Annotated in this window: 191 protein-coding genes, 7 tRNA genes, 1 pseudogene and 1 riboswitch; of the genes and pseudogenes, 89 read left to right on the top strand and 110 right to left on the bottom strand. The window is 66.2% G+C overall.

Annotated elements, in window-relative coordinates:
- Window positions 1–69 precede the first annotated feature (69 nt).
- The 3 genes from LDO13_RS07920 to LDO13_RS07910 all read left to right on the top strand — a co-directional run bounded on the left by LDO13_RS07920 (window position 70) and on the right by LDO13_RS07910 (window position 4,257).
- The gene (locus tag LDO13_RS07920) at window positions 70–1,677 is read left to right on the top strand and encodes an ABC transporter substrate-binding protein (RefSeq protein ID WP_224049441.1); all 1,608 of its coding nucleotides are present in this window, start codon (window positions 70–72) and stop codon (window positions 1,675–1,677) included.
- A 107-nt stretch (window positions 1,678–1,784) separates the two neighbouring features.
- Window positions 1,785–3,293, top strand: coding sequence for a glycoside hydrolase family 32 protein (locus LDO13_RS07915; RefSeq protein WP_224049440.1), 1,509 nt, complete (start codon window positions 1,785–1,787; stop codon window positions 3,291–3,293).
- Between the two features lie 25 nt (window positions 3,294–3,318).
- Window positions 3,319–4,257, top strand: a complete 939-nt coding sequence (locus LDO13_RS07910; RefSeq protein WP_224049439.1) for a carbohydrate kinase — start codon at window positions 3,319–3,321, stop codon at window positions 4,255–4,257.
- Window positions 4,258–4,700: 443 nt separating this feature from the next.
- On the opposite strand, the gene LDO13_RS07900 is transcribed toward LDO13_RS07910, so the two are convergent.
- Both LDO13_RS07900 and LDO13_RS07895 read right to left on the bottom strand, forming a co-directional pair.
- Window positions 4,701–5,729 (bottom strand): EamA family transporter, encoded by a 1,029-nt coding sequence (locus LDO13_RS07900; protein ID WP_224049438.1) that lies wholly within the window; start codon window positions 5,727–5,729, stop codon window positions 4,701–4,703.
- A complete protein-coding gene (locus LDO13_RS07895; protein ID WP_224049723.1) occupies window positions 5,726–6,262 on the bottom strand; it encodes a TetR/AcrR family transcriptional regulator in 537 nt (178 codons plus the stop codon). Before LDO13_RS07895 ends, LDO13_RS07900 begins: the two co-directional genes overlap by 4 nt.
- Window positions 6,263–7,012: 750 nt before the next feature.
- On the opposite strand from LDO13_RS07895, the gene LDO13_RS07890 reads away from it, so the two are divergent.
- Window positions 7,013–8,200 (top strand): glutamate--cysteine ligase, encoded by a 1,188-nt coding sequence (locus LDO13_RS07890; RefSeq protein WP_224049437.1) that lies wholly within the window; start codon window positions 7,013–7,015, stop codon window positions 8,198–8,200.
- Between the two features lie 148 nt (window positions 8,201–8,348).
- On the opposite strand, the gene LDO13_RS07885 is transcribed toward LDO13_RS07890, so the two are convergent.
- From LDO13_RS07885 to LDO13_RS07860, 6 genes are all read right to left on the bottom strand, one after another.
- The gene (locus LDO13_RS07885; RefSeq protein WP_224049436.1) at window positions 8,349–8,927 is read right to left on the bottom strand and encodes a response regulator transcription factor; all 579 of its coding nucleotides are present in this window, start codon (window positions 8,925–8,927) and stop codon (window positions 8,349–8,351) included.
- Between the two features lie 579 nt (window positions 8,928–9,506).
- On the bottom strand, window positions 9,507–10,061 hold the full coding sequence (locus LDO13_RS07880; RefSeq protein WP_224049435.1) for a hypothetical protein: 555 nt from the start codon (window positions 10,059–10,061) through the stop codon (window positions 9,507–9,509).
- Window positions 10,062–10,085: 24 nt separating this feature from the next.
- Complete coding sequence (locus LDO13_RS07875) at window positions 10,086–10,679, bottom strand: SRPBCC family protein (RefSeq protein WP_224049434.1); 594 nt, start codon at window positions 10,677–10,679, stop codon at window positions 10,086–10,088.
- A gap of 7 nt (window positions 10,680–10,686) precedes the next feature.
- Window positions 10,687–11,073, bottom strand: coding sequence for an SHOCT domain-containing protein (locus LDO13_RS07870; RefSeq protein WP_224049433.1), 387 nt, complete (start codon window positions 11,071–11,073; stop codon window positions 10,687–10,689).
- Window positions 11,074–11,169: 96 nt separating this feature from the next.
- Complete coding sequence (locus tag LDO13_RS07865; RefSeq protein WP_224049432.1) at window positions 11,170–11,616, bottom strand: hypothetical protein; 447 nt, start codon at window positions 11,614–11,616, stop codon at window positions 11,170–11,172.
- Window positions 11,617–11,991: 375 nt separating this feature from the next.
- Window positions 11,992–12,927, bottom strand: a complete 936-nt coding sequence (locus LDO13_RS07860) for a response regulator transcription factor (RefSeq protein ID WP_224049722.1) — start codon at window positions 12,925–12,927, stop codon at window positions 11,992–11,994.
- 402 nt (window positions 12,928–13,329) lie between these two features.
- Between LDO13_RS07860 and LDO13_RS07855 the strand changes: the two genes are divergently transcribed.
- The 7 genes from LDO13_RS07855 to LDO13_RS07825 all read left to right on the top strand — a co-directional run bounded on the left by LDO13_RS07855 (window position 13,330) and on the right by LDO13_RS07825 (window position 20,641).
- Window positions 13,330–13,881, top strand: coding sequence for a hypothetical protein (locus LDO13_RS07855; protein ID WP_224049431.1), 552 nt, complete (start codon window positions 13,330–13,332; stop codon window positions 13,879–13,881).
- 5 nt (window positions 13,882–13,886) lie between these two features.
- Window positions 13,887–15,014 (top strand): DUF4331 family protein, encoded by a 1,128-nt coding sequence (locus tag LDO13_RS07850; RefSeq protein WP_224049430.1) that lies wholly within the window; start codon window positions 13,887–13,889, stop codon window positions 15,012–15,014.
- Between the two features lie 2 nt (window positions 15,015–15,016).
- Window positions 15,017–16,354 carry a Dyp-type peroxidase gene (locus LDO13_RS07845; protein WP_224049429.1) on the top strand — a complete coding sequence of 446 codons (1,338 nt, stop codon included), beginning with the start codon at window positions 15,017–15,019 and terminating at the stop codon, window positions 16,352–16,354.
- A gap of 26 nt (window positions 16,355–16,380) precedes the next feature.
- Complete coding sequence (locus LDO13_RS07840) at window positions 16,381–17,247, top strand: enoyl-CoA hydratase-related protein (protein ID WP_224049428.1); 867 nt, start codon at window positions 16,381–16,383, stop codon at window positions 17,245–17,247.
- 25 nt (window positions 17,248–17,272) lie between these two features.
- Window positions 17,273–18,352, top strand: coding sequence for a sulfite oxidase (locus LDO13_RS07835; RefSeq protein WP_224049427.1), 1,080 nt, complete (start codon window positions 17,273–17,275; stop codon window positions 18,350–18,352).
- Between the two features lie 192 nt (window positions 18,353–18,544).
- Window positions 18,545–19,213, top strand: coding sequence for a GAP family protein (locus LDO13_RS07830; RefSeq protein ID WP_224049426.1), 669 nt, complete (start codon window positions 18,545–18,547; stop codon window positions 19,211–19,213).
- Between the two features lie 252 nt (window positions 19,214–19,465).
- Window positions 19,466–20,641, top strand: coding sequence for a DUF2254 domain-containing protein (locus LDO13_RS07825; protein ID WP_263422150.1), 1,176 nt, complete (start codon window positions 19,466–19,468; stop codon window positions 20,639–20,641).
- Between the two features lie 291 nt (window positions 20,642–20,932).
- Here LDO13_RS07825 and LDO13_RS07820 read toward each other — a convergent pair whose 3' ends face one another.
- From LDO13_RS07820 to LDO13_RS07805, 4 genes are all read right to left on the bottom strand, one after another.
- Window positions 20,933–22,522, bottom strand: a complete 1,590-nt coding sequence (locus LDO13_RS07820) for an amino acid permease (RefSeq protein ID WP_224049425.1) — start codon at window positions 22,520–22,522, stop codon at window positions 20,933–20,935.
- A 675-nt stretch (window positions 22,523–23,197) separates the two neighbouring features.
- Complete coding sequence (locus LDO13_RS07815; RefSeq protein WP_224049424.1) at window positions 23,198–23,953, bottom strand: YoaK family protein; 756 nt, start codon at window positions 23,951–23,953, stop codon at window positions 23,198–23,200.
- Window positions 23,950–25,716, bottom strand: a complete 1,767-nt coding sequence (locus LDO13_RS07810; protein ID WP_224049721.1) for a gamma-glutamyltransferase — start codon at window positions 25,714–25,716, stop codon at window positions 23,950–23,952. Before LDO13_RS07810 ends, LDO13_RS07815 begins: the two co-directional genes overlap by 4 nt.
- Window positions 25,717–25,808: 92 nt before the next feature.
- Window positions 25,809–27,074, bottom strand: coding sequence for an Nramp family divalent metal transporter (locus LDO13_RS07805; RefSeq protein WP_224049423.1), 1,266 nt, complete (start codon window positions 27,072–27,074; stop codon window positions 25,809–25,811).
- Between the two features lie 123 nt (window positions 27,075–27,197).
- On the opposite strand from LDO13_RS07805, the gene LDO13_RS07800 reads away from it, so the two are divergent.
- On the top strand, window positions 27,198–27,926 hold the full coding sequence (locus tag LDO13_RS07800; protein ID WP_224049422.1) for a FadR/GntR family transcriptional regulator: 729 nt from the start codon (window positions 27,198–27,200) through the stop codon (window positions 27,924–27,926).
- A 26-nt stretch (window positions 27,927–27,952) separates the two neighbouring features.
- Here the strand turns inward: LDO13_RS07800 and LDO13_RS07795 are convergent, their stop codons facing one another.
- Complete coding sequence (locus LDO13_RS07795) at window positions 27,953–28,168, bottom strand: hypothetical protein (protein WP_224049421.1); 216 nt, start codon at window positions 28,166–28,168, stop codon at window positions 27,953–27,955.
- Between the two features lie 476 nt (window positions 28,169–28,644).
- Between LDO13_RS07795 and LDO13_RS18585 the strand changes: the two genes are divergently transcribed.
- Window positions 28,645–28,779 carry a hypothetical protein gene (locus LDO13_RS18585; protein ID WP_263422149.1) on the top strand — a complete coding sequence of 45 codons (135 nt, stop codon included), beginning with the start codon at window positions 28,645–28,647 and terminating at the stop codon, window positions 28,777–28,779.
- Window positions 28,780–30,450: 1,671 nt separating this feature from the next.
- Here the strand turns inward: LDO13_RS18585 and LDO13_RS07785 are convergent.
- Together LDO13_RS07785 and LDO13_RS07780 are read right to left on the bottom strand one after the other, a co-directional pair.
- Entirely contained in the window at window positions 30,451–31,122 is a 672-nt protein-coding gene (locus LDO13_RS07785) for a hypothetical protein (RefSeq protein WP_224049419.1), read from the bottom strand.
- A gap of 11 nt (window positions 31,123–31,133) precedes the next feature.
- Window positions 31,134–31,730, bottom strand: coding sequence for an RNA polymerase sigma factor (locus LDO13_RS07780; protein WP_224049418.1), 597 nt, complete (start codon window positions 31,728–31,730; stop codon window positions 31,134–31,136).
- A gap of 929 nt (window positions 31,731–32,659) precedes the next feature.
- Here LDO13_RS07780 and LDO13_RS07775 point away from each other — a divergent pair.
- Window positions 32,660–33,205: a hypothetical protein gene (locus LDO13_RS07775; RefSeq protein WP_224049417.1), complete on the top strand. Its 546-nt coding sequence runs from the start codon at window positions 32,660–32,662 to the stop codon at window positions 33,203–33,205.
- A 1,121-nt stretch (window positions 33,206–34,326) separates the two neighbouring features.
- Here the strand turns inward: LDO13_RS07775 and LDO13_RS07770 are convergent.
- The 3 genes from LDO13_RS07770 to LDO13_RS07760 form a co-directional block, all read right to left on the bottom strand.
- Complete coding sequence (locus LDO13_RS07770; RefSeq protein WP_224049416.1) at window positions 34,327–35,808, bottom strand: NAD-dependent succinate-semialdehyde dehydrogenase; 1,482 nt, start codon at window positions 35,806–35,808, stop codon at window positions 34,327–34,329.
- 186 nt (window positions 35,809–35,994) lie between these two features.
- Window positions 35,995–36,855, bottom strand: a complete 861-nt coding sequence (locus LDO13_RS07765; protein WP_224049415.1) for an alpha/beta hydrolase — start codon at window positions 36,853–36,855, stop codon at window positions 35,995–35,997.
- 18 nt (window positions 36,856–36,873) lie between these two features.
- The gene (locus LDO13_RS07760; RefSeq protein ID WP_224049414.1) at window positions 36,874–37,281 is read right to left on the bottom strand and encodes a hypothetical protein; all 408 of its coding nucleotides are present in this window, start codon (window positions 37,279–37,281) and stop codon (window positions 36,874–36,876) included.
- Window positions 37,282–37,497: 216 nt separating this feature from the next.
- On the opposite strand from LDO13_RS07760, the gene LDO13_RS07755 reads away from it, so the two are divergent.
- Window positions 37,498–38,433, top strand: a complete 936-nt coding sequence (locus LDO13_RS07755; RefSeq protein WP_224049413.1) for a LysR family transcriptional regulator — start codon at window positions 37,498–37,500, stop codon at window positions 38,431–38,433.
- Between the two features lie 80 nt (window positions 38,434–38,513).
- Here the strand turns inward: LDO13_RS07755 and trxA are convergent, their stop codons facing one another.
- Genes trxA through dnaK form a run of 6 tightly spaced genes read right to left on the bottom strand, consistent with a single transcriptional unit; the run spans window position 38,514 to window position 45,293 of the window.
- Window positions 38,514–38,942: a thioredoxin gene (trxA, locus tag LDO13_RS07750; protein ID WP_224049412.1), complete on the bottom strand. Its 429-nt coding sequence runs from the start codon at window positions 38,940–38,942 to the stop codon at window positions 38,514–38,516.
- A complete protein-coding gene (gene clpB, locus LDO13_RS07745) occupies window positions 38,939–41,575 on the bottom strand; it encodes an ATP-dependent chaperone ClpB (protein WP_224049411.1) in 2,637 nt (878 codons plus the stop codon). The genes trxA and clpB overlap by 4 nt, the downstream gene beginning before the upstream one ends.
- Complete coding sequence (locus LDO13_RS07740) at window positions 41,572–41,889, bottom strand: chaperone modulator CbpM (protein WP_224049410.1); 318 nt, start codon at window positions 41,887–41,889, stop codon at window positions 41,572–41,574. The genes clpB and LDO13_RS07740 overlap by 4 nt, the downstream gene beginning before the upstream one ends.
- Complete coding sequence (locus LDO13_RS07735; protein ID WP_224049409.1) at window positions 41,886–42,839, bottom strand: DnaJ C-terminal domain-containing protein; 954 nt, start codon at window positions 42,837–42,839, stop codon at window positions 41,886–41,888. The genes LDO13_RS07740 and LDO13_RS07735 overlap by 4 nt, the downstream gene beginning before the upstream one ends.
- Entirely contained in the window at window positions 42,832–43,377 is a 546-nt protein-coding gene (locus LDO13_RS07730; protein ID WP_224049408.1) for a nucleotide exchange factor GrpE, read from the bottom strand. The genes LDO13_RS07735 and LDO13_RS07730 overlap by 8 nt, the downstream gene beginning before the upstream one ends.
- An 8-nt stretch (window positions 43,378–43,385) precedes the next feature.
- Window positions 43,386–45,293 (bottom strand): molecular chaperone DnaK, encoded by a 1,908-nt coding sequence (dnaK, locus tag LDO13_RS07725; protein WP_224049407.1) that lies wholly within the window; start codon window positions 45,291–45,293, stop codon window positions 43,386–43,388.
- Window positions 45,294–46,075: 782 nt separating this feature from the next.
- Here dnaK and LDO13_RS07720 point away from each other — a divergent pair.
- The 16 genes from LDO13_RS07720 (at window position 46,076) to LDO13_RS07640 (ending at window position 64,797) form a co-directional block, all read left to right on the top strand.
- Window positions 46,076–46,945 (top strand): trypsin-like peptidase domain-containing protein, encoded by an 870-nt coding sequence (locus tag LDO13_RS07720; RefSeq protein WP_263422148.1) that lies wholly within the window; start codon window positions 46,076–46,078, stop codon window positions 46,943–46,945.
- A 703-nt stretch (window positions 46,946–47,648) separates the two neighbouring features.
- Window positions 47,649–47,912 (top strand): UBP-type zinc finger domain-containing protein, encoded by a 264-nt coding sequence (locus tag LDO13_RS07710; RefSeq protein WP_224049406.1) that lies wholly within the window; start codon window positions 47,649–47,651, stop codon window positions 47,910–47,912.
- 24 nt (window positions 47,913–47,936) lie between these two features.
- Window positions 47,937–49,709 carry an FAD-dependent oxidoreductase gene (locus LDO13_RS07705; protein WP_224049405.1) on the top strand — a complete coding sequence of 591 codons (1,773 nt, stop codon included), beginning with the start codon at window positions 47,937–47,939 and terminating at the stop codon, window positions 49,707–49,709.
- A gap of 740 nt (window positions 49,710–50,449) precedes the next feature.
- Window positions 50,450–51,715 (top strand): helix-turn-helix domain-containing protein, encoded by a 1,266-nt coding sequence (locus LDO13_RS07700; protein WP_224049404.1) that lies wholly within the window; start codon window positions 50,450–50,452, stop codon window positions 51,713–51,715.
- 114 nt (window positions 51,716–51,829) lie between these two features.
- Window positions 51,830–52,939 carry a hypothetical protein gene (locus LDO13_RS07695; protein WP_224049403.1) on the top strand — a complete coding sequence of 370 codons (1,110 nt, stop codon included), beginning with the start codon at window positions 51,830–51,832 and terminating at the stop codon, window positions 52,937–52,939.
- A 314-nt stretch (window positions 52,940–53,253) separates the two neighbouring features.
- Window positions 53,254–54,231 carry a substrate-binding domain-containing protein gene (locus tag LDO13_RS07690; RefSeq protein WP_263422147.1) on the top strand — a complete coding sequence of 326 codons (978 nt, stop codon included), beginning with the start codon at window positions 53,254–53,256 and terminating at the stop codon, window positions 54,229–54,231.
- Window positions 54,232–54,362: 131 nt separating this feature from the next.
- Window positions 54,363–54,854, top strand: coding sequence for a hypothetical protein (locus LDO13_RS07685; RefSeq protein ID WP_224049401.1), 492 nt, complete (start codon window positions 54,363–54,365; stop codon window positions 54,852–54,854).
- A gap of 110 nt (window positions 54,855–54,964) precedes the next feature.
- Window positions 54,965–56,119 (top strand): substrate-binding domain-containing protein, encoded by a 1,155-nt coding sequence (locus tag LDO13_RS07680; RefSeq protein ID WP_224049400.1) that lies wholly within the window; start codon window positions 54,965–54,967, stop codon window positions 56,117–56,119.
- Between the two features lie 53 nt (window positions 56,120–56,172).
- Window positions 56,173–57,681, top strand: coding sequence for a sugar ABC transporter ATP-binding protein (locus LDO13_RS07675; protein WP_224049399.1), 1,509 nt, complete (start codon window positions 56,173–56,175; stop codon window positions 57,679–57,681).
- 2 nt (window positions 57,682–57,683) lie between these two features.
- On the top strand, window positions 57,684–58,673 hold the full coding sequence (locus LDO13_RS07670) for an ABC transporter permease (protein ID WP_224049398.1): 990 nt from the start codon (window positions 57,684–57,686) through the stop codon (window positions 58,671–58,673).
- Window positions 58,670–59,854, top strand: coding sequence for a Gfo/Idh/MocA family oxidoreductase (locus LDO13_RS07665; RefSeq protein WP_224049397.1), 1,185 nt, complete (start codon window positions 58,670–58,672; stop codon window positions 59,852–59,854). The genes LDO13_RS07670 and LDO13_RS07665 overlap by 4 nt, the downstream gene beginning before the upstream one ends.
- A complete protein-coding gene (locus LDO13_RS07660) occupies window positions 59,854–60,684 on the top strand; it encodes a sugar phosphate isomerase/epimerase (RefSeq protein ID WP_224049396.1) in 831 nt (276 codons plus the stop codon). Before LDO13_RS07665 ends, LDO13_RS07660 begins: the two co-directional genes overlap by 1 nt.
- A gap of 16 nt (window positions 60,685–60,700) precedes the next feature.
- Complete coding sequence (locus LDO13_RS07655) at window positions 60,701–61,873, top strand: Gfo/Idh/MocA family oxidoreductase (RefSeq protein ID WP_224049395.1); 1,173 nt, start codon at window positions 60,701–60,703, stop codon at window positions 61,871–61,873.
- Window positions 61,874–61,962: 89 nt separating this feature from the next.
- Window positions 61,963–62,286 (top strand): putative quinol monooxygenase, encoded by a 324-nt coding sequence (locus LDO13_RS07650; RefSeq protein WP_224049394.1) that lies wholly within the window; start codon window positions 61,963–61,965, stop codon window positions 62,284–62,286.
- Window positions 62,287–62,337: 51 nt separating this feature from the next.
- Entirely contained in the window at window positions 62,338–63,339 is a 1,002-nt protein-coding gene (locus tag LDO13_RS07645) for a sugar phosphate isomerase/epimerase family protein (RefSeq protein WP_224049393.1), read from the top strand.
- Between the two features lie 411 nt (window positions 63,340–63,750).
- Complete coding sequence (locus tag LDO13_RS07640; protein ID WP_224049392.1) at window positions 63,751–64,797, top strand: AraC family transcriptional regulator; 1,047 nt, start codon at window positions 63,751–63,753, stop codon at window positions 64,795–64,797.
- A 32-nt stretch (window positions 64,798–64,829) separates the two neighbouring features.
- On the opposite strand, the pseudogene LDO13_RS07635 reads toward LDO13_RS07640, so the two are convergent.
- The 4 genes and pseudogenes from LDO13_RS07635 to LDO13_RS07620 form a co-directional block, all read right to left on the bottom strand.
- Window positions 64,830–65,129, bottom strand: a pseudogene (locus tag LDO13_RS07635) (DUF4193 family protein); the annotation flags it as partial.
- 109 nt (window positions 65,130–65,238) lie between these two features.
- Entirely contained in the window at window positions 65,239–65,961 is a 723-nt protein-coding gene (locus LDO13_RS07630; RefSeq protein ID WP_224049391.1) for a hypothetical protein, read from the bottom strand.
- Window positions 65,962–66,090: 129 nt separating this feature from the next.
- On the bottom strand, window positions 66,091–67,416 hold the full coding sequence (locus LDO13_RS07625; protein ID WP_224049390.1) for an EAL domain-containing protein: 1,326 nt from the start codon (window positions 67,414–67,416) through the stop codon (window positions 66,091–66,093).
- A 302-nt stretch (window positions 67,417–67,718) separates the two neighbouring features.
- The gene (locus LDO13_RS07620; RefSeq protein ID WP_224049389.1) at window positions 67,719–67,937 is read right to left on the bottom strand and encodes a hypothetical protein; all 219 of its coding nucleotides are present in this window, start codon (window positions 67,935–67,937) and stop codon (window positions 67,719–67,721) included.
- Between the two features lie 944 nt (window positions 67,938–68,881).
- On the opposite strand from LDO13_RS07620, the gene LDO13_RS07615 reads away from it, so the two are divergent.
- Together LDO13_RS07615 and LDO13_RS07610 are read left to right on the top strand one after the other, a co-directional pair.
- On the top strand, window positions 68,882–70,024 hold the full coding sequence (locus LDO13_RS07615; protein ID WP_224049388.1) for a low temperature requirement protein A: 1,143 nt from the start codon (window positions 68,882–68,884) through the stop codon (window positions 70,022–70,024).
- A gap of 430 nt (window positions 70,025–70,454) precedes the next feature.
- Window positions 70,455–73,037 carry an ATP-dependent Clp protease ATP-binding subunit gene (locus LDO13_RS07610; protein WP_224049387.1) on the top strand — a complete coding sequence of 861 codons (2,583 nt, stop codon included), beginning with the start codon at window positions 70,455–70,457 and terminating at the stop codon, window positions 73,035–73,037.
- A 230-nt stretch (window positions 73,038–73,267) separates the two neighbouring features.
- Here LDO13_RS07610 and LDO13_RS07605 read toward each other — a convergent pair whose 3' ends face one another.
- On the bottom strand, window positions 73,268–73,927 hold the full coding sequence (locus LDO13_RS07605; protein ID WP_224049386.1) for an SDR family oxidoreductase: 660 nt from the start codon (window positions 73,925–73,927) through the stop codon (window positions 73,268–73,270).
- Window positions 73,928–74,800: 873 nt separating this feature from the next.
- On the opposite strand from LDO13_RS07605, the gene LDO13_RS07600 reads away from it, so the two are divergent.
- Entirely contained in the window at window positions 74,801–75,190 is a 390-nt protein-coding gene (locus tag LDO13_RS07600) for a hypothetical protein (RefSeq protein ID WP_224049385.1), read from the top strand.
- A complete protein-coding gene (locus tag LDO13_RS07595) occupies window positions 75,190–75,348 on the top strand; it encodes a hypothetical protein (RefSeq protein WP_224049384.1) in 159 nt (52 codons plus the stop codon). Before LDO13_RS07600 ends, LDO13_RS07595 begins: the two co-directional genes overlap by 1 nt.
- A 740-nt stretch (window positions 75,349–76,088) precedes the next feature.
- On the opposite strand, the gene LDO13_RS07590 is transcribed toward LDO13_RS07595, so the two are convergent.
- A complete protein-coding gene (locus LDO13_RS07590; protein ID WP_224049383.1) occupies window positions 76,089–76,403 on the bottom strand; it encodes a hypothetical protein in 315 nt (104 codons plus the stop codon).
- A gap of 1,625 nt (window positions 76,404–78,028) precedes the next feature.
- Between LDO13_RS07590 and LDO13_RS07585 the strand changes: the two genes are divergently transcribed.
- On the top strand, window positions 78,029–78,478 hold the full coding sequence (locus LDO13_RS07585) for a hypothetical protein (protein ID WP_224049382.1): 450 nt from the start codon (window positions 78,029–78,031) through the stop codon (window positions 78,476–78,478).
- Window positions 78,479–79,043: 565 nt separating this feature from the next.
- On the opposite strand, the gene LDO13_RS07580 is transcribed toward LDO13_RS07585, so the two are convergent.
- Entirely contained in the window at window positions 79,044–80,099 is a 1,056-nt protein-coding gene (locus LDO13_RS07580) for a medium chain dehydrogenase/reductase family protein (protein WP_224049381.1), read from the bottom strand.
- A 974-nt stretch (window positions 80,100–81,073) separates the two neighbouring features.
- Here LDO13_RS07580 and LDO13_RS07575 point away from each other — a divergent pair.
- The 3 genes from LDO13_RS07575 to LDO13_RS07565 all read left to right on the top strand — a co-directional run bounded on the left by LDO13_RS07575 (window position 81,074) and on the right by LDO13_RS07565 (window position 82,830).
- Window positions 81,074–81,370 carry a hypothetical protein gene (locus tag LDO13_RS07575; RefSeq protein ID WP_224049380.1) on the top strand — a complete coding sequence of 99 codons (297 nt, stop codon included), beginning with the start codon at window positions 81,074–81,076 and terminating at the stop codon, window positions 81,368–81,370.
- Window positions 81,371–81,392: 22 nt separating this feature from the next.
- On the top strand, window positions 81,393–81,815 hold the full coding sequence (locus tag LDO13_RS07570) for a nuclear transport factor 2 family protein (protein ID WP_224049379.1): 423 nt from the start codon (window positions 81,393–81,395) through the stop codon (window positions 81,813–81,815).
- Window positions 81,816–82,446: 631 nt separating this feature from the next.
- Window positions 82,447–82,830 (top strand): hypothetical protein, encoded by a 384-nt coding sequence (locus LDO13_RS07565; protein ID WP_224049378.1) that lies wholly within the window; start codon window positions 82,447–82,449, stop codon window positions 82,828–82,830.
- Window positions 82,831–83,441: 611 nt separating this feature from the next.
- Here LDO13_RS07565 and LDO13_RS07560 read toward each other — a convergent pair.
- On the bottom strand, window positions 83,442–84,638 hold the full coding sequence (locus LDO13_RS07560; RefSeq protein WP_224049377.1) for a BTAD domain-containing putative transcriptional regulator: 1,197 nt from the start codon (window positions 84,636–84,638) through the stop codon (window positions 83,442–83,444).
- 446 nt (window positions 84,639–85,084) lie between these two features.
- Between LDO13_RS07560 and LDO13_RS07555 the strand changes: the two genes are divergently transcribed.
- Window positions 85,085–90,268, top strand: coding sequence for a peroxidase family protein (locus LDO13_RS07555; RefSeq protein WP_224049376.1), 5,184 nt, complete (start codon window positions 85,085–85,087; stop codon window positions 90,266–90,268).
- A gap of 256 nt (window positions 90,269–90,524) precedes the next feature.
- On the opposite strand, the gene LDO13_RS07550 is transcribed toward LDO13_RS07555, so the two are convergent.
- From LDO13_RS07550 to LDO13_RS07540, 3 genes are all read right to left on the bottom strand, one after another.
- On the bottom strand, window positions 90,525–91,298 hold the full coding sequence (locus tag LDO13_RS07550) for a hypothetical protein (RefSeq protein WP_224049375.1): 774 nt from the start codon (window positions 91,296–91,298) through the stop codon (window positions 90,525–90,527).
- Window position 91,299: 1 nt separating this feature from the next.
- A complete protein-coding gene (locus LDO13_RS07545; RefSeq protein WP_224049374.1) occupies window positions 91,300–92,997 on the bottom strand; it encodes a multicopper oxidase domain-containing protein in 1,698 nt (565 codons plus the stop codon).
- Window positions 92,998–93,667: 670 nt separating this feature from the next.
- Window positions 93,668–93,749: transfer RNA gene (locus tag LDO13_RS07540), tRNA-Leu, on the bottom strand.
- Window positions 93,750–93,953: 204 nt separating this feature from the next.
- Between LDO13_RS07540 and LDO13_RS07535 the strand changes: the two genes are divergently transcribed.
- Window positions 93,954–94,559 carry a response regulator gene (locus LDO13_RS07535; RefSeq protein WP_024368455.1) on the top strand — a complete coding sequence of 202 codons (606 nt, stop codon included), beginning with the start codon at window positions 93,954–93,956 and terminating at the stop codon, window positions 94,557–94,559.
- Between the two features lie 140 nt (window positions 94,560–94,699).
- Here LDO13_RS07535 and LDO13_RS07530 read toward each other — a convergent pair whose 3' ends face one another.
- Window positions 94,700–95,005: a DUF202 domain-containing protein gene (locus LDO13_RS07530; RefSeq protein WP_224049373.1), complete on the bottom strand. Its 306-nt coding sequence runs from the start codon at window positions 95,003–95,005 to the stop codon at window positions 94,700–94,702.
- Window positions 95,005–95,415, bottom strand: a complete 411-nt coding sequence (locus LDO13_RS07525) for a DUF202 domain-containing protein (protein ID WP_224049372.1) — start codon at window positions 95,413–95,415, stop codon at window positions 95,005–95,007. Before LDO13_RS07525 ends, LDO13_RS07530 begins: the two co-directional genes overlap by 1 nt.
- A 101-nt stretch (window positions 95,416–95,516) precedes the next feature.
- Here LDO13_RS07525 and LDO13_RS07520 point away from each other — a divergent pair, with 101 nt between their 5' ends.
- Window positions 95,517–95,957: a DUF302 domain-containing protein gene (locus LDO13_RS07520; RefSeq protein WP_224049371.1), complete on the top strand. Its 441-nt coding sequence runs from the start codon at window positions 95,517–95,519 to the stop codon at window positions 95,955–95,957.
- A gap of 87 nt (window positions 95,958–96,044) precedes the next feature.
- On the opposite strand, the gene pyk is transcribed toward LDO13_RS07520, so the two are convergent.
- The 11 genes from pyk to hisI form a co-directional block, all read right to left on the bottom strand.
- On the bottom strand, window positions 96,045–97,544 hold the full coding sequence (gene pyk, locus LDO13_RS07515; RefSeq protein WP_224049370.1) for a pyruvate kinase: 1,500 nt from the start codon (window positions 97,542–97,544) through the stop codon (window positions 96,045–96,047).
- 73 nt (window positions 97,545–97,617) lie between these two features.
- Window positions 97,618–99,075, bottom strand: coding sequence for a glutamate synthase subunit beta (locus tag LDO13_RS07510; RefSeq protein ID WP_224049369.1), 1,458 nt, complete (start codon window positions 99,073–99,075; stop codon window positions 97,618–97,620).
- Window positions 99,068–103,678 carry a glutamate synthase large subunit gene (gltB, locus tag LDO13_RS07505; protein WP_224049368.1) on the bottom strand — a complete coding sequence of 1,537 codons (4,611 nt, stop codon included), beginning with the start codon at window positions 103,676–103,678 and terminating at the stop codon, window positions 99,068–99,070. The genes LDO13_RS07510 and gltB overlap by 8 nt, the downstream gene beginning before the upstream one ends.
- A 263-nt stretch (window positions 103,679–103,941) precedes the next feature.
- Window positions 103,942–105,303: a prolipoprotein diacylglyceryl transferase gene (gene lgt, locus LDO13_RS07500; protein WP_224049367.1), complete on the bottom strand. Its 1,362-nt coding sequence runs from the start codon at window positions 105,301–105,303 to the stop codon at window positions 103,942–103,944.
- A 5-nt stretch (window positions 105,304–105,308) separates the two neighbouring features.
- Entirely contained in the window at window positions 105,309–106,142 is an 834-nt protein-coding gene (trpA, locus tag LDO13_RS07495) for a tryptophan synthase subunit alpha (protein WP_224049366.1), read from the bottom strand.
- Complete coding sequence (trpB, locus tag LDO13_RS07490) at window positions 106,139–107,476, bottom strand: tryptophan synthase subunit beta (protein WP_224049365.1); 1,338 nt, start codon at window positions 107,474–107,476, stop codon at window positions 106,139–106,141. Before trpB ends, trpA begins: the two co-directional genes overlap by 4 nt.
- A gap of 95 nt (window positions 107,477–107,571) precedes the next feature.
- A complete protein-coding gene (gene trpC / locus LDO13_RS07485; protein WP_224049364.1) occupies window positions 107,572–108,390 on the bottom strand; it encodes an indole-3-glycerol phosphate synthase TrpC in 819 nt (272 codons plus the stop codon).
- A 2-nt stretch (window positions 108,391–108,392) separates the two neighbouring features.
- Window positions 108,393–108,683, bottom strand: coding sequence for an HGxxPAAW family protein (locus tag LDO13_RS07480; protein ID WP_224049363.1), 291 nt, complete (start codon window positions 108,681–108,683; stop codon window positions 108,393–108,395).
- A gap of 84 nt (window positions 108,684–108,767) precedes the next feature.
- Window positions 108,768–109,415 (bottom strand): Trp biosynthesis-associated membrane protein, encoded by a 648-nt coding sequence (locus LDO13_RS07475; RefSeq protein WP_224049362.1) that lies wholly within the window; start codon window positions 109,413–109,415, stop codon window positions 108,768–108,770.
- Complete coding sequence (locus LDO13_RS07470) at window positions 109,412–110,977, bottom strand: anthranilate synthase component I (RefSeq protein WP_224049361.1); 1,566 nt, start codon at window positions 110,975–110,977, stop codon at window positions 109,412–109,414. The genes LDO13_RS07475 and LDO13_RS07470 overlap by 4 nt, the downstream gene beginning before the upstream one ends.
- A gap of 87 nt (window positions 110,978–111,064) precedes the next feature.
- Window positions 111,065–111,520, bottom strand: coding sequence for a phosphoribosyl-AMP cyclohydrolase (gene hisI / locus LDO13_RS07465; RefSeq protein ID WP_224049360.1), 456 nt, complete (start codon window positions 111,518–111,520; stop codon window positions 111,065–111,067).
- A 155-nt stretch (window positions 111,521–111,675) separates the two neighbouring features.
- On the opposite strand from hisI, the gene LDO13_RS07460 reads away from it, so the two are divergent.
- The gene (locus LDO13_RS07460) at window positions 111,676–112,320 is read left to right on the top strand and encodes a TIGR03085 family metal-binding protein (protein ID WP_224049359.1); all 645 of its coding nucleotides are present in this window, start codon (window positions 111,676–111,678) and stop codon (window positions 112,318–112,320) included.
- Between the two features lie 393 nt (window positions 112,321–112,713).
- On the opposite strand, the gene hisF is transcribed toward LDO13_RS07460, so the two are convergent.
- The 12 genes from hisF to def form a co-directional block, all read right to left on the bottom strand.
- Window positions 112,714–113,490, bottom strand: a complete 777-nt coding sequence (hisF, locus tag LDO13_RS07455; protein ID WP_224049358.1) for an imidazole glycerol phosphate synthase subunit HisF — start codon at window positions 113,488–113,490, stop codon at window positions 112,714–112,716.
- Between the two features lie 44 nt (window positions 113,491–113,534).
- Window positions 113,535–114,377: an ATP phosphoribosyltransferase gene (hisG, locus tag LDO13_RS07450; protein ID WP_224049357.1), complete on the bottom strand. Its 843-nt coding sequence runs from the start codon at window positions 114,375–114,377 to the stop codon at window positions 113,535–113,537.
- Between the two features lie 105 nt (window positions 114,378–114,482).
- Window positions 114,483–114,746 carry a phosphoribosyl-ATP diphosphatase gene (locus tag LDO13_RS07445; protein ID WP_024367461.1) on the bottom strand — a complete coding sequence of 88 codons (264 nt, stop codon included), beginning with the start codon at window positions 114,744–114,746 and terminating at the stop codon, window positions 114,483–114,485.
- A gap of 126 nt (window positions 114,747–114,872) precedes the next feature.
- Window positions 114,873–115,358 (bottom strand): 6,7-dimethyl-8-ribityllumazine synthase, encoded by a 486-nt coding sequence (gene ribH / locus LDO13_RS07440; protein WP_224049356.1) that lies wholly within the window; start codon window positions 115,356–115,358, stop codon window positions 114,873–114,875.
- Between the two features lie 114 nt (window positions 115,359–115,472).
- Window positions 115,473–116,171, bottom strand: a complete 699-nt coding sequence (gene ribA / locus LDO13_RS07435) for a GTP cyclohydrolase II (protein ID WP_224049355.1) — start codon at window positions 116,169–116,171, stop codon at window positions 115,473–115,475.
- 13 nt (window positions 116,172–116,184) lie between these two features.
- On the bottom strand, window positions 116,185–116,853 hold the full coding sequence (gene ribB / locus LDO13_RS07430) for a 3,4-dihydroxy-2-butanone-4-phosphate synthase (protein WP_224049718.1): 669 nt from the start codon (window positions 116,851–116,853) through the stop codon (window positions 116,185–116,187).
- 56 nt (window positions 116,854–116,909) lie between these two features.
- On the bottom strand, window positions 116,910–117,578 hold the full coding sequence (locus LDO13_RS07425; protein WP_224049354.1) for a riboflavin synthase: 669 nt from the start codon (window positions 117,576–117,578) through the stop codon (window positions 116,910–116,912).
- Window positions 117,578–118,648: a bifunctional diaminohydroxyphosphoribosylaminopyrimidine deaminase/5-amino-6-(5-phosphoribosylamino)uracil reductase RibD gene (ribD, locus tag LDO13_RS07420; protein WP_224049717.1), complete on the bottom strand. Its 1,071-nt coding sequence runs from the start codon at window positions 118,646–118,648 to the stop codon at window positions 117,578–117,580. The genes LDO13_RS07425 and ribD overlap by 1 nt, the downstream gene beginning before the upstream one ends.
- A gap of 257 nt (window positions 118,649–118,905) precedes the next feature.
- Window positions 118,906–119,056: riboswitch (FMN riboswitch) on the bottom strand.
- A 139-nt stretch (window positions 119,057–119,195) separates the two neighbouring features.
- Window positions 119,196–119,852 (bottom strand): ribulose-phosphate 3-epimerase, encoded by a 657-nt coding sequence (gene rpe / locus LDO13_RS07415; protein ID WP_224049353.1) that lies wholly within the window; start codon window positions 119,850–119,852, stop codon window positions 119,196–119,198.
- 75 nt (window positions 119,853–119,927) lie between these two features.
- On the bottom strand, window positions 119,928–121,574 hold the full coding sequence (locus tag LDO13_RS07410) for a transcription antitermination factor NusB (RefSeq protein ID WP_224049352.1): 1,647 nt from the start codon (window positions 121,572–121,574) through the stop codon (window positions 119,928–119,930).
- On the bottom strand, window positions 121,571–122,491 hold the full coding sequence (gene fmt, locus LDO13_RS07405; RefSeq protein WP_224049351.1) for a methionyl-tRNA formyltransferase: 921 nt from the start codon (window positions 122,489–122,491) through the stop codon (window positions 121,571–121,573). The genes LDO13_RS07410 and fmt overlap by 4 nt, the downstream gene beginning before the upstream one ends.
- Complete coding sequence (def, locus tag LDO13_RS07400) at window positions 122,488–123,084, bottom strand: peptide deformylase (protein ID WP_224049350.1); 597 nt, start codon at window positions 123,082–123,084, stop codon at window positions 122,488–122,490. Before def ends, fmt begins: the two co-directional genes overlap by 4 nt.
- Window positions 123,085–123,533: 449 nt before the next feature.
- On the opposite strand from def, the gene LDO13_RS07395 reads away from it, so the two are divergent.
- Window positions 123,534–125,168, top strand: a complete 1,635-nt coding sequence (locus LDO13_RS07395; protein ID WP_224049349.1) for an HNH endonuclease signature motif containing protein — start codon at window positions 123,534–123,536, stop codon at window positions 125,166–125,168.
- A 458-nt stretch (window positions 125,169–125,626) separates the two neighbouring features.
- Here LDO13_RS07395 and LDO13_RS07390 read toward each other — a convergent pair whose 3' ends face one another.
- Both LDO13_RS07390 and LDO13_RS07385 read right to left on the bottom strand, forming a co-directional pair.
- Window positions 125,627–126,475 (bottom strand): cytochrome, encoded by an 849-nt coding sequence (locus LDO13_RS07390; protein ID WP_224049348.1) that lies wholly within the window; start codon window positions 126,473–126,475, stop codon window positions 125,627–125,629.
- Window positions 126,476–126,580: 105 nt separating this feature from the next.
- Window positions 126,581–126,652: transfer RNA gene (locus LDO13_RS07385), tRNA-Val, on the bottom strand.
- Between the two features lie 317 nt (window positions 126,653–126,969).
- On the opposite strand from LDO13_RS07385, the gene LDO13_RS07380 reads away from it, so the two are divergent.
- The 6 genes from LDO13_RS07380 to LDO13_RS07355 all read left to right on the top strand — a co-directional run bounded on the left by LDO13_RS07380 (window position 126,970) and on the right by LDO13_RS07355 (window position 127,971).
- A tRNA-Gly gene (locus tag LDO13_RS07380) sits at window positions 126,970–127,042 on the top strand.
- 45 nt (window positions 127,043–127,087) lie between these two features.
- A tRNA-Cys gene (locus LDO13_RS07375) sits at window positions 127,088–127,158 on the top strand.
- A gap of 39 nt (window positions 127,159–127,197) precedes the next feature.
- Window positions 127,198–127,272: transfer RNA gene (locus tag LDO13_RS07370), tRNA-Val, on the top strand.
- Between the two features lie 55 nt (window positions 127,273–127,327).
- Window positions 127,328–127,400 (top strand) — tRNA-Gly (locus LDO13_RS07365).
- Window positions 127,401–127,438: 38 nt separating this feature from the next.
- Window positions 127,439–127,513 (top strand) — tRNA-Val (locus LDO13_RS07360).
- A 188-nt stretch (window positions 127,514–127,701) separates the two neighbouring features.
- A complete protein-coding gene (locus LDO13_RS07355; RefSeq protein WP_224049347.1) occupies window positions 127,702–127,971 on the top strand; it encodes an antitoxin in 270 nt (89 codons plus the stop codon).
- A gap of 173 nt (window positions 127,972–128,144) precedes the next feature.
- Here LDO13_RS07355 and zapE read toward each other — a convergent pair whose 3' ends face one another.
- Window positions 128,145–129,182 carry a cell division protein ZapE gene (gene zapE, locus LDO13_RS07350; protein ID WP_224049346.1) on the bottom strand — a complete coding sequence of 346 codons (1,038 nt, stop codon included), beginning with the start codon at window positions 129,180–129,182 and terminating at the stop codon, window positions 128,145–128,147.
- Window positions 129,183–129,423: 241 nt separating this feature from the next.
- Here zapE and LDO13_RS07345 point away from each other — a divergent pair, with 241 nt between their 5' ends.
- From LDO13_RS07345 to ybaK, 3 genes are all read left to right on the top strand, one after another.
- On the top strand, window positions 129,424–130,341 hold the full coding sequence (locus LDO13_RS07345) for a sulfurtransferase (RefSeq protein WP_224049345.1): 918 nt from the start codon (window positions 129,424–129,426) through the stop codon (window positions 130,339–130,341).
- Window positions 130,342–130,398: 57 nt separating this feature from the next.
- Entirely contained in the window at window positions 130,399–130,857 is a 459-nt protein-coding gene (locus LDO13_RS07340) for a SufE family protein (RefSeq protein ID WP_224049344.1), read from the top strand.
- Window positions 130,858–130,925: 68 nt separating this feature from the next.
- Window positions 130,926–131,423: a Cys-tRNA(Pro) deacylase gene (gene ybaK / locus LDO13_RS07335; protein WP_224049343.1), complete on the top strand. Its 498-nt coding sequence runs from the start codon at window positions 130,926–130,928 to the stop codon at window positions 131,421–131,423.
- An 85-nt stretch (window positions 131,424–131,508) separates the two neighbouring features.
- On the opposite strand, the gene LDO13_RS07330 is transcribed toward ybaK, so the two are convergent.
- On the bottom strand, window positions 131,509–132,849 hold the full coding sequence (locus LDO13_RS07330) for an alpha/beta fold hydrolase (protein WP_224049342.1): 1,341 nt from the start codon (window positions 132,847–132,849) through the stop codon (window positions 131,509–131,511).
- Window positions 132,850–133,063: 214 nt separating this feature from the next.
- On the opposite strand from LDO13_RS07330, the gene LDO13_RS07325 reads away from it, so the two are divergent.
- The 9 genes from LDO13_RS07325 (at window position 133,064) to LDO13_RS07285 (ending at window position 143,484) form a co-directional block, all read left to right on the top strand.
- Complete coding sequence (locus LDO13_RS07325) at window positions 133,064–133,552, top strand: hypothetical protein (protein WP_224049341.1); 489 nt, start codon at window positions 133,064–133,066, stop codon at window positions 133,550–133,552.
- Between the two features lie 14 nt (window positions 133,553–133,566).
- A complete protein-coding gene (msrB, locus tag LDO13_RS07320; RefSeq protein WP_224049340.1) occupies window positions 133,567–134,067 on the top strand; it encodes a peptide-methionine (R)-S-oxide reductase MsrB in 501 nt (166 codons plus the stop codon).
- Between the two features lie 198 nt (window positions 134,068–134,265).
- The gene (locus tag LDO13_RS07315; RefSeq protein WP_224049339.1) at window positions 134,266–135,675 is read left to right on the top strand and encodes a DUF6421 family protein; all 1,410 of its coding nucleotides are present in this window, start codon (window positions 134,266–134,268) and stop codon (window positions 135,673–135,675) included.
- On the top strand, window positions 135,672–136,430 hold the full coding sequence (locus tag LDO13_RS07310; protein ID WP_224049338.1) for an SDR family oxidoreductase: 759 nt from the start codon (window positions 135,672–135,674) through the stop codon (window positions 136,428–136,430). The genes LDO13_RS07315 and LDO13_RS07310 overlap by 4 nt, the downstream gene beginning before the upstream one ends.
- Window positions 136,431–136,509: 79 nt before the next feature.
- Complete coding sequence (locus tag LDO13_RS07305; protein ID WP_224049716.1) at window positions 136,510–137,598, top strand: low specificity L-threonine aldolase; 1,089 nt, start codon at window positions 136,510–136,512, stop codon at window positions 137,596–137,598.
- A 102-nt stretch (window positions 137,599–137,700) separates the two neighbouring features.
- Window positions 137,701–138,345 carry a DUF3000 domain-containing protein gene (locus LDO13_RS07300; RefSeq protein ID WP_224049715.1) on the top strand — a complete coding sequence of 215 codons (645 nt, stop codon included), beginning with the start codon at window positions 137,701–137,703 and terminating at the stop codon, window positions 138,343–138,345.
- 86 nt (window positions 138,346–138,431) lie between these two features.
- Window positions 138,432–139,811, top strand: coding sequence for an HRDC domain-containing protein (locus tag LDO13_RS07295; RefSeq protein ID WP_224049337.1), 1,380 nt, complete (start codon window positions 138,432–138,434; stop codon window positions 139,809–139,811).
- 275 nt (window positions 139,812–140,086) lie between these two features.
- Entirely contained in the window at window positions 140,087–141,322 is a 1,236-nt protein-coding gene (locus LDO13_RS07290) for an acetyl-CoA C-acyltransferase (protein ID WP_224049714.1), read from the top strand.
- The gene (locus tag LDO13_RS07285) at window positions 141,319–143,484 is read left to right on the top strand and encodes a 3-hydroxyacyl-CoA dehydrogenase NAD-binding domain-containing protein (protein WP_224049336.1); all 2,166 of its coding nucleotides are present in this window, start codon (window positions 141,319–141,321) and stop codon (window positions 143,482–143,484) included. Before LDO13_RS07290 ends, LDO13_RS07285 begins: the two co-directional genes overlap by 4 nt.
- A gap of 29 nt (window positions 143,485–143,513) precedes the next feature.
- Here LDO13_RS07285 and LDO13_RS07280 read toward each other — a convergent pair whose 3' ends face one another.
- The 12 genes from LDO13_RS07280 to LDO13_RS07225 form a co-directional block, all read right to left on the bottom strand.
- Window positions 143,514–145,046 (bottom strand): ABC transporter ATP-binding protein, encoded by a 1,533-nt coding sequence (locus LDO13_RS07280; RefSeq protein WP_224049335.1) that lies wholly within the window; start codon window positions 145,044–145,046, stop codon window positions 143,514–143,516.
- Complete coding sequence (locus LDO13_RS07275; protein ID WP_224049334.1) at window positions 145,043–145,798, bottom strand: energy-coupling factor transporter transmembrane component T; 756 nt, start codon at window positions 145,796–145,798, stop codon at window positions 145,043–145,045. The genes LDO13_RS07280 and LDO13_RS07275 overlap by 4 nt, the downstream gene beginning before the upstream one ends.
- A 30-nt stretch (window positions 145,799–145,828) precedes the next feature.
- A complete protein-coding gene (locus LDO13_RS07270; RefSeq protein ID WP_224049333.1) occupies window positions 145,829–146,671 on the bottom strand; it encodes an ECF transporter S component in 843 nt (280 codons plus the stop codon).
- A 63-nt stretch (window positions 146,672–146,734) separates the two neighbouring features.
- Entirely contained in the window at window positions 146,735–147,766 is a 1,032-nt protein-coding gene (locus LDO13_RS07265; RefSeq protein ID WP_224049713.1) for a nucleoside hydrolase, read from the bottom strand.
- 72 nt (window positions 147,767–147,838) lie between these two features.
- On the bottom strand, window positions 147,839–148,816 hold the full coding sequence (locus LDO13_RS07260) for an aldo/keto reductase (protein WP_224049332.1): 978 nt from the start codon (window positions 148,814–148,816) through the stop codon (window positions 147,839–147,841).
- Between the two features lie 96 nt (window positions 148,817–148,912).
- Entirely contained in the window at window positions 148,913–149,131 is a 219-nt protein-coding gene (locus tag LDO13_RS07255) for a hypothetical protein (RefSeq protein ID WP_224049331.1), read from the bottom strand.
- 67 nt (window positions 149,132–149,198) lie between these two features.
- Complete coding sequence (locus LDO13_RS07250) at window positions 149,199–149,756, bottom strand: hypothetical protein (protein ID WP_224049330.1); 558 nt, start codon at window positions 149,754–149,756, stop codon at window positions 149,199–149,201.
- The gene (locus LDO13_RS07245; RefSeq protein WP_224049329.1) at window positions 149,753–150,298 is read right to left on the bottom strand and encodes a DUF402 domain-containing protein; all 546 of its coding nucleotides are present in this window, start codon (window positions 150,296–150,298) and stop codon (window positions 149,753–149,755) included. Before LDO13_RS07245 ends, LDO13_RS07250 begins: the two co-directional genes overlap by 4 nt.
- Window positions 150,299–150,306: 8 nt before the next feature.
- Window positions 150,307–152,280 carry a 1-deoxy-D-xylulose-5-phosphate synthase gene (dxs, locus tag LDO13_RS07240; RefSeq protein ID WP_224049328.1) on the bottom strand — a complete coding sequence of 658 codons (1,974 nt, stop codon included), beginning with the start codon at window positions 152,278–152,280 and terminating at the stop codon, window positions 150,307–150,309.
- Between the two features lie 132 nt (window positions 152,281–152,412).
- Complete coding sequence (locus tag LDO13_RS07235; protein ID WP_224049327.1) at window positions 152,413–155,226, bottom strand: aconitate hydratase; 2,814 nt, start codon at window positions 155,224–155,226, stop codon at window positions 152,413–152,415.
- A gap of 171 nt (window positions 155,227–155,397) precedes the next feature.
- Window positions 155,398–156,744, bottom strand: a complete 1,347-nt coding sequence (locus LDO13_RS07230) for a TRAM domain-containing protein (RefSeq protein ID WP_224049326.1) — start codon at window positions 156,742–156,744, stop codon at window positions 155,398–155,400.
- The gene (locus LDO13_RS07225) at window positions 156,741–158,717 is read right to left on the bottom strand and encodes an APC family permease (RefSeq protein WP_224049325.1); all 1,977 of its coding nucleotides are present in this window, start codon (window positions 158,715–158,717) and stop codon (window positions 156,741–156,743) included. Before LDO13_RS07225 ends, LDO13_RS07230 begins: the two co-directional genes overlap by 4 nt.
- 167 nt (window positions 158,718–158,884) lie before the next feature.
- Between LDO13_RS07225 and LDO13_RS07220 the strand changes: the two genes are divergently transcribed.
- Both LDO13_RS07220 and LDO13_RS07215 read left to right on the top strand, forming a co-directional pair.
- Window positions 158,885–159,556 (top strand): TrkA family potassium uptake protein, encoded by a 672-nt coding sequence (locus tag LDO13_RS07220; RefSeq protein ID WP_224049324.1) that lies wholly within the window; start codon window positions 158,885–158,887, stop codon window positions 159,554–159,556.
- Window positions 159,557–160,282 (top strand): TrkA family potassium uptake protein, encoded by a 726-nt coding sequence (locus LDO13_RS07215; protein WP_224049323.1) that lies wholly within the window; start codon window positions 159,557–159,559, stop codon window positions 160,280–160,282. It begins immediately after the preceding gene.
- A gap of 78 nt (window positions 160,283–160,360) precedes the next feature.
- Here the strand turns inward: LDO13_RS07215 and LDO13_RS07210 are convergent, their stop codons facing one another.
- From LDO13_RS07210 to dut, 4 genes are all read right to left on the bottom strand, one after another.
- Complete coding sequence (locus tag LDO13_RS07210) at window positions 160,361–161,140, bottom strand: DUF3159 domain-containing protein (RefSeq protein ID WP_224049322.1); 780 nt, start codon at window positions 161,138–161,140, stop codon at window positions 160,361–160,363.
- Window positions 161,137–161,592, bottom strand: coding sequence for a hypothetical protein (locus LDO13_RS07205; RefSeq protein ID WP_224049321.1), 456 nt, complete (start codon window positions 161,590–161,592; stop codon window positions 161,137–161,139). The genes LDO13_RS07210 and LDO13_RS07205 overlap by 4 nt, the downstream gene beginning before the upstream one ends.
- On the bottom strand, window positions 161,585–162,331 hold the full coding sequence (locus LDO13_RS07200) for a DUF3710 domain-containing protein (protein WP_224049320.1): 747 nt from the start codon (window positions 162,329–162,331) through the stop codon (window positions 161,585–161,587). Before LDO13_RS07200 ends, LDO13_RS07205 begins: the two co-directional genes overlap by 8 nt.
- Window positions 162,332–162,506: 175 nt before the next feature.
- Window positions 162,507–163,007 carry a dUTP diphosphatase gene (gene dut / locus LDO13_RS07195; RefSeq protein ID WP_224049319.1) on the bottom strand — a complete coding sequence of 167 codons (501 nt, stop codon included), beginning with the start codon at window positions 163,005–163,007 and terminating at the stop codon, window positions 162,507–162,509.
- Between the two features lie 120 nt (window positions 163,008–163,127).
- Between dut and LDO13_RS07190 the strand changes: the two genes are divergently transcribed.
- The gene (locus LDO13_RS07190; protein ID WP_224049318.1) at window positions 163,128–163,610 is read left to right on the top strand and encodes a DUF3093 domain-containing protein; all 483 of its coding nucleotides are present in this window, start codon (window positions 163,128–163,130) and stop codon (window positions 163,608–163,610) included.
- Window positions 163,611–163,624: 14 nt separating this feature from the next.
- Here LDO13_RS07190 and LDO13_RS07185 read toward each other — a convergent pair whose 3' ends face one another.
- A complete protein-coding gene (locus LDO13_RS07185; RefSeq protein ID WP_224049317.1) occupies window positions 163,625–163,924 on the bottom strand; it encodes a DUF4193 domain-containing protein in 300 nt (99 codons plus the stop codon).
- Between the two features lie 355 nt (window positions 163,925–164,279).
- On the opposite strand from LDO13_RS07185, the gene sepH reads away from it, so the two are divergent.
- Complete coding sequence (sepH, locus tag LDO13_RS07180) at window positions 164,280–165,680, top strand: septation protein SepH (protein ID WP_224049316.1); 1,401 nt, start codon at window positions 164,280–164,282, stop codon at window positions 165,678–165,680.
- 50 nt (window positions 165,681–165,730) lie between these two features.
- Here the strand turns inward: sepH and LDO13_RS07175 are convergent, their stop codons facing one another.
- The 3 genes from LDO13_RS07175 to LDO13_RS07165 form a co-directional block, all read right to left on the bottom strand.
- Window positions 165,731–166,954, bottom strand: a complete 1,224-nt coding sequence (locus LDO13_RS07175) for a nucleotide pyrophosphatase/phosphodiesterase family protein (protein ID WP_224049712.1) — start codon at window positions 166,952–166,954, stop codon at window positions 165,731–165,733.
- 28 nt (window positions 166,955–166,982) lie between these two features.
- A complete protein-coding gene (locus LDO13_RS07170; RefSeq protein WP_224049315.1) occupies window positions 166,983–167,726 on the bottom strand; it encodes a DUF5998 family protein in 744 nt (247 codons plus the stop codon).
- A 108-nt stretch (window positions 167,727–167,834) separates the two neighbouring features.
- Entirely contained in the window at window positions 167,835–170,525 is a 2,691-nt protein-coding gene (locus LDO13_RS07165) for a GNAT family N-acetyltransferase (protein ID WP_224049314.1), read from the bottom strand.
- Between the two features lie 66 nt (window positions 170,526–170,591).
- Between LDO13_RS07165 and LDO13_RS07160 the strand changes: the two genes are divergently transcribed.
- The 3 genes from LDO13_RS07160 (at window position 170,592) to LDO13_RS07150 (ending at window position 174,707) form a co-directional block, all read left to right on the top strand.
- A complete protein-coding gene (locus tag LDO13_RS07160; protein WP_224049313.1) occupies window positions 170,592–173,123 on the top strand; it encodes a DNA topoisomerase IV subunit A in 2,532 nt (843 codons plus the stop codon).
- A gap of 533 nt (window positions 173,124–173,656) precedes the next feature.
- Window positions 173,657–174,091 (top strand): hypothetical protein, encoded by a 435-nt coding sequence (locus tag LDO13_RS07155; protein ID WP_224049312.1) that lies wholly within the window; start codon window positions 173,657–173,659, stop codon window positions 174,089–174,091.
- 97 nt (window positions 174,092–174,188) lie between these two features.
- Complete coding sequence (locus LDO13_RS07150; protein ID WP_224049311.1) at window positions 174,189–174,707, top strand: DinB family protein; 519 nt, start codon at window positions 174,189–174,191, stop codon at window positions 174,705–174,707.
- A gap of 15 nt (window positions 174,708–174,722) precedes the next feature.
- On the opposite strand, the gene LDO13_RS07145 is transcribed toward LDO13_RS07150, so the two are convergent.
- From LDO13_RS07145 to LDO13_RS07130, 4 genes are read right to left on the bottom strand one after another with little or no spacing between them, the layout of a single operon-like run.
- Window positions 174,723–175,724 (bottom strand): GNAT family N-acetyltransferase, encoded by a 1,002-nt coding sequence (locus LDO13_RS07145; RefSeq protein ID WP_224049310.1) that lies wholly within the window; start codon window positions 175,722–175,724, stop codon window positions 174,723–174,725.
- 21 nt (window positions 175,725–175,745) lie between these two features.
- The gene (gene cydD / locus LDO13_RS07140; RefSeq protein ID WP_224049309.1) at window positions 175,746–179,330 is read right to left on the bottom strand and encodes a thiol reductant ABC exporter subunit CydD; all 3,585 of its coding nucleotides are present in this window, start codon (window positions 179,328–179,330) and stop codon (window positions 175,746–175,748) included.
- 6 nt (window positions 179,331–179,336) lie between these two features.
- Entirely contained in the window at window positions 179,337–180,386 is a 1,050-nt protein-coding gene (gene cydB, locus LDO13_RS07135) for a cytochrome d ubiquinol oxidase subunit II (RefSeq protein WP_224049308.1), read from the bottom strand.
- A gap of 37 nt (window positions 180,387–180,423) precedes the next feature.
- On the bottom strand, window positions 180,424–182,019 hold the full coding sequence (locus LDO13_RS07130; protein WP_224049307.1) for a cytochrome ubiquinol oxidase subunit I: 1,596 nt from the start codon (window positions 182,017–182,019) through the stop codon (window positions 180,424–180,426).
- A gap of 333 nt (window positions 182,020–182,352) precedes the next feature.
- Between LDO13_RS07130 and LDO13_RS07125 the strand changes: the two genes are divergently transcribed.
- Window positions 182,353–182,739 (top strand): BlaI/MecI/CopY family transcriptional regulator, encoded by a 387-nt coding sequence (locus LDO13_RS07125; protein ID WP_224049306.1) that lies wholly within the window; start codon window positions 182,353–182,355, stop codon window positions 182,737–182,739.
- 6 nt (window positions 182,740–182,745) lie between these two features.
- Entirely contained in the window at window positions 182,746–183,735 is a 990-nt protein-coding gene (locus tag LDO13_RS07120) for a M56 family metallopeptidase (RefSeq protein ID WP_224049305.1), read from the top strand.
- Window positions 183,736–183,866: 131 nt separating this feature from the next.
- Here the strand turns inward: LDO13_RS07120 and LDO13_RS07115 are convergent, their stop codons facing one another.
- Window positions 183,867–185,399, bottom strand: coding sequence for a M20/M25/M40 family metallo-hydrolase (locus LDO13_RS07115; RefSeq protein WP_224049304.1), 1,533 nt, complete (start codon window positions 185,397–185,399; stop codon window positions 183,867–183,869).
- Between the two features lie 165 nt (window positions 185,400–185,564).
- The gene (locus LDO13_RS07110; RefSeq protein WP_224049303.1) at window positions 185,565–187,673 is read right to left on the bottom strand and encodes a DNA topoisomerase IV subunit B; all 2,109 of its coding nucleotides are present in this window, start codon (window positions 187,671–187,673) and stop codon (window positions 185,565–185,567) included.
- A 238-nt stretch (window positions 187,674–187,911) separates the two neighbouring features.
- Between LDO13_RS07110 and LDO13_RS07105 the strand changes: the two genes are divergently transcribed.
- A complete protein-coding gene (locus LDO13_RS07105; RefSeq protein WP_082492737.1) occupies window positions 187,912–188,133 on the top strand; it encodes a hypothetical protein in 222 nt (73 codons plus the stop codon).
- Between the two features lie 156 nt (window positions 188,134–188,289).
- Here the strand turns inward: LDO13_RS07105 and LDO13_RS07100 are convergent, their stop codons facing one another.
- The 4 genes from LDO13_RS07100 to LDO13_RS07085 form a co-directional block, all read right to left on the bottom strand.
- Entirely contained in the window at window positions 188,290–189,627 is a 1,338-nt protein-coding gene (locus tag LDO13_RS07100) for an RNA polymerase sigma factor (RefSeq protein ID WP_224049302.1), read from the bottom strand.
- 256 nt (window positions 189,628–189,883) lie between these two features.
- Window positions 189,884–191,215 (bottom strand): DUF4192 family protein, encoded by a 1,332-nt coding sequence (locus LDO13_RS07095; protein WP_224049301.1) that lies wholly within the window; start codon window positions 191,213–191,215, stop codon window positions 189,884–189,886.
- A 143-nt stretch (window positions 191,216–191,358) separates the two neighbouring features.
- On the bottom strand, window positions 191,359–192,690 hold the full coding sequence (locus LDO13_RS07090) for an MFS transporter (RefSeq protein WP_224049300.1): 1,332 nt from the start codon (window positions 192,688–192,690) through the stop codon (window positions 191,359–191,361).
- A gap of 36 nt (window positions 192,691–192,726) precedes the next feature.
- Window positions 192,727–193,665: a PAC2 family protein gene (locus LDO13_RS07085; RefSeq protein WP_224049299.1), complete on the bottom strand. Its 939-nt coding sequence runs from the start codon at window positions 193,663–193,665 to the stop codon at window positions 192,727–192,729.
- Between the two features lie 306 nt (window positions 193,666–193,971).
- Here LDO13_RS07085 and LDO13_RS07080 point away from each other — a divergent pair, with 306 nt between their 5' ends.
- The 4 genes from LDO13_RS07080 to LDO13_RS07065 all read left to right on the top strand — a co-directional run bounded on the left by LDO13_RS07080 (window position 193,972) and on the right by LDO13_RS07065 (window position 199,533).
- Window positions 193,972–195,498 carry a leucyl aminopeptidase gene (locus tag LDO13_RS07080; RefSeq protein ID WP_224049711.1) on the top strand — a complete coding sequence of 509 codons (1,527 nt, stop codon included), beginning with the start codon at window positions 193,972–193,974 and terminating at the stop codon, window positions 195,496–195,498.
- A gap of 250 nt (window positions 195,499–195,748) precedes the next feature.
- Complete coding sequence (gene lpdA, locus LDO13_RS07075; RefSeq protein ID WP_224049298.1) at window positions 195,749–197,134, top strand: dihydrolipoyl dehydrogenase; 1,386 nt, start codon at window positions 195,749–195,751, stop codon at window positions 197,132–197,134.
- 126 nt (window positions 197,135–197,260) lie between these two features.
- Window positions 197,261–199,030 carry a 2-oxoglutarate dehydrogenase, E2 component, dihydrolipoamide succinyltransferase gene (sucB, locus tag LDO13_RS07070; RefSeq protein ID WP_224049297.1) on the top strand — a complete coding sequence of 590 codons (1,770 nt, stop codon included), beginning with the start codon at window positions 197,261–197,263 and terminating at the stop codon, window positions 199,028–199,030.
- A gap of 152 nt (window positions 199,031–199,182) precedes the next feature.
- Window positions 199,183–199,533, top strand: a complete 351-nt coding sequence (locus LDO13_RS07065; RefSeq protein WP_224049296.1) for a hypothetical protein — start codon at window positions 199,183–199,185, stop codon at window positions 199,531–199,533.
- Between the two features lie 88 nt (window positions 199,534–199,621).
- On the opposite strand, the gene LDO13_RS07060 is transcribed toward LDO13_RS07065, so the two are convergent.
- Window positions 199,622–199,996, bottom strand: coding sequence for a VOC family protein (locus LDO13_RS07060; protein WP_224049295.1), 375 nt, complete (start codon window positions 199,994–199,996; stop codon window positions 199,622–199,624).
- A gap of 163 nt (window positions 199,997–200,159) precedes the next feature.
- Here LDO13_RS07060 and LDO13_RS07055 point away from each other — a divergent pair, with 163 nt between their 5' ends.
- The gene (locus LDO13_RS07055; protein WP_224049294.1) at window positions 200,160–200,588 is read left to right on the top strand and encodes an OsmC family protein; all 429 of its coding nucleotides are present in this window, start codon (window positions 200,160–200,162) and stop codon (window positions 200,586–200,588) included.
- 93 nt (window positions 200,589–200,681) lie between these two features.
- On the opposite strand, the gene LDO13_RS07050 is transcribed toward LDO13_RS07055, so the two are convergent.
- Window positions 200,682–204,272 (bottom strand): S41 family peptidase, encoded by a 3,591-nt coding sequence (locus LDO13_RS07050; protein ID WP_224049293.1) that lies wholly within the window; start codon window positions 204,270–204,272, stop codon window positions 200,682–200,684.
- A gap of 74 nt (window positions 204,273–204,346) precedes the next feature.
- Here LDO13_RS07050 and LDO13_RS07045 point away from each other — a divergent pair, with 74 nt between their 5' ends.
- Window positions 204,347–205,249 (top strand): TIGR01777 family oxidoreductase, encoded by a 903-nt coding sequence (locus LDO13_RS07045; protein WP_224049292.1) that lies wholly within the window; start codon window positions 204,347–204,349, stop codon window positions 205,247–205,249.
- A gap of 16 nt (window positions 205,250–205,265) precedes the next feature.
- Here LDO13_RS07045 and LDO13_RS07040 read toward each other — a convergent pair whose 3' ends face one another.
- Genes LDO13_RS07040 through LDO13_RS07025 form a run of 4 tightly spaced genes read right to left on the bottom strand, consistent with a single transcriptional unit; the run spans window position 205,266 to window position 210,385 of the window.
- Window positions 205,266–207,098, bottom strand: a complete 1,833-nt coding sequence (locus LDO13_RS07040; RefSeq protein ID WP_224049291.1) for a protein kinase — start codon at window positions 207,096–207,098, stop codon at window positions 205,266–205,268.
- A 54-nt stretch (window positions 207,099–207,152) separates the two neighbouring features.
- Window positions 207,153–208,490 carry a dipeptidase gene (locus LDO13_RS07035; RefSeq protein WP_224049290.1) on the bottom strand — a complete coding sequence of 446 codons (1,338 nt, stop codon included), beginning with the start codon at window positions 208,488–208,490 and terminating at the stop codon, window positions 207,153–207,155.
- A gap of 3 nt (window positions 208,491–208,493) precedes the next feature.
- Window positions 208,494–208,940, bottom strand: a complete 447-nt coding sequence (locus LDO13_RS07030; RefSeq protein ID WP_224049289.1) for a hypothetical protein — start codon at window positions 208,938–208,940, stop codon at window positions 208,494–208,496.
- The gene (locus LDO13_RS07025) at window positions 208,937–210,385 is read right to left on the bottom strand and encodes an APC family permease (protein WP_224049288.1); all 1,449 of its coding nucleotides are present in this window, start codon (window positions 210,383–210,385) and stop codon (window positions 208,937–208,939) included. The genes LDO13_RS07030 and LDO13_RS07025 overlap by 4 nt, the downstream gene beginning before the upstream one ends.
- A 358-nt stretch (window positions 210,386–210,743) precedes the next feature.
- Between LDO13_RS07025 and lipB the strand changes: the two genes are divergently transcribed.
- The 4 genes from lipB to LDO13_RS07005 all read left to right on the top strand — a co-directional run bounded on the left by lipB (window position 210,744) and on the right by LDO13_RS07005 (window position 213,758).
- Window positions 210,744–211,412: a lipoyl(octanoyl) transferase LipB gene (lipB, locus tag LDO13_RS07020; protein ID WP_224049287.1), complete on the top strand. Its 669-nt coding sequence runs from the start codon at window positions 210,744–210,746 to the stop codon at window positions 211,410–211,412.
- Window positions 211,409–212,416 (top strand): lipoyl synthase, encoded by a 1,008-nt coding sequence (lipA, locus tag LDO13_RS07015; RefSeq protein WP_224049286.1) that lies wholly within the window; start codon window positions 211,409–211,411, stop codon window positions 212,414–212,416. The genes lipB and lipA overlap by 4 nt, the downstream gene beginning before the upstream one ends.
- Window positions 212,417–212,505: 89 nt before the next feature.
- Complete coding sequence (locus tag LDO13_RS07010; RefSeq protein ID WP_224049285.1) at window positions 212,506–213,267, top strand: DUF4191 domain-containing protein; 762 nt, start codon at window positions 212,506–212,508, stop codon at window positions 213,265–213,267.
- 116 nt (window positions 213,268–213,383) lie between these two features.
- Complete coding sequence (locus LDO13_RS07005; protein ID WP_224049284.1) at window positions 213,384–213,758, top strand: DUF3817 domain-containing protein; 375 nt, start codon at window positions 213,384–213,386, stop codon at window positions 213,756–213,758.
- A gap of 142 nt (window positions 213,759–213,900) precedes the next feature.
- Here the strand turns inward: LDO13_RS07005 and LDO13_RS07000 are convergent, their stop codons facing one another.
- Window positions 213,901–214,338, bottom strand: coding sequence for an RDD family protein (locus LDO13_RS07000; protein ID WP_224049283.1), 438 nt, complete (start codon window positions 214,336–214,338; stop codon window positions 213,901–213,903).
- Window positions 214,339–214,628: 290 nt separating this feature from the next.
- Between LDO13_RS07000 and glnA (LDO13_RS06995) the strand changes: the two genes are divergently transcribed.
- Entirely contained in the window at window positions 214,629–216,053 is a 1,425-nt protein-coding gene (gene glnA, locus LDO13_RS06995) for a type I glutamate--ammonia ligase (protein WP_224049282.1), read from the top strand.
- Between the two features lie 145 nt (window positions 216,054–216,198).
- Here glnA (LDO13_RS06995) and LDO13_RS06990 read toward each other — a convergent pair whose 3' ends face one another.
- The 5 genes from LDO13_RS06990 to glnA (LDO13_RS06970) form a co-directional block, all read right to left on the bottom strand.
- Entirely contained in the window at window positions 216,199–216,384 is a 186-nt protein-coding gene (locus LDO13_RS06990; protein WP_224049281.1) for a hypothetical protein, read from the bottom strand.
- Between the two features lie 114 nt (window positions 216,385–216,498).
- Window positions 216,499–217,014 carry a GNAT family N-acetyltransferase gene (locus LDO13_RS06985; RefSeq protein ID WP_224049280.1) on the bottom strand — a complete coding sequence of 172 codons (516 nt, stop codon included), beginning with the start codon at window positions 217,012–217,014 and terminating at the stop codon, window positions 216,499–216,501.
- A gap of 61 nt (window positions 217,015–217,075) precedes the next feature.
- Window positions 217,076–217,492 (bottom strand): VOC family protein, encoded by a 417-nt coding sequence (locus tag LDO13_RS06980; protein WP_224049279.1) that lies wholly within the window; start codon window positions 217,490–217,492, stop codon window positions 217,076–217,078.
- A gap of 81 nt (window positions 217,493–217,573) precedes the next feature.
- Complete coding sequence (locus LDO13_RS06975) at window positions 217,574–220,585, bottom strand: bifunctional [glutamine synthetase] adenylyltransferase/[glutamine synthetase]-adenylyl-L-tyrosine phosphorylase (protein ID WP_224049278.1); 3,012 nt, start codon at window positions 220,583–220,585, stop codon at window positions 217,574–217,576.
- 9 nt (window positions 220,586–220,594) lie between these two features.
- Entirely contained in the window at window positions 220,595–221,935 is a 1,341-nt protein-coding gene (glnA, locus tag LDO13_RS06970; protein WP_056431274.1) for a type I glutamate--ammonia ligase, read from the bottom strand.
- Between the two features lie 288 nt (window positions 221,936–222,223).
- Between glnA (LDO13_RS06970) and panB the strand changes: the two genes are divergently transcribed.
- The 3 genes from panB (at window position 222,224) to LDO13_RS06955 (ending at window position 224,577) form a co-directional block, all read left to right on the top strand.
- Window positions 222,224–223,162 carry a 3-methyl-2-oxobutanoate hydroxymethyltransferase gene (panB, locus tag LDO13_RS06965; protein ID WP_224049277.1) on the top strand — a complete coding sequence of 313 codons (939 nt, stop codon included), beginning with the start codon at window positions 222,224–222,226 and terminating at the stop codon, window positions 223,160–223,162.
- A gap of 203 nt (window positions 223,163–223,365) precedes the next feature.
- Complete coding sequence (locus LDO13_RS06960; RefSeq protein ID WP_224049276.1) at window positions 223,366–223,761, top strand: SHOCT domain-containing protein; 396 nt, start codon at window positions 223,366–223,368, stop codon at window positions 223,759–223,761.
- A 39-nt stretch (window positions 223,762–223,800) separates the two neighbouring features.
- Window positions 223,801–224,577: an MBL fold metallo-hydrolase gene (locus LDO13_RS06955; RefSeq protein ID WP_224049275.1), complete on the top strand. Its 777-nt coding sequence runs from the start codon at window positions 223,801–223,803 to the stop codon at window positions 224,575–224,577.
- A gap of 33 nt (window positions 224,578–224,610) precedes the next feature.
- Here the strand turns inward: LDO13_RS06955 and LDO13_RS06950 are convergent, their stop codons facing one another.
- From LDO13_RS06950 to LDO13_RS06940, 3 genes are read right to left on the bottom strand one after another with little or no spacing between them, the layout of a single operon-like run.
- Window positions 224,611–226,665, bottom strand: coding sequence for a phage holin family protein (locus LDO13_RS06950; protein ID WP_224049274.1), 2,055 nt, complete (start codon window positions 226,663–226,665; stop codon window positions 224,611–224,613).
- 56 nt (window positions 226,666–226,721) lie between these two features.
- The gene (locus LDO13_RS06945; RefSeq protein WP_224049273.1) at window positions 226,722–227,255 is read right to left on the bottom strand and encodes an AAA family ATPase; all 534 of its coding nucleotides are present in this window, start codon (window positions 227,253–227,255) and stop codon (window positions 226,722–226,724) included.
- A 9-nt stretch (window positions 227,256–227,264) separates the two neighbouring features.
- Window positions 227,265–227,432 carry an SPOR domain-containing protein gene (locus LDO13_RS06940; RefSeq protein WP_128081649.1) on the bottom strand — a complete coding sequence of 56 codons (168 nt, stop codon included), beginning with the start codon at window positions 227,430–227,432 and terminating at the stop codon, window positions 227,265–227,267.
- Between the two features lie 71 nt (window positions 227,433–227,503).
- Between LDO13_RS06940 and map the strand changes: the two genes are divergently transcribed.
- The 3 genes from map to LDO13_RS06925 all read left to right on the top strand — a co-directional run bounded on the left by map (window position 227,504) and on the right by LDO13_RS06925 (window position 230,038).
- Window positions 227,504–228,382, top strand: a complete 879-nt coding sequence (map, locus tag LDO13_RS06935; RefSeq protein ID WP_224049272.1) for a type I methionyl aminopeptidase — start codon at window positions 227,504–227,506, stop codon at window positions 228,380–228,382.
- Window positions 228,383–228,471: 89 nt separating this feature from the next.
- Window positions 228,472–229,275 (top strand): polyphosphate--glucose phosphotransferase, encoded by an 804-nt coding sequence (locus LDO13_RS06930; protein WP_224049271.1) that lies wholly within the window; start codon window positions 228,472–228,474, stop codon window positions 229,273–229,275.
- A 4-nt stretch (window positions 229,276–229,279) separates the two neighbouring features.
- Window positions 229,280–230,038, top strand: a complete 759-nt coding sequence (locus LDO13_RS06925; protein WP_224049270.1) for an SDR family oxidoreductase — start codon at window positions 229,280–229,282, stop codon at window positions 230,036–230,038.
- A 111-nt stretch (window positions 230,039–230,149) separates the two neighbouring features.
- Here the strand turns inward: LDO13_RS06925 and nrdR are convergent, their stop codons facing one another.
- The gene (gene nrdR / locus LDO13_RS06920; protein ID WP_224049269.1) at window positions 230,150–230,641 is read right to left on the bottom strand and encodes a transcriptional regulator NrdR; all 492 of its coding nucleotides are present in this window, start codon (window positions 230,639–230,641) and stop codon (window positions 230,150–230,152) included.
- Window positions 230,642–230,686: the final 45 nt, after the last annotated feature.

Here is a 230,686-nt window from a genome sequence, read left to right as displayed (position 1 = left end):
CCTCCCCTATCGACCGTCCGGGCAACCGCCGTCGGACGGCAGCAATCCCACCTCAGAATAGGAATGACCATGGCACTTAGCCGTAAATACGCCGTCCTCGGCGCCGTCCTGGCCGGAACATTGACGTTCACCGGCTGCTCCGGCGGCAAGTCCGGCTCCACGGAGATCAAGGACGCCTCCGCCGACTTCGGGTTCCAGGAATCCGGCTTCCCGATTGTCAGCAAGCAACTCGACCTGACATTCTCCGGGACCAAGGCCGCCCTGGCCCCGGACTACAACACCATGACCGTGGTGCAGGAATGGGAAAAAGCCACCAACATCCACGTCAACTGGGAAAACCTGCCCGAGACGGTCTTCCAGGAAAAGAAGAACCTCATCCTGGCCAGCGGGGACCTGCCCGACGCGTTCTTCAACACCGGCCTGACCGACGCCGAGATCGCCACGTACTCCGCCAGCGGCACCCTCATCCCCCTCGAGGGACTCATCGAGAAGAACGCGCCCAATCTCTCCAAGCTGCTCTCTGCCCGTCCCGATATCAAGGCAGCCATCACCTCCTCGGACGGGCACATCTACTCCCTGCCGTCCGTCGAAGAACTCGGCCTGGTCCAGTTCCCCAACGAACTGGCCATCAACACCTCCTGGTTGAAGAAACTCAACATCCCGATGCCGAAGACCATCGACGAGTTCCACGACGCGCTGCTCGCGTTCAAGACCCAGGACGCCTCCGGGACCGGCAAGACCATCCCGCTAAGCTTCATGCCCGGCTCCTGGTGCGGGGACATCGTTGACCTGATCGCCGCCCTCGGCGGAGTGCCGGACAACATGGACCACCGAATCGTCCAAGACGACAAAGTCATCTTCACCCCCACCCAAGACGGCTACAAGAAGGCCATCCAGACGCTGCACGAGTGGTACCAGGAAGGCCTGATCGACCCCGAATCCTTCTCCCAGGACGACAAGGCCTACCTGGCCAAGGGCAAGGCCGCCACGGAAAACCTCGGCTCCTTCGTCTGGTGGGAAGTCCCCGAGATGGTCGGCGCGGACCGCGCCGCCAACTACTCCCTCGTGCCGGTACTCGAAGGCGTGGACGGCAAACGGATCGCCAGCCAGTCCAACAACCAGGAGATCGCCCGCGGCGCGTTCGCCATCACCCGGACCAACAAGTACCCGGCCGCGACCATGCGCTGGGCCGACAACCTCTATGACCCCCTCCAGTCCGCCCAAGCCAACTGGGGACCGATCGGTGAAACTCTCCAGAAGGACGCCACCGGCCTGCTGACCCAGATCCCGGCCCCGGCCGGAACCAGCGAAGGCGAACGCCGCCAGAAGGTCGCCCCCGGCGGCCCGAAGGCCAACACGGCCGAGAACTTCACGACCGTCGTCGCACCCGAACCGCGCGCCGCGGAACGCCAGAAGGCTGTCAGCGAAATTTACAAGCCGTTCGCCGGCAACGACGGCTACCCCCCGGTCGCCCTGTCCAACGAGGAACTCCAGCAGATCAGCACCATCCAGACCGACACCACATCCCTGGTGAAGCAGAACATCGCCAAATGGATTGTCTCCGGCGGCATCGACCAGGAATGGGACGGCTACGTCTCCCAGCTCAAGAACGTCGGTGTCGACAAGATGATCGAGGTCTACCAGCAGGCCTACGACCGCTACAAAAAGAACTCCTAACTCCCTCCTGCCGGGTGGGCCGGTGTGCGCGCCGGCCCACCCACCCCTCAGGGAACCCTTTTGCAGGGTTCCTCCCCCAGACCTGCACAGAAACGAGACCGTCCTTCATGACCGCCGCGACCGCCACCACGGCCGACACCTTCCGGCCGGCCCTGCACTACACCGCGGGGAACACCTGGCTTAACGATCCCAACGGACTGATTTTCCATGATGGCGTCTATCACCTCTACTACCAGAACAATCCGGTGGACAACGTCTGGGGAAACATGTCCTGGGGGCACGCCACGTCCACGGACCTGCTGACCTGGACCGAACACCCCGTCGCCATCGCCTGCGACGAGGACGAAGACATCTTCTCCGGCAGCATCGTCTTTGATCAAGACAACACCAGCGGATTCGGCACCGGTTCGGCACCGCCCTTGGTCGCCGTCTACACCAGCGCCTTCAAGCCCGGATCCGCGCACGGCGGACTCCAGGCCCAGTCGCTCGCCTACAGCCTGGACTGCGGATACACGTGGACCAAACACACCGCCAACCCCGTACTGAACCGCGGATCAGCCGAGTTCCGCGACCCCAAAGTCATCAGGTACGACGGCGACGCCGGCAGCTACTGGGTCATGGCCGCCGTGGAAGCCCAAGACTTCCAGGTCGTGCTCTACCGCTCCGATGACCTCCGGAACTGGGAATACCTCAGCACCTTCGGCCCGGCCAACGCCACCGGAGGCGTGTGGGAATGCCCCGACCTGTTCCCCCTCCCCCTCGACAGCGACCCGGCCAGGCTGCAGTGGGTCCTCACCGTCAACCTCAACCCCGGCGGACCCAACAACGGCTCGGCTGGCCAGTATTTCGTGGGCGAATTCGACGGCACCACGTTCGCCTCGGCCACCACCGTCACCGAAGGTCTCCAGGACCCCGCCCGGCTGAGCGAGTACCAGTGGCTGGACTGGGGCCGGGACTACTACGCCGCCGTCTCCTTCAGCGACGTCCCCGACAACCGCCGCCTCATGATCGCGTGGATGAACAACTGGGAATACGCCAACCACATCCCCACCACACCGTGGCGCAGCCCCATGACACTCGCCCGCGAAATATCCCTCCACACCATCGACGGACAACCCCGCCTGATCCAAAAAGCCACCGGAAATTTCGCCGCACTTCCCGAGCAAGGCCAAAAGTTCAGCCTTGCGGACACCGAAATCGCCGACGGCACCCACATCTTGGAAGATGCCGCGGGCAGCGTCCAGCGCATCGATATCACCCTCACCCCGGGGACAGCCGAGGAATTCGGGCTGGTCGTGCGCGGCGACGGAGCCCGCGGAACCCGAGTTGGCATCCGACCGGACGAAGCAATCCTGATCGTTGACCGCCGGGACTCCGGGGACACTGATTTCCACAAAGCCTTCCCCTCCGTCGACAGCGCACCCGTCCTGACCACGGAAGGGTCCTACGATCTCACCATCTACGTGGACCGCTGCTCCGTTGAAGTCTTCGCCCGGGGCGGCCAGGTCACCATGACGGAACTGATCTTTCCGGCCCACACCAGCACCGACGTCGCTGTCTACGCGATCGGCGGGACAGCAACCATCAACCGCCTCGAAATCACTCAATTCGCTTAACGCCCGCCAGCAGAAAGGACAACACATGCACAACCCCGATGCCGCCAGCCAGGCGGGGCAACCCCTCGATGTCCTCGTCATCGGCGAAGCCCTCACCGACATCGTCACCTCGCACGAAGGCACGACTGAGCACCCCGGCGGATCACCGGCCAATGTCGCCTACGGGCTCGGCCGGCTCGGCGTCAACACCGGACTGCTCACGGCGTTCGGTAACGATGACCGCGGCGCGGCAATCGAGAAGCACATTCTCAGCGCCGGTGTGTCACTGCTGCCGGGGTCCCCTTCGCTCCCCAGGACCTCGACTGCCACGGTAGCCCTCGCCCCCGACGGTTCAGCAAGCTACGACTTTGACATCGCCTGGAACATCCAACCGCCGGTTCCCGCCGTCGTCCCTGAGATAGTCCACACAGGTTCCATCGCCACGTTTCTGGCCCCGGGTGCCGACGCGGTCAAATCGCTCCTTCAGCAGCGCCGCCCCGGATGCACGGTCACGTATGACCCCAACATCCGGCCCGCCCTGCTCGGCAGCCACGCCGAAGCCGTATCCATCTTCGAAGACCTGGTCCACCTCACCAACGTCGTCAAGCTCAGCGACGAGGACGCGCACTGGCTCTACCCGGACCAGAACTCAGACCAGACCGCCACACACATCCTGCATTTGGGCGCCGACCTGGCCGTCATCACCCAAGGCTCATCGGGTTCGCTCCTTGCAACAGCCGCAACCCGCGTGAAGGTCCCGGCAGTGGAATCGAAAGTCGTGGATACCATCGGGGCAGGCGACTCGTACATGTCCGCGCTGATCTTGGGCCTCCTCACCCGCGGAACCGATGGTTTGGCACCCGCTGTTCTGGAGCAGCTCGGACGAACGGCCGCCATGGCGGCTGCGATCACCGTACGCCGGGCTGGTGCAAATCCCCCGACCGCAGACGAACTTCGCTCCCAGCTTCAGAACCAACAGACCTAGCGCCGTCCGTTTCGTCGCGGGCAGCCGTCCTATATCTGGTAACTGCCCGCGTTCCCAACCGCCGTTCATACCTTCCGAGCAGCCTCCGAAGTTCAGTTGCATAAAATGGACCGAAGCTCCGATCAACCGTCATTTGATCGGAGCTTCGACACATTCGCTACCGGTTCCCCGCCGCTGCCTCTTTCCTGAGAACTGGCACCAGGCCTGCCCCATACATGTCGACCTACCGGGCCGTCCGACGGGCGAAGGTCAGATGGAGAACTCCGAGTACACAAGGGGTCGCTTCGATTTCAATGGTTGCTTCGAGTCCTTCCGAGTCCATCCCAGAGCCGCTCGCCCCGGCCCAGGACGATCGGCACGAGGACGATGTGCACGTGGTCGATCAGATCGGCCTCGAGGGACTGTCGGACCGTGCTGACGCAGCGACCGACCGGACGTCGGGGTCACCGTCCAGGGGAGCGAGCGTGCTTGAGCGCGGAGACGGCGTCGGCGTCAACGAAGGTTGTTCCGCCTTCCATCTTGAGTACCGGCCGAGGACGGCGTGTCAGAACAACGACAGGGTCTGATTTCGGCAGTGCACTAACCGTGTTGGTTGGCGCGATCGCCAGAACAGCGAGGGCCACGGCAATGATGCCAAGCCCTACCCAGCCAACAGTGCTGAGGCGTTCGCCGACGATGGCCACGGCCAGGACCGCGGCGATGGCCGGTTCACTCAGGGTGATCGTGGTTGCGGTGCTGGCAGTGACGCGCTCCAGACCATATCCGAAGAGCAAGTAGCCCAGAAACATCGGGATCAGAGCCATGTAGGCTGCGACGGCGAACACCTGAGAGCTCGCGATCAGCGGTGCGCCGGTCATAAGCAGGACCGGCACAAGCAGAATGCCGCCGGCTCCGAACACTGCCCCCATCGAGGCGGCGCGACTAATGCCGCGGCTCATGAGGCGTTGGGCGCACCACGAATATGTGGCGTACGTGGCGCCTGCGACCAGACCGAGCCCGATGCCGGCAAGCGTCGAACCGACATCGCCGGGGTCGAGGGCCATCTTAGAAAGACACAGCAAAGTGCTGCCAGTTATGCCAAGCCCGGCGGCCAGCATCCACCACCGGCTGAGCGGGGTGCGTTGGACGAACCATTCCAGCACACCGGAAGCCAGCGGTGCCGATGCCAGGGACACGACGGTGCCGAGCGCCACCCCGGCCAGGTGCATCGAGCTGTAGAACGCCAGCGGGTAGATCGCCACCGCCACCGCGCCCAGTCCCGTCAGGGGTAGGTTGGCGCGTAGTTTCCCGCGGCTGGCGCGTAGCGCCGGGATCGCGATGAGAGCCTGCAAAACGCCGCCGATCCCCAGGGCGGCGGCTCCGATCGCCAGCGGGCCGGCGCCGGGTGCGAATGTCGCGGCGGTGCCCGTTGTGCCCCACAGCATTGAGGTGATGGTGATCGCCGCGATGGCGATCACCTTCTCGCGCCTCACAGCGCATCCACCAGCGAGGCGGCGATCGCGCGGGCATGGACCAAGCGCTCAACAGAGCCCTCTAGGCCGGCGCGGGCTACTGCACCTTCGAGCACGAACGCCAACTGCTCGGCGAGCTCTGCGGCCCGGTCGGCGTCGACGATCAAGGCCAGACCAGCGGCCAGGATCGCCTCGACCTGTTCCTTGTGCTCGCGGACCGCCACCCGCCCGGGCGCGCCCGCCGGCAGCTCGGCGGCTGCGTTGAGCAGCCCGCACCCGCGAAACCCGTGGACGTAGGCGGCCCCGGCATGGTCGATGTAGGCATCGAACACCGCCAACACCCGATCGCGCGAAGTCTGTGCATTGACGACGCGCAGCTCGTACAGGCCCAGCCACTCCTGGTGGCGTTCCCGGATATACGCGAGCACCAGATCGTCCTTGGACGCGAAGTTGTTGTACAGGCTCTTCCGCGCCACACCCGCCCTCTCGGTGATCGCATCAATCCCGGTAGCGGCCATCCCATGCGCATAGAACAACTCAGCGGCGGCCGTCATCAACCGATCACGTGCCGGCCGCTCCCGGCCCAGACCATCACCCACAACATCACACAACCCTTAAGTAGGTAGCCCAGTCTACCTACTTAAGACGACGGAACACCACCCCGCTCAGCCGCTAGAGGGGAAATGCCCGTTCTCGACAGATCGAACGTGGTGTGCAAGGGGCAGGAAATTCCCCCAAGGAAAAAGGGGCAGGAAATTCCCCCAAGGAAATCAGCGACGCAGGAGCGCCGGAGGGACATTTTCCTGCACCGCAGGCCCCGGTGGAGCTTGCGGAACCGGGGCTAGACGGGGTGGATCGGATGCCTAGAATCCGAAGGAAACTCAATGATGTTGTCAACGGATGTTGGCGTGCCGCTCCCGTGTCCCAGCCATTCGTGGCTGGGACACCCGCAAGAGCTTTAGCTGGTCCAGCCCGGATACGGGCTACAGTCCTGGTCCGGCAGTTCTGCGGCTGTGGCGGGGAAAGTTGTCCCTGCGCACGGACGCGCCTCCGGTAGTCCCGCATCACTGCCCGACCCGCTGCTACGCGTACCGTTCCCCGGAAGGTGTGGGCCATGGGTCCACGTGCGCCTCGATGACCGTCTTATAGGCTTTTCCTTCCGACATGCTTTTGTCGGGGATATTCTGGGGGGAGTTCAGCAGCACGGGCCGGTGATCATGGCTCGTGGAGGAGGGCTGGATAGCTTCATTGGCAGCCGCCCTGCCGTGGTGGCAGGGTTGGAGGCCTTCCTGTTAGGAGCTGCCTTGAATTCTTCACTGACGAGACCACCCAGCCGTTCTGGCGGAGGGGTTCAAAGGACGTTCGGCGTCGAGGAGGAATTCCTGCTCGTCGATGCCACGACGGGGCAGCCCGTGCCCGCCGCGGAAGTGTGCTTGGCCAAGGCCCCGCAGCGCCCTGAAACCAGTGGCGGCCCATTCTTGGCTTTGGAGGTCCAGCAAGAGCAGCTCGAGGCCGTCGGGCCTGTCTGTTCCACGCTGCAGGAAATGATTACGTTCATCCGCGAGGGCCGGCAGCTGGCCGACGAGGCAGCCCACTCGGTGGGGGCACGAGCGGTCGCCGTGGCCACCAGTCCCGTCCCGGCTACTCCCACCCTCGTCCCGCAGCCCCGATTCCTGAACATGGCAACCCGGTTCGGGTTGACGCTCCGGGAGCAACTCACCTGCGGCTTCCATATTCACGTCCGAATCACCGACGGTGACGAAGGTGTGGCAGTTCTGGACCGCATCCGGATCTGGTTGCCCGTGCTGCTGGCGCTGAGCGCGAACTCCCCTTTCTGGCAGGGTGCCGACACCGGATACGCAAGCTTCCGCTACCAGGCTTGGAACCGCTGGCCGACCTCCGGGCCCTGCGAAAGGTTCGGATCAGAACGGGAATACCACCGGTACGTGCAATCCCTGCTGACAACGGGCGTACTCCTGGACGAAGGGATGGTGTACTTCGACGCGCGCCTCTCCCGGAACCACCCGACGGTGGAGGTACGCATTGCCGACGTCTGCATGGAGGCCTCACACGCGGCCGCGATTGCCGCGATCGTGCGGGCACTCGTTGAACGTGCCGCCCAGGAATGGCGCGCCGGGATTTCTGCGCCCCGCCGGTCCGCCGGGCAACTGCGTCTGGCGGCGTGGCAGGCGAGTCAATCAGGAGTCGACGGCACTCTCCTGCACCCCCTGCTGAACACTCCATGCCCGGCCGGAGAAGCGGTCCAGGTCCTCCTCTCCCATATCCGGCCGGCCCTGGCCGACAGCGGGGACGAGGAGCAAGTGACCTCGGAAGCGGCAAGGATCCTGACCTCCGGCACAGGTTCACGCCGGCAGCGGGAGATCATGATGAGCACCCAGAGCCTGCCCGCCGTGGTGCTCGAGGCCATCGGACACACCCACGGGACCGCCGTGGCCCCGCGTCGCCGGTCACGGCGCCTGCACACTACCTGACCGACTCGACAGGACAGCCACGACAGCGTCCAGTGGACGCCCTATTAGTGCGGGCCCTCCGAGCATGCACCGCCGTGGGCTCTCCCGATGTGGTGTCGGGCTCACCAGCTTTACGGACCCGGGAACGCCGGCGCGGAATCCGGGGTTCTTAAGTCCGGCTCGGCAGCGGGCGCCGGCGCGTCGGCCGGATCCCGGTTGCGGCGAGGGCGGCGGCAAGCCGGAGGGCGTACGATGCCCGCTCGGCGTCCGTAGGCGGCACTGAGCGGTCCTCGCTGGTACAGCTCAGCAGCGCTGAGGTGACTTCGGCGACCAGATCCGGGAACGGACTGGACCGGTAGCCGCCGCAGTCAGGATCGTCCGAGTGATTCAGCGCTCCGCAGATGAACACCGCGGCCTGTGTTCTACGCTCCATGCCGAGTTTCGTCAGCACGGACGAGACCATGTTCTTCACCGTCTTTTCTGTCAGCCCCATCTCCTGGCTGATCTGGCGTTTGGTCAGCCCTTTCCCCAGACGGACGGCGACATTCGTTTCCTGTCTCGTGAGGGTCAGGAGTCTCTCATCCGGGCGTTTCGGCCCGGGGAACGGGTCCAGAAGCGCCGACTGGAACCGCCCGCTGTAAGCGCTGTAACCGGACAGTGCGCGGCGGATCAGCCGGAGCTGTTCGCTGCAGTCATCCTGCTTGGACAGGCATCCCCACGCGCCGACCAAGATGGAGTCGAGCAGCAAGGCTTCGTCGGCTCCCCCGGTGACGCACCGTGTAGTTGAGCCAGCCGCGGCGATGGCCCGGCACACCTCGGCACCGGTTCCGTCTGTGAGATTATCGTCAAGGATGGCCAGATTCGGGCGAAGGGCTGGGATCCGCCGAGCTGCTTCGCGGGCGGACCCCGATTCCCCGACCATCGGACTCCAGCACCTGGCGCAAGCCCCGCCTAAGGACCTCGTGGTCGTCCAGCAAATACACACCCCGGCCGGGCTTTGGATGCTGCGGAGGGATTCCCGGGTCCGCCATCATTCCTGTTCCGTTCCTTCGCCTTTGAGACCCTGAAGGCGCTGTATTGGATGATTGGGGCCGACCCCGCCGCCGCGACCAATACCACCGGACCCCCCGCCCGGTGTTCCCGGCCAGCCCGCGTTCGTGTGCACGGGCCTGATGCTCTCCAAGCTAGACCTGATGGAGTTCCGGCAAAAGTGCCCACGTCCCGGAGCACGAGATGTCCGGGGCATGGCATACGGTCGGCATCCTCGAGTTGCTTTGAAGGTGCTGCGGGGCCCTGTGTCCAGGCGAATGCGGCACAGGCCGTGCCGCTACCCGGGGAGCCGGTATTCCTCGGCCGTGAGGTGCCAGATGGTGCCGGTAGTGCTGACTATCAGCGTGTAGGTCCCCGGCTGCAGAGCGATGCCGGTCGCCCCGGCTCCGGCCTTGATCCGGGCAAGAATGGTGATGGCCGGTCCTTTCGCAGGCTGGAGGTAGGCCACCGCCGGGCCGGTGAAGGTGTACTCGATGTGAAGTTTTCCGGTGACGGTCACGACCGGCCCCGGGAGCTTGGTGCCGGAGGCCTCCGCAACGGTGACCCACTTTTTGACCGGTGGCGGCGGGGCCGGGTTCAGCAGTTCGTTCACCGCGGTGACGGTAGCGGCGATTGTCCCAGCGACAGGTTCCCCGGTGATGTAGGTCACCGCAGCCAGGAGGGCGGCGGCCACGGCGGTCGATGCCAGCCGCAGGCCGCGGCGCTGGGAATTGGTCCCGCCCAACGGCATGGAGGCACCGTCGGCGGCGTATTCTTTGGTGATCCGGAACAGGTCAATGATCCACCAGATGCAAAGCCGGGCGTTCGGCGTCATGATGCGTTGCGAAGTCATGATGCTTATGAAGCAGTCGTACATCTACCAGGAGGATTTTGAAGGGTCCTGTTGCAGACGCAGAGGTTGAGGCCAACGTTGGTCGTGGGGAAGAAGCGTTCTCGACCAAGGCGGAGTGTCGCGGGCACTCGGCTGGTCTGAGCGTTCGCCCGATACGTCCTGTGGTCGGCCTTGTGAAGCGTGGATCCTGGCTTCATGTCTGCTGAGCAGTTCGGCGCGTTTCTTAACGGCGTTTACGTACTCGGCGAAAGCCTGCTCAATATCGGGCAGGGTCTTCCACAGCAGGCCCAGCAGTGGGCCGGCAAGATCCTGCCTGACGTGCAAAAGCGTCTTTTCGCCGTGGGACGTGAGCGTGAACGTGCACACGCCCTTGAACAGGCCAAGGGCCAGGCGCCGGGTCCATGTCATCGCTTCGCCCGGCATTTGCCGGACGCGCAGACGGAAAGTACGGTTTCCGCCGGTCCGGCTCCGGACTCGAATCGTGCCCCCGTTGCGCAGTCCGCCGGAGATGTGGGTAATGCCAGAGTCCCAGACTGTGTAGTTGCCGCCGTCCGTGATGATGTCCCATACCGTGGATTTCCGGGCATTGATCAGTGTCTTGGCCTCATAGGATTTCATGGCGCTCTCAGACCAGTACTTTGCTCTTGATCATGTCGAACTCATCAGCACTGATGGTTCCCGAGTCCAGAAGAGCCCTGGCTTTGGAGATCTCCTCACTTGGACTCGCTGCAGAGAGCCCCCGGATGTATGCATCCGCGGCCTCCTGATGTTTTCGCGCCCGTTCCATAGACCTCTCGGCCATGCCCTTACCGCGGGCAATCAAGTACACCAGAAGGCTCAGAAAGGGCACGAAAGCCAGGAAGATGACCCAGATGGCCTTCCACCAGCCGCTGAGCTTGTCGTCCCGGAACAGGTCCCCAATTACGGTGAACAACGCCCACAGGAAGGCGAAGAAGGCCCACACATAGAACAGCCACCAGATAATGTTCCAAAAGTTTCCCCAGACACTCACGTTGACTTCCCTGCTTTCAGCTGGGGGGGCATTTGGCACTAAGGCAGCCGAATGCGCGGCATGGGGGCTACTGCGGATGAACAGAAATTGGCGAACCTAACACTTGGCCGCCGTCCGGAGGTCGCTGACCGCGGCCTGGACGTTGGCTGCTTCGTCCCTTAGGGAACCGAACGCCTGGGTCAGGGTGGCATCGTCGGGAACGGCCTTGACGGCTCGATCGAAGTTCTTTTCGGCCGCTTGGACGGCGTCCACCTCGTCCCTGGCGACGTCCTGGCTGGCCCTGATCAGATCGTCGTAGGTTTTCGCGACCTGGTCTCGTGCCGAGTTGATCTGCTCCACTGTTGCGCCGGGTTTGAGTGTCTGTTTGAAATTTGTCAGGGCTGCGGAATAGGCGCTGGCAGCAGCGCACGCCTGCGAAACGTTCTCCTGCGCTCGGGCGCTGCTGACGCTCGTCCCGGGGCTGGAAGTACTGCAGCCCGTGAGCAGCGCGAGGGAAGCGGCGACTGCGATCGGTCCTGCAAGGATTGGGTGAGGTCTCGACATTGGAGGCTCCGTTCCGGGATGGGATGCGGCAGGACGCTCTGTCACTGGCGAGCACGACCATTCTCGGGCTGCACCGGGGCCACGACCTCATCCGACGATGATGATTCCCGGTGCCAATACCGCAGATCCCACGGCGACCCGCAACCTTGGGCACCAACGCCGGGGACGGCCTCATCCGGCGTCGGCACAATGCGGTTCCCGAAGACAACGCCCTCGAGGGCGCCCGCCCGGCCTGACATTCATGACATCGTTAAGTCCGTGCCCGAGCAACACCCACTTCACGGCCCAAGGCGCCCCCCGCTCACCGGCAGGGGGCATGATCGTCTACCCGCGAGGGATTTCAGGCGGCCGCGCCAGGGCGGCGTGAGTCCGCCGTCAGCGTGAAACCCGGTGACGCTCCTGATAACCGGACCCAGAACCGCCGTTGGCCGCGTCCCGAGGTGCCGGCAGGAGCCCGGTTTCTATTCTGCCGGTCCCCATCGCTGTAAGTGCCTCAGCAAGCCGCCGGACATCCCCAGCCCGCTCTTCGTGTATGACCGGCAAGGTCCCGGACTCGCTGATGCAATCCAGTAGTGCTGCCGTGACCTCCGCGATCAGATCCGGGAATGGGCTTGAGCGGTACGAACGGTTTTCCGTGGGATTCAGCGCCTTCGTGATGAACACGGCGGCCTCTGTTCTCCGTGCCATGCCGAGTTTCCTCAGCACGGACGAGGTCATGTGCTTAACGGTCCTTTCTGCCACAAACATCTCCTGGCTGATCTGGCGGTTGGTCAGCCCTCGCGCCAACCCGACGGCGGCATTCATTTCCTGTCTTGTGAGGGTCAGAAGAAGCTCTTCCGGGCGCTTCGGCCCGCGCAGCGCCGAGGGGGCAGCAAGCGCGGCCCGGAACCGGCCGCTGTATGCTGTGTGCCCTGCCAGGCCGCGGCGAATGAGTCTTATTTGTTCGCCATTGTTGTCCTGCTTGGACAGGCATCCCCATGCGCCGGCCAGAATGGAGTCGATCAGCACGGACTCGCTGCTCTCCCCGGTCAGAATCACGCACCTAGTGCCGAGGCCGGCCGCCGCAATATCCCGACACACCCTGATCCCGGAACCATCGGTGAGATCATCGTCAATAATGGCCAACTCGGGGCGAAGGGCGCGAATATGGCGCAGCGCCTTCGGCGCGGACCCTGATTCTCCGGCGATGCTCTGGCCGTCGGACTCCAGGAGGTGCCGTAGGCCCCGCCGGACGACCTCGTGATCGTCGAGCAGATAGACGCCCCGAGCATTCAAGGATAGTGTCCCGCTAATTCCAGAATCGGCCATCATCGTCACTACGTCGCTCCGTCTCTGAGACCGAAACGTTGCTGAAGATCCCCTCGCCGGTCACCCACCAGCGCGCTCGGCCACCCGTAGGCCATCCTGCGCACCCTAAGGCTAAACCCCAAAAAACTTCCTGCCAACCGGCGCACCCGGGTATGAAGGCACACGCGGCCCGCTGACTTGCGTGTCATGACACGTGGCAACGGTCTGTCGACGGCGACAAGATCCACAGCAGACGCCCCGGCGTTGCCTTGCAATCGGTTTCCGCCACGCTCGCCGACCGAACAGGAAGATGGCGACGGGATATGCAAGTAGGTGCCTGAAAGTGATGCCGAGTCACCCCATTCGGGTGAGGTGCGGGTTGGGGACTCCTGACATGCTTGCCGGACATCAGCGAAGGAGCACCGCATGGCGACATCCGCGCCGCCCCAACCGTCCGATCCTGGCCTCGGCGTCGGCCCCACCAGCGAGTTCAGCCTGTTCTTCCGTGTGAAACCGGGCCGGAGCGAATCGTTGCGGGCCGCGCTGAACGATCTGCAACAGACCCCCGGGTACCGGCCAGGGGATTACGGAATGGCGATCACGACAATCCACGAAGCCCGGTTCGTACTTTTCGATGACGACACGCGTCTTGCGTTCATCACAAGTTTCGACGGCCGGTGGGACGCCTACATGGAAGATTTCTTCAACTCGGGGCCGACGCTCGCGCTCTTCAATCTGATCTTCGAGCACGCGGAGGGCTACGACGGTCTGCCCGACCTGGCCACCGAGAAAGCATTTGTACTCGGCGCTCAGCAACGTGCCGCTGCGTATGCACGCAACTACCCCGGCACCGTGAAGGAGATCCGCAAGGCGCAGCGGGTGAACGCGGCCTTCCAGCGCGTGCTCGACCACCCCGACGCCGCGGCAGCGCTTCAGCACCCTGCGCTGCAGCCGCTGCTCGACGAGGCCGGGGACTGACGGGCATGTCGGATCACATTTCCGGCCCCCGGGCACTGGCCAACCCGATCGCCGACATCACCGATTTCTACGCCTTTCCAAGCCCGGACCGCGCTGGGCATCTGGTTCTCGTGATGAACACACTGCCGTTCGCAAAGATTTCCAACGCCTTCTCTGACGGGCTCATCTACCGGTTCCGCCTCCGACCGCTTACCTCCACCGCGGCCGGCGACGCGGCACCGTTCGCTGCCGGCGCCGAGGAGTTCGTGTTCGACTGCGTGTTCACAACGCCGACCAGCCCGGACGTGCAACCCTTCGATCAGGAGGGGACCTGCACGACTCCGTCGGGCGGGAGAGTCTCGTTCCGCGTCAACGACGACGGTGGCGGTTCCGGCCACGGCGTCCGGGTGTTCGCGGGTGCGCGCTGGGATCCTTTCATCCTGGACGCTCCCGCGGCGCTGAAAACAGTAGCGACCGGCCAGCTCGCTTTCACGGACCCTGGGGCGATCTACCTTGACGGCAAGAACGTCCTCGGACTTGTCCTCGAGATCGACTGCTCGCTGCTGGGTGCCGCAACGCTCGTTGGAGTGGTCGCCGAGACGCTGACGCGCGGCACGTTCAACGTGCGTATCGAACACGTCGGGCGGCCCGAGGTGAAAAACCTGATGCTCGGACCCAAACAGTTCGATCCGGTCAATCAAGACCTTGAGATCCGCGACCTGTACAACATGGAGGACGCATTCCACCTCGCCCACGGGTACGAAGGCGCATATCGGGCGCGATTGAACGCCAACCTCGCCTTCTGGGACAGCCTCGACGGGAAGACCGATTGGCCGACCAACGGCAACGGCCATCCGTTGACCGAGCTCGTGCTCGCCGATTTCCTGGTCGTCGACGTCACCAAGCCCTACCAGGAGCAGGGTTCCTTCCTCGAGATAGAACTTTCCGCCCGCCAAGGCCGGGCCCACGAGACCTGCGGGGGACGCACGCTCAACGATGATGTCATGGACACCTTCTTCACGACTCTGATCAATGCTGGCAACGGGCCTGTCATCCGCGATGGAGTCGACGGGTCCTCGCGGCCGGCCTCGCGCAGCTTTCCCTACCTCTCCGCGCCCAACCAGAACCCGCCCGAACCTCCGGAACACCACTGACCATGTCTTCCAACAGCGTTGGCCTCGAGCTCGACGACATTCAAAGCGGGGCGTTACACGAACGCCCCTCGCCCTACGTCGGCGCCTACCTGCTGTTGCGAATCGATGACCGCACTGACGGGCACGAGCTGGTCAGCAGGCTGGCCGCCGTCGTCGATTCCGGGACGCCCTCGTCCGATCCCGCCCACGACGCCTGGATGACCGTCGGGTTCACGTATCACGGACTCGAAGCCCTCGGGGTACCGCAGTCCTCCTTGGACAGCTTCGCCCCCGAGTTTCGCGAAGGGATGGCCGCGCGCGCGGTGCACCTCGGAGACGTCGGCGAGAGCAGCCCGGAGCACTGGGAGGAGCCGCTCGGCACGCCCGACGTCCACATCGCGATAGCGGTGCTCTCACCCGACCCCGCTCGCCTCGAGGCCGTCATTGAAAAGGCCCGGCGCGCCCATCAGGAGCTGACCGGCATCACGGTCCTCTGGCGTCAGGACTGCTACCAGCTCCCGACCGGGCGTACCTCCTTCGGCTTCAAGGACGGTATCAGCCAGCCGGCTGTGGAGGGCAGCGGCCGGCCGCCGTCGAACCCGCACGAGCGGCCGCTCAAGGCCGGCGAGATTATCCTCGGCTACCCTGACGAGACGGGAGAGTTGCCGCCGATGCCTACTCCGGACGTCCTGGGCCGGAACGGCACCTATGTCGTCCTCCGAAAGTTGCACACGAAGGTGGCTGCTTACCGCCAATACCTTCGCGCGAAGGCTGCCAGCCGCCAGGAAGAGGCACTCCTTGGCGCGAAAATGGTCGGCCGGTGGCAAGGAGGAGCCCCGCTCGCGCTCTCCCCGGATCGGGACGATCCGGAACTCGGCACCGACCCGGAGCAGAACAACAACTTCCTGTACGGCGACGACCCCCGCGGATTCAAATGCCCCGTGGGCGCCCACGCACGGCGCGCGAACCCGCGCGACGCGCTGGACAGCGACGGCAGCGTCAACGTCCGCCTGCACCGGATGATCCGGCGCGGCACCAGCTACGGCCCCGAACTCCCCGAGGGAGTTCTGGAGGACGACGGCGCCGACCGCGGCATCATCTTTGTGTTCGCCGGCGCCCACATCAAGCGCCAGTTCGAGTTCGTCAAGACCCAATGGCTAAATGACGGTATCTTCATCGGCGCCTCGAATGAGGCGGACCCTCTCGTCGGCCCGGGCGATGGCACGACGAGCTTCACCATCCCCCAGCGGCCGATCCGGCGCCGGCTGCACGATGTACCCCCGTTCGTGACCACGCGCGGGGGCGAATACTTCTTCGCCCCGAGCCTGTCGGCGATGCGCTGGCTGGCAGAGCTGCCATGACCGCCCCCACCCAAGGAGAGCACGACATGACCCCGACGTCCGCGGGCGCCGACCGCTGGAAGAAACTCGACTTCGCCCGCCCCTCCCCCGATGCCGTGGAACCAGAGTCCCCCATCCTCCTCGACTACCGCAAGGACGACCAGATCGCGGTGGTCACGCTCAACCGGCCCCACGCCGACAATGCGATCACCACCGAGATGGGCGCGCGTCTGACCGAAATCATCGAAACGATCGCCGTCCGCACCGCGGTCCGTGTCGTCATACTCACCGGCGCCGGAGACCGGGCCTTCTCCGTCGGTAGCGACCTGCGTCAGCGCAACAAAATGACCAAAGAGGATTGGCTGCGCCAGCGCCAGGCCTTCGATCGCACGCTGTACACCGTGAGGCAGCTGCGCAAGCCGCTCTTCGCCGCCGTGAACGGAATCGCATACGGCGGCGGATGCGAGCTCGCCCAGAGCTGCGACTTCATCATCGCCTCAGAAAATGCCACCTTCGGCCAGCCCGAGGCGATGATCGGCCTCTCGGCTGGCGGCGGCTCACCGGTGTTCCTGCCGCGCCTCCTCGGAACCGGAAGGGCCATGCAAATGCTCATGACCGGGGACCCGATCACCGCAGCCGAAGCGCACCGCCTCGGCATGGTCAACGAGATCCACGGCCAGCACGAACTGGCGGACGCAGCCGCGCGCATCGCCGAGACCATCGCGAGCAACTCCCCGACCGCGGTCCAGGCGGTCAAACGTGCCGTGCAACTAGGGGCGGGGCAGCCGGTGGAACAGGCGATCGCGATCATGATGGAAGCGCACTGGCGCTCGGCCCTCCATCCCGACCGCATTGAAGGCATCGGCGCCTTCAACGAAGACCGCGAACCTGTCTTCCGCGACGCCGACTACTAATCAGGATCCATCAGGAGGTCTAGCCATGGACGTAACCGACGAACTGCGCGCCGCACGTTCCGCCCTGCAGATGATTAACCCGGCACCGTACAATGCCGAAGCGCCACCTGCTGCGCTTCTCGGCGAGATCACCCCCACCGAGCTGCACTACGTCCGTAGCAACTTCTCAGTGCCCTCCCACGACGGAACGCTCGAGATCGGCGGCGCCGTGGGCCATCCCCTGACCCTGACGCTCGACGACCTTCGGGCCATGCCCCCGCACGAGCGTGCGGTCACCCTCGAATGCGCGGGAAACGGGCGGCTGGAAATGCGTCCCCTGCCCAGCGGTGAGCCCTGGGGCGACTACGCCGTCTCGACCGCCCGATGGAAGGGGGCCCTCCTGCATGAAGTGCTCGCACAAGCGCGCCCGGACGCCAGCGGCGTCGACGTGCGCTTCGAGGGCGCCGACCACGGCGCCTACCACCTCACCCCCGTGCTCCCCGACACCGACAAGACTAACCTGAGTTTCGTCCGCGCGCTGCCCCTGGCCCGCGCCGCCGATCCGGCCGCAGAGATACTCATTGCCTACGAGATGAACGGCGGCCCACTGGGCCAGGACCACGGGGCTCCTTTCCGGCTCATCGTCCCGCACTGGTACGCCGTGGCCTCCGTGAAGTGGCTCAAACGGATCGACGTCCTGACCGAGGCGTTCGTCGGCGAGTTCCAGACCGGACACTACATGTACGAATGGGCAGACCGTCCCGCGGAGCCCGTCGACATCATGCACGTACGGGCCCGCATCACCGATCCGGCTGCCGGATCGACTATCGCCGCCGGCACGCATACGGTACGCGGCAAAGCCTGGTCAGGTACCGGTCCGGTGACACGCGTCGACGTTAGCCTCACCGGCGAAGGCGAGTGGTACGCGGCCACCCTCCAGCCCCCGTCAGGCCCTTATCACTGGCAGGAATGGTCATTCGACTGGGAAGCCACAGACATCGGACGCCACACCATTCGCGCCAGGGCCACAGACGCGGCCGGAAACGTCCAGCCCGAAGTCCCGCCCTGGAACCGGCTCGGCTACGGCAACAACGCCGTCGAAGTTATCTACATCGACATCACCTGACCCCGCCGCGCAGCTTTCACTGTGCGGCTGGAGAAGGTACGTGATAAGGGCTGAAGCCCCGCTGCTCCCGAACGGGATACCGGCGAACCCATCAGGTGCGGCCGCTACATGTGCCACCACGAAACTGGGCCCGGAACGGGCTCGTTTTCGTGCCGTCACCGAGCGCCGGCGCCCGCGCGAAGGGAAGCTTGCATGGGATCCGAAATCGGGGGAATCCTCCCTCTAGCCCTCGGCATAGCCATCAGCCCCGTCCCGATTATCGCCGCGATTCTCATGCTCCTGTCGCCACAGGCGAAGGGAGTGAGCGTGGGCTTCCTCCTCGGCTGGGTCATCGGCATCATCGTCGCCGTCGTCGTCTCCACCCTGCTCAGCGGCCTCATTCCCGAGGAGGACCCAGGCTCCAGGCCTATCGCGGGGACCATCAAGATTCTCCTGGGCGCCGGACTTCTCCTCCTCGCACTACGGCAATGGCGCATGCGTCCGACAGCCGGCGAGAAGGCGGAACTTCCCAAATGGATGGCAGCCATCGATACCGTAACCACCGGACGCGCGGCCTTCCTCGGTTTCCTTCTCGCAGCGGCAAACCCGAAGAATCTTCTAATGGCCATCGGGGCCGGGCTCGCCATCGGCGCCGGTGGGTCCACCCGCGCCGAAGAAACGCTGGCAATCGCCGTTTTCGTGTTCGTCGCGGCCAGTACTGTCGCCATCCCGGTCATCGCATACCTTGTCGCGTCCAAACAGATGACGCCGCCTCTCGAGTCGCTGCGTGATTGGCTCGTGCAGAACAACGCACCAGTCATGACTGTCCTTCTCCTCGTGCTTGGCGTAGTGGTCATTGGCAACGGGATCGACAACCTCTGAGCCCCACGGGATCATCGGCTACGCCGGCAGGGGCGCCGCCAGATAGCGTGTGGGCTTGACGTCCCGGATCATCCCGAGCGAGAGCGGTGAAAACCAAGATCCGCAGAAGCTAACGTGGAAGACTGGGGAGGATCCATGCATTCCAAACGATGCCGCGATCCGCGCCAGCTGATCACAATGTTGGCGCGCCCAGGAGGTTGTGATGCCCGTATTACCCGATAGCGCTAGGGCGAGATGAGCGGCCGCGACTAAGTGGCGAACGCATTTTCGTCGCGCGGCGCTCCCCGGCGGTTGCTCCGTGCACGGCGACGACTGCGTGCGGGCCTCGCCCAGCTGTGCTGCTCGCTGGCCGGTCTGGCCCTCGGCCTTGCGCTCCCCCGGGTCTCCGGTGGACCAACAGTGGAGGGAAACCGACTCTCCGAGCTTCTGTTCACCCTCGGAATCGGCGTGATCGGCGTGATCAGCATTGTCTTCGCATTGCTCTTCGGCGTGGTGCAATGGTCCGCCAGCAGCTTCTCGCCACGGTGGAACCTCTTTCACGGCGACCCCCTCGTGTGGCGAACCTTCGCATTGGCCGTCGCCGTCTTCACCTTTGCCGTGACCGCAGGCGTCGTCAGTATTAACTTAGGCGAGGTGACGGCACTCGTACCGGTCACAGCGCTCCTCGCCACTCTCGTTACTTTCGCGCTCATCCGGGCCCTGCAGATTCGAGCATTTCTGTCGCTCAAGCTGCCATCGGTGCTGGAAGCCGTAACCTCGCGCGGCCGCGCCGTGATCGCTGCTGTTTATCCGCTGCGATCCGACCCGAAGGTGCCCGATGAGCCTTCCGCGCAGCTGCCGGAGATGCGGCGCACCATCACCTGGACCGGCGTGCCCGGAGTTGTTCAGCAGCTAGAGCTTCGGCGGCTGATTGATGAGGCCACGCGAGCAGACGCGCTCGTGGTGTTCTGCGTCGGCGTGGGAGACACCGTCCACGATGACTCGCCGCTTGCCGGCATCCACGGAGGTGAACTGAGCCATGAGGTTGTGCGGGCGGCAGTGGTGCTTAGCGCCGAACGGACCTTCGACCAGGACCCGACGCTGGCTTTACGGTTGCTTGCCGATATCGCGCTACGGGCGCTGTCCCCCTCCGTCAACGACCCGCGACAGCAGTGGACGCCATCGACGCCGCCGAGGGACTGCTGCGGGCGGTGGCGAAGAGAGACCTGGCAGTCTCAGACGTATCTGATGACGCCGGCGTTACACGCGTCCGACTTGTGCTGCCCATCTGGGAGGACTACCTGCGCATCGCAATCGAGGATCTGCTGCAATTCGCGACGCCGTTCACCATGGTGCTCGACCGCCTTCGGCGGTTGCTGGTCAATCTGCTCGAGATCTGGCCCGCTTCTCAGGCTCCCCTCCTCCAACTCCAACTCCAGGACCGAGTGAACGCCGCCCTTCTCGCAACGCAGCCGCAGGCGCCAAGACAATAACCGCCTCCGCCGGTCGATCCGCGTCAGGTCCGTCGCCAGATCAGGTCGCCCAGTCTCAGGACGATGGCGATGAGACCGACGAGATCAGCGTCGTCGTTAGGGAATTTCTGCGAGAGGACCGTCCTCTCGGCGAGGACTACGGGCAGAAACCGGCCGCTACTGACCCGGGGGGAAGCCGGGTTTAATTCTCACCCGGCTTCCCACTCTCTGACCTAGATCCCGCGCTTCCTTCCTTCTGGGGCCTCGGCTACCGCGAGCTTCGCAATGCGGTGAGTGACGGGTTGCCGCCCCTGGGTTCGTCCTCGAGGTCCTTAGGTGCCGTGAGGTCCATCTCCAGCAGCGGCACCACTTTGGATTTGGTGATGCGGCGGTGAGCAAGCCACAGAACGATGAAGACCGGCAACCCGATATAGGAGGAAAGTACCTCCATGCTCCGTCCTGCAAGCACAGCCTCGTAGTTTTGTCCCGCGATCACCAGTATGAGCAGGGTGAAGGCCAGCAGTGGGCCAATGGGGAACAGGGTCGCTTTGTAAGGCAGGTCGCTGACTTTGTTTCCCTGGGCCAGGAAGCCGCGCCTGAATCGGTAGTGGGAAACCGCAATCCCCACCCAGACGATGAAGCCGCATAGGCCCGACATGTTCAGCAGCCAGGAGTAGGCTGCGCCCTGACCGACGATCGCGGAGAGGAACCCGAAGAGTCCCACAGCCGCGGTGGCCAGCAACGCCGGGACCGGCACGCCACGTGCATTGGTGCGGCCGAAGATCTTCGGGGCCATGCCGTCATGGGCCATGGCGTAAAGCATCCGGGTGGAGGCATACAGCCCGGAGTTGCCTGCGGACAGGATCGCGGTCAGGATCACGGCGTTCATCAAGGCCGCTGCGAAGGCGATTCCGGCGCGAGAGAAGACGAGGGTAAATGGGGATGTTGCAATATCGGCTTCGCCGGAAGCCAGCAGGCTCGGATCGGTGAACGGGATGAGGCAGCCGATGATAAAGATGGCACCAATGTAGAAGAGCATGATGCGCCAGAAGACCGTGCGGATGGCCTTCGGCACTTCGCGGCGCGGGTTCTTCGCTTCGCCTGCGGCGACTCCTACGAGTTCGGTGCCCTGGAAGGAGAACCCGGCAACCATGAAGACTGAAATGATCGAGACCCAACCCCCGTGAAACACGTCATCGCGGTTTTCCCAGTTACTCAGTCCCGGAGAGTTATCCCCAAGGATGCCGAAAATCATCAGCACGCCCGCCACTAGGAAGAGCACCACCGCGCCGACCTTGATCAGTGAGAGCCAGAACTCAGACTCACCAAACGACTTCGCCGAGAGGGCATTTAGCCCGGTCAGCACCAGCAGGAAGATCCCGGCCCACACCCATCCTGGGACTCCGGGCAACCAGAAGTCCATGATGATTCCGGCCGCGACCAGCTCAGCGGCCACCGTGATGGCCCAATTGAACCAATAGTTCCAGCCGATCGCGAACCCAAAGGACGGGGAGACGAAACGGGTGGCGAAGGACTGGAAAGAACCGGCAACCGGAATTCTGGCCGACATCTCGCCCAGTGACTGCATCAACAGAAAAACCATCAGCCCGACCAGCGCGTAGGCGACCAACGCACCTCCGGGACCCGCCTGGGAAATGGTGCTGCCCGAGGCCACAAACAGCCCGGTACCGATCGCACCGCCGATGGCTATCATCTGCAGGTGGCGGCTGCTTAGCCCGCGCTTGAGTTCGTTGGTGGCTTCACCGGAAGCACGATCTGCCCCGCTCGCAAGGGAGGACCCCTGTTGCGCTGTTCCATCGGGCTTGATTTCTACGAAAGTTCCGCTCGGTGGTGTCATGCCGCACCACCCAGGACCACCGATGCGGGACGGGTCGGGTTGCCCGTGCAGCCAGCGGCGCGACCGGTGCAGGCTTCTTCGACTGCCGTGTCGAGCAGATACGCCAGAGCGTTCCCGCGCGGCGCCACCTCCGTAGTGGACCCAGAATTGAGAATAAGTCCTGAACCGGAGTAAAGACCGGTTTCAGGAGTGTCGGCAGCAATAGCCCGACCGCCTACTTGCATGTGGGAGCGAAGTCCCATGGTGCCTCCGAAAAGGTAGCTGTGGTGGATTCAAGCCTTCCGGCGCCCCCGGGCCGGCAAGGATGGTGATCAAGCTAACACACGTCCGGGAAGCGACATTTAGCATCGCGAATATTGCGCGTCCGAACCGCCAAGCCCTTAGTCATAGGCATATCAATTCGAGCCGAGCGTAAGAGTTGCTGATTTACTTCAGCAAGGTTGGTAAGAAGCTCTAACTATCTGCTAGGACAGGCGGCCAGCGATGAGCGATGATGCCCGGGTAGCGGACTGCAGCGAGAGGTTTTGGAACGTCGCGGAAAGCGAGGCGTGCCCTCGCCGAATTCACCGGTTCGACCGGCAAGCGCCTCACTTTCCGCGACGCAACGACCTGCCGCACCGAAGGCGAGCAAGGCCATCACGCCCCGCTGTCTAGGCCACCTTGCGCTGGGGCAACTCAGCGCCGGCGCCTGAAGGAAACCTTCCTGCCGCTGCGCCCGGCATCGGTCCGGACCCGGAGATGGCCCGCGACGACTACACCGGCTGTGAGCACAGCGGAGAGCAGGATGGGCAGCCACATGGCCGCGGCCAGGAGAGCAGCTCCGGTGAGCGCGCCGAGCAGGATCAGCATGACCGCGAGCAGCCGCTTGCGCCAATCCTGATCCTTGCGGGCCGCGAAGCGTGAGTCGGCCGCCAGCCCCGTCAGGGTCGATGTGACTACTACCGTGGTCACATCGGCGATTTTGACGTGCCGTGCTGCGGCCGCCTGGATTCCCATGACGAGCCCGAGCACCGAAGTCACGAGTTCGGCCTGGTGCGGGAAATCGTGCGCTCCGAGGAAGAACAATACGGCTGCGACAGCCAACAGCAGGAGACTGACCACGCCCAGCGCCATGGACGTAGGCCCGGACCAGCCGTCGGGCCTTCCCCGCAGCATACGCCCGGAAACCATCGCACCGACGAAGAAGAAGGCCAGGGCCAATACGGGGCCGACAACGGGCAAATTGGTTGTGCCGGTCAGCGCCATGCCCAGAATGACCACGTTGCCCGTCATATTGCCCGTGAAGACCCGGTCCAGGCCCAGATAGCCCACGGCATCGATGACGCCGGTGGAAAACGTCAGGATAAGCATGAGCCAGAGGTGCAGCCGCGCCGCGGGCGTGCGGGCCACGGGCGCAGCTGCGAGAGCATCTTTCGTTACAAGCGCGGTCATCGCCCCACCGCGTAGCCCTGCATGCCGCGCGGGTTGGCGGCCCCGCGCACGGTCCCCGTCGCAGGATCCCGAGAGACTGCACACATTCGGCCGATCTCCCAGTCACCCGCCACGCCGACGTGGTGGCCGCGCGCCCGCAGCTCCCGCACGATCTCCGCGCCGATCCGCCGCTCTATCACGACGACGCCGAGCTGATGCTCGTGTGGATAAAAGGAGCTGGGAAAGTGCGTACTGTGAAACGATGGCGCATCGATGGCCTCCTGCAAGTTCATCCCGGCGAGCAAATGGTTGAGAAGAAAATGCAGCTGCCACTGGTCCTGCTGATCGCCGCCGGGGGTGCCAAAAGCGAGCACCGGTTCGCCGCCTTTCAGAACCAGGGTCGGAGAAAGTGTGGTGCGGGGCCGCTTCCCCGGACGCAGGGTGTTGGGTAGACCCGACTCGAGCCATGCCATCTGCAGCCGGGTCCCCAGCGGGAACCCCAGCTCCGGTATGACGGGAGAGGAGTGCAGCCAGCCGCCGCTGGGCATGGCCGAGACCATGTTGCCCCAGCGGTCGACGACGTCGACGTGCACGGTGTCCGAGCGGGCCTCCCCATTGGACGCGGGGCCGGAATCCAGCAGCGCAGCGACGGCGTTGGGTTCGCCGACGCCGCTGAGCCCGCGGATGTCAAAGTCTCCCGTGACACGAAGCTCCGGTAGGAGCGCCTCACGGCCGCCGGGCCGGCCGGGCCGGATTTCCATCGAGGCCGCGCCACCGATGAGATTCCGGCGCTCGGCCGCATACTCGGCTGAGAGGAGGATATGCGACGGAACGTCGGCTACGTCGCCGTACCACGCATCCCGGTCCGCGAAGGCCAGTTTGGTGGCCTCCACAATCTTGTGGATGCCGTCCGCCGTGCCCGGTTTGACGTCCATCCCGTCCAGCAGGGCGAGCTGCTGCAGGAAGACGGGACCCTGGCTCCAGAAGCCGGGCTTGCAGACCGTGTGCCCCCGAAATTCCAGGGTCACGGGCGCCTCATAGTGAGGCCGCCACGACGCCATGTCCTCACGGGAGAGGAAGCCGGCATGGTCGCGCCCGCTCGAGTCCCGCCAGGGCGTCTTGACGAACGCGGCGATGGCCTCGGCAACGAATCCCTCCGTCCATGCCCTGATGGCGGCGTCAAAGCCCTCGGAGCGGGTGCCGCCGCCGAGCAGTACGACGTCTTCCGCGTCCATGAGGCGCCGGTAGGTGCGGGCCAGGGCTTTGTTAACGAGCAGCTGCCCCTCGACGGGAACCAGGCCCCCGGGCAGGTAGACATCGGCGGACGGTCCCCAGTGCTCGCGGAACAGCGGCTCCATCCGTTTGATGTACTCCACGACCTTCGCCGCTGCGGGGAACCCGTGCTCGGCATAGGACGCTGCCATGGACAGGACCTCACTCAGGCTCATGGTCCCGTGATCGCGCACAAACGTCATCCAGCCAAGCGTCGATCCTGGGATCGCCGCGGCCAGGGTCCCGGTGCCGGGCACCATATCGAGCCCCAGTTCGGCGAAGGCCTCCGGGGTTGCGGCCGCCGGGGCCGGACCCTGGGAGCACAGCACAGTGGGCTTTTTATCGTCGGCACGGGCGAAGATGAGCGGGAGGTCACCGCCGGGGCCGTTCTGGTGGGGCTCGACGACCTGCAGTGTGAACGCCGCTGCGGCTGCCGCGTCGAAGGCGTTGCCGCCGCGCTCCAGCACGCCCATGCCGACCTGGGAGCCAATCCAGTGCGTGGAGGAAACCATTCCAAACGTCCCGGTGAGTTCGGGGCGGGTTGTGAAATTCAATGCATCTGCCTTTCTAGGCTGTGCGCCCGGGAGTCATCGGTGCCCCGGGATCAGAGGCTAAGGAGTTCGTTGAGGCCCAGGCCGACGAAAATGACGAGGCCTAGGACCAGCGAGGCGTTCATTACGAGGCCATTGCGGTGCTTCTTGTCCAGGTGCTTGGAGTTCATGAGCCAGAGCAGCCCGCCGATCATGACCGGCATCAGCAGTGCGCCCAGTGCGGCGTAGATCAGCACCAGCGTGACCGGCTTGTCCAGGAACAGCATGGCCAGTGGAGGAATGCACATCCACAGGATGTAGGCGCGGAAGGGTACGGACCGGGCGGCGTTCTCGTCCCGCTCCTTGTCGGTCTTGCGGTAGATGTTGAAGATGTCATTGAAGACGTTGGCCAGGGCGTTGTACCCGCCGATGAGTGAGCTGAAGACGGCAGAGAACATTCCGATGAGCAGGAGCCATTTGGCGGGCTCGCCGAAGCGTTCCGCGAAGGGGGTGGCTAGGGCGTTGAGGTCGCTCAGTCCGCCGACCTCGGTGCCGGTGCCCTGCAGGAAGGCCGCACCGACAATCATCATGGCGAACATGAAGATGAAGGTCATGCCGTAGCCGATGACAAGGTCAAGGCGCATCGTCTTGATCCAGCTGGGACCGTTCCAGCCCCGGTCGCGGAGCCAGTAGCCATAGGACAGGAGACCGATCGACATGCCAACCCCGCCCATGACGCCAAGTACGTAGAAAGTTCCGTCCTCCGGGACGCGCGGCGTCAGGCCGCTCAGCAGGATGCTGAGATCGGGCTTGGTCAAGATTGCGGCGCCCACAATGGAGATGAACATGACAGCCACAAAGAAGGACATGAGCTTCTCGAAGGAGCTGTACTTGCCGATCCACAGGATACCCAGGCCGCACAGGACGGCAACGATGGCGCCCACTTTGATGTCGACCGCCGGGAACATCGCGTGCACCGTGAGTCCGAGCGCGCCGGCGATGGCCGCGCCGTAGAAGAACCCCAAGATGATCGAGTAGATCCCGAAGTAGCCGGTGAAGATCTTGCTGAGCTGGTGGAAACCACGCAGCGGGCTAATATCCGTAGCAAGCGACCAGCGACCGATGCACTCGGTCACGATGAACTTAATGAAGCAGCCGACGACGACGGCCCAAGCAAGGGTTAGCCCGAAGCTGGCGCCGGCATTAAGGGAGGCAATGAGATCCCCGGCACCGACGCCTGCAGCGGCGACAATGAACCCTGGACCGGCAACGCCGGCAATCCGGCGCCAGCGGGACGTGCCGCCGACTTGCTGTGTCTCCTGCGTAAGGACCTTTTCCATTTGGCTCCGTAGTTGTGATCAAGACCGCCATTGGTCTGTTGGTCCAACCAATATGCCACGGCTAGACTGTTAAGCGCAACCGAAACGGCAGAGACGAGGTGCACGGTGGTCAATTGGTCCGCAGTGAGTCACGACTGGGTATCCATGGGCGGCAATCTCGCTGCCGAGCTGGAACTCATGATCATCCGAGGCGAACTCCCCCGCGGCGAGAAGATACCCGCCGAGCGGGTGCTGGCCGCGACGCTGGGGGTCTCACGGACGACGCTGCGAGAGGCGTTGCTGGAGATGGAGCTCCGCGGGCTCGTGAGCCGCCGCCCTGGCCGGGGGACCATCGTGCTCGAATCCTCAACGCCGAAACAGGCAGAGGAGCTCTCCTCGGTCTACAGCGCGGCGCAGGAGGACTTCAACCAGATCATGGAAATGCGCTGCACGATCGAACCAGGGGTCACGGCGCTTGCCGCGGCCAAGGCGACACCGTCGGACCTGAGGAAGCTTGAGGCAATTCTGCGCACCGCAGAAGAGGAGACGAGCTCCGCGAGGCTGCTTGAGCTCGACGTCGAATTTCATGTCATGGTGGCTGACATTGCGCGAAATCCTCTGCTTTCCAAGCTCATTCGCCTCGTGAGCGACTGGGCGCGCTCCTCACGCCGGCTCGGCTTTCAGGGCGCCAGCCGCAAGGCCGCTTCACTCTCGGGACACCGGGCCATCATCGACGCACTCAAGGCCGCGGACGGCCCTGCCGCCGAACAGGCAATGCGGGACCACATCGGCGGGATCCAGGAACTCATCGCGCCCGTGGCAACTCATAGCGCCGGCGCCCGCTCCCAATCCGGCAGCGGAGGGGCCAAGTAGTCACGGCGATGCCCAGCAAGGGTGGTCTACCAGGCCCGATGTTCGCGGGTCAGTCCGAACGGGACGGCATCGCTGAGATCGACCGTGAAGGAGGCGGGGTCAACCTGGGTAACCAGGATTCCCTGGCACCCTTCATGCATTGCCTGTGTCAAGGCATCCTGAACGGCTTCGTCGAGCTGGCGCTCCATGCTGGCACGGTCAGTTGCCCTGACGGTCACCGGCAGGTCCATGGTTGTTTTCATGTTGGATCTGGCTTCCTTGTTTGGCGACTAATGGCGGCTTCGAACCGGGCGACCGTAAGTGCCGTCTAGCTGAAAGTTGAAGTGTCGGAGGAATTGCTTCCCTCCATCAGGCGGCAGGCGTCCGAATCCGCGACCCTGAGCTTCGGGCGTCAAGACAGTCTTGGCGAAGGCGGAGTCGCCTCAGGTCCATCAGGAGCACGTCATGGGTAAGATTTCTCGGCCATGGTTCTGCGCCTGTTGGCCTCCGGTCCCTAACCACACTAATCCTCAAAGCTGAGAGCTTCTTGGGACCCGGCAGTGTGCCTCCCGTATGCTCGCTGGGCAAACAGGCGTCAGGAGGTACCGTGTATGAGCCTGTCCGCGTCCTGCCGAGCAGGCTTTCGGCCCGGTGTTTTGGAACTGGCTCCGAATCGCAGAAGTGGCAACCTACCGATCAATTTGCGCGGGACGAACCTGCCCCGGTACCGAAGGACACCATGGCCGCCCTCGACTCTGAATACATAACCCTCGACTACAGCTGCCAGTACCGGGGCATCACGAGCCTGGACCATGAGCCGGCCGACTTCCCGATGGACTGGACGGTCTCGACTCGACGCGCCCGCCTGGCCTGAGGCCCTATCGGGAAGGCGCACGCACCTGAGCATCGTCCAGGACGCCGGCCTCATCGACTTGTTCGATACTCTGGACGCCGTCGGCGAAATTCTGACCGCAAGCGGCCGACCTGATGCCCAACGCCGGCAATGGGAAGACCGTGGCAGCAAAGCCCACCAGTTCCTGGAAATCGCCCTCGAACCCAGCCCGGCTGCCCACTCGCCAGGCTCAGCGAGCTCATGATCAGCTCCGGATCGGTTGCCAGGTCATGCCGTTACGCCCGCCTTCCTGCATGAACAGGTATCAGAGCGGAGATTCCGGACCGGGCCGCAACCCTCGGTCGATCGAAAGAATATTCAGCAAGTCATGTTGCAAGCGGCCCTAGCCACCATGACGTGGTGAACGCGAAAACCCAACGGAAGGACGAACAACGATGGACTCCCAGCAGAGACCCCACAGGGCGGTACGCGGTCCGCCGTAGTGAGCCACTCCCCCACAACCGAATAGGTCTATCCGGGACCCCACACACCCGGAACATCAGATCAGAGGCGAGAGTGTGCACAATGTGCACACAAAACATCAAAAAGCCCCTGAACAGGGAAAACACGTGCCCGAGGTGGGACTCGAACCGGGTTCCAGCCCTTGAATTTCCGCCGCTCCCCCGAAAACCTCCGCAATCCGGCCCAGTCCGGCACCGGTACGGCCCGATCCGAAGCCCAGGGTGTGCACAATGTGCACACCCTCTTTCTTGTCTACTTCCGGCCCAACCAAGCTGCATAGAAGGCCGTTCGAGCGGGGCGGTCGTGTCCTGCGCGCGATTTCGCGCCGATAGTCGGCCTCCGGAACCGGACCGGCCGGGAACAAGGACCGCGCTAGGGGGCGGAACTCATGCTGAAAACCTACGACCATCATGGCGGCGGGTTCCTCCTTTCCGAACATCTCATGGAGAAGAGACCAGCAACCTGCATGACCCCCGACTGTCCGGCGTACGTTTGGGAGCTGCGCCAGAAAGTTGGTTCCCGTCAACTGCTGCTGCCGGGAGCACAGGTTCTGGTTCTGGTTCTGGGTGTCACGGCACCGCACTTTTCCAGCGCAGGGTCGACAACGGAGTCTGGGAGCTTCCCGCAGGCGCCTGTGAGCCCGGGCAGAGTTTCGCAGGCACCGCCGTCGCCGAACTGTTTGAGGAGACCGGAATCCTGGTCAATTCTGCGGACTTGGTCGCGTTCGCGTGTCTTTCCGAGCCGGAGCTTCATCAGCTGGAGTATCCGAACGGCGACAAAGTACATGCGTTTGCGCTGTGTTTTGTCCTGGAAAGGTGGAAGGGGAATGTTAGGCCGGAGAAATCAGAGGTCAGCGAGATCGCGTTCTTCCCGTTGACGGAAGTGCCCTCACCAACCCACCCGCCGACACTCGAAGTGATCCGGCTCTATATCGGGAAACCGGTGCGTTCCAGGCACGATAACGAGGCAAGGATTGAACCGTTACCGGCAACCCCGAGCAGATCAGGGCCTTAGGGCTGTGCGCTGACCTGGACCTGCCACTCACCGCAGCGCTAAATGTCACCCGTTGCCCGCTAGACGATCCCATAACGGAACCTCGTGGTACAACGAATGTGGGCGATCCCCGCGGAGTCGACTAGCCAAGCCTGGGCGTCCTGTCGCCCCCAATTCTTGTGACAGGACGCCAACTGTCTAGTTCTTGTCGAGTGCAGGAATACCGAGCTGGGCGCAGACCTCGGCCGGGCCGGGGATGACGGCGACGGTGTTGTCCACGACGCACTCGGTCAGAAACGGAACATAGTTGCCGAGGGCCATGCTGACCGGCCCGGGCCAGAGAGGGTTGCCGTTCTGGTCCTTGTCCGCACCCTCACGGAGGGGACGTGCCCCCCGAGGACCGGGGGGCGGAGACACAAATCCGTCCGGGATGAGGTCATCAGTGAGTCCGCCGGGGTTCATCTCTCCTAGATCCCATACCTTGCTGCACTGGTTGATGGGGTCGTTGATCTGTTTCATTCCGGCGTTCTTATCGTCCGGGTTTGGGTTGCTCTTGGTGTCGAATCCGGTGATGAAGGTCCCGGTGGTGATGTAGGGGTTCTTCGTTTCTCCGGGGACCCCTACAACAGGAGGTCTGGTGGTGAGGTCGGCATGGTAGTAGCAGCGGATGTCCCTTGTGTCGTCCACCGGCGCCAAGGCAACATAGACGCCGGCGGCCGTGGTGCCGGCCAGTGCCAGTCCGACGAAAGTCAGAATTGCCGGTTTGCGCCACCGCGGGCTTAGCTTGGGCGTCCGGCGGGCTTCCTGGACGAGGAGGTTCTGGACACGGTTCTTCGTGTCTCTCGGGTAGGTCACTTCAGACAGATTCATGACATCCTCGCTTAAACGATCATCGTGTCGACTTGTTCGGCGGGCTCTAGTGCCCGGTTCATGGCGCCCAGCTTGGCGCGTGCGCGATGCAGTCTCGATTTCACTGTGCCGATTCGTACGCCGAGGGTCTTGGCGGCCTCTTCTTGGCCGACGTCGTTCATCAGGCAAAGGACTACGACGTCACGTTCACCGTCATTCAGACCGGCGGTCGTATCGAGTAGCTCCCGGACGGACCGTTCTGCGTCAATCCTTGAGGCGACCGATTCTGCATGGTCTGCTTCGTGTTGGCCGTGCCGGGGATCGGAGTGCGGCAGCCTGGCCAAGAAGTCGGCGTGCCGCCGGGATCCCCTGGCGCGATTGCGGTTCGCGTTCGTCGCCACGCCGAGCAGCCACGGCAGCAGAGTGTCCCTCTCGGGTCTGAGCCTGTTCCGTTGTCGCCACGCCTCCAAGAAGGTGATCGAGACGAGTTCCTCCGCGTCGTGCCAGGAACCACAGCGGGACAGACAGTACCTGAAGACTGCGTCCGCGTGCCTGTCGAACAGGACACCGAATGCGTCAGCGTTGCCTGAAACGCATTCACGCCACAGGTCTTCGTCGGTTTCCCCCATTAGCCTCATGCCTTGTAGTGTCCGCAGGATCCGAAAAGGTTCCCATTCCGACAAATAGTTTGCGCGGTTTGGGCCGACGATGCGGCCGTACGCGGAGCGCCCGATCAGGGTCCCCTAACGGACCGGCTTACCGGACGCGTCCGGGCCACCCTCGGCCTGGACAATCTGAACGATTTTTACGATGCATTGGCCCGGGTTCAGCGCATGGGAAACACGTTGAAGGCATCCCTATTTCGCTTCACGCCCAAAGACATACAGACCCGTCCGGTCTCTTGACGGCTATCGACCGTCGCACTTTCAAGATGTCCACGTCTGGTGGGTATTCCTCCTGGGTGTGCGCGGCAAACTCTTCTTCGAATCGGCGATTGAGAAGGGGTGCGAGCTCTCTCTGCTTCCGCCATCCATAGATGGAAAAACCTAAGAACAGTGCGAATGGGATTAGCGCAATAGTGAACCAAGGCAGTTCCGGAACACTTGGTGCCCCGAATAGGTCGACACCCCACAGGATCCAGAACATCAAGAAGAAAACCGTGGCCAGAGTGCTGGCCGTTCTGGTTTTCCTCGCCTCGGGGAATGCGATTGTGAAGGCCGCACTGCTGTCATGCATGAGGCACTCCGATGTCCCAACGAGTCTTCTGCCTCAGACTAATGCCATTGGGGTCGGAAAGCAGTAGGTCGCCCGCCCACAAACAGCGTTCGACTAAGTGGTGGCGCAGTTCCAGAACATGGAACAACCTCGGCAGTGATTATGGTTAGCTTCATTCGTGACGAGAGCGACGACGACCTCCGAGAAGCGCCGGAAACGTCGGCAGATAGCCTTTCGAATCGTGCTTGGAGTCGTGTTTGTTGCCGTTGCAGGGCTACCTCTTGTCGTGCCCTCTCTCACGTTTTCTCTGACTGTCCCGGTTGGTGCCGGCCTAATAAGTGCCATGGTCGCGATACAAAAGGCGGACGCCAGCACGGAAGCCGCAGCGCGGGCGGAAGCTGCCCAGCAAACAGCTCAACTGGCAGCAAGGGCGGCCCACTTCGGCCTCGCCTTGCAAAGCAGGCCGAATGTCGGCGTCCTTTGGTTTTATCCTGTAGAAGGCTTTACGCACTGGAACCTTCACTTAACTTCAAGCCGGGCAGCAAAGGATATCGACGCAGAATGGCACTTCGCTGATGGCCGTCCGCCCGTAAGGGCAAGCTTTCCAGAAATCGTTCCGGACCCTCGGGATCCGTTCGGCCGCTCAACGGTACCGCTGGTGGTGCCCCTGGGTATTCCGGCTTCAGTGAAGCTCGGGGACATTCACAAGCAGGTTGTCAGAGGGACAGTTGAATACACGGACGCAGTCGGGCTGGCCCGCTGGAAGGGCACCTGGCGTTACCGTCCGGTGGACTCTGAAGATGACCCTCACATGGAATCCCTCAACGCCCCTAAAGCTGCGTATGAAACGGAGCTTAGCGAGCTTTTGAAACTACCTGAAGACCTTTAGCGTCCTTGCCCTCTGGTTATTCTGCCGTTCGGATAGCGGTCCCACACCGGAGCAAGCATTACCCAAGCTTTCCCGATCACGATCGCCGCGTTTGCGGGCCGGTGGATTCCCGTAAGACCCGCCCGCAAGATTGCCCGGTGCTGGGGGGCTAAACGGGACGTGCAAAACAATGACCAGGCCCTCCTCGGATATGCCCGCGCATCCCCCGATCGACCAAGACCTCACCGCAAGGAACTGTGCACTGGTTGCTCTGGGAGTGCCGTCGGAGATGACGCTCACCGGTCAGGTACTCGCCCGTGCCGACCGGACAGACCCCGGGGCTCAAGAAACGCGCTAGCGCCCGACCGCCAACAAACCCCACCAAGTCATTCACGTACCTAGCAACGTCGCCATGAACAGTCACGACGTCCCAGCCAAGGCGTCGACGCTCCCCCGGACAGCGTCCAGTCATGCGGCTCCAGGCGTACCCGGCAATGAACGAGTATGCAGCGCCACCGCTGCCTGAAACCACGAGAAGGAGTCAACCAGCCCCCGACCACCAACAAAAATAGGCCCCCGAGGGGCCCATCAGGGAAAAGATTTGTTCACACTCAGAAGCCGGCAAGCCCCTGAACAGGGAAAACACGTGCCCGAGGTGGGACTCGAACCGGGTTCCACCCCTGAACTTCCGCCACTCCCCCGAAAACCTCCGCAACCCGGCCCAGTCCGGCACCCGTACGACCCAGTCCGCGACCCAAACTGTGGACACTGTCCACACCCCGATTGTCCCCACCAAAGACCTCCCAAACAGCCGCACCCGCATTGAACGGGTGCGGCGTTTCTCTGTCTCGATGAAGTTGAACGAGCCATTCAACTCCACCTTCGGGAGCAACCTGGTCATGCCCTCGCTCATTGCGGGCTCTTGGGCTGACCTCGCAGGACTGTCGGTCGCTAGGCGCCACATAACGATTCCATATCCGTTCATCCCCTTCATGGTCGGTAGCGTCGAGAGCCGCATGACCGGGAAATGCCCCTCAGAACCTCTCCCCCCGAAGTCCAGAACCGCGCACGCAGCAAAGGGCCTCCCATGTTTCGAGAACGGGAGACCCCCTGCGGTTTGGGGTGTAAGTCTACCGCCGTGGTCAGCTGGCGTAGGGGTCGGCGATGCCGATGTACTGGGTGTAGAGGTATTCCTCGAGGCCCTCGAGGCCGCCTTCGCGTCCGAGGCCGGACTGCTTGACCCCGCCGAAGGGTGCCGCGGCGTTGGAGATGACGCCCGCGTTCAGGCCCAGCATGCCGGTTTCGAGGCGTTCGCCCATCCGGATGCCCCGGTTGAGGTCCCTCGTGAAGACGTAGGCGACGAGTCCGTACTCGGTATTGTTCGCCAGCCGGACCGCCTCATCCTCGGTGGCGAAGGTGATGATCGGCGCGACGGGCCCGAAGATCTCCTCGGACAGGATCCGGGCGCCTTCACGCACGTCGAGGAGAAGGGTGGGTTCGTAGAAGTACCCCGGACCGTCCACGGGTGATCCGCCCATGATTAGGACGGCACCATCGCTCACGGCGTCGGTGACCAGCTCGTGGACCTTGTCCCGGCTCTTCGCATCGATCAGCGGGCCCACCTTGGACTCGGCCTCGGTGCCCCGGGCGATGGTCATGCCGGCCATCTTGGCGGCGAACTTCTTCGCGAACTCCTCCGCGACGGATTCGTGCACGATGAACCGGTTGGCTGCGGTGCACGCCTCGCCCATGTTTCGCAGCTTCGCGAGCATTGCCCCGGTGACCGCGGCGTCGAGGTCGGCGTCCTCGAACACCACGAACGGGGCGTTCCCGCCGAGCTCCATCGAGGTCCGCAGGACCGTCTCGGACGCGTCCGCGAGCAGCCGGCGACCGACCTCGGTGGAACCGGTGAAGGAGAGCTTCCGAAGCCGGGAATCCTTGATCAGCGGACCCGTGGTGGCCCCCGCCGTGGAGGTCGGGATGAGGTTGAGCACGCCGGCGGGCAGCCCGGCCTCCAGCATCACGGCGGCGAACAGCTGGGAGGTCAGCGGAGTCAGGTTCGCTGACTTCAGCACCATGGTGCAGCCCGCGGCGACCGCGGGGGCAACCTTGCGGGTGGCCATGGCCAGCGGGAAGTTCCACGGTGTGATGAGCAGGCACGGGCCCACCGGCTTCTTCGTCACCAGCAGCCGGGACTTCCCGTCCGGGGACACCGAGTACCGGCCGAAGGCGCGCACGGCCTCCTCGGAGAACCAGCGCAGGAACTCCGCACCGTACGTGACCTCGCCGCGGGCCTCGGCCAGCGGCTTGCCCATCTCCAGCGTCATCAGCAGCGCGAAGTCCTCGGCCCGTTCAGTGACGAGCTCGAAGGCCCGGCGCAGGATCTCCCCACGCTCCCGCGGGGGAACCTTCGCCCAGGAATCCTGCGCGGCGACCGCAGCATCCAGTGCCGCCGCCCCGTCTTCCGGCCCGGCGTCGGCAAGGCTCAGCAGGACCTTGCCGGTGGCGGGGTCCTCGACGTCGAAGGTCTTCCCTGACGCGGCCGGACGCCACTCGCCGTTGATCAGCAGGCCAGTCGGCACGGACGCCAGCAGGGCGGCTTCACGCTGGGCGTTTATTGACATCGTTCTATCTCCAAGGGGTTTAGGGAAGTCGTAGAGGCGTGCGGCCCGACCGTCAGCAGTTTCGTGCGGTCCGGCTGCCAGAGGCAGGGCATGAAGAGGATAAATCTTCTGTGTCTTTCACCATTGAGGTGGCAGGGTCGGTGCCGACCCCGTTGGGTCGGCACCGACGCCTTAGGCGAGAACCGGCTAGGCTCCGACCGTTGTCTTGGTGCGGATCAGGTCCAGAGCCTGAACGAGATATCCCTTAAAAACCGGGTAGTTCTCGCTCATAGGGAAGTGCCCGATAGCCTTCATCTCGATGAACTCGGCACCCGGGATCTGGCTGGCCGTGCGCGCTCCGTCTTCAGGCGTAGTGAGGTAGTCGTACTCGCCGGTCATCAAGACCACCGCGCATTTGTTCGTCTGGATTTCGCCCAGTTTGCCGCGCAGATCGTGGTCCACCGAATAGAAGTACAGATCACCCTTGAACGCCTCGGAACCCTGAGTGTAGTAGAACCAGGTCTTCCAACGGTCGGCCTCCGGCGATTGCGGGGCCATGAGATCCCAAGTGCCGCTGCCGCACACCTGAGCGGCATTGGCATGGGGGTGCTGCCACCAGTCGAGGTAGAAGCCCGGTGAGTGGTCCGCTCCCTCCACGGGGATGACGGCGTCGAACCTCTCCGGGAAGCGGTGGGCGAGCTGCAGCGCTATGTTGCCGCCGAAGGAGGATCCCATGAAGATGGGGTCAACCAGTTCCAGTGCATCGACAAGGGCGACGATGAAGTTAGCGAAGTGGTCCGCGCTGAGCTGGTACTCCTCGGTCCACCACTCAGTGTTTTCAGGGGGGTCCGATTTGCCGTGGCGGGGGAGGTCGTAGGCGATGACGCGGTAATTGGCGGTGATCTCCGGGTCCTCCAGCAGGCCGCGCCACTGATGGTTGTGGGCTCCGGCGGTGTGCTGGCAGACCAGGGGCTGGCCCTGGCCGTTTTCGAGGTAGAAAACCTTGTATTCAAGGCCGTCCACGTCGACGGTGACGTAGTGGCCGGTGACGGGGGAAATTTTGCTCATGTCAGGAACTCCTATGGTCTAGACGGGTGCGCCGGTGGAGCGCAGCAGTTCGATCTGGCGGGTGATGCAGCGCAGGTTCTGCATCAGGACCAGGACTTCGCCTTCCAGCTTCATATCGCGCTGGAAAGTGGCGGCCCAGATGCCGTGGTACATGGGGGCCGGGACTGGCTTGCCGAATTCACCCCAGGTGTGGGCGCTGGCCCGGATGGCGAACTGGTAGGGCACCTCAATGGGTCCCGGGTCCACGGAAATCTGGGCGATGGTGCCCGATTCCACCCGGACAACAAAGGTGTGCGCCTCCATGTCCAGGAGGTAGGAGCAGGTGAAGTACTTTCCGTGGGCCTGGATTTCCGGGTCCTGGTTGTTGGCCTCAGTGAAGCTCTGAACCCAGGATTCTACGGAAGGGGCACGTGTTGCGACCGTCATGTCATTGTTCCTCTCGTTGGACTCGCGGAGGGTCGGGCTTCTCTGCCCGAGCCTCGAAAGCGTGGTTCCTGGAGTGCTTGGTGGCTATCTCCGTTGGCAACCCTTCGCTGTTTCCATTGCAGCCCCCGTGACCCCGAGCGGTCCAATACCTGTGCCCTATCCACCGATAGCCCGAAACTATTGGACCCCGATTGTGGCGGAGCTTACAGTTGAACGATGCAACAGCCACAGCTAGACCTGCGCGTCCTGCAGTACTTCGTCGCCGTTGCGGAAGAACTGCATTTCGGGCGAGCCGCCTCCCGGCTCCATATCGCGCAGCCATCCCTCAGCGTCCAGATACGGAAGCTCGAACATTCGCTCGGCACTCCCCTGCTGATCCGAACCAGCCGCAGCGTCTCCCTGACCAGCGCAGGGGATGTGCTACTGGGCGAAGCTAAGCGGCTTTTATCCGCCGCGGAGCGCGCCGTTTCGCTGACGCGTGAGGTCGCCAGCGGCGTGAGGGGCACTTTGATAGTCGGCTTTCAGGCCAACGCGGCTGCCGAACTGACGCCGCGGATTCTCGCCGCCTTCAAAAACAACCACCCGGAAATCCACGTCCAGATGCGATCGTTCGATTTCGCCGACCCCACAGCGGGTCTTGCCGATGGAAGCGCTGACGTGGCATTTGTGCGGCCTCCCCTGCCCGCCGCCGACTGGCTCGCCATGGAGACATTGTTCATTGAGCCGCGGGTCCTCGTGGTTGCGAGCAGTTCCCGCTTTGCCGGGCTGCCCGAGGTCTCGGTGGAACAGGTCGTTGATGAGCCCTTCGTCGCCCGCAAGGCGCCGGATAAGTGGAGGGATTTCTGGCTCGCCACCCAGGCCCGCGGCGGGCAGCCGGTCCGTCTGGGCACTCAGGTAGCCACCGTCGACGAATGTTTCGAAGCCATCATGGGTGAGCGGGGCATAGCGTTCACCCAGGCCTCCACCCAGCGTTTCTATGACCGTCCAGGGCTGTCTTTCATCCCGGTCCGAGACGTCCCGCCCTCTCCGCTGTCGATTGCGTGGCGCACTGATGTCAATGACGGGCTGGCACGTGAGTTCGTGGAGACCGCCCGGACCTTGGCCTCCTTCGGAGGAGTGCCGAATCTCGTCGAGTCCCGTCGAGCTGCCTAGCCGTGCTCTTCGCCCCGGTCTAATTAGCGCCACTGACAACCGCAGTGCCGAGCGTTGTGGCGTCGTCCGCTGTCCTTCAGCTACTTCCTGAGGGCCTCCTCCAACCAGGACCTCAGCACAGGGGCGGGAGCTGCGCCGGCCTGCCTCGCGACAATATTGCCATCGACGATGACCATCAACGTTGGCACTGCCTGAATCGCGAATCTGGCGGAGAGCTGCGGCGAGTGGTCCACATCGACCTTCACAAGTTTGATCTGCCCCGCGCGTTCGTGTGCCAACTGGTCCAGCACCGGGCTCACCATCCGGCAGGGTCCGCACCATACCGCCCAGAAGTCCACCAGCGCCGGTACGCCGGACCGTTCGGCGATCTCGCCGAAGTCGTCGTCGCCCGCTTCAACCACCCAGGGAAGCTCCCGGTGGCAATTCCCGCAACGCGGCCGGCCGTCGGCGGCGGCCGGCACGCGGTTGGATTTGCCGCAATGGGGACATTTGATGATGGCCTTGTTCATGCGGTTCCGGCCCCTTCCAGCTCCATCGTGCTGTAGTCAACCACGAGTTCCCCTTCGAATGCGGTCACGCTGACCAATCCACCTTCCGCGATGCTGCCACGCAGCAGGGCCCGGCCCACCTGAGTTTCCACCACATGGGAAATATAGCGGCGCAGGGGCCGGGCTCCGTATACCGGATCGAAGCCGCGTTCGGCTATCAGAAGGCGCGCCTCCTCGGTTAGTTGCAGCTCTATTTGCTGCTCGGCCAGCCGCTGCCGCAGCTGCTGGAACTGCAGATCAACGATGCGTTCAATTTGCGGCAGTCCCAGGGGTGCGAACAGGACGATATCGTCCACGCGGTTGAGGAACTCGGGGCGGAAATGCGCCCGGAGCTCGCCCATCACCATGCTGCGCGCTTCCTCGGTGATCGCCCCGCCTTCGGCCGAACCCTCCAGAAGATACTGGGAGCCGATATTGGAGGTCATGATGATGACGGTGTTGCGGAAGTCGATGGTCCGGCCTTGCGAGTCCGTAATCCGTCCGTCGTCGAGCACCTGCAGCAGGGTGTTGAAAATGTCCGGATGGGCCTTTTCCACCTCGTCGAACAGCACCACCGAGTAAGTCTTCCGGCGTACTGCTTCCGTGAGCTGTCCTCCTTCGTCGTATCCGATGTAGCCAGGAGGTGCCCCCAGCAGGCGACTCACGGTGTGGCGCTCCTGGTACTCACTCATGTCCAGCCGGATTATTGCGTTCTCGCTGTCGAACAGCGCCGCAGCCAGAGCCTTGGCAAGCTCGGTCTTCCCTACGCCGGTCGGGCCGAGGAAGATGAACGAGCCGATGGGGCGGCGGGGATCCCGGATACCGGAGCGGGCGCGGATGATGGCGTCCGACACCGCGCTAATCGCTTCTTCCTGCCCCACGACTCGGGCGCGCAGGATTTCATCCAGGTGCAGGACTTTCTCACGTTCGCCCTGCTTCAGCCGTGTGACCGGTATGCCTGTCCAGGCAGCGACGATGTCGGCGATTTCGTCGTCCGTCACCACCTCGCGGAGCAGGCGCTTTTCCCCCTGTTTCGCGGTCAGCCGTTCCTCCTCGGCGGCCAGCCGCCGTTCGAGGTCGGCAAGTCTGCCGTAGCGTAGCTCCGCCGCCCGGTTGAGGTCGTAGTTCCGCTCGGCTTCCTCAGCCTCCAGCCGCACCCGCTCCAGTTCACTGCGGATTTCCTGCAGTTTGTGGATCGCTTGGCGCTCGGCTTCCCATTGGGCCCTCTTCGCGTCGGCCTCGGCGCGCAGGTCCGCCAATTCACGCCTCAGCTCCTCGAGCCGGGTCTTGCTGGCCGGATCGGTCTCCTTGGAGAGTGCCGCCTCTTCGATTTCGAGCCGGGTGACCTTTCGGGTGAGCTCATCCAGTTCCGCTGGCATCGAATCAATTTCCGTCCGCAGCCGGGCGCACGCTTCATCCACTAGGTCAATGGCCTTGTCCGGGAGGAAACGGTCTGTGATGTACCGGTGGGATAGGGTGGCCGCCGCCACCAGAGCACTGTCCTGGATCCGTACGCCGTGGAAGACTTCAAGCCGCTCCCGCAAGCCGCGCAGGATGGAAATGGCGTCCTCGACGTCGGGTTCCTCAACCAGGACCGGCTGGAAGCGCCGTTCCAAAGCCGCATCCGACTCAATGTGTTTGCGGTATTCGTCGAGGGTGGTGGCGCCGATCATGTGCAGCTCCCCGCGGGCCAGCATTGGCTTCAGCATGTTACCGGCGTCCATCGACCCCTCGGACGCGCCTGCCCCGACGACGGTGTGCAGCTCGTCCACGAAGAGCAGGATCCGGCCTTCTGCCGCCAGCACCTCGGCCAGCACCGCCTTCAGCCGCTCCTCAAACTCGCCGCGGTACTTGGCACCGGCCACGAGCGAGCTCAAATCGAGCGAGAAGATGGTCTTGTTCTTCAGGCCTTCGGGCACATCCTGCCGGACGATCCGCTGGGCCAGTCCCTCCACAATGGCGGTCTTGCCGACTCCCGGCTCGCCGATCAGCACCGGATTGTTTTTGGTCTTGCGCGAAAGTATCTGGACGACCCGCCGGATTTCCGCGTCGCGGCCGATGACCGGATCCAGCTTTCCGGTGCGGGCGTCCGCCACCAGATCGCGGCCGTACTTCTCCAGCGCCTCGTAGGTCTGCTCCGGTGTTGCCGAGGTGACGCGCTGGTTTCCCCTGACCTGGGTCAGGACCGAGAGGAACGCCTCGCGGGTGATGCCGTGCTCGGCCAGCACTCTGCCGGCCGCCGTGGACCGGCCTTCCTCCGCCAGCGCGACCAACAGGTGTTCCACCGAGACGTACTCGTCTTTGAGCCGTTTGGCTTCACGTTCCGCGGCATCGAGGAGTGTGCCGAGCCTGCGGCTCACGTACACCTGCCCTGGCGCTGCCCCCGGACCCGTGACTTTCGGCTTCCGCCGCAGCTCGGTCTCGACCGCCCTGTTCAGCTCGTCCACGTCAACCTGCATGCCCACGAGCAGCCGCGGAACGAGGCCACCCTCTTGCTCCAGCAGGGCCGCCAGCAGATGCTCGCCGTCGGTCTCGGTATGGCCGTGTTGCTGGGCGATCCGCTGGGCCCCTGCCAAGGCCTCCTGCGACTTCTGGGTCAAACTCTCCATATTCATCGCGAAGTAGTCCTTTCCACTTGCGTGATTTCAACCAAACGTCGTTCCAGCGCGTCCACCCGCGCCAGCAAGTCCAGTACCAGCGGGATTGCCGCATAGTTCAGCGCCAGCTCCGAATGCAGGCGCAGGACGCGCGCGATCAGTTCCGGGGCCCGCGGACTGAACCAGGGGCCGCCCGGAGCATCGCCACCCAGCGGCCGAATCAGATCCAGCTCGACGAACCGTCTGACGACGTCGGGGTGGACACCGCTGCTGCGCGCCACCGCCTCGAGATTCAGACGCCACGGATAGGCGAGCGGGTATTCTCGGCTCATAGGATCCCCTCCCTAGGGTGAAAGTCGGACGCGGCGGCAAGCTGTTCGTAAAGCTTGCGCACCTCGCTGCTCAGCCGCGGGGGCACCATGACGCGGATCTCCGCGTACAGGTTCCCCGGCTGGCCCTTCGGGTCGGGCAGGCCCTGGCCGCGAAGCCGAAGTCTGCGCCCGCTGGAAGAGCCTTCGGGAACGGTGATCGTGACCGGTCCCGCAGGCGCGTTGACCTTTATCTTGGCCCCGAGAGCGGCTTCCGACGGCGTGACGGGAAGGTCGAAGTGAATGTCCCGGCCCTTGACCCGGTATCTGGCGTCCGGCTGGATGCGGACGGTCAGGAATAGATCCCCCGGCGAACCCCCGTCGCGGCCCGCCGCGCCCTCCCCCGAGAGCCGGATGCGCTGACCGTCCAGCACACCGGGGGGCACGTCAACGTCATAGTTCCGAGTTTCGCCACCCGGCTGGGCCAGGCGGACGGTGCGCCGTCCGCCACGGATCGCTTCTTCGAGGGTCAACCGAAGCTCGGCTTCGTGGTCCACCCCCTGAACCGAACCTGCTCCCTGCTGACGGAACCAGCCACCGAGCAGATCCTCCCAATCGACGTCGCCTCCCATGTCGACATGGGCGTCGCCGTACGTGCCGCGTCCCGGGCGCGGGCCCGGCCGGGGGGCGGGGCGCGGCCCGCCGGAACCCCGCCGCGTGCCGCCGCCCCCCGGGCCAGCACCGCTGCCGGCGTACTGCCGGTAGTCGGCGCCGAACCGGTCGTAGCGCGCCCTGGTTTCGGGATCTGACAAGGTGTCGTAGGCCTCGCCGATCTCTTTGAACTTGTCGGCGGCATCCGGCTCCCGGTTGACGTCGGGATGGTATTTTCTTGCCAGTTTGCGGTACGCCCGCTGGATTTCGTCAGGCTTTGCCGTGCGCGGGACGCCGAGAGCTGAGTAGTGGTCCTTAGCCACGGTCCGGGGTCACCGCCCGGCTTACAACGGCGGCGGCTGGCCTGAGGACGGTGTCCGTGCCGCCGTAGCCCGGCCGCAGTACGGTCAGCACAGTCCCGGGGGGAACCTCGTCCGTTTCCGACACACTGACCACCTCGTGAATCCGTGGGTCGAAGGGGACGTTCTCGGCGTCAATCCGCTGATAGCCCAGGCGGGCCAGGGTATCGATGGCCTGGGATCGTATAGCGGCTATTCCTTCCACGAGCGGATCCTGCGCACCTTCTGGTGCGTGGGCCAGGGCAAGTTCCAGGTTGTCCAGGACGGGCAGCCACGCCAAAGAGACCGCTGCGCGCTCCTGTGCCCTTAGCTGTGCACCGTCCCGGGTGGCGCGCTTTCTAACGTTTTCCGCGTCAGCCAGCGCACGGCGCCACTGGTCCTCCATCTTGGCCAGCGCGTCCGCCTGCGCAGCCGCTTCGGTTTCCCTGTCCTCGGGTGCGGCAGCCTCTGCCTCGTCATTTCTTGGTTGGGCCGGGCCGGCCGGCCCTGCCTGGTCGCTCATGGCCGTTCCTAGCCACGATCGAATTCTGCATCGACGATGTCATCCTCGTCTACATCGTTGGACGCTCCGGGCTGGGGTGCGGATCCCTGGCCGGCCCCTGCAGTGGCAGCGGTGGCAGCGGAGGCAGCGGAGGCACTCAGCGCCGACTGCAGCTGCTGAAGCTCGGAAATCAGCTCCCTCGCGGTGCCAACATCTGCCTGGTTGCTGACGGCGTCGCGCGCCTGGCCAACCAGCAGTTCCGCTCGAGCCTTGTCATGCACCGGGACTGCGCCATCAAGCTCATTGACGGCCCGTTCAACGCGGTATGCCACCGCATCGAGTTCGTTGAGGGTGTCAATCCGCTCCCGGTTCTGCAGGTCCTCGCTTCTGTGGGACTCAGCCTCGGCAATCATGCGCTCGACTTCCTTCGCGTCGAGATTGGAGCCTTCGCTGATGGTGATGCCCTGTTCCTTACCTGTGTCCTTGTCGCGGGCAGTGACGTTCAGGATGCCGTTGGCGTCCACGTCGAACGTGACCTCAACCTGCGGTTCTCCGCGAGGCGCCGGCCGGATGTCGGTCAGCTGGAACCGGCCTAGCACCCGGTTGTCCGCCGCCAGTTCCCGCTCCCCCTGCAAGGCCACGACATCGACGGCGGGCTGATTGTCCTCCGCTGTGGAAAAGACCTCACTGCGCCGAGCGGGGATGGTCGTGTTGCGTTCGATGATCTTGGTCATGACGCCGCCGCGGGTCTCAACACCCAGGGAAAGGGGCACGACGTCCAGCAGCAGGACATCGGAGACCTCGCCCTTGAGCACCCCGGCCTGGATCGCCGCACCGATTGCCACGACTTCGTCCGGATTGACGCTCATATTCGGCTCTTTGCCGCCGGTCAGCCGCCGCACGAGGTTCTGAACCGCAGGGATGCGGGTGGAGCCGCCCACCAGAATCACTTCGTCGATGTCATTGGCGGTGACTTTGGCGTCCGTCATCGCCTGCTGCACCGGCCCCATCGTGCGCTCGACGAGGTCGTGGGTGAGGTCCTCGAAGACGGACCGCCGGATGGTGCTGGTCAGGTGCTTGGGGCCCGTCGCATCGGCCGTAATAAAGGGAAGATTGACCTGCGTCTGGGTGACAGAACTGAGCTCAACCTTGGCCTTCTCGGCCGCCTCGAAAAGGCGCTGCAACGCCTGGGCGTCCGACCGGAGGTCGATGCCCGCCTCCTTCTGGAATTCATCGGCCAGATAGTCGACCAGACGGCGGTCAAAGTCGTCGCCACCGAGGTGTGAGTCGCCCGCGGTCGAGCGGACCTCCACAACCCCGTCCCCCACGTCCAGCAGACTCACATCAAATGTTCCGCCGCCAAGGTCGAAAACCAACACCGTCTCATGCTTACGCTTGTCAATGCCGTAGGCCAGGGCCGCTGCAGTAGGTTCGTTGATGATGCGCAGGACTTCCAGTCCGGCAATCTTGCCTGCGTCCTTGGTCGCGGTGCGCTGTGCATCGTTAAAGTACGCGGGAACCGTAATGACGGCCTCCGTCACCTTTTCGCCCAGCTGCTTCGCGGCGTCGTCCACCAGCTTGCGGAGAACGAGCGCACTCACCTCTTCGGGTGCGACTTTCTTGCCCTGAACGTGAAAACGCGCCACGCCGTTGTCGTCCGCTACGACGTCGAAACTCACGGCCTTGGCCTCATCTGTAATCTCGTCATAGTGCCGGCCGATAAACCGCTTGGCCGACGTGATGGTTCCCTTGGGGTTGAGAATCGACTGCCGGCGGGCCAGTTGCCCCACAAGCCGTTCCCCGGTGTCCGTGTACGCCACAACTGACGGAGTGGTCCGGGCTCCTTCCGCGTTGGGTATGACGCGTGCTTCCCCACCTTCCCAGACCGCGATCACCGAGTTGGTTGTTCCGAGATCAATTCCTACTGCTTTGGCCATGACTCACTCCGGTCCTAGAGGGCGCGAGCGGTCCTGTGACGACGTCCGCCCGAGGTTGCACCGCATGACGCACGCCCTGTCCCGCTGGGCCGCTGGGCTCAAGGGCGTTGTCATGGGGCCTAATAGGGTTGAGTCTGCCCCCTGGATGGGGCGACGGCATGACCCTCGAAGGTCAAATATGCTGCAGAGAATTGACCTCTCAGGACGGGTCCACAGGCGAATCCGCCAAGACGCCGAGATAATCTCAGGATCGGCCGTCTCACCTGTCGCCCACGAACGAGTCCCTCAGCTGCGGACAGATAATGCAGGTCGAACGGGACGCGACGGTGCAGCTCTGGCTCGCCTCCGGCTCACTGGTCCAGGAACGATGGCCTCACTTCGCCGGAGCAGGCGGCGATACTGGTTGGTGTTCATCCGCCAGACCACTAGTTTTGACCTCGCTGGCTTGATCTGGTGGATTCAAATGCGGGCAGTTTTTGGGCGTCCCGAGACCATGCGGACGCGATGGAGTTGGAGGAGACTCAGCCTGTCAGCTGCTTCCGTAGGCAGCCAGAGAGAGCAGCGGGAATCCCATGAGCATGAGCAGATCAACGGCCGTCGAGGTTCCGGAGCCAGGACTCGGGAGGGCCTGGACCGGCGCCCCCGGCGCGGGGTTAATGATATTCGCGTCGGCCTGCACAGGGTCGCCTCCGGCTCCGGCATCACAATCCGCAAGCGCTGGTTCGAGCTCTACAGGGGACCTTTCAGCCGTTCCTGGGATCGTAAGAGAAGTCGAGCCCTCCGTGGTCACGATCCAGACACCAGACGGCATCGGCAGCGGTGTGGTGTACCGCAGCGACGGCATCATCGTCACGGACGCCCACGTGGTGGAGGACCAACAAAAGAAGCCGTCCACGAGCGTACGGATCCACTTCGCGGACGGATCTCAGGCGTCCGCCACCGTCGTCGGTGTTGACGACGCAACCGATGTGGCTGTGGTGAAGGCTGACCGGGGCAACCTTCCGGCCGCCAAGTTCTCGACAGCGCTTCCCGAAGTCGGGCAGCTGGCGGTTGTCATTGGCAGTCCGCTCGGGCTGGAGCAGACCGTCACGGCGGGCATTGTTTCCGCACTTCACCGGAATATGCCACCGTCCGACGGATCACCCCAGGGCCTTATCGACCTTATCCAGACAGACGCGCCCATCTCCCCCGGCAATTCCGGCGGAGCGGCGGTCAACAGCAGCTCGGAGATCATCGGACTCTCAGAAGCCTATCTGCCACCAAGTTCGGGCGCCGTGTCGATCGGGTTCGTCACTCCCGCTGCCACTGTGACCGACGTAGCGGACCAGATACTCAAGAGCGGAGTGGCCACACATCCGGTCCTTGGAATCATTCCGACCGACATTTCTCCTGAGATCGCAACCCGCTTTGGCCTCCCCACACAGTCGGGCGCGCTGGTCATAGAAGTTGCCCCGGGGGGACCGGCAGCCCAAGCGGGATTGCAGCCAGGAGACATCATCACCGAGTTTGACGCGCAGAAGATCGCCAATGTGACCGACCTCCTTGCCGCCGTCCCCAGCAAAGAGCCCGGCCAGCAGGCCGACGTCGGGTTCCAGCGCGGACAGGACACAAAATCAGTGAAAGTCATATTGGGCAGCAGTGCAACGGGATAGACCCGTTCGTGCGGCCCGGGCCAGCAAGATAACGACTAAACCTATTTCAGAAACGGAGGTGCGGCCATGTCCGACCCACCGGCACAACAATTGTTTAGGAGATCAGAAACTGCGTTGATCATCTCCGCGCTAGCGGTCTCGTCGCCTTCGTCTGGCCGGACATCACCGCCCTCTCGCTGGCGCTCGTCATCGGCCTGTGGGCGGTCATGCTCGGTGTCTCCCAAATAGCGCTGGCCTTTGATGTCAAAAGGAATGTCGGGTCATGGTGGCTCTGGCTGATCACAGGTGTCGTCACCACTCTCTTCGACTCTTCCTGGTTATTTTTCCCGGCCCGGGCATACTCAGTGTCCTGGGGCTGCTCGCGTCCTTCGCAATTCTCATCGGAATACTGCTGATCGCCTCCGGTGTTGGGCTGCGCAGGTTGGGCGAAAGCCCTGGCACAAGGCTCTCGATGGGCTGAAAGGCTGCCTATGGGGCGAGGGCTTCTCAGAATTCTGGACCGCTGGCCTCACCTCCCTGCCAGACGCGGATCTTCCGTACGCCGCTTGACAGGCCCCTGAGCGGGGTCTAGAACTGACCCTTAACCGGTGCACCCCTTGCCGGGCCGAATGTTACCCATGGCGCCGGTTAGTGCCGATGGAACCCTTATTGCTGGCTGTCGCGGCGGTGCCGGCTCCATGGACGGACCGACATAGGAGCCAGTATGATCCCTCGAATCCCTGATCCGCATCTCGCGCTGATTCGTCCGGTTCGGGTGCGCACCCCGCAGGGCTGTGAGGAGTGTCTGTCTTTGGGCACTCCGTGGGTTCATTTGCGTTTGTGTCTCTCCTGCGGCCATGTCGGGTGTTGTGATTCCTCACCCATGCGGCACGCCCGGGCCCACGCCAACGAGTTGCATCCGATCGTTCGTTCCTTGGAGCCCGGCGAGGACTGGCGCTGGTGCTATCCCCATGAGGCATTGGTCTAGGCTACCGGCGGGCGCAACGAGCTGATGAAACCTGTCGCAGGGTCGACGCCGATCGAAACGCCGGATCTCTCCGGCGCGTATCCACGGCTCAGCCAAGCCCAGATCGAATTGTTGGGCCGCGCCGGCACTAGCCGGGCTACCTCTGCCGGAGAAGTCCTAATCCAGGAGGGAACGGTCGAGGCTGATTTCTTCGTCATACTGCAGGGCACCGTCTTGGTCGTCGAGGGGCTGCACGCCGCCGCCGGTGGCAGGCAGACCGCTGAGCTTGGTCCCAACGCGCGGACCCTTGAAGTTCACGGTCCGGGACGCTTCCTAGGGGAATTGGGCGTGGTAGAGGGGCAACCGGCCTTTGTTAGCGCTGTGTCCGCCGAGGCGGGTGAAGTGCTGCAGATCAGCGGGGAAGACCTGCGCCGTGCCGTGCTGACGGACGCCGCGGTGGGCGAGACCATCCTGCGGGCATATCTTCAACGGCGGATCCTGCTGATCAGCGCGGGCGCGGGCATGCGCATCGTTGGATCACGCTTCAGCCGTGACACTCTTCGCCTCCTGGAATTTGCAGCGGCCAACCGTCTGCCTCACCTGCTGGTCGATCTGGAGGATGACGAGCAGGCGCAGGGCATCCTGGACCGGGCCGGGATACTCGCGGATGAGCTGCCGGCGGTGGTGCTAAGCGCCTCACAGGTCCTCAAGAACCCGTCGAACGCAGATCTGGCCCTAGCCATGGGCCTACGGACGGTGAAAGAGCATTCGGCTTCGTACGATCTCATGGTGATCGGAGCCGGCCCCGCCGGCCTGGCGGCTGCCGTCTACGCGGCGTCGGACGGGTTGTCGGTCGTCCTTAAGGAAGGCTTCGCGATAGGTGGGCAGGCCGGCACGTCGTCGCGGATCGAGAACTTTCTCGGCTTTCCCGCCGGGATCTCCGGCGGCGAACTCACTGAAAGAGCGATCATCCAGGCCCGTAAGTTCAGCGTACAGACCAACGTCGCATGCTGGGCACGCACCATCGAATTGAAGGACGGCGAGTTCCACGCCGAGTTCAACGAGAGCGGCCCGGCCTCCTCCCGAGCAGCGCTGCTCGCAACCGGGGTTCGTTACCGCCGGCTGCCAGTCCCCGGGCTGGAGAAATTCGAGGGGATCAGCGTCTTCTACGCCGCCACCGTCCATGAAGCCAGGCTCTGCGGATTGCAGCCCGTGACCGTCGTCGGCGGTGGAAACTCCGCGGGACAGGCCGCGCTTTTCCTTGTTGGCACGGGAGCACAAGTGCGGCTGGTGGTGCGCGGGGCGGACCTCCGCGCGGACATGTCGAGATACCTCGCGGACCGGATCGAAGAGCAACCGGGCATAGAGGTACTCCTGGGGGCCAACATCGTGGCCGTGGACGGTTCCGGCGCCCTTGAACGGATCGTCGTCGACCTGGGAGCCACGGGCGAACAGCGCATCTTCGACTCCCGATACCTCTTCATTTTCATCGGGGCCGCGCCGCACACAGGATGGCTCCAGGGCACCGTCGCCCTGGATGACCACGGCTTTGTTCTCACCGGGGCTGATCTTGAGGACCTTCCTCCTGAGTTCAGCCATCTGGGGCGCAGACGGCTGCCACTGGAAACCAGCGTTCCAGGAATGTTCGCGGCCGGCGATGTTCGGCATGGATCGGTGAAACGTGTAACGGCTGCAGCCGGTGAAGGCTCAACGGCCGTGGCAATGATCCACGAGCACCTGCGCCTCCTCCGGGATGGACCGGCGCACAGCGGAGCCAGGAACGGTGAGAGTCCAGCAGGAGGCTCCCCCAGGCTGTGACGGACGACGCCCGGCACCAATTTCGCGGTTTTCAGTCAAGTCGCCGCTCGAGGAACTCAGCTATGCCGTGGAAGCGTCGATGACGTTCCGAAAAGCCGATGAGCGTCCAGCACTGACGGCAATCCGCGGGGACATGACAAGCGCTTAACAATGGCGACATAGGGGCGTAGTTTTGTCTGGAGTTGGCATGCCGATTCCAGACAAGTACGGCGTTGGATGCGTCGAGGTTCACTTGCACGACGGCATGCCCTGGGACCCGAAAATGGTCGCTTCTACACTCCGTGATCGGGATCACAGAGAGGGCAACGGATTACGGTCTGCCCAGGGTTGTATGCCCTGTGAGATCCCCTTTGCTTTGGACAGAGACGAGGATCAATATGTTCGATCGACGTGTGGCAGAGGAGATCCTCAACACGGCCGCGCAGGCGGTGTCGGGCGTGTCGTTCTGTGAGATCAAGGACCGTTACCTCGCGGTGAATGGTCAGTTGAACCCCGTGCCCGGACGCGCGGCATTGCCTCAGGATCAGGACGTCCGGCGTCTCAATGGCAGGGACTCGGTTCTCCCGTGCGCCAGGCCGGGCTGGCGATATGCGCTGTTCACCGTTGGCGACGATGCCGAGCTGAACGGGTGTCTGGTGCTTTCCGCCAGCCACCCTCCGGAACTCCCTCAGCTGATGCAGCTCCGGAAAACCGCGGGGACGACGGGAACGACTCACGCCAGGGAATCCCCCCGGGAACTCATGAATGACGCAACCGGTCAGCTGCTCCGCCGTGACGACATTGACCAGCGTCTCCTTTCCCTCTCGGCGACTGTACGTGAGCTGGAAGAACACGCCAAGATCCGGGATGCCCTGGACCAGGGCGCGACTCACGACCTCGGGGACACCGAATCCCGGGAAGGACTCCTGGCGGAGGCACTTTCACGGCTGACGGGGCGGCCCATCTGTATTGAGGACGCGTTCGGGCATATCAGCGCGGGGGCGGGGATCGGGTCCAAACGCCCCTACCCCAGGCTTGGCGCGGCGGCCAGGTCGCGGACTGCCCAGCTCTGGCTCGCCTCCGGCTCACCAGTCCGCGAACCGCGAAGGCTCGTTGCCCTTGCCCTGTCGCACGGCGAGGTGTTGGGGGCTATTTGCATGCTGGCAACCGACAGGCCGGTCACAGCCGGCAACGTCTTCGCTTTGAAGTACGCAACGCGGCTCTTGGAGGTCGAGTTGTCCCACCGCCGCAGCCTGGCCCGGCTGGAACTAAGGCTGGGGCGCGACCTCGTGGACGAACTCGTGTCCGGAACGGATGGCGCAACCGCAGGGCTTCGTGCGGAGGCACTGGGATATGACATCAGCGGCCTGCAGCACGTCATCGTGGCGCAGTGGCAGCCGCCACGAACCGACGATACTGTCGTGGTCGCACTGCGCAGGACGTTCCGGGAACTCTTTTCATCCGCGCTCGTCTCACGGCGCGCGGACATGGCTGTGGCCGTGGTACGTGGAGATCCGTTGGGCGCCGAGGTCTTTTCCGTTGTCGCCAAGACCCTCCGAAGTACCACCGGGGCCGTAGGCATCGGCGGTCCGAGCCTGGATGTCGCCCAGATCCCGCGCTCCTTCTCGGAAGCCCTGCACGCGCTGCACGTCCGGGCCGGTTCAATCGAGCGCTACGGTGTCACCCGCTTTGATCAACTGGGGATCTACCGTATCTTGGCCCCAGCTGGGGGCGAACCGGATCTGGCCGGCTATATCGACGAGTGGCTCGGTACCCTTCGACGCGCCGACGACAGCCGGGGGTCTGACCTGGTGCAGACCCTGGCCCAGTACCTGGACCACGGCGGCAACTATGACAGTACAGCCCAGAGCCTGACCATCCATCGAAGCACTCTGCGTTACCGTTTGAAGTCCATCCGGCAGATCACCGGCTTCGACCTTGCCGATCCCGACACCCGCCTGAACCTGCACGTCGCAACGCGGGCTTGGCGCCTTCGTCCGAACGGCGCCCCGTTTCACGTCCCATAAGCAGGCCTCAATCGGCCGAGTACCCCCACGAATTCGGGCATCGGGAACCTGCGTCCGCGGCAACGGTGGCATCCAGTTTGCTGGTCATAGACACTGAACCATAGGAGGTCGGGAGTGCCGGAACATTCGGGCGACGTGAACCCCACCAGTGCCCGTACGCTGGGCGTGCTCGCCGAACCGGAGGTCACCGCCGAGTTTGCTGAGCGCAACGGACGCGAAGTGGGCCATCTGCTCAACCTTGCCGATGAGCACCACGACTGGTCCGTGGTGATCGAGTACCAGGATTTTACGGCCGGCAATGGGTTGGCGCCGATGCTGGACTCCTTGGCGAAGCACCGGACCCTCCGTGCATGGGATGTCATGGTCTGCCTGACCGATCTTCCGATTCGTTTCGACGGCCGGACCGTGGTCGCGGAAGTTGCGGTTGGAGTGCCAATCTCTCTGGTTTCCTTGCCCGCGCTCGGCGCCGTCAACATCGACCGCCGGGTCCGCACTGCCGTCGCCGATCTCGGCTGGGCGATGCACCGCCACTTCGATCCCGAGGATGACGCCGTGGAATTCGGCCCGCCCTCGCTGCAGCAATCCAGGCGAATTGAGACTGCCGTTCCAGACGACGGTCCGATTGGGTTCCGCTACGTCTCAGCAACCCGCCTCGGCCGGGGACGGTTGCTTGCGGGCATGCTGCGGGCGAACCGACCTTGGCGGCTGGTCTTCGGATTGAGAAGCGCAATGGCCGCGGCGATCGCCACAGGCGCCTTCGCGCTTGTCACGGACACAATCTGGCAACTCGCGGACCTGCTCGGGGCGCCGAGGCTGACCCTGCTGATGGTCCTCTCGATCAGTTCTATGGTGTTCTGGATCATCACCCAACACGATCTTTGGGAAAGCCCCCGGCGCGACGAAGCCCTCGAACGGTACAAGGCTTCCTTGTATAACACTTCAACAGTGTGGTCGTTGATGATCGGCGTCGTGATCAGCTACGTTCTGCTGTTCGCGGCCGTGCTGCTGGCCGCGGCTTTCACTATCGACGATGCCTTGTTGGCACGGACCCTGCAACATCCGGTGACTGTTTGGGACTTTATGGAAGTCGCCTGGATGACGACATCGGCGACGCTCATCGGTGGCGCGTTGGGCTCAGGATTCGAGTCAAAGGACGATATTCTTCGGGCGGCGTACGGCCAACGCGAACGTCATCGTCGCCAAGCGACCGACGAAGGCGAATAAACCGGCACTGCCGAAGGGGGACTCCAAGCGCTGTTGACGGGTCTGCGAAACGGATCCAAGAGGCTCTCGAAACCGTAGGGACAGGGCCCGCCAGCAGACTCCCTGCCATCAAAGTCTGCGCCCGAAACTGACGCGACAGACGCAGGGGCACCTCAGCACCGCGTAAGGTTAACTGCACTGGGAAGCCTCCGCCGGGGGCTGGTGTTGGCGAGACAGGGGACTCCGTGGCAGGAGCAGCGAGGGGTAACAACGCGAAGATAGCGTCTGCCCATCCATCCAGACCACGTAAGCCGAACATCAGTGATGTCGCCCAGATGGCTGGAGTCTCCTACCAAACGGTTTCCCGGGTGTTGAATGACGCTCCGGACGTCAGCACTGCAACGCGCGTGCGGGTCCAGCAAATCATTAAGGACATGGGATACCGCCGCAGCAGGGCGGCCACCGCCCTCTCCACGAGCCGCTCGACAGCCATCGGTATCCTGACGGACGGGTCACCCCGCTTCGGCCCGGTCGGGACGCTCATGGCCCTCGAGAAGGTTGCCCGGCAGAAGGGCTACTTCACCACCGTCGTCACGGTCGAGGACCCGTACGCGGATTCAATTCCAAAGGCGCTGGATACCTTGGACGAGATTGAGGTAGACGGCATCATCGTCATCGCACCACTCCTGTCCATGGCAGCGGCCGTCAGGGACGCGACAATCCAAGTTCCGGTCGAAATGATCGCCGCCGGAGCGTCATCGACTCCAAACGTGTTCACGTACTCGGAGAACCAGGAATTGGGGGCGCGTATGGCCACCCAGCACCTCATCGATCTGGGCCACACCGACATCGCGCATTTCGCCGGGTCCATGGACTGGTTTGACGGACGGGTGCGGAAGCGCGGCTGGGAGGCCGCACTCCGAGACGGCGGTCTCGCGCCGGGACTGTGCCTGGAGGGCGATTGGAGCCCGGGGTGGGCCTACGAGACGGGGCTCCGGCTGATCAAGGAGAAAAAGGTCCCGCAGGCGATCTTTGCAGCCAGTGACCACACCGCTTTGGGCCTCATCCGCGCCTTGGCCGAGTCCGGCATCCGCGTCCCAGACGATGTCAGCATTGTGGGATTCGACGACGTCGAAGGCTCAGACTTTTTCCTTCCCCCCTTGACCACGGTGCGGCAGGACTTTGCCGCGTTGGCCCACGCCAGCATAGAGGTGCTTCTGGGCGCGATTGAGGGCCGCGAAGTGGACCGCGTGCCCAACGAGCCGACGCTCGTGGTTCGCCAGAGCGCCGCGCCGGCCCGACACCACCTCTAGCGCCCGTCCCGCGTAGGACGCCCAAAGTAATCAGGTCGTGAGACTTGACACAACTTCCGTGACCGGTCACGATTGAAGAGTTCCGTGACCGGTCACGAACAATGAACTCAACGGCGAGGAAAGAGGATCAGGTGCACAGCGAACCCCGCGCCAATTCGTTTATGCTTCACCCCGACGTTGCGGTTCATGACATCGACGAGGCCCAATGGGAGCACGTCGGACAACTCCTGGCAAATGCAGCATGCTCGAACGATGACGTCGCACGCGCTGTCCGCGACTTCGTCCCCCCGGGTTCGTCGGCCGTCGTCGGTGTCTTCGAGGGCCCTGTCCTCTGGGCAAGCCTGGTCGTCGCCATCGACCACACGGCCGCGATCACCTCCGTGACTACCGTCGACGGCGCCGCGGTCAAGTTGCACGGGGACATGGGCACAGTGGCCGGCGATGTCGTGAGATGGGTCCACGCCCATCACGGACTCTGCTCGCTGGGCCTCTTCCTCGACAAACCACACGCAGAGAATTTCTTGAACGCCTCCGACAAGGCTGCCGCAATCCGTACGGCCTCGGCCGCCGGCGGGCTCGTCCTGTCACCGGTTCCCCCTCCTTTGGCGACCGCCCTCGCCTAAGTAGACCTCACCACTACCCAACCTCATCGTTGGGCCCCTCGGGCCCAACGACGCTGAAGAACACCCTTTTTACTCATCACCCACATCACAAATCAGGACTGGAGAACACCATGATCCGCAAGACGACGCTATTCGCTGTCGCAACGGCTATTGCTCTCGCCACCGCCGGTTGCAGCCCAGCGGCGAGCACCACCACAACACAGGATGCCGGCGTATCGGCCAAAGCCGACGAAGCCCTAGCCAAAATCAAGGGCCAAGTCTTGAGCAAGGGCCCGAACGGCGAAGAGCCTGCCCCCGCCTCCGTAGCCGAGCTTAGTGATGACGACGTCGCCAAGGTCAAAGCCATGGGAGCCAAGGCGGCCATCGTTATGCATTACGGCGGCAACGACTGGGCCAACGCACAGATCGCGGGCCTGAAAAGCGAATTTTCCCGTCTGGGCGTCGACGTCATTGCCACCACCGATGCCAACTTCAAACCGGACAAGCAGGTGTCAGACCTGGAAACGGTCATGACGCAGAAGCCCAACATTATCGTTTCAATCCCCACCGACCCAGTGGCCACCGCGTCCGCGTACAAGAGGGCAGCCGCGGAAGGAGCGAAGCTGGTCTTCATGGACAACGTCCCCCAGGGGCTCACAGCCGGCAAGGACTATGTCTCTGTCGTATCGGCGGACAACTTCGGCAACGGCGTCGTATCGGCCCATCAAATGGCGAAGGCGCTGGGCGGCAAGGGGAAGATCGGCATGATCTTCCATGAGGCCGATTTCTTCGTCACCAAGCAGCGCTACCAAGGGTTCAAGGAGACCATCACCAAAGATTACCCGGATATCAAAATCGTCGAGGAAAAGGGCATCGCGGGTCCTGACTTCGCTGGTGACGCACAGAGTGCAGCGAACGCCATGCTGAGCAAGTACGCCGATCTCTCCGGGATCTGGGCCGTCTGGGACGTTCCTGCAGAAGGTGTTATGGCTGCAGCCCGCGCCTCGGGCCGGACTGATCTGAAGATCGCGACGGAGGACCTGGGTAAGAACGTTGCGATTGCCCTGGCCAAGAATGAGCTGGTAGTCGGTCTCGGCGCCCAGGTGCCTTTTGATCAGGGTGTCACCGAAGCGCGGCTCGCCGCCATGGCACTGCTCGGAAAAACTCCGCCGCCGTACGTCGCCCTGAGTGCCGTGCCGGTGGACCACACCAACGTCCTCGAAGCGTGGAAGCAGGTCTACCACGAGGATGCCCCCAAGGATATCCAGGACTCCTTCAAAAAATAGCGGGGTTGGGCAGGCCGCAGGGCCTGCCCAACCCACCGAAAAAGGATTGCACCATGAACACAAGAGAGCCAGCTGTCGAGATGCGGTCGATCTCGAAGGGATTCAACGGCGTCACCGTCCTCAATGAGGTGGACTTCGAGGTCCGCGCCGGAGAGGTACACGCGCTTGCCGGGGGAAACGGCGCCGGCAAGTCAACGCTGATGAAAATTCTTCAGGGCGTTTACCAGACTGACTCCGGCAGTATTCTCGTCGGCGGAAAACCAGTCGAGATCACCTCAATCCAGGATGCCAAGGCCGCCGGCATCGGCATGGTCTTCCAGGAGTTCAGTCTGGTGCCCAGCCTGACCGTGGCCCAGAATGTCTTCCTCGGCGCAGAACCGCAGGGCCGGAGCGGCCTGATCGACGACAGGGAAGCTGTCCGCCGGGCACGCGAAGTCTTCACGGAGATGGAGGTCGAGGTCGATCCGCGGGCCCATGTTTCCAAGCTGGGCACCGCGTACTGGCAGCTTACGGAAATCGCCAAGGCTCTCGCCCAGAACGCGAGGGTACTCATCATGGACGAGCCGACGGCGAGCCTGGCCCGGCATGAAACGGAGGCCCTCTTCGACCTTGTAGCCAGGCTCAAGAACCGGGGGATATCGATCATCTATATCTCTCACCGAATGGATGAGGTTTACCGTATCGCCGACCGCATCACCATCCTTCGCGACGGTCGCCGGCTGCTCACGGAGCCCTTAAGTAATGTCACTCCGGAACAAATTGTCGAAGGCATCGTGGGGAAGAAGATCGAGGGGCAGCTGACCTACCAGCAACGGGAGCGGGATCCAGCGTCGGCTTCGCCCGTCCTTGAAGCCAGGGGCCTCACGTGCGGCAAAAGGGTACGCGACGTCTCCTTCACGTTGCACGCGGGGGAAATCCTCGGCTTGGCAGGACTCATGGGAAGCGGCCGTACGGAGCTTGCCAGGGTTCTGTTCGGCATCGATTCGCTCGAAAGCGGCGAAATCCTGATCCGAGGCAAGAAGGCCGTCATCACTAGCCCGCGACGCGCCATAGATGCTGGTTTGGCTCTCATACCCGAAGACCGACGCGACCAGGGTCTCGTACTCGACCATTCGGTTCGGGACAACCTGTTGCTCCCGTTGCTGGACAACATCAAGCGCGGGCCCTTGCTCGATACGGGGGCGGGCAGGACATTGTCCAGCTCACTTATCAAGAAGTTCGCCGTGAAGGTTGCGCATCCGAACAAGCCAGTGCGGCTGCTTTCCGGCGGAAACCAGCAGAAGGTGGTGCTGGCCAAATGGCTCGGGACGGAACCGGATGTCCTCATTCTCGACGAGCCCACGGCCGGCGTCGATATCGGCACCAAGAGCGAGATCCTGGACATGATCCGGGAACTCGCCAATGCCGGCAAGGCAGTCATCGTCATTTCCTCGGAGTACCCCGAATTGCTCGCAGTGAGTGACAGGGTCCTGATCCTGAGGGATGGATCCATTACGCGTGAACTCAAACGCAGCGAAATCGCCGACGAAGAATCACTACAACTCGCAGTTCAGGGAGTCTGATTATGAACAACGCAACCATTTCCACCGAATCTCCCAAAACAGGGGGTCTGGACGCAGTCAAACGCACGATGGGTGAGCTCGACTGGCGCCGCTACGTCATCTACATCGGATTCGTCGTAGTTTTCATTTTCTTCGCTGTCCTCCTGCGCGACCAGGGGTTCCTCTCCCCCACCAACCTCCTGAACATCTTCCGGCAGACCGCAACCATCACCATCATTGCGGTGGGAATGACGTACGTCATCGCCTGCGCTGAAATAGACCTCAGTGTTGGCTCGACCGCAGGACTGTCAAGCGTCTGCACAGCGATGGCCCTCTCACAGTGGGGCATCGTCCCCGGCATCCTGGCCGGCCTTGCGGTCGGGCTGGTGGTCGGCTCGATCAACGGTGCACTGGTCAGCCTCTTGGGGATCCCCTCATTTCTGGTCACCCTGGGCATGCTTGGGATCGCCGTTGGTGTGGCGCAGTGGATCACCGCTTCGGCGCCCCAGCCAATCCTCAATGAAACCTTCAACATGCTGTTCGGGTCCGGGAACTTTGGCCCCGTTCCGGGCCTGATCGTATGGAGCGCCATCTTCGTGGCGGTTGGCGCCGTCGTGCTTTCTCGCACCAAATTCGGCCGTCAGGTGCTTGCAACCGGTGGCAACCGGACCGCCGCTGACTTCACGGGCATCAACACCAAGCGCATCAAGTTCCAGGTTCTGTTGATCTCGGGAATGGTCGCCAGCGTCGCCGGCATGCTGTATGCAGGAAGGCTCGAGTCCGGCCGCTTCCAGTGGGGCGCCGGCGACGAACTCTCTGCCATCGCGGCCGTGATTCTTGGCGGCACCAGCCTCTTCGGCGGAGCGGGCTCGGTGGTCGGAACCCTGTTCGGCGCTCTTCTCATCGGCCTGATCAACAACGGACTCATCCTCGCCGGCCTCGACAGCAGCCAACAGCAAGTGGTCCGTGGGGCCATCATCATTCTGGCCGTCGCGCTGGCCCGCAAGAAATGACGGCCCTCGCCCGCCCCCTGCGCTCAGGAATCATTGGAACCGGGTTCATGGGCTCCGTTCACGCTGCTGCCGTCCGGGCAGCGGGAGGAACAGTGACCCGTGTGGCCAGCCGAAGCAAAGCCGGAGCCGAGCAGGCGCTGGCCAGGCTCGGCGGGGCCGCAGCCGCGGAATCCCCTAAGGCCCTTATCGAGTCGGATGACGTAGACGTGGTGCACATCTGCACTCCGAACGCCGCACACGCCGAGCTGGCAAACCTGGCAATCGCCGCCGGCAAATCCGTCATCTGCGAGAAGCCCCTGGCGACGACCGCAAAGGACGCCGCCGCACTGTACGCGGAAGCCAACCGCGCCGGCGTCGTCAACGCCGTGCCCTTCGTCTACCGCTTCTATCCTGCAGTGCGGGAAGCCCGGGCACGGCTGCAGGCAGGCGAAGCCGGCCCTCTGTGGTTGCTGCATGGTTCATACCTCCAGGACTGGCTGGCAGATCCCGGTGCCAGCAACTGGCGGGTCGACCCGACGATCGGCGGCGGTTCCCGGGCATTCGGTGACATCGGCGTGCATTGGTGCGACCTGATGGAGTTCGTCACGGGGCACCGAATAGAACGACTGGTAGCGCAAACGGCCCTAGCCTTCTCAGAACGGCCCCAGACGGGCCTGGACTCCCCGCGGACGACGACGGCCGTCGGCACCGAAGACGGCGCCACCGTCATGTTCGAAACCAACCAAGGCGCAATCGGTTCGCTGCTGGTGAGCCAGGTCAGCCCCGGCCGGAAAAACCGGCTCTGGTTCTCGTTTGAGGGTCCTGACGCCACGTTCTCCTTCAACCAGGAAAGACCGGACAGCCTCTGGGTTGGCGGCAACACGTACAGCAGAACCATCTCCAGCGGTTCCGACAGCCTCTCAACCGAGCAAGGCAAGCGGTATGCCGTTCTGCCCGCCGGCCACCCGCAGGGCTACCAGGACAGCTTCAACTCGTTCGTGGCTGACGTTTACGCCGCCGTCCGCGGCGCCGCGCCGGACGGACTGCCGGACTTCCGCGACGGGCTCAGGGCCGCACACATAACAGAGGCCGTCTTGGAGTCCGCGGCCACCGGCCGCTGGGTCGACGTGCCGGGGAGGGACCACCAATCGTCGCCCCTCTACGGCAGCGGCGCCGCACCAATTTTGGAAAGGAAATCATAATGCAACTCGGCTATCACACAATCACCTGGGGTGGTGTCGTCGGCCATCCCGTCGGCGTCACCAGCATCAAGGACCTCTTCTACCAGACCAACGGTTCCATGGAAACGGCCGTTCGGGACATCGCGGCCGCCGGCTACGAGGGCACGGAGATGTTCGACGGCAATCTGGTGGAGTATGCGGACCGCCCTGAAGAGCTGCGCGGGCTGCTGTCGGAGTCGGGGGTCCAGCTCGTTTCGGTCTACTCCGGCGCCAACTTCATCTTCGCCGATGTCCTCCCGGAGGAATTGCACCGCATAAACCGCGCCGCCGAGCTCGCGGCCACGTTCGGCGCTGAGCGTCTGGTGGTGGGCGGCGGCGCCCGCCGCGTCGCCGGAACGACGGACGAGGACTACACACTTCTCGCCCGCGGCCTGGACCAAGTGACGGACATCGCCGAAAGTTTCGGTCTGACCGCCAGCTATCACCCGCATCTGTCCACCATCGTGGAAAGCCCGAGTGAGCTGGAACGTCTGATGGACACCACGCGCATTGGCTTCTGCCCGGACACGGCGCACCTGGCCGCGGGCGGAGGCGACCCCGCGGCAGTGATCCGCAAATACCCGGACCGGATCCGCCACGTCCACCTCAAGGACTTCCGCGCAGACCCGTTCCAGTTCCTGCCGCTTGGCGAGGGTGACCTTGATTTCCCGGACATCATCCGTGCCGTGAAGGAAAGCGGCTACGACAGCTGGCTGATGGTCGAGCTCGATGACTATGCCGGTGATCCTCGTGCCGCCGCGGAAATCAGCAAGAAATACCTCGACAAGATCCTCGCCGATTTCGGTCTCTAACCCAAAGGAAGTTCCAATGCAGAATCTCAATGTAGGCCTCATCGGGGGCGGTTTCATGGGCAAGGCCCACTCCCTCGCGTACGCCGCTATGCCGATGTTCTTTTGGCCGGCCCCCGCCATGCCGGTGCGAAAGGTGATCGCTGAAGCCACAGATGAGCTCGCCGGTGAGGCCGCTCGCCGCTTCGGCTTCGAAAATTCCACCTCCGACTGGCGGAGCATCATCGACGATCCGGACATCCATGTCGTCGATATCGCAACCCCGAATCATCTTCACGCCGAGATCGCTATTGCGGCTGCCGAGGCCGGCAAGCACATCATCTGCGAGAAGCCCCTGGCGCGGACCGGTGAGGAGTCGAAGGCAATGTACGACGCGGTGAAGAACACCGACCTCGTCCATATGGTTGCGTTCAATTACCGTCGCACGCCAGCAGTCGCGCTGGCCAAGAAATACATCGATGAAGGTGCGATCGGTCGGGTCATCAGCTTCCGCGGCACCTATCTTCAGGACTGGAGCGCAGACCCCAACTCTCCGCTCTCATGGCGCTTCCAGAAGTCGATCGCAGGATCCGGCGCCTTGGGCGACATCGGAACCCATGTGATCGACATGGCACGATACCTCGTCGGCGAATTCAGCTCGGTCAACTCCATCATGTCCACTTGGATTCCGGAACGGCCGCTGCAGTCCGCCGGTGCTGACAAACTCGGCACCGTCTCCGGGGGCGAAGGCCCACGCGGTGCAGTCGACGTCGACGACGAGGTCCTGACCATGGTCAAGTTCGCAAACGGCGCGATCGGATCCATCGAAGCCACACGTAACGCTCACGGTCGCAACAACTTCCTCACCTTCGAAATCCACGGATCCGAAGGCAGCATTGTCTTCAACTATGAGCGCCGCGACGAGCTCCAGGTCGCCTTTGCTGGCGATCAGGCCGACCGTAAGGGGTTCCGGACCGTCTACACAGGCCCCGCCACGCCCTATGGCGAAGGTCTGTGGCCCATCCCTGCCTTGGGTATTGGCTACGGCGAAACCAAGATCATCGAAGCCTACGACTTCTTCAAGGCGATCGCCGAAGGCGGCAGCGTCAGCCCGAACTTCGCCGACGGCTACCAGACGGCGCTGATCGATGACGCCATCATCGATTCCGCGGAAACCGGCGCCTGGGTGGATGTAGCCAAGATCGACTCCTAACGGACTCACCGCACGGCAGGTGCGCCGCTTAGAAAGGGGCGCACCTGCCGCGCGCAGACCTTTGCGATCAAAACGAGAGAGAAACCCTGATGACCGAAGCCGTACCCGGTGCGCCGGCCACCACCGCTGTCCATCTGATTCCGGTGTTCGAAGCCAAACGCGGCTTCGAACACGAGTTGTCCCGCCTCCTGTCTGAACTTCAAGCTGCCAGCCGCCTTGACGACGGCTGCTTGGAATACTCGGTCTTCAACGACGCGGAGGCGCCGGGCACGTTCCTGCTCTACGAAAAGTGGACGAGCAGTACGGCCTTGGATGTCCACAATGAGCAGCAGCACGTCAAAGACTTTCTCGTAGCCGCAAAAGGAGTCATGGCCCGGGACCTCAAAGTGCACCGTCTCGACCCTCTTTCGTAGCTCTCTCCCTTACTTAAATACTGGCTGTACCCGTCAATGAAGGAGCCTGACATGCCCCGCCCATACACCCTGTTCACCGGCCAGTGGGCCGACCTCCCGTTCGAGGAGGTCGCGCGGCTTGCCTCCGGCTGGGGCTACGACGGCCTGGAAATCGCCGTCTCCGGCGACCACCTGGACGCCTGGCGCTGGGACGAACCCGGCTACGTCGAATCCAAACTCGCCGTGCTGGACAAGTACAACCTCAAGGTGTGGGCCATCTCCAACCACCTCAAGGGCCAGGCCGTCTGCGATGACCCCATCGACTTCCGTCACAAGGCCATCGTCGGGCCGCGGGTCTGGGGCGACGGTGACCCCGAAGGCGTCCGCCAGCGTGCCGGCGAGGAAATGCGGCACACCGCCCGGCTGGCCAAGGCCCTCGGCGTGGACACCGTGGTCGGGTTCACCGGCTCCTCCATCTGGCAGTACGTCGCGATGTTTCCCCCCGTCCCGGCCGCCGTGATCGACGCCGGATACCAGGACTTCGCGGACCGGTGGAACCCAATCCTGGACGTCTTCGATGAATGCGGGGTCCGGTTCGCCCACGAGGTCCACCCCTCCGAGATCGCCTACGACTACTGGACCACCGTCCGCGCCCTTGAAGCTATAGGACACCGTGAGGCCTTCGGACTGAACTGGGACCCGTCCCACTTCATGTGGCAGGGCATCGACCCGGTCTCCTTCATCTGGGATTTCAGGGACCGGATCTACCACGTCGACTGCAAGGACACCAAGCTCCGGCCCACCGGCCGGAACACCGTGATGGGCTCCCACCTGCCCTGGGGCGACCCGCGCCGCGGCTGGGACTTCGTCTCTGCCGGCCGCGGCGACGTGCCCTGGGAATCATCCTTCCGGGCCCTCACCGCGATCGGCTACGACGGCCCCATCTCCGTGGAATGGGAAGACGCCGGAATGGACCGTCTTCATGGAGCACCGGAGGCTCTCGCCGCCCTCAAAAAGTTCGACTTCCCGCCCTCGAACACCTCGTTCGACGCCGCTTTCAGCGCCAAGGGCTAAAAGTCATGACCGTTCCCCCTCGCGCTTCGGCGGGAGAGGTGTTCCAGTGTTTTCGTGGCTACCAGTGACTGTGCCGTAGTCGTTCACGGTAGGACGCCGGGTTCTCATGACTTCCAAAGGGGACGTCCGAGCACACGCTTGTGAAGGGCTCGCTGGCCTGTGCTTGCGGCCTCATGAATTGCCTGCAGGTCATCGCAGGAGAAGAGACAATAATTGCGAGCCTGTCATCGGACTCCAAAGACCCACCGGAGCATCCACTTCCTTCGACCGTCATCACTGTCAGAACCCGCGGGCGCACCCGCTGACCAGCAGCGGATAGAATCTATTGGCGATCGACAACCCGGACAACTCTTTCTCTGTTGCAGCGAAGCGGCACATTGAATCTCGGCTTAGCCAGAAGGTCCCAAGCCCATGGAAAACATATCTCTCGACAACGATGTTGCCGGCGGTCCGGACGGATCACCGCTCGACCAGATCAGACGCTACACTGTTCCGGCCGGGCTGAACCCTGAAGAAAAATTCGAACATTGGCGTAGTTGGTACGGCAGCGCCATTGACGCTCCCGCTCGGTTGGAAAAAACCGAAAAGCTAGTGCGACCGGGTTTCAATCCAACTGCCCTGAGCCTCGATGGTCCCGGCTTCAGCCTTGTTGATGTCACGAACGAACCCGCCAGTTGCTACTGGAACGCGGATACGAAGCCCAGCGACTGGCTCGTGTATTTCAGGACCTCGTGTGAGAAGTTCAGCTTCTCGGGACGATCCGAGGCCGTCTCTCCCGGAACAGTCAGGTTTTTTGATCTTTCCTTGCCTGGCAACTTCTATGCGCCGGCCGGCATGAGCGCGGTGCGGGTCCATTTCGATCGAGGCCTGCTGGGCTTGGACGACAGAGCAGTAAAACGGCTGCAGGGATTGGCCGACATCAGGGAAAACCCCATCATGCGTGGGCTGATTCTTCCAGCCTTGTCTGGCTGGCAGCGAACCGTCATAGCGCAGGAGACGCAGCGTCTCCAACCGGTCGTCCGGTCGATGATGACAGCCCTGGTCAGCTCGCTGCTCGAAACCACCGCCGATCCCGGCGATCTCAGACTGGCCCGCATCGCAGCGATCAAGAAGTTCATGTGCAAGAACTTCAGAAACCCTGCCCTCACTGTTGACGAGGTCGTGGCTTACTCATTTCTGTCACGCCGAGCCCTTTACTACCTCTTCGAAGGCGAACGGCTCCAGGTCAGTGGACACATCCGCGCCCTGCGCACCATAGAAGCCCTGGAGCTCCTCGCCGAACCAACCGCCTGGAAACACTCCCTGATGGACGTAGCGGGCGCCAGCGGATTCACGAGCCTGCAAGCCATGCGCCGTGCCGTCAGGGAACTTACGGGTCTCTCGCTTAGTGATCCGCAGGAGAAGCCGGAACTCCTGCGGATTCGAGTCGCCGAGCTAAGGAAACTGACCGGGCTGTGAACCGAGCGGACAGGATCCCGCGGGCATGTTGTCTAACCTTCGCATTCCAAACAGTAAGCGTGGCCGCTCGATTCGTGGTCGATTTGGGAGCGGTGGCGGACCAGAAAGCAGGAATAGCGGTGAATTGGTCCTAGCCTGGGGACGATCTGTAAGATCAGCTCCTCGGCGAGAAAGTCCCATCCAGGGACGATGACGTCCTCCATGGTGTCAGCGTCATCCAGTTCACGGATGACACTGCGGGCATCCGGGGCGCTTGCGGATTGGAGTCCCTTCGAGGGAGTTGTCCTGTGTTTCCTGACGTCGGAGCGTACTTCGTCGTAGTCAGTTGCGACGTAGGTCTTCTCATTCTGCCGTTCTTATCTGACGGGATGCAGGCAGGCCCGCCCCGCGGCACGGGCGGCAAATCGCGGGCCAACGTCTAATCGGGGATGACATCTGCTGTCATGGATTTCGGGGGCCCGGGATCTGGCACACCGAGGAGGGTACGAAGCGGGCCTGCTCCTTCCTTTCTTCCCTGTAACTCTTGACGATGCCGTGGCCTTCTCCGTGGCCGAGCCGTGAAATGACGATCGGGCCTGAGGGCAGGACGATCCGGAGGGTCTCTCCGGTGATTCTCTTACCCAGCGACAGTGCTTCAATGGATCCGTGCGGGGCATCGAGGACAGTAGGCGATCCGAGGCCGGACGCCTCGATGACGAGGAGGCGACTGGTCGTCAGGACAACGTACCCGGCGGTCTCGTTCAGGTGCCCCCTCCCGATAGCCCGGACGGTTTCGTCTCGCGACAGCACACGGACGATGACGCGTAACGTAGCCCGCCCTCCCAAGGAAAGACCGGCCCTCACCGCGGCGTCCTCAAGGCCGTGGTAGTACATGACCCCCTCCGGCAGCGTGTCCTCGATGTGGGCCAGGTGTTGATGGTTCAGCGGCCCGGCGCCTGGCGTCCAGACCACGTCGGTCCCACGCGCAGACGGCAATACGGTAGCGGTAAGCCGCGCGGTTCGGCGTCGCTTGCGGAACGAAAAAGGCACCTCGATATTGATACGGTTCTCATCGCAGGACCTAGCCCTGAAACCTGATTCGACTGCGGCACCGCGGATGTGGTCCAGGGTGGCGTCTATACCTGTGAGCATCGTCCAAAGGACAGTTTCGGGAGCTGATGGCATCTGGATACTTTCCGAATAGTCGTGGCGGTGGGGTTCTCCGAACAGGCAAAATGCGGAACCGCGCCTGGGAGGAATAGCGCCTGGGAGGAATATTGGTCGGGAGACTGGCTGGCTTCGAGGGATCGCCCTTTACGTGTCATGACTTTCGTCATTTCCACTTGTTGACGACCGGTTCCGCTGTCCCCAGTGGTCCCAGTCCGCCGGAAGCACGGAGGGGCGGCCCAAGAGGTAGCCTTGGCCGGCGTTCACTCCCAGCTCGGCAACCGTGGCAAGTTCTGCATGGGTTTCGATTCCCTCGGCGACAAGACTTGCCCCAATTTGTGACGAGAAGCTGACCATTGCCGCGCACAGGGCTCTCTGGTTGGGGTTGTTGTCGATTCCCGCCACAATTGTCCGGTCAAGTTTGATCAGCTCTGGGCTGATCCTCAGGATGTGGCGCATGGACGAGAACCCGGCGCCGACGTCGTCGATAGCTATGCGCAGCCCCGCGCTTCTTAGTGGGGCCAGTGCCGCTGCAAGACGTGCGTAGTCAGCTACTGCTGAGCGCTCAGTCAGCTCCACGACGATTCGCCCGGGTTTCAGACCGGAATCCCTCACGACGTCACGTAGCCTCGGATCAAGGCAGGCCGCCGGCGAGAGATTGAGACCAATATAGAGATGGGTCGGCAGCTCCACCGCAGCAAGCAACGCAGTTTCCAGGGCCAGGAATTCGAGTTCGGGGCCACGTCCAATTGAATCTGCCTCGTCGAACCAGTCATCCGGAGACCTGAAGGGAGACGTGACGAAACGAGTGAGCGCTTCGGCGCCGACAATCTCGCCGCTTCCCAAATCACGGATCGGCTGAAACGCCGTGATCAGTGTCCGAGTGGTGAGCAAGTGATCGAGGCGGTCGCTGATTTCCTGAGCCTCCGGGCTCTCTGCTGTGGAGATATCCAGCGGCCGCGCGATTCCCTCGAATCCTGCCCCGCGGCCTTCCCTGTCGAATCGGCGCCGGCCGACGACCTCGACGCTCAGTCGCCGCCCACCCCGGTGGCGGGCGGACAGCAAAAGCCCTTTCTCGCCCGCGCCTGCATCTGATTTCCGTGCGGCCTTGAGGTCGGCCACGTCGATGATGACACTGCAGGGGCGTCCCACCAGGTCGGAGGGCTCATAGCCCAGTAATTCCTGACTTGCGCGGCTGGAGAAAGTGAACCGACCGTCTGCTCCTACAGCCCAAAGCCATCCCCGGGTCGTGCTCAGGACCGTGTCCATGAGGCTGGCGGTAGTGAACGCCTCGATCCGATCACGGTGCTGTTGCCGAACAAGGCGCCAGGCGGCATGAAGGACGACCGGAAGGAGCAGGATCGAGGCGAGGGTAGACACCCTGGCGGGGACTTCGCGGCCACCCCATGGCTCAAGACCAAACAGGAGAGGCAAGAGTATTGGCAACGCCGATCCCAACTCAAGAGACAACACGGCCAGGAACCATCGACCGCCCGGTGTTGTCCGAGGTTGGCCGTGGTCAGCGGGCGCTGGAGACGTGACCGTCGAGCGTCGACGAAGTGAAGTTCCCAAGAACGGGTTATGCCGCTGCATCAGCCGTGAGGGCACTGTATTGATGTATCGCGTCTGGTGACATGAGAGTCTTCTTCTTCCGTGCTCAATTCGGGTATGGGTCAGCTGGAGTCAGCATCGGCAGACATCCGCCTGCCGATAACGTGACGGGGGGCGTATCGAGGAGCGGACTGGCCGGACAACGTCCTTGGCCTTATTCGGTCTCAGGCGAGATCGCGTTCCTGGGTGATCCCGTAGGGAACGTCGGCACTCAGGGTTACTGTGAACGAAGTCGGCCCATGCCGCGTCACGAGAATCCCGTGATTACCCTCCCTGAGAGCCCGCTCCTGAGCAGATCTTTCAGCGGCCTCGAGGCGTTCGGCGATCAGCTGGGGCTCATCTGCCGTGACGGGATAGGTATGCCCGGTTGTGGCGGTGATCATGGGTCGTTCCTGTCGTGGTAGCACTCATATTTAGGTCGCTCTCGCCGCAGGTGTCCCTTGGACCTGAGCTGCGCGTGCGGCTTGGAAGGGTCGTTTTGGATCGCGGGTGGGGCCCTCGCGGCACGAACGATCCAACCCTGCCGCCGGGATTTGCCCGGTCGGAAGCTGAGTGGCGGCTTCTGAAAAGCCTACGGTTGATGGTCTTTCAAGGAAGGGGGGCATTGTGCCAAAGTGTGCATTCTTTGATCCCGGGCAGATCACTTCGTGCAGGCGTCCCGTCAACCGAGCCGGGGGTCAGCGCGTCCTATGCCCATGGATTCGATTTCAGAGAAAGTCTCCGGAGTCCGGGACCAGCCCGGCTTCGATCGATCATCGTCTCGCTCCAGTTGCGCGAAGGCTGCCATGATCGTCGGCATGGCTGTGCCCATGGAACCGGTTGTGTCGAGTCCTTCGGTAGGAGACCGTCGCCAATCTCCAGCCTCTTCAGGGCCTTGGACAGGTGAGGGCGTTCCACCGTGGATTCGCTGACACCGTTGTCGGCAAAGGTCCAGGCCTGCGCCGGAGGCTCGAAGAGCAGTGAGCTGCCGGTCACGGTGCAGTTCCGCGGTGGAACCTCGCATACCCGATCAAAGCCACGGCCATACGGCGCCGCCATCCCAAGGGCAGCGCCATTCTTAGTTAGATAGTTGGAGAACCGCAGCGCCAGGACGGGCGAATCGCATCGCTAAGGCCAACGTTGATCCGGGGCCATTGAACCGTCAAGAGGCCGCGGCAGCGTGTACCGGCGGTTCCATGACACCGACGGGCGGTGGACGGTTCCACCTCTCCGGCGAGTTTCCCCTTGACTTCTCAGCTGCCCGTCATCAGTCTTTTCGACAACAGGAGGGGACGTCCGTCCGTTCCTGGCCCCGTGGAGGCTACTGATGTTCCGTGCAAGGTCGTTGATGCGTTCCGCACCCTCCGGCGACCGGGTTACGCGCCTTGAGCTATTCTTCGATCTGGTCTTTGTCTTCGCACTATCGCAGCTGTCCCATCATTTGTTGGAGTATCCCTCATGGGTGGGGGCCGGTGAGACGTTTGTGCTGCTTCTAGCGGTCTATAAGGTGTGGGTGTACACGACCTGGTCGGCTACATTGCTGGACACTTCACGGTTTGAGGTGCAGTGGATGCTGCTGATCGTCATGCTTGTCACACTGTTCATGAACGCCTCGATCGGCTCAGCGTTTGGCGCCTTCGGCTGGCTCTTTGCTGCGAGCTATCTCCTGGTCCAGCTGGGCCGAGGTGCGTGGATGCTCACTGTCGGACTTGACCGGACCACCCACGACCATTTCGTGCGCACGCTGATCTGGGGGTGTATGAGCGCGCCGTTTTGGATTGCCGGCGTCTTCTTCGGTCCGGAGCCGCGTCTGGTGTTTTGGGGTATCGCTGCCGCGATCGATCTGGGCGGCCATATGATGGCGCACCGATTGCCGGGCCGGAAAACCGAAGGAAGCCGGGTCCCGCTCCCGGGAGAGAGAATCTTTGAGCGGTTCGGGCTGTTCTACCTGATCGCGCTCGGCGAGACGATCCTTTCAACCGGCTTGGCGATTGCGGGCAACCTGGAGAACCCCTTGATATTTCTGACCGGGACCGTGGGTTTGGCCGGAAGCGTCGCGATCTGGTGGTGCTACTTCCATGGACTCGAACAGGACATTCTGGAAAAGCTTGCTTCCGTCGATGATCACTTCCGGCCCGGCATTTTGGCGGGCAACACCTTGGTCGTGTTGCTGGCAGGCCTGATCCTGGTGGCGGTTGGTGACCAGTTCGTGATCAGCGATCCGACCGCCCGCCCCGATCTGGCCACCATTCTACTTCTTTTTGGTGGGCCGGCTCTCTTCCTTGCCGGCCGGGGCTTTTTTATTCGACAGGTACTGGGCCAACGCCAAACATCTGATCTCGCGGGCATCGCAGCCTTGGTGGTGCTGGCAAATTTGAGCTTTGTCCTCCCGGCATTCGTTGCCGCTATGGGGGCCGTTCTTCCCCTCATAGGCGTGGCAGTCGCCGACACCGTGAACCGCCGCCGCCGAACGCAACAGGGAGCCCGCTGACGGTCTATTGGATGCCAGGGAAACGTATCCTGGGCCGGCTTTGACAGCCCAAGGAGGCTTCTGCCAGCCCCCCCCCCCCCGCCGTCCCGCGGTGCACCGCCAGCTCTTTCGCAGCCCGGGTCCTGTTGCAGGCTGAGCGGGTGTTGTCACCGGGATCGATCAGGCGGCAGTTGATCGCTGATACAGGCACGACGACGGGTCCTTCGTAACGTGGGTTCCGACCACTGCCGCCCCTTGACCGCCAGCACAGCTCGGTGGACTGCGTACATAGGAGCGGCTGTGGCGGTGATTCTGGATCAGCAAGATGAGCCAGCGTCCAAGCACCGGCGTCCCGATCCCCCGGGTCCGCACCGTGTCCATTGCTGCACCGGGAATAAATCCGTTTTCGTAACGTTGAGTCAAGTACACTCAACTCTCTTACGGAGGTTTCATGGCTGCATTTTTTGGACCGGCAGAGTCCGGCCACGGCTCGTTCGAAGAATTCCTTGCCCGCTACCTGCAGGGCCAGCGCCCGCCCGGCCCCGGGCACCCGATGAACATCACCCGGCTGCTGAGCCGGCGGACCCATGACGTGCTCGCGCGTGCCGCACAGTTCGCCGCGCAGCACGGTCACATCCATGTGGACGCGCTGCACATCCTGCGTGTCATGGTCGAGAGGGAACCGGCCGCCGACTACATCCGCCACGCAGGCGCGGAACCTGCTGCCATCGCCACGGCCGCCGAGGAGCGTCTCCCGGAGCAGGCAACCGCCAGGGCGGAAACGACGTCGGCCCTGACGCCGTCGGCCCAGCGAGCCCTTCTCGACGCCTACCAGGTTGCCCGGGCATTCGGCTCAACCTACATCGATCCCGAGCACGTGTTCTTCGCGCTCGTCGTCAACCAGGAGGCCCCGGCCGGGCAGGTGCTCGCCGCGGCCGGGGTGACGCCGGAGTCCCTGCAGTCCGGTCCGCGCGAGCAGTCCGCTCGGCGTGGGGCCGCGCCGGACGGCGCGGAGCCCGGACTGTCGCAGGCAACTGCCGCCGGGTCTGTAACCCCGACCCTGGACACCTACGGCAGCGACCTAACGGCACATGCCCGCGAGGGCAGCCTGGACCCGGTGATTGGCCGGAGCGCCGAGATCGAGCAGACCATCGAGATCCTGGCCCGGCGCACCAAGAACAATCCCGTCCTAGTCGGGGAAGCCGGCGTGGGCAAGACCGCGATCATCGAAGGGCTGGCCCAGGCGATCGTCGCAGGCGCCGTGCCCGAACAGCTCCGCGGCAAGCGCGTCATTGCCCTGGATCTTCCGGCCATGTTGGCCGGAACGCGCTACCGCGGTGACTTCGAGGAGCGCCTGACCAAGGCCATGGACGAGGTCGGTTCACATGCCGGGGAAATCATCCTGTTCATCGACGAACTTCACACGGTCGTCGGAGCCGGCGGCGCGGGGGAAGGCGGTATGGACGCAGGTAACATCCTGAAGCCGCGTCTGGCCCGTGGTGAACTTCATCTCGTCGGCGCCACCACCCTGAACGAATACCGAAAGGTGGAGAAGGACGCGGCACTGGAACGCCGCTTCCAGCCCGTACAGGTCGGCGAGCCGAGCATCGAGGACGCCGTACAGATCCTCGACGGCCTGCGCGGACGGTACGAGGAACACCACGGCGTCCGCTACACCGACGAGGCGATCCGCGCCGCCGTCGACCTCTCCGCACGCTACATGACGGACCGTTTCCTGCCCGACAAGGCCATCGACCTCATCGACCAGGCCGGTGCGCGGCTGAACATCAAACTCGGCTCACAGACCGACGTGGCAATTCTTCGCGAGCAGCTCGCAACCCTGGAAAAGTCCAAGAACGACGCCGCTGCCACGGAACGCTATGAAGAGGCCTCGCGGCTGCGGGACGAGATCGAAGCAGTGACCGGGAAGCTCTCCGCCGCGATTTCCAGTGCACCTGAGGCATCTGAAGGCGCCGGGGCCGTCGTCAGCGAAGCGGAGATCGCAGGGATCATCTCCCGGTCCACCGGAATCCCAGCCAGCCGGCTCACAGAAGACGACCGGGAGCGCCTGGCCGGGCTCGAGGAGGAACTGCATCAGCGGATCGTCGGGCAGGACGACGCCGTGACGCTGATCGCGAAGGCGGTCCGGCGTAGCCGCACCGGCATGGGGGACGCGGACAGGCCTGTCGGCAGCTTCCTGTTCCTCGGTCCTACGGGTGTGGGCAAGACCGAACTCGCCAAGGCGCTGGCCGGGTCGTTGTTCGGGGATGAGAATGCAATGGTGCGCTTCGACATGAGCGAGTTCGGCGAACGGCACACCGTAAGCCGGCTGGTCGGAGCCCCTCCGGGCTATGTCGGCTACGGCGAAGCCGGGCAGTTGACCGAACGCGTCCGTCGTAACCCGTACTCCGTGGTGTTGCTCGACGAAGTGGAGAAGGCCCACCCGGATGTGTTCAACCTGCTGCTCCAGGTGCTCGACGACGGGCGGCTGACCGACGGACAGGGCCGCATGGTGGACTTCCGCAACACCGTGATCATCATGACGTCCAACCTCGGCTCGGAGTTCCTGGCCAGCAAGGGCGGCGCGATGGGCTTTGTATCCAAGGCTGACGAGGGCAACGGCTTCGGCTCAGAGAAGGCGCTGCGGGACCGGGTGCTGGGCCGGCTGCGGGAGACGATGCGGCCGGAGTTCCTCAACCGGATCGACGAGATCGTCCTGTTTCGCAAGCTGGACCAGGCGCAGCTGCGCCGGATCGTTCGGCTGATGCTGAACCAGACGGAAGCCCGCCTGCAGTCCCAGGGCATCACTCTCGAGGTCAGTGAAACGGCTGTCGACTGGATCGCCGAACGCGGCTACGAGCCCGAATACGGAGCCCGTCCGATGCGCCGCGTGATCCAGCGCGAGCTGGACGACCGGATCGCGGATCTGTTCGTGGCGTCGGACCTTCAGTCCGGCGGCCAGGTGGCCGTTTCGGTCGACGGGCAGTCGCTAGTCGTCGAGGCCCGCCATGAGGCGATGCCGCTGGCGGCGTAAGGCACCCCCGGATCCGGTAACACGGCCGGGTACACAGGCCCACCCTGTGTGCCCGGCCGAAGCTGTTTGCGCCGTGCCGTATCGCTGTGCGGTATCGCCAAGACGGCGCCGTTCTCCGCGGACTCCATGAGGTGGTGGTAGATGTCGGTGATGCTTTTCAGCGACCGCCGTGGCGGGCAGCAGTCCATAATGAGTGCCAGCTGCTCCTTGTGCCCACTTCCCCGAACGGGCTAGGCCACCGCCTCCAGGGCTGCAGCGATGGGCTGGCTGCCGTCGCGGAACCCGATAGTCCGGCCGATTGCGGCGGGCAGCTCCAGGACGGCCGCAGCGACGAGGGCGACGTTGGCGCGGGCGGTTTCGGCAGCCTGCCAGGACTCGCTGACATGGACGTCTATCAGACCGCTGCCCGGCTTGTCCGTGAGCGCGCCGGGGCCGAGGATGGTCCAGTCCAGGCTGGTGCCGCGCAGGTAGGAGTCAGCGGCGGCCTTGGCCTCCGCGTAGTGGAAGAAGGGGTTATCCCGGGGCACCCCATGGTCCGGTCCGGCTCCAAGATAGGACACCATGACGTAGCGGCCGACGCCGGACTGGGCAGCAGCGTCCATCGAGCGGATCGCGGCGTCACGGTCCACGGCGTAGGTCCTCCCGGGGTTTCCGCCGCCGGCACCGGCCGACCATACGACGGCATCGTGACCCGAGAGTGCCTCCGCGATTTCCGCCGACGTCGCATTCTCCACGTCCAGGACGACTGGGGTGGCGCCGGTTGCCGCGACGTCGGACGCGTGTTCGGGGTTGCGGAAGATGGCGGTGACCTGCTGCCCGTCCGAAGTAAGGACTTTGGAGAGTTCCCTAGCCACTTTTCCGTGGCCGCCGATGATTGCGATTCGGGTCATAGACCATTCTGTCCCACGTCCCGGCATCCCGGCACCCTTTGCGCCATCAGATTCGGCGGCGTTGCCGGCGGCCTGGTGGCCAAAGTCATAGCGGAACCGGGTTATGTGGCCTTGATAAGACGTCGTCGATATTGCTGTCGCCCACCTGCCTAGGGTGCTCCGCGCCCAGTTGCACGCCGGTCAAGGTCGTGAACCCGGTCCCGACCCGGTGGCTGGAGTAAAGGAGCTTGCTGTCGAACCAGACCTGCACGTTGGCGGCGGCACCGTTGGCAGGCCTCCGGGCATGTCGAGGGCCTTCTGCAGCGCGCGGATAGTGGATGCGGCCAGGGCCGACGCTTAGCCATTGCCACACCGATCGGATCGGCCAGGTTCCGCAGTCACGCCGGGCACAGAACCCGCCAACAAGTCGCGCACGGTCATGCGCTTACCCGGATAAATGGCCATGAAAAGTCGAGCCATCAATGAGTGCAAGCCAGTAAGGGCCAACCACTCCCCCAGCCGGCGTCACGTCATGCATTAGCGGCCGTCCCCGCCATGAACGTGTATCCAGCGACACCTTTACCTAAACACGAGAGGAGGCAACGCCAACCAACAAAAAAGGCCCCCGAAGGGGCCGCAAGTGAACAGTTTGTACACACTCAGTGGCTCACAAGCCCCTGAACAGGGAAAGCACGTGCCCGAGTCAAGTGGGCGGGTGTCAGTGTCGCGTTAGCCGGGGCGGTCCTGGCGTCCCCTGACGGAGCAAAGCGGCTGGCCCTAGGTTTCTGGCTGTGGGTTCGGAAGCTATTTGGCCATGGGCCCCAAAGTGCCACCGTAAACGTTCCGGCAGTCCATTCGCACCTAGGTGCCACCAGCAGCCTGGAAGCCGAGTCGATGTGGGGGCCTGATTCTCCCCTGGAACATCGCATCAACATTCTTCTTGGCCGCGTCGAAGGGCTCAAAGCGGCCCTCAAGGAAGCTAAGGGGGAGCTGAGCGGCCGGTTAGACGTCCACAGCCAAAAGATTGCTGACCTGAGGAGAGCCATCGACGAGGCCCAGCTATCACTTCATAACCGAATCGACATCAACGAAGAAAAGGCTGCGCGAATCGATGCTTACGGTCTGCCGGTTATTGGCCTAGGAATTTTCCTAAGTGGTGTGCCCCAGGAACTGGCGTCAGTACCCTGGCTCGGTATTCCCCTTACCGTCATCGGCGTCGCATTGACAATCATCGTGCTGGTACTTGGTATCAGGCGGGGCGCCTGGTCTGGCAAGCTGTCCTGATGGACTTCAACCCGGACACTTGGGGAACCTTCGGGCAGTGGGCTTCGGCCGGACTGACTGGACTGGCATTTCTCACCACCGCCTTCGTCGTGGCCCGAGACACCAAGGTGCGCAAGCAATCCCAGGCCCGCAAGGTTGCCTTGATGCACCGATCCTAACCGCCAGCCTGCGTGCGGCCGGTCAAGTGGCGGAAGGTCCGGGATCCGGATATGCCGCTGCATTGGTCAGATCAACGTAGCGACGCGATCAGCGCCTCGATCCACAGCATGCCCCGACCAATTCGATAAGGTGCATACGGCTCTCCAGCCAACCACCGTGGGGGACGCATGAAGAAGATTGTCGGGACCGTATCGCTTGCCGCACTGACTATCCTGCCAGCGGCGGGTTGCTCTGGCGCCCCGAACGCTGAGGCCCCGGCAAGCACGATCGCTGCCGCCGGTGTGTCTAATATGCCCTTGAAGATAATGGAGACAGCCATTTCGGCCGGCCCGGCAGCTGTTGGCTGCGTAAAGCTGCATCCTCCACGAGCTGCGCGGGGCGCTCGCTGCCGCCCCGGCCTGTGCTGGGCCAGCGCGCTCAACAAACTCCTTGATGATAATTCGGAAGGGCGGTGATTTCAGCCAGCTTCAGCCGCGCCGGTTCGGCCCATTGCGACAATGTGTACTTCTACCGGAGTCAGTCAGTCACGGGCCAGCGCACCGATAGCGGATGTTATGACAAGCCGAATCGTGATTATTGGACCCGATGCACGCCTGCGGGCTTCACCGGTGGTCATTGCGCGCTATGGAAGAGGAACTCTCAAAACCTGCAAGTCGAATTCGTCGGTAGGCACGACACCAAACTGGTCAACCGCCTCGAACCTAGCAGGTCCCCATGCTTTGTGGGGACGGGTTGTGCTTTACTCTGTTGCTTCGACCTCTTCGAACACCAGCTGGCCCGTCTCAGGATCGACTTTGAACGCCGTGTTAGATTCAAGAGTCCGCGTCAGGATTTTTTCGTCGCTAATGTCGACAGATTTGAGGGTCTTTTCGTAGCGTTGCGCGACTGCGTCTTCGAGAGATTTAGCCTCCTGGTCGATCCGCTTCTGGTCGAGGCCCGCTCCGTGGGGCGACACCAGCGTGTTCATGTGGACGACCTGGCCGGATTCGGGGTCGTAGAAGAGCCGGGTCCAGATGACGTCCAGTTCTTCCGGTGCCTGTGGGGTTTCATCCATTTCTACGGGGCCTTCCAGGTTGTGAGTTTGCAGTTCGCGTAGGCGCGCATTTTCCCATCGACCCGTAGGCAGAAGGTCGCGGATCGGAGGCCTGAGACCCATCTACCGCTGGCCCCGTCCTGGAATGGGTCCTCACTCAGCCCGCAAAGGATTTGATCCGAGCCTTGGTTTCGGCATGTCTTCCAGATCCACGCCTGCGCAGTGCCCGATCCATCAATCTGGGCAAGGTTGACTTCCACGTAGGCCCAATTGGTGTCGTCGGGCATTGCCACGGTGGTGGAGGTCTCTATGGGTGGCAATAACGGGTGAGGGTTGATCGCTCTGAGTGGTTTCGCATTTATGCTTACGAGGGCCATTGGGCACCACCTGTCGTCGTGGGATATGACCTTTGCAGTGTGGCCCTCTCCAAATAGGTTCCGCAAGCCTTAATGAGTGGTCGGGCATTCCGGAAGAGTTTGCCGGTTGGCGGAGTCACCGGCCTGAGGCTGGAGCCCACGGATTTACTTGTAGCTTGCACTAACTGCATGCTTCTTGCATTCAACGCAGTCGAGTTCGGGTTTCCTGTGCCCACCGATTGCCCGGGCCGCTTGCTGGGGTTCGCCTCGATCCGGCTGCTGCACACGCCTTATGGGTCCGCGCTATTTTTGTTTTCGGATCGATAATCTGGGGCACCTTCGAAATGCTCCGCGAAGTCCGGATTGGCCAGACATCCCGGATCCTTGCCAAGTCCCGGCTTTCAATCGACGGCGGACCGCAGCACATCAGGAACACGTTCTAGCAGATCATGGGGAGGATGCCCAAAGCAGCCAGAGTCCATTCCCAAAAATCATGCCGTTTCACTCCCCCGTTGCCGATGGTGCCAAGAGTACACAGCCGACCTTCGCGAATGGCCAGAATAGTTCGGCACCGAATATGCACCAGGCACCGGAGCTAGGTCCGCAAAGCCACCTGTCAACGAAGTCGTCCTCGTAAAACACCAGTCCGGATGTCACTGTGAAAAGTTGCTCAATCGCGCAGTCCGCTTCGGGCAAGTCCGTCCGTTCATTGCAGAAATATGCGGGAACCCACTGGCGCAAGCCTCTGCCGTCTAGCCATTGATCGGCCGCAACCGCGCGAAGGGATCGCTACTGGTGAACCGGTGCAGATGCGAACGCAGCCAGACTCCCGCGACCCGCTCGAGGCCTGCCGCCATTCCTGGGGTGACGGCAGCTCGCGAGACGAGGCGACAAGACAAAGCTCTTGCCCAGGCATCTCGTCTCAGGCAAGACCGACCGCGGAAAGTTCATTGACGGCGTCATGATTTGTCGGCATCCTTGGGCTACGAGTCGTAACGTGGGCGGGCAGCACCGCTGACGTCAAGTATTCTGCAGCAAATAAGAAATGGCGGTTGAGTAAATGCATACCCCGAAACCAGCCGGTAGCCGACCATGACCGATCGGCGTCCAGAACCACCTGACGAAAGCCTCGGCCTTAACTGGGCTCAGGGCCTGCCTCCGCTCCGGAATGATGACGATATCCCAACAAACGCGGGAAGCCACCCGCCAGACGTCGAATCAGGTGATGATTCAGAGGTGCCACCGACTGCGTCCAGCCCGCGTTCAAACTCAGTTGAGGGGACGTAAGGGATGCCGCAGATCACGATCACCCAAGTCAAGACGGTGAACCAAAGGGGAGAGAACGCGACGCTGTTCAACAGCGTCTTCGATGCGTTGAGTTTGGAAATCCACGTGCGCGCGTCAGCTGACATATTGGCACTCCCAAATGCCGCATTCACCGCCGAGTTTCAAATCTTCAGTCCACAAAACCATCAGGTCGTCCGCAACACCTATAGGAGTAGTGCTTTTAACTGGGGAACGAATTTTTGGATCAGCGTGGGAAACAACTGGAGCCCCGGCCCGGAGATAACCAACCCACGCGATTGGGGAATAAATCATCTATTTGGCGACATCTTCGGATTTCGCGGAACGATCACCGCTCAGTATATTCCCCGACCAGGAGATGGTTGGTCATCTCTTGACGCTTTCGACATTTCACCGATGCGATGGTTCAGAGTACATCATCTAATTGGAATTTGAAGAAGTGGAAAGAGGCGGCCCCTTAGCCGTACTCTCGCTGTCGTCGGGATCTGATTGAGGGAAACGTGGCACGCTCCCACCGCCGAAACAGCAAGGACAGCGATGCCCGATACCCGGCAGCCGGATGCGGCGGTGACGGGAAAAATGATGGCTGCGGCAGCGGGCTAACTGGCGGGAACGCCATGGCAGCAGGACCCACGTACTCCTGCAAATCGCCCTCGAAGCCTGCCCCGCCTACCGACTGGCCAGACTCAGCGACCAATGATCAGCTCCGGATCGGTTGCCAGGTCATGCCGTTCCCCCCGCATCCCGGCATGAACAGGTACGCGAAGTCCTTCGCCCGGATTTACCGCAGAATCGTGAATTCTAGGTTGCTTCTCCGCATCGAGGATCGCGCGGAAGGCGCTAGGCGAGTCAAATCGGATAACGGTACCAATCGACAGTCCCGTCCGTAGCGATCAGGGCGATGGCGTGCAGGTCGCCGATGAGGCCGTGCTCCGCGATGGGCAGGCAGTGCGAATGAGGCGCCCCCTCGCGACCGGCGCCGACGTCGTGGCCCATCGGCCTACGCGCTGTCCGGGACCAGCACCAGCTTGCCCTTCTCCGCCGAGTGCTCGAGGAGTTCGTGGGCACGACGAGCCTCGGACAGCGGCAGTCGCTCGGCCACAACCGGGTGGATTTGCCCATGACGAAGCAGGTCGAGCAGTGCGCGAAAGTCTTCCCTGTACCATTCCGCGACGCGAGGACCTCCTCCCACGGCCATCGGTCGGGCAGGCTCATGCACTTTCTGGACACGGTAGGCGAAGACACGACGCCGGGGCCAGAGCAGGCCCAGAGCCGCGACCACCGCGGTGGCAACGTACCACTCGAGCCACCCTCGCCGGCTCTTGCGCCCGTGCGACAGCGTGCCGTAGTGGCCGAACACCACAAGTCTCCCCCCTGGACGCAGTGCCCGGAACGAGCGAACAGACAGCGGGCCGCCGATCCCGTCGAGCACAACATCCACTCCTTTACCGGGAAGTGAGCGCACCCGCGCCAGAAAATCTTCGGTCTGGTAGTCGATCGCCACCGCGCCAAGCTGCTCGACGGACACGCGATCCTTGGCTGAGGCAGTGCCGTAAAGTCGAAATCCAGCCGCCGCACCAAGTTCAAGGACCGCGACGCCCACCCTGCCGGCGGCTCCGTGCACCAGCACGGTCTCCCCTCTTTGAGCGTGCGCCACTCGGTGGAGCAGCTGGTAGGCAGTCATGTAGGGCAGGACAAGGCAGACAACCTCCGCCGGGTCGAGGTCCTCGGGCACCTCGACTGCTTCCGCCTCGGGCACACAAACGCGTTCCGCGTACGCACCCCAGACTGTCAATGCTGCAACCCGATCCCCTACACGCAGCCTGGAACATCCGGCGCCGAGCTCCTCTACAACGCCCACGAGCTCGTAACCGGGCGTAAAAGGCGGCTTCGGGACATGAAAATATGTGCCAGCCCGCAGCTGCGAATCCGTGAACGACACACCGGCTGCCAACACCCTGACAGCGACCTCGCGGGGGCCGGGCCGAGGATTCTCGGCCTCTACCACCTTCAAGACCTCCGGACCACCGAATCGTTCGACAACGACGCGTTTCATGGCTCCAACATTTCGCACACCTCGTCGCTGAGGTAGGGCCTTTCGACCGGGTGAGGACAAGAACATGCCAAACCGGCGGAACGCCGAAGCAAACATTCTGAAGTTGAAGTCAGTATCGACCCCGCTCCTGCCGTGCTCGCACGAGCCGTAGCCCAAGCCTACGAGGATGCAGTCGAATGGCGACTAGGCAGGTGGCATGAGCCGGGTCATTACCGACTCCGACCTGTGCTGGACAATCGTCCGCTTCATCGCCCCAAAAACGGCGACGCCACGGCAATCATCCGTACCGGGTTCTTCGGCGACGACAAAATCGGCTGGGGAATTACACGCGCGGACATCGCAGCCTTAACCACCGCCCAAATCAGCAGCGGGCAATACTCACGAGCCGTGCTCCGATCCAAGGACTTTCTCTGCAGAGTCGGCACCATCGGGGCGCCCCGGAATGGACGACGGCTCCATCGACATTGGCTATTCCTTTTTCCAAATTGCGGCTGAGCCCGGAATCTACATACGGTGGCCCGCTGTTCTGCCGGACTTCCCGGGCAAGGCGAGCGGATGACCGTGATGGCACGGTACAACGGGACCGACCCGTCTGTCCCCAGGGTCGAGGAGCCGGATTGCGACTCTCGCTGCGCCGGGCATGGATGCCGGCCATGCCTCCTCTCCGATAGCACCACGCTAACCCGGGACACGTGGCTCGTCACCGCCCCAATGGTCTCTCGTTTCCCGACGGCTCCAATGACGGATCGAAAATCCACCCTCGTTCAACGTTCCGGAGACACCTTTCGGCGCCAACGCAACCGCGCGAACCGGGCTGCTGTTCCGGGGTGACACTGGCGCCGTTGCTCTCTGTGGTCTTGTTGTACCGGAGTCTCCGGGATGTGTTGACGAAACATCCTGCCGGGCGTAGACCGGGCCATATCGGTTCATTCGCGGGCCGTCCATGATGGTCTGCTTGTTGTGAGGAGAAGGCCATGGCAGTCGCAATCATTATGGAATTCACCGGCGCCACCTTGGCGCAGTACGACGAGACCGTCAAAAAGATGGGTCTGACCCCTGGAGGTCCCGGTCCGTCTGGCGCCATATCCCATTGGGCAGTCGCTACAGAGAACGGACTGCTCGTCACGGATGTCTGGAAGTCCCGCGAGTTATACGACGCCTTCGCCAAGGAACAGATCGGCCCGATCACGTCCGAGGTAGGTTTTCCGGATGCTCCAAAGGTGACCTACTACGACGTCCACAGCTACTTCACTCCCGGCGCCGACGCCTGATCCCAGTCAAAATGCGGGCCTAATGCAGCTTGATCAGGTCATCGACCAGTTTCATCATGCGGTGAATCACTTTGCTAATGGCGACCCGGAACCCGCCAAGGCCATTTTCTCCCACAGCAGAGATGTCTCCCTTGCTAATCCTTGGGGCCCTCCGGTGGTGGGCTGGGAGCGCGTATCAGAGGCTCTCGACTCAGCCGCTGCACGATTTAAGGATGGACGCGTCACGGCTTTTGAGGCCCTCACCAAGCACGTCACTACCGATCTCGCCTGCTTCCTGGACATCGAACACTGGCAGGCCAAGGTCGGAGGAGGCGACAAAATATCGCCATTTGATCTGCGGGTAACCAGCATTTATCGCCTCGAAGGCGACACCTGGGCACTCGTGCACCGCCAGGCAGACCCGATCACCACACCGCAGGCCCCGGACGCCGTCTTGCGAACATGACGCCCGGGAACCACGCAATCCGTCCCCCGGGGTTTCTGACGCACGTGACCGGCCGAACCAACGGCCGTGCGCTCGGTGCCCAGCCCCACTGTTCCAGGCATGCCCCGTACCAGGGCGCGACATGCCCTCCCAAACATTCGGACGAAAACCATAGGGCACCCCGTTGTTTTCCCTGCTGGCGAGCCTGGGTCGCTGTGCCCGACAATGGCTCTGTTCCCCCGGAGGCCAGGGACGTGCAATCTGCGCAGGAAATAGGCGACGAAAGAGTCCTGTCCGCGATTATCCCTCTTGGGCTGACGTATTTTCCGCTTGGGGGAAGGCACCAGGGGGGCAGATCGGCGCATGCGACAACAACGTCGCAATGGAGTCTTGATTTCTGTGCCGCAGAAGAAATGTACTGAGTCGGACATTGTGGGAAACACTGGATGCTCTGCGCCGGTCCATCATCACCCGAACCGAGCGGACCCACCGCCGCCAGCGGCAGCTTAGGAAAAGGTAACAAACAACGCTCGAGTTTGAGAGAATCAGCTAAATGGCGCTGGCTGCGTCAAAACTTCACCGCCGCTGGTCAGCCAAACCATGAAACCTGAGCGGGCGCGAAGGTACGACTGGGCTCAGGGACGGAGGACGCATGCTGGAATCCTTCGACGAGGCTGTTACCGTGGCCGTCCCCGTCACCAGGGCCTGCGAGGGCTGGACGGGCTTCAAGTACTTCCCGGATTTCATGTCGGTTCCGGAGCCATCGCCTCCGGACGTCGGTCAGCGCTCCTCCCTCGATGAAATGTGGCCTGAATTCGATGCGGGCATCGGCGAGGTGGTCCCCCACCCTACAGCCTGGCTCTGTCTCAACGGACCCTTCCGAACTGGCGTTGTCGTTTTTTCGCCGCTGGATGCAGGCAACACCAGAGTCTCAGTACGCTTCGAGTGCAAGTCAAAGCACTCACCCGTGATTAGCAGGGCGGAGGTCTTTATGGCCCTCAGCGCGTTCAAAGACTTCATGGAATCCCCCGTGTGAGCCCGTAGGTCTGCCAGCTGCCACTCGTCCTCCGCGACTCTGGCCGCCTTCCAGCCCAGTGGTGCGGCTCCCATTGCAGCTCAGCCCGAGGGATTTCGAGGCCTGCCTCACGCCTGTGCCAGCCCTCGGAGCGGTCCGGATCTCCACCTGCCCCCCCGTTGCTTTGAATGTGTCCCAAAGTATCGGCTGGCCTCCGCGTCCTTCCAGGATCCAAAGGCTTCGTCAAAGCCGATGCCGTCGTCGGAGACGGAACTCCTGGCATCACGGAGTCCCTTGTCAGGCTGATCAACACGTTGGCTGCATGAGAGTGCATGGTGAAATGCCTGGCCAGTCAGCGAGGTCTCGTCCGAATAGGCCACCTGCCGTCCGGGTTCCGTACCTCGATGCGCAGTACACTTTCGCTTTTCAGCCAAGGCCTAACCTTGCGGTCAGGGTCCGAATTCTCGGTGGGCTAGCCGGTCAGGAATTCGGCGTGGATCCAAAATCCTGGAGGGAGTGCCACAAGTACCAGAGCGAGGACGCCCATCAGCTGGATCTTCACGACGGCGGCCCGGGCCTCGGAATGCTCCGCTCACCGATGGTCATCGGGCTGCAGCCCGCCGTGGCGGCGATCAGCGTATGTGGGCATCAGCGGTTTGCTGCCTGAGGGCTTTCAGCAAGGTGGCCAGTGAAACGTCCTCGGGCAGGACCGCGCAGTTACCCGCGGCGGCTGCCCGCCGCTGGGCTGCCGCCGTCGGCGCTCCCGCCAGCATCACGATGCGGATCTGGGGTGCAGTAGCAAGAATGCGCAGCGCTGCCGCTATGCCGTCATCATCGGGCAGGCGGTAGTCAATGATGACGACGTCCGGCGCCAGTTCGCGGACCAGATCAACACCCGCTTGTGCTGAGTCCGCGGCTCCGACGCTGTGCAAGTCCGGTTCCCGGTCCAACGCGCCGGCAAGCAGCTCCGTGAACATCCGGTGGCGGTTGATGGTCACCACGCGAATTCTGGGTGGGCACGGGGTGGCTCCTGCGGGGGGCAAGAAAGTGTCGGCCGTGGCCTCCAGCAACCTGGCATGGATGGACCGCAAGACGGAACCGGGGGCGCAGCCCATCTCCCGGTCCATGATCCGCCGGCACTGATCAAAGGCCCGCAATGCCTCCGTGGGCTGGCCGCTCTTCTCAAGTCCAAGAACCAGGGCCGTCCAGGCCCGCTCGCTGAGAGGATCATTCGCTACGGCTTCCCTGGCCCAGCTAGCGGCCAGCCCGGTCTGGCCGACTGCCAGGGCAGCCTCCGCCGCCAGAATCCGGGCATGGAAAACGCGGGCCGCATGGCGCGTACGCTCGTCTTCTGCCCAGCATGGCATTAGTTCATCTCCCATCAGCGGACCAGAGGCCAGGCCAAGAGCCTCCCTGAGAAGCACAATCGCGTGTTGCGGCACTGCGGACTCGGCCCGTCGTATTAGGGTCTCGAAGCGGTCCAGGTCCAGGTCCACGAGCGATCTGTCCAGCATGTAACCGCCGGTCACGGTCCGAAGCGGCCCGTCCTTGCCCAGTCCGGGCTGTAAATGGCGCCGCAGCACACTGACATAGCTTTCAAGGGTGGGGAGCGCCTCAGGCGGTGCCTGACCGGCCCAGAGGACGTCGATGAGGCGGTCCTTGGAAACGGGTGCGCCCAAGTTCAACAGTAGGAGTTGGAGAATTTGCCGCGGCTTCGGGCCGCCCAGCTCCCCGTATCCGAGGACCGCATCTCCGCGCCGGATCCGGAGTGGGCCGAGGATTCTTGCATCCAGTCGGCAAGGACCCCGCCGCGTTTCGACGGGCGACACTCGTTTGTTTGATTCTGCCAAATCTAATAAGGACACAGCGAGACCTGCGATTCAGTCGTGAAACTTTGGTCAATCGTCGCTATTCGGCGAGCAGGGGGCACGAGTAGTCACTACGGTCTTTTGTCCTTCAAGTGCACTTGTGTACCACTTGTCACGGCCTTCAAGGACGCCCGCTTCCTCGTGTGCCCAGAGCTTCACCAAGGTTGTTACAAGGTGCGCGGTTCACCATGACCTCATCCATCCCTCCTAACGGCAGGCATCTCATGAGACCCTTCAATTGGTTAACCTTGGGCTCGGCCGGCGGTCAGGCGTACGCGCGCCCGAGCACTGAAATCAACAGTTTCCACGCGCGACGCGGCCGGCACGCCGCCGCGCGCGTAGCAGCCGCCCGACCGACGCGGGTTCGTCTGGTCGCTGCCATCGCTGCCATCGCCATGCCCGCGGGCATGGGCCTGCCCGTTGCGGCCCACGCCGTCAACGCTCCAGTTGGCCAGGGCTTCACCGTGAGCCCCGCCGATTTGGCGTTCATCCTGCAGCAGATCAAGATCGCTGAGGCGCATGTCGCCAACACGACGTCCGAGACGGGCCCCTGCGGTGCGCTTATCGGCACGGGCCCCAACCAGCTGCCGAGCCCCCTGGTCTCCCAGGGGTTGCGCACGGTGGACGGCTCCTGCAACAACCTCGTGCCCGGCCAGGAAGGGTTCGGCGCTGCTGATCAGATCTTCCCTCGTCTGACGACGCCCGTGTTTAAGACTGCCGAGGCTGTGCCCGAACGCTTCGGCCCCCCAAGTATAACCTCGTACGCTCAAAAAAAGGGTTTGGTCTTCGACTCAGAGCCGCGCACGGTCAGCAACCTGATTGTCGACCAGACCGCGACCAATCCTTCGGCTGTGGAAGCCGCCGGCAACCCGGTGCGGACCCAGGGCAACGACGGCGTAGTCCCCTGCCCGGTTCCCCAGCCAACCCCCCCGGTCGCGGACTGCGTCCCCGCCGGGGAAACCCTGTTCATCCCGAACGTCACCACCGACGTCGGTCTCTCCCCGCCCTACAACTCACTTTTCACGCTGTTTGGTCAGTTCTTCGACCACGGTGTGGACCAGACGGTCAAGGCCGGCGGAACGGTATTTGTTCCCCTCAAGGCCGATGATCCGCTGGTCGCGGGCCCGGACCACATCTTCGGCAACACCGACGACCTGGACGAGGACTTGCGGTTCATGGTGCTGACCCGAGGCAAGAACCAGCCCGGCCCGGACGGTATCGCCGGAGACGATCCAGCGACGCCTGCCGACGAAAGCGCCGACGACGTCCAGGACGCGACCAACACGGACTCACCGTTTGTCGACCAGAGCCAGACGTACACATCCCACTCCTCCCACCAGGTGTTCCTGCGGGAGTACGTCAATAACGCCGACCTCAAGCCAGTCTCCACCGGCAAGCTGCTCGGCGGCCCGCTAGACAGCAACGGGAACCCCGGTCCCACCACCGGCGGTATGGCCACGTGGGCAACGGTCAAGGAACAGGCTAAAACCCTCCTCGGCCTCCAACTCGAGGACGCCGACGCCGTAAACATCCCCCTGATCGCGGCCGACGCCTACGGCAAGTTCATCCCCGGACCGCTCCGCGGCCTGCCGCAGTACGTCACGGCGACCGGACTGGTGGAAGGCAACCTTGCCGCCCCAGTGCCAGTGCCCGCCACAGTGAAGTACTTCGACACGCCGTTCCTGACCGACATCGCCCACAATGCGGACCCGACCAAGGCCTGCCGCATCGCACCCCGGGTCGAGCCTCAGGACCCCGCGTGCCTGCATCCGGACGACGATGACTCGGCCTCGGCCGACTTCGCCAGCCAGCCGGCAGGGACCTACGACAACGAGATGCTCGACGCCCACTTCGCCGCCGGTGACGGGCGCGTCAACGAGAACATCGGCCTCACGGCAATCCACCAGGTGTTCCACTCGGAGCACGACCGTCTGGTCGGCGACATCAAGACAACCCTCACGAACGACACGTCCACCCGCGGAGTCGCCGCTTTGGCCGAATGGCAGTCCGCATCGGGCGCAGCCGGCTGGAACGGAGAACGACTCTTCCAGGCGGCACGGTTCATCACCGAGATGGAATACCAGCACCTTGTGTTCGAGGAGTTCGCCCGCAAGGTCCAGCCGGCAATCAACCCCTTCCAGCCGTTCGCATTTACACAGACCGAGCTGAACCCGGCGGTCAAAGCCGAGTTCGCACACGCGGTGTACCGCTTCGGTCACTCCATGCTCACAGAGACGATCTCCCGCCGGAACGAGGACAAGCCCGGCGCCGACACCGTGTTCGGCACGTCCGATGACGTCCGCGGGAGCCAGAACGACATCTCGTTGCTCAAGGGCTTCCTCAACCCGCCGGAGTACACCAATGGCGGCCCCGAGGGCGCACTGACCTCGGAAGAAGCCGCCGGCAGCATCATCGCCGGCATGTCGGACCAGGTCGGCAACGAGCTGGACGAATTCGTGACGGACACCCTGCGGAACAACTTGCTGGGCCTGCCCCTGGACCTGCCGACGGTCAACATGACCAGGGCACGGTCCGAGGGCATCCCCCGTCTCAACCCGCTCCGCAGGGAGATCTTCAACGCGACCAACGACGGCGCACTGAAGCCCTACATCAACTGGGTGGACTTCGGCGAGAATCTGAAGCACCCGACGTCATTGATCAACTTTGTGGCAGCCTACGGCCGGCACCCATCAATCACAGGGGCTGGTCCGGATTCTGAATTGGGGACTCCTGACGACGTTCCGGCAACCCTGGCCTCCAGGCGGGAAGCTGCACGGCTCTTGGTCAACCCGGATGTCCTGAACGGGGACGTTGCCCCGGCTGACGCTGCTGCGTTCATGAACAGCACGGACGGCTGGGCCAACACCGGCGCCAACTCGACGACCGGCGTCGACGACGTTGACCTTTGGGTCGGTGGCCTTGCGGAGATAACGAACGTCTTCGGCGGACTGCTGGGCAGCACGTTCAACTTCGTCTTCGAGAACCAGCTCACCGACCTTCAGAACGGTGACCGCCTCTACTACCTGGCGCGGACACCGGGCATGAACCTCCGGGCACAGCTGGAGGGCAACTCATTCGCCGAGCTGATGATGCGGAACACGAACGTCAAGTCGCTCAAGGCGGATGCCTTCGCCACAGCGGACTGCAAGTTCGAGCTGAAGAATCTCGCCGGAAACACGGACGGCTTTGCCCTTCACGGCAACACGGTCCTGGACGACCCGGCCTCGGAATGCAGCGAGCCGGATCTGTTGCTCCGCCAGCCGGACGGCACCATCAAGTACCGTGCGCGAAACGCCGTAGACCCCTCCGGGATCAACGGCCAAAGCGTCTACAACGGCACCGCCGGCATCGACCGTGTTTACGGCGGCAACGACAGCGACACGTTCTGGGGTGGCCTCGGAAACGACGTCATCGAAGGTGGCGACGGCGCTGACATCGCCCTGGGCGGTGAAGGTGACGATATCATCACCGATCTTGCCGGTGACGATGTCCCGAAGGGCGGTCCTGGCAACGATGCTATCGATGCCGGACCTGGCCTGGACATCGTGATGGGCGGCGACGGCAAGGACTTCTCCAACGGCGGAGCCAACATCAACGAAACCTTCGCCGGCGCCGGTGATGACTTCATCATCGCCGGGCAGGGAGAAGACGCAGTGTTCGGTGACAGCGGCGATGACTGGCAGGAGGGCGGCGATCAGCCGGATCTCCTCCAAGGGGACAGCGGCAACCTGTTCTTCCTGGATGATTCCCAGAAACCGGGCCACGACATCCTCATCGGCCAGGGCGGCGACGACGACTACGACATGGAGGGCGGCGACGACGTTGGCCTCGCAGGACCCGGCATCGAGAAGGTCGCCGGAGCCTCGGGATACGACTGGGAAATCGGCCTTCAGGACCCGCAGGCACAGGACGCCGACCTGAGTCTCCCCATCCCGCCGCTGGACATCCTGCAGGTGGGAGTCCGCGACAAGTTCAACGAAGTTGAGGCGCTCTCCGGTGCGAACCTCGACGACACCCTTCGGGGCGACGACGTTGTTCCCAGCGCCGTCGGCGGGGCCGGATTCATCGGCTGCGACGTGCTGGACCAGGCGGGCCTGGACCGGGTTGCCGGTCTTGACGCCCTGGTCCCGGCGCTCAGCACCCCGGCGAACACCGTCATCGGGGTTTCGGCATCCCAGGACTGCCCGCTGCTGGTCCCCGGCAGCAACGTCTGGGGAGATGGCAACATCCTCCTCGGCGGCGGCGGAAGCGACCTGATCGAAGGACGTGGGGCCGATGACATCATCGACGGCGACAGGTACTTCAGCGTCCGGCTCAGCGTCCGCACGGACGCGAACAACGCGGCCACCGAAATTGGCAGCGCGGCCGGAATGACCACGAAGTACCAGCGGGACGGCGCCGGCAACCTCACCGGACCCACCCTCCAGGAAGCGGTGTTCGCAGGAACCGTGAACCCGGGCAACATCGTGGCAGTCCGCGAGATCCTGGCGGGCACCGGCGGCACGGACACCGCAGTGTTCTCCGGACCCCTGTCGAACTACTCCATCGTGTCTACGGCTGCAACGGCAACCGATCTGGCCAAGGTGACGGTCACCCAGACCGGCGCCAATGTGGTTGGCCAGCAGGCCAGTGACGGGATCGACACCCTGCGGAACATCGAGCGGCTGCAGTTCACCGACCAGGTGCTCACCCTGCAGGTGCCCAATGCACCGGCCATCGGCTCGGCAACCGCAGGCAACACGTCGGCGACGGTGACGTTTACGGCCCCGGCCGCCAACGCGTCATCGCCGATAACGGGCTTCGAGGTCGTCGTGAACACCGGCGGCGCGGCAGTCCAGACGGTCACCGGCGTTGCAGCGTCGGCCACCAGCGCCACGGTCCCCGGACTAACCAACGGCACCTCGTACACCTTCCAGGTGCGCGCGGTGAACCAGTTCGGCGCAGGGGCGCTGTCCGGGGCATCCAACGCGGTCACACCGTCCGCTGCGGCTCCGGGTGCACCGACCGCGGTCACGGCAACTGCGGGCGCCGCCTCCGCAACCGTGGCCTGGACGGCGCCCGCCAATGACGGAGGGTCCCCGATCACCGGGTCCCAGATCGAGGTCCGCACGGGAACCACTGTGGTCACCACCGTCTCCTTTGCCAACGCGGCCACCAGCCAGGTGGTTACCGGTCTGGCAAACGGCACCCAGTACACCTTCGTCGTCCGGGCGGTCAACGCCGCAGGAGCCGGCGCGAGGTCTGCATCGTCGAATTCGATCAATACCCCGAATACGCCGGGCGCGCCGGTGATCGGACGGGCACGGCAGGGGGCCAACCGCGGACCAATAACGGCCACTATCGACTGGACGCCGCCAGCGGCAGCAGGCGGATCCGCGATCACGGGCTACAAGGTAACGGCCCTGCGGATGAGTTCCGCCGCAGCCAACGCCACCGTGGTTTCACGGACGGACTCCGCAGTCCTTCCGGCGACGGCCAGGAACCTGGAGATGACCCTCACCAACAACAGCTACCGTTTCGTGGTGGTAGCCATCAACGCGGTGGGCAGCAGCCCAGAGTCCGCACGGTCCGGCAGCGTGACGCCGAGATAGGAGTCGGGCAGTTCAGCTAGCCGTCGAAGCTGGCAACTGAAGGGGGTGGCCCGCGGCCACCCCCTTCGGTGTGTGTGGGCAGTTGCCAGTGCAGGGCATCCCGCTGCGGCCAGCGCCGGTGTGCAGGGGCCCACCCTGGCGGGGGGCACCCGAAGGGCCACAAGCGAGGGCCAGGCCGGCTGGGATGCTGTCTCAGCTGGCCTGGCCCGTCGTCGCTATCCAGGTCTCTATTTAGCGTGCAGTGGTTCCGTCCGGATCAATGGCCGTGCGCGGGTTCTTCGGCAGCGGCGGCCTCCGCCGGCTCCTTTGCCATGTCCACACCCGTTCCGGCTTCCGACCGAGGAGCCACTTTGACGTCGTCGGCGGAGTTCCCTGCGGCGCGGGCGATCCCGCGTCGGACAGCCTCTACCGTCTTGTCGCTCAGCAGCGGGCCGGTGTAGCCAAGTTCGAGTTCGCCATCGCCGGTCCGGGTGTCATAGTTGCCAAGCGCATCAGCGAGGATGCCTTCCAGTGCGATGGCCTCGGCCAGGGCCTCCGGGGTCGCCGTACTGACGGTGAACCGGAGGTCGTGCACCAGCACTTGGGCAACATGCACGTGGTCCAGCCCCTGAAAGGCCTGATCCTGGCCGAATGCAAGGTCCACCAGTTCACCGCCATCGGCTGTGGTGGCATCACCGGGCAAGGCAACAATTAGCTCCGGCACGGTGTGCTGCAGCACACGGGCTCCCAAGACGTCCGGTGATATCGGCGACACAGCCAGGCCAAGGCTGCCCGCAGCGGAGGAGAGCGCCGTGCGGAGCTTGTCCAGGTCCGCGTCCGCGGCCGGGTGGACGGCCACCGCAATGCGCCGGCGGACCATGAGCCCGTCGTAGCTCACCTGGGGCCGGGCGTTCCCCAGCCCGGAACCCTCCCCGGACGTCAGGACCGCGTCGGACGGGTCGGAAGGACGTGGACCGGGCACTCCGGCCGTGCAGCCGGTCACAAGGGACGAGGCCAGCACCACCGAGACGGCAACAGCAGCGGCCTTCATCTCAGGTACCCGCCGGAAATCCCGGCTGGTATTTCGGGACGAAGGAGTTGGCGGGCAGGGGGTCCGGGACGGACGGGTCCGAGGTGATCGGATCGTTGTTCCGGAGGTCGCCCACGGAGAACTGGACCATCATGTCGTGGTCCTCATGCACAAGGTTGTGGCAGTGCACCATGTAGCGCCCGCCCGTGTGGGCTCCGGTGTCGAACTGCGTGAGCAACGTGACGGACTCGTTCTCCCCGGTATAGAAGACATCCTTGGGCCCCGTCTCCCACGCGAACGGTTGCCCGCCGTTGGTGTTCCGGCCGATGATCTTAGCGTCAATCAAATGGATGTGCACCGGATGGAACCAGCCGCCGGAAGCGTTGGTGATGGTCCACTGCTCGACGTCAAAAGCCTGGGGATTGCCGAACAGCTTCGTAAATCCTGAATTTTCCACATCGGCCCAGGTAACGCCGCTGACGACCCATTCTCCGTTCTCACGTTCCACCCTCAGCTCCCTCTTTGCAACCACCAGGTCCGGTGTCAGGCTCATGACCGGCAGTCCACCACGGGCCGCATTCGGCGAGCCGCCGTCGTCGAGCGTCTTGGGAATCGAGGAGATTGTCCCTTTCCCCGAGCCGGAGTTGCGCACAACCTCGAACTGCATAATTTTGTCCGTATTGGCAAAATCTTCGTTGTTCTTGTTGCTGAGGTTTCGCAGCTGAATCTTTTGCCCCACCTTGTACTTCCGGAAGTCGATAAGAATCTCATAGCGCTCGGCAGTGCCCTGCCTCCATGACTGCACCGCCTGGACCTTCGGAACCATGCCGCCGTCGGTGCCGACAATGTAGACCGGCTCGCCCGTGGAAAGCGTGGGGCGGTAGGAACGGGTAATCGAAGCCACCAGGACCCGGAAACGGTAGATGCGCGGCTTCACCTTCATGGTTGGCCACGGCACGCCGTTGACCATGATGATGTCGCCCCACAGTCCGTCGTGGTCGTTGTCGTTGTAGCCGAACGAGCCATCGGCATTGAACAGGGCATCGGAGATCATCAGCGGCACATCGAACTCGCCCTGCGGCAGCTGGTCACGCTCGAACTTGTCGGACAGCGGGTAGAAGCCGGCCAGCCCGGAGTAGACGTTCTGGGCCGTTATGTGGTGCTTGTGGTCGTGGTACCAGAGCGTCCGCCCGGTTTGCGCGTTGGGGTAGTGGTAGTTCTTGACGTATCCAGGCGGGGTGGTGTCGTTGGCGTAGCCGTCGTACTGCGGAAGCGATGCCGAGCCGTGGAGGTGGGTGACGGTTTGGAAGGCCATCGGATGCAGCAGACCCAGCGCCGGAAAGTCATTGCGGATCCGCACCTCCGTCCGGGTCCCCTGGATGGCCCGGATAGTTGGGCCGGGGAAGATGCCGTTGTACCCGGCGAGAGTAGTCGTGAGGCCCGGCACGAACTGGGCTTGTCCAAGCTTCTGTGTCAGCGCGTACTTGGCATACGGGCGGCTGCGGTCCCCGTCGTCGAAGCCAGTTTCGAACGGCTCCAGCACGGGCGGCCGCCGGAAGACACCTGCATACGGTACCGGCGTGTTTTGAGGCGCCAGCTGGCTCGTCGTGATGGGGGGCGTGGTGGGTGGGGGAACAGTGAGCGGGGCCCCCTTCATTCCCACGAGGCTGAATGCCCCTATGGTTCCGCCAAGCTTTAGAACTTCCCTGCGAGTTGTCATGACCCCTCCTTAATGGTGAGCGATGCATGCCGATGCGGACAGCCGCATGGGCACCCAATGCCGGAGATCAAGCCGCCCTGAGGCATGCCGGCCGCTTCCTCCTTCCACGTCAGGTCATGGCTTGCTCAATCCTCCTCAAATAGTGCCTCGCACAACTTGTGAAAAGGCTGGATCGAGCACAAGACCCGACGTGAAGTCCGGTCCGGAGGCACTACGGCTCCGGCCATCCGCATGATCGGGACGCAAGCAAGGGCCCGCAAGATGTTCCTAGTAATCCATCCTCCAGACGCTATCCACGCCACAACCGCGGAACTCTCGAAGCCGTCGGCGGCATCCCGGAGCGCCCGCGGCATCAAGTACCCACAAGCCTGCTCGGTAGTTCGGGGGGACTTCTTCAGTCCACGGGCCTGGGCCTCCTCCACCCAGGGAACCGTAGTGGAAGCCGTCGACTTTGATGACCACGGGGGGTTTGCCCCAGGCCTCTGAAAGTCATGCGGTTCCAAGCGCCTCCGGCCATGAAGGAGTACGCAGCAACACCGCTGTCCACGCCACGAGAAGGAGCCGTCCGGCCACAGCAACGGAGACCAACAAAAAAGGCCCCCAAAGGGGCCATCCGTGAACAGTTTGTGCACACTCAGAGACCCACAAGCCCCTGAACAGGGAAAACACGTGCCCGAGGTGGGACTCGAACCCACACACCTTTCGATACCGCATTTTGAGTGCGGCGCGTCTGCCAATTCCGCCACTCGGGCGCGGAGTACACCAGTGTAACAATCACTCAACCACAGTGCTGTGAGCAACGCGATCGCTTCCAGTGCGCGAAATTACTCTACATGCAGATAGGCTGAATTCCAGAATCGCGCCAGTGACGCCGCATCGAACATAACCGGTCCAAGTACACAGCGGACAGAACCTAAGATGGTCCTGTTCCCGCCGTACCTTTCCAAGGAGTTCCCGTGTCAGAACAGACGGAGTCAAACCCCACGTCCAAGCCGGCGCGCCGCGTGGTCGTCGCCGAGGACGAGACCCTCATCCGCCTCGACATCATCGAGATCCTGCGGGGCGAAGGCTACGACGTCGTCGGCGAAGCGGACAACGGCGAGAAGGCCGTGCAGCTCGCTGAAGAACTGAAGCCGGACCTGGTCCTGATGGACGTCAAAATGCCTGTCATGGACGGTATCTCCGCGGCCGAGAAGATCGTCAAGGCCCGGATCGCCCCCGTTGTCCTGCTGACCGCGTTCAGCCAGAAGGAACTCGTCGAGCGAGCCCGCGACGCCGGCGCCATGGCCTACGTGGTCAAACCCTTCACCCCCGCGGACCTCATCCCCGCCCTGGAAATCGCCCTCTCCCGCCACGAGGAAATCAAGGCCCTCGAAAGCGAAGTGACCGACCTGCAGGAGCAGTTCGCCACCCGCAAGCTCGTGGAGCGCGCCAAGAGCCTGCTCACGACCAAGATGGGCCTGACGGAGCCGGAGGCGTTCCGCTGGATCCAGAAGACCTCGATGGACCGCCGCCTGAGCATGCGCGAGGTCGCCGAGACCATCATCAACCAGGTCAACTAGTTCACACTCTTACCCGGATCCGGGAGGCTGCACCGGCAGCCTCCCGGATCCGGTTGTTTAACGCTAGTGCGCCAGGTACTCGCTGAGCCCCAGCGCGGCAACAAGCGAAAGCACTCCTCCGCCCAAGGTGGCCCCGGCGATCAAGGCGGGCAGGACTCCCCGCCGAGCGCCACCCTGTCAGTCCCGGATGACGTGAGTATCGTGTGGATGCGGCGATAACGCCGGTGCGTGAGCACAAGGGCCACAAAGGAAACGCATGCCCCCAGCGCGGCCGGAAGGAGGGCCCACGAGCCCAAAACTTCCGGCAGGATGCGCAGCGCCGCCAGGCATGCGACGGCTACCGCCAGTGCCGTCCGGCGCCAGGCCAGCGCGGTGCGTTTAGGCTGCAGTCCGGCGTCGAACGGACGGCCTCCCCGGCCGGATTCGCCCGCAGTACCCTCTGACATCAGGCGAGGACAATCCCAAGGAAGACCAGGACCCCTGCCACCGAAACGGCGGCCCCGATGGGGAACGTAAGACGGGCGGCCGGCAGCGGCCTGTCGAGGCGCAGTGCGCGTTCGATCTGCATCCAGCCAAACCAGGCCTGTACAGGGGCCGCAATCCCGGCGACGATGAGGACAATGGAGGCTGAAAGGCGCAGCCCATCCTGAAGATTCAGTCCGAGAGCCTCCAAGGCGACGCCGCTGGCAAGCAGCGCCAGTGAGGTCCGAATCCAAGCCAGGAAGGTGCGCTCGTTGGCGAGGCTGAACCGGGCGTCCGGATCTGATCCCTGCGAAAACAGCGCTGCCGGGAATCGTCTTGTCGCGTCAGTCACGGCGCTTTCTGGTTGAAGGGGAACTAAAGGGCCCGGCGCCATCTACAACCGGACCACCAAGGACCCTTCGAGCATTGCAGATACGACCCGGGGTAGGCAAACACCCCCGGGGGTATACACTGGGGTATCGAAAGGAGCCCCACATGCGCTACACCCACACCGCGACTCTGCCGCTTTCCTGGGAAGAGTCAGTACAGCGGACCCGCGATGCCCTGGCCGAACAAGGCTTCGGCATCCTGTCCGAAATCAACGTCCGCGCCACCTTTGAGGCCAAACTCGGCACCGAGGCCGCCGCCGCCATCGGCGACTACGTCATCCTCGGCGCCTGCAACCCGGCCTTGGCCAGCCGCGCCCTCGCAGCCGAACCTGAACTCGGCGCGCTGCTGCCCTGCAACGTTGTAGTCCGCCGCGGCAAGGACGCCGCCGTCACGACCATCGACGCCATCGACCCCCAGACGATGGTCCAGCTCAGCGACAACCCTGCCGTCCAGGACGTGGCCAACGACGCCGACGCCCGGCTCCGTAAAGCCCTTGCCGGCCTCGCCGCATCCGGGGCAGCGGCTGGTGTCACGCCCCGGGCATAGCCGGCCGCATTCAAAAGACCAAAAGGGAGGGTCCCCGCCGCGTGTGAACGTGGCGGGGGCCCTCCCTTTTTGTCTGAAACTGAGCCGCTAAGCCTTAGTGCTCTTCTTCTTCTTTTCCGGCCAGGGGCCGAGCTTGTCCTTGGCGACCTCGGCTTCGCCGGTGCTGCCGGCGTCGGCCAGGTCGCCGACCTTGTGGACCTTCAGCATGTTCGTGGAGCCGGCCTTTCCGGGAGGCGAACCGGCGGCGATGACCACCATGTCGCCGTCCTCCACGACATCGAGGCTCAGCAGGCTGCGGTCGACCTGCGCGGTCATCGCATCGGTGTGGTTCACCATCGGAACCAGCACCGGCATGATGCCCCAGGTCAGAGCCAGCTGGTTCCAGACCTGCTCCACCGGCGTGAAGGCAAAGACAGGGCGGATCGGACGCAGCCGCGACAGACGGCGTGCCGAGTCGCCGGACTGGGTGAAGGTACAGATGTACTTCGCATCCAGCTGGTCGGCGATTTCGACGGCGGCACGGGTGATGGCGCCGCCGCGGGTCTTGGGCTTGGTGCCCAGCGGGGGGACGCGCTCCAGGCCGTGGACCTCGGTGGATTCGATGATCCGGGCCATGGTCTTGACGGTCTCGATCGGGAACTTGCCCACGCTGGTCTCGCCCGAGAGCATGACCGCGTCGGCGCCGTCGAGGACGGCGTTGGCGCAGTCGGAGGCCTCGGCGCGGGTCGGGCGCGGGTTGTCGATCATGGACTCGAGCACCTGGGTTGCCACGATGACCGGCTTGGCCCAGCGGCGGGCCAGTTCGATGGCACGCTTCTGTACGATCGGCACTTCCTCGAGGGGAAGTTCCACGCCGAGGTCGCCACGGGCCACCATGATGGCGTCGAAGGCGTCAATGATCTCGGGCAGCTGCTCGACGGCCTGCGGCTTTTCGATCTTGGCGATCACCGGGACGCGGCGGCCCTCCTCGTCCATGATCTCGTGCACGCGCTTGATGTCCGAGGCGTCCCGGACGAAGGAGAGGGCCACCATGTCCACGCCGCGGCGCATGGCCCACCGCAGATCGTCCTCGTCCTTTTCGCTCAGCGCCGGAACGTTGACCGCAACGCCGGGCAGGTTGATGCCCTTGTTGTTCGACACGTAGCCGCCAACAATGACCTGGGCGACCACCTTGACGTCGTCGACGTCGATCGCGCGGAGCGCGACCTTGCCGTCGTCGATCAGCAGCGCGTCGCCGGGGTTGACGTCTTCGGTGAGGCTCTTGAGCGTCGTGGAGCAGATGTCCTTGGTGCCCGGGACGTCCTCCGTGGTGATGGTGAACGTGTCACCGACGGCCAGGAGGTGCGGTCCGTCCACGAACCGGCCGAGGCGGATCTTCGGCCCCTGCAGGTCGGCCATGACAGCGACGGGCTTACCGAGCTGTCCTGCTGCCTTGCGGACGTTCTCGTACGTGGAGTCGTGCACGGAGTAGTCCCCGTGGCTCATGTTCATGCGGGCCACGTCGACGCCGGCTTCCAGCACCGCGAGAGTGTTCTCGAAGCTTGCGATTGCCGGTCCGAACGTGGCCACGATTTTAGCGCGTCTCATATACCTACCCTAGTAGTCGATTGCATTGATGAAGTTGTTTCAGGATGAACGGCCGGAGACCGTTGGATGCGGCCTACAGGACGGCCATGGCCCGGTCGGTCGGCGCCACGGGAGCCGGAAGGATGGTGCTGCCCATGAGGAATTTGTCCACCGCGGCGGCGCACGCGCGCCCCTCGGCGATGGCCCAGACGATCAGCGACTGCCCGCGGCCGGCGTCTCCGGCGACGAAGATGCCTTCCGTGTTGGTCATGTAGTACCCGTCGCGGGCCACGTTGCCGCGGCCGTCGAACTCGGCGCTGACCTGCTCGGTGATCCCGGCAGGCTCCGGGCCGGTGAAGCCCAGGGACAGGAAGACCAAGTCCGCGGCGATGATCCGCTCGGTGCCGGCCTTCGGGAGGCGCTTGCCGTCGACGAATTCCGTCTCGGCCACCTTCACGCCCGTGAGCTTGCCGTTCTCGCCAACGAACTCCACGGTGGAGGCGAGGTAGGTGCGTTCGCCGCCTTCCTCGTGCGCGCTGGCAACTTCGAACAGCGTGGGGAACGTCGGCCACGGCTGGTGGCTGGCGCGCTCCGCCGGCGGCTGCTTGCCGATCGCCAGGGTGGTGACCGACGCGGCCTGGTGCCGGTGCGCGGTGCCGAGGCAGTCCGCGCCGGTGTCGCCGCCGCCAAGGATGACGACGTGCTTGCCGGCGGCGTTGATCTGGTTCTCCACCGTCTCCCCCGCCACCACCCGGTTGGCCGGGACAAGGTAGTCCATCGCGAAGTGCACGCCCTCGAGCTCGCGGCCCGGGATCGGCAGGTCCCGCGGGACGGTGGCGCCGGTGGCCACCACGACGGCGTCGTACCGGCGGCGCAGCTGCTCCCACGTCACGTCGGTGCCGACGGCGACGCCGGTCCGGAAGCGGGTGCCTTCGGCCTTCATCTGCTCCAGCCGGCGGTCGACCTGCTCTTTTTCCATCTTGAAATCGGGGATCCCGTAGCGCAGGAGCCCGCCGATCTTGTCGTCGCGTTCGTAGACGGCGACAGTGTGGCCCACGCGGGTCAGCTGCTGTGCGACGGCGAGCCCGGCGGGGCCTGAGCCGACGACGGCGACCGTCTTGCCGCTGAGGCGGGCCGGCGGCAGCGGGTTGACCCAGCCGTTCTCGAACGCCTGGTCCACGATCGAGACCTCGACCTGCTTGATGGTCACGGCGGGCTGGTTGATGCCCAGCACGCAGGAGGCCTCGCAGGGCGCCGGGCAGAGCCGGCCCGTGAACTCGGGGAAGTTGTTGGTGGCGTGCAGCCGCTCCATCGCTTCCTCGCCCTTGTCCCGCCAGACCAGGTCATTCCACTCCGGAATGAGGTTGCCCAGCGGGCAGCCCTGGTGGCAGAACGGCACGCCGCAGTCCATGCAGCGGCCGGCCTGGGCCTTGAGGACTCCCTTTTCCTGGGCCTCATAGACTTCCTTCCAGTCCATGATGCGGACCGGAACGGGACGGCGGGGCTGGGTTTCGCGCTGACGTACTTTCAGAAATCCGCGTGGATCAGCCACCGGTCACCTCCAGGATTCGAGACCAAACTTCTTCGCCGTCGGGGTCAAGGCCCTCTTCGATGGCGTCAAGACGGGTTTGCAGTACGGCCGCGTAGTCGCGCGGCAGCACCTTGGTGATGCGGGCTGCGGTGTCGTCGAAGTTTTCGAGCAGCCGGGCCGCGAGCAGCGACTCGGTCTCCTCGGAATGCTTCACCAGCAGTCCATGGACAATGTCACGGTCCTCGGCGTCCAGTTCGCGCAGCTGCAGCTCACCGGCTTCGAGGGCCTGCTTGTTGACGCGTTCGGTCTGCAGGTCCAGCACGTAGGCCGTGCCGCCGGACATGCCGGCACCGAAGTTGCGGCCGGTGCGCCCGATGATGAGCGTCTGGCCGCCGGTCATGTACTCGCAGCCGTGGTCGCCGATTCCTTCGACCACCGCGGTGGCGCCGGAGTTGCGGACCAGGAAGCGTTCGCCGACCTGGCCGCGCAGGAACATCTCGCCGCTCGTGGCGCCGTAGCCGATCACGTTGCCGGCGATCACGTTGCGTTCCGCCGGGAAGACGTTCGTGCGGTCCGGCCGGACGATGATGCGCCCGCCGGAGAGTCCCTTGCCGACGTAGTCGTTGGAGTCACCGAACATCCGCAGCGTGATGCCGGCCGGCAGGAACGCACCGAGCGACTGGCCGGCGGTGCCGGTCAGCGTGATGTCGATGGTGTCCGTCGCCAGCACGTCCGTGCTGAATGTCTTGGTGACCACGTGGCCGAGCATGGTGCCGACGGAGCGGTCCGTGTTGATGACGTCGACGGCGATCTTGACCGGGCTGCGGTCGCTCAGGGCTTCCGCGGCCATGCCGATCAGGCGCTGGTCGAAGTGCTTGTCCAGCTCGTGGTTCTGGCCGGTGAGGTTGCGCAGCGGTGCGTCGTCGTCGAACTCGAGTCCGTGCAGGATCGGGTCCAGGTCCAGCCCTTCGGCCTTCCAGTGGTTGATCGCCTCACGGGTGTCGAGCATTTCGGCGTGGCCGATCGCTTCCTCGATGCTCCGGAGACCCAGCTCGGCCAGGATCTCGCGGACTTCCTCGGCGAGGAATTCAAAGAAGTTGACCACGAATTCGGGCTTGCCGTTGAAGCGGGAGCGCAGCTCCGGGTTCTGCGTCGCAACGCCCACCGGGCAGGTGTCGAGGTGGCAGACGCGCATCATGATGCAGCCGGAGACCACCAGCGGGGCGGTGGCGAAACCGAACTCCTCGCCGCCGAGCAGCGCGGCGATCACGACGTCGCGGCCGGTCTTGAGCTGGCCGTCCACCTGCACCACCACACGGTCGCGCAGGCCGTTGAGCATAAGGGTCTGCTGCGTCTCCGCGAGGCCGAGCTCCCACGGCACACCGGCATGCTTGAGCGAGTTCAGCGGCGAGGCGCCGGTACCGCCGTCGTGCCCGGAAACGAGGACGACGTCGGCCTTGGCCTTCGTGACGCCGGCGGCCACCGTGCCGATCCCGACCTCGGAGACCAGCTTGACGTGCACCCGGGCCGAGGGGTTGGCCCGCTTCGCGTCATAGATCAGCTGGGCGAGGTCCTCGATCGAGTAGATGTCGTGGTGCGGCGGCGGGGAGATGAGCCCCACGCCGGGCGTCGAGTGCCGCGTCCGGGCCACCCAGGGGTAGACCTTCTGCGCCATCAGCTGGCCGCCCTCGCCGGGCTTGGCGCCCTGCGCCATCTTGATCTGGATGTCGTCGGCGTTGGTCAGGTACAGGCTGGTCACGCCGAAGCGGCCGGACGCGATCTGCTTGACCGCCGAGCGGCGGGTCGGATCCAGCAGGCGGTCCACGTCCTCGCCGCCTTCACCGGTGTTGGACTTGCCGCCCAGCCGGTTCATGGCGATCGCGAGGGTTTCGTGGGCCTCCTGGGAGATGGAGCCGTAGCTCATCGCGCCGGTGGAGAACCGCTTCACGATGCTGGAGACGGACTCGACTTCCTCGAGCGGGACCGCGGGGCGCAGCCCGGCCTTGAACTTCAGGAGACCGCGAAGGGTCATGAGGTTCTCGGACTGGTCGTCCACGCCTCGGGTGTAGGCCTTGAAGATGTCGTAGCGGCGCTCACGCGTGGCGTGCTGCAGCCGGAACACGGTCTCCGGGTTGAACAGGTGCGGCTCGCCGTCGCGGCGCCACTGGTACTCGCCGCCGCCCATCAGGGCCTGGTGCGGCTGCTCGATGCCGTTCTCGGGGTACGCCATCCGGTGGCGCGCCGCGACCTCGGCCGCGATGACGTCGAGGCCGACGCCGCCGAGCTGGGAGTGCGTGCCGGAGAAGTACTCGTCCACGAGGTCCTGGCCGAGGCCGAGGGCTTCGAAGGTCTGGGCTCCCGTGTAGGAGGCCACGGTGGAGATGCCCATCTTGGACATGATCTTTAGGACGCCCTTGCCGAGGCCCTTGATCAGGTTGTAGACGCCGTCCTGCGGGGTGACCCCGAGGACATCGCCGGTGGAGATGAGCTGCTCCACGGATTCCATGGCCAGGTACGGGTTCACGGCGGAGGCGCCGTAGCCGATCAGCACGGCCACGTGGTGCGTTTCGCGGACGTCGCCGGCCTCGACCACCAGGGCTGTCTTGGTGCGGTTGGCGCTGCGCAGCAGGTGGTGGTGCACGGCGCTGACGAGGAGCAGGGACGGGATCGGCGCCCACTGGGCGTTCGAGTCACGGTCCGAGAGGACGACGTACTGGACGCCGCGGTTGATGGCGCCGGAAACCTGCTCGCAGATTTCGGTGAGCCGGGCGCGGAGGGCGTTCTCGCCGCCCTCGGGGCGGTAGAGGCCGCGGACCTTCATGGCGACTTTGTCACCGTCGGCGTTCTCGATGTTCGCGATCTTGGCGAGCTGGTCGTTGTTGATCACGGGGAACGGCAGCGAAACCTGCGGCTGGCGGACCTGCTTGGTGTCCAGCAGGTTGCCGTTGGGGCCGATCGCGCAGGTCAGCGACGTGACGAGTTCCTCGCGGATGGCGTCCAGCGGCGGGTTGGTGACCTGCGCGAAGGACTGCACGAAGTAGTCGAAGAGCAGCCGCGGGCGCTTAGAGAGGACAGCCACCGGAGTGTCAGACCCCATGGCCCCGAGCGGTTCGGCGCCGGTGCGAGCCATCGGGCCGAGCAGGATCTTCAGTTCCTCGGTGGTGTAGCCGAAGGTGCGCTGGCGGATGTTGACTGAGGCGGCGGTGTGCACAACGTGCTCGCGCTCGGGCAGGTCCTTGAGGTCGATCAGGTTGTCCTTGAGCCACTCAGCCCAGGGGTTCGCTGCCGCCACCTCGGCCTTGACCTCGGCGTCGTCGATGATCCGGCCGGCGTCGGTGTCCACGAGGAACATCTTGCCGGGCGAGACGCGGCCCTTCTTGACCACCTTGGAGGGTTCGACGTCGATCACACCGACTTCGGAGGCGAAAACGACCAGGCCGTCCTCGGTGATCCAGTACCGGCCGGGCCGCAGGCCGTTGCGGTCCAGGGTTGCGCCGACCAGGCTGCCATCGGTGAAGGACACGGCGGCGGGGCCGTCCCACGGTTCCATGAGCAGCGAGTGGTACTCGTAGAAGGCGCGGCGGGCGGGATCCATCGTGGCGTGGTTTTCCCAGGCCTCGGGGATCATCATCATGATCGAGTGCGTGATCGGCCGGCCGGAAAGCCAGAGCAGTTCCGCGACCTCGTCGAAGGAGGCCGAGTCGGAGGCACCGGGCGTGCAGATCGGGTACAGCTCTTCCGGCGAGTCCCCCAGCAGCGGGTTGGCGAGCTGTGACTGGCGGGCACGCATCCAGTTGCGGTTTCCCTTGACCGTGTTAATTTCGCCGTTGTGGGCGATGGTCCGGAAAGGCTGGGCCAGCGGCCAGGACGGGAACGTGTTGGTGGAGAAGCGCGAGTGGACGATCGCGAGCTTGGTCTTGAAGCGCTTGTCCGAGAGGTCCGGGTAGAACGGCTCCAGCTGGGCCGTGGTGAGCATGCCCTTGTAGACGATGGTCCGGCAGGAAAGCGACGGGAAGTACACGCCGAACTTGTTCTGCGCCCGCTTCCGGATCCGCCAGGCGCGGGAGTCGAGTTCGTTGCGCTCCAGCACTTCCCCGGTGCTGGAGGCAAAGAACGGCTGGGAGAAGTACGGCATGCAGGCCCGGGCCATCGCCCCGACCAGGCCGGCCACGATCGGCACTTCGCGCCAGCCAAGGACGGTCAGGCCCTCGTCGGCGGCGAGGCCTTCGATGCCGGCCTTGGCGGCGTCGGATTCGCGCTGCTCGGACGGGAGGAAGGCCGTGCCCACCACGAACTGTCCGGCGGCGGGAAGTTCGAAGTCGGTGACGGCGCGGAAGAATTCGTCCGGGATCTGCATGAGCAGTCCGGCCCCGTCGCCGGTACCCTCGTCGGCGCCCACGGCGCCGCGGTGCTCGAGGTTGCGCAGGGCTGTCAGGGCGGCGTCAACGATGTCGTAACCCGGTTCCCCCCTCAGCGTGGCAATGATGGCGAGGCCGCAGGCGTCCTTCTCCTGCTCCGGGTTGTAGAGCCCGGCAGCTTCGGGAAGCGCCGAGAAGCGCTTGAAAGGTGACATGGCGGGCTGCTGAGGCTCGGACCAACTGGGGCTGTGCAGGGTTTGGGTCATGGGAGACGTCCTTCCTCCTGATCGTGCGTATGGGAGGGACAACATTGGCCCGAATCGGTGCGCCGGTGTGACGGGCACAACAAAGAGTTTTCTTATTCGAATTGTAGGTCAGGGCCGCTTCCTGCACTAACAGTTACGCGGCCGCCGGCCTGGGCTTGCGCGAACACCTTCTGTCTGCTGTCCGCCGCCTTCCCTGCTGCCACGACGTTGTGGAATCGGGCGCTGCGAGGGGTGACTCCGCGGCCCGGTTTGCCGGGGCTGAGCTACTTGGTGCCCTCAGCTTCCGGCGCGGTTCCGGCTCCCGGGTGGCCGGGGACTCCGGCCGCCGGTGCTCCCGTGGCGGGCTTGGTGCCGCCAGTGGATTCCTTTGACGCTTCAGCTGGGGCGGAAGCGCGGCCGGGACCGCTTTGGTTATCAGGGAGATTATCACGCGACTCACTATCTGAGACAGCAGAATCCGCATGCTGGACAGCGCCGCTGTGGGCAGAAGCAGCGGCCGGAACGGTGGCCGGCTGCTTGATGGCCGCGTCCTCCCCTGCGTCGGCGCGGGCCGTTTCGGCCTCGTCATCTGTGTCACCTGATGCGTCACGGTCGACGGCGGCGGCCGGCTTCACATCGGCGTCTGCGTCGGTTTCTTTTTCAGCATGCGCGGCTGTGTCGGCGTCGGGGTCGGCGTCGGAGTTGGCGTCGGCCTCAGCATCAGCGGCAGGCCCAACCTCGGACGGTTCGCGGCCCGGCAGGTACACAGTGTCGGGTTCGGTGCGCTTGCGCAGGCCGAGGATGATGAACGCGGCCAGCGCGCCCAGCAGGACGAAGATGCTGGTCCACACGTTCAGCCTGGTGGTGATGCCGAAGAGGTTGATCTGCTCGGCGTCGTCAATCCGCATCGCTTCGATCCAGACCCGGCCCAGCGTGTAGTAGACCGCATAGAGGCAGAACAGGCGGCCGCGGCGGAAGCTGAACCTGCGGTCCAGCAGCAGCAGGATCCCGACGCCGGCCAGGTTCCAGAGCGACTCGTAGAGGAACGTCGGGTGGAAGAGCGTGTCCGCGGCCATGCCCGGCGGGAAGTTCGGGTTGTCGGCGTCGATCTGCAGTCCCCAGGGCAGGGTGGTGGGGCCGCCGAAGAGCTCCTGGTTGAAGTAGTTGCCCCAGCGGCCGATCGCCTGGGCCAGCAGCAGTCCGGGCGCCGCGGCGTCGAGGAAGGCGCTGAGCTTGACGCCCGCCTTGCGGCAGCCGATCCAGGCGCCCACGGCGCCCAGCAGCACGGCGCCCCAGATGCCCAGTCCGCCACGCTGGAGCTGCGGGATCAGGGACAGGTCGCCGGTGCCGTCGAAGCCTGGGCCGAAGTAAGCGTCCGGGGAGGACACCACGTGGTACAGCCGGCCGCCGATGATGCCGAAGGGGATGGCCCAGATGGCGATGTCCCAGACGCTGCCCTCGGGCGCCCCGCGCTTGGCCCAGCGGACCGAGGTGAGCCACAGGCCCGCAACGATGCCGAGCAGGATGCACAGCGCGTAGGCGTGGATGCGCAGTGACCCCCACGGCAGCGGGATGTCGAATCCGGACCAGTCCGGGCTCGGAATGCTCGCGGGGATCATCGCTGCCGCGTGGAGGACTGACTGCATGTGATTTAAGCTTCTTCCCTGGTAAGGCCGGTGCTGAGGTCTTTCGTCAAGGACGCTACCGCATCCACGCCGCCGTCGCGGATGGCCACGACGAGGGCGGTCCCGACAATCACGCCGTCCGCGTAGGCGGCGATTTCGCGGACCTGGTCCGCGTTGGACACGCCGAGGCCGACGCAGACGCGGTCGGCGCCGGCGGCGTGAGCGGCGGCCACAACGTCCCTGGCCGCGGTGCTGACCGAGGCGCGGGCGCCGGTGACGCCCATGATCGAGACAGCGTAGACAAAGCCGCGGCTCGCCTCGACGGTGCGCTTCATGCGCTCCGGCGAGGACGACGGCGCCACCAGAAACACCCGGTCCAGGCCGTACTTGTCCGAGGCCGCCATCCATTCGGAGGCTTCGTCGGGGATCAGGTCCGGGGTGATGAGCCCTGCTCCCCCGGCGTCGGCCAGCTGGCGGGAAAATTCGTCCACGCCCATCCGGACCACGGGGTTCCAGTAGGTCATGACCAGCACGGCGGCGTCGGTCTTGCTCGTGATGCCGCGGACTACGTCGAAGACCTGCTTGACGTGGAAGCCCTTGGCGAGGGCCTCGGTGGTGGCCGCCTGGATGACATGGCCGTCCATGACCGGATCCGAGTACGGGATGCCGATCTCAATCAGGTCGGCACCGTTCTCCGCGAGGGCGATGCCGGCCGCGATGGAGTCCTCCACGGTGGGGTAGCCGGCGGGCAGGTAGCCGATCAGGGCCGCGCGGCCCTGCGCCTTGGCCCGGTCAATGGCCGCTGCCGATTTGCTGCCGGCGGCCAGGTTGCCTCCGGCGTTCGGTTCGACGTGGTTCACAGCTGCTCCCCCTCTTTGGCGATTTCGTGCTCGGGTGAATCCTTGTCCAGCAGGTCGAACCATTCAGCGGCGGTGGCCACGTCCTTGTCGCCGCGGCCGGAGAGGTTAACCACCACGATCTTTTCTGACGCATCGCCTGTTGAGTTGCCTGCGGCCGCGTCCGCGGCGAGCCGCTGGCCGACCTTGATGGCGCCGGCCAGGGCGTGGGCGGATTCGATGGCGGGGATGATGCCCTCGGTGCGGCAGAGGAGCCGGAACGCGTCCATGGCCTCGCTGTCCGTGATGGGCTCGTAGCTGACGCGTCCGATGTCGGCGAGGTAGGAGTGTTCCGGGCCGACGCCGGGGTAGTCCAGGCCCGCCGAGATGGAGTGCGATTCGATGGTCTGGCCGTCGTCGTCCTGCATCAGGTAGGAGCGGGCGCCGTGCAGCACGCCGGGCTTGCCGAGCGTGATGGTGGCGGCGTGGCGGCCGGTCTCGACGCCCTCGCCGCCGGCCTCGAAGCCGTAGATCTTGACCGAGGGATCGTCCAGGAAGCCGTGGAAGATGCCGATGGCGTTGGAGCCGCCGCCGATGCAGGCGCAGACGGCGTCGGGCAGGCGGCCGGTCTGCTCAAGGATCTGGGCGCGGGCCTCCTCGCCGATGACTTCGTGGAAGTAGCGGACCATGGCCGGGAAGGGGTGCGCCCCGGCGGCGGTGCCCAGCAGGTAGTGCGTGTTGTCCACGTTGGCGACCCAGTCGCGGAGCGCCTCGTTGATGGCGTCCTTGAGGGTCTGGGATCCGTTGGTCACGGGGATGACGGTGGCTCCGAGGAGCTCCATCCGGGCCACGTTGAGTGCCTGCCGGCGGCAATCTTCGGCTCCCATGTAGACAACGCATTCCAGGCCCATCAGGGCGGCGGCGGTGGCGCTGGCGACGCCGTGCTGCCCGGCGCCGGTTTCGGCGATGACGCGGGTTTTGCCCATGCGCTTGGCAAGGAGTGCCTGGCCCAGCACGTTGTTGATCTTGTGCGATCCGGTGTGGTTGAGGTCTTCGCGCTTGAGGAAGATCCGCACGCCCCCGGCGTGCTCGGCGAAGCGCTTGGCCTCGGTCAGCAGCGAGGGCCGGCCGGAGTAGTTCTTGTTCAGCTCCGCGATCTGCGCCGTGAACTCAGGGTCTGCCTTGGCCTTCTCGAAGGTGTCCTCGAGCTCATCCAGGGCTGCGATGAGTGACTCGGGCATCCATCGGCCGCCGTACGAGCCGAAGTAGGGGCCGGGGGCGTGCCGCAGGGATTCTCCACCCTGCAGGAACGCGTCCACGGCGCTTTCATCTGAGCCGGCTGCTGGCGCATCGACCATCAGTCTCACCATCCTGTTCCACTGCTAACTAGATCTTTGGTGCCACACGGAGGTGCTGCGGCGTCCGGCCCGGGCGGTGCCCGGCCGGAGCGCGGTCAGGATCGTGCGGCGATTTCTTCGGCTCCGGCTGCCATGAATTCCGCGATCCGCTCCCGCGGGGTCGCGTCGCTGACCAGCGCTTCACCGACGAGGACCGCGTTGGCGCCGTTCGCGGCGTAGTGCCGGACGTCGTCGACGCCGCGCACGCCCGATTCCGCGATGACGAGCGCACCGGCGGGGATGCCTCCGGCGAGTTCGGCGAAGAGGGACCGGTCGACGTCGAGCGTCTTGAGGTTGCGCACGTTGACGCCGATGATCCGCGCTTCGGCGGCAATGGCGCGTTCGATTTCCTCGGCCGTGTGCGTCTCGACAAGCACGTTCATGCCCAGTTCGCGGCTCAGAGCGCTGTATTCGCGCAGTTGCGCGTCGGACAGGGACGCCACGATCAGCAGGATCAGGTCCGCCCCGTGTGCCCGGGCTTCCCAGATCTGGTAATCGTCGATCATGAAGTCCTTGCGCAGCAGCGGGATGTCCACGGCTGCCCGGACGGCGTCGAGGTCGGCGAGCGACCCGTTGAAGCGGCGCTGTTCCGTCAGGACGCTGATCGCCGCCGCGCCGCCGTCTGCATACTGCACGGCGAGGGAGGCGGGGTCCGAGATGCTCGCGAGATCGCCCTTGGAGGGGCTGCGGCGCTTGATTTCGGCGATGACCTTCAGCTGCCCACGGGTGGCCGACGGGCCGCCCAGGGCGGTCCAGGCGTCGCGGGCCGGCGCGGCTGCGGCGGCGCGTTCCTTCAGTTCCGCGAGCGTGACGAGGCGCTGACGGGCCTCCATATCCTCCCTGACACCGGCATTGATGTCATCGAGAACAGTCACGCCTAGTGGCCGGAGTTCTTCAGCTTGCTGCCGCCCACACCGTAGCCGGCCTTGCGCATGACGAAGCCGATGACCAGGCCAACCAGCATCACAACTCCGCCGGCGATGAAGATCGGGGTGTTGGCGATGACGAAGGCGATGGACATGATGAGGGCACCGACGAGCATTACGAAAACGGTGGTCCAGGCGGCCGGGCTGTTGCCGTGGCCGGTCGGTTCGCGGTGATCGATGTCGTCGTAAGAGTAGCCGCTTCCGGCAGCGGGCTTGGGGGCGGAAACAGGTGCGTTGCTCATTGAAATCTCCTCAGGGTGAATACTGCTTACATTCTGCCATTTATTGGCGGTGTTTTTGGCCGCGTTACCGGCCGCGGCATGGGCTCAGGTGGGATCGTCACCGCGTGACAACCGGTCCCAGCTGTCGATCTCGTCCGCCGGCCCGGCCGGCGCCGCGGACCCGGCGGCCTGGCTACCTGCTGCGCTGCCTGCCGCCGCGGTGTCATATTTCGTGCGCGACTTCCAGTAGCGGCCCGCCGGGATGATCAGCAGCGCGCTGAGCCCCAGCAGGGTGCCGGCCACGACGGCGAGGGCCGGGAAAACGGTGACGTCCACTTTGACGTCGCTGCCCGTGATTCCGGTGGCGGCGGCGATCGAGCCCTGGGCCGCGGCCAGCGGATCCGCAATTACAACAGCGGCGGCGCTGACGATGCCGGCGGCGGCCAGCAGGATGAGCATCGTGATGATCCAGCGGGCCACCCGGCCGGCAATCGACGCGGCGAGCCCGCCTGCCAGGGCCACCAGCGCCAGGGCCGTCACCGTGGTGGCGGCCTTGCTGCCCTGCACCTGGAGGCCATCCTGGCTGTTGACGGCCTGGCCGAGCTGGGCCGGGTCCAGGTGGACAACGAGCCAGGTCTGCGTGGTGGTGCCGAAGACGGCCAGCGCCAGGGCGGCGATGGCCAGGACCAGGGTGGATTTGCGTGCCCAGCGGGGAACGGCGGGGCTGGTGCTCTTCACCGTGGCGCCGCTCATGACTGGGTCCCGGCGTCGGAAATGGACTCGGCCGTAATGTTGCGCAACGACCGGGCCGTGTGGACAGCCCGCATCGGGGCGGCGGCCTTGTTGACGGTTTCCAGTGCCTCGGTGGCGTTGACGGAGTCCGCCACGATGCCCCCGCCGGCCTGGACGTAGGCCCGTCCTTCCCGCAGCAGGGCCGAGCGGATGGCGATGGCCATGTCCATGTCACCGGCGAAGTCGAGGTAGCCCACCACTCCGCCGTAAATTCCGCGGCGGTGCGGTTCCAGCTCGTCGAGCAGGCGCAGTGCCCGGGGCTTGGGCGCACCGGACAGCGTGCCGGCCGGGAACGTCGCCTTGAGCACGTCGTAAGCCTTCGCGGTGGGCGCCAGTTGGCCGACCACGGTGGAGACGAGGTGCATGATGTGGCTGAAGCGCTCGACTTCCATGAACTGGGTGACATCGACGGAACCGGCCACGCAGACCTTGGACAGGTCGTTGCGGGAGAGGTCCACCAGCATCAGGTGTTCGGCGCGTTCCTTCTCGTCCGCGAGGAGTTCCTCGGCCAGGGCCTTGTCCGCCTCGACGGTTTTGCCGCGCGGCCGGGATCCCGCAATCGGGTGGGTGATGACTTCCTCGCCCGTCACCGTCACGAGCGCCTCCGGGGAGGAACCGACGATCGAGTACTGCCGGCCGTTGGCGTCCTCGAGGCTGAAGATGTACATGTAGGGGCTGGGGTTGGTGTTCCGGAGCACCCGGTAGACGTCCAGCGGGTCCGCGCCGCATTCCATTTCGAAGCGGCGCGAGATGACCACCTGGAAGACTTCGCCGTCGACGATCGCTTCCTTGCTGCGGTCCAGGGCGGCGAGATAGTCATTCTCGTCCCAGCGTTCCTGCACGCTGGAGGCGAAGTCCAGGGCTGCCGGGTCGAGCACGGAGACCGGCTGCTTCACGGGCGTGCTGATCTGGGCCAGCAGGGATTTGACCCGCGCGACGGCGTCGTGCCAGGCCTCATCGACCCGGTCGGAGCTGTTGTCGAAGTTGATCGCGTTGGCGATCAGCAGCACGGTGCCGTCCATGTTGTCGTGCACCGCCATGTCGGTGACGAGGTTCAGTGCCATCTCGGGCAGGTCCAGGTCGTCCTCGGGCGGGCTGGTGAGCTTCTCCCAGTGCCGGACGGTTTCCCAGCCTAGGAATCCGACCAGGCCGGAGGTGAAGGGCGGCAGGTCTTCGAAGCGGTCGGTCCGGAGGGCCTCGACGGTGTCGCGGATCGCGTCCACCGGGCTGCCGCCCAATGGCACGCCCACCGGAGGTTCGCCGAGCCAGTGCGCCTGGCCGTCCTTGGTGGTGAGCGTGGCCCGGGAGCGTGCGCCGATGAAGGAGTAGCGGGACCAGGAACCGCCGACGGCAGCGGATTCCATCAGAAACGTGCCGGGCTGGCCCTGGGCGAGTTTGCGGTACAGCCCGATCGGGGTTTCGGCGTCAGCGAGCACCTTCAGCCGGACGGGGATGACACGGCTGTGTCCGGCGAGTTCACGGAACTCCTCCAGACCAGGGCTGATGATTCCAAGGTCCTGCATGGCTGTGGTTTCCGCCTGTTCTTCAGTGGTTCCGGAGGCTTCGGTCCCGAAGCTCCAAATGCTGTGCGTGCTGGTCCAGCCGGGAGTTCAGCTGACGACGACGTCGAGGTCCCGGCCGTCGAAGCAGGTCCGGGTTCCGGTGTGGCAGGCCGCGCCGACCTGGTCCACGCGGACCAGCAGCGCGTCGCCGTCGCAGTCCATCGCGAGGGATTTGACCCACTGCACGTGGCCGGAGGTGTCGCCCTTGCGCCAGTACTCCTGGCGGGAGCGGGAATAGAACGTCACCCGCCCGCTGGTCATGGTGCGGTGCAGGGCCTCGTCGTCCATCCAGCCCAGCATGAGCACCTCGTTGGTGTCGTACTGCTGAACGATCGCCGCGACCAGCCCCGCGCTGTCCCGCTTCAGGACTTCAGCGAGGCCCGCGGGGAGCGGGCTTGCCGGCGCCGCGGGCACGTGCGCTGTTGGACCGGAGACGGTTCCATCAACAGCGTTTCCACTGGCGGCGTTTCGGTCAGTACGGGCGGGGGCGGGCTGCTCAGACATCGTCTCAAGTCTAGTGCCTCGCGGCGGGACGCCGCCCAGTTGCCCGGCGCCCTACTTAACATCGGCGTCACTACGGTGTGAATCGTCTCCCACGAGCCAAAACGACGGCGGTTCAGGTGCACACACGCCGTCGTCTCGTGCTAGTTTCACAAGTGATGCATTTCGTCGATCCGTCCCGAGAAGTTCTGGCCGAAACCTTACTGGCGGCCGGTCCTGACTCCCCCACGCTCTGTAAGGGCTGGCTCACCAGGGACCTTGCTGCCCACCTGTACCTGCGCGAGCGGAAAGCCGCCGTCGGACTTGGCCTGCTGATCAAGCGCCTGTCCAAGGCGTCCGACCAGGCCACGGCCGAACTGGCCGCCAAGCTGAAGACGCCGGAGGAGTACAACAAGCTGGTCAATTCCTTCCGCGCCGGCCCGTCCGCGTTCTCCCCCATGAAGATCAAGGCCTTGGACGAGAGCGCCAACCTGATCGAATACTTCGTCCACACCGAGGACGTCCGCCGGGCCGTAGACCGCTGGGCTCCCCGCGCGCTGGACGAGGAATACTCCGACGCCCTCTGGGATGAACTGGTCAAACGGGCAGCCATCCTCTACCGCGGCGTGGACCTCGGGATAGTGCTGGTGCGCCCCTCCGGACCCCGGCACGTCGCCAAGCGCGCTCCCGTGTCCGTGGCGATCGTCGGCGAACCGGGCGAACTCCTGATGCACGCCCACGGCCGCACCCGCCACGCTCTGGTGACCTTCGAAGGCCAGCCGGACGCCGTCGCGCTCCTGCAGTCCGCCGAAGTCGGACTCTAAACACTCACTCCCCCACAAGACACAGCAACGCGGGGTCACTTACCGCCCATAATCCCCTCTGGGATGGGCGCTAAGTGACCCCGCGTTGCTTATTTGAGGGGGCGGGTGGGCCCACGCCCGCAGGGTTCCCTGTCCGAGCTTGCGAGGATAGGGGGCGGGTGGGTGGGCCCACGCCCGCAGGGTTCCCTGTCCGAGCTTGCGAGGATAGGGGGCGGGTGGGTGGGCCCACGCCCGCAGGGTTCCCTGTCCGAGCTTGCGAGGATAGGGGGCGGGTGGGTGGGCCCACGCCCGCAGGGTTCCCTGTCCGAGCTTGCGAGGATAGGGGGCGGGTGGGTGGGCCCACGCCCGCAGGGTTCCCTGTCCGAGCTTGCGAGGATAGGGGGCGGGTGGGGACTAGCGGACCTCGAAGCCTGCGTCGCGGATGGCGGCCTTGACCTGGGCGATCATGTCCAGCGGGCCGAAGTGGAACACCGACGCCGCCAGCACCGCGTCGGCGCCTGCCGCCACGGCCGGCGGGAAGTGCTCCGGCCTGCCGGCACCGCCGGAAGCGATGAGCGGAACCTTGACGCCGGCCCGCGCGAGGCGGATCAGTTCCAGGTCGAAGCCGTCCTTGGTGCCGTCGGCGTCGATCGAGTTAAGCAGGATTTCACCCACGCCGCGGTCGGCAGCCTCCCGGGCCCACGCGATGGCGTCGATCCCGGTCCCCTTGCGGCCGCCGTGGGTGGTGACCTCGAAGCCGGAGGGCGTGGGCTCTGAACCCGGACGGGTGCGGCGTGCATCGAGGGACAGCACCAGGACCTGGGAACCGAAGTGCCGGGTGATCTCGTCGATCACGTCGGGCCGGGCGACGGCGGCGGTGTTGATTGCCGCCTTGTCCGCGCCGCAGCGCAGGAGCCGGTCCACTTCGGCCACGCCGCGGACGCCGCCGCCGACGGTCAGCGGGATGAAGACTTCCTCGGCGGTGCGCCGGACGACGTCGAACGTGGTTTCCCGGTTGCCCGAGGAGGCCGTGACGTCGAGGAACGTCAGCTCGTCGGCGCCGCCGTGGTCATAGCGGTGCGCCAGCTCGACGGGATCTCCGGCGTCGCGGAGACCTTCGAAATTGATGCCCTTGACCACGCGGCCGGCATCAACGTCCAGGCACGGGATAACGCGGACGGCTACAGCCATGACTTCTCCTGGTATTCGCTTGCTGAAGGTTTACGCGCGCCCGGTCAGATGCGGCAGGCGTGGATGGTGCTGACCAGGATGGCGCGGGCGCCCAGGTCGTACAGCTCGTCCATGATCCGGTTGGTCTGCCGCTTGGGCACCATCGAGCGGACGGCAACCCAGTCCGAGTCGCGCAGCGGGGAGACCGTGGGCGATTCCAGGCCGGGCGTGAGGGCCGCGGCTTCTTCCACGAGTTCCTTGCGGATGTCGTAGTCCATCATGACGTACTGCCGCGCCACGAGGACGCCCTGCAGCCGGCGGATCAGGACCTCGGCGGCCGGGTTCTGCTCGCCCTTGCGGCCGATCAGGACGGCCTCGGAGTTCAGGATGGGCTGGCCGAAGATCTCCATGCCGGCGGCCTTGAGCGTGTTGCCGGTCTCGACGACGTCGGCGATCGCGTCCGCGACGCCGAGGCGCACGGAGGATTCCACGGCGCCGTCGAGGCGGACCACCTTGGCCTTGATGCCACGATCGGCGAGGTAGCCGCGCAGCAGTCCGTCGTAGCTGGTGGCGAGGCGCTTGCCCTCGAGCTCCTCGACCGTGGTGAAGTCGCCCACCGGCCCGGCGAAGCGGAAGGTGGAGGCCGCGAAGCCCAGCGGGAGCAGCTCTTCGGCTTCAACCTCGGCGTCGAGGAGCAGGTCGCGGCCGGTGATGCCGACGTCGAGCGTTCCCTGGCCGACGTAGACGGCGATGTCGCGGGGGCGGAGGAAGAAGAATTCAATGTCGTTGTCCGGGTCCACCATGACCAGCTCGCGGGTATCGCGGCGCTGGCGGTAGCCGGCCTCGGCGAGCATGGCGGAAGCGGCTTCGGACAGGGATCCCTTGTTCGGGACGGCAACTCTCAGCATTGGGGAAGTCTTTCTGGTTAGGAAGAAGTCGGTTCAGGCACAGCGGGCCACGCTATACACCGGATCCGCAGGTCAAGGCCTGCGCGGGTTCCGGCGCGGACGTGGCTAGAGATGCTTGTAGACGTCCTCCAGGCTGAGTCCTTTGGCGAGCATCAGAACCTGCAGGTGATAGAGCAGCTGCGAGATCTCTTCAGCGGCGGCTTCATCGGATTCGTACTCGGCAGCCATCCAGACCTCGGCTGCTTCCTCCACGACTTTCTTGCCGATGCCGTGGACTCCGGAATCCAGTTCGGCGACGGTGCGGGAGCCCTCCGGGCGGACGGCTGCCTTCTCACTCAGTTCTGCGAACAGCGATTCGAAATTCTTCACACCCTCCAGCCTACTTGCTCGCGGGCGGAGGGCGCCTGCCGGGGGCTTGCATGACGGCGGGGATGTGAGTGATTACACAGTGCGCGGGACGGCCGGGCCCGCTTCGGTGCCCGGCCGTACCCATGGCTAGCTGTACTGCTTGAGGGTCACCGCGGTGGCGAGGGCGGCCGTGACGGCCTCGTGGCCCTTGTCTTCGGTGGAACCCGGAAGCCCGGCACGGTCGATGCCCTGCTGTTCCGTGTCACAGGTCAGCACGCCAAAGCCGACGGGGATGCCGGTGCGCACCGAGACCTCGGTCAGGCCCAGTGTGGCCGCCTCGCAGACATACTCGAAGTGCGGGGTTCCGCCGCGGATCACGACGCCGAGTGCCACGACGGCGTCGAAGTGCGGCGCCAGCCGGGCGGCAGCTACGGGGAGCTCGAACGTCCCGGGGACGCGGAGCACTGTCGGCTCGCTGATGCCGGCGTCCTTCGCCGCGCGCAGGGCACCGTCCAGGAGCCCGTCCATGATCTGGGTGTGCCAGCTGGCGGCTACGATGGCCAGTTTCAGCTGGGAGGTTTCCTCGGGCTTGAAGGTGCTGAGGTCAATCTGTGGTGCGCCGTGTCCGCTCATCTGGGAATCCTTGTTCTGCTCAGTCGTGTGCTGTTAAGTCGTGCTAAATCGTGTTCTGCTTCTTGCGCCATGGCGCAGGGTCAGCGCGGCCCGTCCGGGCCGGCTGAACGCGTTTCAGTCCTGTTCGTGGGCGAATCCGAGCGGACCGGAAGCGGGAGCTGCCGGCTCCATGTCCAGGACGAGCCGGTGGTCCATCCGGTCCTTCTTGGTCTGGAGGTACCGGAGGTTCTGCTCGCGGGAGGGCACCTCGGTGGGCACCATCTCCACGACACGGACGCCTGCCTGGGCGAGCCGGTCCTGCTTGTCCGGGTTGTTGCTCAGCAGACGGATCTCGGAAAGTCCCATGTCCGCGAGGATCTGCGCTGCGGCCTTGTAGCAGCGGGCATCTACGGGAAGGCCCAGCTGTTCGTTGGCCTCCACGGTGTCGAAGCCGGCCTCCTGCAGGGCGTAGGCCTTCATCTTGTTCGCCAGGCCGATCCCCCGGCCCTCCTGGCCACGCAGGTAAAGCAGGGTCCCGCCGAACTCGTTGATCAGTTCGAGGGCGTAGGCCAGCTGCTCGCCGCAGTCGCAGCGGTAGGAGCCGAACACATCCCCGGTGAGGCATTCCGAGTGGAGGCGGACCAGCGGCGGCGTGCCGTCTACCGGCGGCAGCGGTGAGCTGACCGCCAGGTGCTCGGCGCCGGTGGCCAGGTCGGTCCAGGCCTGCGCCACGAAGTCACCGAAGGCGGTGGGCAACTGCACGATCGGGCCGCCGCTGACCGGATGCGGTTGGCGTCCGGCCGCCAGCTGGTCTTGTGCTTCAGACGTCGTCATCTTTTCTCCTCCATCACGCGGGGTCCGCTGCGTGGCCGGCGGGCTGCCCGGCCTCAAGGTAAGCCACCAGGTCGGCAATCGAGATCAGCGGGCAGCCATGCTCCACCGCGAAGCCACGAAGTCCGTCCAGCCGCATCATCTCTCCGTTGTCGTACACCACTTCTGCGATCACGCCCACGGGTTCGACCCCGGCCAGCTGGCACAGTTCCACGGCCGCTTCGGTGTGGCCGGGGCGTTCCCGCACTCCACCCTTAACGGCGCGAAGCGGAAAAACATGCCCGGGCCGGGTCAGCGCTGCCGGCTGGCTCGCGGGATCGGCCAGGATCCGGGCCGTCAGGGCGCGGTCCGTGGCGGAGATTCCGGTGCTGACGCCCACTGCGGCGTCGCAGGACACCGTGTAGGCGGTGCCCTTGGCGTCCTCGTTGATTTCGACCATCGGCGGCAGGGCGAGGGCGTCGGCACGGCCGCCGTCGAGCGGTACGCAGATGACTCCGGAGCTGTACCGGATGGTCCAGCCCATCAGGGCCGGGGTGGCGTGCTGCGCGGCGAAGATGATGTCGCCCTCGTTTTCGCGGTCCTCGTTGTCGACCACCAGGACGGGACGGCCGGCGGCGATGGCGCGGATGGCATCTTCAATCAGGTCGAGACCGGCCGGCGGGGCGGGCGCAAGCTCCGCGGGCAGGGCGGCATCGGCGGCGTCAGTGAGGAGGGGCCGGGCAGTGATGTCCTTGACGTTGTTCACGCTGTTGCCCCCTCTGCGTGTACTGCTGCTTCCCCGGCTGCCGCGCCGGATGCCGTACCGGAAAACGCGAGCAGGCGCTCAGTGTACTTCGCCAGGACGTCGACTTCGAGGTTCACATGGCCGCCGACAGCTTTGGCGCCCAGGCCGGTGTCGGCCAGCGTGGTGGGGATCAGCCCCACTTCAAACCACGGCGCGGGGTCATGGGCCGGGCTCACGGCGGTCACCGTCAGCGAAACGCCGTCGACCGCGATGGAGCCTTTCTCCGCGATGTAGCGGGCCAGCCCGGCGGGAACACCGAAGCGGAGCCGGTCCCAGTTGCCCAGCGCCTCGCGCTCAAGCAGCTGCCCGACGCCGTCGACGTGGCCCTGGACAACGTGGCCGTCGAGCCGGCCGCCGGCCGGAACGCAACGCTCCAGGTTGACCGGGTCCCCGGCAGCGAGTTCGCCGATGGTGCTGCGGGTGAGGGTCTCGCCCATAACGTCGACGCTGAAGTCCTTGCCGTCGATCTCCGTGGCCGTGAGGCAGACGCCGTTGACGGCGATGGAGCCGCCGAGGGCCAGTCCGCCCGTGCTGGCGGGGGCATGGAGCCGGACGGTGGCGCTGATGTCGCCGTTGCGCTCAACGGACAACACCTTCCCCTGCTCGGCGATTATTCCGGTGAACATCAGATGCCTCCTGCGGCGGTGTCCGCGCTGGCGCGGAGCGGGGTTGAAGCGGATGAAGTGCTTGTCAGGGCGGGGTGCAAATGCAGCCGCAGGTCGCGGCCGAGCTGCTGGACCGCCCCGCCCGACGCCGGGTCCCACTCCCAGCGCTGGGAGTCGGCCAGGGTGGTGATGCCGAGGTCCTCCAGCGCCGGGGTTCCGGAGCCGAGAAGGGTCGGGGCGAGGTAGACGATGAGCTCGTCGACGAGACCGGCGGCGAGGAAGGCGCTGAGGATCCGGGAGCCGCCCTCGACCATGAGGTGCCGGACGCCGGCGGAGAACAACTCCTGCAGCGCCTCCTGCGGGTCGCGGGTGGGCAGGTGGAGGACCTTGCCGTCGTCGCCGTTGATCGCTGCACCCTCGGGGATCCCCCGGTAGCCCATCACGACGCGCAACGGCTGGCTGCCGGCCGGTTCGCCGTCGGCACCGCGGGCGGTAAGGCGCGGATTGTCGACCAGGACCGTCTGGGTGCCGACGAGGATCGCGTCGATCCGGCCGCGCAGGGCGTGGTTGTCGGCGAGCGATTCCGGGCTGGAGATCCACTGGCTGGTGCCGTCGCTGGCGGCGATGCGGCTGTCCAGAGTCTGGGCGATGTGCAGGGTGACGAAGGGCCGCGAGGCCGCGACGGCCTCGAACCAGCGCCGGTTCAGCTCGAGCGAGGCGTCGGCGCCGAGCCCCGAACGGACGCGGACGCCGGCTTGGCGCAGTGTGGAGGCGCCGCCGGCGGCGGGGTCGTGCGGATCGTCGATCGCATAAACGACGTCCGCGATGCCGGCCTCGATGATTGCCTGGGCGCAGGGTCCGGTGCGTCCGCAGTGGTTGCAGGGCTCCAGCGTGACCACCATGGTGGTGCCCCTGAGGTCCAGTCCGGCGGCGGTGGCCTGGTCAATTGCGTCGGCCTCCGCGTGGGAGGTGCCGGCCCCGCGGTGGTAGCCTGTGACCAGCTGGGTGCCGTCGGGAGCGATCACGACCGCGCCAACCAGCGGGTTCGCTCCCCGCGGCCCCTGGAGGGCCGCTGCGAGGGCGGCCTCCATGGCGGTGGCCTCGGCTGCGCTGAAACCGGCTTCGGGGGGACCTGTGACCACTAAGGCCGCGGCGTCGTCCGTCGCTTCGTTTGTCATGTGCTTGACGCTCATCAACCTGCCACCGGGCCTTCGAGGACCGGAGTGGTGGTGAAGAGCCATCGCAGAGAGTGCATGTGTTTGTCGTTCCTTCCCTCAAAAGCCGCGATGGCTCCGGGGGTATACGACAGCGAACTTCCGCGGCGCCACAGGGCTCCGCAGTAACAGCTGTACGTGCTTCTCTCATCCAGACTTTAACTGTCGGTACCGGAGTTCCACCGGTTCAACCGTCTGCCGGCATTCTTCCCGAGGGAAGCGCCGGCTCGCGGGTCGCGGACTATAACCGCCGGTTCGGACTTACACCGACCCCGGAGCACGTATGTGTCTTGCTATTCTGGCACAACTGCCCGGCAGCTTTAGCTATTCCCGCAGGCTTGATGTTACGGCGTGCGTCATTTTCGCGGTGGTGCGCCGGCCGGCCGACGGCGGCTGCCCCGGGTAACGACCCGCCGGCGCTCAGTCAGCGCTGGCCGGCGGCGCGGAGCCGCTCGATGGCCTCGGCCGGATCGTCGGCACCGTAGACGGCGGAACCGGCCACGAAGACGTTGGCGCCGGCGTCCGCGGCGCGCCAGATGTTGTCCGCGGTGATGCCGCCGTCGACCTGCAGCGACACATCCAGGCCGGACGCATCGATGGCTGCGCGGGCCCGGCGGATCTTGGGCAGCGTAAGGTCCAGGAATTCCTGGCCGCCAAAGCCCGGCTCCACCGTCATGATCAGGAGCATGTCGATCTCACCGAGCATGTCCAGGAAGGGCTCCACACCGCTGCCCGGACGGAGCGCCAGCCCCGCCTTGGCGCCGCGCGCCCGCAGCTCCCGGGCGAGTTTGATCGGCGCAATCGAGGCCTCGGCGTGGAACGTCACGGAGGCGACCCCGGCGTCGGCATAGGCCGGAGCCCAGCGGTCGGCGTGCTCGATCATGAGGTGTGCATCCAGCGGCACCGGGCTGATCTCCTGCAGGCGGGCAACGACCGGCAACCCCAGCGACAGGTTCGGCACGAAGTGGTTGTCCATGACGTCCACGTGGACCGCATCGGCGTTGCTGATTCTTTGCAGTTCGGCTTCGAGGTTGGCGAAGTCGGCGGAGAGAATGCTCGGGTTGATACAGCACTTGGCCATGTGAAGATCCTTGTCGTTCTGCTGAGGTGTCCTGTTGAAGGCGCGGGCTTCCAGTGCCCCAGTATTCCCTGTTGGTCAGGCCTTTTTGTGGATGAGCGCCAGGAACATGGCGTCCGTGCGGTGCACATGCGGCCAGAGCTGGGCGGTGAGCTCGTGTCCGGCGTCGAGGTGGCCGGTGAGGCTGACGCTGTCCAGCGCCGCGCCGGCGTCGAGCAGTTCGAGGTCGTCGCGTTTGCGCATCACGTCGCTTACGACGGCGGTTGTCTCCGCCGGGTGCGGGGAGCACGTCACGTAGGCCACGACGCCGCCGGGCTTTACGGCTGCCAGCGCGGACTTGAGCAGCTCGCGCTGCAGCGGGCCCAGGTCCGTCAGGTCCTTGGGGGTCCGGCGCCAGCGCGATTCCGGGCGGCGGCGCAGGGCGCCGAGTCCCGTGCAGGGAGCGTCGACCAGGACGCGGTCGAAGCTCTCCGGCATCTCCGTGCCGACCTCGCGGCCGTCGCCGGTCCGAACATGCCAGACCTCGTGCGGCACGGCGGCGAGAGCCTGCCGGACCAGTTTGGCACGGTGCGGCGCCGGTTCGTTGGCCAGCAGAGTGGCACCTTGCTCCCGGGCGAGGGCGCCAAGCAGGGCAGCTTTGCCGCCTGGGCCGGCGCACATGTCCAGCCAGCGTTCGGGCTTTTTGGTAGCGGGGCCGCCGTCGGCTCCGGTCCCGCTGGCGCTGCCCCCGAGATCGACGGCGGCCATGGCGCGGGCCACGAGCTGCGAACCGACGTCCTGGACGCGGGTGGTGCCTTCGCGGACGGATGCGAGCCGGCCCAGGTCACCGCCGCTGGAGAGCGCCGATCCTTCGACGAGTTCGCCAGGCGTGGCGCCGCCTTCGAGGGCCTCGTCCAGGCTGCCGAGCCCGGGGAGTGCCACGAGGTTGACCACGGGTGCGGCATTGTCCGCTTCCAGGAGGTCACTGATCTCGCTGACGGGACGCCCGTGGGCCACGAGGGACTGCCGGAGCGCACGCACAATCCACTCCGGGTGGGCATAGCGGATGGCGGCCTTTTTCGTTTCGTCCGTCTCTTCGCTGAGCAGCAGGTCCAGCCACTCCTCGATGGTGCGGGCTGAGACTTTCCGCAGCACGGCGTTGATGAGGGCGGACGGGCCGGCGCCAATCACGGCGCGGGCAAGACCAACCGTCTGGTCCAGCGCGGCGTGGGCGGGGACGCGCATCGCCAGCAGCTGGTGGGCGCCGATCCGGAGGGCGTCGAGGATGGCCGGGTCCAGCTGGTCCAGCGGCCGGTCCACGCACCGGGCCAGGATCGCGTCGTAGGTGCCCTGGCCGCGGAGTGCGCCGTAGCTCAGTTCCGTGGCGAAGCCGGCGTCGCGCTTGTCCAGGTTGTGGTGCCGGATCCGGGCGGGCAGCACGAGGTTGGCGTAGGCGTCCTCGGAGGCGACGGCGCGCAGCACTTCGAAGGCAACGAGCCGGGGAGGATCGGCCCGGCGGGTGCGCTGGGACGGCGCGTTCTCGGTGAAGCCGCGCTGCGGGCCGCGGTTGCGTTCGCGGCCCTGCGCGTTCCGCTGGCTGCCGTCCCGGCCGCGGCCGCCTTGTCCGGCTTGTCCGCTTTGCCCGCCTTGTCCGGCTTGTCCGGCTTGTCCGGCGCCGCGCTGGCCGCCTGATCCGCCGCGCTGGGGGCCGTTGCCGCGGCCGCTGCCGCTCCCGGACTCGCTCATTCCAATACCACGCTTTCAAGTGTTGCTTGTCCGCGCGCCCAGTCAGCGGCGGTCATCATTTTCTTGCCCGAAGGCTGGATCCGGGTGAGTTCCACCGGGTGGGACCCGGTTCCCACGAGTACGCTCTTGCCGTCGAGCGCGAGCTGTCCCGGCTGCAGGGCCGGTCCCCCGGGCCGCAATGTCACCGGTTCGAGCTTGATCCGCTGGCCGTCGAGAGTGGTCCAGGCGCCTGGCTCGGGAGTGACTCCGCGCGCCCGCCGGCCGATCGCCAGGGCGGGCTGCTTCCAGTCGAGCCGGCCGTCCTCGAGGGTGAGTTTGGGGGCCAGGCTGACCTCGCCCTGCTGCGGCACTGCGGCGGCCTGGCCGGCGTCGACGGCTGACAGCGTTTGGGTCAGCAGCACGGCGCCGCTGTGGGACAGCCGGTCGAGGAGCGCCCCGGCGGTGTCGTCCGGGCGGACGGCTTCGGTCAGGGTGCCGAACACGGGGCCGGTGTCCAGCCCTTCCTCAAGGAGGAAGGTGACGGCACCAGTGACGTCGTCGCCGGCCATGAGGGACCGCTGCACGGGCGCCGCGCCGCGCCAGGCAGGCAAAAGGGAGAAGTGCAGGTTGATCCAGCCGTGCCGGGGAAGGTCCAGGGCCGGCCGCGGAATGAGCCCGCCGTAGGCCACGATGGCGGCAACGTCCGGCGCGGCGGCCGCGATCTGCTCCGTCACCGCGGCGTCGACCTTGGCGGCGTGGATGATCTTGATGCCCAGTTCGGCGGCCCGGGCGGCAACGGGCGACGGCGTCAGCACGCGTTTGCGACCCAGCGGCGCGTCCGGGCGGGTGAGGACGGCGACGACGTCGAATCCTGCCGCGACCAGGGCGTCCAGTGACGGCACTGCCACGGCGGGTGTGCCTGCGAAGAGAACCCTCACTGGGAGTTACCGAAGGAGCCGAAGCTGCCCGAACCTGCGGTGCCGGAGCCAAAGCTGCTGCCCACCGTCTTGGCGCGCTTCGCCGTCGTCTGCTCGGTGATGGAGTCGTAGTTGGCGTTCCGGATGGCGCGCAGCGCCGCCTTGCGGTCCTCGCCTTCCAGCCGGTCGGTGAAGAGGATGCCGTCCAGGTGGTCGGTTTCGTGCTGGAAGGCCCGGGCCAGCATGCCTTCGCCCTCCACGGTCACGGGGTTGCCGTGCAGGTCCACGCCGGTGACGCGGGTGTGCCGGTGCCGGCGGACCGGGAAGCCGAGGCCGGGGATGGAGAGGCAGCCTTCGACCTCGTCGGGCTGGAAGTCCTCGCTGTTTTCCAGCACGGGGTTGATGATGTGTCCCTCGACGCCGCGGATGCGGTAGGTGAAAACCCGCTGGCTGACGCCGACCTGGGGTGCGGCCAAGCCTGCCCCGTCGACGTCCTCCATGGTTTCGGTCATGTCGGCAACAAGCTTCGCCAGCTCAGGCCCGAATTCCGTCACGGGATCTGCAACTGTGCGCAGCACAGGATCGCCGATGATGCGGATATTCAAAATGGCCATGTGCAATCTGTCCTTACGGTGGGCGGCGGCGGGATCCAGTCCAGTTTAGTTGCACTCCGGGCCTGGGCCGGGACGGGTCGGGGAATTGGGGGCGGGCGCGGGTGCGGGCGGCGGCGTTGGAGCGTGCGGGGCGCGGGTGGGTGCGGGGTGGGGTGGGTGTGAGGGTGCAGGGTACGGCTCGGCCAGCCGGCGGGTACCGGTCAGTGTGCGGCGGGGGGTGAGGGTGCGGGCGCGGCACTAATGCAAGGGTTGCTTTTCGAACCCAAAAGCCGACGCCGTTGTGCCCTGCAAAAATGTCGTAGCCCGTCACTAGTCTGGATTTATGGAAGCCGTCAGGGATTTCATTAGCGTCGAGGACTCGGGCCGGGGGCAACGCACCGGCAGGGCACGCCGGTGCGGGCCGCGTTGAGGAATTGCACTCCGCGGACGCTCCGGTCAGCACGGACAGTTTGAGCGGCGCCCTGGCGTTGCTGCGGGATGCGGGTTCGACGGCGGCCGGGGATTCGGCGTTGATGGGGTTCCGGGAGGCGGCGGATTTCGCCGGCACGGTCGAGGAGTTCTCACGGATCGCGGAGTACCTGCAGCTGGTGGCGGCCGGTGCCGTGGACCGGACCAGGACCCAGGCCGCTGCCACGGCCACGAAGGCCGGCACGGGCTGGACCACGGGCTGGCGCGATGACACCAGCTACGGGCTCCCCGCCACGCCGGATGATGTTTTCGGGGCTGTGGGCACGGCCTCCGCCTCGGCAGCCGTGGCGGGGTCCGCGGCGGATTCAGGTGCCGCGGCGGTGGATGACGGGTACCGGAACACCACGGAGTTCCTGCGGGCGCGGCTGCGGATCAGCGCCGCCGAGGCCCGCCGCCGGCTCTCCCTCGCCGGGAGCCTCCTGCCGCGGCAGGGATTCGCCGGGGAACCCCTGCCTGCCGTGCATGGGGACCTCGGGGCCGCCGTCGCCGCCGGCGAGGTCCCGTCCCGGTCCGCGACCATCATCACCCTGGCCCTGGACCGCGTCCGGCACGTCTGCGACGCGGACGCCGCCGACCGGCTGGAGCACGCCCTGACCCGCACCGCGGCCGAGAACGACCCGGACGTCCTCTCCCGCGTGGCCCGGAACTGGATTGACGCGCTGGACCAGGACGGCGCCGAGCCCTCCGAGGAACTCCTGCGCCAGCTCCAGGGCGCCTTCATCCGCAAACCCCGCCACGGACTCCAGCACCTGGAAATCTTCGCCACCGCCGAACAGTTCGAACACCTCCTCACCGTCATGAACACCGCCACCAACCCCCGCACCAGCACGTCAGTACAGGCAGGGAACCCCTCCGGCGGCCCGGAAGCCGAAATAGACAGTGCAGCAACGGCCCGCGCCGCAGCGGCCACCGGAGAAGCCGCAGAGGAGTCCGCCAGCGGGAACCCCGTGTGGGCCGATGCCAACGCCGGTGTGGACGTCCCGCTGGACCTGCGTTCGCGCCCGCAGAAACTCCTCGACGGCCTCGTCGGCGCCAGCAAAGTAGCCCTCGCCGCCGGCACCCTGCCCGCAGCCGGAGGGCTCCGCCCCCAAGTCATGGTCACCATCGACTACCGCGACCTCCTCGCCCGGCTCTCCAGCACCGACGACCAAGCCGCCCGCGGCGCAACGACGGCGCACACCGGCAACTTGCTCTTCACCGGCCCCGTCACCGCCTCCACCGCCCGGAAGATCGCCTGCGACGCGGACATCATCCCCATCCTCCTGGGCGGCGACGGCCGGATCCTGGACATCGGCCGAGCTTCCCGGGTCTTCCCGCCGCACATCCGCAAAGCCCTCACCGCCCGCGACCAGGGCTGCACCTTCCCCGGCTGCACCATCCCCGCCCCGTGGTGCGAAGCCCACCACATCACCTACTGGTCCCGCGGCGGAACCACAGGCACAGAGAACGGAACCCTGCTCTGTTCACACCACCACCACCTGATCCACAAAGAACAATGGATCATCCAGCTCCGCAGCGGCATCCCCTGGTTCATCCCGCCACCACACATCGACCCACACCAAAAACCCCGACGAAATTACTACTTCCACCCCACAGACCTTGGCACCGCAGCCTGACCCCTGCATTTGGTCCACGCCGAGCCGGAGCCGCTCGCCTCTATCCACCCGCGCACTCACCGAACGACGCCGGAGAGCTCCTCAACGCCAACTGACTCCGGCCACACCTCCCTCGGGCGCGGACGCAAATGCAGCAGGCAGCCTCAGGCGAGGTGCCCGTCACGGGAATGGGCGTTCACCCGTCGCTGGAACGGGCAGGAACCCGTCGCTGGTCCTGGCGGGAACTCGTCACTGGTCCGGGCAGGCACGGTGCACGGGAACGGCAGGCCGTGGATTGTCGGTTCCCGACGACGCCGAGAGGACGCGGAAGTCATCTAGGCGGGTCATCGGGATCCCGCTCCGGAACGTGACACGACGAGACGAGACGCGACGCGCCACTACCCGACTACGGTGGCCACAGTGACGCTGAGACGGTGCTAACGCGGCAGAACCAGCGCTACTATCGGCCGACGTCGGGTCTATCGGGCGATGGGCGGCGGTGCGAGCGGCAGCAGCGCCGTTCCGGCGGCTGTGGTGTCGGCCGACATTTCCCAGACGCGTCGCAGGGCGCAGAACTTCCACCAGTGATGCTTAAGTACATCCGGGTTGGCGCGCAGGGGGCGGACTTCCGTCTGGCCAACCGCAACCGCCAGCAGAATCGGGGATTCGCCGTGCTGCCAGGCCTCCCACTCCCCCGCAACCGGGTCCACGAGGCTTTCCTCGGCCTTCATTCCGGCCACGAGTTGCATGACCACTTTGTCATCCAGCGGCTTCACGGTGCCGTCGCGGCTGGTGCCCTTGGTCTTGTAGTCGATCAGGCAAGTCCGGCCGTTGATCTTGGCGACCAGATCCAAGGTGCCGGCGTAACCGACGGTCTTGTTCCACACAGTGATTTCAGGGGCGATCGGCTCAACCTGGAAGAGCTCCCACCACTCGTCGAAGCGGGCCGCGAAGGCTTCTTCACCGTTTGCGGCGAGTGCTTCGCGGGTCTCCTTCATCTCGTGCGGACGGCCCAGGGCACGCAAGGCAACCTGCTCGCAGTAGTTGTGCACCCTGTCCCCGCGCTTCGCCGCGTCGTCGCGGTAGGTCTCCGCCGCCTTCGCCGCCCGGCTTACCGCCTGCCGCACCTTGGCCGGGCTGCCCAGGATGCCGGGCAGTGTCGGATCCTGCGCGAGGCTGTTGGCGCCCATGTAGCCAAACCAGCCGTCCAGGCCGTGGGGCTGCTGGCCGATCACGGTGGTGATGGACGGGACGGAGAACTGTTCCGAAGTGGAGCGGGCGTACATCCGGCCGTAGTCCGTGGCGTGGGCAAGAAGAGGGGCGGTCATGGCAAAACTCTTTCACGGGGCTCTGACAGTGGGAAAACAGCAAGCCCACTGCACTAACAACAATGGTCCGCCCCGCTCGGTGAGCGGAACGGACCATTCTTTGGGTGGGCGATACTGGGTTCGAACCAGTGACCTCTTCGGTGTGAACGAAGCGCGCTACCACTGCGCCAATCGCCCCAATGCCATTGAATGCTAGCCCACCTCGGCGGAATTTAGAAATCGGAGCACCGCGACACTCCAGGGATCCCGAATGCGTCCTTCGCGGAGACACCAAGGAACCCCGGCGGACCACCCCGGCCGCAGCAACGGCGCCCGGAAAAAGCCAGCTAATTACAAGGCTGTAATTAGCAAGAACCCCTAGAACTCAAGGATGCGGCGGCCCCGGCGCCCGCCGTCGTCGTCTCGATTTGTAAGTTCCCTGAACCTCCTATAGAGTTCTTACTCGTTGGAACGCGAGGAAATGCCGATTGCGGCGGGGAATTGCAGACAATAATGCGGACGTAGCTCAGCTGGTAGAGCACCACCTTGCCAAGGTGGATGTCGCGAGTTCGAATCTCGTCGTCCGCTCGCAGGACACTGTCACGGTATTGTTCTTCGGAATGCTATCTACACGGTGGGTTGGCCGAGAGGCGAGGCAGCGGCCTGCAAAGCCGTATACACGGGTTCGAATCCCGTACCCACCTCGGTGAAAACCCTGGTTTCCGGTCTAGGTCGGATGCAAGGGGCGATTGGCGCAGCGGTAGCGCGCTTCCCTGACACGGAAGAGGTCACTGGTTCGATCCCAGTATCGCCCACCAGAGCAAGGCAACTTGCTTGATGCAGTACCACCGGCCCAGCCGGCATGGACTAAATGCGGACGTAGCTCAGCTGGTAGAGCACCACCTTGCCAAGGTGGATGTCGCGAGTTCGAATCTCGTCGTCCGCTCTCTTCATTACAACTCCACTCCGGATCCTTCCGGTTGCGGGCGATTGGCGCAGCGGTAGCGCGCTTCCCTGACACGGAAGAGGTCACTGGTTCGATCCCAGTATCGCCCACCACAAGAGCAGCTCCCCGGAGCTGCTCTTTTTTGTGTGCGGCTCGCCTGGGCAGCCCGGGTCCTTCTCCCCTGTTCCACCGCAGCGAATTCTTTTATCCTGTGGGCGGACACCCTTGGCACCCCCGCCACCTCCGGCTAGGGTAGAAATCGCAAGGAGCGATCTGGCTCCGCGATCGAAGGGAGGTGCCCGTGGGATTACTTGACGATCTAAAGGGCAAGGCTCAGCAAGTAATTGGTGGCAACGAACAAGCCATCAAGGACGGCATCGAAAAGGCCGGCGATTTCGTCGACACCAAGACCGGCGGAAAGCACGCCGACAAGATCGATGCTGTGCAGCGCGGCGCTTCCGACTTCGTGGACAAGGCGAACGACCGGCCCAACGAGGCCCCCGTCGCCGAACAGCCTCCCGTAGCCGGCCAGCCCCCCGTTGCCGGGGAACCCCGCCAGCCGGGCCTCTGACCCAGATACGTCAGCGAGGTGTCGGTCCCGCCGAGAGGCGGCGCCGGCACCTCCGGCGTTTAACGCCGGAAACGGCTTAACGCCACAACGCGGGGCCACTTCGAGCCCATCCGTTACGTCAGGATGGGCTGGAAGTGACCCCGCGTTGCTGTTGGAGGCGGAGTGGTACGTCCCTAGGAGGGTTCGTGGTTCTGGCCCTCGCGGGCCAGGGCGGTGAGCCTCGAGACGGCGCGGAAGTACTTTTTCATGTACCCGCCGGTCATCATTTCCTCGGTGAAGAGCTGGTCGAACGGCACGCCGCTGGCCAGGATCGGCACGTCCTTGTCGTAAAGCCGGTCCGCGAGCACCACGAAGCGCAGTGCGACGGCCTGTTCGGTAATGGTGTGGACGTTCTTCCAGACGACGCCCTCGATGCCGTCGAGCAGCTGGCGGTAACGGCTGGGGTGAACGCCGGCCAGGTGATCGATCAGCGTGCTGAACTCATCGCGCGCCACCGTCTTGCCATGGAACTCATTCTGCATGTGGTGCGTCAGCTGCTCGTTAGGCAGCGGCTGAGGAGCCGCGGGCAGGCCGCGGTGGCGGAAGTCCTCGCCGTCGATCCGGACGACGTCGAACTGGTCCGCCAGCACCTGGATTTCCCGGGCGAAGTCGACGGCGGCAAAGCGGCCGTCGCCCAGGGAGCCCGGCAGGGTGTTGGACGTGGCCGCAAGCTTGACGCCGGCGTCGGCCAGCTCGCGCATGAGCCGGGACATCAGCACAGTGTCGCCCGGATCGTCGAGCTCGAATTCGTCGATGCAGACCAGCTTGTAGTGGCTCAGCGCTTCGACGGTCTTGCGGAAGGACAGCGCCCCGACGAGGTTGGTGTATTCGACGAAGGTGCCGAAGGCCTTGGGCCCGGGCGCCGCGTGCCAAAGCGAGGCGAGCAGGTGGGTCTTGCCGACGCCGAAGCCGCCGTCGAGGTAGATCCCGGCCCGGGATGTGTCCTTCTTGCCGAAGAGGCGCTTGAAGAGCCCATCGCCGTCGCGCGCTCCGACGTTGGCCGCGAATCCCTCCAATGCCCGGACCGCGGAGGCCTGGCTGGGCTGGGACGGATCCGGCCGGTAGCTGGAAAACGAAACCTCACCGAAGCGCGGCGACGGATAAAACCCGTTGAGGAGTTCATCCACTGAAACTGCCGGGGTGCGGGCGGCGAGCTGTTCGATCTGTACCAAGGTGGTCCGTTCTGCTGGTCTCTTGTCCCCAGAAAGAATACCGGCAATGCACGGTCTCCCCGACGGGACGTATGGTCGGGCGGCGTGCACGGGGGACTTCACGTGACGAAGGCCATATTTCCGAGTGTGAACGCGGTGGAGTAATCCCGGCGGGGCGTGGCTAGTGTTGGAGAAGGCCCGGCGCCGCGTTCGATCCTTCCATGGCCCGGCCTCCTGACCGTTTCAGTGAAAGGCCATTCCAATGCCCTACCCCGTTGAGCAGAACGAGAAGTTCGCCGCCTACGCCCACCCCGAGCGGCTCGTATCCACCGAGTGGCTGGCCGCCGCGATCGAATCCGGAGCGCTCCAGGACGGCAAGCTCGTGGTGGTGGAGTCCGACGAGGACGTGCTGCTCTACGAGACCGGCCACATCCCCGGAGCCGTGAAGATCGACTGGCACACCGACCTGAACGACGAGGTCACCCGCGACTACGTGGACGGCGAAGCGTTCGCCGCCCTCGCCGCTGCCAAAGGGATCTCCCGTGACAGCACGGTAGTCATCTACGGCGACAAATCCAACTGGTGGGCCGCCTACGCCCTTTGGGTCTTCGAGCTCTTCGGCCACGAGGACGTCCGGCTGCTCGACGGCGGCCGGGACAAGTGGATCGCCGAAGGCCGCGCTACCACCACGGACCGCACGGTCGCCACGCCCGGTGACTACCCCGTCGTCGAACGCAACGACGCCCCGATCCGCGCCTTCAAGGACGATGTCCTTGCCCACTTCGGCAAGCCGCTGATCGACGTCCGCTCCGCAGAGGAGTACACGGGCCAGCGAACGCACATGCCCGCCTACCCCGAGGAAGGAGCCCTCCGCGGCGGCCACATCCCCACCGCAGCCTCCATCCCGTGGGCCCGGGCGGCCGCCGGGGACGGCACCTACCGGACCCGCCCCGAACTTGAGGCGCTCTACCTGGGCGAGGCCGGGCTGAAGGAAGGCGACGACGTCGTGGCGTACTGCCGCATCGGCGAGCGGTCCAGCCACACATGGTTCGCGCTCAAGTACCTGCTGGGCTTCGAGACGGTCCGCAACTACGACGGTTCCTGGACCGAATGGGGCAACGCCGTCCGCGTTCCGATCGTCAAGGGCGCCGAACGCGGCACGGTGCCGGCCGCCAAGTAGCCGTGTGCGCGTGCCCCGACAAGGACACAATCGCCGCGCGTGCGTAAGCTGGAAGTGATGAATACTTCTGCCCTCCCCACCGCATTGGCGGAAATTGTTGACGATTTCCAGGCCGTCACCGAGCCCGAACGGCTTCAGTTGCTGCTCGAGTTCTCCCGCGAACTCCCGGAACTCCCGGACCGGCTCAAGGACCACCCGGAGCTGATGGAGCAGGTGGTCGAGTGCCAGTCGCCGCTGTTCCTGACGATTGAAACGGAAAAGTCCGACGGCGGCGCGGCCGAAAGCGTCCGGCTCTTCTTCAAGGCGCCCCCGGAGGCCCCCACGACCCGGGGTTTCGCGGGCGTGCTGCACGAGGGCCTCGACGGGTTGAGCCGGGCGGAGATACTGGCGGTGCCGGACGATATGCCGGAGCTGCTCGGCCTCACCCGGGCCATCACTCCGCTGCGGATGCGCGGGATGACCGCGATGCTGGGCCGGATCAAGCGCAAGGTTGCCGCGCTCCCCCAGCAGTCCTGACCGGTACTGGTCACTCAGGCACCGGTCACTCAGGCACCCGTTACTCAGGCACCCGGATACCGAACATAATGGCACGCAAGCAGGCGTCACAGGGAACCCCGGCCACCGCAGCACTGGCGGCCGCCGGGGTTCCCTTCGTCGCCCACCCCTACAGCCATGACCCGTCGGCCGCCAGCTACGGGCTCGAAGCGGCCAAGGTGCTCGGCGTCGACCCGGAACGGGTGTTTAAAACGCTGATGGTCGACGTCGACGGCCGGCTCGCCGTCGGCGTCGTACCCGTGAGCGGGAACCTGGACCTCAAAGCAATGGCTGCCGCGCTGGGCGGCAAGAAGGCGGCGATGGCGGATCCGGCAGCGGCCGAGCGCCGCACAGGCTATGTGCTGGGCGGCATCTCGCCGCTGGGCCAGCGGCAGCCCTCCCCCACCGTGGTGGATGACAGCGCCCTGGCCCTTGACACGATCCTGGTGTCGGGCGGGCGCCGCGGCCTCGACATCGAGCTGAGCCCGGCCGAACTGATCCGCCTCACCGGGGCGCACACGGCACGGATCGGCACCCGCCGGAGCTAGCCGCGCTCCGCCCCCGGGAGTACCCGGCGGACGCATCGAGTGTGCAGCACACGGCAATGTTCTCGCGGAACACTGGCGTGAAGTGTCAACTCGACGGGGCTGGCGCCTCGGGATTGGACGCCTCGGGATTGTTCTGGCCCGGGTTCGGGCGGGGCGCGAGCTGCTGCCCCAGCCAGGCCTCGACCAGGCGCTCCCAGCGCTCCGGATCCACGTTCCACTCCTTGGTGTGCCGGGCCCGGTCGAAGGTCTCAAAAGTGACCATCTCCGGGTTCTTCTCGGCCAGGACCGCGGACGGGCCGTAGGGGACGTATTCGTCGTCGACGCTGTGGATGATCAGCGTGGGCGTCCGCAACTCCACGGCGCGGGAAACCCAGTCCATCGCCTTCAGGTCCACCGGCGCCGCGAGTCCGGTGAGCCGCCGGCCCAGCTTGTGGCTCATCATCAGCTGCCCGTACCTGCCCACCGCGGACGGGATCCGGTTGAGCTCGGCGTGGTGTGCCAGCACGTTGACCCAGTTGATGACCGGGGCGTCCAGCACCATGGCCCGGATCAGGGGGTGGTAGCGGGACAGGTCGGCGGTCTGAAGGCAGATGGCACCGCCCATGGACCAGCCGAAAAGGACCACTTCACGGGCACCATGCTCCAGGGCAAACTCGATGGCCGACTCCACGTCGCGCCACTCGGTGGAGCCAAGGCCGTAGCGGCCGTCCTGCGCCGACGGCGCCAGGCCGTCATTGCGGTACGTGATCAGCAGGCTGGACATGCCCAGTTCCCGGGCGGTCCGGACCGCCCGCAGGCACTCCTGCCGGCTCGCGCCGCGCCCGTGCACCATGATGGCCCAGACGCCCGACTCCTGCGGGGCCCGGACGAGCCACGCCGGAGCGGTTCCGCCCTCGACGTCGATGTCCACGTCTTCCGACGGCAGGCCGATGTGGGCCGGGTCCGGGTGTGTGGCTCCGCTCCAGTACCCGCGGCGCGCCGCGCTGAGGTCGCCGCTGTAGACGGCTTCCACCTCGCGCTGCACCGTACGCTCGGCGGGCGAGTAGGAGACGATCCGGCCGATCCGGGCGTGGCCCCGGCCGCCGTCGAAGAAGAAACCGTAGGTACCCTCGACCGTGGCATCGGGCGTCGCCGCGAGGATCACCTGCAACCCGTGATCGCCCCGGATCACCGCAAGCACTTCCTGGTCCTCCTCCCGGACCCGGGCGGGGGTGATCACGCGGCGGGCGAAATAGAGCGCAAGGGCGGAGGAACCGGCGGCCAGCAGGCCCGCCGCGGCGCTGCCGCCGATGATGCCGCCCAAAGCCCATTTGGCGCTGCCCGGGACGGAAACGTCGGCGGCAGAGTCGGCGACGGCGCGGGCGACTTTCCCGCGTGCGGCGGAGATCGGCTGCGGGTCCGGCAGGAGGCGTAGGGAGGAAGCCATGGCACCATTCTTACCGAACTCCGCGCCGGGAGTGGCATTTAGGGGCGCCCGGGACCGCCGCCGGCGGGTCCCTTGGCCGGGGACCTTGCTCCGGAACCGCCGTTCAGTGCGTGCAAACTGCCCCGCGGGGACAGCCCGTGCCCCAATCGGCCGGGACCCAATCCGTCATGCCCCAATCCGTGCGGGCGCACCGGCGCCCGACTAGGCTGGGGGCATGAGTGATCCAATCGTCATTTTGACAGAAGAGCCCCTCGGCGCGGACGACCGCGTCAACATCGAAACCCTCATTGCCGGCGGTGATACACCGCTGGTGGTCCTGGTTCCGGCCAGCACAGAGCGGCATCTCCTGGTGGATTTCCTGGAGAACCTGTCCCTGCTGGAAATCTCCAAGGCCTTCCGTGAACTGACGGCACACTCCGATCCTGCCGGCGAACGCGCCGAGGCCGCCGAAACACTCGCAGCGTCGCTGGCTGCACTCGCCGGCCTCGGCAGTGGCGTGACCGGCGAAATCGTCGAGGGCAAGGCCGTCGACGGAATGGTAGCCAGGGTCAGGGAACTCGGCGCGGGGCAGGCCGTCGTGATCACCCGCCCGCACGCCGTCGCGGACACCTTCCACACGGACTGGGCCACCAAGGCCCAGGACAAGCTGGGCCTTCCGGTCCTGCATCTCTACGCCGGATCGGGATTTATCGGGGACTCCTGAGCGTTATTCAGGCTATGAGCATCTTCAGTAACAAGCCCAAAGTCCCGCCCGTCGCCGACCCCGCCGGGACCACGCCCGACAGTGCCGGCGGGCAGGCCGAAAACCAGCCCGTTGAAAAGTCCGACGCGCAGTGGCGAGAGGAACTGACGCCGGAGGAGTACCGGGTGCTCCGCCAGGCCGGGACCGAGCGGCCCTATACCGGGGAGTACTGGGACACGCACACCACTGGCGTCTATCAGTGCCGCGCCTGCGGCACGGAGCTGTTCACAAGCCAGGAGAAGTTTGACTCGCACTGCGGCTGGCCCTCCTTCTGGGCCCCGCTCGCGGAAGGCACGGTCCGGTACATCCACGACCGCACGCTGGGCATGGAACGGGTCGAGGTCCGCTGTGCCACGTGTGATTCCCACCTTGGCCATGTGTTCGAGGGCGAAGGCTACGGAACGCCGACCGACCAGCGCTTCTGCATCAATTCCGTGTCCCTGAAGCTGGTCCCTGCGGGCGACGCCGGACAGTAGCCCCGTGGCTGCCCATTGCCGGCCCACCAGGCAGGGCAGCCACGCCGCCACTGGAGCTGGCATGGCCTGCGAGGGCCACTTGCCACAGACTTTCTTATGCTCGGGTCGTTTTTGCATTAGCGATTCTTTTTGCTTGCTACGCTCGATTCAGACACTGAAGAGCGACGCTCCCAGTCAAAAGAAAGGCGCCTGCTGACGATGACCACCACCGCTATCACCTCCACTGCCCCGATCTCGGCCACCGCCCCGGAGTGGCTCCAGCTCAAGGCGGCCGCCACCGCCCTGCAGGCGCTCCAGGTCCAGGACGGCTCCGTCCCCGAGGCTTCCAACCATGAGGCGGCCAGCGCGTATGTCCGCACCATGGCGGCGGCCATCCAGGCCCTGGCGCCGGCCTTCCCGCACGACGCCGACTACCTCACCCTCCTCGTCGCCGACTTCGGCCGCTGGGCCGACGGCGGCTTCGGCGTGCCGGACTTCCTCGACTCCCTGCAGGCTTTCCAGCCGCAGCAGCACCGCGTGAACGGCCTGCAGCACCTGGTCGTCTTCCCGATGTACACGCAGAACGGCAGCAGCAACCGCCTTGTTGAGGCTGTGCTGATCGAAGTCATCTGGCCCGAGTTCGTTGGCGGCCTGGAAGAGGGCGAATACTCCAACAAGCTCTTCGTCCCGATCCGCTTCCTGGACTTCACCCCGGGCTACAACACCAACTCCGCGGTCCTCTTCCCCGAGACCGTCGCAGTCCGCGAGACTCCGACGTTCACCTGGGGCGCCATCTTCGCCGACCGCGAGGCCGCCCGCTTCCGCCGCGTGCTCCGGGCCGCCGCGGACATCACCTCCCTGCAGCTTCCCGACGACGCCGCTCAGCTCCTGGAGGACCAGGAGCTGACGCAGGAAACGTTCGTGATGTGGGACCTCATCCACGACCGCACCCACATGCGCGGCGACCTGCCCTTCGACCCGTTCATGATCAAGCAGCGCATGCCGTACTTCCTCTACTCCCTCGAGGAACTGCGCTGCGACCTCACCGCCTTCCGCGAATCCGTGAAGATCGAAAAGGACGAGGAGGCCGATCCGGAGGCCCGCCGGCACGCCAAGCTGGTCCAGTACGCCGTGATTTTCGACCGGATCTTCCGCTTCGCCATCACCGGCAGCCGGGTCCGCAACTACGACGGCCTCGGCGGCCAGCTGCTCTTCGCCTGGATGCACCAGCACCACGTCCTGCACTGGACCGACAGCAAGCTCAGCATCGACTGGGACGAAGCCGCCAACGTTGTGGTTGAACTCGGCGCCAAGATCGAGGAGCTGTACTGGCGCTCGATCGACCGCCCGAAGATGGCCCACTGGCTCGCCGCCTACGAGCTGATCTCAGGGACCGTCACGCCCAACCCGGCCTCCGTCTGGGCCAAGGGTCCCGACGCGCTGCCGCTGGCCGGGCCGCCGCGGGGCCTCACCGACCAGGTGCTCGACGACGAGTTCCCGCTGTCCATGTTCTATGAGGCACTCGAGAAGAAGATGCGCCCCGTCATCGAGTCCACGGCCGGCATCACGGGCACGTCCGGTACGGGCATGGCGGGCACCGCCATGAACGCGGCAATGAACGCCGGATGAGTGCCGGACGCACCCTGAACGTGCTGGTCACGGGCGGCAGCGGCCCTTCGGGGATCGCCGCCGCCCGCGCCCTGCGCAGCGCCGGGCACACCGTCTTCACCGTGGGCTCGGACCGGCCCCGGATCGAGGCGGCCGCCGCAGAGGCCGGCAGCGGCGTCACGCCGCTCGTCTGCGACCTCGCCGACCTCGCAGACGTCCGGTCGCTGCACACCACGGTCCACGCGATGCTGGCCGGATCGGGCGGGGCCGTCGACGGCGTCATCCACCTCGTCGGCGGCTGGCGCGGCGCCAAGGGCATCACGGACCAGAGCGACGAGGACTGGGACTTCCTGCAACGGGGAGCCATCACCACGCTGCGGAACGTGACGCGCGTCTTCTATGACGACCTCGCAAGCTCCGACGCCGGCCGCTTCGCGATGGTCTCCTCCACCGCCGTGAGCACACCGACCGCGGGCGGCGCCAGCTACGTCGCCGCCAAGGCCGCCGCCGAAGCCTGGACCCTGGCCGTCGCCGACGGATTCCGGAAAGCGCAGTCGGGCCGCAAGGAAGACCCCACCGAACAGCGCAGCGCTGCGGTGATCTTCGTCGTGAAGGCCCTCGTGGACGCCGCCATGCGGGCGAAGTCCCCGGAGCGCACCTTCCCCGGCTTCACCGACGTCGAGGACCTGGCCGCTTCCGCCGTCGGGCTGTTCACCTCCCCCGCGGCGGAACTGAACGGCCGGCGGCTGCTGCTGGTCCCCGATCCGAAACGCTGATCCGAAAACCCCCGGGCACCAGAACGGGACTTAGCCGTTGGGCCCCGGACCTCTTTAGACTGAAAGCGTGAGCAAATCAATGACAAGCACAGTTGAAACCGCCCCTGCCAGCACGGCAGCGCGGCTCCACGATCCCTCCGTCCGCGGCTTTGCATCGGACAACTACTCCGGCGTCCACCCCGAGGTGCTGGCGGCCTTGGCCGCGGCCAACGAGGGCCACCAGGTCTCGTACGGTGAGGACGACTACACCGCCCGGCTGCAGCAGCTGATGGAGGAGCACTTCGGGACGGGCATCGAGTGCTTCCCGGTCTTCAACGGCACCGGCGCCAACGTGCTCTCGCTGCAGTCCCTGCTGCCGCGCTGGGGAGCCGTCATTTGCGCCTCCACCGCCCACATCAACATGGACGAAAACGGCGCCCCGGAGCGGATCGGCGGCATCAAGCTGCTGCAGGTCCCGACCCCGGACGGCAAGCTCACCCCCGCCCTGATCGACCAGGAGGCGTGGGGCTGGGGCGACGAGCACCGTGCCCAGCCGCTGGCCGTGTCCATCACCCAGACCACCGAACTCGGCACCTGCTACACGCCGGAGGAAGTCCGGGCCATCGCGGAACATGTCCACTCCAAGGGCATGAAGCTGCACATGGACGGCGCCCGGCTGGCCAACGCCGCCGCCCACCTGGGTGTGCCCTTGCGGGCCTTCACCCGCGACGCCGGCGTGGACATCCTCTCCTTCGGCGGCACCAAGAACGGCCTGCTCTTCGGAGAGGTCGTGGTCGCCCTGAACCCGGCGGCAGCCCAGGGGCTGATCTACCTGCGCAAGATGAACATGCAGCTGGCCTCGAAGATGCGTTTTATGTCCGCCCAGTTCATCGCCCTGCTCGAGGGTGACCTCTGGCTGCGCTCCGCGTCGCACGCCAACGCGATGGCGTCCCGGCTGCGTGCCGGCGTCGAATCCATCCCCGGCGTCGAACTGAGCCAGAAGACTGAGTCCAACGGCGTGTTCGCCATCCTGCCGGCCGGCGTGGCCGACCGGCTGCGCACGTCCTTCCGCTTCTACGACTGGAACGAGGCGGCCCGCGAGGTCCGCTGGATGTGTTCCTTCGACACCACCGAGGATGACGTTGATTCCTTCATCGCTGCCATCAAGCACGAGCTCGCAGCCGGCTGATCCAGGCGGCGTGCGCGCCGCCGCTGCCCGGCCGGGCGAAAGCCGGACGGGGCGGCGGCGGCGAGCCTGCCGGGCTGGAGGGCGCCCCTTGCATAATCTTCCATTGTGAACGCACTCGACCAGGTTCCGGCAGATTTTCTCTTTGCCTTGGGAACCCTTCGGCAGGCACGGACCCGCAGTGAACTGCGCCTCGAGGAGATTCCGGCACCCGCCCGGCTGGCACCGTTCGCCGTCGCGCTCGGGGCGGAAGTTGTCGCCCCCGGTGAACCCTCCGGCGCCGTCCATGGCCCGGCGGCCGCGGCCCTGGCACGTGCTTCCGGAAGCGACGACGTCGAACTGGCCACCGGCCGCTTCATCCTGCTGCATGACCCCGACGGCTCCGCGGTCTGGGAAGGCGAGTTCCGGGTGGTCACCTACATCCGCGCCCAGCTGGAACCGGAAATGGGCAACGACGAAATGCTCGGCTCCGTCGCCTGGACCTGGCTCGTCGAGGCCCTGCAGAACCACGCCGCGCAGTACCGCTCGGCCGGCGGGACCGCCACGCGCGTGCTGTCCGAAAGCTTCGGGACCCTCTCGGACCGGCCGGACTCGATCGACATTGAGCTCCGGGCCTCCTGGACGCCGGCCACGCCGGACATCACCTCGCACCTCGAGGCATGGTCGGACATGGTCTGTACCTTCGCAGGGCTTCCGCCGCTGCCCGAAGGCGTCACACCGCTGCCCCGCTGGCGCGGCGGACAGGCCTGAAATGCGATCCGCGAACGCGGGCAATCCGCCCGGTTTTGGCGAATGCGCGGCCCGCAACACCGTGTTGTCGCTAAACTGAAGTCATCATGACCTCTCATATTCCGGAAATCACCACCGCGGGCGCGGCCGCCAACACACCAGAGGCCGCGGACGCCACAGCCCACATCGCGGTGGACGGCTTCGACAGCCTGGTCCCCGAGGTCATTGACCTTGATGCCCCCCGCGACGGCGTGCCCCTCGTCATTGAAACCCAGTCCGGCCTCGAGCGCTGCGCCGCGGCCCTCGCCGCAGGGCACGGCCCCGCGGGAGTGGACGCCGAACGCGCGTCCGGTTTCCGCTACGGCCAGCGTGCCTTCCTGGTCCAGATCCGGCGTGAGGGCTCCGGCACCTGGCTGATCGATCCGGAACCTTTCGGGAACCTGGACATCATCAACGACGCCCTGCGCGGGGTGGAGTGGATCCTGCACGCGGCCAGCCAGGACCTGCCCTGCCTGTCCGAACTCGGCATGTGGCCGGACAAGCTCTTTGACACCGAACTCGCCGCCCGCCTCGCCGGGCTGCCCCGCGTCGGACTCGCCGCGGTGATCGAACAACTCCTGGGCTTCGGCCTCGCGAAGGAGCACTCCGCCGCCGACTGGTCCACGCGGCCGCTGCCGGAGCCGTGGCTTCGCTACGCCGCGCTCGACGTCGAGGTCCTCACCGAACTTCGCGAGGAACTCATCGAGCTGCTCGTCGCCGACGGCAAACTTGACTACGCCGAACAGGAGTTCGCCGCCATCCTTGAGGCCGGCCAGGCGCCGCCGCGCGTCGACCCGTGGCGCAAGACGTCCGGACTGCACCAGATCCGCGACCGGCGCCAGCTGGCAGCGGTCCGCGAACTGTGGATCGAACGCGACTCCCTGGCGCAAAAGCGCGACGTCGCCCCCGGCCGGCTCATCCCCGATTCCGCCCTCGTGGCCGCCGCCAAGGCCATGCCCACCACTGTGCCGCAGCTGCTGGGCACCAAGGGCTTCCACGGCCGCGCGGCCCAGCGCGAGGCGCCGCGGTGGCTGCGCTGCATCAGCACGGCACGGACCCTCGAGGACCTCCCGCCCCTGCACCTGCCCACCAACGCTCCCCCGCCCCCGCGTGTATGGGCGGACCGGGACCCGGAGGCCGCCGCGCGGCTCGCCACGGCCCGGCCCCTGCTGCAGGCCAAGGCCGAAGAGCTGAACATGCCCGTGGAGAACCTGCTGACGCCGGATTACCTCCGCCGTGTCTCCTGGCGTCCGCCGGCCGAGTCCAGTGAGGAAGGCATCGCCGAGGAACTGGCGAACCTGGGGGCGCGACAGTGGCAGATTGAACTCGTCGCGCCGCTCATCGCGGAGGCCTTCCAGGATCCGCAGCCGCTCCCGGCCAGGGAAGCCAAATCCGCGCCGGCCGCCGCTGCCGTAGATTCCGCGCCCGCGCCGGACTCGGCAAACTAGGCCACCGGCCCAGCCCCCGGAAAACACTCCCGCCGGCAGAATGCCCTGAAGATAGCCACGCACTCCTTGCCAGCTATGTTACTGGCGAGTAACATGTTGTCTGATGTCGCCCGGATCACTGCTGCCCTTGGCCCTTTGCGCCCTGGACATGGATCCGGCACCCAGGTCTCGATGAGGAGTAGCACGTGAGCCAGCACCCGAGCAGCGGAACACCCAGCGGTGGAAACAACAGCAGCGCGAAGCCGTCCGTCGGAGGGGGGCGAGCCGTCCGCGACGTGGTCTTCGTCGACGGCGTCCGCACCCCGTTCGGCCGCGCCGGCGAGAAGGGCATCTACGCCGGAACACGCGCCGATGACCTCGTGGTCAAATGCATCCGCGAACTGATGCGCCGCAACCCGTCCCTGCCGGCCGAACGGATCGACGAGGTGGCCATCGCGGCGACGACGCAGACCGGTGACCAGGGACTGACGATCGGCCGCACCGCCGCCCTGCTGGCCGGACTGCCCCGGACGGTGCCCGGCTTCGCGATCGACCGGATGTGCGCCGGCGCCATGACAGCTGTGACCACGACGGCCAGCGGCATCGGCTTCGGCGCGTACGACGTCGTCATCGCCGGCGGCGTGGAACACATGGGGAACCACCCCATGGGCGCGGGCGCCGACCCCAACCCGCGCTTTATGTCCGAGAGGATCGTGGACCCGGCCGCCCTGAACATGGGCAACACGGCCGAGAACCTGCACGACCGCTTCCCGGCCATCACCAAGGACCGCACCGATGCCTACGCCGTCGCCTCCCAGGGCAAGCTGGCCGCAGCCTACGCAAGGGACCAGATCCAGCCGGACCTGGTGCCAGTCGCGACGATGAAGCCTGGCCAGGGCTGGACTGTGAACACGGTGGACGAGCCGCCGCGCCCGGGCACCTCCGTGGAAGACCTCGCCTCGCTCAAGACTCCGTTCCGCGCGCATGGCCGGGTCACGGCCGGCAACGCCGCCGGCCTCAATGACGGCGCCACGGCAGCCCTGCTGGCCTCGGCCGACGCCGCCGAGGAACTGGGCCTGCCGGTCAAGATGCGCCTTGTCAGCTACGCCTTCGCCGGCGTCGAACCCGAGGTTATGGGCATCGGCCCGGTCCCGGCCACCGAAAAGGCCCTCAAGAACGCAGGGCTCGGCATCGAAGATATCGGCCTGTTCGAGATCAACGAGGCCTTCGCCGTCCAGGTGCTCAGCTTCCTGGACCACTTCGGCATCGCCGACGAGGACCCCCGGGTCAACCGCTACGGCGGGGCGATCGCCGTCGGACATCCGCTCGCGTCCTCCGGCGTCCGGCTGATGAACCAGCTGGCCCGCCAGTTCGAGGAGGACCCCGCGGTCCGCTTCGGCATGACCACCATGTGCATCGGCCTCGGCATGGGAGCCACCGTGATCTGGGAGAACCCGCACCACGCCGAGTACGGCACCCCCCTTGACAAGGCCACCGCACGCAACACCAACAAGACTGGAGCCGCAGCATGAGCGCCGCCGATTTCCGCAAGCTTGCCGACCTGTTCCCGAACGAGACGGTCACCCACTCCTACGTCCAGGACATCCAGCTTCCCGCCGCAGGCGACGGCACGAGCCCCGGCACCTTCGCCCTGATCACCCTGGACAACGGGCTGGACCACTCCAAGCCCACCACGCTGGGTCCGAACACGCTGATCGAACTCGGCACTGTCCTGGAAGGGCTGAGGGAGCGGGCCGCCCGCGGCGAGATCGTGGGTGTGGGCGTCACCGGCAAACCGTACTTCCTGGTCGCCGGCGCGGACCTGTCCACGGTCAAGTCCATCAGCGGCCGGGAGCACGGACTCTGGATGGCGCAGCTCGGCCACGACGTCTACGGCACGCTCGCGAACCTCGGCGTCCCGAGCTTCGCCTTCATCAACGGCCTCGCCCTCGGCGGCGGGCTGGAGATCGCACTGCAGTCCACCTACCGCACCGTGTCCACCGGAGCGGGGGCGCTGGCCCTGCCGGAGGCCTTCATCGGCCTCATCCCGGGCTGGGGCGGCGTCTACATCCTGCCGCGCCTCATCGGCCCCGAGAACGCCGTCAAGGTGATGATCGAAAATCCGCTGAGCAACAACCGCACGCTCACCGGGCCGCAGGCGTTCAAGCTCGGCGTCGCCGACGCCATGTTCGAGCCGGCCGACTTCGTCGAGCAGTCCGTTGCCTGGGCGGCGCAGGTCATTGCCGGCACCGTGACCCCGGAACGTGCCAACGCCGTCGACGCCTCCGCGCCGGAGGTCGCCGGCCGCTGGGCCGGCGCCGTCGCTGCGGGCCGCGCCTTCGTCGAGGCCAAGACCTCCAACGCCTCCCCCGCACCGGCCAAGGTCCTGGAGGTCATGGAGGCAAACCGCACGCTGACGCAGGCCCAGTCCGCGGAACTGGAATGCGAGACCCTGGCGGACCTCATGCAGACCGACGAGTTCCGCTCCACGGTCTACGCTTTCCTGGACCTCGTGCAGCGCCGGTCCAAGCGCCCCGCCGGCGCCCCGGACCGCAAGCTCGCACGCCCGGTGACGAAGGTCGGTGTCGTCGGCGCCGGCCTGATGGCCAGCCAGCTGGCCCTGCTCTTCGCCCGCCAGCTCAAGGTGCCCGTCGTGATGACGGATATCGACCAGGCCCGCGTGGACAAGGGTGTGGGCTACGTGCACGCCGAGGTGGACAAGCTGCTGCAGAAGGGCCGGATCAGCCCCGATGCCGCCAACCGGACGCGGGCGCTGGTGACCGGGTCGGTGTCCAAGGACGCTTTCGCCGACGCTGACTTCGTGATCGAGGCCGTCTTCGAGGAGCTCAACGTCAAGAAGCAGGTCTTCAAGGAAGTGGAGGCGATCGTTTCCCCGGAGTGTATTCTCGCCACCAACACGTCCTCCCTGTCCGTCACGGCGATGGCCGAAGACCTGGAGCACCCGGAACGACTGGTCGGCTTCCACTTCTTCAACCCCGTGGCCGTGATGCCGCTGCTGGAAATCGTCCGCGCCCCGAAGACCGACGACACCGTGCTGGCCACCGCGTTCGAGCTCGCCAAGGGGCTCAAAAAGTCCGCCGTGCTGGTCAAGGACGCCCCGGCGTTCGTGGTGAACCGCCTCCTGCTGCGCCTGATGGGCGAAGTGACGGCGGCCTTCGACGAGGGCACCCCGGCAGACGTGGCGGACAACGCGCTGCGCCCGATGGGACTGCCGATGACGCCGTTCGTCCTCGGCGCCATGGTGGGGCTGCCGGTCGCACAGCACGTCCAGGAATCCCTCCACGCCGCATTCGGGGACCGTTTCCCGGTCTCGCAGAACCTGCAGACACTGATCGACAACGGGGTGAAATCCATCTGGGATCCGGCCTCGGTGCAGGCGGGCAAGCCGGTGATCCCGTCCGAGACCCTGGCACTGATGTCCTTCGGCAGCACACCCTCCACCGGCGAGGAGGTGCTGCGCCGCACGCAGGACGCCCTGGCTGAGGAGATCGGGCTCATGCTGGACGAAGGCGTGGTGGCCGGCCCGGAGGATATCGACCTCTGCATGATCCTCGGCGCGGGCTGGCCGATGTTCCTCGGGGGCATCACCCCGTACCTTGACCGGGTGGGCGCGTCCGAACGGGTCACGGGCAGGAAGTTCCTGGCCCCCGGCGTGGCGTCCGAACCTGCCTAGGCAACGCAATGCAGCACCGGCGGCGGGCTTCAGGACTCCTGGAGCCGGCCGCCGCTGAGCTTTAGGACCCGGTGCGCCGTGGCCCGGGCGTAAGCGGCATCGTGCGTGACCAGCACGGCCGCCGCGCCCCGGGCCGCGGAGTTCACGATGGCCCGGTGCAGGTACTCCAGCCCATGCCGGTCCAGCCCCACTGTCGGCTCATCGAGGGCGAGCACGGCGGGCTGCCGGGCCAGCACGGTGGCAAGGGCGAGCAGCCGCTGCTTCGAGGCCGGCAGCTCCGCCGGGTGCGTTCCCGCATCCCCGGACAGCCCGACAGCCTCCAGCGCCTCGTACGCGGCGGCAGCGGCCCCCCTGCCCAAGAGCCTCCGAAGCCCGAAGCTGACCTCCCGCAGCACCGTCCGTTCGAACAACTGGTCCCGGGGCTGCTGGAAGAGCAGCCCCACCGAACCGGCCACGCGCCCCGCCGGGAGACCGGCGATGCTGGTGCCGGCGACGCGCACTACTCCTGCTGCCGGGCGGAGCAGTCCGTTGAAGTGGCGCAACAGCGTCGACTTCCCGGCCCCGTTCCGCCCGGTGACGGCTACGATTTCGCCCGGCCGCACAGCCAGGTCCAGACCCCGCAGCAGCGGCTCCCCCGCCGGTCCGCCGGCCCGCGGGAAGCTGAAACCGACGCCCTCCAACTCCAGCACCGGCGCGGTCTCCGGGTCCGGCGCCGCGGAGGTGACTGCGGGCGGGGACTGGATTACCGCGGTATGGGTGACCGTCTGAACCACAGTCCCGGTCCGGGCGAGTTCCGCAGACCGGATCAGTTCCCGGGGCGGTCCGCTGGCGGTGACGGTGCCGCCGTCGAGGACAACCCAGTGCGTTGCGGAACGGGCCAGGCCGTCGGCTGCCTGGCTCAGCACCACGACGGCGGTGCCGGCCCCCGTGAGCCTGCCGATGAGCTCCCGGACCAGGATGACGCCGGCAGCATCCAGGGAGGCCAGCGGCTCGTCGAGCACCAGCACCCCGGGGTCCTGGATGACAGCGCAGGCGACAGCCAGCCGGCGCAGTTCCCCGCCGGAAAGCGTGGCGGGGTCCCGGTCCAGGAGGGCGGCCAGGCCGGTGAGCTGCGCCACGTGGGCCACCTCCCGGAGCATGTCCGGCCGCGCAACGCCCCGGTTTTCGAGGCCAAAGGCGAGTTCCTCGGCCACCGTGGAGCGGACCGTGGTGAGCATGGCGGCCGCTTCCTGCGGGACGTAGCCCACCCTGTCCGACCAGGCGGAGGGATTGATTCGGGGGTCGTCGTGGCCGCCGCTGAACTCCAGCACTTCGCCGGCCTGTGCGAGCGAACCGGTGAGCGTTCCGGAGTGTCCGGCCCGGAGCCAGCCGGCCAGCAGTTTCCCCAGGGTGGTCTTTCCGCTGCCGGACCCGCCGAGGACGGCCGTCAGTGTGCCGGGACGGACGCCGAATGTGATGTCGCGCAACGCAGGATCAGCCTCGCCGTGACAGCTGAAGGTGCCGATCCGGGCGGCCAGCACGGCGCCGGTCCGGATGGCGGCGGTGGGATCAGTAATGGTCATGGGAGCCCCGCACCAGGCCAGGAGACCCCGAGCCGGAGTGCCACGGCGGCCGCGGCGAGCAGCAGCAGGGCGGCCCGTAGCCGGCGCTGGACGGGCGGGTCCGCGAGCTCCCGGTACGCCGTGCGGGGACCCGGGCTGCCGAATCCGCGGGCGTCGAGCGCCTGGGCCCGGTTTCCGGAGTCCTCGATGAGGCCCAGCACCAGCGGAACCATCTGCACGCGTACCGCAGCGAACCTGGACACCACGCCGCCGACCACCAGCCCGCGGGCCTCCTGCGCCGCCCGGATGGCCTCCAGCCTGCCTGCCATGGCCGGCAGGAGCGTCAGCGCCGAGGCCAGGACAAAGCCGACCTGCGGCGCCAGCCCCTTCGCGGCCAGCGCCGCGACGAGATCGGGGGCGCTGACGGTGAAAGTGAAGAGCAGCAGGACCAGCACGCAGGCGCCGGTACGGGTGCCCGCGTCCAGGGCGAAGCCCAGTCCCTCCGCCGTGACCCTGGCGGGCCCCCAGGCTGCCAGGACGGTCCTTCCCTCCGGGAAGAACAGCCCGTGCAGCATCAGCAGCGACAACCCCAGGGGCAGCAGGACCGCTGCCGCCACGGCGAGCACGCGGCGGCCGACACCTGCCCGCCGGGCCAGCACGGCCGCCGCGAGGGCGACCGCGAGGGACAGCGGCCAGAGGCCTGCCGCCGTCGTGATCACCGCCGTGCAGCCGGCCGCCGTCAGCGACGTCAGCGGGTGGAGGGTGGAGGGCATGCTTCGGTGCGTCCGCTTCAGGCTAGCTACTCAGGCTTCCGGAGTTCCCGGCCCCTTGCCGGCGAGCACCCGGAAGCGGCGGACGAACTCGAACTGGAAGGTGGTGCGGCGCGGCAGGGCGTAGACCAGCAGGGCGGCGACGGCGAAGACGATGGCCTTGTCCATCGGGTCCGAGATCAGGGCCTGCTTGGTGATGGCGGCGAGCAGCGTGTCGCCCATGGCGCGGAAGGCGCTGACCACGGCTCCGGTGCCGAGGCCGGCGGTGCCGCCGAAGACGAAGGCGGCAATCGGGGCGGACAAGACACCGGCGAGGATGCCGGTGACGAAGCCGGCGACCGGTGCGAGGTAGAAGCGGCGGAACAGGCCGCCGCGGGCGGCCAGGCCGGCCAGGAAGCCGACCAGGGCCGCGCCGGCGGCGAAGGGAAGCACGGTCGGGTTGAAGAAGGACCACACGATGGTGCTGAGGGCGCCCGTCGCCGCACCCGCGGCCGGGCCGGCGAGGACAGCGATCAGGACGGTGCCGATCGCGTCGAGGTAGAACGGCAGTCCGGTGGTGCCCATGAGCTGGCCCAGGACGACGTTCAGGACCAGGGCCACCGGCATCAGCACCAAGGTGGATGTGGGCAGGACCGGAAGCGCCGCGGCGATGAGGAGGACGGCGCCGAGCAGGAATCCGCCGAGGGCCACAAGCGCCGCGAAGCTGGCCGGGCCGCTTGCGATGTCCGCGGGCTGGGTGAGGACCAGGAAGAGGTAGGTGGCCGCGATCGCGGCGGCGCCGCCAAGTTCCAGCAGGCGGCGGTTGCGCCGTGCTGTATTTCCGCCGGCGCCGGTGGCGGAGCCGGTGGCAGGGAGGGTCAGGGACTGCTGTGACATGGGGATGGTCCTTTAGTGGGGGCTGCAACATCCGCCTCATGTCACCTCGGCGCAGCTACCATCCTAACCAGTGACGGAAGGCGCGCCGGACATGCGCCGCCGTGCCAGCGAGCCGACGGAGGAAATCAGCTCCTCGAAGCACTGCTCCGGATCGTTGGACGAGACGATCCGGGCGTTGGGCGGCAGCCCCCAGAGTCCGCGGAAGTCCGCCACGGTAGTGCCGATCAGCAGCGGCGAGACGGTTTCGACGTCGACCGTGGCCGGACGGGCGGTGAACGGGGTGCGTCCGACGGCGGCGCAGGCCGCGAAGGCGTCATGCATGTGCGCCACAAAGCCCTGGTCGTAGAGCCGGTGGAACTCCATGTAGAACCGGATCGCGTCGGACAGGCAGGCCACCAGCGGGCTGGCTGAGGCGCTGCGGAGGCCCTCCGGCTGCTCCGGCAGGACCAGCTCCGGCCCGGCCCCGGCAGCCTCCCCGAGGCGCCGGAGGTGTTCGGGAAGCATCTCGATCCGCTCTGTAGTTTCCAGCGCGCACACCAGCGGCAGCTTGTCCTCCGGCAGCCCGCGGTACGCGGCGAAGACCTCCTTGGCCGCGTGCGGGTCCACCGAGGTGTTCCACTCCGCCGTCGGCGTCGTGTTGCCCTGGTAGTAGAAGCTGCCGCCCATGATGACGAGGCCCTTGAGCAGCCGCGGCAGTTCCGGTTCGCGGCGCAGGGCGAGGGCGAAGTTGGTCAGCGGCCCGGTGATGAGCCCGGTGATCTCCCCCGGGTGCGCCCGGACCTCCTCCACCCAGACGTCGACGGCGTGGCGCTGCGAGACCTGCCGGGCGGGCGCGGGCAGTTCGGCGTAGCCGATCCCCTGCGGCCCGTGGGTCTCCTCGGTGGTGACCAGCGGAATTTCCAGCGGCACCTCTGCGCCGATGGCCACCTCGACGCCGGACCGGCCGCACAGCTCGAGCAGCGCCAGGTTGTTGCGCGCGACCTGGCGGGCACCGACGTTCCCTGCCGTGCACGTGATGGCCTGCAGGTGCACTTCCGGCCGGGACAGCAGGTAGACCAGGGCCAGGGCGTCGTCGATCCCGGTGTCGACGTCCATCAGGATTCTCTGGTGTGCAGCGGGCACGTCAGGCAGGGCCCCCGGGATGGCGGCCGTTGAGGGCAGCTCCATCTAGAACAGTGCGACCTTCGGCGTGCGCGGGAAGAGGTCGCCCAGTTCGGCCCGTTCCGCGGCGCTGGGGATCCAGGCCACGGCGGCGGCGTTCTGCCGGACCTGTTCCGGCCGGGTGGCGCCCGCGATGACGCTGCTGACCGAGGGCTGGGCGGCGAGCCAGGAGAACGCCACCTGGACCTCGGTCAGGTTCCGCTCGGCCGCGAAGGCGCTGAAGGCGCCCAACTGGTCCCAGTCGGCGTCGTGGACCAGGTTGGTGCGGGTGTGGCTGAGGCGCGAGCCCGCCGGTGCGGTGTCCTTGGCGTATTTGCCGGTCAGCAGGCCGTTGGCCAGCGGGAAGTACGGCAGCACGCCCAGGCCGTAGGCTTCGGCGGCCGGCGTGACCTCGAGTTCGGCGCGGCGGTCCAGCAGGTTGTAGTGGTTCTGGCTGGAGACGAAGCGTGCCCCGCCGCGGTTGCGGGCCACGAATTCGGCCTCGGCGATCTGCCAGCCGGCCCGGTTGGAGTGGCCGATGTAGCGGACCTTGCCGCTGGTGACGAGCTCGTCGAGGGCGTCGAGCGTCTCCTCGATCGGGGTCAGCGGGTCCGGGGTGTGGAACTGGTAGAGGTCGATCCAGTCCGTGCCGAGCCGGCGCAGCGAGGCCTCGGCGGCCTTGATGATGTACCGGCGGGAGCCGCGGGCACCGAAGTCGTTGCCGTTGGCACCGTGCATGTCCATGCCGAACTTGGTGCCGATCACGGCGTCATCGCGGCGGCCCCGGAGGGCCTTGCCGAGCATCGTCTCGCTCAGGCCAGGTTCCTTGCCGTACGTGTCCGCGACATCGAAGAAGGTAATTCCGGCGTCCAGGGCGGCATGCACGACGGCGTCGGTCCCCTCCTGCGACTCGGTGGCTGTATTGGCCCGGCCCAGGTTGTTGCAGCCAAGGCCGACGACGGAGACGGTCAGTCCGGAATTTCCTACGCGGCGGTATTCAGTCATGGGGTTCAGCCTATAACGGCCCGGCGCGGCTCCCGGGCACGGCAGGCAGGGCCGTACGCGGGGCCGGCGTCCGGCCGGCCGCCGGCCCACGCGGGGTCATCCTGCGGGCAGTTCCAGCCCACGTTCGTCGAGGGCATCCTCGAGCTGGGCAAGGGTCCGCGGGCACATGCCGTGCATCCCGGCAAGCCGGCGCCGGCCAAGCTGCACGAGGTGTTCGAGCGTCTCCACCCCCGCATGCGCGAGCGATTTGCGGGCCGGAGCCGCCAGCCCCGCCGGGAGCGGGGTGCTGCCTGGTTGAGAGGATTTGCGCGTCATAGCGTTGCCTTTCAGTCGGTTGCCCCCAAACTGATGCGAGCCGTGTCCGGCTCCTTGCAGGTGTTACCTAGAGCGTGAAGCTGTTGGCCTGTTTCGGGGAGTGCTTGAGCTTGAAGGTCTCCTCGCCGAAGGCTGCGGCGCCGATGCTCAGCTTGGTGAAGTCAAGGTCCTCGCCGCGGATGCAGACCTTGATGGCGTTGACAGTTTTGTTGACGTCCGGGGTGAGGCAGAAAATGTTCAGCTTGGCGTCGGAAAACTCGCTGCGGTCCACGGTCCCCAGACCCCGCCAGGCCAGGTGGCTGATCAGGGCGTCTTTGGCTTTTTCCTCGAGGTACCGGTCGCGGGCGGTCCCGTCCTTGGTCTTCAGGGCGTACTGGGCCACCACCCAGAACTGCTCCTCCTCCGGAATTTCGGCGTACCCGTCCTCGGCGCACTGCACGGCGAAGGCATCCATCAGCCGCTCCGCGGTCTCTGCGTCGGCGGCCTCGGTCTCCTCCGTTGTGCTCTGGTGCCCGACGACGCCGTGGTTCATGACGAATTCGTTGAACTCCTCGTCAATCCAGGCTTCCCTGAACTGCAGGGTGCCTTCTTCGTCACGCTTGTAGACCCGGATAATTCCGCTCATGCCCGTCCTCTCCTGAACCATTCGCGGTCTGTGCCGTCGAACGGTGGCTGTTGTGCCTTGACGGCCTGGTAAAGCTGATCCGACGCAGCGGTGATCCGGTCCACCACGTCTGCGGGGTAGTCCATCTCGATCCGGTGCTCGGCAAACTCGTCCTCATCGTCCACGTACACTCCGCGGTCCACGGTCCGGATCACATCCAGGTCCATGTCGATCAGGTGGAACTCGGTGACTCCGGGCCGGATCGTCGTCCAGCCGTGGTCGGTCGCAAGGTCCACGTAGACCCGGACACCGGAGGGGTGGGCTTCGTCGTAGAAAGTGGCCACGTACTCGCCCGAGCGCGGGACCAGCAGGACGGCGTCGGATTCGGCGTAGAACGCCGCACCCGGGCGGGAGCAGAACTCATTGGTGCCTTGGAAGATCCACCAGCCGTGGGCGTCCTCGCCGAGATACGTCCCGGGCACCACCCAGTGGGCCTTGCCGTTCCATTTCCGGTTCCGGGAGACCACCAGGTCGCCCGGCACCAGACTGTCGGGGGTCCTCACAGGGGTCCTCACAGAATCGGCAGGCTGCCGGTGCTGGGGTGTTCCTGGCCCGGGAGGGGCCGCGCGAACGGCACTTTGGTGCCCAAGACCTGGGCCACGACGTCGTGCGTGATCTGCTGCCCGGTCAAGCCGACCCGCTCGAGCACCTGGCTGCGGGAACCGTGGTCCAGAAACTCCACCGGGAGCCCGACCTCGTTGAGGGCTGTGTCCACTCCGGCGGCCCGCATCTCCTGCCGGATCCGGGATCCGACGCCGCCGGCACGGACTCCGTCCTCGATGCAGATGACGAGGCGGTGGTGCGAGGCGAGGGCGATGACGGATTTGGGGACCGGGAGGACCCAGCGCGGATCCACGACGGTGGAGCTGATGCCCTGCGCGCCGAGCCGGTTCGAGACATCCAGGGCGAGCTCGGACATCGCTCCGACGCTGACGATCAGCACGTCGTTGTCGCTGGAGCCTGCAGGGCGGCGTGCCAGAACATCCACTCCGTCGCCGAGCCGCTCGATGGCCTCCACCTCGGCCCCTACGGTTCCTTTGGAGTAACGGATCACGCTGGGGGCATCCTCGATGGCGACCGCTTCGCGGAGTTCCTCGCGCAGCCGGGTGGCGTCGCGGGGGGCGGCGAGGTGCAGTCCCGGCACGATCTGGACCATGGCCATGTCCCACATTCCGTGGTGGCTGGCGCCGTCGGGCCCGGTCACGCCGGCCCGGTCCAGGACGATGGTGACGCCGGCCTTGTGCAGGGCGACGTCCATCAGCAGCTGGTCGAAGGCTCGGTTCAGGAACGTCGCGTAGACCGCGACGACGGGGTGCAGCCCGCCGAAAGCCATGCCCGCAGCGGAGGTTAGGGCGTGCTGTTCGGCAATGCCGACGTCGAACACCCGCTCCGGGTGCCGGGCGGCGAACTTGTGCAGCCCGACGGGGATAAGCATGGCACCGGTGATGCCAACGATGTCCTGGCGCTCGTCGGCGATGTCGGCGATCTCGTCGGCGAAGACTGACGTCCAGGACTTGGCGCCGCCGGCCTCGGTGGGTTCGCCGGTCTCCGGGTCGATGATCCCGACTGCGTGGAACTGGTCGGCTTCATGGGCGCGGGCGGGCGCGTAGCCGTGGCCCTTCTCGGTCATGGCATGCACAATCACGGGACCGGCGTAGTTCTTGGCGGTGGACAGGGCGTTCTCCATGGCCTGGAGGTTGTGGCCGTCCACCGGCCCGATGTACTTCATGCCGAGGTCCTCGAACATGCCCTGCGGGGCCCACCAGTCCTTGACGCCCTTCTTCATAGCGTGCAGGCTGCGGTAAGTGAACTGGCCCGCGGGTCCGCCGTTCTGCAGCCTCCGCCGCCACCAGTCCAAGGTGCCCTCATAGCCGGGAGCAGCACGGAAGGAATCGATCGTGGGGCGCAGCGAGGCGAGGTAGTCCGCGAACCCGCCCACCGTGGGGGCGTAAGAGCGGCCATTGTCGTTCACAACGATCACAACGCGGCGCTTCTTGTCCGCGGCGATGTTGTTGATGGCCTCCCAGGCCATGCCGCCGGTGAGGGCGCCGTCGCCCACGACGGCAATGACGTACCGGTCGCCGTCGCCGGTCAGCTGCCGGGCGCGGGAGATGCCGTCCGCCCAGGAGAGCGAGGAGGAGGCGTGCGAGCTTTCGACGATGTCGTGCTCGGATTCGGCGCGGTCGGGGTAGCCGGACAGGCCGCCCTGCTGGCGCAGGGTGCTGAAGTCCTGGCGTCCGGTGAGGAGCTTGTGCACGTATGACTGGTGGCCGGTGTCGAAGACGATGCTGTCGCGGGGGGAATCGAAGATCCGGTGGACCGCAATGGTGAGTTCGACGACGCCGAGGTTCGGGCCCAGGTGCCCGCCCGTCTGGGAGACGTTGCCGATCAGGAAGTCCCTGACCTCGGCTGCCAGCTGATCCAGCTGCGCCTCTGACAACTTGCTCAGGTCCTGCGGATTCCGGATGGTCTCCAAGATTCCCAACGGCCCCTCCTTCGGGTGGTAGACATGCCTTTTAACTCTAACGCCTCCAGAGTAGGCCTGGTGCCGGAACGGGAAAGCCCCGGTCCGTCGGTGACGGGCCGGGGCTTTCTCGTTGGACTGCTGGGACTTCCGCTAGTTGGCGGAAATCTGGCGCAGCACGTACTGCAGGATGCCGCCGTTGCGGTAGTAGTCAGCCTCGCCCGGGGTATCGATGCGCAGGACCGCATCGAAGGACGTGACGGTTCCGTCAACCGCAGTGGCAGTGACCTTGAGCGTCTTCGGCGTGGTGCCCTCGTTCAGGGCGGTGACGCCCTCAACCGCGAAGGTCTCCGTGCCGGTCAGCCCGAGGCTGGCCGCGTTCTGCCCGGCCGGGTACTGCAGGGGCAGGACGCCCATGCCGATCAGGTTGGAGCGGTGGATGCGCTCGTAGCTTTCGGCCACGACAGCCTTGACGCCCAGGAGGGCGGTGCCCTTGGCTGCCCAGTCACGGGACGAGCCGGAGCCGTACTCCTTACCGGCCAGGACAACCAGCGGGATGCCGGCGGCCTGGTAGTTCTGCGCGGCATCGTAGACGTAGGCCTGGGGGCCGTCAGCCTGGGTGAAGTCGCGGGTGAAGCCACCCTCCACGCCGTCGAGGATCTGGTTCTTGATCCGGATGTTCGCGAACGTACCGCGGATCATGACCTCGTGGTTGCCACGGCGGGAGCCGTAGGAGTTGAAGTCCTTGCGCTCCACACCGTTGGCCAGCAGGTACTGCCCGGCCGGAGTGTCGGACTTGAACGAACCTGCCGGTGAGATGTGGTCCGTGGTGACGGAATCGCCAAGCTTCAGCAGCACACGCGCACCGGTGATGTCCTTGACGGGTTCCGGCTGTGCCTTCATGCCATCGAAGTACGGGGGCTTCCGGACGTACGTGGACTTCGGATCCCAGGCGAACGTGTCGCCGGCGGGGGTGTCGAGTGCCTTCCAGCGGTCGTCGCCATCGAAGACGCCCTCGTAGCCGCGGGCGAACATGTCCTTGTCGATCGAGGAATCGATAACCTGCTGGACCTCGACCGGGTTCGGCCAGATGTCCTTCAGGAAGACGTCGTTGCCGGCCTCGTCCTGGCCCAGCGCGTCGGCGTCGAAGTCGAAGTCCATGGTTCCGGCCAGGGCGTAGGCGATGACCAGCGGCGGGGAGGCCAGGTAGTTCATCTTCACGTCCGGGTTGATCCGGCCTTCGAAGTTGCGGTTACCGGACAGCACGGCGGTGACGGAAAGGTCGTTGGCCTGGATGGCCTCGGAGATTTCGGCGTCGAGCGGGCCGGAGTTGCCGATGCAGGTCGCGCAGCCGTAGCCGACGATGTAGAAGCCGAGCTTCTCCAGGTACGGGGTCAGGCCCGACTTGTTGTAGTAATCGGTGACAACCTTGGAACCGGGAGCCACGGAGGTCTTGACCCACGGCTTGGAGGTCAGGCCCTTGTCGACGGCGTTGCGGGCCAGCAGTGCGGCGGCCAGCATCACGGACGGGTTGGACGTGTTGGTGCAGGACGTGATCGAGGCGATCGACACCGCACCATGGTCCAGCTCGAACTCGCGGCCGTCCGCGGTCTTGACGCTGACCGGGTTGGACTGGCGGCCGTCGGACGACGGGCCGTGCGCGTGCGGGGCCTCGTCCGTGAGGTGGCTTGCGGAGCCCGTGAAGGACGGCACGTCCGACGCCGGGAAGCTCTCGTCGATTGCCTCGTCGACGCTGCCGCCGGCCAGCTCTTCCTTCACGTAGTTGCGCAGGTCCTGGCGGAACTGGTCCTTGGACTCCGTGAGGATGATGCGGTCTTGCGGGCGCTTCGGGCCGGAGATCGACGGAACAACCGTCGACAGGTCCAGCTCGAGGTACTCGGAGAACTTGATTTCGCGGGAGGGGTCGTGCCAGAGGCCCTGTTCCTTCGCGTAGGACTCCACCAGGGCGACGTTCTCATCCGACCGGCCGGTGAGGCGCAGGTAGTCGAGGGTGACGTCGTCGATCGGGAACATGGCCGCCGTGGAGCCGAACTCCGGGCTCATGTTGCCGATCGTGGCGCGGTTGGCCAGCGGCACGGCCGCGACGCCTTCGCCGTAGAACTCCACGAACTTGCCGACCACACCGTGCTTGCGCAGCTGTTCGGTGATGGTCAGGACGACGTCGGTGGCGGTCGCGCCGGCCGGGATGGACCCGGTCAGCTTGAAGCCCACAACGCGCGGGATCAGCATGGAGACGGGCTGGCCGAGCATGGCTGCCTCGGCTTCGATGCCGCCCACGCCCCAGCCCAGCACGCCCAGGCCATTGACCATGGTGGTGTGGGAGTCGGTGCCGACGCAGGTGTCCGGGTAGGCCCGGAGCTCTCCGTCAACCTCGCGGGTCATGACGGTGCGGGCCAGGTACTCGATGTTGACCTGGTGCACGATGCCTGTTCCCGGCGGGACGACCTTGAAGTCGTCGAACGCGGTCTGGCCCCAACGCAGGAACTGGTACCGCTCGCCGTTGCGCTGGTATTCGATCTCCATGTTGCGCTCCAGTGCGCCGGAGTTGCCGAAGGCGTCGATCTGCACGGAGTGGTCGATCACCATCTCGGCAGGTGCCAGGGGGTTGACCCGCTTGGGGTCTCCGCCGAGTTCCTTGACTGCTTCACGCATGGTGGCAAGGTCCACAACGCAGGGCACGCCAGTGAAGTCCTGCATGATCACGCGCGCCGGCGTGAACTGGATTTCAGTGTCGGGCTCGGCGCTGGGGTCCCAGCCGGCCAGTGCTCGGACGTGATCGGCCGTAATGTTGGCGCCGTCCTCGGTCCTCAACAGGTTTTCAAGCAATACCTTGAGGCTGAACGGAAGGTTTTCTGCACCTTCAACGGAGTTCAACCGGAAAATTTCGTATTCGGTACCGGCTACATTAAGTTTGCCTTTTGAACCGAAGCTGTCCACAATGCTCATCGCAGGACTCCTCTCGCAACAGTTTCATCTTTGTCGCGCCGCAGACCCCTTGCTAGTTAGGTGGTCCTAACTAGTGCTTGGCCTTGTTGGGACAAGGATCAGTTCAGGGTTCAGGAGGTCAGCCGTGGATACGGAGCGCGACGTCGGACTACTCCGCCCATCCTAGTGGCCTCAGGCCCCGGGAGTCAGCAGCGCCACAGTCTCCATGTGGTGGGTGTGCGGGTACAGGTCGAAGGCCCGCAGCCCTTTCAATTCCCAGCCGGACTGCTGGAAGTAGCCCACATCGCGGGCAAAGGACGCCGGGTCGCAGGATACGTAGGCGACGGCCCGGGGGCCGGCTTCGACCAGCTGGTTCACGACGGCCTTGCCCGCGCCGGCCCGGGGCGGGTCCAGCAGGATGGCGTCGAACGTGCGGGCTTTGTCGCGCAGGACCCGTTCCACCCTGCCCTGGACGATCTCGACCTGGGAGGCGTCATGGAGGTTCTTTCGGGCGTCCCGGCTGGTGCCGGGGGATCCTTCCACGGACAGCACGGACCCCGTCACGCCCACGGCGTCCGCGAGCGGCGCGGTGAACAGCCCCGCCCCCGCGTAGAGGTCCGCCACAGCGGCGCCGGCGTCCAGGAAGCCGCCGTCGTGCAGGAAGCCGGTGACCGCGCCGACGAGGGTGTCCGGTGCGTCCCGGTGGATCTGCCAGAACCCGTCGCCGGTGACGCGGTAGTCGTGCCCGGCGGCGCTCTCCTGCACGTAGGTGCGTCCGCGCAGCCGCAGGACCTCGCCCTTGACCGGATCGAAGCTGGCCACCGAGACGTCGTCGGGCAGCTGGGCGAGGACCGCGCTGAGCCGCTTCGCGCGGGTCCCCGGGGCGGGGACCAGGAGCACCAGCGGGCGGGAGCCGTTGGCCGGGGCGGCCACCTCGATGCGTTCGATGCCCTGCAGGTCGATGTCCCAGAGCCGGAGCGCGTTGATGGCGTCCGCTGCCAGGGGCATCTCCCCGACCGGGAGTACCGTGTCGGACCGGTGCGCGTGCATGCCGAGCTTTCCGGCCGGCGTCACCGCGAATCCCGCGCGGGTCCGCCAGGCGAGGCCCGCCGACGCGGGCGTGCCGGGCTCCCCCACGGCTTCCACGGAAATGGGGCGGTCGACGCCGGCCAGGCGGCGCAGCTGTTCGGCCAGCACCTCGGCTTTGAGGCTGCGCTGGCGGTCCAGGGCGATGTGGCCGAGCTCGGCGCCGCCCACGGGCGGGTGGCGGTGGGACCAGGAGCGGACGGAGTCCGCCAGGTCCCAGAAGTGCCGGACCCGGTCCGGGGAGGGTTCCAGCACTTCCACGACGTCGCCGCGCCAGAACTTGGCGTCCGGGCCGGACTCCGTGAGGCGGACCCGGACTTTTTCGCCGGGGATGCCGTGGCGGACGAACACCACGCGTCCCTCATGCCGGGCCACGCAGTGCCCGCCGTGGGCGACCGGACCGACGTCGACGGTCAGTTCGGTGGAGGATTGCGTCTGGGTCTCGGAGCTCATTGGATGTCCTGCAGTCTCTTGGCTTCTTCGGATGATTTCAGCTGCCACGGCACGCTGGCCACCATGACCCCCGGCTCGAAGTGCAGCCGGGTCTTGATGCGCAGCGCGGTCTGGTTGTGGACCAGTTGCTCCCACCACTTACCCACGACGTACTCGGGGATGTAGACGACAATCAGGTCGCGGGGCGAATCGCGGCGCATGTTCTTGATGTATTCCATGATGGGCGTCACCGTTTCGCGGAACGGACTGGCCAGCACCGTCAGCGGTACCGGGATTTCCAGCTTCTCCCAGTCCGCGACCGTTTGTTCGGTCTCCTCGGGGCTGATGTCCACGGTGACGGCGTCCAGCCGGGAGGGCCGTGACGCGCGGGCGTAGGCCAGGGCCCGGAGCACCGGTTTGCGCACATGCGAAACGAGCAGCACGGCGTGCACGCGGGTGGGCAGGGCCCGCGGCGAGGTGTCCTCGTCCACGGCGAGTTCCTTGGCCACGTTGTCATAGTGCGCCCGGATGCTCCACATGATCAGGAACAGGACGAACATGGCCAGCAGCGCGATCCAGGCGCCCTGCTGGAACTTCGTGATGAGGACGATCACCAAAACGAGTGCGGTCATGCCGAAGCCGATGGTGTTGATGGTGCGGGACTTGAGCATCCGCCGCTTCACCGCCGGGTCCTTGGCGAGTTTCAGCTCCCGGCCCCAGTGCCGGATCATGCCGAGCTGGCTGACCGTGAAGGAGATGAAGACGCCCACGATGTAGAGCTGGATGAGCTTGGTGACGTCCGCGTTGAAGGCGATGATCAGCACGAGTGCCCCGGCGGCCAAGGCCAGGACGCCGTTACTGAAGGCCAGCCGGTCCCCCCGGGTGCGCAGCTGGCGGGGCAGGTAGCCGTCCTGGGCCAGGATCGAGCCCAGCACCGGGAAGCCGTTGAACGCCGTGTTGGAGGCGAACACAAGGATCACGCCGGTTGCGGCGACCACGATGAAGAAGGGAATGGACGCCGCGCCGAAAATCGTCTGCGCGATCTGGCTGATGGCCGGGCTCTGGATGTAGCCCTCCGGCAGCGGTTGGCCGTTCAGGAGGAACTCCGTGGCCGGGTCCAGCACGATGTGCACCTTCGTGGCGTTGGCGAGGTAGATGATCCCGGCCAGCATGGAAGCGGCGATCACACCGAGCAGCAGCAGCGTCGTCGCGGCGTTCTTGCTTTTGGGCTTCTTGAAGTTTGGCACGCCGTTGCTGATGGCCTCAATGCCGGTCAACGCGGCGGCGCCGGAGGAGAACGCACGGAGCAGCAGGAACGCGCCGGCGAGGCCGACAAGGCCTTCGTCGAAGCCGTCCGCGGGCACGATCGTGAACGCCGCCGAGGGAGCTTCGCCCAGCTGGCCGGTGGCGGCCTGGAAGACGCCGACGGCCGTCATCCCCAGGATGGACGCCATGAAGATGTACGTGGGTACGGCGAAGACGCTGCCGGCCTCCTTGATGCCGCGGAGGTTCACGAGGGCAAGGATCACCACCCCGATGGTCGCGATCGCGGCCTGCTGGCCGTGCAGCGCGGGCACCGCGGTGGTCAGGTAGGTGGCGGCGGAGGACATCGAGACGGCGACGGTCAGCACATAGTCCACCAGCAGCGCGGAGGCCACGGTGAGCCCGGCGTACTTGCCCAGGTTCTCGTTCGCGATCTCATAGTCGCCGCCGCCGGAGGGGTAGGCGTGGACGTTCTGGCGGTAGGAGGCGACCACGGTCAGCAACACCACCATGACGGCCAGGCCAACCCAGGGCGAGAACGCCACGGCACTGACGCCGGCCAGCGCCAGCGTCAGGAGGATTTCATCCGGCGCATACGCCACGGAGGACAGCGCGTCGGAGGCGAAAATGGGCAGGGCGATCCGCTTGGGAAGCAGGGTGTGGGCCAGGCTGTCGTTCCGGAAGGGCCTGCCTACGAGCACCCGCTTCACGGCATTGAAAATTGTCGGCACCACACAAAGCTAGTCCCATTCGCACGCGATGTCATGACGGCGGCCGGACCAGCTGCCGGGCTCTCCACCCAACCGGTCGGCGCGGTGGCCGCGGGCTGGCTCCGCGTGCGGCTGTGGCCGGTATTGTTTTATCCAGCAGCAGTCATAAGGAACAACAGGAGGCACGGTTGGCGCACTTCGTGATCATGGGTTGTGGCCGGGTGGGGGCAACCCTCGCGCACACGCTCGAGGACGCGGGCCATTCCGTGGCCATTATCGACCAGGACGACCGCGCATTCCGGCGGCTCCGGGCGGGCTTCACGGGCCGGAAGGTCACCGGCGTCGGCTTTGACCGGGAGACCCTGAAGCAGGCCGGCGTCGCGGACGCTTACGCCTTCGCGGCCGTCTCCAGCGGCGACAATTCCAATATCCTTGCCACCCGGGTGGCGCGCGAAACCTTCCATGTCCCCCACGTTGTCGCCCGGATCTACGATCCGGGCCGCGCAGAGATTTACCAGCGCCTTGGTATCCCCACAGTGGCCGCCGTGCGCTGGAGCGCCGACCAGGTGCTCCGGCGGATCTTGCCCGAACAGCACCTTGCCGGCGACTTCCGGGATCCCTCGGGGCGGCTCGTGCTGGCCGAAGTGGACCTGGACCCGGAGTGGATCGGGCACCCGGTGACCTCAATCGAAAAAGCTGCCGGCATCCGCGTCGCGTATTTGACCCGCTTCGGCGAGGGCATGCTGCCCGTGGCCGGCACCCTGTACCAGGACGGCGACACCGTCCATGCCATGCTCGGCGTGGACCGCAGCACCGAAGTCGCCCACATTCTTGCCAAGTCCCCCGCCAAGGAGTCCTAAGTGAAAGTCGTCATTGTCGGGGCGGGAAGTGTCGGTTCCTCGATCGCGCGCGAACTGCTGGCCCACAAACACGAGATCCTGCTGATCGACCTGAAACCCGAGGTGATCGGGCGCAGCGGCCTGCGCGGCGCGCACTGGCTGGTCGGCGATGCCTGCGAGCTCAGCACCCTCCAGGACGCGAAACTGGAGGACGCCGACGTCGTGGTCTCTGCGACCGGCGACGACAAGGTGAACCTGGTGGTCTCGCTGCTCGCGAAGACCGAATTCGGCGTCGGACGGACCGTAGGCCGGGTCAACAATCCCAAGAACGACTGGATGTTCGACGATTCCTGGGGCGTCGACGTCGCGGTCAACACCCCGCAGCTCATGACCGCCCTCGTCGAGGAGGCGGTGGAGATCGGCGACCTGATCCGCCTGCTGACACTGCAGACCGGAGTGTCCTCCCTGGTCGAATTCACGGTCCCCCACGATTCGCACGTGATCGGCCTGACGGTCGGCAGCATCGACTGGCCGGAGGACTCCACCCTGGTGGCAATCCTGCGGGACCAGGCGCCGATCACCCCCAGCCGTGATGACGTGATCGACGGCGGGGACGAGCTGTTCTTCGTGACGACGATCGCGGCCGAGGATGAGCTGCGCGCCCTGCTCTCACCGGACTCGACCGGCGACGACGAGCACGTTGACGAACAGGTCCCGGCCACCGCGGACGACGGCTTCGACGGCTAGGCGATTTGCGCTGCCAGTTGGATTTGCGCTGTCAGTTGGAGTGGTTATTCCGCCCGGATAACAGCTCCAACTGACAGCTCAACTGGTTTTGTCGGCCGGAGCGGGCCGGGTCAGCAGCCATGCGACCCAGACGCCCAGGATGTACAGCGGTGCACCCATCAGGAGCCTGGTCGTGGCGAGGGCGGCGAATCCGGCGTCACCCATAAAGTACAGCGGGACCTGGACCAGCAACCGGAGGGCCAGCACCGCGATGATCACCCAGGTGCCGATCTGGTAGGCCTTGACCCTGGCAGGGTTCTTCCGCCAGTCCAGGCCCTCGTTCCGGATGAACCCGAAGATCAAACCGGCAAAAGGCCAGCGGACGGCAATCGAGATGGCCATGGCCACGATGTAGCCGACGTTCGTGAAGAACCCCAGGACGTAGAAGTCCTCGGCTTTGCCCGTGCTGTTGGCAAGCCACGCGGAGAGCGCGACGCCGGCGATCCCCGCCAGTGCCTGCGTCAGCGGTTTGCGCTGGACCAGCCGCGTGACCGTGAAGGCCGCGGCCGCTGCCAGCGCAAGGATCAGGGCCAGGGGCAGCTCGCGTGTGATCGTGAACGCGACCAGGAACACCAAGCCCGGAAGGATGCTCTCCGCAATGCCCTGGATCCCGCCGGCGCTCTTAAGTACATCGATGTTGCCGTTGCTGGAACGGTGCAGACCGGCCTTGGCCGCGTAGCCCTCGGCGAGCTGCGCGACGGTCGGCTGGTCTGCTGTTGTCTGGTCTGCTGTTGGCCGGATGGCGGAGGGCTGCCCGGCCGTATCCTTCCCGGCCGATCCCTGCCCGGTTGCTGTCTCGGGTTTCTCGGGCAAGGTCATTGCTCCTCCTGGCGGGAGAGTATTTCATAGCGGGGATTGAACATGGTGGGCAGGCCGTCGCGCACGGTGACCATGCCCTGCAGGCGCAGTTCCGTGCCGGCCTCGACCCCGGGGATGCGGCGGCGTCCCAGCCAGACGACTCGGAGCCGGTCCTTGGGACCGTAAGGCCGGTGGCGCAAGGCGCCCGCAGCGGTTGCCTTGACAGCGCCGGCCACTGCAGACCCCTGGGCAACTGCCGCGGCACCGGGCGTTTTGATGTCTGGTGTCTTGATGCCGGGTGCCTTGATGCTGGGCGCGTCATGGTCGACGACGACCGCGGTGAAGGCGGCCACCTGGCTCGCCGGGGCGTAGGTGACCGACTCGATGAAGCCGTGGCACATCACGCGGCCGCGGTCCGGCAGCGCCTTCACGGAGATCGAAGAGGACGGATCCTGGCGGGGGGCATCAGCCAATCTGGGTGATCTCCGGTCCTCGTTCTGGCCGCTCGAGGTCCGGGGCGGACTGCGGTGCGGGCACGGCATTGTCCTTCGGCAGGCGCAGCTGCAGCAGGTCCCGCGGCGGCATCGGGTTCTCACCGCGGACCACCACGATCTGCCGGAACAGGCTTTCGAGCCCGGCGGCCGCGTCGCGGTCCACGGCGGCCTCGCCGCCGAACACGCCACGGAGGAACCAGCGCGGGCCATCGACGCCAATGAAGCGGGCAACGCGGTAGCCGTGGCTTCCGTCTGCGCCGCCGGCCGGGAGCTTGGCGAGCAGCTCGGTGCCGAAGCCGCCCTGGATTTCCTCGATCTGGCCGCCCTGGCTGCCAACGGACTGGCCGATCTGCTCACGGATTTCGTCCCACAGGCCCTCGGACCGGGGCGCGGCGAACGCCTGGAGCTGGAGGCTTGAGCCGTTCAGGTCCATGGTGACGGCGACAACGCGCTGCGTGGCCTCTTCGACCTCGAGCCGGAGCTGGAGGCCTTCCGCGGGGGCGATCAGGAGTGCACCGAGGTCCACGTAGCCGTCCTGGTCCTTGATTTCCGAGACGTCGAAGGGACCGCTGGCACCGCGGCCGGGAACAGCGGAAGTGGCCCCGGCGGAGCCGGATGCTGCGGAGTCATCGGCGGAAGCGTCAGCAACTGCCTCCCGCGTTTCCCCGGGGTCGGTCAGCTGTTCCTGCTTGGCTTTCCTGCCACGCCCAAAAACCATGGGGTTGTCTCCTTAGTTGTGATCCTGTGCCGCCGCGCCGCCCCGCGTCCGCGTGGCGCCCGCCGTCTCCTGCTGTTTCATTCTGTTGCAGAAACAACGGCCGGCTGATAAATCCTGCAAATAGGTCCCGCTTATAAGTCCCTGCGTAAATACTGCGGGTCCTGCCGGCCGCAGGTCAGACCGGCGCGCCGAAACCGCCGGTGGATCCGAAGCCTCCGCCGCCGCGAACCGAGCCGTCGAGCTCCTGGACGGGCAGGAACCGGGCGTACTCCACGCGTTGAATAACCATTTGTGCAATTCTATCGCCGCGCTTGAGTTCGATCGCCTGCCGGCGGTCAGTATTGAGCAGCGTCACGGCAATTTCTCCGCGGTAGCCGGCGTCGACGGTTCCGGGGGCGTTCACCACGGTCAGGCCGTGCTTGGTGGCGAGCCCGGAGCGCGGGTGGATCAGGGCCACAAAACCATCCGGGAGGGCTATGGAAACACCGGTGGGAACCAGCCTCCGCTCCCCCGGTTCCAGCACCACGTCCTCGCGGGCACGAAGGTCCGCTCCCGCGTCGCCCGGGTGTGCATACGACGGCGGCTCCAGGCCGTCGTCGAGCATTTTCAGTTGAACCGTCAGCGTGGGGGTCCCGTATTCTGCCGCTGCCTCTGCCGCAGTCGTTTCTTCAGTCACAGTCCCTCACTCTAACGCCAGCGGGGAAGATCAGCCTAGCCGCGGCGTGCGGACGCGGACGGCCACCGCCGCTTTCCGGGCCAAGGTGAAATAGCCCGGGAAAAGTGGAAAGCTGGGCCTATGCCCGAATCCAGTGCAGCCGTGCCTGCCCCCAACAGCACCCCCAGCGACGCCGTTCTGTACAACGAGAAGCTCTGGCCGAACGTCTGGATCTGGCTGGTGTCGGCGGGACTCTCGGGTGCCGGGATCCTGGTGTTCGCCCCCATCAGCCTGGCCGCCGGGCTCACCGCGGCGGTGGTCCTGTTTGTGATCATTGCCGTGCTGCTGGTCCTCTCGACCCCCACGATCACCGTCACCGAATCCACCCTGCGCGTCGGCCGCGCCACCATTGAACGCCGCTTCGTCGGTACCGCGGCCGCTTTCCGGGGCACGGATGCGACGGCCGAACGCGGCACCCGCCTCAACGGCCTCGCCTTCCTGTGCATCCGCGGGTGGATCGATCCGGTGGTCCGCATCGAGATCACCGATCCCTCCGACCGCACGCCCTACTGGCTGACGTCCACCCGACACCCGGACCAGCTGGTCACTGCCCTGAACTCCTAGCCTTCGCAGAGGCTTTAGCCCTCGCAGTCCCTGCAGAACTTCAGGCCGTCCTTCTCGCGGGCAATTTGCGAACGGTGGCGTACCAGGAAGCAGGAGGCACAGGTGAATTCGTCGGCCTGGGCCGGCAGGACGCGGACCAGCAGTTCCTCCCCGGACAGGTCCGCGCCGGGGAGTTCGTAGCCTTCGGCAAGGTCCGTCTCGTCTTCATCGACCACAGCGGACGGCTTTTCCGTGCGCCGTGCTTTGAGCGCCTCGATGGAGTCCTCGCTGAGGTCCTCCTCGGTCTTGCGTGGCGCATCGTAGTCTGTCGCCATTATTTGTCGCTCACACTCCGCAGTCGTTCGGTTGGGTCGCCGTGCCCGGTGGTCCTGCGGGCTGTAGCCCTGGACCCCCGGAAGCGGTTCTCCGGTGTCAACGCCGGTCACGCGGTTTTTGTGCCCGATGTCGGGTCATTTTTGCTTAAGCCTCCAGTGAAAGCCAGAGTCCTCTGGTCTGTGACGGCGGGCTCCGGTGGCCGCATCCACGACCGGGAGACCCGGCGGCCTCCGAATGGGTCCAAAACTGGCGTAAATTCGCGGAAAATCACGGCGCGCCCTCCCTCCTCACCGGAATTGGCCCGCATCGGTGGCAGAGTTTCGATTGTTAGCAATGCCAGGGTGGAGGATTTGTATGCAGGATCTACGGCTTGTAGGCGTCCACGACGACGGGGAGCATCTCCTGTTGAGCGGCACCGGCGGCGAGATGTTCCAGCTGCCAATCGATGAAGCACTTCGGGTGGCAGCCAGCCGGACGGCGGCCAAAGCCGCCTCCGTCGCGGGCGCAACCCCTATTGCCATGTCTCCGCGCGATATCCAGGCGCGGATCCGCAGCGGCTCGACGGCGGCAGAGGTGGCGGAGCTCTCCGGCATTCCGCTGGCGAAGGTCCAGCGCTACGAGGGCCCGGTACTCGCCGAGCGCGAGTACGTTGCCCAGCAGGCCCGCAAGGTGGAAGTCGCCGCCCCCGCCCCAGGACACGACGTGTACCGTTCGGTATTCGGTGACCACCCGGCGTCGCTCGGCGACATGGTGGCACACCGGCTCAGCGCACACGGCATTGAGGCCTCCACCGTGGAGTGGGACTCCTGGCGGCGCCCCGACGGCAGCTGGAACGTGGTGGCCCGCTTCGAAGCCAAACCCGGCGGCCCCGCCGGTATCGGTGAGGAACCGCCGGCCATGTGGACGTTCAGCCCGGCCCGGAAATCCCTGCAGAACGCGAACCGCTGGGCGCAGCAACTCAGCGAACTGGAACCCCTCGACGGTCCCGTACCTGCCCGCCGGCTCACCGCAGTGTCGGACCGGCCCTTTGACTTTGAAACCGACGCTGAAGCTGCCGCCCGCACCGCGACCGCCCAGCTCCAGGTTGTCCAGCAGCTCCAGTTGCAGCAGGAGCAGGAATCCGACGGGCTGCTGGACATGCTCCGTTCCCGCCGAGGGCAGCGCCTCGGAGTGGACGAAGACGCCGACGACGCCCTTGCCAAGCTGCTGACCAACGGCGTCCCCGCCGCCCACCCGCGGCCCTCCGAGGTCCTGGCGGAGGTACCTGCCGGCCCGGACAACGATGAGCCGGAGACCGACGGGCAGGACGCCGATTCCCCCAGCGAGGAAGCCAAGACCGGCACACCCGGGACGGAGCACGCGGACGCAGGCGGAACGGGGCCCCGCCCCGTCTCCGACCCGTGGGAACGCCGCCGCGACGGCAGGCCTTCGATCATGTCCCGGCTCACCCTGGCTCCGCGGCATGAAGACGGACCGGACGATGCCCTGAAACTCCATGACGGCGTCAGCACCGAAACCCGGGAAATCACCATCGCGGCGTCGCAACTGCGGCCCGTGGGCCAGCAGGGACCGACGTCCAGCCCCGGGCTGGACGAGCTCCTGGGCGGCGGAACGTCGCGGCGCCAGCAGCGTGAATCCCCGGCCCCTGCCCGGGAGGACCGCGATGCGGAGCAACCCGAGCGGCAACCGGCGAAGCCGAAGCGCTCCAGCATTCCGAGCTGGGACGAAATAGTCTTCGGGGCCCGCGGCGACTAGCTGAGGCCGCAGGTGACAGGGCCCTCGGGTTTGGCAGTCAAAATGCGCGGTCAGGCGCGGGGGGCCCTTTTTCCATCCGCCTGGAAGCAGAGCAGCGGGACTTCGCGTTCGGCCTTCGTCAGCGAACCGTGCTGGCCCACCACTTCAAGGGCTGTGGGCCGGACGCGCCGGGTGTCATAGAACGCCAGCGGCTCCCGGGCAGCGATCATCACGTCGCCGATCCGCGGGGCCACCTCGGCACGAACTTCACCGAAGAGACCCGCCGCGATGGCCTCCTCCCGGGTGAAGGCCCAGATCCGCTCGCCGAAGCGCGCACGCCACGCATCAATCAGCCGTGCCCGGCCGGCGTCGCCTTCCGGCTCTTCAAGGTAGAGGTGGACCATCCGCGGCTCGCCGGCCGTGTGGCGGACCCCCGCAACGAGGGCAGGGTCGGCCGAATAGTCGATCCGCTGGGATTCCGGCACATCGAGCATGCCGTGGTCCGCCGTGAGCAGGATGGTGGTGCCTGCCGGCAGTGTGGCGCTGAGCCGTTTGACGGTGGCGTCGAGTTCCTCGAGCTGGTGTTCCCACTGCGGTGACTGGCAGCCGTGGCGGTGCCCGGCCTTGTCCAGTTCGTTGACGTAGAAATACATCAGCGACCTCCCGGCGCCGGCCATCGCCTCCGCGGCGGCCGCGGTCCTGGCGTGTGAGGTGGTGGCAGTGACATGGCGGCCGCCGCGCAGCGCGGCCCGGGTCATGGCGGAGTCGCTGAACTGCGGGAGGCAGACGGTGGTGACGTCGGCGTGTTCCGCGGCCCGTTCGAACACGGTGGGGAAAGGCTGCCACACGTGCGGATCGACGCCGGCATCCCAGCCGCCGAGCATGTTGACCACCCGGTCCTGGTCCGGGTCCAGCACGTCATAGCCCACCATGCCGTGCTGCCCGGCCGGGAGCCCGGTGCCGAAGCTGGCCAGCGACGCTGCGGTGGTGGAGGGAAAGGCCGAGTCCAGGGAGACCGGCACCCGCCCCTGGCCGGACTGCAGGACGGCGCGAAGGAACGGCGTGTGCGCCGACTTCTGCTTCAACAGGTTACGGCCCAGCCCGTCGGCGAGGACCACGCAGACGCGCTGGGAGGCGGGCAGGTTCAGGCGGTTCTCGAAGCCGGGAACGCCCAGGCTGGCAGCGGCGCTCGTGAGCACCTCGGCGACGGACCGTTCACCGAAGGCAGGCGCTGGGGGCAGGTTCCCTGCCGTGGTCCGGGCTGTGGTCCGGACCGGGGGCGGTGCGGAGGACATCGGTTCAGGCATGCGGACCGTCGCCATCTCAGCGCTGGTGGCCGCGGCTGACGCGGCTCCCGAAGACACCCATCCGCGGGCGGGGCGGGAGCCCGGGGCCGGTGTGGGGCACCGGCGCGGAGGATCCCGTGTTCACGGCGCGCAGGGCTCGGGCGAACAGCTTGGCGTCCTGGACGGCCTGCAGGCCGTCGGCTTCGGCACTGATCCGGAGCACGATGTCCTCTTGGGCGATCGTGCCGCTGTAGCCATGATCGGCCTCGCACTGCGGGTCACCGCAGCTGGCCGGACCCATGTCCAGCCGCTGGCCGCCGGACCAGGCGATGGACAGGGTCAGCTCGCGGACCGGATCCGACGATTTGTAGTCCTGCGGCTGGGCGTACACGTAGCTGAGCACCACGGAGCGGATCTGCGCCACGGGCACGGATTCAGTGGAGACCTGCGCCACCGTCTGCTCCCCCGCCTCGTCCAGCTGCTGGTCGTCCACATGGGTGATGACCAGCATGTCCTCCGTCAGGACCAGCACGGTGATGTGGCGGCGGACCTCGGCGCGGTCGAAGTGCGTCTCGAGGTGCACCAGGTGGGCCACGCAGTCACGCCCGTCAAGGGCGTCGGCAACGACGTCGGCCACCAGGCGGGGGTAGAAACCGGCCTGCTGGAGGGCCCCTTCCAGGCTTTGACCCTGCGCACTGTGGTCATGCAGGCCCTGGTGGTGCGTGCCCGGGCGTCCGGGGACGGTCGCCTGGGGCTTGGATGTCGGAGACTGAAAGCTCATGGTCCCCATTTTCACAGATCGGCTGGGGACATGCTAACCGTGGCCGGCCGGGCGGCGCCCGGCGCTCCCCCGCCGCTCCCCCGGCGCTTCCCTGCCGTTCCCGGGGTGTCAGCTGCGCATGGCGCGGCGGGCACTGTCGGTGCGCTGGGCGGCATTGGCGATCCGGACGTCGGCGGACAGGATGGACGCCCCCTCCGGACCGGCGAGCACGGGGTTGAAGTCGACGAGGGCAATCTCCGGATGGTTGTCCTTGAGTCTCGTCAGCCGGGCGGCGAGGTCCTCCAGCGCCCTGGCATCCACCGCCGGCAGTCCCTGGTAGCCGAAGAGCTTCCGTGAAGCCCGGGGCGCCCGGATGAAGTCGTGCAGGTCTGAGCCGGAGAGCGGCGGCACCCGGTGGGCCCAGTCGTCGAGCAGGTTGACAGCGTCGCCCGCCAGGCCGAACGACACCACCGGGCCCAGGAGCGGATCCTCAATGGCGCGGAAAGTGCAGGCCTGCCCCACGGGCGCCATGGTCTGCACTTCCAGCGAGGGCGAGCCGTAACGTTCCAGCGACTTCCGCATTTCCAGCACGTTCCGCCGCAGCGAGTCCGCATCCTGGATGTCCAGGCGCACTCCGCCGAGGTCCAGCCGGTGCCGCAGCGCCGGGTCGGTGGTCTTCAACGCCACCGGCCAGCCGAGCCGGTCCGCGGCGGCGACGGCCTCATCGGCGGTTTCAAAGCCGGCGGACGGGACCACCCTGATGCCGTAGCGGGCCAGCAGGCCCGCGGCCGTCTCCGCGTCCAGCCGGACCAGGTGCTCGCCGCCCACCTTGTCCAGCAGCCGTTCCAGCTCGTCGTGCGTGCCGTCCGGGTCGCAGCCCTCGGGTTCCACGAACAGGCCCTGGTCCCGGCCCAGCCATTGGGCGTAGCGGACCACGGATCCCAGCGCGGCCACGGCCGCCCCGGGGTTGGAGTAGCAGGGAACCACTGTTGACCCCGCCTCGTCGCCCACCATTCCCTCCACGTAGATGGACGGGTCCAGCAGTCCGCTGAACGCCGCCACCACGGGTTTGCCAGCCGCCACCGAACATTCGGCCAGCACTCCGGCGATCTTCTCAACGGTGAGGCCGTGGGCCGGCAGCAGCGCCACAACAACAGCGTGGACGGTGTCGGCGGTGAGGACTTCCTGCAAGCTGTGCCGGAGCGCCGGCAGCGCAACGGACATCCCGGCGTCGAGGTCGACGTCGGTGACGATCCGCTCCACGCCGAGTCCCTGCGCCGCCGCGTTGTCCGCGACGACCTTGCCCAGCGCGCTGGAGTTGCTGAACACGGCAACCCCGGGGCCTTTCGGCAGGGGCTGGCTGGAGACGATCTGGGCGACGTCCATGAGCTGTTCGATGGTCTCGACACGGATCACGCCGGCCTGGCGCATCATCGCGTCGAGGGCCTCCGGCGGTGCCTGCGTGGTGCGGACGGCGTGGCCGGGAGGCAGGCCCAGGCCCATCGCGGCGGACTTGGCCACGATGACGGGCTTGGTCCGGGCCAGGCGCCGGGCGAGCCGGGAAAACTTGCGCGGGTTGCCGATCGATTCGAGGTAGAGCCCGACGGCGGTCGTGTCGGCGTCGTCCTCCCAGAACTGCATCATGTCGTTGCCCGAGACGTCGGCCCGGTTCCCTGCGGAGAGGAACGTGGAGATCCCGACGCGGCGCCGGCTGGAGGCCGCGTAGAGGGAGACGCCGATCGCTGCCGACTGGCTGAACAGGCCCAGGCCTCCCCGGCGGCCCAGCGCGGGCGCCATCGAGGCGTTGAGGGACACGGCAGGGTTGGTGTTCATGATGCCCAGCGAGGCGGGGCCGATCACCCGCATGCCGTTGGCGCGGGCCTGCCGGACGAGTTCGCGCTGCCGGGCCAGGCCGCGTTCGCCGTCGTCCGCGTAGCCTGCCGTGGCCACCACGATCCCCTTGACCCCCGCGGCACCGCACTCCTCCACGACCTTCGGGACTTCGGCGTACGGGACAGCGATAATGGCGAGATTGACGGGCCCGGGCACCTCGGAAAGCCGGGCGAAGGAGAGCATGCCGGCGAGCTCGAACGCCTCCGGGTTGATCGCGTAGACCGGGCCGGTGAAGCGTCCCTCAATGATGTGCTCCAGCAGCTGGTAGCCCACCGTGCCCCATTTGCGGCTGGCGCCGATCACCGCCACGGAGGACGGGGCGAGCAGTTCCTGGATGCTGCGGGCTTCCGCACGGTGTTCCCGGGATTCCATCACGGCGCGGGACTTGTCCGTGGGGTCGATGTTGAATTCGAGGCTGACCACACCGTCGTCGAAGTGTCGTTTGACGTCGTACCCGGCGTCCGAGAACACCATAAGCATCTTCCGGTTTTCGGGGAGCACCTCGGCGCTGAACTTGCGGATCCCGTTTTCGCGGGCGGCGGCCGCGAGGTGTTCGAGCAGGATGGAGCCGATGCCGCGGCCCTGGTGGGCGTCGGCGATGTTGAACGCGACTTCGGCTTCCCCGGGGTCATCGAGCCGGTCGTAGCGGCCGATGCCCATGATCTCCCCGCCGATGGTGATCACCAGGGCCACCCGGTCTTTGTAGTCCACCTCGGTGAACCGCTTGAGTTCCTTCGCGGAGAGTTTGGACTTGAACGCGAAGAACCGCATGTAGATGGACTTCTGCGACTGACCCACGTGGAAGGCCTGGACCGCGTCCGCGTCAGCCGGGAGGATCGGGCGCAGGTGGGCCGTCCCGCCGTCGCGCAGCACAACATCGGCTTCCCAATATTCCGGATATACGCCGTCCACGGGCTGATCCACCATAGGCTTAGCCTAGTCATTAACTTTTGCAGCACACGTTCAGCACCCTCAGAAGGACCCACCAGCCTCATGGCCCGCCGCCAAACCCCGTCCCCGGCAGGGGAAGCCAGCACCGATTCCGCAGGAATATTCACAGAGAATATCGTCGACATCGACGTCACGTCGGAGATGGAAGGATCGTTCCTCGAGTACGCCTATTCGGTGATCTACTCGCGGGCACTTCCGGACGCCCGCGACGGGCTGAAACCCGTCCAGCGGCGCATACTGTACATGATGAGCGAGATGGGCCTCCGCCCGGACCGCGGCCATGTCAAGAGCGCCCGTGTGGTGGGCGAGGTCATGGGCAAGCTGCACCCGCACGGCGACACCGCGATCTACGACGCGATGGTGCGCATGGCGCAGGACTTCTCGCTACGGCTGCCGCTCATCGACGGCCACGGCAACTTCGGCTCGCTCGACGACGGCCCGGCAGCCCCGCGGTACACCGAGGCCCGCCTCGCGGCCGCCGCGCTGACGCTGACGGACCACCTCGACGAGGACGTCGTCGACTTCGTCCCCAACTACGACAACCAGCTGACCCAGCCGGACGTGCTGCCGGCCGCGTTCCCGAACCTGCTGGTCAACGGCGCCACCGGCATCGCCGTCGGCATGGCCACCAACATGGCCCCGCACAACCTGGTGGAAGTGATCGCCGCCGCCCGGCACCTGATCGAGCACCCGGACGCCACGCTCGAGGACATCATGAAGTTCGTCCCCGGCCCGGACCTGCCCACCGGCGGCCGGATCGTGGGCCTGGACGGGATCCGCGACGCCTATGCCACGGGCCGCGGATCTTTCAAGACCCGGGCCAAGGTGGAGGTCGAGCAGCTCTCGGCCCGCCGCACCGGCCTGGTGGTCACGGAACTGCCGTACATGGTGGGGCCGGAGAAGGTGATCGAGAAGATCAAGGACGCTGTCAACGGCAAGAAACTCACCGGGATCAGCGACATCGTGGACCTCACGGACCGCAAGCACGGCCTCCGCCTGGTCATTGAGCTGAAGAACGGATTCAACCCCAACGCCGTGCTCCAGCAGCTGTACCGCTACTCGCCGATGGAGGATTCCTTCGGCATCAACAACGTCACTCTCGTGGACGGGCAGCCGCAGACCCTCGGGCTGCTGCAGCTGCTCTCCGTTTACGTCGAGCACCGCATCAACGTTGTCCGCCGCCGCACCGCCTTCCGCCTCGGCAAGAAGAAGGACCGCCTCCACCTGGTGGAGGGCCTCCTGGTCGCGATCGTGGACATCGACGAGGTCATCCAGATCATCCGGTCCTCGGACGAGGCGGCCGCTGCCAGGACCCGGCTGATGTCCATCTACGACCTCTCCGAGATCCAGGCCAACTACATCCTGGAGCTCAGGCTCCGGCAGCTGACCAAGTACTCGCGGATCGAACTCGAGAAGGAGCAGGACGAGCTGCGCCGCGAGATCGCCGAGCTGGAAGCCATCCTCGGCTCCAGCGAGCGGCTCCGCGGCCTGGTGTCCTCTGAGCTGGCTGAGATCGCCGAGAAATACGGCACCCCGCGCCGCACCGTGCTGCTCGAGTCCGAGGCGGTCTCCCCCACCGTCGCCGCCCTGGCCGCCGCGCCGGGAGCCAAGGGCAAGGCCGCACCCCTGGCACTCGAGATCGCGGACGACCCCTGCTGGGCGATCCTGACGGCTTCCGGCCAGATCGCGCGGACGGCCAACCAGGACAGCCTCGCCGAGTCCGGCCCGCGGACCCGGCACGATGTGTTCACCTCGGTGGTCAAGACGTCCGCCCGCGGCGAGATCGCGGCCATCACTTCGCAGGGGCGCATGCTCCGGCTCCAGGTGATGGACATGCCCGTTCTGCCTCCGACCTCGGGCACCCCGAACCTGGCCGGCGGGGTGCCGGCCAAGGACTTCATCACGCTGCTCAAGGGCGAATCGCTCGTGGCGTTCACCCCGCTGGATGAGGTGCTCGCGGTCGGTACCGCCCAGGGCGTGGTCAAGCGGGTCCAGCCCGACTACCCGTTGAACCGGGAGGACTGGGAAGTCATTGCCCTCAAGGACAAGGACACCGTGGTGGGCGTGGCCCCCGCTGTTTCCGACGACGTCGACCTCGTCTTTGTGACGCGGCAGTCGCAGCTCCTGCGCTTCCCCGCCTCCGCGGTCCGTCCGCAGGGCCGGACTGCCGGCGGCATGGCCGGCATCAAGCTGGCTGCCGGGGACCGGGTGATGTACTTCGGCACCGCCAGCCCGGCGGACGCCGACGCCGTCGTCGTCACCATTGCCGGTACCGATGGCGCACTGCCCGGGACCGCCCCGGGCGCCGCCAAGGTGACCGCACTGTCCGAATACCCGGCCAAGGGCCGTGCCACCGCCGGGGTCCGGGCGCACCGTTTCCTCAAGGGCGAAGACACCCTGCTGCTCGCGTGGGCCGGTCACGGCCCCGCCAAGGCATCCTCCCTCGCCGGGGTGGCCCGCTCCCTTCCCGGGGAGCACGGCCGCCGCGACGGGTCCGGCATCCCGCTCTCGCAGGCCATCGACGCGATTGGCCCGAGCATGGCCTGGCGGCCGAAGCCCGGGGCAGAAGCCTAGGGTCCCTGGCCTGTGGGGGCGGCGGGTGCGCGGGGCCGTGGTCACCCGTCACGGGCCCTTGGTCACGCATCTCGGGCCACTGGTCACCCATTCACCACGAATGGCCGCTATGAGGCCCGTCATTGCGGCCATTCGTGGTGGACGGCCGCAATAGGGCTAGCCACGTGCCCAGGACTATGCGAAACAACGGTGTCGGGCCCCCTGGCGTGGCCAGGTCACCCCGGAACGCGGAGGGCTGGTTCGGCCCGGAACCGTGCCGTACGATGACCACAGTTCGCAGGCGCACTGATATTGGGGGTTTCTTGTCGAAACGACTGTTGGTCGGTGCCGTGCTGGTATCTGTGGCTGCGGCTCTGGCCGGATGCTCCGGCAGCCTGCAGCCCGGTCCTGTCATGTCTCCCGTCACGTCTACGCCGCCATTTACGCAACCGTCATCCACGCCGTCGTCAGCCCCGGCAGCCGCAATCCCGGCCGGACAAACGGGACAGCCGGGCCCGTCGGGCATCCCAACAAGCACCGCGACCGGAGTAGCCATGGCAAACGTGAGCGTCCAGCCCGATCTGTTCGACCAACAGGGAGAGCGGCACGAGGCGGCCCTCGGAGGTGGGTGGGAAACTTCACCGGCGTTCCTCGTGGTGTCTGAGGACCGCGACAAGGCCGTCGCGGCACTTCAGGCGGCAGCAGTGCGCCTCTATTCTGTAGACCAGAACGGCAAGGAATTGACCCGCGAGGAGATGACCGGCGCCTACCCCCAGTACACGCCCAACTACATCTCTGATGTCTACCTGACTGATTTGGGTCCGATGATTTACACCGATACCAAAGGCGAACTCTCGACGGGTATGGCACAGGGAATGCTGCGAATTGTTGTGGCCGAACTCCGAGCCCAGGAAATCACCGCAGTAGTGGCAGCGCCGCCGAAAGACCTTTCGTGGGAAAACGCCCCTAGCGTCAAGATATTTCCCTAGAGAGTCATCGGCGGCGCGGGCTTCGGCCGGGGCCGCCGATGCCCGACGCTGCGACCCGCCGCGGCCGTTCCGGGAAAATTACCCCTAGACTGCTCGCATGCCTATCAACCCGGATATCAAGGATTGGACCTGGGTCCTGCAGCGGCCCTGCCCGGAGTGCGGTTTCGATGCGTCGGCGGCGACGCCGGCGACGGCGCCGGGAATCGTGGAGAATATGCTTCCCCGCTGGCGGGCAGCCCTGCGGCGCCCCGACGTGGCGGAGCGGCCGGACGAGAGCACGTGGTCGGTCCTCGAGTACGCATGCCACGTCAGGGACGTGTTCACCCTCTTCGACCACCGGCTCGACCTCATGCTCACCAAGGATGACGCCCGGTTCGCGGATTGGGACCAGGACCTGACGGCGGTCGAGAAGGACTATGCCAACGCCGACCCGGCCGTGGTCAGCGCCGAACTGACTGCCGAGGGCGAGCAGATCGCCGCTTCCTTCGGGCGCGTTCCGGAGGAGCAGTGGGGGCGCAAAGGCACCCGCAGCAACGGATCGGAATTCACCGTGCTGACGTTTGCCCAGTACTTCCTGCACGACGTCGTCCATCACCTCCACGATGTGGATGGATAGCGCGCAGACGGCCAGCTACAGTTCCTTGTCCCAGGCCATGCTGGTATTGACGGCGACGTAGCCCATCTTGGCGTAGAGGGCCAGGGCGCCGGTGGGGTTTTCCGAGTCGACGTCGAGCGAGGCCTTGTCCATGCCGGCCGCGGCGAAGCGGCGCATGGCATCGGCAAGCAGTGCCTGCGCCACCCCGCGGCCGCGGAACTCGCGCCGCACGCCCAGCAGGTCTGTGTAGCCCTCTTTGTAGCCCCGCGACACGGCGCTGACCTCGTCATGGCTGGCGAGCTGGTAGCCGGCCACCCTTCCGGTGGACTGCTCGACGGCGACGGCGCTCAAGTCCGGCCGGGCCAGGGGATCGTTCACCACCAGGCCCCAGCCTTCCTCATCCCGGGGCTCGCTGCCCCAGTGGTCCCGGAAGGCCTCGTTGTGCGCCAGCCGGACGGGCTCGTGCAGTTCGGGGCCGAAACCTACAATTTCCAGCCCTTCGTCCAGGACCGTCTCCGGAAACCCGTCCCCGAGGGGCCGGTGCATCTCGTTGTAGTAGCGCACAATCCTGTAGCCGGCGTCCTCGAACAGGGAGGCCTGGTGCGTATGCTGCTGTTCCATATGGAGCCGCAGCTTGGGTGTGGATCCGGGCACGGCGTCCAAGGCGAACCGCTGGCGGGTCCTGTCCTCCATCCAGCCCAGCAGCCCGGTGCCGATCCCGGTCCCCTGCCACTGCGGATCGACGCAACCGTAGCCGATGGCCTTGTCACCGTCCGGGTTCTTGGTGATCCGGCCGTAGGCCCGGGCCACACCAGCCGGGTCGAAGCCGAGGATGGTGTTGGCTTCGGCCGGATTCTTCTTCGAGTCGAGGACCTGTGCCAGGTCGGCGCGGCGTTCGAACCAGACGGGCTGTTCGACGGCGGCAGTCCGGGCAATCAGCGCCGCCCAGCCGTCCAGGTCCGCGGTCCGGGCGGCCCGCCATTGCAGGCGGGGGTCCAGGCTGTCCTGCGGCTCTGCGGCGTCGGGGTGTCCGTTCATGGCAACAGGCTAACGTCCGGTCTATCCCCGCGCCAGCAGCGGCGTTGCCTCCGGTGTTGGCGCGGCTGCCGGGGCGGCCGCGCGGTCCAGGTCGAGGCGACGGTCGTCCGGGGAGATGTCCTCCGGGTTATGCGTCACCAGGACCACTGTGCGGTCCCGCAGCCCGTGCCGCAACTCGGCCAGCATCGCCCGGCCGGACTCCGCGTCCAGGTGGGCGGTGGGTTCGTCCAGCAGGATCACGTCCGCCCCGGTCAGGAGGGTGCGGGCGACGGCGAGGCGCTGCCGTTCGCCTCCGCTGAGGAAGGCACCGCCGGGTCCGATCCGGGTGTCCAGGCCGTGCTCCAGCCGCCCGACCAGCGGCGCGAGGCCCACGGCGGCCAGGGCATCCTGCAGTTGCGGCTCCGCGTTTCCCCCGCGCGACCCTTCCGGAAGGCCCAGCAGCAGGTTCCCGCGGATGGTCGAGTCAAAGAGGTGCGCCTCCTGCGGGCACCAGGCCGCCCGCCCGCTGAGCAGGATTTGGCCGCGTGCGGCCGGGAGGAAGCCCAGAGCAACGGCGAGCAGCGTTGATTTCCCGGAGCCGGAGGCGCCGGTGACGGCGAGCCAGCGCCCGGGTTCCGCGGTGGCGGATAGTCCTGCGAAAACCGGCGCCCCGCCCGGCCACGCCGCCGCAAGATCCCGGAGCTCGATCCCGGCGCGGCCGCCGGGCCTGCCCGCAACCGGGATCAGCCCACCGGACGGGTCGGGGTGGGTGCGTGCGCCGTCGCCGTCGAGGACGCCGGCGTCGCCGATGCGCCGCAGAACGGCCCGCAACGCCGGGTACTGGCGGACCGCCGTCGTGATGGCCGCGTAGGGTTCCACGAGCGCGAGCTGGAACAGGACCACGACGGCGACCGTAGACGCTTCGACCGCGCCGCTGAGGGCCAGGGGCGCCGCCAGCACCCCACTGGCCAGCGCCGCTGTTCCGCAGGCCAGCACGGTCAGGCCCTGGCCGAGCCCCTCGGCCCACGCCGAGCGCTGGGAGGCGGCGGTTGCCGAGCGGTCGGCGCGCGTGATGCCGGCGAGCACCGGGGCGGCGACGCTGTTGGCGTGCAGTTCGGCGCGGGCGTCGAGGGCCGCCTCGACCTGGCGGAGGACGCCGGAGCGCAGCCGCTGTTCTGTCCCGGTGGACATCCGGTCTGCTGCGAGTGCCAGGGCCGGGGCCGCCACGAGGCTCACCAGGGCGGCCGCGATGACGGCGGGAAGCGCGGCCGGCAGCAGCAAGGCGATGCCGGTGACGGCGGCGGCCGCCACGGCGACGGCGGTCAGGGGCGGCAGGACCACACGCGGCAGCAGCTCCCGGACCGTGTCGACGTCGTCCACCACGGTGCCGAGGACGTTGCCGCCCTGCAGGAGCCGGCGCAGCGAGAGGGCGCGGCGGCTCAGCGATTCCCAGAGCCTGCCGCGGAGCCGGGTCAGTGCGGCGAAAACGGCGTCGTGCAGCAGGAGGCGTTCGAGGTAGCGCAGGCAGGCCCGGCCGATGCCGAAGAAGCGCACGCCCACGATCGCGGTGAGCAGGTACAGGATGGGGGGCTGCTCGCTGGCACGGATGATGAGCCAGCCGGAGAGCCCGGCGAGGGCGACTGCGAAGAGGGCCGCCAGGGTGCCGACGGCGCCGGCCGCGGCGAATTTGACTCCGACCGGTGCGAGCAGCCTGCGGAGCCGGCGGGCTGTTGAACCGCGGACGGTGCTTCCGGCGGCCCGGGCCTGCCTCACGCCCGGATCAGTGTTCCCGTCCGGGCGAAGCCCTGGCTCACCGGGTCCAGGCTGATCGAATCCGGCCGGCTCGGCGTCGGCCCGGTGGATCTCAAGCTTCGCGGCTTCGGTGCCGGGCACGCCGGCAGTCCAAGTTCCGACGGCGGACGCCTCGGCACCGGCAGTGCCGGACGTGGCTGGGCCGGTGGCGCCGGGCGCCACTGCCACGACCTGGTCGGCGAGTTCCCGCGTCTGCCGGTCGTGGGCCACCAGCAGCACTGTGACCCTTCCGCGGAGCGCGGCGATGGCGCCGCTGACCGCAGTGGCGGATTCGCGGTCCAGGTGGGCGGTGGGTTCATCGAGGAGCAGCACACGGGCTCCGGCCTCGATCCGGGCGAGGCCGCGGGCCAGTGCGACGCGGCGCAGCTCCCCCGGGCTGAGTTCGGCGGGATGCTTCGCGGCGAGGTGCTCCGCGGCGCAGGCTGCCAGGCAGCGCAGGGCCGTGGCGTCGCCGTCGCCGGGGCCGGCCGGGGCGCCGTCTGCCGGCTGGGCGGCCCCCAGATACAGCCGGACCTCGTCCAGCACGGTGCGGGCGACCATCACGGGATGCTGGGGCACCCAGGCGAGGTCCGCCGTCGTGAATCCTTCAGGCCGTCCGGTGACCGTTGTTTGCCGGCCGGGCCCGCCAGCGCCGCCCCCGGTGCCTATGGTGCCGGCCAGCACACCCAAGACTGTGCTCTTGCCGGCGCCGCTGGGGCCGTCGAGGGCGGTGATCATGCCCGGGGCGGCGGTGAAGCTCAACGGCCCGACGGCGGCGTCCGACCGGCCGCCGTAGCGGACCGTCAGTCCGGCCACGGCCAGGGCGGGCGGATGGCCCGTCCCGGCGCCGGACCCGGCCCCCGAGACGGCCGCAGCGGCCGCAGCGGGCCGCAGCGGCGTGGGCTCGGGCTCCTCCAGGACGGCCGTGGTTTCGGCGAGCGCGGCACGGCCCTCGTCGCTGGCGTGGTGTGCGGTGCCAAGCTCCCGGAGCGGGAGGTAGCAGTCGGGGGCGAGGATCAGTGCCAGAAGCCCCGCCTCGAGGGCCATGTCGCCGTGGACGAGGCGGACACCGATGAAGACCGCGACGACTGCCACGGAGATGGTGGCGATAAGCTCCAGCGCGAGGGCGGAGAGGAAGGCGGTCCGCAAGGTGCCCATGGTCCGGTGGCGGTATTCCTCGGAAAGGTCCTCGAGGGCCTTGCGCTGGGCGGTGGCCCGGCCCAGTCCGACGAGGACGGGCAGGCCCTTGGCGAGCTCCAGCATGTGGCCGGACAGCCGGGACAGGGCAGACTGGGCTTCCCGGACGCGGTCTTCGGTGTAGCGGCCGATCAGGACCATAAAGAGCGGCACCAGCGGCACGGTCAGCACGATCACTACGGCGCTGATCCAGTCCGCGAACAGGATCCGGGCCCCCAACAGCAGCGGAATCGCGGCGCAGTTCACCAGGGCGGGCAGGAACTGGGTGTAGTAGTTGTCCAGGGCGTCCAGTCCCCGGGTCGCGAGAATGGCCAGTCCGCCGTCGGAGGGGCCGGCGCCCCGGGTGCCGTTGCGCAGCGCCCGCTCGAGCAGCTGCGAGCGCAGTTCCTCCTTCACTCCCAACGCGGCCCGGCGCGAGGCCACGGCCTGCGCCCAGACGGTCAGAGACCGCAGCACCACCCCCGCGATGCCCCAGTACAGCTGAGCAGCCCACGCAGGGTCGCCTGCCATCAGCCCCGCCAGCATGGACGCGACGGCCTGCCCCATCAGCACGAGGGCCAGGGCCTTCAGGGCAGCGAGCAGGCCCAGCAGGTAGAGGGCGGCGCGGTTGGCGGGGCCGGCGGGGAACTGCGGTCTCATCGGGTGCTAGTCCTTCGGTGCCAGCGCCTTGGCGGCGATGGCGGGGAGGAAACTGTGGGCCTCGGGAATGTGTGCGCCGCTCACCCGGCGCCGGAACACCCAGTACGTCCAGGCCTGGTACGCGAGGACCAGTGGCAGCCCGATGCAGGCAACGATGCTCATCAGCCCCAGGGTGTAGTCCGAGGAGGAGGCGTTGGAGATGGTCAGGTTGAAGTCCGGGTTCAGCGTGGACGGCAGTACAACGGGGAACGCTGCGCCGAAGATCGAGGCGCTCCCCAGCAGCAGGAACGTCCCCAGGGACAGGAACGCACGCCCTTCGGCACCTGCGCGGGCGAACTTCCAGGCCAGGACGGCGGCCACGACGGCGGCGACGACGGCCGCCACGGTCCACACCTCGCCGCTGAGCAGCTGCAGGCTGACCGCCCAGCCGGCCATCGGCAGCAGCAGGACGGGGAGGAGCCGGACGAACCACTGCCGTGCGCGGTGCCGGACGTCGCCGTCGGTCTTCAACGCAAGGAAAGCAAGGCCGTGCAGCAGCGAGAATCCGACGACGGCGAGACCGCCGAGCACGGCGTAGGCGCTGAACCAGGCGAATGGCCCGCCTTCGCGGTCGCCGTTGGCGTTGACCGGAAGTCCGGTGGTGGTGAGCCCCAGGGCGGCCCCGATACCGAAGGCCGCCACGAGGGAGCCCAGGGAGATGGCCCAGTCCCAGCGGGCACGCCACCGCGGGTTGTCCACCTTGCCGCGGTACTCGAAAGCCACGGCCCGGAAGATGAGGGCCACCAGGACCAGCAGCAGCGGCAGGTACAGCGCGGAGAACAAGGACGCATACCAAAGCGGGAAGGCCGCGAAGGTGGCGCCGCCGGCGGTCAGGAGCCAGACCTCATTGCCGTCCCAGACCGGGCCGACCGTGTTGAGAAGCACCCGGCGTTCGGTGTTGTCCCGCGCGAAGCCCTTCATCAGCATTCCGACGCCGAGGTCAAAGCCCTCCAGAAAGAGGTAGCCCGTCCACAGCACCGCGATGGCGATGAACCAGATGGTGGGAAGCAGTTCCATGCTGAGTATCCTCTGCGTTTCTTGTGGGAGCGAAGGCTTAGTAGGCGAAGGCCAGGACGTCGTCCCCGGGCTTGCCGGGGCCACCGTCCTTGGGCGTGGCGTCCTCGTTCTCGTCGACGGGGACGTGCGTGAGTTCCGGCATGGCGGCGACCACCCCGCCGCGGATGTACTTGACCAGCAGCTTCACCTCGACCACCAGCAGCAATGCGTACACGGCGGTGAGCACCACAAGGGAGGTCATGAGCTCTCCGGCCGAGACGCCGGGTGAGACGGCCGCGGCGGTGAACATGAACACCTGGTCGATTCCGCTGGGATCCGGGTTGGGCGCGACGACGAACGGCTGCCGGCCCATTTCGGTGAAGATCCAGCCGGCGGCGTTCGCGCCGAAGGGTGCCAGGATCCCGAAGACGGCGAGCCTCATCAGGCCACGGGAGGCCGGGACGGTGCCCTTGCGGGCGAGCCAGAGGGCCACTAGGGCGGCCAGCGCGGCCACGCCGCCGAAGCCGATCATCATCCGGAAGCCCCAGTAGGTGACCTCCATGACCGGGATGTACTGGATCTCCTGTCCGGCCCGTTCCCCGTAGATGGGGTTGTCCGGCAGGTGGGTGCCGTAGTCGGCCTTGTACTGGTCCAGCAGGCTGTTGACGCCCTGGACCTCGGTGGTGAAGTCCCCCTTGGCGAGGAAGGAGAGAATCCCGGGGACCTCGATCACGGCCACGATTTCATCGCAGTTCTTGGAGCCAAGGTTGCCGATGCTCAGGATGGAGAAGCCGGTGCCGTCGTGGCAGGCCGCTTCGGCGGCCGCCATCTTCATGGGCTGCTGTTCGAACATCAGCTTGCCTTGCAGGTCCCCGGTGATAGCGGTCCCGGCGAAGGAGATCATGGCGACGACGGCGCCGATCCGCAGGGAGCGGATCCAGACGGCATGGTCGGTGCGGTCCCGGCCTGGGATTGCTGACTCGCCCGGAATGACCTTGCCGTCCTCACCGATCGTGTCGATTCCGTCGTGGCGGCGGCGCCACAGGTGGTACCAGGCGATGCCGAGGAGGAAGGCGCCGGCGACGGCGAGGGCGCCGAAGATGGTGTGCGGGACAGCGACGAGGGCGGTGTTGTTGGTGAAGACCGCCCAGGCGTCGGTCATCACGGGACGGCCGTCGATCATCTCGACGCCGACCGGGTGCTGCATCCAACTGTTCGCCACGATGATGAAGTAGGCGGAGAAGACCGAGCCGATCACGGCGATCCAGAGGCAGGCCAGGTGGACGGCGGGCTTGAGCTGCTTCCAACCGAAGATCCAGAGGCCCAGGAAGGTCGATTCCACAAAGAACGCCAGCAGGGCTTCCATCGCCAGCGGCGCACCGAACACGTCGCCCACGAAGCGGCTGTACTCGCTCCACGCCATGCCGAACTGGAATTCCTGCACAATGCCGGTCGCGACGCCCATGATGAAGTTGATCAGGAAGAGCTTGCCCCAGAACTTGGTCATCCGGAGGTATTCCGGCTTGCCGGTCCGGTGCCACATCGTCTGGATCACGGCGACGACCAGGCCCAGGCCAATCGTGAGCGGCACCATCATGAAGTGGTAGACGGTGGTGATTCCGAATTGCCAGCGTGCGATTTCCAAGGCGTCCAAGGCAGTCCCTACTTAGCTAGGCGAGCAACTTCTACATCACGTAGAAAGATTCTTCTACAGAGTGTAGAACACTTTTGGATGGTTCCCTGCACCCCAGAGTCCCACGGTGCGCTGTGGCCCGCAATGGAGCCGCCGCCGGCGCGGGCCCCGGCCCCGACCTCGACTTCCGGGCCGGCCGGAATGGCCAGGGCAAGGCGGACGACACGCCAGGGCCGGGCAGTTCTACCTTATGTAGAAACTATCCGCAAAACACGGTAAATTTATGAGTGAAGTATTCACTTACCGCCCGGCAGAGTCGATCGGCCGGAGCGGCACTCACGAAGGACGTACGGAATGGCAAGTCTCGGTGAACTGGAACGGGCTGTGATGGACCTGCTCTGGGCGGGCCATGAGGCTGCAACGGCGAACACCCTGCGGGATCTGCTCGCCCTGAGCACCCGCGCGGAAAACGGTAGCGCAGGGCACGAGGGCAAGGACCTGGCCGTCACGACGGTCCTGACCGTACTTTCCCGCCTTGAGCGCAAGGGCCTGGTGGAGCGCGAACGCGGCACCCGCCCGCACCGCTACCAGGCAGTCTCCAGCCGTGAGGACCACACCGCTGAATTGATGCACGAGGTCCTGGGTTCCGCACCGGACCGCGAGGCCGTGCTGGCACGCTTTATTGGTTCCGTCACCGATACCGAGGCAGAAACGCTGCGCAAGCTACTGGGACTCAGCTAGCACCCGATGTTCTGGACCTCATGGTTTCTGGCGGTCCTGGCGGTAGTGCTGGCCTGGCCGGTGCCTATCCTGCTTTCCCGCGCCCAGTGGCCGGCACGTTCGCCGTTCACGGCCATGCTGCTCTGGCAGGCGATCGCCCTCGCAGGCGGCCTGTCCATGATCGGCGCCATGCTGGTCTACGGCTTGGAACCCGTCGGCGACAACCTGCTGGCCGGCCTGAAGGCCCTGGCCGGGATGGTGTTCAACAATGCGCCCACCACGGACCTGGGCTTCTGGCATATCTTCGCCCTGTCGGCCGCGGCACTGCTGACGGCCCATCTGGTGTTCACGCTGCTGCTGACCTACTACAAGATCCAGCGCCAGCGGCGGCGGCACCGCGAACTGCTGGCGTTGCTTGCCTCCCCCTCCGCGGACGGGCCCCGGACCATGGTGATCAACGTCGACTCCCCCGTCGCGTACTGCCTTCCCGGCGGCGCGCGTTCGGTCACCGTGCTTTCCGACGGGCTTATGGCGGCCCTGGAACCCGCAGAACTCCGCGCCGTCCTGAACCATGAAAACGCCCACCTGGACCAGCGCCACCATCTGCTGCTCTGGGCTTTTGCCGCCTGGCGGCAGGCCCTTCCCTGGCTGCCCACCACACGGCTGGCCCAGGAGGCGGTCAGCTCGCTGATCGAGATGCTCGCCGACGACGTCGCGTTGAAGTCAGAGAGCCGGGCCACCCTGATCAAGGCGATCGCGATCGTGGCCAGCGGATCGCCTGGGACTCCGGATACCCGGATGGCGTTCGGCGGACCGGAGCTGTCCGACGTCGAGCCCGGCCAGCCCGGTGCCACCGGCGGCTCCGGTTCGGCCCGGACGACGGCGTCCCGCGTCAGCCGCCTGCTCTCCCCGCAGCCTCCCCTCCCGGAACCCGTGCGCGCCGCGGTGGTGGCAGGCTGCCTGCTGCTGCTGGCGGTCCCGACCGCCCTGCTGATCGTCCCCGGCCTGCTCGGCTGAGTCCTTTCGGCGGCGTCCGACGCCGAAAGGTAGCCGCCGGATGCTGACGCAGACTGCCAGCACAGAGGCCGGGCCGCCCCCGCCCGGAGGCGGCGCGGCCCGGCACCCGTTGCGCTGCTGTGGCCCGGCTGCTACTTGAGCAGCTTGTTGGCCTTGTATTCGAGGTCCACGTTGCCGGCCCCGTTGCCCTTAGTCGTGCCATTGACCGCCGAGGTGGTCATGGCGAAGGTCAGCGTGGAATGGGCGATCGCGTCCGCCATTTCCTCAAGGACGGTTTGGTTTACGTTGCCGATCATGTCGCAGGCGGAGTGGTAGCACGGGTCCAGCGGTTCCCCCGCTGTGCCGCCGAAGATGGCCGCCTCTTCTGGTGTCTTGGGGTCCTCCGCACCGGTGAACAGGCCCCCAGCCGGGATTCCGTTGTTGATGAAACCGAAGTAGTCGGACCGTCCGTCGAACGCCGTCGGGGCAACGGGCAGGTTCTGGGACTTGAAGTAGTCCAGGAAGACCTTCTCCACCAGCGCGGAGCCGTTGGGTCCCTTCTCGCCGAACTCCGAGCCGTCGCCGTCGTAGACGTAGCGGACGAAGTTGGGCGAGCCCACCATGTCGAAGTTGAGGTTGACGGCATGTTCCTTGATTTGGCGTGCCGTCAGCTGGGAGACGTAGTACTCGGACCCGATCAGCCCGGCCTCTTCCCCGCCCCAGAAGGCGAAGCGCACCCGGTTGGTCGGCGCAATTTTCAACGCCGCCATCTGGAGCGCTGTCTCGAGGATCGCGGCCGTTCCGGAGCCGTTGTCATTGATGCCGGGGCCCTCAGCCACGGAGTCCAGGTGCGCCCCCACCACCACGGTACGGTCGGCACGTCCCGCTGGAGTGTCCGCCAGGATGTTGAAGGACGAGGTTTCGGTGATGGTGGCGTCGACGGCGATGCGCATGACCACGTCCTGCAGCCCGGCGAGTTCGGCGCCCGTGTCGAAGCTCGTGCTGACCACCGGAATCTTCGGCTGTGGCGCGCCGAGGGTTCCGCCAAACAGAATGGTGCGGTCTTCGCCGGGCACCACGTTGCCCTGGTTGAAGATGATGACCCCCGACGCCCTGGCATTGAGGGCGTTGTCCGCCTTGACCCGGAACGTGCAGGTGCCGCGCTGGATCAGCGCGATGTTTCCCGGTGTAAAGCCGGCGAAGTCGGCCGCTTCGCAGCCACTGGTCGATGCGCGGTCGCCGGTCAGGTTGATGTCCACGGCCGACACAGGTGCAGTGACGTCCCCCTCGCCGGAGTAGTCCATGTCCCAAAATCCGTCCATGTCGCCGCCGTAGGCGTATTCCTTGGTGGACGGGGACAGCCGCTGCAGGGAGGCGCTGACGGTCTGGTACTGCTCGTAGGTGAAGTGCTGGCGCGCTGTCGTGTAGCCGGCTGCCGTGAGTTTCTGCTCGATGTACCGGGCGGATGCCTCGTAGCCTGAAGTCCCTGCCGCACGGTTGCCGCCGTTGGCATCCGCAATGGCCTGGAGGGCCTGGAGATGGGTCGTGATGTTCTGGGCCGTCACCGCGGACCGCAGGGCGTTCGAGCCTGTTCCGGTTGCTGCAAGGGCCGGCGGCGCGAAGCTGACCGCCAGTCCGATCGTGGCGGCGATGGCCGCGCGCTGGATATTCCGAGTTTGCCTCATAGGGGTCTCCTGGATTGCTGCGGAATCCAGCCCCGGGCGTCATTGCCCGGGGCCGTGAGACGACACTATCGGAAGGAGGGATAGCGGGTTAGAGGGTATTTCGGCACTGGCGCCAATCCGAACAGACCCTGACAATTCGCCCGCTGTTCCGGGCCACGCAGGGTGCTACGCGTCGATGCGCTCCCGGTCCAGGCTCGCCGCCCCGGCGATGATGAAGTCCTTGCGGGGAGCGACGTCGGAGCCCATCAACAGGTCAAAGGTCTCCTCGGCCTGCTTGGCGTTGTCGATGCCGACCTTGCGCAGCGTCCGGTGCCGCGGGTCCATGGTGGTCTCTGCCAACTGCTCCGCGTCCATTTCGCCCAGGCCCTTGTAGCGCTGGATCGGTTCCTTGTATCGCTTGCCCTCCTTGGCGAGCCTGGCCAGCAGGATGTGCAGTTCGGCCTCGGCGTAGGTGTAGATCATCTCGTTGGCCTTCTGGCCGGCGTTGATGACCTCCACCCGGTGCAGCGGCGGGACCGCGGCGAAGACGCGGCCTTCCTCGATCATGGGCCGCATGTAGCGGAAGAACAGCGTCAGGAGGAGCGTGCGGATGTGGGCGCCGTCGACGTCGGCGTCGGTCATCAGGATGACCTTTCCGTACCGGGCGGCGCTGATGTCGAAGCTCCGGCCGGAGCCTGCCCCCACCACCTGGATGAGGGCTGCGCATTCGGCGTTGGAGAGCATGTCGCCCACCGAGGCCTTCTGGACGTTGAGGATCTTGCCGCGGATGGGCAGCAGCGCCTGGAAGTCGGAGGAGCGTGCGAGCTTGGCGGTGCCGAGCGCGGAGTCACCTTCGACGATGAACAGCTCGGAGCGGGCGACGTCGTCCGTGCGGCAGTCCGCCAGCTTGGTGGGCATGGAGGACGTCTCGAGGGCGTTCTTGCGGCGCTGGGTCTCCTTGTGGACGCGGGCGGAGATGCGCGACTTCATCTCGCTGACGACCTTTTCCAGCAGCAGCGCCGACTGGGCCTTCTCGTTGCGGTTGGACGAGGTCAGCTTGGCGTTGATCTCCTGCTCCACCACTTTGGCCACGATGGCGCGCACGGCGGACGTGCCCAGGATTTCCTTGGTCTGGCCCTCAAACTGGGGCTCGGCAAGCCTGACGGTGAGGACTGCGGTGAGCCCCGCGAAGATGTCGTCCTTTTCGATCTTGTCGTTGCCGGCCTTGAGTTTCCGGGCATTCGTTTCAATCGCTTTGCGGAAAGTCTTCAGGAGCGCCTGCTCAAAGCCGGACTGGTGGGTTCCGCCCTTGGGCGTGGAGATGATGTTAACGAAGGTCCGCACCGTGCTGTCGTAGCCGATGCCCCAGCGGAGGGCGACGTCGACCTCGCAGTCGCGTTCCACCTCCTTCAGGTGGCTGTGGCCCTTCTCATCCAGGACCGGCACGGTTTCCTTGAACTTGCCGGCGCCGTGGAGCCGCCAAATGTCCGTGACCGCGGGGTCGGCGGCGAGGAAGTCAACGAACTCGGAGATGCCGCCGTCGTGGTGGAACACTTCCTCGTGCGGGCCGGCCTCGCCCGGGGTGCCGGCGAGCCTGCGCTCGTCCCGGACGGTGAGTTTCAGGCCGGGGACCAGGAAGGAGGTCTGCCGGGCGCGGGCGGCGAGCTCGTCGTAGGAGAACTTCGCGTCGGGGGTGAAGATCTGCCGGTCCGCCCAGTAACGGATCCGGGTGCCGGTGACGCCGCGCTTGGCCTTGCCGACAATGTCCAGGACGGAACCGTCGATGAACGGCTCGAACACGGCGGCCGGGTCCGGCCTGGTGCCGGTGTCCTTGAAGCGGCCTGGCTCACCCCGGCGGAAGCACATCCGGTAGGTCTTGCCGCCGCGGTCGACGTCGACGTCGAGGCGGGCGGACAGTGCGTTCACGACCGAGGCGCCGACGCCGTGCAGGCCGCCCGAGGCGGTGTAGGAGCCGCCGCCGAATTTGCCGCCGGCGTGCAGTTTGGTGAAGACGACCTCGACGCCGCTGAGCCCGGTTTTCGGCTCGATGTCCACCGGGACGCCGCGGCCGTCGTCGTGGATCTCCACCGAGTTGTCCGCGTGGAGGATGATCTTGATGTCGTGGCCAAAGCCGGCGAGGGCCTCGTCGACGGAGTTGTCGATGATTTCCCAGAGGCAGTGCATAAGGCCGCGGGAGTCGGTGGAACCGATGTACATGCCCGGGCGCTTGCGGACGGCCTCGAGGCCTTCCAGCACGGAGAGATGCCGGGCGGTGTAATCAGAACTAGGTGCCACGGGGCGGAGACTCCTTCAGGAACGGGACCGTCCCCATAGGACGGGCAAAGCTAATTGGCGCTCTTCCTAGGGTAGTCGGAGTGCCGCCGTCCGGCGTGATGCCACTCCCCGGGGGCCCCACGCCGGGGAACCCGTTACCGAGACGTGATACGCGCACAGCGAAAGTGGGCCATCCCAGCCATGGTTTGGCTGCGAATGCTGGTTATATAGGTATACCGATCTACCAAGGAGGCCGAACATGACAACAGCAGTTGCGGACCGCACACTCACCACCGTCGACCGGTGCGATCGTTGCGGAGCACAGGCGTATGTCCGGGTTGTTCTCGGCGCCTCCGGCGGTGAGCTTCTTTTCTGCGGCCACCATGCCCGTGCCGTCGAACCGACGCTCAGGCCGCTCAGTTCCGACTGGCACGACGAGACGGCTCGTCTTCACGAGAAGCCGCCGGTTCCGGTCGACTAGAGTCCGGTCCCTTAGACCCTACGAGAAAGAGCCCTTCCGATTCCGGAGGGGCTCTTTCCGCTTTAACTGGGCCTTTAACGAACAACGCGGGGTCACTTCCGGCCCGTCCTCTTCGGAGGATGGGCCGGAAGTGACCCCGCGTTGTTTGGTGCGCGCCTAGTCCAGGTAGTCCCGGAGGACCTGAGACCGCGACGGGTGCCGCAGCTTGGACATGGTCTTGGATTCGATCTGGCGGATCCGCTCACGGGTGACGCCGTAGACCTTGCCGATTTCGTCTAAAGTCTTCGGCTGTCCGTCGGTCAGCCCGAAGCGCATCGCGACCACACCGGCCTCGCGCTCGGAGAGGGTGTCCAGCACCGAGTGGAGCTGTTCCTGCAGCAGGGTGAAGCTCACGGCGTCGGCCGGGACCACGGCCTCGGAGTCCTCGATGAGGTCACCGAATTCCGAGTCGCCGTCCTCACCCAGCGGGGTGTGCAGGGAGATTGGCTCACGGCCGTACTTCTGGACCTCGACGACCTTCTCGGGCGTCATGTCCAGCTCGAGGGCCAGCTCTTCCGGGGTGGGTTCGCGACCGAGGTCCTGCAGCATCTGGCGCTGCACCCGGGCGAGCTTGTTGATGACTTCCACCATGTGCACCGGGATACGGATGGTGCGGGCCTGGTCGGCCATGGCTCGGGTGATGGCCTGCCGGATCCACCAGGTGGCGTAGGTGGAGAACTTGAAGCCCTTGGTGTAGTCGAACTTCTCGACAGCACGGATCAGGCCCAGGTTGCCTTCCTGAATCAGGTCCAGGAAGAGCATGCCGCGGCCCGTATAGCGCTTGGCCAGCGAGACCACGAGGCGGAGGTTGGCCTCCAGCAGGTGGTTCTTGGCACGCTTCCCGTCGTGGATGACGAATTCGAGCTCACGCTTGAGCTTGGGGTCCATGGACCCGTCGTCGGCCGCAATCTTTTCCTCGGCAAAGAGACCGGCCTCAATGCGCAGGGCGAGGTCGACTTCCTGCTCGGCGTTCAGCAGGGCGACCTTGCCGATCTGCTTCAGGTAGTCCTTGACCGGATCGGCGGTGGCGCCGGCGGACATGACCTGCTGCACCGGGGCGTCGTCGTCGTCGGCATCGGAGTAGACAAAGCCGGAGCCGGTGGCGGCTGTGGCGGCCTTGCCAGGGATCTCCTCGCCGTCTTCACCAATCTCAACGGCCTCGACGACGACATCGTCGAGGTCAACCTCGACATCGTCGTCGGCGTCGTCGTCACCGTTCGCGGCTTTGCCGGCGGCCTGAGCCGCGGCTTTAGCGCCGGGCTTGGGCCCGCGCTTCTTGGGTTCAGGCTTGGCGACTGCCGATGCGGTGTCGTCACCTTCGGCCAAGGCTGCGTCTTTGACAGCCTTGTTGGCTGCGCGCGTGGCAGCGCGCTTGGCGCTCGTCGCCGCCTTCTTCTCCTCAGGGGACAATACGGCCTGGTCGGCGGGTTCCTTCTTCGCGGAAGACGGGGTCACAGAAAACCTTTCTAGCGGCGGTCTGTGGAATCACCATACGGGCAACACCACTATGACCCTGTCAAGTCCGTGTTTTCCATCAGGTGCAATCACGACCAGCAGAGCCACTAAGTAGAACTCCTGGGGCGACCGTAATGTTCCCTGTTTCCAAGGTCGACTACAAGCACTTAATACACGGACCCAACCGGGTCTCGGCAACCATTGTCTCACGATTTTCAGAATCGACTCCGCTCGCCGCCCCCGCTACGGCTTTGCGTCAGGCCACATCCGGGTTGAACCGCTGCCAGGCCGTCTCCCTCCTGCCCGCCCAGCCGCAGAGCGTCCCGCGGCTTGCGAGCTCGTCCAGCAGTGCAGCCAGGCGGTAACCCGGGTGTTCCTCGCCCGCGCGGCTGAACAAAGCGTGGGCGTAGGACCCCTTGCCCCGGCACCACTCAATCCAGCCCCGCCCGGTCAGTGCGGCGGTTCCGGCCTCGCCGCCGGCCGTACCGAGCTGCTCAAGAATCCGCTCCAGGCTGGCCATCCGGTGCCAGTCGGGCACAGGTGGCGCCAGCCCCAGCAGTACTTGCCCGTAACCTGCCACTTCCGGCGGTGCCTGCTTCACAAACGCGCTGCCGCGCCCGGCTCCCCGGCGCCGCGGCTCCGCCGGCGGGAATCCGTCCAGCGGCGGCAACGGAACAGGCGCCGGCGTCCCCGGAACGGATTCCGGCAGCGAACCGCCCCGCCCTGCACCGGGCACCCCGGCGGCCGGTGCACCGGCGTCGAACACGCCGAACTCCTCGGCGCCGCGCTCGGCAGCTTCAGGCCCGGCAGCCGCCATTACCAGCACGGCGTCGCGCCAGGGCAGTAAGCACAGGGACGCCCGCAGGTAGCCGGTGAGCGCCGCCGGCAGTTTGGGCAGAGGGGAGGCCGCATCCAGGACCCGGGTCCAGACGTCCAGAACCTGGGCGAACTGCGCCTGGTCCCTCGCGCGGGCGGAGAACAGCTCCGCCCAGTCCCGCTGGGCCTCCAGCACCGCGGGATCCACTGGCGCCGCCGCCGTCAGGTCATCGGTGCCCGGGGCCGCCCCGACAGTACTGCCGCGGAACACCATCTCGGCGTTGAGCGGGCTGTTCCTGATCTCGTCCACGGGCCTTCCGGGCGGTGCGCAGCATGACGGGTCGAGGCAATAGGCGTTGCGCCAGTAGTCCGCGCCAACGAGCCAGGCGTCCCGGACCGGCATGCCGGCGGCGGCCAGCGCCGGCTCGAGCTCTGCCAGGAGTTCCGCCCAAGCCGTGCCGTCCGGGTCGGCGTCGGCGCCAGTGCCTATGCCCGTGCCGGAGTCGGTGAAGAAGGCGAGCAGCGAACCGTCCGCCTCGTCGTCGGCTTCCAGATAGGACACCACGGAACGGGCAAAGACTGCCGGCCCGGCGGATCCCGGGCCCCGAGGGCCATCGGGGTTCGGCAGGTCCACCCGCAGCGTGGCTCCGAGCCGTTTGCCCTGCATGGTCATGGCCACGAGGCTGCTGGCCGGCCAGTAACCTAGGGAATGCGGTATGAACCCGAGGATGTCCTCCGGGCCGGTGATTCTCAGGTGATCGGGAGCTGTCATAAAGCCAGCTTGGCTGGGCCGGCGGGCCGGGGTCAGGGGCACGTTGACCTATGTGGACAACGCCGGGAGAAACCGCCGAGGCAGGTTAATCCACGATCAAGGCCGTCCGCCGATCGGGATATCCACGATCGGGCCGCCCGCGATCAGGGCGTCCGGCGCCGCTCGGAGCTGAGCCGGCGCTGTTCCGCGAGGGCGGCCAGCAGGGGCGGCACCACGACGCCCTGGGCTGCCATCTGCCGCCGTACTTTCCGCCGGATGACCAGGATGGCTGCTGCCCCGCCTCCCAGCAGCAGGAACTGCACGCTCAGGGCGATCCGGAACGGATCGAGTCCGTACAGCTCGCCCCGGGAGAACCCCGTGGCGTAGAGGACATCCAGGACCAGTCCGATCAGATAGATGGAGATGAGGGCGGCGATGAAGCCGCCCACGTTCACGATTCCGGTGGCGGTGCCGATCCGGTGCGCCGGGTTGAAGGTGCGGGCAAAGTCGAAGCCGATCATGGAGCCGGGGCCGCCGACGGCGAGCACCACCACGAGCCCGGCCAGCAGCCACAGCGGCGAACGTCCCGGAATGATCAACACAGCCGCCCACGCCGCGGCAGTGGCGGCAGAGATCAGCAGCACCATGGTGGACCGCCGCAGGGGGTGCCGGGCGACGAAGCTGCCCATAAGCGGCCCGGCGGCGATGGCAGCGGCCACGTACAGCGTCATGAGCGCCGACACCGTTGGCGTGTCCAGGCCCTGCGCGGAGATCAGGAACGGATAGCCCCAGGTCATCGCGAACACTGTGCCGCTGAACTGGACGGTGAAGTGGCTCCACAGTCCCAGCCGGGTGCCGGGCTGGCGCCAGGCATGGGACAGCGAGACGCCGGTGGCGCGCAGCCCGCTGGAGGGTTCCGGTGCGGTGTGCCCGGGCGGCAGGTCCTGGAGCAGTACCAGCACCAGCACCAGGGCAAGGGCTGACATGGCCGCCAGCGTCAGGAAGGCCGGGGTCCAGCCGGCCAGATGGAGAATCATGGCGAACGGCACCACGGAGAAGAGCTGCCCGAGCTGGCCGGACATTCCGGTGAGCTGGGTGAGCAGCGGGACGCGGGCGGGGGCGAACCAGATGGGGAGCAGCCGGATCACGGAGATGAAGGTCATCGCGTCCCCTGCACCCACCAGCACCCGGCCCAGCACGCCGCCGGGGATGTTCTCGGCGAACGCCAGCTGGAGCTGCCCCAGCCCCATCAGCAGGGCGCCGCCGGCGATCATCGCCCGGGACCCGAAACGGTCCACGAGGATGCCGACCGGAATCTGCAAGGCGGCGTAGACGAGAAGCTGCAGGACTGTGAAAAAGGAAATTTCGGCCGCACTGGCCTGGAAGCGCTCCGTGGCCTCCAGACCCACCACACCGAAGGAGGTGCGCTGGCTCACGGCTACGAGATACGCGAAGACCCCGATGATCCAGATCAGCCAGGCACGCGGAGAAGTCACTCCCCCATTATGCCCAGCCGACGGAAAAAATAGTATTTATTCGCCGGGTTCTTTACGGGCCAGGTAGGCCTCGACGGCGGCGCCGAGGGCATCCGCATTGGGCAGCTGGTCGTTCTCGTCGGCGAGCAGGGAACGCCGCACGGTTCCTTCGGCGTTCTCGTCGTAACGGGTTTCGAGCCGTGAGACCACCTGCTGCACATCCTCCGACGCGTCAATCTGCTCCGCGATCTGGCGTCCGACCTCCCGGCCGGCTTCGCGGAGCCGGTCCGTGGGCAGCATCAGAGACGTGGCCGCACCAAGGTATTCGAGGCCGGCGACGGCGGCCGTCGGGTATTCGGCTTCGGCAAGGTAGTGCGGAACATGCATGACATAGCCGGCAACGTTGCGCCCGGCCTCCGTCAGCCGCAGCTCCAGGAGGTGGCCGACGGCGGCAGGCACCTCGACGGTGGGCTTCCAGACCGAGATGCCCTCGATGAGGTCCGGCCGGTTGCCGTGCACGGTCACGCCGACGGGGCGGGTGTGCGGCACGGGCATCGGGATCGAATGGATCCAGGTGACGAGGTTGACGTCCAGTTCCTCGATGATTCCGACGACGGCACGGGCAAACCGCTCCCATTGCAGGTCCGGTTCAAATCCGGCCAGGAGCAGGAACGGGCTGCCGAGCCCGTCGACCAACCGGTACAGTGCCAGGCGCGGCGCCTGGTAGTCCTGCAGGTGGTCCTCGACGAAGCTGATCTGCGGGCGGCGGGTGCGGTAGTCGATCAGCTGGTCGGCGTCGAACTCGGCCACCCTCACGGCGTCCGGGGTGTCCAGCAATTCGGCGGTGATCTGCCTGACGACGTGTCCTGCGTCGGCGAATCCTGTGAATCCCATAACGAGGTTCAGCCCGCGCAGCTCGGGGCTGTGGAACAGCGCGTCATCACGCAGGTAAAGCGCTTCGGGGTCCAGCAAGGAGCCGGAAATCCGTTCAATCACGGCATGTTCCTTTCGTCGTAGTCGGCGGGAGCGGCCGGAAGGGCCCTGAGGGCGGCGCCGCTGTTATCGGGTACAACACGCCGGACTGCGGGAGCATTCCTGATCGCGGTGTGCTCCAGCTCTCATTCAATTGAACACCCGCGCCGGGGAGAGACTACGATCGGAGCTGGCCCCATGACGGCTTGAAGACACCATAGTTCTTGTCCCGAATGGTCCGTCTCAAACCGGCAGTGGCCTACGTTCCATGGCAGGGCGCCGAACATGCAGTTCCTGCCGAAAATACTCAGAGAATTGAGGACTTTCCTCGTGGTCAAGAATACCGAAGTGAAACTCAGTGCAATCGCAGGGGATCTCAAGAAGTCCCCCAGCGACGCCCTCGTCATCGGCGTCGGGCAGGGCACGGACGGCCCCGTCCTGCTCAGCAATCCCCTGACGGCCAAGGCCGCCGAGGCCCTGGCGGAATCACTGAATGTTCTTGGCATCACCGGCGCAGCCGACCAGGCCCACCGTCTCCCGGGCCTGGCCGAAGCCGGGGCAAGTGTCCTGGTCCTCGCCGGCGTCGGCAAGGTGTCCGCCACGCGGCCGCTCACCGAAGAGGCCCTCCGCCGCGCTGCCGGCTCGGCCGTCCGCCAGCTGGCCGGCGTCAGCACCGTGGCACTGGCCCTTCCGACCTCGTCACTGGGCGATGTCGCCGCCGTCGCCGAAGGCGCGGCGATGGGTGCCTACTCGTTTACCGAGTACCGCTCCTCCAAGGACGGGATCAAAGACCCGGTGAAGAACGTCGTGATCGTCACCGACCTCGCCGCCGACAATGGCCTCAAGACGGTCCTGGACCGGGCCGCGCTGATCGGCAAGGCCGTGAACGCCACCCGCACCCTGGTTAACCAGCCACCGAGCCACCTCTACCCCGAATCCTTCGCGGAAGCAGCCAAGGAGCTGTCCAAGGGCCTGCCCGTAAAGGTGACCGTCTGGGACGAAAAGCGCCTGGAAAAGGAAGGCTTCGGCGGCATCCTCGGCGTCGGCAAGGGCTCCACCCGGCAGCCGCGCCTGGTCAAGGTCGAATACGCGCCGGCCAAAGCCACCGCCAAGATCGCCCTCGTGGGCAAGGGCATCACCTTCGACACCGGCGGCATCTCGCTCAAGCCGCACCTGGGCATGGGCGACATGAAGTCCGACATGGCGGGCGCCGCCGTCGTCCTCAACACCGTGCTGGCCCTCGCGGGCCTGGGCCTGCCCGTCAAGGCGACCGCCTGGCTGTGCATCGCCGAGAACATGCCGTCCGGCGCAGCCCAGCGCCCCGCCGACGTCATGACTATCTTCGGCGGCAAGACCGTCGAGGTCCTGAACACCGACGCCGAGGGCCGGCTGGTCATGGCCGACGGCATCGTCGCCGCGAGCCAGGAATTCCCGGACGCCATCATCGACGTCGCCACCCTGACCGGCGCGCAGCTGATCGCCCTCGGCGACCGCACCGCCGGCGTCATGGGATCGGACTCCGTCACGGGCCCGATCAAGGCCGCCGCCGACCGCGCCGGCGAGCTGGTCTGGCCGATGCCGCTGCCCGAGGAACTGCGCCCCAGCCTCGACTCGCAGGTCGCGGACCTCGCCAACATCGGCGAACGCCACGGCGGCATGATGACGGCAGCCGTCTTCCTGCGCGAATTCGTCGGCAAGGGCAAGGACGGCGAACAGATCCCCTGGGCCCACATCGACATCGCCGGCCCGTCCTTCAACAACGGCAGCCCCTACGGCTACAACCACAAGCAGGGCACCGGCTGCACCGTGCGCACGCTCGTGGCCTATGCCGAGGACATCATCGCCGCTTCCGCCTAGAAGCCGCCCTCCAGCCGTCCGCGCGGGTTTGGGGACGGGGTGATCCCCCGGCCACAAACCCGCGTGACACTGGACACAAGCGCTCCACAAACGCCACGGCAAGGTGGAGCATGTATTAGTGGTTCGCTAAGGTGAACTCCGGTAGTCACAAATGAAAGGGAACTGCCCTGCTGGCATAATCACGGCAAGGAAGTTCCAAGACCAGATGATGCGTACTCTCGTGTCATCGTTCACGCGAGGGAGCGTTTTAGTGGCCGATCAGGCAACTGCGCAAGAATTCGACATCCTGGTACTCGGCGGCGGCAGCGGCGGCTACGCCACTGCGCTGCGTGCCGTTCAGCTCGGCCTCACCGTCGGCCTGATCGAAAAGGGCAAACTCGGCGGTACGTGCCTGCACAACGGCTGTATCCCCACGAAGGCCCTGCTGCACTCTGCAGAACTGGCCGACCACGCCCGTGACTCGGCGAAGTACGGTGTCAACGTCACCCTCGACAGCATCGACATCACCGCTGTCAACGCCTACAAAGACGGCATTATCGCCGGCAAGTTCAAGGGCCTGCAGGGCCTCATCAAGGGCAAAAAGGGCATCACCGTCATCGAGGGCGAAGGCAAGCTCCAGGGCGCCGACACCATCGTTGTCAACGGCACCGCATACAAGGGCAAAAACATTGTCCTCGCGACCGGCTCCTACTCCCGCACCCTGCCGGGCCTGGAAATCGGGGGCAAGGTCATCACCTCCGACGAAGCCCTCACGATGGACTTCATCCCCAAGAGCGCGATCATCCTCGGCGGCGGCGTCATCGGCGTCGAATTCGCCTCCGTCTGGAAGTCCTTCGGCGTCGACGTGACCGTCATCGAGGGCCTGCCGTCGCTGGTCCCGAACGAGGACGCCACGATCGTCAAGGCCTTTGAGCGTGCCTTCAAGAAGCGCGGCATCAAGTTCTCCACCGGCACCTTCTTCCAGGGCGTCGAGCAGAACGCCGACGGCGTCAAGGTCACCCTCGTGGACGGCAAGACGTTCGAGGCCGATCTCCTCCTGGTCGCCGTCGGCCGCGGCCCGGTCACGGCCAACCTCGGCTATGAAGAGGCCGGCCTGACCATTGACCGCGGCTTCGTCATCACGAATGAGCGCCTGCACACCGGCGTGGGCAACGTCTACGCCGTGGGCGACATCGTCCCCGGCGTCCAGCTCGCGCACCGCGGCTACCAGCAGGGCATCTTCGTCGCCGAAGAAATCGCCGGCCTCAAGCCCGTCATCGTCGAGGACGTCAACATCCCCAAGGTCACCTACTCCGAGCCCGAAATCGCCACGGTGGGCTACACGGAGAAGGCCGCCAAGGCCAAGTTCGGTGACGACCAGATCCAGACCCAGGAATACAACCTCGCCGGCAACGGCAAGAGTTCCATCCTGGGCACGTCCGGCCTGGTCAAGCTGGTCCGCCAGAAGGACGGCCCCGTCGTCGGCGTCCACATGATCGGCGCCCGCATGGGCGAGCAGATCGGCGAAGCCCAGCTGATCGTGAACTGGGAAGCATACCCGGAGGACGTGGCCCAGCTGGTCCACGCACACCCGACCCAGAACGAGTCCCTGGGCGAGGCGCACCTGGCCCTGGCCGGCAAGCCCCTTCACGGCTAGCAGTTCCGCCCGCACCACCGCAAGACCATTGTGCTTAGTGCACCCGGCAGGAAATACCGGGTGCACTAAGCTCAACCAAGGCAGCAATCATCCGCACTAAAGATCAATAAGGAGAACGGGGACGACATGTCTGAATCCGTTAACTTGCCCGCCCTCGGTGAGAGTGTCACCGAAGGAACCGTCACCCGCTGGCTCAAGCAGGTAGGTGACCGGGTAGAAGTGGACGAGCCGCTGCTCGAGGTTTCCACCGACAAAGTAGACACCGAGATCCCCTCTCCGATCGCTGGCGTGATCGAGGAAATCCTCGTCGCCGAAGACGAGACCGCTGAAGTTGGCGCACCGCTCGTGCGCATCGGCGACGGTTCCGGCTCCGGAGCGGCTGCCGCCCCGGCCGCCGAAGAGGCGCCCGCCGAAGAGACGGCCGCCGAAGAGGCTCCCGCCGAGGAAGTGCCGGCCGCTGAGGCACCTGCCGAGGAAGCCGAAGCCCCGGCTGCCGAGGAAGCGCCCGCCGCCGAGGCTGCCGCTCCCGCCGGCGAAGGCCACGAAGTCACGCTCCCCGCCCTGGGCGAGAGCGTCACTGAAGGCACCGTCACCCGCTGGCTCAAGAGCATCGGCGACACCGTCGAGGTCGACGAACCGTTGCTTGAGGTCTCCACCGACAAGGTCGACACCGAAATCCCGTCCCCTGTCGCCGGCACCCTGCAGGAAATCCGCGTCGCCGAGGACGAAACGGCCGAGGTCGGCTCAGTCCTCGCTGTCATCGGTTCCGGCGCTGCCGCCCCCGCCGCGGCACCGTCCCCAGAAGCTCCGAAGGAAGCAGCAGCGCCGAAGGCAGAAGCCGCTCCGAAGGAAGAAGCCCCCAAGCAGGAGGCTGCTCCCGCTGAAGCCCCCAAGCAGGAGGCACCGAAGCAGGAAGCCCCCGCCGCACCGGCGAAGGAGGCGGCCCCGGCCGCTGCTGCCGCCGAGTCCGGCTACGTCACGCCGCTGGTCCGCAAGCTCGCGAACCAGCAGGGCGTGGACATTTCCTCCCTGGCCGGCACCGGCGTCGGCGGCCGCATCCGCAAGCAGGACGTACTGGCAGCAGCAGAAGCCAAGGCAGCCCCGGCTCCCGCGGCCGCCGCACCGGCAGCTTCCGCTGCTCCCGCCGCGCGTCCGTCCGCTGATCTCTCCTCGCTGCGCGGCACCGTGCAGAAGGCCCCGCGGATCCGCCAGGTCATTGCCCGCCGCATGCGCGAATCGCTGGACATCTCCACGCAACTGACCCAGGTGCACGAGGTGGACATGACCAAGGTCGCCAAGCTGCGCGCCAAGGCCAAGAACTCCTTCCAGGCCCAGAACGGCTCCAAGCTGACTTTCCTGCCCTTCATCGCCAAGGCTGTAGCCGAGGCCCTGAAGCAGCACCCGAAGGTGAACGCCTCCTACGACGAGGACAAGCAGGAGATCACCTACCACAACGCCGAGCACCTGGCGATTGCGGTGGACACGGACAAGGGCCTGCTGGTCCCGGTCATCGCCGACGCCGGCAACCTGAACCTTGCCGGCCTGGCCGGCAAGATCGCCGACGTCGCCGGCCGCACCCGCGACGGCAAGATCGGGCCGGACGAGCTCTCCGGCGGAACCTTCAGCATCACCAACATCGGTTCCGTGGGCGCCCTCTTCGACACCCCGATCATCAACCAGCCGCAGGTGGCCATCCTGGGCACCGGCGCGATCGTCAAGCGCGCCGTGGTGGTCGCCGATGAGAACGGCGACGACTCGATCGCGATCCGTTCGATGATGTACCTCTCCCTGACGTACGACCACCGCCTGGTGGACGGCGCCGACGCGGGACGCTTCCTGCAGACGCTGAAGGCACGCCTTGAGGAAGGCGCCTTCGAAGCCGACCTCGGGCTCTAGGTCCAAGAAGCACAGCAGCGGCGACGGCGGTGCGGGCGCGGGTGGGAAACCACCGGAGTGCCCGCGCCGCCGTCGCTGTTTTTGCTGTGCCATTGTGAACCGCACCGCGGGTCCTACTACGGTGCGTAGAAGACTCTGGCTACACTGATGCCATGAACATCGTTTATAACGTCATGGTCTTCCTGCACATCATCGGCGCCGCCATGATCGTCGGCATCTGGATCGGCCAGATGAAGAAGCCCACCGTCCACCCCCGCCAGTTCGACGGCGCTGCCCTGCAGCTCATCACCGGCATCGTCATGATGGGCCTGATCCCGGCCCTTGACATGAACGCCAACTACGCCAAGCTCGGCATCAAGTTCGCGATCGCCCTGGTGGTCTTCGTGCTGGCGTTCATCGGCCGCCGCAAGTACAAGAAGGACGAGCCGATCAGCAAGGGCCTCGCCCACAGCGTCGGCGGCCTGGCATTGCTGAACGTGGCCATCGCCACCCTCTGGCAGTAGTCCCCCGGAAGAGACGACGACGGCGACGCACCCCGCGCGGGTGCGTCGCCGTCGTCGTTAAGCCGGTTCACAGCCCGGCCTCAAAGGCTCAGTCGCCGGCGATGCAGAATTCGTTGCCTTCGGGATCCTGCATTACGTCCCAGTGGAAATCGCCGATGTCGTTGCCTTCCACGAAGTCTGCCCCGAGGGACTCGGCGAGGGCCCGCAGCGCCGCAGGATCGGGCCCGTGGATGTCCAGGTGCAGGCGGCGTCTTCCCTCTGTGGGCTGCTCGACCTGCTGGAAGGCCAGCTGCGGCGCTCCGGGGCCGGCGGACTGGAGCCAGACGAACTGATCGAACCGCGAGGACACCACGGTGCCCAGCAGCGCCGCCCAGAATTCTGCCAGCCGCTCGGCGTCCACGGCGTTGACCATGATCGTGGCGATGCGCGCCGCGGGCGGCGCACCGGGTCCAGTGATTTCCATGTCGACACTGTACCGATGGCCCTTTGCCGGCGGGGCCGTAGACGGGTCACAATCCACTGACAGCGGAACCCCCGTGCGCCGGCCCGGCTGAATCCCTAGGATGGGACACGGCACGACCGGCGCACGCGCCGGATCACGCATTGAACTATGACGAGGAGTGGACATGGCAACAACACGCACCGCACACACCGTATGGAACGGCGACCTGATGTCAGGCGCCGGCAACACCACCCTGGACAGCTCCGGACTGGGCAACTTCGACGTCACCTGGAAGGCACGCGCTGAAGCGGCCGAAGGCAAGACCAGCCCCGAGGAACTCATCGCCGCCGCGCACTCGGCTTGTTTTTCGATGGCTTTCAGCCACGCCCTGGCCGGCGCGGGCCACACGCCCGAGGAAGTCCAGACCAAGGCGGACGTCACGTTCGTTCCCGGGACCGGCATCTCGGACAGCCACCTGACCGTCAGCGCCCGTATTCCGGGCATCTCCGAGGACGAATTCCAGCGCCTCGCCGAGGAAGCCAAAGTGGGCTGCCCGGTCTCGGCCGCCCTCACGGGCATCAAGATCACCCTGGACGCCACGCTGGTTTCCTAGCACCTGCCGTTAAACGGCGAAGGCCCCCGCTCCCTGCTGTTCAGGGAACGGGGGCCTTCGCCGTTGGCGGTTGCGCCCGCCGGGCGCCGCAGGCTAGCTGCCCTGGCCGCGGGCCGGCAGCGGGGCAGGCCGGACGAGGCGGTATCCCTCGCGCAGCGGCGGCCGGTCGGTGGGCAGCTCCTGGATCATTTCCTTGAGCGCGCCGATGCCGTATTCCAGCTGCGGGTCCGTGCCGGCGGCGTAGGCGTGCGGCGGGAAGGTCACTTCGATATCGGGCGCGACGCCGAAGTTCTCGACCCCCCAGCCCACACCGCCGGAGAACCACGTGGCGTAACGCGGCTGGGTGACCCCGGTCCCGTCGGCCAGGGCGAAGCGGTTGTCGATGCCGACGACGCCGCCCCAGGTCCGGGTGCCGATGACCGGGCCGATCCCCCGCAGCTTGGAGACCTGGGTGATGATGTCGCCGTCGGAACCGGCGAATTCGTCGGTCAGGATGATGACGGGCCCGCGCGGAGCGTGGTGCGGGTAAGTCCGTGGCTTCTCCCCGCGCGGCATGCTCCAGCCGGTGACCTTGCGCCCGATGAGTTCGGCGACAAGCTGGGAGGTGTGTCCTCCCCGGTTGCGGCGGACGTCGACGATCAGCCCGTCGAGGGCCGTTTCGGTGTCGAGGTCGCGGTGCAGCTGGGCCCAGCCGTTCGCCATCATGTCCGGAACGTGCAGGTAGCCGAAAGTCCCCTGGGACGCCTGCCGGACAGTCCTGCGGTTGGCGGACACCCATTCCTGGTACCGCAGCCGCTCCTCGTCCTTGACCGGGACCACGGCCACGCGGCGCTGCCGCCCTGCCTGGCTTCCGTGGCCGGCACCGTTGCGCAGGGTGAGCTCCACAGCGCGTCCCGCGGCGCCAACCAGCTGCATGGCCGGGGTGCGCTCTTCGGTGAGCTCGACGCCGTCGATCGCCAGCAGCACGTCGCCGGGCTTCGCGTCAGCGCCAGGCCGAGTCAGCGGCGAGGTGGCGAGCGGGTCGGAGGACTCCCCCGCGAGGATCCGGGTGATCTCCCAGCCCTCACCGGTGAACACTAGGTCAGCACCCAGGCGGCCCTGGCCGTTGCTGCCGTTCTCGGTGACGGCGGCAGGACGGACATAGGCGTGGGATGTGCCCAATTCACCGTGGAGCTCCCACAGCAGGTCCACGAGGTCGTCGTGCGAGCCGAGCCGGTCCACGATGGGACGGTAGCGGGCGTGCACCGAGTCCCAGTCCTGCCCGGCCATGTCTTCCGTCCAGAAGAAGTCGCGCTGGAGCCGCCAGGCCTCATCGAAGGCCTGGCCCCAGACGCTGAGCGGATCCAGCTGCACGCGGATGCGGCTGAGGTCCACCTTGACCAGCTGGCCGGACTCCTCGTCCGCCTTGGCGTTGGCGGGCGAGACGCGGATCTGCTTGTCCTGAAGGACCACGACCTTCCCGCCGTCACCGGAGAGCCGGTAGCTGTCCAGTGCGTCCACGATGGTGGTGGTTTTGCGCCGGGCGAGGTCGAAGCGGACGAGGCAGGGTGCCGCGTTCTTGTCCTCGAGGCTGGCGCGGCCTTCGCCGGTGACACCGGACAGTTCGCTGTCGAGCCAGAGCAGCGCCCCGGCAGCGGCGGTGAGGTGGGAGTAGTTCCCCTGCGGCACCGGCACGCTGATGACGCGGTGGGCCAGGCCCTCGGCGTCGACCCGAACCACCGGAACCTGCTCGGCGTCGGACTTCTCCGCCGGCGTCCCGGCTCCGTCTTCCAGCACGGCTTCGAGCAGGTCAACGCTCGGGCCGAAGGGCGACGGCGTGTCCGCGGCGAGGGCAACGAGGTAGGGCTTGATCGGGCTGGGGAAGGACAGGTCGAAGGAGTGTCCGTCGTAGACCGGGTCGAAGCTGCGGTTGGAGAGGAACGCAAGGAACTTGCCGTCGGGGGTGAACGACGGCGATTCGTCGCGGAAGCGTCCGTCGGTGACCTCGACTATGGTGCGCGTCCCCTCCGGTGCGATGCCGGCGTCGTCCACACGGGTGATGCGCAGCCGGCTGCGGGAGCCGAAGGACGTGACCGGCTCGGACCAGCCCAGCCACGCCGAGTCCGGGGACCAGCTGAAGCCTTCGATGCTGCCCTCGCCAATGCTGCTCACGAGGGACAGGGTGCCGGTGCGCGTGTCGGCGAGGTAGATGTCGCCGAAGGCCGTGCCGACGGCGAGCCAGTTCCCGTCCGGGCTGGCCTCGATGGCGCTGGCCCGGGTGGGCTTGGGGAAATCGATCCTGGTGGCCTGGCCTGATTGGCGTGACTGTCCCTGCGTACCGGAGTTGCCTTCCGCCGGGCCGGCAGTGCCAGCTGTGTTGTCGGTGTTGGCGGCGCCGGCGGTGACGGCAGTGTCGGTGGGGTGGCTGTCCGGTCCGTCCGCCACTGCCGCCGGGACCGCGGCCACGGCATCCGGCCGGGTCAGGGCTGCGGCCGAAACGGGCCTCGGCAGGGGCGTGCCGGCGTCGGAATCCTGCGGCGGCGTGGCGGCCCGCTGTTCGGGACCGGCCTGCTGCCCGCCGGACTTCTTGCCGGCGCCTGCGTTCCCGAAATCGGGGTTTCCGGCGATCGCCCTCAGGTACAGGGCCTCGACGCCGTCGTGATCGGCCACATAGGCGATCCGTCCCTCGCCAAAGGGGCGGGGCAGTCGGGCACGGACGCCCGGTGTGGCTTCCAGGACGCGGGAAGGCCCGTCCTTATGCCGCAGCCAGTGCAGCGTGCCGTGGGACTCCACGGCACTGGAGCCGCCGGTGCGGTCCGGAACTACGTCGCCCAGGTGCCGTGAGGCCTTCAGCGGCGCCCCGCGGCGGGCCTGGGAGGCTGACCCCAGGGAAATCTCGAGCTTGACGGCGTCCGAGCCGAGGTCCGGCAGCAGCCACAGCTCGCCGGCCGACTCGAAGATGACGCGCTGGCCGTCGGTGGCGGCGTGGCGGACGTAGAAGTCCTCGTGGTCTGTGTGGCGGCGCAGATCAGAGCCGTTGGGCAGCACGGAGTAGAGGTTGCCGTAGCCCTCGTGGTCGGAGAGGAAGGCGATCCGTCCGTCGACCCACATCGGGTCGGTCAGGTTGCCGTCCAAGTCGGCGGCGAGGCGTTCGAATTCGCCGTTTCCGTCGCCATCGATCCACAGCTTGCCGGCCGTGCCGCCCCGGTAGCGCTTCCACCATGCGGGTTCGCGGGAGAGCACGCTGGCCAGGACCACGGGGCGTTCGTCGCCGACAACCGGCCCGAAAGCCACGGATTCCACCGGGCCGAATGGGAGTTCAGCGGCCCAGCCGCCCGTGACGGGCAGGCTGTAGGCGTGGGTGAGGCGGCTGTCGGCCTGGCGGAAGGCGCTCGTGACCAGGACGTCGCCGTCGGGCGTGAAGCCCTTGACCTTCGTGGATGCGTGGCCGAAGTAGCTCAGCTGACGGTAGCCGCCGCCGTCGACGTCCGCGGTGACCACCTCCGGAGCCGTTCCTTGAACGACCGTCCACACCAGCTTCTTGCCGTCCGGGGTGAAACGTGGGTTCCGGGCGGGCAGTTGTAGCGAAGACACGCGCCAGGCGCGGCCCCCGCCCAGGGGCGCGATCCAGACGTCGTCTTCGGCCACGAAAGTGACCAGATCGCCGTGCAGATGCGGGAAACGGAAGTAGCGCGAAGAAGTCATCGTCCGATCATAGTCAAGACCGGCGCTCCCGCCCGGGAGGTGTCCCCGCCGTGCCGGGCATGGTGAGATGGATCATGCGAATCATTGTTGCCGGGGCCTCGGGGCTGCTCGGAGCCGCCATTTCCAGCACCCTGCGCAGTGCAGGACACGACGTCGGCGCACTGGTCAGGCGGCCTCCCGCCGCACCCGGCGAGTTCCAGTGGAATCCCGCGGAGGGCCACATCGACGACGCGGCGCTGAAGGGAGCGGACGCCGTCATCAACCTCTCCGGCGCCGGCATCGGCGACCGGCCGTGGACCCGGGCCCGGATCAACGAACTGCGCAGCTCCCGGCTGGCGGCGACTGGAACCCTGACGGCGGCGATGGGCCGGCTGGACACTCCGCCGGCGGTTTTCCTGAGCCAGTCCGCGTCCGGCTACTACGGCAGCGCCGGTCCCGCGGTGCTCCGCGAAAATGCCCCTCCCGGCAGCGGTGTGCTCGCCCGGATCTGCGTCGACTGGGAGGAGGCTGCGCACGAGGCCCCTGCCGGCGTCCGGGTGGTCACTCCCCGCACCGGTGTCGTGCTGAGCCGTTCAGGGGGCGCATTGGGACGGCTGATGCCGCTGTTGCGCCTCGGTGTGGGCGGACCGCTGGGCAACGGCCGGCAATACTGGCCGTGGATCACGCTGCCCGACGTAGCCGGCGCCTTCGCGTTCCTGCTCGGCAGCCAGCTGAAGGGCCCCGTGAATGTCTGCGCCCCGGAAAGCGCGGACGTGAACTCGCTGATCGCGCAGCTGGCCGGCGCCGTGCACCGCCCGGCCGTGTTCCGCGTCCCCGCGCCCGTGCTGCGCCTGGTGATGGGCCAGCTCGCCGATGAACTGCTGCTCGCCAGCCAGCGGATGGAGCCGGCTGCGCTGAGCGGGGCCGGCTTCGAATGGCAGCACCCGTCCCTCGCGCAGGCCACCGCGTGGGTGGCGGAACCAGGTCCCAAGGCCTGAGGATTCCCGCCTGCCGTCAGCCGGCCGCATCGGGGGTTCCGGCATCGGCGGCTGGCGTTCTGGCGTCGGCGTCGGCGTCGGCGGGAAGGACATCCTGGATCCGCCAGCGGCCCTCGACCGATGCGAGCACCAGCCGCAGCCGCTGTTCCGGCGCGGCAGCGGTCTCGGCCACAACCACCCCGGCGTCGTTCCGCTCCTGGTAAGCGGACGTGCCGACGGCGACGGCCACCACGGCCCGGGGACCGCTGCGGTCCCCCGTGGCCGCCACCTGGGTCAGCAGCGTGGTGAATCCGGCCAGCACCCGTCCGGACCCCGTCAAGCTGGCGCTGATCCGGGCGTCCGCCTCAGCCGCGGTCGATGCCGGAACGTTGACCTGATCCAGCAGCCCGAAGTCCCCCGTGCTGAAAGCCAGGGAGCGGAGCCACGCCAGCCCGCGGACCGCGTCCTCGGGGTTTGGCGAGTCAAGCTGGGCCCGCACCTCGGGCGGAACGGCTGCCGAATCCATGGCAGGCGCCACCGGGTCCGGGACGGTCGGCGCGGGCTCCCTGGCAGCCTCAACATCCTTGACGGTGAAGCCCTGGAACGCCGGGAATGCCGGGGATCCGGCGATTCCCCACCCGGCAACGAGGACACCGAAGAGGAGACCAAGGACGGCCAGGCCCACGGCTGCGGTCCGGAATCCGCGGATCGATGGATTCCGGCGGGCGGAGCGAGGACGGGCGGCACCGGAGCGGGCGGCATCCGGGCGGGCGGCATCCGGGCGGGCAAGGTCGGAGGCTGGGCCCAAGCGGGCAGAGTGGCGAGCGCTGGCGCTCCGGGAGCGTCTGCCTGCACCGGGCTGCCCTCCCGGCGGAAGCGGCCGGGCCGAGCGGTGTTTGTGGAATTGCCGCGGAATGTCCCTGAGCTGTTGGACCCGCCGCTCCCGCGCCGTGGCCGGAAGGGAGCGCCGCGTCAGCAGCTGCGGGATGACCGTCGGGTGGACCGACACCGAGAGGTCCACGGGAGCTGCCACTGCGCTGCGATGAACGGCGGCCGCCATCTCGGCTGCAGAGGGCCGCAGCCTGCGGTCCTCATGAAGCCCGGACTCCAGCGCTGCGGCCAGCTCCGCCGGAACTCCTGGAACCAGCAGCGGCAGCGGCGGCCGCTGCGCGCCTGCCTCGGGAGCCCTTCCGGTCAGGCAGTACCAGCCGAGCGCCGCGAGTGAATACACGTCACGCTCCGGTTGCAGGCCTGCCCGGACCGCGTCCACCGGCGCGGGATCGCGGAAGCCCTCGGTCCCGGCGTCGGCCACGGCTGCGGAGTCGGCCACCATGCGGGCCACGCCCAGATCGGCCAGCAGCGGCTTGCCGTGCGCGGTGAACAGCACATTGCCGGGTGAGACGTCACCGTGAGTGAAGCCCTGGCCATGCAGGTATGCGAGGGCCTGGGCGATCGGTGTCAGCACCGTCACCGTCTCCCCCGGCCCCAGGCTCCCCCGACCGGCAACGAGTTGCCCCACTGAGCCGCCCGCCGCGTAGTCCATGACGAGCCCGACTGCCTCGCCCCAGTCGGCGTCGCCGTCGCCCGAACGACGCATCCGGCCTCCCCGCAGGCGAACCACCGCGTGCGCACGCACCAGGTGCTCATGATCCAGGACGGACAGGATCCTCACCTCGCGCCGGATGGCTTCCTCCGCGCCGCCCCGGTCCGGGCCATCGCCGGCGGGGAAACACTTCAGCGCGAACTCGTTGCCGCCCGCCTGTTCGGTCACCAGCCACACAGTGGCGCTGCCGCCGCTCCCCAGGCAGCGGCCGACGTCGTACCCGGGCACCTCGGGCGCCCCGTCGCTGGTCCACGCATAATCTTCCATAACCAAGGAATAGCGGATCCGCGGAAATCCCGCAGAAGTTATCCACAGGTTCCGTCAGGCGGCGTAGCCCTTGAGGAACAGCGCCAAGGACAAGGCCATGGCCTGGATCTCGTTAGGATCGACGCTCTCGTTTGGTGCGTGGATGAGTGCCAGCGGTTCCTCGACCCCCATCAGGATGATCTCCGCGTCCGGATAGGTTTCGGCGAACACATTGCAGAGCGGGATCGATCCGCCCTGGCCCAACGTAGTCATCGGCCGTCCGTAGGCCTCCAGCATCGCGGCAGCCAGGGCTTCGAATGCCGGCCCGCCGACTGCCGCCCGGAAGGGGGAACCGATGGCTTCCAGATCCACCGTCACGTGGACGCCCCAGGGTGCGGCGGCACGGAGCTGTTCGGCCAGCGCTGTGTGGGCGTCGGCGGCGGCCATGCCGGGCGGGACCCGCAGGTTGAGGCGCGCGGAGGTCCGCGGCACGATCGACGCCGAGGAGCCCGTCACCGGCGGGCAGTCAATGCCGAGCACGGTGACGGCGGGCCGCGCCCAGAGCATGTCGGACACAGTGCCGTCCCCCAGCAATGAGACGCCCTCGAGCACACCGGCGTCGGCGCGGAACTGCTCGGGCGGATAGGGCGCGCCGGCCCACGTCTGGGTGGTGTCCAGGCCCGTGATCGTGGTGTTGCCTTGTCTGTCGCGCAGTGTTGCCAGCATCGAGATCAGCGCTGCCAGCGCGTCGGGGGCTGCACCGCCAAACATGCCGGAATGGAGTTCGGATGCCATCGCTTCCACGGTCACCACGACGTTGACCATGCCGCGCAAGGTCACGGTCGCCGCGGGGTGTCCCACTGCGGCGTTGCCGGTGTCGCAGACCAGGATGGTGTCCGCCCGGAGCAGGTCACGGTGGCTCGCGACGAACGCCTCAAGCCCCCCCGTGCCCTGTTCCTCCGACCCCTCGACCACCAGCTTCAGGTTCACCGGCACGTCGTTGCCGAGCGCTCTGAGTGCGAGCAGATGCGCAAGGATGTTGCCCTTGCAGTCGGCCGCGCCCCGGCCGTACCAGCGGCCGTCCACTTCAGTGAGTTCGAAGGGCGGGGTCCGCCATGCCGAATCATCGAGGGGTGGCTGCACGTCGTAGTGCGCATAGAGGAGCACGGTGGGCGCGTCCGGCTCGGGTCCCGGCCTCGAACCGACTACCGCGTCGGAGCCGTCGGGGGTCCGCGCGAGGTGGGCGTCGGAAAATCCAAGCGCAGCGAATTTGTCTAGCACCCACTGCGCAGCTTTGGCGCACTCCTCCGGGGGAAACTGCCGCGGGTCCGCCACCGACCGGATGGCCACAAATTCGGCGAGCTCTCCCTGCGCCGGACGCATCAGATCGGCAATGCGGGAGCGCAAGTCCACGGCTCACCCACCGCCCGACTTGTAGGTATTAAGGCCGTCGATGAACTGCTGGAAGTCAGCCAGCTTGTCCGGGCAGTAGATCTTGATAATCGCCAGCTCGCCCTTGGCGACCCGCTCGGGCGCGATCACCGGCCTGTTTCCGGGCCCGGTTGCGCCGTTTGTCAGCTGGCTGTGGAAGGTGGCCCGGCTCAGCGCGTCGTTCGGGTTCGCGCAGACCGCGCCACCGTCGTCGCCAAGCACCCGGGCTATCTGTTCGCGCGATGGGGCCGTTCCCCCGGCGGCATTGATCTCCGCGATCAGCTGGTCGGCCTTCGCCAGGGACTGCTGGGTCTCCCTAGCCGACCTGAAGTTCAGCAGGGCGACAACGGCGAATATCACGAGCAAGATCATGGAGACGATGTAAATGACCGAGCGGCCCCGCTTGGTTGAGGACTCCATATGGGTGCTCATGACTCCGGCACCTCCGTCTGCGCCCCTTGTTCAGGCAGCTTCCAAGACGGCTTACGGAACTTGTAGAAGAGGAACGGCACGAGCAGGCCGAGCCCCAGTGCGCCGCCGCCGACGATCAGGAAATAGACAATCGGATCGCCGTTGCCGAATTGCGACGGCGGGACGAACCCGACGAGCAGCGCGGCCAGGGATGCGGCGAACCCGACGCCGCACAGCCCGATCAGCATAGGCGCCCGGTAGCCACGGGGATGGTCCGGGTCATTGCGGCGCAGCCGGACCGCGGCGACGAACATCAGCAGGTACATGATCAGGTAGACCTGCGTGGTGATTACCGAGAATATCCAGTACGCGCTGGAGACATCCGGGATCAGCGCGTAGCCGAGCGCGATCACGGTGGTGACGAGCCCTTGGACCACCAGGAGGTTCTGCTGAATGCCGTTCTTGTTCAGCTTTTGCAGGAACGGCGGGAGGTAACCTTCCTCACGCGAGATCAGCAGCAGGCCCTTGGACGGACCCGCCAGCCAGGTCAGCATGCCGCCGAGGGAGGCGGCGACCAGCATGATTCCAAGTATCGGCGTGAGGCCTTGCAGGCTGAAGGACGCCAGCACGGCGTCGAAGGCCTGCATGACGCCGGCGGTGAGGGAGAGCTCCTCGGCCGGGACGATCCAGCTGATCGCCAGCGCCGGAAGGATGAAGATCAGGAGTACGAGTCCCATGGCCAGGAACATCGACTTCGGGTACTCCTTGGCCGGGTCCTTCAGCGAGGACACGTGCACGGCATTCATCTCCATGCCGCTGTAGGACAGGAAATTGTTCACGATCAGCACCAGGCTCGCCAGCCCGGCCCACTCGGGAAGGAAGTTGGCCGCGGTCATCGGGGCGGCCGACTCGTTGCCCTGGCCGAGGAACATGACGCCCAGGAAAACGAGTAGCGCGCCCGGGATCAGGGTCCCAATGATCAAGCCACCGCTGGCCAGGCCCGCTACACCCTTCGTGCCCCGGGATGAGACGTACACGCCCGCCCAATAGAACACCACAATCACCAACGCGGTCCAGACGCCGTTGCTGGCCAGCTCCGGGTTGAACACGTAGGCGAGCGTGCTCGCGACGAACCCCAGCAGGGTCGGATAGTAGAAAATGGTCATCGCGAACTGGCACCAAACCGCCAGGAAACCCATGGGCTTGGAAATGCCCGTCGCGACCCACTTGTAAATACCGCCCTTCCATCCGGACGCCAGCTCGGCGGACACGAGGGAGGTGGGCAGCAGGAAGACGATCGCGGGAACCACATAGAGGAAGACTGAAGCGAGGCCGTAGACGGCCATGGTCGGGGCGGCCCGCAGGCTGGCCACGGAACTCGTGGTCATCAGGGCCAAGGCAATCCAGGAGATCCAAACGGCCGTGGGCACCTTCGGGCGGGCCATGGTCTGATCGGCGCTGCTCACGGCAGCCAGATCCCAAAGTGCGACGGCGGGGTCTGCGTTGTGGGCCAAGCGGTGCGACACCGTCTGGGGCGAGGAGCTGACAATCTGTGCATTCCACTGCCCTCTATCACATACTGTGGTGGATGGGTACAGCATGGACCTTGGAATTCCCCTGAAATAGTCCCAATTTCCTCTATACTCCATGCCGTCGCGGTGCTAGTCCCCCGGCGATGTGGACGCCAGGCGCCAGCCTCGCACGTGGTCGCCGCCGCGCCCCGGACGGCGAAAGCGTCCAACGCCGGGGATTTGCGCGGCGTCCGGGGTGAGAGCTTAACCACACAATCGGGACGGATGCGGGACGGGGTCTAAGCTGGATGCCATGACTCTTGAGTTCTCCCAGCTGGGTCTCGCCCCGGAATTCGTCGAATATACCCGCGGCTGGGACATCCAGCGCGAACTGCACGAGAGCGTTCTCGCCGGTACTGCCCCCAGCACGGTCCTTTTGCTCGAACACGCTGCCGTCTACACAGCAGGCAAACGCACCGAAGACCACGAACGCCCCTTTGACGGCACTCCCGTGGTCCCGGTGGATCGCGGCGGCAAGCTCACCTGGCACGGTCCCGGACAGCTCATTGGCTACCCCATCATCAAACTCAAGAACAAAGCCGGCATCCGCGACTACGTGGACCGGCTCGAAGCCGTGATCATCGCCGTGCTGGCCGACTACGGCATCGAGGCTGTCCGGATCAAGGGCCGCGCCGGCGTCTGGATCGACCAGGATGAGAAGGGCCCCGCCCGCAAGATCGCCGCGATCGGCATCCGCGTCCACGAGGGCGTCACGATGCACGGCTTCGCCATCAACTGCAACAACGAACTGGCCCCGTACGCCCAGATCATCGCCTGCGGCATTACCGACGCCGGCGTGACCACCATCTCCCAGGAAACGGGCCGGGACGTCGCTCCCGCCGACCTCGTTTCACGGATCATCGAAGAACTGCGCAACAATGAAGAAGCGCTAGTTGCAACCCATGAAGGAGCTCTACTGTGACCCTGGCACCAGAAGGCCGGAAAATGCTGCGCATCGAGCAGCGCAATGCGGCCACCCCGGTGGAACGCAAGCCGGAATGGATCAAGGCCAAGGTCCAGATGGGGCCCGAGTTCGTGCAGCTCAAGAACCTCGTCAAGAAGGAAGGTCTCCACACCGTGTGTGAGGAGGCCGGCTGCCCCAACATCTTCGAATGCTGGGAAGACAAGGAAGCCACCTTCCTGATCGGCGGCTCCGAATGCACACGCCGCTGCGATTTCTGCCAGATCGATACCGGCAAGCCCTCCCCCGTGGACGTTTTTGAACCCACCAAGGTGGCCCGGTCGGTCCAGGCGATGCAGCTCCGCTACGCCACCGTCACCGGCGTGGCCCGCGATGACCTCGCCGACGAGGGCGTCTGGCTCTACGCCGAAACCGTCCGCAAGATCCACGAGCTCAACCCGGGCACCGGCGTCGAGCTCCTGATCCCGGACTTCTCCGGCAAGCCGGAGCACATCGAGGCGATCTGCGATTCCAAGCCCGAGGTGTTCGCCCACAACGTCGAGACCGTCCCACGGATCTTCAAGCGCATCCGCCCCGCCTTCCGCTACGAGCGGTCGCTGGATGTAATCACCCAGGGCCGCAAGCTCGGCATGGTCACGAAGTCCAACCTGATCCTGGGCATGGGCGAGACCCGCGAGGAAATCTCCGAGGCCCTGCGCGACCTGCACGAGGCCGGCTGCGACCTGATCACCATCACCCAGTACCTGCGCCCGTCCGAGCGGCACCTGCCGGTGGATCGCTGGGTCAAGCCGCAGGAGTTCGTTGACCTGCAGCAGGAAGCGGACGAGATCGGTTTCCTCGGCGTCATGTCCGGACCGCTGGTGCGGTCCTCGTACCGCGCCGGACGGTTGTGGGCAACCGCGATGCGGAAGAAGGGCTGGGAAATCCCGGCCCAGCTGGCCCACATCGAAAGCTCCGGCAGCACCCGTCAGGAAGCCAGCTCCCTGCTCGCGGCGCACTCCTGAATCCAGTTTTATCGATTGCGGCGAAGGGCCGGCACCGGATTAATTCGGCGTCCGGTCCTTCGCTGTCCATCACGTAGAATTAAGGCACTATGGCGACTTCCCCTGATTCCAGCAACTCCACACCGGCTTCTGACGCTCAGAAGCGTGGCCTCTTTTCCCGCAAGCCGAAGGCTGCCAAGGTCAAGAAGCCGAGCCGCCTGAAGCAGATTGGCGAGGTCTTCCAGATGACCCGCCAGCACGATCCGATGGTCCCGTGGCTGATGCTGCTGGCTTTCCTCGGCGTCGTCGCCGTCAGCTTCGTCATCGGATTCCTGTTGGACAACTGGATCACCGGCCTCATCATCGGCATCCCGCTGGGCGTCTTGGCGGCAACTCTGATCCTGTCCCGCCGCGCCGAGCGCGCCGCTTTCGCACGGATCGAAAACCAGCCCGGTGCGTCCGGCGCCGCGCTGGGCACGCTCAAGCGCGGCTGGATCGTCGAAGAGCAGCCTGTCGCCGTGAACCCGCGCACGCAGGACGCCGTCTTCCGCGCCATCGGCCGTCCCGGCGTCGTTCTGGTCAGCGAGGGTCCCAGCACGCGCGTCAAGCCGCTGCTCGACGCCGAACGTAAGCGGCTCGCCCGCATCCTTCCTAACGTCACCATCCACGTGATCGAAACAGGCCGCGGTGAGGGCCAGGTTCCGATCAGCCAGGTGGCCAAGAAGATGACCAAGCTGAAGAACGAACTGACCAAGCTCGAGGTCAGCACGGTCTCGAAGCGCATCTCCTCGCTCGGAAGCCGACTGCCCATCCCCAAGGGCATCGACCCCTACAAGGCCCGCCCGGACCGAAAAGCCGCCCGCGGACGCTAGGCCGCACGCCAGACTCAAGAGACGCCCCGGTAACCGCCTTCCAGGCCGGCAGCCGGGGCGTTTCCTTTGCCCACGACCTCTCAACGTTGCCTCGTAACAGAACCGGAGACTCCGCTATGAAACTGCCTTCCACCACTGCCATGATCCGTATCTTCCGGGTCCTCGCGATCGCCGAGGCCTTCAGCTGGGCCGCGCTGCTGGTGGGTATGTTCCTCAAGTGGGTCACCCGGACGACGGAACTCGGGGTGGAAATCGCTGGCCCGATCCACGGGGCGCTGTTCATCGGCTTCGGGATTGTGGCGCTGAGCCTGTGGCGCATGCAGCGCTGGCCGTTCCGGGTCGCCCTGTTCGCCGGGCTCTCCGCGGTGTTCCCTTTCGCCACCGTCTTGTTTGAGCGCTGGGCGGGCCGTCACGGCTACCTGACGGTGAAAGCGGGACAGGATGCTTCCGTTGCTGCGCAGGAGCGGGCGGGCGAGAAGGCCGGAGTCTAGCCCCGCCCGGAACTTCGGCGCAGGCGGGCGACACAGCCGGGTTCCGGCACAACGTTCGCGCCCATCTGACGCAAATGGCCGCCAACCGGGGAGGTTTAGCGGCCATTCGTGGCAAATTGCTGGACTGCGAGGGGGCTAGGAGCTACATCCGGACCAAGATGGTGTTCATGGCCTTGTCGTGGATTCCGCGGTGGTCCGGGTCAAAGATGACGGCGGGGATCACGAGGCATAGCAGCAGGCTGCGGACCAGGGCCGGAACCGGGCCGGCGGGGCCGCCGTCGAGCCGGACGACGTGGATCCCCATGATGCGGTGGCCGATGCTGTAGCCCAAGGTGCCGACCAGCAGCGCCTGCTCGACGGCGAACACGGCCAGGGTTGCCCACGGGTTCCCGGCGAACGCGTAGTTGCTGATCAGCAGCGCGATTGCCCAGTCAATGCAGATGGCAACGATGCGCCGGCCGGCGCGGGCAATGGATCCCGGCCCGGACTCGGGCAGACCCAGGCGCTCCCCCGGGTACTTCGAGATGCCGGACGTGTCCGGGCCGCTGAGCCATGAGCCTATGTCTTTACGATCAACCACCCTCCAAGACTATCGGCAATACAGGCCCCACCGCGCTGTTCAGAATGTGGACATATGGGGCCACACTCTGGTCAGGCCACGTTGTGGACAGCGACTACCGTTTACATGTCAGGGCATTCTGTAACCTGCCGGAAACAAAGCGGACACCATGGGGAAATCCCGTGTCCTTAGGGTGGTAACAGTTGCTAGCGGCATAGGAGCGGGGAACACCTTTGTGTTTTCCCCGCTGTCGGACTGCGCTGGACCACCCGGCCTGACGGCCAGATCTTTCACATGCATAAGGAGCATAGATGTTCAAGACTGCGGACGAAGTCCTCAAGTTCATCAAAGACGAAGACGTTAAGTTCGTCGATATTCGCTTCACCGATCTCCCTGGCGTTCAGCAGCACTTCAACGTGCCCGCCAAGAGCGTTGACGCGGACTTCTTCGTCAACGGCCAGCTCTTCGACGGATCTTCGATCCGCGGTTTCCAGGGCATCGCCGAGTCGGACATGCAGCTCATTCCGGACGTTACCACCGCGTTCCTCGACACGTTCCGCATGGAGAAGACCCTAGCGTTGAACTTCTCGATCGTGAACCCGCGTACGGGTGACCCGTACCACCGCGATCCCCGCGGCGTGGCCGAGAAGGCTGAGGCCTACCTCGCGTCGACCGGCATCGCCGACACCGCATTCTTTGCACCCGAGGCCGAGTTCTTCGTCTTCGACAACGTCCAGTACCAGTCCTCCCCGCAGGGCAGCTTCTACAAGATCGATTCCGAAGAAGCCCACTGGAACACCGGCCGCGAAGAAGAGGGCGGAAACCTCGGTTACAAGACCCCCGTCAAGGGCGGCTACTTCCCGGTCTCCCCCACCGACAAGCAGGCCGACCTGCGCGACGCCATGTGCATCGCCCTGGACGAGGCCGGCCTTGAGGTCGAGCGCAGCCACCACGAGGTCGGTTCCGCCGGCCAGGCCGAGATCAACTACAAGTTCACCACGCTGACCCACGCGGCTGATGACCTGCAGAAGTTCAAGTACGTCATCAAGAACACCGCCGATGCCTGGGGCAAGTCGGTCACCTTTATGCCGAAGCCGGTCTTCGGTGACAACGGCTCGGGCATGCACTGCCACCAGTCGCTGTGGAACGGCGGCGAGCCGCTGTTCTACGACGAAAAGGGTTACGCCGGCCTGTCCGACATGGCCCGCTGGTACATCGGCGGCCTGCTGAAGCACTCCTCGGCCGTGCTGGCCTTCACCAACCCGACGGTGAACTCCTACCGCCGCCTGGTCAAGGGCTTCGAGGCTCCGGTCAACATGGTCTACTCGCAGGGCAACCGCTCCGCCGGTATCCGAATCCCGATCACGGGCTCCAACCCGAAGGCCAAGCGCATCGAGTTCCGCGCTCCGGACCCCTCCTCCAACCCGTACCTGGCCTTCGCTGCCCAGCTGATGGCCGGCATTGACGGCATCCGCAACCGCATCGAACCGCCGGCTCCGATCGACAAGGACCTCTACGAGCTCCCCGCCGAGGAAGCCAAGGACATCCCCAAGGCTCCCGGCACGCTCGAAGAGGCCCTGGATGCCCTGGCCGAGGACAACGAGTTCCTCCAGGCCGGCGGCGTCTTCACCCAGGACCTGATCGACACCTGGATCGAATACAAGTACGAGAACGAGATCCGTCCGCTCTCGCTGCGCCCGAACCCGTACGAGTTCGAGCTCTACTACGGCGTCTAGCCGGATTAAGCGGCCGCGCCGGGCGTAGTTCGCGCGAGACCGCACGATTCCACAAAAGGCCGGCCCGAGGTTCCATTACCTCGGGCCGGCCTTTTGTTGTACCTGCCCGACGACGGTGCCGGGCAATGAGGATGATTTCAGGCGGTCAGTCGTCGCAGTTCTGCAGGACCCAGTGCTGGGCGCGCCAGGTGACGTTGTAGAGGTTGTAGGGTGCGACATCATAGGTGTCCCACTTCTGGCCGATGTGAGCGGTCCAGCCGGGAATGGAGCCACAACAGACACGGTGTCCGAAGATACGGAACAGTGCATGTGGCAGAGCGCGATTCAGCATGGAATGCCTTTCCATTGTCGCCGGCCCCCGAATAGGGCTAGCGTAGGTTCGCGCTCATGGTCCCATGCTAGCGCCCCTCCTTTCAGCCTGGGCAATAGCTTTCCCGAGTCCCCGTCAGAACGCCCGGTACATGGTCCGCTGCGGGCGGGCGTCGCCTCCGAGGTACGGGCCACGGTCCTCGAACCCGGCTTTGCGGTAGGCGGCCTGCCCGGCCGGGTTTTCTTCGTTGACGGACAGGACGACGCCGGTCTGCTCTCCGCCGAGGGCGGCGGTGAGTTTCGCAGCGGCCCGTACCGCGGCGTCGGCCGCGAGGGTGCCGAGGCCCTTGCCCTGTTGCCGGCGGTCGATCAGGAAGCCGCGCAGCAGCCAGACGGAGTCGTCGTCCGGCCACCCGGCCAGCGTCGCGGCTCCGTCCTGCAGCGTCAGCACTCCCACGGCGGCGCCGTTGGTGTCTACCGCCATGGGGTGGCGGGACTCTTCCTCCAGCCCGATGAGCATCATCCGCAGCGGCTCGCCGACGAACCGCCGCTGGACTTCGTTGACCTCGAGTCCGGCGATCTCCCCCAGTTTGATGGCACGGGCGTCGTCGTCGAGGTTCTTCAGCGGCAGCAGCCACACATGTTCAGGCATAACAGAAGCGTACCCAAGCCGGCGGGGCGCGGCCGCCGCGGGGCTGGGCCGCCGGCCAGGGTCAGAGTGCCGCGTCCTTCGGCGGTCCGGCCGGGTCCATCCAGAAAACTTCCCAGAGGTGGCCGTCCGGGTCCTGGAAGCTGTGGGTGTACATAAAGCCGTAGTCCTGGGCTTCCTGGGACGGTGCGCCGCCGGCGGTGAGCGCCTTCCGGATGAGTTCGTCGACGGCCTCGCGGCTGTCCAGGGAGAAGGACATGATGACTTCGGCTGCTGCGGAAACATCCGCGACGGACTTCGACGTGAAGGTCTTGAAGTACGCCTCGACCAGCAGCATCACGAACGCGTCATCACTGACGATCATGCACGTGGCGTTCTCGTCGGTGAAGTCAGGATTGAAGGAGAAACCCAACGCGGTGAAGAACTCCACCGTCTTGTCGAGGTCCTTGACGGGGAGGTTCACAAACAGTTGTCTGGCCATCCGGCTAAGGTAGCACCGGGTCCGCGGAGTGTCAGCCCCCGGACGCCCCCGCCGGTTCCGGGCGGGAGGTCGGCAGTGCGCTCACTGGCCGTAGAAGATCCGCTCGAACACGCTCCGTGCCCGCCGGCTCAGCCTCAGATAGTCCTCCTCGAGCGCTGCGGCGTTGCCCTGCCCGTAGCCGCACCAGCGGGCGATCGCTTCGAGGTCCCGGCGGGACGACGGCAGGACATCCGACGCCCTGCCGGTCCAGATCACGTTGGCCGACCGGATCCGGCTCGCGAGCCGCCAGGCCCGGAGCAGAATCACGACGTCGCCCGCCTCGAGCAGTCCGACGGCGGCAGCCCCCTCAAGCGCCTCCACGGTGGACGTGGTCCGCAGCCCGGCGTGCCGTCCGGCGTGCTGCAGCTGGAGCAGCTGGGCGAGCCATTCGACGTCGCTGAGTCCGCCGCGGCCCAGCTTCAGGTGTCGGGCGGGGTCGGCGCCGCGGGGCAGTCGTTCCGATTCCACCCGCGCCTTCACCCGGCGGACTTCCCGGACGTCCTGCTCGGACAGCGTCTCGGGGTAGCGGATCGGGTCGATCAGCGCCACAAAGTCGGCGGCCAGCTCGTCGTCGCCCGCCATGGGCCGCGCCCGCAGCAGCGCCTGCGCCTCCCACACGAGCGACCAGCGGCGGTAATACTCGGCGTAGGACTCCAGCGATCGCACCATCGGCCCGCTCTTGCCTTCCGGCCGCAGGTCGGCGTCGACCATCAGGACGCGCTCGGCGAGGATGGCCGGCTTGAGCGGCTGGGTGAGCAGGTTGGAGAGCCGGCTGACGATCTGCAGTGCCTGCTGCTGGGCCTCGTCCTCCGGGACGCCGGGCAGCCCGCGGTGCACGTAGATAACGTCGGCGTCGGAGCCGTAGCCGATCTCCCGGCCGCCCTGCCGTCCCATGGCGACCACCAGAACGTGGGTCTTGAGCGGCTCCGCGGCCGTGACGACGGTTTCCGCCACGCGCAGGGCGCCGAGGACCGCGGCCCGGTCGGTGTCGGCCAGCGCTGCGCCCACCTGGTCCTGGTCCAGCAGCCCGGCGCTGTCCGCGATGGCAATCCGCAGGATCTCGCGGCGCCGGATCAGCCGGATGAGGCGCATGGCACTTTCCGGCTCGGCATGGCGGGACATCTTGGACACGATCTCAAGCCATTGCGCCTCGAAGGTCAGCGGGACAAGGTCCTTGTCCGAGCCGAGCCACGCCACGGATTCGGGCGAAACCTCCAGGAGGTCCGCGATCAGCCGGGAATTGGACAGCACGTGGCAGAGCCGCTCGGCCGCCGCCGTCGAGTCCCGGAGCATGCCGAGATACCAGTGGGTGGTGCCCAGCGCTTCACTGACCCGCCGGAAGGCCAGCAGGCCGGCGTCGGGGTCCACACCCTCCGCGAGCCAGCCGAGCAGGATCGGCAGGAGCTGGCGCTGGAGCGCGGCGCGTCGGCTGACGCCGCCGGTGAGCGCCTCGATGTGCCGCATCGCGCCGCTCGGGTCGAGGTAGCCCAGCGCGGCGAGGCGCCCTTGCGCCGCTTCCGGGCTCAGCCTGGCCTCCTCGCTGCTGAGCGCCGCCGCCGTGTTCAGCAGCGGACGGTAGAAGATGCGTTCGTGCAGCTCGCGGACGGAGCGTTTGGTCTTGCGCCACGTCTCGGCCAGGGCGTCGGGTTTGGGCCGTTCGCTGGAGAACGGCCCGAGCATCGCTTTGGCCAGCGCCCGCAGCGAGGCGTCTTTGACCGGCATCAGATGGGTCCGGCGCAGCTGGAAGAGCTGGATCCGGTGTTCAAGGAGCCGGAGGTAGCGGTAGTCGCGGTCGAACTCGGCGGCGTCGGAGCGGCCAATGTAGCCGCCGGCGGACAACGCGGCGATGGCCGAGGTGGTGTCGCGGCAGCGCAGGGTTTCGTCGGATTTGCCGTGCACCAGCTGCAGCAGCTGAACAGTGAATTCGACGTCGCGCAGTCCCCCGCGGCCCAGCTTGATCTGCCGCTGTTCCTCGTCGGCGGGGATGTGTTCGGTAACCCGGCGGCGCATGGAGCGGACCGACTCCACGAAGCCTTCCCGGCCGGCCGAGGACCAGATCAGCGGAGCGACGGCGGCCTCGTACCGGGCGCCGAGGTCGGTGTCCCCGGCGATGGTCCGGGCCTTGAGCAGCGCCTGGAACTCCCAGCTTTCGGCCCAGCGGGCGTAGTAGCTCTGGTGCGAGGCGAGGGTCCTGACCAGCGGGCCGGACTTACCCTCGGGCCGCAGGTTGGCGTCGACCTCCCACAGCCCGGGTTCTCGGCCGACGGACATGATCGCCCGGGAAATTCCGGAGGCCAGCGCGGTGCCGATCGTATTGGCGCGCGGATCGTCGAGCTCGCCGGATTCGATCACGTAGATGACGTCGACGTCGGAAATGTAGTTGAGTTCGCGGGCACCGCATTTCCCCATGCCGATCACGGCCAGCCCGACGTCGGCCACCTCAGTGGCGCTGAAGTGCTCCGCGGCCTCGGCCCGGGAGACGGCCAGGGCCGCCTCGATCGCGGCGCCGGCAAGATCCGCCAGCTCGGCACCGGCCGCGGGCATGAAGTCCAGCGGGTCGGCGGCGCAGAGATCTTTGATGGCAAGCTCGACGAGACCGCGCCGGTACTCCGTGCGGAGCGCCTCGTAGCCTTCCTGCCCGGTCAGGCCGGCGACGGGCCGGCCCGATTTCGGATCGGCCCGCACGGACTGCAGCAGCCTGGCACGCAGCACCGCGGCGTCCGCGGCGCGCGGTTCCGGGCTGGCCGTCACCTCGAAGACGTCAAGGTGTTCGGGGTGTCGGATCAGGAACTCACCCAGCGCCTCGGAGGCACCCAGCACCCGGTACAGCGGCTCGCTGCGTTCGGGCTCCGCGGCCGCAAGTTTCCGCAGGTCCGGGTGCTTCTCGATCAGCCGGACCAGGGACTGCAGCGCCGTGTCCGGGTTCGCGGCCAGTTGCAGTCCGGCGAACACAACGTCCTGGTCCAGGCCCTCGAGTTCCGGGGCCGCGAGGAACCGTTCGCCCTTCTCCAGGTCGCTGAAACCGGCGGCTATGAGGCGTCGTGCCAGGCTCACCGGGGACGCCTAAAGGATGCCGAGGTTGCGCTGCAGCTCGTAGGGCGTGACCTGGAGACGGTAGTCCTGCCACTCGGCCCGCTTGTTGCGCAGGAAGTGCTCGAACACCTGCTCGCCGAGGATCTGCGGCATAAGTTCGGAGTCCTCCATGGTGCGGATGGCGTCGTGCAGGCTGGCCGGGAGCGGGTCGTGGCCCATCGCGCGGCGCTCGGCCGAACTCAGCGACCAGATGTCGTCCTCGGCGGCGGCGGGGAGCTGGTAGCCCTCCTCGATGCCCTTGAGCCCTGCGCCAAGCAGCACGGCGTAGGCCAGGTAGGGGTTGGCCGCGGAGTCGATGCCGCGGTATTCAATGCGCGCGGACTGTCCCTTGCCGGGCTTGTACAGCGGGACGCGGACCAGGGCGGAGCGGTTGTTGTGGCCCCAGCTGAGGTAGCTAGGGGCTTCTCCCCCGCCCCAGAGCCGCTTGTACGAGTTTACGAACTGGTTGGTGACGGCGGTGAATTCCGGTGCGTGCTTGAGGATGCCGGCGATGAACTGCCGCGCTGTCTCGGAGAGCTGGAACTCGGCACCGGCTTCGTAGAAGGCGTTCGTGTCGCCCTCGAAGAGCGAGAAGTGCGTGTGCATGCCGGAGCCCGGGTGGGCCGTGAACGGCTTCGGCATGAACGTGGCGTAGGTGCCCTGCTGCAGTGCAACCTCTTTGATCACGGTGCGGAACGTCATGATGTTGTCCGCGGTCTGCAGCGCATCCGCGTAGCGCAGGTCGATTTCGTTCTGGCCGGGGCCCGCCTCGTGGTGGCTGAACTCCACGGAGATGCCAACCGATTCGAGCATGGTGACGGCGGTGCGGCGGAAGTCCTGGGCGACGCCGCCCGGGACGTGGTCGAAGTAGCCCCCTTCGTCCACCGGCACCGGAGCGCCGTCAGGGCCCGGATGCTGGGACTTCAGCAGGTAGAACTCGATCTCGGGATGTGTGTAGCAGGTGAAGCCCATGTCCGCGGCCTTGGCCAGGTTGCGCTTGAGGACGTTCCGCGGATCCGCGGCGGACGGTTCGCCGTCGGGGGTCAGGACGTCGCAGAACATCCGGGAGGTCGCTTCCGTCTCGCCGCGCCAGGGCAGGATCTGGAAGGTTGCGGGGTCCGGCTGGGCCAGCATGTCGGACTCGAAGACGCGGGCGAGGCCTTCGATCGAGGAGCCGTCGAAGCCCAGGCCTTCCTCGAATGCCCCTTCAACCTCGGCCGGGGCGAGCGCCACGGATTTCAGGGAACCCACGACGTCGGTAAACCACAGCCGCACGAACCGCACGTCGCGCTCTTCGATTGTCCGCAGGACAAACTCTTGCTGGCGGTCCATAGTGGCCTCTTTCCGGTTCAACGTCCGTGCCCGGGGCATGTCCTGACTCCCGCCAGGCATTGGTCCCGCAGCTGCTCAGGATTCACTTTACTAATCATTGCCATCGATTGCTGGAGCAGCCGACTCACGTAACACAGCGTTAACATAACGTCCCGGGATCCGGCCGCCGGAAGCCTGCGCCCGGGACGCGGCGACGGAGGCTGTCCACCGTGCCTTGTGATGTGATTCACCAGCCCGGCGGCCGGGGCCCGGTAGCTAGGACGCGCGGTATCGCACTACGCTCGTGCCATGGCCACAAGCAAAAGCCCCGATTCCAGCATGCCCGCAGCCGAAGTAGCGGCACCCTACGGCAACGGCCCCTCGGCCGCCGGCCCCGCCCAGCCGGCCGGCGCGGCGTCAGGGACTGCCCCGGAGGCTGCCGCGCGGAAGCCTGTGGCGAAGATCCGCACCCACCACCTGCACCAGGCGAAGCTCAACGGTGAGCGCTTCGCCATGCTGACGGCCTATGACCAGTACACGGCGGAAATCTTCGACCAGGCCGGCATCGAGGTCCTCCTCGTGGGCGACTCCGCCTCGAACAATGTGTTCGGCAACGAAACCAGCCTGCCCGTCACCGTGGACGAGCTGCTCCCGCTGTGCCGCGCTGTCGCCCGTTCGGCAAGGCGCGCCCTGGTCGTTGCGGACCTGCCCTTCGGCAGCTACGAGGTCTCCGCCCAGCAGGCCGTGGCCACCGGTGTGCGGTTCCTCAAGGAAGGGCTCGCCCACGCGGTCAAGATCGAGGGCGGCAAATTCTATGCGGAGACCGTCCGGGCCATGGTCCAGGCCGGGATCCCCGTCATGGCGCACATCGGATTCACCCCGCAGAGCGAGCACGCGCTGGGCGGCTACCGGGTCCAGGGCCGCGGCGACGACGCCCAGCGGCTGATCGACGACGCCGTCGCCCTGGCCGATGCCGGCGCGTTCTGCGTGCTGATGGAAATGGTTCCGGCGAAGACGGCGGCAGCCGTGGACGCCGCCGTCGACGTCCCCACCGTCGGCATCGGCGCCGGCAACGCCACCACGGGCCAGGTGCTGGTGTGGCAGGACATGGCGGGCCTGCGCGGGGGCCGGATGGCGAAGTTCGTCCGGCAGTACGCTGACCTGCGCACTTCACTCAGCGATGCCGCGAAGGCGTACGGCGAGGACGTGCGCTCCGGCCAGTTCCCCGGCCCCGAGCATTCTTTCTAGCCGATTCGCGGGCTGACCTCCCAGCCGGCACAGCGGCTTCTCGGGGTCACCTCATCCTTCACGGGCGATGCGGAGTCCTGCCAGGACGGGCAGTCTGGCCATTAAGGGCCCGCAGTGGGCCCCGGCAGATGTTCCGCCATTACGGCCTCATTCGCGCCCGAAGCGATGGGCCGGACACCGCGGACACTAGTGGAGGAGTAGCCATGGACTCAATTTCGACTGACTTCTGGGACGTCCTGCTGTGGAGTTTCTGGTTCTTCATCTGGATTGCAGCCCTGATGGTGTGGTTCCGTTGCCTGTTCGACTTGTTCGGCGACAGCACGCTCAGCGGCTGGGGAAAGGCCGGCTGGTCGATACTGCTGATCTTCGTTCCCTGGCTCGGCGCCCTCATCTACCTGATCGCCCGGGGCCGCAGCATGACCGAGCGGCAGATGAAGGCAATTGCCGAACAACAGGCCGCCCAGCAGGAGTACATCCAGCAGGTGGCCGGAAAGTCGGCCAGCCCGGCCAGCCAGATCTCCGATGCCAAGGCGCTGCTCGATTCCGGAGCCATCAGCCAGGCGGAGTTTGATTCCCTTAAGGCGAAGGCCATGGCCTGATCTGACCTGCCAAGGGGCTGCGCCTTCCGTCGTGCTTCCATGAAAGTCACCTGGCTTGGCCACTCCTCCGTGGTGCTGGACCTGGACGGGGTCCGATTCCTGACCGACCCGCTGCTGCGGCCCCACGCCGGGCTGCTGCGGCGTCTGGCACCCCGGCCGGACCCTTCCTCGTGGAGCCGCCCCGACGTTGTGCTCCTCTCACACCTGCACCACGACCACGCCGAGCTGAGCTCCCTCCGCATGCTGCGCGACGCAACCCTGATGAGCGCCCCGGAAAACGTCGCCTGGTTACGACGACGACGACGACGGCTGCCGGACAGTGTCCCCCTCGGGGACGGCTGGACCACGATCGACAACCCGACAGGCGCTCAGGTCCAGGTGCGCCAGGTGCCGGCCGAGCACCGCCACCGCCCCATGCCCCACCGTCCAAACGCCGCCCACGGCCACCTGGTGCGGGGTCCTTCGGGAACCGTGTGGATCGCCGGCGACACGGGGCTGTTTCCGGAGATGGCCGCGATGCCGGCGATGGCGGGCGGCCCCATCGACGTTGCCCTGGTGCCGGTCTGGGGGTGGGGACCGAGGCTCTCGGCCGGCCATCTGTCCCCCGTGACCGCCGCCCGGGCTGCCGTGCTGAGCGGTGCCCGGTTCGCCATACCGGTGCACTGGGGAACCCTGCACCCTCCCTTCCTCGCACACTTTGCCCGGAGCTGGCTGGAGCAGCCCGGGCGCCGGTTTGCCGAGGCCGTGGCGGAGCAGGCGCCCGGCTGCACGGCGGTCGTCCTTGCCCCGGGCCAGTTCTGGGTCGCCCCGTCGTGAGCTCAACGCCTCGCCCGAGGTCCCGCCCCGGCGTCAATCCGCGGGCACTCCTCCGGGCGGGGCATGCCGCTCCGTGGCGCGCTGGCCGCAGGACTCGAGCATCGCGACGAGCACCCGGTGGAGCTCATCGGCGCCCTCGATCCGCTCCGGCAGCCCCGCCATAAGATCCGCCGGGCCCAGCAGCACCGCACGGTCCTGCCAGCCGCCGAGGCCCCCGTGGGATCCGACCAGGCCTTCGAACGCCGCGACGTCGTTGGTCACCGGATCGACCGTGCTGTTGACGTAGAGATCCGGTGCCTCGGGCTGCCGGAGGGCACGCAGCAGCACCCGCGCGGCGTGGGATCCGTAGGCCGCCAGCGGATCGGTGCCCTCCACGTCGCCGGTCGCGATGTTGCGGCGCCCGCTGCTGCCGATCGCCCACGCCCGGCCGTCCTCATCGATGCCGGCGACGAAGCCGACGCCGGGGTGTCCGGCCAGGCCGGGCACCAGGGCCGGCCACTCCTTCTCGAGGGCCTGGAGCGTCCACCGCCGGTCACCCCGGACGTAGACCAGGCCCAGGTTGCCGGAGCCCAGCACCACAACCGGGTCCGCGGCGGCGTCCTCTGGCGCCGGCGTCTCCTGCGCCTTGGCGAGTCCCTTGTTGGCACGGACGGCGAGCTTCCCGGTCATCCCTCCGGTCGCGATGTCACCGGCGATGGAGTCCGCGCGCCCCAGCCCTTCGACGGACGCGTCCACGTTCTGCACCGTTTCCTGCATGAGTTCCGCACACAGGCCGCCGAGCGCCTGGCCATACCGGTCGGCGAACGGCGTGCCCTGGGACTGGCCGTGGTCGGAGAGCACCACCAGCCGGTAGCGGCGGGCAGCGGACCCGGCGAGCTGGGCAAGGGACCCGAGCGTGCGGTCCAGGCCGTCCAGGGAGGCGAGCGACTCGGGCCGGAACATGCCTGCGTGGTGGGCGATCTCGTCGTAGTCGACGTAGTCGACGTAGATGCTCTTCGTGCCACGGTGCAGCTCCTCCGCCACGAGGGCGGTGTTCAGGTCGCGAAGGAGACCGTTGGTGACGGCCCGCAGCAGGGCGAAGGTCCAGTCCCGGTGCACGCGCGGGTCGAGGTCACGCTTGACCTGCCGCCGGGCCTGCCAGCGCTCCTTGAGGATCTCCCCGACGGTCCGGGTGAAGCTGCGCATGAACCCGTTCGGCGATGTGAAGAACCAGGCGAACGCACGTCGGGTCTGGGTGGAGCCGTGCCGGACCTCCACCCTGCTCATCGTCAGCAGGGACCGGGCCGCGTCACCGGTGAACAGGTTCGAAATGGAGACGCCGTCGTCGCACAGCAGGCCGCGGCCGGTGCTGTGCTTTCCCTCGATCACCCGGGCGTCTGCCGGGCGGTTCGCCACGAGGACCCTGTTGAGCTCACGGTCGTACCAGCGGAAGGCGGGGATCCCGTCAACGGTTCCGTGCAGGATGCCCATCTGGCTGGCCGGGGTGGTGCACGGCAGCTGGGGCGTCCATTCGCGGAGCGTGTAGTCCCCCGAGGCGAGCCAGCGCCGGATGTGGGGCACTCCCCCGGACTGGACCGCCCACTGCAGGACCGGGAAGGGGACACCATCGAGCTGGACGAACAGGACGCCGTCGACCTCCGGATCGGTCACCGGTTGCGGCCGGCGTGTCCTGCCGGCCAGCGAGGTGATGAGGCCGTCGTCGGTTCCGGCCGTGGTGGTCCACGATATGAGGGTGCCCACGGCGGCACTGACCCAGGTCGCGGCAAAGGCGGTCCACGGCGTCGATTCAATGCCGGGCACCAGGCGGATGGCGACATACATGATCAGGGCCTGCCCCAGCAGGGCGGCCAGCAGCACGGCCAGCCAGCCCACCCTCGCCGAGATTTCCACCAGCAGGGGCCGGAGGACCAGTCCGACGATGCCGGCCGCCGCTGCCACGGCGGCGTAGGCCCACCAGCTCGTGGCGGAAAACCCCGGCACCAGCGCGCCTGTGACGATGAGGGCCACGGTCGAGGCAGCCCAGGCGGCGGCCAGCCTGGCCAGATCGGTGATTCGGACGCCGCGGGTGCGGGTGACGCTCGTCGGCATTTCCCCAGTATGGCCGGGCGCCAACGGCCGGCCCTCATCCGCGCCGGGTGAGAAATTCAGTCCCCGTGCACCAGCAGCTCATCCAGCTCCCGGCGAACCGGCGGCACGTCGACAGGGCGTTCGGTGCTAACTTCCAGCACCGGTCCCAGCCCCAGCGGACCGGCCTCCTGGACCCACCGGGACCAGACGTCGTCGTCGTCATGCGCGGCGTGGTGCACGGGATGACGGTCACGGTTCCGGCAGCGCTGCCTCGCAGCGGCCGGATCCAGCGCGCACCAGACTTCCGCCGCCACCGTCCTGCCTGCGCCCCGGAGATCGGAGCGCAGGAATTCCAGGTCCCGGGGCGCGAACCAGAAGGATTCGACGACGGCCGGCCCTTTTGCGGCGGCGATCCCGGCCCACATCAGCTCCAGCGCACGGCGCCCCAGCGCTGTCGATTCCGCCGCGCCCGGCGGCCGGGCGCTGTCCCACAAGCACTCCTTGTAGGCGTCCTTGGAGAACAGCGGCAGTTCCAGCGCGGCGGCCAGCTCCCGGGCAAGGGTCGTCTTGCCGGACCCCGGAAGACCGTTGACCAGGATCAGCCCGCTCATCTGCCGGCGCTAGTCGTCTTCGTCGCCCTTTTCCCAGGATTCGTTGCGTGCCTTGACCTTCTCCAGGGCGTGTTCGGCTTCTTCCCGCGTCTTGTAGGGGCCAATCAGCTGGCTCCAGTCGGACATGGCGTCCTCTTCCACCTCGTGCGTGTTGACGTTGTACCAGTACTCCGGCATCGATGCTCCTTGCGCTGATGATTCTTGGCGTTTGTTTATCTGCCTCCGGCATCGCCTTATATGATCAATCTATGCCTTCTCTAGCCTCGACTGCACCCATCGGCACCCTGGTCCCGGGAACAGTCAGCCCGCAGCTCCCCGTTCCGGCGTCGATCCCGCGCCCCGAATATGTGGGCAAACCCGGGCCGGCCAAGTTCACCGGCTCCGAGGTCAAGACGGCTGAGACCATCGAGAAGATCCGCACGGCTTCGAGGATTGCCGCCCAGGCCATCGTTGAGGTCGGCAAGCACATCGAGCCCGGCGTCACCACGGACCAGCTGGACCGTGTGGGCCATGAATTCCTGCTCGACCACAAGGCATACCCTTCCACCCTCGGCTACCGGGGTTTCCCGAAGTCCCTGTGCTCGTCATTGAACGAAGTCATCTGCCACGGCATTCCGGACACCACCGTGGTCCAGGACGGCGACATCCTCAACATCGACATCACGGCTTTCATTGGCGGCGTGCACGGCGACACCAACTACACTTTCCTGGTCGGCGACGTCGATGAGGAATCCCGGCTGCTCGTCGAGCGCACCCAGGAATCCCTGAACCGCGCCATCCGGGCCGTGGCACCGGGACGCGAAATCAACGTGATCGGCCGCACCATCGAGTCCTACGCCAAGCGCTTCGGCTACGGCGTCGTCCGCGACTTCACCGGGCACGGCGTCGGCGAGGCGTTCCATACCGGCCTGATCATCCCCCACTACGACGCCGCCCCCGCCTACAACACGGTCATCGAGGCCGGCATGGTCTTCACGATCGAGCCCATGCTGACGCTCGGCACCGTGGACTGGGACATGTGGTCCGACGACTGGACCGTCGTCACCCGTGACCACAAACGCACCGCGCAGTTCGAGCACACCCTGCTTGTCACGGAGTCAGGCGCCGAAGTCCTGACCCTCCCCTGAGTACCGCTCCACCAGAAGATCCCGGTCTTCGCCCGTCGGCCCTGGGCCGCACACTCCCAGCCCCGCCCCCTGCCACGAACGGAACCACATTGGCCAAGAAGGACGAGAAGTCGAAGAAGAACGCCCCGCTGATCGGCATTGACATCGGCGGCACCGGGATCAAGGGCGGGATCGTGGACCTGAAAAAGGGCAAGCTGATCGGTGACCGCCTGCGCATTCCCACCCCGCAGCCCTCCACGCCGGAATCCGTGGCCGAGGTCGTGGCCCAGGTTGTGGCCACGCTGTCCGCCCGGCCCGACGCGCCGGCCCCCGATTCGCCCGTGGGCGTCACCTTCCCCGGCATCATCCAGCATGGCGTGGTCCACTCCGCCGCCAATGTGGACAAATCGTGGCTGGAGATGGACATCGATGCCATGCTGACCGCGCGGTTGGGCCGTCCCGTGGAGGTCATCAACGACGCCGACGCCGCCGGCCTCGCGGAGGCACGCTTCGGCGCCGGCGAGTTCGTGAAGGGGACCGTGCTGGTCATCACGCTCGGCACCGGGATCGGATCCGCTTTCATCTTCGACGGCAAGCTCGTCCCGAACGCAGAGCTCGGCCACCTGGAGATTGACGGGTTCGACGCCGAATCCAAGGCTTCGGCCGTAGCCCGCGAGCGGGACGGCCTCAGCTGGGAAGAGTACAGCGTGCTGCTGCAGCGGTACTTCTCCCACGTGGAATTCCTCTTCTCCCCCGAACTGTTCATCGTCGGCGGCGGCATCTCCAAGCGCGCCGACGAATACCTGCCGCGGCTTCAGCTGCGCACGCCGATTGTCCCGGCGGAGCTGAAGAACGACGCCGGCATCGTCGGCGCCGCGCTGGAGATCGCACTGAAGCACAAACTGGCCAAGTAGCACCATGACAGAACCGGCGCCCGGGGTTGTCATCGTCACGGGCGCCAGCCGGGGCATCGGCGCGGCGGTGGCACAACGTGCCGCCCGCGCCGGGTATGCCGTGGTGGTGAACTATTCCGCCGACGCCGCCGGCGCCGACTCCACGGTGGAAGGCATAACCGCCGCCGGCGGCGTTGCGGTGGCCGTCCGGGCCGACGTCAGCGACCCGGCGGCCGTCACGCGGCTGTTCGATGCGGCTGCGGCACTGGGGACCCTTGCCGCCGTCGTGAACAACGCCGGCATCACCGGCAACCTGATCGGCCCCCTCACGGACGTCCCTGCCGCGACCATCCGGCGCGTGCTCGACGTCAACGTCGCCGGCGTCGTCTATGTCTGCCAGGAGGCCGTAAGACGGCTCAGCACGGAGCGGGGCGGCCGTGGCGGCTCAATCATCAACATCTCCTCGACCGCCACTAAGGCAGGCTCGCCGGGAACCTGGGTGCACTATGCGGCGTCCAAGGGTGCGGTCGATGTGCTGACGGCGGGGCTCGCGGCCGAGGTCGCCGCGCAGGGCATTCGGGTGAATTGTGTGGCTCCGGGCAGCACCAACACGGGATTGCATGCGGCCGCAGGGATGCCGGACCGGGTGGAGCGGCTCAATCCCACGATTCCCATGGGCCGGGGCGCCGAACCGGATGAAGTAGCCGCTGCGGTGCTCTGGCTGCTCTCCGGCGAGGCCGGCTACATCACCGGGGCCGTGCTGCCGGTCTCCGGCGGCCGCTGACTCTACTGTCGAGGCGGCGTGGTCCTGTCACCGCGGAGCGGACAAGGAGATTGGTGCCGGTGGTGGCTGCGGCTTCCCCTCCGCTGCCACCACCGGAGTCTGTGGGCAGAACTAGAGCGGGCTCTTCTGCTGGCTGGTGCCTTCGCGCCCCTTGGTCTCGGCCTCGTGGCGGAGCAGGGAGATGGCGGATTCGAAGTCTTCGAGTGACTCGAAGGCCTGGTAGACGCTCGCGAAGCGCAGGTAGGCGACCTCGTCGAGTTTCTGCAGCGGGTTGAGGATGGCCAGGCCGACTTCGTGCGCGTCGATTTCCGCGGCGCCGGAGGCCCGGATGGCTTCCTCGACTTCCTGCGCGAGCAGGGCCAGGTCGTCTTCGGTGACCGGACGGCCCTGGCAGGCCTTGCGGACGCCGTTGATGACCTTGCTGCGGCTGAAGGGCTCGCCGACGCCGGACCGCTTGATCACTGTGAGGCTGGTGGTTTCGACAGTCGTGAAGCGGCGTCCGCATTCGGGGCACTGCCGGCGGCGCCTGATCGCTGAGCCGTCGTCGGCGATCCTGCTGTCCACCACGCGGGAATCAGGGTTACGGCAGAACGGGCAATACACGTCGTTTCCTCCCCTGTCGCAAGCTGGCAATCCCTGACGGAACGT

Origin of the sequence: Arthrobacter sp. NicSoilB4, assembly GCF_019977335.1 — a bacterium.
Lineage (GTDB): Bacteria > Actinomycetota > Actinomycetes > Actinomycetales > Micrococcaceae > Arthrobacter.
Note: the sequence above shows the minus strand (reverse complement) of the source record. Positions and strands in the feature narration are given on the sequence as shown.

Excerpts from the sequence above, each read along its gene's own strand:
- LDO13_RS07920 (WP_224049441.1), top strand. The coding sequence starts at position 70 with ATGGCACTTAGCCGTAAATACGCCGTCCTCGGCGCCGTCCTGGCCGGA.
- LDO13_RS07915 (WP_224049440.1), top strand. The coding sequence starts at position 1,785 with ATGACCGCCGCGACCGCCACCACGGCCGACACCTTCCGGCCGGCCCTG.
- LDO13_RS07910 (WP_224049439.1), top strand. The coding sequence starts at position 3,319 with ATGCACAACCCCGATGCCGCCAGCCAGGCGGGGCAACCCCTCGATGTC.
- LDO13_RS07895 (WP_224049723.1), bottom strand. The coding sequence starts at position 6,262 with ATGACGGCCGCCGCTGAGTTGTTCTATGCGCATGGGATGGCCGCTACC.
- LDO13_RS07880 (WP_224049435.1), bottom strand. The coding sequence starts at position 10,061 with ATGACTTCGCAACGCATCATGACGCCGAACGCCCGGCTTTGCATCTGG.
- LDO13_RS07875 (WP_224049434.1), bottom strand. The coding sequence starts at position 10,679 with ATGAAATCCTATGAGGCCAAGACACTGATCAATGCCCGGAAATCCACG.
- LDO13_RS07865 (WP_224049432.1), bottom strand. The coding sequence starts at position 11,616 with ATGTCGAGACCTCACCCAATCCTTGCAGGACCGATCGCAGTCGCCGCT.
- LDO13_RS07860 (WP_224049722.1), bottom strand. The coding sequence starts at position 12,927 with ATGATGGCCGATTCTGGAATTAGCGGGACACTATCCTTGAATGCTCGG.
- LDO13_RS07855 (WP_224049431.1), top strand. The coding sequence starts at position 13,330 with ATGGCGACATCCGCGCCGCCCCAACCGTCCGATCCTGGCCTCGGCGTC.
- LDO13_RS07850 (WP_224049430.1), top strand. The coding sequence starts at position 13,887 with ATGTCGGATCACATTTCCGGCCCCCGGGCACTGGCCAACCCGATCGCC.
- LDO13_RS07845 (WP_224049429.1), top strand. The coding sequence starts at position 15,017 with ATGTCTTCCAACAGCGTTGGCCTCGAGCTCGACGACATTCAAAGCGGG.
- LDO13_RS07840 (WP_224049428.1), top strand. The coding sequence starts at position 16,381 with ATGACCCCGACGTCCGCGGGCGCCGACCGCTGGAAGAAACTCGACTTC.
- LDO13_RS07835 (WP_224049427.1), top strand. The coding sequence starts at position 17,273 with ATGGACGTAACCGACGAACTGCGCGCCGCACGTTCCGCCCTGCAGATG.
- LDO13_RS07830 (WP_224049426.1), top strand. The coding sequence starts at position 18,545 with ATGGGATCCGAAATCGGGGGAATCCTCCCTCTAGCCCTCGGCATAGCC.
- LDO13_RS07820 (WP_224049425.1), bottom strand. The coding sequence starts at position 22,522 with ATGACACCACCGAGCGGAACTTTCGTAGAAATCAAGCCCGATGGAACA.
- LDO13_RS07815 (WP_224049424.1), bottom strand. The coding sequence starts at position 23,953 with ATGACCGCGCTTGTAACGAAAGATGCTCTCGCAGCTGCGCCCGTGGCC.
- LDO13_RS07810 (WP_224049721.1), bottom strand. The coding sequence starts at position 25,716 with ATGGTTTCCTCCACGCACTGGATTGGCTCCCAGGTCGGCATGGGCGTG.
- LDO13_RS07805 (WP_224049423.1), bottom strand. The coding sequence starts at position 27,074 with ATGGAAAAGGTCCTTACGCAGGAGACACAGCAAGTCGGCGGCACGTCC.
- LDO13_RS07795 (WP_224049421.1), bottom strand. The coding sequence starts at position 28,168 with ATGAAAACAACCATGGACCTGCCGGTGACCGTCAGGGCAACTGACCGT.
- LDO13_RS18585 (WP_263422149.1), top strand. The coding sequence starts at position 28,645 with ATGGCCGCCCTCGACTCTGAATACATAACCCTCGACTACAGCTGCCAG.
- LDO13_RS07785 (WP_224049419.1), bottom strand. The coding sequence starts at position 31,122 with ATGAATCTGTCTGAAGTGACCTACCCGAGAGACACGAAGAACCGTGTC.
- LDO13_RS07780 (WP_224049418.1), bottom strand. The coding sequence starts at position 31,730 with ATGGGGGAAACCGACGAAGACCTGTGGCGTGAATGCGTTTCAGGCAAC.
- LDO13_RS07775 (WP_224049417.1), top strand. The coding sequence starts at position 32,660 with ATGGTCGCGATACAAAAGGCGGACGCCAGCACGGAAGCCGCAGCGCGG.
- LDO13_RS07770 (WP_224049416.1), bottom strand. The coding sequence starts at position 35,808 with ATGTCAATAAACGCCCAGCGTGAAGCCGCCCTGCTGGCGTCCGTGCCG.
- LDO13_RS07765 (WP_224049415.1), bottom strand. The coding sequence starts at position 36,855 with ATGAGCAAAATTTCCCCCGTCACCGGCCACTACGTCACCGTCGACGTG.
- LDO13_RS07760 (WP_224049414.1), bottom strand. The coding sequence starts at position 37,281 with ATGACGGTCGCAACACGTGCCCCTTCCGTAGAATCCTGGGTTCAGAGC.
- LDO13_RS07755 (WP_224049413.1), top strand. The coding sequence starts at position 37,498 with ATGCAACAGCCACAGCTAGACCTGCGCGTCCTGCAGTACTTCGTCGCC.
- trxA (WP_224049412.1), bottom strand. The coding sequence starts at position 38,942 with ATGAACAAGGCCATCATCAAATGTCCCCATTGCGGCAAATCCAACCGC.
- clpB (WP_224049411.1), bottom strand. The coding sequence starts at position 41,575 with ATGAATATGGAGAGTTTGACCCAGAAGTCGCAGGAGGCCTTGGCAGGG.
- LDO13_RS07740 (WP_224049410.1), bottom strand. The coding sequence starts at position 41,889 with ATGAGCCGAGAATACCCGCTCGCCTATCCGTGGCGTCTGAATCTCGAG.
- LDO13_RS07730 (WP_224049408.1), bottom strand. The coding sequence starts at position 43,377 with ATGAGCGACCAGGCAGGGCCGGCCGGCCCGGCCCAACCAAGAAATGAC.
- dnaK (WP_224049407.1), bottom strand. The coding sequence starts at position 45,293 with ATGGCCAAAGCAGTAGGAATTGATCTCGGAACAACCAACTCGGTGATC.
- LDO13_RS07710 (WP_224049406.1), top strand. The coding sequence starts at position 47,649 with ATGATCCCTCGAATCCCTGATCCGCATCTCGCGCTGATTCGTCCGGTT.
- LDO13_RS07705 (WP_224049405.1), top strand. The coding sequence starts at position 47,937 with ATGAAACCTGTCGCAGGGTCGACGCCGATCGAAACGCCGGATCTCTCC.
- LDO13_RS07700 (WP_224049404.1), top strand. The coding sequence starts at position 50,450 with ATGAATGACGCAACCGGTCAGCTGCTCCGCCGTGACGACATTGACCAG.
- LDO13_RS07690 (WP_263422147.1), top strand. The coding sequence starts at position 53,254 with ATGGCTGGAGTCTCCTACCAAACGGTTTCCCGGGTGTTGAATGACGCT.
- LDO13_RS07680 (WP_224049400.1), top strand. The coding sequence starts at position 54,965 with ATGATCCGCAAGACGACGCTATTCGCTGTCGCAACGGCTATTGCTCTC.
- LDO13_RS07675 (WP_224049399.1), top strand. The coding sequence starts at position 56,173 with ATGAACACAAGAGAGCCAGCTGTCGAGATGCGGTCGATCTCGAAGGGA.
- LDO13_RS07670 (WP_224049398.1), top strand. The coding sequence starts at position 57,684 with ATGAACAACGCAACCATTTCCACCGAATCTCCCAAAACAGGGGGTCTG.
- LDO13_RS07665 (WP_224049397.1), top strand. The coding sequence starts at position 58,670 with ATGACGGCCCTCGCCCGCCCCCTGCGCTCAGGAATCATTGGAACCGGG.
- LDO13_RS07660 (WP_224049396.1), top strand. The coding sequence starts at position 59,854 with ATGCAACTCGGCTATCACACAATCACCTGGGGTGGTGTCGTCGGCCAT.
- LDO13_RS07655 (WP_224049395.1), top strand. The coding sequence starts at position 60,701 with ATGCAGAATCTCAATGTAGGCCTCATCGGGGGCGGTTTCATGGGCAAG.
- LDO13_RS07650 (WP_224049394.1), top strand. The coding sequence starts at position 61,963 with ATGACCGAAGCCGTACCCGGTGCGCCGGCCACCACCGCTGTCCATCTG.
- LDO13_RS07645 (WP_224049393.1), top strand. The coding sequence starts at position 62,338 with ATGCCCCGCCCATACACCCTGTTCACCGGCCAGTGGGCCGACCTCCCG.
- LDO13_RS07640 (WP_224049392.1), top strand. The coding sequence starts at position 63,751 with ATGGAAAACATATCTCTCGACAACGATGTTGCCGGCGGTCCGGACGGA.
- LDO13_RS07630 (WP_224049391.1), bottom strand. The coding sequence starts at position 65,961 with ATGCCATCAGCTCCCGAAACTGTCCTTTGGACGATGCTCACAGGTATA.
- LDO13_RS07620 (WP_224049389.1), bottom strand. The coding sequence starts at position 67,937 with ATGATCACCGCCACAACCGGGCATACCTATCCCGTCACGGCAGATGAG.
- LDO13_RS07615 (WP_224049388.1), top strand. The coding sequence starts at position 68,882 with ATGCGTTCCGCACCCTCCGGCGACCGGGTTACGCGCCTTGAGCTATTC.
- LDO13_RS07610 (WP_224049387.1), top strand. The coding sequence starts at position 70,455 with ATGGCTGCATTTTTTGGACCGGCAGAGTCCGGCCACGGCTCGTTCGAA.
- LDO13_RS07605 (WP_224049386.1), bottom strand. The coding sequence starts at position 73,927 with ATGACCCGAATCGCAATCATCGGCGGCCACGGAAAAGTGGCTAGGGAA.
- LDO13_RS07600 (WP_224049385.1), top strand. The coding sequence starts at position 74,801 with ATGTGGGGGCCTGATTCTCCCCTGGAACATCGCATCAACATTCTTCTT.
- LDO13_RS07595 (WP_224049384.1), top strand. The coding sequence starts at position 75,190 with ATGGACTTCAACCCGGACACTTGGGGAACCTTCGGGCAGTGGGCTTCG.
- LDO13_RS07590 (WP_224049383.1), bottom strand. The coding sequence starts at position 76,403 with ATGGATGAAACCCCACAGGCACCGGAAGAACTGGACGTCATCTGGACC.
- LDO13_RS07585 (WP_224049382.1), top strand. The coding sequence starts at position 78,029 with ATGCCGCAGATCACGATCACCCAAGTCAAGACGGTGAACCAAAGGGGA.
- LDO13_RS07580 (WP_224049381.1), bottom strand. The coding sequence starts at position 80,099 with ATGAAACGCGTCGTTGTCGAACGATTCGGTGGTCCGGAGGTCTTGAAG.
- LDO13_RS07575 (WP_224049380.1), top strand. The coding sequence starts at position 81,074 with ATGGCAGTCGCAATCATTATGGAATTCACCGGCGCCACCTTGGCGCAG.
- LDO13_RS07570 (WP_224049379.1), top strand. The coding sequence starts at position 81,393 with ATGCAGCTTGATCAGGTCATCGACCAGTTTCATCATGCGGTGAATCAC.
- LDO13_RS07565 (WP_224049378.1), top strand. The coding sequence starts at position 82,447 with ATGCTGGAATCCTTCGACGAGGCTGTTACCGTGGCCGTCCCCGTCACC.
- LDO13_RS07555 (WP_224049376.1), top strand. The coding sequence starts at position 85,085 with ATGGGCCTGCCCGTTGCGGCCCACGCCGTCAACGCTCCAGTTGGCCAG.
- LDO13_RS07550 (WP_224049375.1), bottom strand. The coding sequence starts at position 91,298 with ATGAAGGCCGCTGCTGTTGCCGTCTCGGTGGTGCTGGCCTCGTCCCTT.
- LDO13_RS07545 (WP_224049374.1), bottom strand. The coding sequence starts at position 92,997 with ATGACAACTCGCAGGGAAGTTCTAAAGCTTGGCGGAACCATAGGGGCA.
- LDO13_RS07530 (WP_224049373.1), bottom strand. The coding sequence starts at position 95,005 with ATGTCAGAGGGTACTGCGGGCGAATCCGGCCGGGGAGGCCGTCCGTTC.
- LDO13_RS07525 (WP_224049372.1), bottom strand. The coding sequence starts at position 95,415 with ATGGCGCCGGGCCCTTTAGTTCCCCTTCAACCAGAAAGCGCCGTGACT.
- LDO13_RS07520 (WP_224049371.1), top strand. The coding sequence starts at position 95,517 with ATGCGCTACACCCACACCGCGACTCTGCCGCTTTCCTGGGAAGAGTCA.
- pyk (WP_224049370.1), bottom strand. The coding sequence starts at position 97,544 with ATGAGACGCGCTAAAATCGTGGCCACGTTCGGACCGGCAATCGCAAGC.
- gltB (WP_224049368.1), bottom strand. The coding sequence starts at position 103,678 with ATGACCCAAACCCTGCACAGCCCCAGTTGGTCCGAGCCTCAGCAGCCC.
- lgt (WP_224049367.1), bottom strand. The coding sequence starts at position 105,303 with ATGCAGTCAGTCCTCCACGCGGCAGCGATGATCCCCGCGAGCATTCCG.
- trpB (WP_224049365.1), bottom strand. The coding sequence starts at position 107,476 with ATGGTCGATGCGCCAGCAGCCGGCTCAGATGAAAGCGCCGTGGACGCG.
- LDO13_RS07480 (WP_224049363.1), bottom strand. The coding sequence starts at position 108,683 with ATGAGCAACGCACCTGTTTCCGCCCCCAAGCCCGCTGCCGGAAGCGGC.
- LDO13_RS07475 (WP_224049362.1), bottom strand. The coding sequence starts at position 109,415 with ATGAGCGGCGCCACGGTGAAGAGCACCAGCCCCGCCGTTCCCCGCTGG.
- LDO13_RS07470 (WP_224049361.1), bottom strand. The coding sequence starts at position 110,977 with ATGCAGGACCTTGGAATCATCAGCCCTGGTCTGGAGGAGTTCCGTGAA.
- hisI (WP_224049360.1), bottom strand. The coding sequence starts at position 111,520 with ATGTCTGAGCAGCCCGCCCCCGCCCGTACTGACCGAAACGCCGCCAGT.
- LDO13_RS07460 (WP_224049359.1), top strand. The coding sequence starts at position 111,676 with ATGCATTTCGTCGATCCGTCCCGAGAAGTTCTGGCCGAAACCTTACTG.
- hisF (WP_224049358.1), bottom strand. The coding sequence starts at position 113,490 with ATGGCTGTAGCCGTCCGCGTTATCCCGTGCCTGGACGTTGATGCCGGC.
- hisG (WP_224049357.1), bottom strand. The coding sequence starts at position 114,377 with ATGCTGAGAGTTGCCGTCCCGAACAAGGGATCCCTGTCCGAAGCCGCT.
- ribH (WP_224049356.1), bottom strand. The coding sequence starts at position 115,358 with ATGAGCGGACACGGCGCACCACAGATTGACCTCAGCACCTTCAAGCCC.
- ribA (WP_224049355.1), bottom strand. The coding sequence starts at position 116,171 with ATGACGACGTCTGAAGCACAAGACCAGCTGGCGGCCGGACGCCAACCG.
- LDO13_RS07425 (WP_224049354.1), bottom strand. The coding sequence starts at position 117,578 with ATGTTCACCGGAATAATCGCCGAGCAGGGGAAGGTGTTGTCCGTTGAG.
- ribD (WP_224049717.1), bottom strand. The coding sequence starts at position 118,648 with ATGGAGGCCGCCCTCGCAGCGGCCCTCCAGGGGCCGCGGGGAGCGAAC.
- rpe (WP_224049353.1), bottom strand. The coding sequence starts at position 119,852 with ATGGCCAAGTGCTGTATCAACCCGAGCATTCTCTCCGCCGACTTCGCC.
- LDO13_RS07410 (WP_224049352.1), bottom strand. The coding sequence starts at position 121,574 with ATGAGCGAGTCCGGGAGCGGCAGCGGCCGCGGCAACGGCCCCCAGCGC.
- def (WP_224049350.1), bottom strand. The coding sequence starts at position 123,084 with ATGGCCATTTTGAATATCCGCATCATCGGCGATCCTGTGCTGCGCACA.
- LDO13_RS07390 (WP_224049348.1), bottom strand. The coding sequence starts at position 126,475 with ATGACCGCCCCTCTTCTTGCCCACGCCACGGACTACGGCCGGATGTAC.
- LDO13_RS07345 (WP_224049345.1), top strand. The coding sequence starts at position 129,424 with ATGCCCTACCCCGTTGAGCAGAACGAGAAGTTCGCCGCCTACGCCCAC.
- LDO13_RS07340 (WP_224049344.1), top strand. The coding sequence starts at position 130,399 with ATGAATACTTCTGCCCTCCCCACCGCATTGGCGGAAATTGTTGACGAT.
- ybaK (WP_224049343.1), top strand. The coding sequence starts at position 130,926 with ATGGCACGCAAGCAGGCGTCACAGGGAACCCCGGCCACCGCAGCACTG.
- LDO13_RS07330 (WP_224049342.1), bottom strand. The coding sequence starts at position 132,849 with ATGGCTTCCTCCCTACGCCTCCTGCCGGACCCGCAGCCGATCTCCGCC.
- LDO13_RS07325 (WP_224049341.1), top strand. The coding sequence starts at position 133,064 with ATGAGTGATCCAATCGTCATTTTGACAGAAGAGCCCCTCGGCGCGGAC.
- msrB (WP_224049340.1), top strand. The coding sequence starts at position 133,567 with ATGAGCATCTTCAGTAACAAGCCCAAAGTCCCGCCCGTCGCCGACCCC.
- LDO13_RS07315 (WP_224049339.1), top strand. The coding sequence starts at position 134,266 with ATGACCACCACCGCTATCACCTCCACTGCCCCGATCTCGGCCACCGCC.
- LDO13_RS07310 (WP_224049338.1), top strand. The coding sequence starts at position 135,672 with ATGAGTGCCGGACGCACCCTGAACGTGCTGGTCACGGGCGGCAGCGGC.
- LDO13_RS07305 (WP_224049716.1), top strand. The coding sequence starts at position 136,510 with ATGACAAGCACAGTTGAAACCGCCCCTGCCAGCACGGCAGCGCGGCTC.
- LDO13_RS07295 (WP_224049337.1), top strand. The coding sequence starts at position 138,432 with ATGACCTCTCATATTCCGGAAATCACCACCGCGGGCGCGGCCGCCAAC.
- LDO13_RS07285 (WP_224049336.1), top strand. The coding sequence starts at position 141,319 with ATGAGCGCCGCCGATTTCCGCAAGCTTGCCGACCTGTTCCCGAACGAG.
- LDO13_RS07280 (WP_224049335.1), bottom strand. The coding sequence starts at position 145,046 with ATGACCATTACTGATCCCACCGCCGCCATCCGGACCGGCGCCGTGCTG.
- LDO13_RS07275 (WP_224049334.1), bottom strand. The coding sequence starts at position 145,798 with ATGCCCTCCACCCTCCACCCGCTGACGTCGCTGACGGCGGCCGGCTGC.
- LDO13_RS07270 (WP_224049333.1), bottom strand. The coding sequence starts at position 146,671 with ATGTCACAGCAGTCCCTGACCCTCCCTGCCACCGGCTCCGCCACCGGC.
- LDO13_RS07265 (WP_224049713.1), bottom strand. The coding sequence starts at position 147,766 with ATGGACGTCGACACCGGGATCGACGACGCCCTGGCCCTGGTCTACCTG.
- LDO13_RS07260 (WP_224049332.1), bottom strand. The coding sequence starts at position 148,816 with ATGACTGAATACCGCCGCGTAGGAAATTCCGGACTGACCGTCTCCGTC.
- LDO13_RS07255 (WP_224049331.1), bottom strand. The coding sequence starts at position 149,131 with ATGACGCGCAAATCCTCTCAACCAGGCAGCACCCCGCTCCCGGCGGGG.
- LDO13_RS07250 (WP_224049330.1), bottom strand. The coding sequence starts at position 149,756 with ATGAGCGGAATTATCCGGGTCTACAAGCGTGACGAAGAAGGCACCCTG.
- LDO13_RS07235 (WP_224049327.1), bottom strand. The coding sequence starts at position 155,226 with ATGAGCATTGTGGACAGCTTCGGTTCAAAAGGCAAACTTAATGTAGCC.
- LDO13_RS07230 (WP_224049326.1), bottom strand. The coding sequence starts at position 156,744 with ATGAGCTCCGAGACCCAGACGCAATCCTCCACCGAACTGACCGTCGAC.
- LDO13_RS07210 (WP_224049322.1), bottom strand. The coding sequence starts at position 161,140 with ATGACCTTGCCCGAGAAACCCGAGACAGCAACCGGGCAGGGATCGGCC.
- LDO13_RS07200 (WP_224049320.1), bottom strand. The coding sequence starts at position 162,331 with ATGGTTTTTGGGCGTGGCAGGAAAGCCAAGCAGGAACAGCTGACCGAC.
- LDO13_RS07190 (WP_224049318.1), top strand. The coding sequence starts at position 163,128 with ATGCCCGAATCCAGTGCAGCCGTGCCTGCCCCCAACAGCACCCCCAGC.
- LDO13_RS07185 (WP_224049317.1), bottom strand. The coding sequence starts at position 163,924 with ATGGCGACAGACTACGATGCGCCACGCAAGACCGAGGAGGACCTCAGC.
- sepH (WP_224049316.1), top strand. The coding sequence starts at position 164,280 with ATGCAGGATCTACGGCTTGTAGGCGTCCACGACGACGGGGAGCATCTC.
- LDO13_RS07175 (WP_224049712.1), bottom strand. The coding sequence starts at position 166,954 with ATGTCCTCCGCACCGCCCCCGGTCCGGACCACAGCCCGGACCACGGCA.
- LDO13_RS07170 (WP_224049315.1), bottom strand. The coding sequence starts at position 167,726 with ATGAGCTTTCAGTCTCCGACATCCAAGCCCCAGGCGACCGTCCCCGGA.
- LDO13_RS07165 (WP_224049314.1), bottom strand. The coding sequence starts at position 170,525 with ATGGTGGATCAGCCCGTGGACGGCGTATATCCGGAATATTGGGAAGCC.
- LDO13_RS07160 (WP_224049313.1), top strand. The coding sequence starts at position 170,592 with ATGGCCCGCCGCCAAACCCCGTCCCCGGCAGGGGAAGCCAGCACCGAT.
- LDO13_RS07155 (WP_224049312.1), top strand. The coding sequence starts at position 173,657 with ATGGCAAACGTGAGCGTCCAGCCCGATCTGTTCGACCAACAGGGAGAG.
- LDO13_RS07150 (WP_224049311.1), top strand. The coding sequence starts at position 174,189 with ATGCCTATCAACCCGGATATCAAGGATTGGACCTGGGTCCTGCAGCGG.
- LDO13_RS07145 (WP_224049310.1), bottom strand. The coding sequence starts at position 175,724 with ATGAACGGACACCCCGACGCCGCAGAGCCGCAGGACAGCCTGGACCCC.
- cydD (WP_224049309.1), bottom strand. The coding sequence starts at position 179,330 with ATGAGACCGCAGTTCCCCGCCGGCCCCGCCAACCGCGCCGCCCTCTAC.
- cydB (WP_224049308.1), bottom strand. The coding sequence starts at position 180,386 with ATGGAACTGCTTCCCACCATCTGGTTCATCGCCATCGCGGTGCTGTGG.
- LDO13_RS07125 (WP_224049306.1), top strand. The coding sequence starts at position 182,353 with ATGGCAAGTCTCGGTGAACTGGAACGGGCTGTGATGGACCTGCTCTGG.
- LDO13_RS07120 (WP_224049305.1), top strand. The coding sequence starts at position 182,746 with ATGTTCTGGACCTCATGGTTTCTGGCGGTCCTGGCGGTAGTGCTGGCC.
- LDO13_RS07115 (WP_224049304.1), bottom strand. The coding sequence starts at position 185,399 with ATGAGGCAAACTCGGAATATCCAGCGCGCGGCCATCGCCGCCACGATC.
- LDO13_RS07105 (WP_082492737.1), top strand. The coding sequence starts at position 187,912 with ATGACAACAGCAGTTGCGGACCGCACACTCACCACCGTCGACCGGTGC.
- LDO13_RS07095 (WP_224049301.1), bottom strand. The coding sequence starts at position 191,215 with ATGACAGCTCCCGATCACCTGAGAATCACCGGCCCGGAGGACATCCTC.
- sucB (WP_224049297.1), top strand. The coding sequence starts at position 197,261 with ATGTCTGAATCCGTTAACTTGCCCGCCCTCGGTGAGAGTGTCACCGAA.
- LDO13_RS07065 (WP_224049296.1), top strand. The coding sequence starts at position 199,183 with ATGAACATCGTTTATAACGTCATGGTCTTCCTGCACATCATCGGCGCC.
- LDO13_RS07060 (WP_224049295.1), bottom strand. The coding sequence starts at position 199,996 with ATGGAAATCACTGGACCCGGTGCGCCGCCCGCGGCGCGCATCGCCACG.
- LDO13_RS07055 (WP_224049294.1), top strand. The coding sequence starts at position 200,160 with ATGGCAACAACACGCACCGCACACACCGTATGGAACGGCGACCTGATG.
- LDO13_RS07050 (WP_224049293.1), bottom strand. The coding sequence starts at position 204,272 with ATGACTTCTTCGCGCTACTTCCGTTTCCCGCATCTGCACGGCGATCTG.
- LDO13_RS07045 (WP_224049292.1), top strand. The coding sequence starts at position 204,347 with ATGCGAATCATTGTTGCCGGGGCCTCGGGGCTGCTCGGAGCCGCCATT.
- LDO13_RS07040 (WP_224049291.1), bottom strand. The coding sequence starts at position 207,098 with ATGGAAGATTATGCGTGGACCAGCGACGGGGCGCCCGAGGTGCCCGGG.
- LDO13_RS07030 (WP_224049289.1), bottom strand. The coding sequence starts at position 208,940 with ATGAGCACCCATATGGAGTCCTCAACCAAGCGGGGCCGCTCGGTCATT.
- lipB (WP_224049287.1), top strand. The coding sequence starts at position 210,744 with ATGACTCTTGAGTTCTCCCAGCTGGGTCTCGCCCCGGAATTCGTCGAA.
- LDO13_RS07010 (WP_224049285.1), top strand. The coding sequence starts at position 212,506 with ATGGCGACTTCCCCTGATTCCAGCAACTCCACACCGGCTTCTGACGCT.
- LDO13_RS07005 (WP_224049284.1), top strand. The coding sequence starts at position 213,384 with ATGAAACTGCCTTCCACCACTGCCATGATCCGTATCTTCCGGGTCCTC.
- glnA (WP_224049282.1), top strand. The coding sequence starts at position 214,629 with ATGTTCAAGACTGCGGACGAAGTCCTCAAGTTCATCAAAGACGAAGAC.
- LDO13_RS06990 (WP_224049281.1), bottom strand. The coding sequence starts at position 216,384 with ATGCTGAATCGCGCTCTGCCACATGCACTGTTCCGTATCTTCGGACAC.
- LDO13_RS06985 (WP_224049280.1), bottom strand. The coding sequence starts at position 217,014 with ATGCCTGAACATGTGTGGCTGCTGCCGCTGAAGAACCTCGACGACGAC.
- LDO13_RS06980 (WP_224049279.1), bottom strand. The coding sequence starts at position 217,492 with ATGGCCAGACAACTGTTTGTGAACCTCCCCGTCAAGGACCTCGACAAG.
- glnA (WP_056431274.1), bottom strand. The coding sequence starts at position 221,935 with ATGGACCGCCAGCAAGAGTTTGTCCTGCGGACAATCGAAGAGCGCGAC.
- panB (WP_224049277.1), top strand. The coding sequence starts at position 222,224 with ATGGCCACAAGCAAAAGCCCCGATTCCAGCATGCCCGCAGCCGAAGTA.
- LDO13_RS06960 (WP_224049276.1), top strand. The coding sequence starts at position 223,366 with ATGGACTCAATTTCGACTGACTTCTGGGACGTCCTGCTGTGGAGTTTC.
- LDO13_RS06955 (WP_224049275.1), top strand. The coding sequence starts at position 223,801 with ATGAAAGTCACCTGGCTTGGCCACTCCTCCGTGGTGCTGGACCTGGAC.
- LDO13_RS06950 (WP_224049274.1), bottom strand. The coding sequence starts at position 226,665 with ATGCCGACGAGCGTCACCCGCACCCGCGGCGTCCGAATCACCGATCTG.
- LDO13_RS06945 (WP_224049273.1), bottom strand. The coding sequence starts at position 227,255 with ATGAGCGGGCTGATCCTGGTCAACGGTCTTCCGGGGTCCGGCAAGACG.
- LDO13_RS06940 (WP_128081649.1), bottom strand. The coding sequence starts at position 227,432 with ATGCCGGAGTACTGGTACAACGTCAACACGCACGAGGTGGAAGAGGAC.
- map (WP_224049272.1), top strand. The coding sequence starts at position 227,504 with ATGCCTTCTCTAGCCTCGACTGCACCCATCGGCACCCTGGTCCCGGGA.
- LDO13_RS06925 (WP_224049270.1), top strand. The coding sequence starts at position 229,280 with ATGACAGAACCGGCGCCCGGGGTTGTCATCGTCACGGGCGCCAGCCGG.